The organism is Halomonas sp. 1513, from assembly GCA_001971685.1.
Classification (GTDB): Bacteria; Pseudomonadota; Gammaproteobacteria; order Pseudomonadales; family Halomonadaceae; genus Franzmannia.
Window position 1 is genome coordinate 2,404,119 of record CP019326.1, and the last position, 229,093, is coordinate 2,633,211.

General features: G+C 66.1%; 204 protein-coding genes, 4 tRNA genes and 2 pseudogenes (2 of these 210 only partly in view). 91 read left to right on the top strand and 119 right to left on the bottom strand.

The features are described from left to right. Both BWR19_10845 and BWR19_10850 read right to left on the bottom strand, forming a co-directional pair. On the bottom strand, positions 1 to 235 hold the 5' portion of the coding sequence (locus tag BWR19_10845) for a hypothetical protein (GenBank protein ID APX93385.1). Its footprint begins 56 nt before the window's first position; 235 of the gene's 291 nt are visible here — the first part of the coding sequence; the start codon lies at positions 233 to 235; the stop codon falls past the left edge of the window. Positions 236 to 260: 25 nt separating this feature from the next. Beyond that, entirely contained in the window at positions 261 to 1,481 is a 1,221-nt protein-coding gene (locus BWR19_10850) for an argininosuccinate synthase (protein APX93386.1), read from the bottom strand. Positions 1,482 to 1,645: 164 nt separating this feature from the next. Here BWR19_10850 and BWR19_10855 point away from each other — a divergent pair, with 164 nt between their 5' ends. Continuing rightward, on the top strand, positions 1,646 to 2,311 hold the full coding sequence (locus BWR19_10855) for a ribonuclease T (GenBank protein ID APX93387.1): 666 nt from the start codon (positions 1,646 to 1,648) through the stop codon (positions 2,309 to 2,311). A 153-nt stretch (positions 2,312 to 2,464) separates the two neighbouring features. Here the strand turns inward: BWR19_10855 and BWR19_10860 are convergent, their stop codons facing one another. Next, positions 2,465 to 2,800 carry a monothiol glutaredoxin, Grx4 family gene (locus tag BWR19_10860; protein APX93388.1) on the bottom strand — a complete coding sequence of 112 codons (336 nt, stop codon included), beginning with the start codon at positions 2,798 to 2,800 and terminating at the stop codon, positions 2,465 to 2,467. Positions 2,801 to 2,954: 154 nt separating this feature from the next. On the opposite strand from BWR19_10860, the gene BWR19_10865 reads away from it, so the two are divergent. Then, positions 2,955 to 3,875 (top strand): ornithine carbamoyltransferase, encoded by a 921-nt coding sequence (locus BWR19_10865; protein ID APX93389.1) that lies wholly within the window; start codon positions 2,955 to 2,957, stop codon positions 3,873 to 3,875. Positions 3,876 to 3,996: 121 nt separating this feature from the next. Here BWR19_10865 and BWR19_10870 read toward each other — a convergent pair. Continuing rightward, a tRNA-Ala gene (locus tag BWR19_10870) sits at positions 3,997 to 4,072 on the bottom strand. 246 nt (positions 4,073 to 4,318) lie between these two features. Between BWR19_10870 and BWR19_10875 the strand changes: the two genes are divergently transcribed. The 7 genes from BWR19_10875 (at position 4,319) to BWR19_10905 (ending at position 9,570) form a co-directional block, all read left to right on the top strand. After that, positions 4,319 to 4,972, top strand: a complete 654-nt coding sequence (locus BWR19_10875) for a two-component system response regulator UvrY (protein APX93390.1) — start codon at positions 4,319 to 4,321, stop codon at positions 4,970 to 4,972. A 52-nt stretch (positions 4,973 to 5,024) separates the two neighbouring features. Next, positions 5,025 to 6,839 carry an excinuclease ABC subunit C gene (locus BWR19_10880; GenBank protein APX93391.1) on the top strand — a complete coding sequence of 605 codons (1,815 nt, stop codon included), beginning with the start codon at positions 5,025 to 5,027 and terminating at the stop codon, positions 6,837 to 6,839. A 74-nt stretch (positions 6,840 to 6,913) separates the two neighbouring features. After that, positions 6,914 to 7,462 carry a CDP-diacylglycerol--glycerol-3-phosphate 3-phosphatidyltransferase gene (locus BWR19_10885; GenBank protein APX93392.1) on the top strand — a complete coding sequence of 183 codons (549 nt, stop codon included), beginning with the start codon at positions 6,914 to 6,916 and terminating at the stop codon, positions 7,460 to 7,462. 78 nt (positions 7,463 to 7,540) lie between these two features. Further along, positions 7,541 to 7,615 (top strand) — tRNA-Gly (locus BWR19_10890). A gap of 41 nt (positions 7,616 to 7,656) precedes the next feature. Then, positions 7,657 to 7,730 (top strand) — tRNA-Cys (locus tag BWR19_10895). Positions 7,731 to 7,776: 46 nt separating this feature from the next. After that, positions 7,777 to 7,863 (top strand) — tRNA-Leu (locus tag BWR19_10900). 117 nt (positions 7,864 to 7,980) lie between these two features. Then, complete coding sequence (locus tag BWR19_10905; GenBank protein APX93393.1) at positions 7,981 to 9,570, top strand: L-aspartate oxidase; 1,590 nt, start codon at positions 7,981 to 7,983, stop codon at positions 9,568 to 9,570. Here the strand turns inward: BWR19_10905 and BWR19_10910 are convergent. Both BWR19_10910 and BWR19_10915 read right to left on the bottom strand, forming a co-directional pair. Continuing rightward, positions 9,567 to 9,926, bottom strand: coding sequence for a hypothetical protein (locus BWR19_10910; protein APX93394.1), 360 nt, complete (start codon positions 9,924 to 9,926; stop codon positions 9,567 to 9,569). The two genes, BWR19_10905 and BWR19_10910, sit on opposite strands and share 4 nt — an antisense overlap. Positions 9,927 to 9,933: 7 nt before the next feature. Further along, the gene (locus tag BWR19_10915) at positions 9,934 to 10,227 is read right to left on the bottom strand and encodes a succinate dehydrogenase assembly factor 2 (protein APX93395.1); all 294 of its coding nucleotides are present in this window, start codon (positions 10,225 to 10,227) and stop codon (positions 9,934 to 9,936) included. Between the two features lie 193 nt (positions 10,228 to 10,420). Here BWR19_10915 and BWR19_10920 point away from each other — a divergent pair, with 193 nt between their 5' ends. The 3 genes from BWR19_10920 to BWR19_10930 are packed head-to-tail and all read left to right on the top strand — an operon-like array spanning position 10,421 to position 12,243. Continuing rightward, the gene (locus BWR19_10920) at positions 10,421 to 10,717 is read left to right on the top strand and encodes an integration host factor subunit beta (protein APX93396.1); all 297 of its coding nucleotides are present in this window, start codon (positions 10,421 to 10,423) and stop codon (positions 10,715 to 10,717) included. Between the two features lie 44 nt (positions 10,718 to 10,761). Next, entirely contained in the window at positions 10,762 to 11,067 is a 306-nt protein-coding gene (locus BWR19_10925) for a hypothetical protein (protein APX93397.1), read from the top strand. Continuing rightward, on the top strand, positions 11,068 to 12,243 hold the full coding sequence (locus tag BWR19_10930; protein ID APX93398.1) for a lipopolysaccharide assembly protein LapB: 1,176 nt from the start codon (positions 11,068 to 11,070) through the stop codon (positions 12,241 to 12,243). A gap of 9 nt (positions 12,244 to 12,252) precedes the next feature. On the opposite strand, the gene BWR19_10935 is transcribed toward BWR19_10930, so the two are convergent. Further along, positions 12,253 to 12,954 carry an orotidine 5'-phosphate decarboxylase gene (locus BWR19_10935; GenBank protein APX93399.1) on the bottom strand — a complete coding sequence of 234 codons (702 nt, stop codon included), beginning with the start codon at positions 12,952 to 12,954 and terminating at the stop codon, positions 12,253 to 12,255. A 238-nt stretch (positions 12,955 to 13,192) separates the two neighbouring features. On the opposite strand from BWR19_10935, the gene BWR19_10940 reads away from it, so the two are divergent. Then, complete coding sequence (locus tag BWR19_10940) at positions 13,193 to 13,459, top strand: competence protein ComEA (GenBank protein APX93400.1); 267 nt, start codon at positions 13,193 to 13,195, stop codon at positions 13,457 to 13,459. A gap of 97 nt (positions 13,460 to 13,556) precedes the next feature. On the opposite strand, the gene fabG is transcribed toward BWR19_10940, so the two are convergent. Then, positions 13,557 to 14,318 (bottom strand): 3-oxoacyl-ACP reductase, encoded by a 762-nt coding sequence (fabG, locus tag BWR19_10945; protein ID APX93401.1) that lies wholly within the window; start codon positions 14,316 to 14,318, stop codon positions 13,557 to 13,559. Positions 14,319 to 14,586: 268 nt separating this feature from the next. Here fabG and BWR19_10950 point away from each other — a divergent pair, with 268 nt between their 5' ends. From BWR19_10950 to BWR19_10965, 4 genes are all read left to right on the top strand, one after another. Beyond that, positions 14,587 to 15,105 carry an exlusion protein FxsA gene (locus BWR19_10950; protein ID APX93402.1) on the top strand — a complete coding sequence of 173 codons (519 nt, stop codon included), beginning with the start codon at positions 14,587 to 14,589 and terminating at the stop codon, positions 15,103 to 15,105. Positions 15,106 to 15,317: 212 nt separating this feature from the next. Beyond that, complete coding sequence (groES, locus tag BWR19_10955; GenBank protein ID APX93403.1) at positions 15,318 to 15,611, top strand: co-chaperone GroES; 294 nt, start codon at positions 15,318 to 15,320, stop codon at positions 15,609 to 15,611. A 59-nt stretch (positions 15,612 to 15,670) separates the two neighbouring features. Beyond that, positions 15,671 to 17,311, top strand: coding sequence for a chaperonin GroL (locus tag BWR19_10960; protein ID APX93404.1), 1,641 nt, complete (start codon positions 15,671 to 15,673; stop codon positions 17,309 to 17,311). A 175-nt stretch (positions 17,312 to 17,486) separates the two neighbouring features. Continuing rightward, positions 17,487 to 18,257, top strand: coding sequence for an RNA methyltransferase (locus BWR19_10965; GenBank protein ID APX93405.1), 771 nt, complete (start codon positions 17,487 to 17,489; stop codon positions 18,255 to 18,257). Between the two features lie 193 nt (positions 18,258 to 18,450). Here BWR19_10965 and BWR19_10970 read toward each other — a convergent pair whose 3' ends face one another. From BWR19_10970 to BWR19_11010, 9 genes are all read right to left on the bottom strand, one after another. Beyond that, the gene (locus tag BWR19_10970) at positions 18,451 to 19,413 is read right to left on the bottom strand and encodes a branched chain amino acid aminotransferase (protein APX93406.1); all 963 of its coding nucleotides are present in this window, start codon (positions 19,411 to 19,413) and stop codon (positions 18,451 to 18,453) included. 29 nt (positions 19,414 to 19,442) lie between these two features. Continuing rightward, positions 19,443 to 20,717, bottom strand: coding sequence for an FAD-dependent oxidoreductase (locus tag BWR19_10975; protein APX93407.1), 1,275 nt, complete (start codon positions 20,715 to 20,717; stop codon positions 19,443 to 19,445). A gap of 63 nt (positions 20,718 to 20,780) precedes the next feature. Beyond that, positions 20,781 to 21,884, bottom strand: coding sequence for a class II histone deacetylase (locus BWR19_10980; GenBank protein APX93408.1), 1,104 nt, complete (start codon positions 21,882 to 21,884; stop codon positions 20,781 to 20,783). Next, entirely contained in the window at positions 21,881 to 22,822 is a 942-nt protein-coding gene (locus BWR19_10985; GenBank protein APX93409.1) for an ornithine cyclodeaminase, read from the bottom strand. The genes BWR19_10980 and BWR19_10985 overlap by 4 nt, the downstream gene beginning before the upstream one ends. A gap of 1 nt (position 22,823) precedes the next feature. Continuing rightward, a complete protein-coding gene (locus BWR19_10990; GenBank protein ID APX93410.1) occupies positions 22,824 to 23,180 on the bottom strand; it encodes a hypothetical protein in 357 nt (118 codons plus the stop codon). 25 nt (positions 23,181 to 23,205) lie between these two features. Next, positions 23,206 to 24,240 carry an acetylpolyamine amidohydrolase gene (locus BWR19_10995; GenBank protein ID APX93411.1) on the bottom strand — a complete coding sequence of 345 codons (1,035 nt, stop codon included), beginning with the start codon at positions 24,238 to 24,240 and terminating at the stop codon, positions 23,206 to 23,208. A 12-nt stretch (positions 24,241 to 24,252) separates the two neighbouring features. Next, complete coding sequence (locus BWR19_11000; protein APX93412.1) at positions 24,253 to 25,548, bottom strand: C4-dicarboxylate ABC transporter permease; 1,296 nt, start codon at positions 25,546 to 25,548, stop codon at positions 24,253 to 24,255. Next, positions 25,548 to 26,090: a C4-dicarboxylate ABC transporter permease gene (locus BWR19_11005; GenBank protein APX93413.1), complete on the bottom strand. Its 543-nt coding sequence runs from the start codon at positions 26,088 to 26,090 to the stop codon at positions 25,548 to 25,550. The genes BWR19_11000 and BWR19_11005 overlap by 1 nt, the downstream gene beginning before the upstream one ends. Positions 26,091 to 26,172: 82 nt before the next feature. After that, complete coding sequence (locus BWR19_11010) at positions 26,173 to 27,150, bottom strand: C4-dicarboxylate ABC transporter substrate-binding protein (protein ID APX93414.1); 978 nt, start codon at positions 27,148 to 27,150, stop codon at positions 26,173 to 26,175. 266 nt (positions 27,151 to 27,416) lie between these two features. On the opposite strand from BWR19_11010, the gene BWR19_11015 reads away from it, so the two are divergent. Then, complete coding sequence (locus tag BWR19_11015) at positions 27,417 to 28,205, top strand: NAD(P)-dependent oxidoreductase (GenBank protein APX93415.1); 789 nt, start codon at positions 27,417 to 27,419, stop codon at positions 28,203 to 28,205. Here the strand turns inward: BWR19_11015 and BWR19_11020 are convergent. Further along, positions 28,181 to 29,074, bottom strand: a complete 894-nt coding sequence (locus BWR19_11020; protein APX93416.1) for a LysR family transcriptional regulator — start codon at positions 29,072 to 29,074, stop codon at positions 28,181 to 28,183. The genes BWR19_11015 and BWR19_11020 overlap by 25 nt on opposite strands. A gap of 139 nt (positions 29,075 to 29,213) precedes the next feature. On the opposite strand from BWR19_11020, the gene BWR19_11025 reads away from it, so the two are divergent. Together BWR19_11025 and BWR19_11030 are read left to right on the top strand one after the other, a co-directional pair. Next, a complete protein-coding gene (locus BWR19_11025; protein APX93417.1) occupies positions 29,214 to 30,419 on the top strand; it encodes a formyl-CoA transferase in 1,206 nt (401 codons plus the stop codon). 15 nt (positions 30,420 to 30,434) lie between these two features. Further along, the gene (locus tag BWR19_11030) at positions 30,435 to 31,361 is read left to right on the top strand and encodes a hydroxymethylglutaryl-CoA lyase (protein APX93418.1); all 927 of its coding nucleotides are present in this window, start codon (positions 30,435 to 30,437) and stop codon (positions 31,359 to 31,361) included. A gap of 9 nt (positions 31,362 to 31,370) precedes the next feature. On the opposite strand, the gene BWR19_11035 is transcribed toward BWR19_11030, so the two are convergent. Next, positions 31,371 to 32,633 (bottom strand): acetylornithine deacetylase, encoded by a 1,263-nt coding sequence (locus tag BWR19_11035; protein ID APX93419.1) that lies wholly within the window; start codon positions 32,631 to 32,633, stop codon positions 31,371 to 31,373. Then, entirely contained in the window at positions 32,633 to 33,361 is a 729-nt protein-coding gene (locus BWR19_11040) for a GntR family transcriptional regulator (GenBank protein APX93420.1), read from the bottom strand. The genes BWR19_11035 and BWR19_11040 overlap by 1 nt, the downstream gene beginning before the upstream one ends. A 193-nt stretch (positions 33,362 to 33,554) precedes the next feature. Here BWR19_11040 and BWR19_11045 point away from each other — a divergent pair, with 193 nt between their 5' ends. The 9 genes from BWR19_11045 (at position 33,555) to BWR19_11085 (ending at position 44,703) form a co-directional block, all read left to right on the top strand. Next, entirely contained in the window at positions 33,555 to 35,108 is a 1,554-nt protein-coding gene (locus BWR19_11045) for a peptide ABC transporter substrate-binding protein (GenBank protein APX93421.1), read from the top strand. Positions 35,109 to 35,160: 52 nt separating this feature from the next. Next, a complete protein-coding gene (locus tag BWR19_11050; GenBank protein APX93422.1) occupies positions 35,161 to 36,138 on the top strand; it encodes an ABC transporter permease in 978 nt (325 codons plus the stop codon). Beyond that, a complete protein-coding gene (locus BWR19_11055; protein ID APX93423.1) occupies positions 36,135 to 36,971 on the top strand; it encodes an ABC transporter permease in 837 nt (278 codons plus the stop codon). The genes BWR19_11050 and BWR19_11055 overlap by 4 nt, the downstream gene beginning before the upstream one ends. Before the next feature lie 12 nt (positions 36,972 to 36,983). After that, positions 36,984 to 38,606, top strand: a complete 1,623-nt coding sequence (locus tag BWR19_11060; GenBank protein ID APX93424.1) for a microcin ABC transporter ATP-binding protein — start codon at positions 36,984 to 36,986, stop codon at positions 38,604 to 38,606. Positions 38,607 to 38,625: 19 nt separating this feature from the next. After that, on the top strand, positions 38,626 to 40,020 hold the full coding sequence (locus BWR19_11065) for an FAD-binding oxidoreductase (protein ID APX93425.1): 1,395 nt from the start codon (positions 38,626 to 38,628) through the stop codon (positions 40,018 to 40,020). After that, positions 40,017 to 40,940 (top strand): EamA family transporter, encoded by a 924-nt coding sequence (locus tag BWR19_11070; protein APX93426.1) that lies wholly within the window; start codon positions 40,017 to 40,019, stop codon positions 40,938 to 40,940. Before BWR19_11065 ends, BWR19_11070 begins: the two co-directional genes overlap by 4 nt. Positions 40,941 to 40,989: 49 nt before the next feature. Continuing rightward, positions 40,990 to 42,096, top strand: coding sequence for an aminotransferase (locus BWR19_11075; protein APX93427.1), 1,107 nt, complete (start codon positions 40,990 to 40,992; stop codon positions 42,094 to 42,096). A gap of 73 nt (positions 42,097 to 42,169) precedes the next feature. Next, positions 42,170 to 43,255 (top strand): patatin, encoded by a 1,086-nt coding sequence (locus BWR19_11080; GenBank protein APX93428.1) that lies wholly within the window; start codon positions 42,170 to 42,172, stop codon positions 43,253 to 43,255. Continuing rightward, positions 43,255 to 44,703 (top strand): transporter, encoded by a 1,449-nt coding sequence (locus tag BWR19_11085; GenBank protein ID APX93429.1) that lies wholly within the window; start codon positions 43,255 to 43,257, stop codon positions 44,701 to 44,703. The genes BWR19_11080 and BWR19_11085 overlap by 1 nt, the downstream gene beginning before the upstream one ends. Positions 44,704 to 44,729: 26 nt before the next feature. Here the strand turns inward: BWR19_11085 and BWR19_11090 are convergent, their stop codons facing one another. Next, positions 44,730 to 45,614, bottom strand: a complete 885-nt coding sequence (locus BWR19_11090; protein APX93430.1) for a DNA-binding protein — start codon at positions 45,612 to 45,614, stop codon at positions 44,730 to 44,732. 118 nt (positions 45,615 to 45,732) lie between these two features. On the opposite strand from BWR19_11090, the gene BWR19_11095 reads away from it, so the two are divergent. The 3 genes from BWR19_11095 to BWR19_11105 are packed head-to-tail and all read left to right on the top strand — an operon-like array spanning position 45,733 to position 48,056. Further along, positions 45,733 to 46,437: an ABC transporter permease gene (locus BWR19_11095; GenBank protein APX93431.1), complete on the top strand. Its 705-nt coding sequence runs from the start codon at positions 45,733 to 45,735 to the stop codon at positions 46,435 to 46,437. Further along, positions 46,434 to 47,189, top strand: coding sequence for an ABC transporter ATP-binding protein (locus BWR19_11100; GenBank protein ID APX93432.1), 756 nt, complete (start codon positions 46,434 to 46,436; stop codon positions 47,187 to 47,189). The genes BWR19_11095 and BWR19_11100 overlap by 4 nt, the downstream gene beginning before the upstream one ends. Positions 47,190 to 47,240: 51 nt before the next feature. Beyond that, the gene (locus tag BWR19_11105) at positions 47,241 to 48,056 is read left to right on the top strand and encodes a sulfate transporter (GenBank protein APX93433.1); all 816 of its coding nucleotides are present in this window, start codon (positions 47,241 to 47,243) and stop codon (positions 48,054 to 48,056) included. 383 nt (positions 48,057 to 48,439) lie between these two features. Here the strand turns inward: BWR19_11105 and BWR19_11110 are convergent, their stop codons facing one another. Beyond that, a complete protein-coding gene (locus BWR19_11110; protein APX93434.1) occupies positions 48,440 to 49,390 on the bottom strand; it encodes a LysR family transcriptional regulator in 951 nt (316 codons plus the stop codon). Positions 49,391 to 49,515: 125 nt separating this feature from the next. Between BWR19_11110 and BWR19_11115 the strand changes: the two genes are divergently transcribed. From BWR19_11115 to BWR19_11145, 7 genes are all read left to right on the top strand, one after another. Beyond that, entirely contained in the window at positions 49,516 to 50,454 is a 939-nt protein-coding gene (locus tag BWR19_11115) for a sodium-dependent bicarbonate transport family permease (protein ID APX93435.1), read from the top strand. Between the two features lie 91 nt (positions 50,455 to 50,545). Further along, positions 50,546 to 51,715, top strand: a complete 1,170-nt coding sequence (locus tag BWR19_11120) for an acyl-CoA dehydrogenase (protein ID APX93436.1) — start codon at positions 50,546 to 50,548, stop codon at positions 51,713 to 51,715. A gap of 10 nt (positions 51,716 to 51,725) precedes the next feature. Beyond that, a complete protein-coding gene (locus BWR19_11125; protein APX93437.1) occupies positions 51,726 to 53,333 on the top strand; it encodes a methylcrotonoyl-CoA carboxylase in 1,608 nt (535 codons plus the stop codon). Between the two features lie 28 nt (positions 53,334 to 53,361). Then, positions 53,362 to 54,180 carry an enoyl-CoA hydratase gene (locus BWR19_11130; GenBank protein APX93438.1) on the top strand — a complete coding sequence of 273 codons (819 nt, stop codon included), beginning with the start codon at positions 53,362 to 53,364 and terminating at the stop codon, positions 54,178 to 54,180. Continuing rightward, complete coding sequence (locus tag BWR19_11135) at positions 54,177 to 56,231, top strand: 3-methylcrotonyl-CoA carboxylase (protein ID APX93439.1); 2,055 nt, start codon at positions 54,177 to 54,179, stop codon at positions 56,229 to 56,231. Before BWR19_11130 ends, BWR19_11135 begins: the two co-directional genes overlap by 4 nt. A gap of 5 nt (positions 56,232 to 56,236) precedes the next feature. Then, entirely contained in the window at positions 56,237 to 57,136 is a 900-nt protein-coding gene (locus BWR19_11140; protein ID APX93440.1) for a hydroxymethylglutaryl-CoA lyase, read from the top strand. Between the two features lie 309 nt (positions 57,137 to 57,445). Beyond that, positions 57,446 to 58,015 (top strand): phosphoribosyl-AMP cyclohydrolase, encoded by a 570-nt coding sequence (locus BWR19_11145; protein APX93441.1) that lies wholly within the window; start codon positions 57,446 to 57,448, stop codon positions 58,013 to 58,015. Positions 58,016 to 58,109: 94 nt separating this feature from the next. On the opposite strand, the gene BWR19_11150 is transcribed toward BWR19_11145, so the two are convergent. From BWR19_11150 to BWR19_11170, 5 genes and pseudogenes are all read right to left on the bottom strand, one after another. Next, positions 58,110 to 58,574 carry a hypothetical protein gene (locus tag BWR19_11150; GenBank protein APX93442.1) on the bottom strand — a complete coding sequence of 155 codons (465 nt, stop codon included), beginning with the start codon at positions 58,572 to 58,574 and terminating at the stop codon, positions 58,110 to 58,112. Positions 58,575 to 58,634: 60 nt separating this feature from the next. After that, positions 58,635 to 59,063: an N-acetyltransferase gene (locus BWR19_11155; protein APX93443.1), complete on the bottom strand. Its 429-nt coding sequence runs from the start codon at positions 59,061 to 59,063 to the stop codon at positions 58,635 to 58,637. Positions 59,064 to 60,047: 984 nt separating this feature from the next. Then, positions 60,048 to 61,331, bottom strand: a pseudogene (locus BWR19_11160) (transposase). 180 nt (positions 61,332 to 61,511) lie between these two features. After that, positions 61,512 to 62,759: a hypothetical protein gene (locus tag BWR19_11165; GenBank protein ID APX93444.1), complete on the bottom strand. Its 1,248-nt coding sequence runs from the start codon at positions 62,757 to 62,759 to the stop codon at positions 61,512 to 61,514. 653 nt (positions 62,760 to 63,412) lie between these two features. Beyond that, positions 63,413 to 64,075 carry a TetR family transcriptional regulator gene (locus BWR19_11170; protein APX93445.1) on the bottom strand — a complete coding sequence of 221 codons (663 nt, stop codon included), beginning with the start codon at positions 64,073 to 64,075 and terminating at the stop codon, positions 63,413 to 63,415. A 91-nt stretch (positions 64,076 to 64,166) separates the two neighbouring features. Between BWR19_11170 and BWR19_11175 the strand changes: the two genes are divergently transcribed. The 3 genes from BWR19_11175 to BWR19_11185 all read left to right on the top strand — a co-directional run bounded on the left by BWR19_11175 (position 64,167) and on the right by BWR19_11185 (position 67,579). Further along, positions 64,167 to 65,432, top strand: coding sequence for a beta-ketoacyl-[acyl-carrier-protein] synthase II (locus BWR19_11175; GenBank protein APX93446.1), 1,266 nt, complete (start codon positions 64,167 to 64,169; stop codon positions 65,430 to 65,432). 46 nt (positions 65,433 to 65,478) lie between these two features. After that, complete coding sequence (locus BWR19_11180) at positions 65,479 to 65,979, top strand: hypothetical protein (protein APX93447.1); 501 nt, start codon at positions 65,479 to 65,481, stop codon at positions 65,977 to 65,979. A gap of 76 nt (positions 65,980 to 66,055) precedes the next feature. Beyond that, on the top strand, positions 66,056 to 67,579 hold the full coding sequence (locus tag BWR19_11185; protein ID APX93448.1) for a GGDEF domain-containing protein: 1,524 nt from the start codon (positions 66,056 to 66,058) through the stop codon (positions 67,577 to 67,579). Between the two features lie 14 nt (positions 67,580 to 67,593). Here the strand turns inward: BWR19_11185 and BWR19_11190 are convergent, their stop codons facing one another. From BWR19_11190 to BWR19_11230, 9 genes and pseudogenes are all read right to left on the bottom strand, one after another. Then, complete coding sequence (locus tag BWR19_11190) at positions 67,594 to 68,232, bottom strand: glutathione S-transferase (protein ID APX93449.1); 639 nt, start codon at positions 68,230 to 68,232, stop codon at positions 67,594 to 67,596. Positions 68,233 to 68,382: 150 nt separating this feature from the next. Further along, a complete protein-coding gene (locus BWR19_11195) occupies positions 68,383 to 70,581 on the bottom strand; it encodes a protein involved in RimO-mediated beta-methylthiolation of ribosomal protein S12 YcaO (GenBank protein ID APX93450.1) in 2,199 nt (732 codons plus the stop codon). A 138-nt stretch (positions 70,582 to 70,719) separates the two neighbouring features. Beyond that, entirely contained in the window at positions 70,720 to 71,064 is a 345-nt protein-coding gene (locus tag BWR19_11200) for a 5-carboxymethyl-2-hydroxymuconate isomerase (protein APX93451.1), read from the bottom strand. Between the two features lie 83 nt (positions 71,065 to 71,147). Beyond that, complete coding sequence (locus BWR19_11205; GenBank protein ID APX93452.1) at positions 71,148 to 71,426, bottom strand: hypothetical protein; 279 nt, start codon at positions 71,424 to 71,426, stop codon at positions 71,148 to 71,150. A gap of 71 nt (positions 71,427 to 71,497) precedes the next feature. Then, a pseudogene (locus BWR19_11210) lies at positions 71,498 to 71,596 on the bottom strand (glyoxalase). Between the two features lie 45 nt (positions 71,597 to 71,641). After that, positions 71,642 to 71,902: a hypothetical protein gene (locus BWR19_11215; GenBank protein ID APX93453.1), complete on the bottom strand. Its 261-nt coding sequence runs from the start codon at positions 71,900 to 71,902 to the stop codon at positions 71,642 to 71,644. A 465-nt stretch (positions 71,903 to 72,367) separates the two neighbouring features. Further along, positions 72,368 to 73,186, bottom strand: a complete 819-nt coding sequence (locus BWR19_11220) for an SAM-dependent methyltransferase (GenBank protein ID APX93454.1) — start codon at positions 73,184 to 73,186, stop codon at positions 72,368 to 72,370. Positions 73,187 to 73,276: 90 nt separating this feature from the next. Further along, positions 73,277 to 73,747, bottom strand: coding sequence for an AAC(3)-I family aminoglycoside 3-N-acetyltransferase (locus BWR19_11225; protein APX93455.1), 471 nt, complete (start codon positions 73,745 to 73,747; stop codon positions 73,277 to 73,279). 14 nt (positions 73,748 to 73,761) lie between these two features. Next, entirely contained in the window at positions 73,762 to 75,321 is a 1,560-nt protein-coding gene (locus BWR19_11230; protein APX93456.1) for a glutamate synthase, read from the bottom strand. Positions 75,322 to 75,552: 231 nt separating this feature from the next. Between BWR19_11230 and BWR19_11235 the strand changes: the two genes are divergently transcribed. After that, positions 75,553 to 76,143 carry a lysine transporter LysE gene (locus tag BWR19_11235; protein APX93457.1) on the top strand — a complete coding sequence of 197 codons (591 nt, stop codon included), beginning with the start codon at positions 75,553 to 75,555 and terminating at the stop codon, positions 76,141 to 76,143. Here BWR19_11235 and BWR19_11240 read toward each other — a convergent pair. The 4 genes from BWR19_11240 to BWR19_11255 all read right to left on the bottom strand — a co-directional run bounded on the left by BWR19_11240 (position 76,132) and on the right by BWR19_11255 (position 79,728). Then, a complete protein-coding gene (locus tag BWR19_11240) occupies positions 76,132 to 76,962 on the bottom strand; it encodes an AraC family transcriptional regulator (protein ID APX93458.1) in 831 nt (276 codons plus the stop codon). The two genes, BWR19_11235 and BWR19_11240, sit on opposite strands and share 12 nt — an antisense overlap. Before the next feature lie 122 nt (positions 76,963 to 77,084). Further along, a complete protein-coding gene (locus tag BWR19_11245; protein ID APX93459.1) occupies positions 77,085 to 77,474 on the bottom strand; it encodes a hypothetical protein in 390 nt (129 codons plus the stop codon). Positions 77,475 to 77,579: 105 nt separating this feature from the next. Continuing rightward, on the bottom strand, positions 77,580 to 79,268 hold the full coding sequence (locus tag BWR19_11250) for a methyl-accepting chemotaxis protein (GenBank protein APX93460.1): 1,689 nt from the start codon (positions 79,266 to 79,268) through the stop codon (positions 77,580 to 77,582). A gap of 106 nt (positions 79,269 to 79,374) precedes the next feature. Continuing rightward, the gene (locus tag BWR19_11255; protein ID APX93461.1) at positions 79,375 to 79,728 is read right to left on the bottom strand and encodes an RNA signal recognition particle; all 354 of its coding nucleotides are present in this window, start codon (positions 79,726 to 79,728) and stop codon (positions 79,375 to 79,377) included. A 197-nt stretch (positions 79,729 to 79,925) separates the two neighbouring features. Here BWR19_11255 and BWR19_11260 point away from each other — a divergent pair, with 197 nt between their 5' ends. Next, positions 79,926 to 80,153, top strand: a complete 228-nt coding sequence (locus BWR19_11260; GenBank protein APX93462.1) for a hypothetical protein — start codon at positions 79,926 to 79,928, stop codon at positions 80,151 to 80,153. A 78-nt stretch (positions 80,154 to 80,231) separates the two neighbouring features. Further along, positions 80,232 to 81,914: a hypothetical protein gene (locus tag BWR19_11265; GenBank protein ID APX93463.1), complete on the top strand. Its 1,683-nt coding sequence runs from the start codon at positions 80,232 to 80,234 to the stop codon at positions 81,912 to 81,914. Between the two features lie 170 nt (positions 81,915 to 82,084). Here the strand turns inward: BWR19_11265 and BWR19_11270 are convergent, their stop codons facing one another. From BWR19_11270 to BWR19_11360, 19 genes are all read right to left on the bottom strand, one after another. Continuing rightward, the gene (locus BWR19_11270) at positions 82,085 to 82,723 is read right to left on the bottom strand and encodes an urease accessory protein UreG (GenBank protein ID APX93464.1); all 639 of its coding nucleotides are present in this window, start codon (positions 82,721 to 82,723) and stop codon (positions 82,085 to 82,087) included. Positions 82,724 to 82,733: 10 nt separating this feature from the next. Beyond that, the gene (locus tag BWR19_11275) at positions 82,734 to 83,426 is read right to left on the bottom strand and encodes an urease accessory protein UreF (GenBank protein ID APX93465.1); all 693 of its coding nucleotides are present in this window, start codon (positions 83,424 to 83,426) and stop codon (positions 82,734 to 82,736) included. After that, positions 83,416 to 83,955 (bottom strand): urease accessory protein UreE, encoded by a 540-nt coding sequence (locus BWR19_11280; GenBank protein APX93466.1) that lies wholly within the window; start codon positions 83,953 to 83,955, stop codon positions 83,416 to 83,418. The genes BWR19_11275 and BWR19_11280 overlap by 11 nt, the downstream gene beginning before the upstream one ends. Before the next feature lie 248 nt (positions 83,956 to 84,203). Further along, on the bottom strand, positions 84,204 to 85,907 hold the full coding sequence (locus tag BWR19_11285) for an urease subunit alpha (protein ID APX93467.1): 1,704 nt from the start codon (positions 85,905 to 85,907) through the stop codon (positions 84,204 to 84,206). After that, positions 85,904 to 86,308, bottom strand: coding sequence for an urease subunit beta (locus BWR19_11290; protein APX93468.1), 405 nt, complete (start codon positions 86,306 to 86,308; stop codon positions 85,904 to 85,906). The genes BWR19_11285 and BWR19_11290 overlap by 4 nt, the downstream gene beginning before the upstream one ends. A 12-nt stretch (positions 86,309 to 86,320) precedes the next feature. Continuing rightward, complete coding sequence (locus tag BWR19_11295) at positions 86,321 to 86,623, bottom strand: urease subunit gamma (protein APX93469.1); 303 nt, start codon at positions 86,621 to 86,623, stop codon at positions 86,321 to 86,323. Positions 86,624 to 86,759: 136 nt separating this feature from the next. Next, positions 86,760 to 87,653 (bottom strand): urease accessory protein, encoded by an 894-nt coding sequence (locus BWR19_11300; protein ID APX93470.1) that lies wholly within the window; start codon positions 87,651 to 87,653, stop codon positions 86,760 to 86,762. 292 nt (positions 87,654 to 87,945) lie between these two features. Continuing rightward, on the bottom strand, positions 87,946 to 88,644 hold the full coding sequence (locus BWR19_11305) for an urea ABC transporter ATP-binding subunit UrtE (GenBank protein APX93471.1): 699 nt from the start codon (positions 88,642 to 88,644) through the stop codon (positions 87,946 to 87,948). Beyond that, positions 88,644 to 89,477, bottom strand: a complete 834-nt coding sequence (locus BWR19_11310) for an urea ABC transporter ATP-binding protein UrtD (GenBank protein APX93472.1) — start codon at positions 89,475 to 89,477, stop codon at positions 88,644 to 88,646. The genes BWR19_11305 and BWR19_11310 overlap by 1 nt, the downstream gene beginning before the upstream one ends. Beyond that, positions 89,474 to 90,601: an urea ABC transporter permease subunit UrtC gene (locus BWR19_11315; protein APX93473.1), complete on the bottom strand. Its 1,128-nt coding sequence runs from the start codon at positions 90,599 to 90,601 to the stop codon at positions 89,474 to 89,476. Before BWR19_11315 ends, BWR19_11310 begins: the two co-directional genes overlap by 4 nt. 5 nt (positions 90,602 to 90,606) lie before the next feature. After that, positions 90,607 to 92,202, bottom strand: coding sequence for an urea ABC transporter permease subunit UrtB (locus BWR19_11320; GenBank protein APX93474.1), 1,596 nt, complete (start codon positions 92,200 to 92,202; stop codon positions 90,607 to 90,609). 83 nt (positions 92,203 to 92,285) lie between these two features. Further along, positions 92,286 to 93,656 carry an urea ABC transporter substrate-binding protein gene (locus BWR19_11325; GenBank protein ID APX93475.1) on the bottom strand — a complete coding sequence of 457 codons (1,371 nt, stop codon included), beginning with the start codon at positions 93,654 to 93,656 and terminating at the stop codon, positions 92,286 to 92,288. A 324-nt stretch (positions 93,657 to 93,980) separates the two neighbouring features. Next, positions 93,981 to 95,783 (bottom strand): acyl-CoA dehydrogenase, encoded by a 1,803-nt coding sequence (locus BWR19_11330; GenBank protein ID APX93476.1) that lies wholly within the window; start codon positions 95,781 to 95,783, stop codon positions 93,981 to 93,983. 184 nt (positions 95,784 to 95,967) lie between these two features. Then, positions 95,968 to 97,464, bottom strand: coding sequence for a transporter (locus tag BWR19_11335; protein ID APX93477.1), 1,497 nt, complete (start codon positions 97,462 to 97,464; stop codon positions 95,968 to 95,970). Positions 97,465 to 97,483: 19 nt separating this feature from the next. Next, the gene (locus BWR19_11340; GenBank protein ID APX93478.1) at positions 97,484 to 97,966 is read right to left on the bottom strand and encodes a TctB protein; all 483 of its coding nucleotides are present in this window, start codon (positions 97,964 to 97,966) and stop codon (positions 97,484 to 97,486) included. Between the two features lie 105 nt (positions 97,967 to 98,071). Continuing rightward, positions 98,072 to 99,070, bottom strand: a complete 999-nt coding sequence (locus tag BWR19_11345) for a tricarboxylic transporter (GenBank protein APX93479.1) — start codon at positions 99,068 to 99,070, stop codon at positions 98,072 to 98,074. A gap of 171 nt (positions 99,071 to 99,241) precedes the next feature. Next, positions 99,242 to 99,982 (bottom strand): response regulator, encoded by a 741-nt coding sequence (locus BWR19_11350; protein ID APX93480.1) that lies wholly within the window; start codon positions 99,980 to 99,982, stop codon positions 99,242 to 99,244. Positions 99,983 to 100,028: 46 nt separating this feature from the next. Beyond that, complete coding sequence (locus BWR19_11355; protein APX93481.1) at positions 100,029 to 101,756, bottom strand: histidine kinase; 1,728 nt, start codon at positions 101,754 to 101,756, stop codon at positions 100,029 to 100,031. Positions 101,757 to 101,832: 76 nt separating this feature from the next. Then, a complete protein-coding gene (locus BWR19_11360) occupies positions 101,833 to 102,624 on the bottom strand; it encodes a uroporphyrinogen-III C-methyltransferase (protein APX94996.1) in 792 nt (263 codons plus the stop codon). A gap of 576 nt (positions 102,625 to 103,200) precedes the next feature. Here BWR19_11360 and BWR19_11365 point away from each other — a divergent pair. The 4 genes from BWR19_11365 to BWR19_11380 all read left to right on the top strand — a co-directional run bounded on the left by BWR19_11365 (position 103,201) and on the right by BWR19_11380 (position 106,792). After that, complete coding sequence (locus BWR19_11365; protein APX93482.1) at positions 103,201 to 103,680, top strand: MarR family transcriptional regulator; 480 nt, start codon at positions 103,201 to 103,203, stop codon at positions 103,678 to 103,680. Between the two features lie 68 nt (positions 103,681 to 103,748). Beyond that, positions 103,749 to 105,062 (top strand): homogentisate 1,2-dioxygenase, encoded by a 1,314-nt coding sequence (locus BWR19_11370; protein ID APX93483.1) that lies wholly within the window; start codon positions 103,749 to 103,751, stop codon positions 105,060 to 105,062. 26 nt (positions 105,063 to 105,088) lie between these two features. Then, a complete protein-coding gene (locus tag BWR19_11375; GenBank protein ID APX93484.1) occupies positions 105,089 to 106,132 on the top strand; it encodes a 2-keto-4-pentenoate hydratase in 1,044 nt (347 codons plus the stop codon). 15 nt (positions 106,133 to 106,147) lie between these two features. Continuing rightward, positions 106,148 to 106,792 carry a maleylacetoacetate isomerase gene (locus BWR19_11380; GenBank protein APX93485.1) on the top strand — a complete coding sequence of 215 codons (645 nt, stop codon included), beginning with the start codon at positions 106,148 to 106,150 and terminating at the stop codon, positions 106,790 to 106,792. 94 nt (positions 106,793 to 106,886) lie between these two features. On the opposite strand, the gene BWR19_11385 is transcribed toward BWR19_11380, so the two are convergent. From BWR19_11385 to BWR19_11395, 3 genes are all read right to left on the bottom strand, one after another. Further along, positions 106,887 to 108,863, bottom strand: coding sequence for a tricarboxylate transporter (locus BWR19_11385; GenBank protein ID APX93486.1), 1,977 nt, complete (start codon positions 108,861 to 108,863; stop codon positions 106,887 to 106,889). Between the two features lie 74 nt (positions 108,864 to 108,937). After that, positions 108,938 to 110,050 (bottom strand): tricarboxylate transporter, encoded by a 1,113-nt coding sequence (locus tag BWR19_11390; GenBank protein ID APX93487.1) that lies wholly within the window; start codon positions 110,048 to 110,050, stop codon positions 108,938 to 108,940. A gap of 99 nt (positions 110,051 to 110,149) precedes the next feature. Then, positions 110,150 to 111,250: a 4-oxalomesaconate tautomerase gene (locus BWR19_11395; protein APX94997.1), complete on the bottom strand. Its 1,101-nt coding sequence runs from the start codon at positions 111,248 to 111,250 to the stop codon at positions 110,150 to 110,152. A 149-nt stretch (positions 111,251 to 111,399) separates the two neighbouring features. On the opposite strand from BWR19_11395, the gene BWR19_11400 reads away from it, so the two are divergent. After that, complete coding sequence (locus tag BWR19_11400; GenBank protein APX93488.1) at positions 111,400 to 112,317, top strand: LysR family transcriptional regulator; 918 nt, start codon at positions 111,400 to 111,402, stop codon at positions 112,315 to 112,317. Positions 112,318 to 112,414: 97 nt separating this feature from the next. Here BWR19_11400 and BWR19_11405 read toward each other — a convergent pair whose 3' ends face one another. Both BWR19_11405 and BWR19_11410 read right to left on the bottom strand, forming a co-directional pair. Further along, positions 112,415 to 113,515 (bottom strand): 4-hydroxyphenylpyruvate dioxygenase, encoded by a 1,101-nt coding sequence (locus BWR19_11405; GenBank protein ID APX93489.1) that lies wholly within the window; start codon positions 113,513 to 113,515, stop codon positions 112,415 to 112,417. A 222-nt stretch (positions 113,516 to 113,737) separates the two neighbouring features. Continuing rightward, a complete protein-coding gene (locus tag BWR19_11410; protein ID APX93490.1) occupies positions 113,738 to 114,346 on the bottom strand; it encodes a lysine transporter LysE in 609 nt (202 codons plus the stop codon). A gap of 137 nt (positions 114,347 to 114,483) precedes the next feature. Here BWR19_11410 and BWR19_11415 point away from each other — a divergent pair, with 137 nt between their 5' ends. Beyond that, a complete protein-coding gene (locus BWR19_11415; GenBank protein ID APX93491.1) occupies positions 114,484 to 115,431 on the top strand; it encodes a LysR family transcriptional regulator in 948 nt (315 codons plus the stop codon). A gap of 5 nt (positions 115,432 to 115,436) precedes the next feature. On the opposite strand, the gene BWR19_11420 is transcribed toward BWR19_11415, so the two are convergent. Beyond that, complete coding sequence (locus tag BWR19_11420) at positions 115,437 to 116,630, bottom strand: formaldehyde dehydrogenase, glutathione-independent (GenBank protein ID APX93492.1); 1,194 nt, start codon at positions 116,628 to 116,630, stop codon at positions 115,437 to 115,439. 265 nt (positions 116,631 to 116,895) lie between these two features. On the opposite strand from BWR19_11420, the gene BWR19_11425 reads away from it, so the two are divergent. Together BWR19_11425 and BWR19_11430 are read left to right on the top strand one after the other, a co-directional pair. Then, positions 116,896 to 118,047, top strand: a complete 1,152-nt coding sequence (locus tag BWR19_11425) for a cyclopropane-fatty-acyl-phospholipid synthase (GenBank protein ID APX93493.1) — start codon at positions 116,896 to 116,898, stop codon at positions 118,045 to 118,047. A gap of 170 nt (positions 118,048 to 118,217) precedes the next feature. Beyond that, positions 118,218 to 119,132 (top strand): GGDEF domain-containing protein, encoded by a 915-nt coding sequence (locus tag BWR19_11430; GenBank protein APX93494.1) that lies wholly within the window; start codon positions 118,218 to 118,220, stop codon positions 119,130 to 119,132. Positions 119,133 to 119,138: 6 nt separating this feature from the next. On the opposite strand, the gene BWR19_11435 is transcribed toward BWR19_11430, so the two are convergent. The 4 genes from BWR19_11435 to BWR19_11450 are packed head-to-tail and all read right to left on the bottom strand — an operon-like array spanning position 119,139 to position 126,637. Continuing rightward, complete coding sequence (locus BWR19_11435) at positions 119,139 to 119,543, bottom strand: globin (protein APX93495.1); 405 nt, start codon at positions 119,541 to 119,543, stop codon at positions 119,139 to 119,141. A 1-nt stretch (position 119,544) separates the two neighbouring features. Then, the gene (locus BWR19_11440) at positions 119,545 to 124,428 is read right to left on the bottom strand and encodes a hypothetical protein (GenBank protein ID APX93496.1); all 4,884 of its coding nucleotides are present in this window, start codon (positions 124,426 to 124,428) and stop codon (positions 119,545 to 119,547) included. Further along, positions 124,425 to 125,249, bottom strand: coding sequence for a hypothetical protein (locus BWR19_11445; GenBank protein APX93497.1), 825 nt, complete (start codon positions 125,247 to 125,249; stop codon positions 124,425 to 124,427). Before BWR19_11445 ends, BWR19_11440 begins: the two co-directional genes overlap by 4 nt. Continuing rightward, a complete protein-coding gene (locus BWR19_11450) occupies positions 125,246 to 126,637 on the bottom strand; it encodes a hypothetical protein (GenBank protein APX93498.1) in 1,392 nt (463 codons plus the stop codon). The genes BWR19_11445 and BWR19_11450 overlap by 4 nt, the downstream gene beginning before the upstream one ends. A 344-nt stretch (positions 126,638 to 126,981) precedes the next feature. Here BWR19_11450 and BWR19_11455 point away from each other — a divergent pair, with 344 nt between their 5' ends. Further along, the gene (locus BWR19_11455) at positions 126,982 to 128,961 is read left to right on the top strand and encodes a recombinase RecQ (GenBank protein ID APX93499.1); all 1,980 of its coding nucleotides are present in this window, start codon (positions 126,982 to 126,984) and stop codon (positions 128,959 to 128,961) included. A 6-nt stretch (positions 128,962 to 128,967) separates the two neighbouring features. Here the strand turns inward: BWR19_11455 and BWR19_11460 are convergent, their stop codons facing one another. Beyond that, complete coding sequence (locus BWR19_11460) at positions 128,968 to 129,579, bottom strand: hypothetical protein (protein ID APX93500.1); 612 nt, start codon at positions 129,577 to 129,579, stop codon at positions 128,968 to 128,970. Positions 129,580 to 129,619: 40 nt separating this feature from the next. Continuing rightward, a complete protein-coding gene (locus BWR19_11465; protein APX93501.1) occupies positions 129,620 to 131,182 on the bottom strand; it encodes an AAA family ATPase in 1,563 nt (520 codons plus the stop codon). A 289-nt stretch (positions 131,183 to 131,471) separates the two neighbouring features. Here BWR19_11465 and BWR19_11470 point away from each other — a divergent pair, with 289 nt between their 5' ends. From BWR19_11470 to BWR19_11485, 4 genes are all read left to right on the top strand, one after another. Next, positions 131,472 to 132,275, top strand: a complete 804-nt coding sequence (locus BWR19_11470; protein ID APX93502.1) for a phenylalanine 4-monooxygenase — start codon at positions 131,472 to 131,474, stop codon at positions 132,273 to 132,275. A 78-nt stretch (positions 132,276 to 132,353) separates the two neighbouring features. After that, positions 132,354 to 132,692, top strand: a complete 339-nt coding sequence (locus BWR19_11475; protein APX93503.1) for a 4a-hydroxytetrahydrobiopterin dehydratase — start codon at positions 132,354 to 132,356, stop codon at positions 132,690 to 132,692. Then, the gene (locus tag BWR19_11480; GenBank protein APX93504.1) at positions 132,693 to 133,880 is read left to right on the top strand and encodes an aromatic amino acid aminotransferase; all 1,188 of its coding nucleotides are present in this window, start codon (positions 132,693 to 132,695) and stop codon (positions 133,878 to 133,880) included. It begins immediately after the preceding gene. Between the two features lie 156 nt (positions 133,881 to 134,036). Then, a complete protein-coding gene (locus BWR19_11485) occupies positions 134,037 to 135,539 on the top strand; it encodes a uracil permease (protein ID APX93505.1) in 1,503 nt (500 codons plus the stop codon). Positions 135,540 to 135,597: 58 nt separating this feature from the next. On the opposite strand, the gene BWR19_11490 is transcribed toward BWR19_11485, so the two are convergent. Both BWR19_11490 and BWR19_11495 read right to left on the bottom strand, forming a co-directional pair. Then, a complete protein-coding gene (locus tag BWR19_11490) occupies positions 135,598 to 136,857 on the bottom strand; it encodes an MATE family efflux transporter (protein APX93506.1) in 1,260 nt (419 codons plus the stop codon). A 141-nt stretch (positions 136,858 to 136,998) separates the two neighbouring features. After that, the gene (locus BWR19_11495; GenBank protein APX94998.1) at positions 136,999 to 138,744 is read right to left on the bottom strand and encodes a GGDEF domain-containing protein; all 1,746 of its coding nucleotides are present in this window, start codon (positions 138,742 to 138,744) and stop codon (positions 136,999 to 137,001) included. A gap of 581 nt (positions 138,745 to 139,325) precedes the next feature. On the opposite strand from BWR19_11495, the gene BWR19_11500 reads away from it, so the two are divergent. Beyond that, positions 139,326 to 140,120, top strand: coding sequence for a hypothetical protein (locus tag BWR19_11500; GenBank protein ID APX93507.1), 795 nt, complete (start codon positions 139,326 to 139,328; stop codon positions 140,118 to 140,120). Positions 140,121 to 140,293: 173 nt separating this feature from the next. On the opposite strand, the gene BWR19_11505 is transcribed toward BWR19_11500, so the two are convergent. From BWR19_11505 to BWR19_11530, 6 genes are all read right to left on the bottom strand, one after another. Then, the gene (locus tag BWR19_11505) at positions 140,294 to 140,878 is read right to left on the bottom strand and encodes a hypothetical protein (protein APX93508.1); all 585 of its coding nucleotides are present in this window, start codon (positions 140,876 to 140,878) and stop codon (positions 140,294 to 140,296) included. Between the two features lie 28 nt (positions 140,879 to 140,906). Further along, on the bottom strand, positions 140,907 to 141,473 hold the full coding sequence (locus BWR19_11510) for a cytochrome b (protein APX94999.1): 567 nt from the start codon (positions 141,471 to 141,473) through the stop codon (positions 140,907 to 140,909). Between the two features lie 114 nt (positions 141,474 to 141,587). Then, positions 141,588 to 142,274 (bottom strand): type 1 glutamine amidotransferase domain-containing protein, encoded by a 687-nt coding sequence (locus BWR19_11515; GenBank protein ID APX93509.1) that lies wholly within the window; start codon positions 142,272 to 142,274, stop codon positions 141,588 to 141,590. A gap of 87 nt (positions 142,275 to 142,361) precedes the next feature. Then, a complete protein-coding gene (locus BWR19_11520) occupies positions 142,362 to 143,567 on the bottom strand; it encodes an acetate kinase (GenBank protein ID APX93510.1) in 1,206 nt (401 codons plus the stop codon). Next, positions 143,564 to 144,988: an enoyl-CoA hydratase gene (locus BWR19_11525; protein ID APX93511.1), complete on the bottom strand. Its 1,425-nt coding sequence runs from the start codon at positions 144,986 to 144,988 to the stop codon at positions 143,564 to 143,566. Before BWR19_11525 ends, BWR19_11520 begins: the two co-directional genes overlap by 4 nt. Then, positions 144,985 to 145,758, bottom strand: a complete 774-nt coding sequence (locus BWR19_11530; GenBank protein APX93512.1) for an enoyl-[acyl-carrier-protein] reductase — start codon at positions 145,756 to 145,758, stop codon at positions 144,985 to 144,987. The genes BWR19_11525 and BWR19_11530 overlap by 4 nt, the downstream gene beginning before the upstream one ends. Before the next feature lie 187 nt (positions 145,759 to 145,945). Between BWR19_11530 and BWR19_11535 the strand changes: the two genes are divergently transcribed. Further along, complete coding sequence (locus tag BWR19_11535; protein APX93513.1) at positions 145,946 to 147,151, top strand: alcohol dehydrogenase; 1,206 nt, start codon at positions 145,946 to 145,948, stop codon at positions 147,149 to 147,151. A 12-nt stretch (positions 147,152 to 147,163) separates the two neighbouring features. Here BWR19_11535 and BWR19_11540 read toward each other — a convergent pair whose 3' ends face one another. The 5 genes from BWR19_11540 to BWR19_11560 all read right to left on the bottom strand — a co-directional run bounded on the left by BWR19_11540 (position 147,164) and on the right by BWR19_11560 (position 151,768). Beyond that, positions 147,164 to 148,159: a transcriptional regulator gene (locus BWR19_11540; GenBank protein APX93514.1), complete on the bottom strand. Its 996-nt coding sequence runs from the start codon at positions 148,157 to 148,159 to the stop codon at positions 147,164 to 147,166. A 63-nt stretch (positions 148,160 to 148,222) separates the two neighbouring features. Continuing rightward, positions 148,223 to 148,717: a gluconate kinase gene (locus tag BWR19_11545; protein ID APX95000.1), complete on the bottom strand. Its 495-nt coding sequence runs from the start codon at positions 148,715 to 148,717 to the stop codon at positions 148,223 to 148,225. A 41-nt stretch (positions 148,718 to 148,758) separates the two neighbouring features. Beyond that, positions 148,759 to 150,042, bottom strand: coding sequence for an L-dehydroascorbate transporter large permease subunit (locus BWR19_11550; GenBank protein APX93515.1), 1,284 nt, complete (start codon positions 150,040 to 150,042; stop codon positions 148,759 to 148,761). Positions 150,043 to 150,054: 12 nt separating this feature from the next. Then, complete coding sequence (locus BWR19_11555) at positions 150,055 to 150,621, bottom strand: TRAP transporter small permease protein (GenBank protein APX93516.1); 567 nt, start codon at positions 150,619 to 150,621, stop codon at positions 150,055 to 150,057. 70 nt (positions 150,622 to 150,691) lie between these two features. Then, a complete protein-coding gene (locus BWR19_11560) occupies positions 150,692 to 151,768 on the bottom strand; it encodes an ABC transporter substrate-binding protein (protein APX93517.1) in 1,077 nt (358 codons plus the stop codon). Positions 151,769 to 152,150: 382 nt separating this feature from the next. Here BWR19_11560 and BWR19_11565 point away from each other — a divergent pair, with 382 nt between their 5' ends. The 3 genes from BWR19_11565 to BWR19_11575 are packed head-to-tail and all read left to right on the top strand — an operon-like array spanning position 152,151 to position 155,754. Beyond that, the gene (locus BWR19_11565) at positions 152,151 to 152,708 is read left to right on the top strand and encodes a cytochrome B (GenBank protein ID APX93518.1); all 558 of its coding nucleotides are present in this window, start codon (positions 152,151 to 152,153) and stop codon (positions 152,706 to 152,708) included. Continuing rightward, entirely contained in the window at positions 152,709 to 153,866 is a 1,158-nt protein-coding gene (locus BWR19_11570) for a PDZ/DHR/GLGF protein (GenBank protein ID APX93519.1), read from the top strand. 7 nt (positions 153,867 to 153,873) lie between these two features. After that, complete coding sequence (locus BWR19_11575) at positions 153,874 to 155,754, top strand: hypothetical protein (protein APX93520.1); 1,881 nt, start codon at positions 153,874 to 153,876, stop codon at positions 155,752 to 155,754. Here BWR19_11575 and BWR19_11580 read toward each other — a convergent pair. The 3 genes from BWR19_11580 to BWR19_11590 are packed head-to-tail and all read right to left on the bottom strand — an operon-like array spanning position 155,731 to position 158,998. After that, positions 155,731 to 157,191: a hypothetical protein gene (locus tag BWR19_11580; GenBank protein APX93521.1), complete on the bottom strand. Its 1,461-nt coding sequence runs from the start codon at positions 157,189 to 157,191 to the stop codon at positions 155,731 to 155,733. The genes BWR19_11575 and BWR19_11580 overlap by 24 nt on opposite strands. Beyond that, positions 157,188 to 157,721 carry a hypothetical protein gene (locus BWR19_11585; GenBank protein APX93522.1) on the bottom strand — a complete coding sequence of 178 codons (534 nt, stop codon included), beginning with the start codon at positions 157,719 to 157,721 and terminating at the stop codon, positions 157,188 to 157,190. Before BWR19_11585 ends, BWR19_11580 begins: the two co-directional genes overlap by 4 nt. After that, positions 157,718 to 158,998, bottom strand: a complete 1,281-nt coding sequence (locus BWR19_11590; protein ID APX95001.1) for a methyltransferase — start codon at positions 158,996 to 158,998, stop codon at positions 157,718 to 157,720. The genes BWR19_11585 and BWR19_11590 overlap by 4 nt, the downstream gene beginning before the upstream one ends. Positions 158,999 to 159,392: 394 nt before the next feature. Between BWR19_11590 and BWR19_11595 the strand changes: the two genes are divergently transcribed. The 9 genes from BWR19_11595 (at position 159,393) to BWR19_11635 (ending at position 169,051) form a co-directional block, all read left to right on the top strand. Further along, a complete protein-coding gene (locus tag BWR19_11595) occupies positions 159,393 to 160,496 on the top strand; it encodes a hypothetical protein (protein ID APX93523.1) in 1,104 nt (367 codons plus the stop codon). 74 nt (positions 160,497 to 160,570) lie between these two features. Beyond that, positions 160,571 to 160,924, top strand: a complete 354-nt coding sequence (locus BWR19_11600; protein ID APX93524.1) for an antibiotic biosynthesis monooxygenase — start codon at positions 160,571 to 160,573, stop codon at positions 160,922 to 160,924. Between the two features lie 52 nt (positions 160,925 to 160,976). Further along, on the top strand, positions 160,977 to 162,782 hold the full coding sequence (locus BWR19_11605; GenBank protein APX93525.1) for an ABC transporter: 1,806 nt from the start codon (positions 160,977 to 160,979) through the stop codon (positions 162,780 to 162,782). Positions 162,783 to 163,625: 843 nt separating this feature from the next. Continuing rightward, positions 163,626 to 164,513 carry a 2-hydroxy-3-oxopropionate reductase gene (locus BWR19_11610; protein APX93526.1) on the top strand — a complete coding sequence of 296 codons (888 nt, stop codon included), beginning with the start codon at positions 163,626 to 163,628 and terminating at the stop codon, positions 164,511 to 164,513. A gap of 43 nt (positions 164,514 to 164,556) precedes the next feature. Then, entirely contained in the window at positions 164,557 to 165,402 is an 846-nt protein-coding gene (locus BWR19_11615; protein ID APX93527.1) for an ATP-binding protein, read from the top strand. Between the two features lie 3 nt (positions 165,403 to 165,405). Further along, positions 165,406 to 166,584, top strand: a complete 1,179-nt coding sequence (locus BWR19_11620) for a hypothetical protein (GenBank protein APX93528.1) — start codon at positions 165,406 to 165,408, stop codon at positions 166,582 to 166,584. Between the two features lie 113 nt (positions 166,585 to 166,697). Further along, complete coding sequence (locus BWR19_11625; protein ID APX93529.1) at positions 166,698 to 167,345, top strand: hypothetical protein; 648 nt, start codon at positions 166,698 to 166,700, stop codon at positions 167,343 to 167,345. Further along, positions 167,342 to 168,100: a hypothetical protein gene (locus BWR19_11630; protein APX93530.1), complete on the top strand. Its 759-nt coding sequence runs from the start codon at positions 167,342 to 167,344 to the stop codon at positions 168,098 to 168,100. The genes BWR19_11625 and BWR19_11630 overlap by 4 nt, the downstream gene beginning before the upstream one ends. 3 nt (positions 168,101 to 168,103) lie before the next feature. Next, complete coding sequence (locus BWR19_11635) at positions 168,104 to 169,051, top strand: N-acetylmuramoyl-L-alanine amidase (protein APX93531.1); 948 nt, start codon at positions 168,104 to 168,106, stop codon at positions 169,049 to 169,051. A gap of 64 nt (positions 169,052 to 169,115) precedes the next feature. Here BWR19_11635 and BWR19_11640 read toward each other — a convergent pair whose 3' ends face one another. Then, positions 169,116 to 169,565: a hypothetical protein gene (locus BWR19_11640; protein APX93532.1), complete on the bottom strand. Its 450-nt coding sequence runs from the start codon at positions 169,563 to 169,565 to the stop codon at positions 169,116 to 169,118. A gap of 158 nt (positions 169,566 to 169,723) precedes the next feature. Here BWR19_11640 and BWR19_11645 point away from each other — a divergent pair, with 158 nt between their 5' ends. The 8 genes from BWR19_11645 to BWR19_11680 all read left to right on the top strand — a co-directional run bounded on the left by BWR19_11645 (position 169,724) and on the right by BWR19_11680 (position 179,393). Continuing rightward, positions 169,724 to 170,317 (top strand): GNAT family N-acetyltransferase, encoded by a 594-nt coding sequence (locus tag BWR19_11645; protein ID APX93533.1) that lies wholly within the window; start codon positions 169,724 to 169,726, stop codon positions 170,315 to 170,317. A 280-nt stretch (positions 170,318 to 170,597) separates the two neighbouring features. Next, positions 170,598 to 172,319 (top strand): proline--tRNA ligase, encoded by a 1,722-nt coding sequence (locus BWR19_11650; protein ID APX93534.1) that lies wholly within the window; start codon positions 170,598 to 170,600, stop codon positions 172,317 to 172,319. 88 nt (positions 172,320 to 172,407) lie between these two features. Further along, positions 172,408 to 172,893 carry a lytic murein transglycosylase gene (locus BWR19_11655; protein APX95002.1) on the top strand — a complete coding sequence of 162 codons (486 nt, stop codon included), beginning with the start codon at positions 172,408 to 172,410 and terminating at the stop codon, positions 172,891 to 172,893. Positions 172,894 to 172,969: 76 nt separating this feature from the next. After that, positions 172,970 to 173,629, top strand: coding sequence for a Cupredoxin (locus BWR19_11660; GenBank protein APX93535.1), 660 nt, complete (start codon positions 172,970 to 172,972; stop codon positions 173,627 to 173,629). An 18-nt stretch (positions 173,630 to 173,647) separates the two neighbouring features. Further along, positions 173,648 to 175,945: a GGDEF domain-containing protein gene (locus BWR19_11665; GenBank protein APX93536.1), complete on the top strand. Its 2,298-nt coding sequence runs from the start codon at positions 173,648 to 173,650 to the stop codon at positions 175,943 to 175,945. Positions 175,946 to 175,958: 13 nt separating this feature from the next. After that, a complete protein-coding gene (locus tag BWR19_11670; GenBank protein APX93537.1) occupies positions 175,959 to 176,807 on the top strand; it encodes a hypothetical protein in 849 nt (282 codons plus the stop codon). A gap of 9 nt (positions 176,808 to 176,816) precedes the next feature. Beyond that, positions 176,817 to 177,260 (top strand): group 1 truncated hemoglobin, encoded by a 444-nt coding sequence (locus tag BWR19_11675; protein APX93538.1) that lies wholly within the window; start codon positions 176,817 to 176,819, stop codon positions 177,258 to 177,260. Positions 177,261 to 177,338: 78 nt separating this feature from the next. Continuing rightward, positions 177,339 to 179,393, top strand: a complete 2,055-nt coding sequence (locus BWR19_11680; protein ID APX93539.1) for a hypothetical protein — start codon at positions 177,339 to 177,341, stop codon at positions 179,391 to 179,393. A gap of 380 nt (positions 179,394 to 179,773) precedes the next feature. Here the strand turns inward: BWR19_11680 and BWR19_11685 are convergent, their stop codons facing one another. Together BWR19_11685 and BWR19_11690 are read right to left on the bottom strand one after the other, a co-directional pair. Continuing rightward, positions 179,774 to 180,283: a peptidylprolyl isomerase gene (locus tag BWR19_11685; protein APX93540.1), complete on the bottom strand. Its 510-nt coding sequence runs from the start codon at positions 180,281 to 180,283 to the stop codon at positions 179,774 to 179,776. A 42-nt stretch (positions 180,284 to 180,325) separates the two neighbouring features. Then, entirely contained in the window at positions 180,326 to 180,874 is a 549-nt protein-coding gene (locus tag BWR19_11690; protein APX93541.1) for a transcriptional activator RfaH, read from the bottom strand. Between the two features lie 156 nt (positions 180,875 to 181,030). On the opposite strand from BWR19_11690, the gene BWR19_11695 reads away from it, so the two are divergent. Beyond that, complete coding sequence (locus BWR19_11695; GenBank protein ID APX93542.1) at positions 181,031 to 182,398, top strand: AmpG family muropeptide MFS transporter; 1,368 nt, start codon at positions 181,031 to 181,033, stop codon at positions 182,396 to 182,398. Between the two features lie 7 nt (positions 182,399 to 182,405). Here the strand turns inward: BWR19_11695 and BWR19_11700 are convergent, their stop codons facing one another. Both BWR19_11700 and BWR19_11705 read right to left on the bottom strand, forming a co-directional pair. Continuing rightward, a complete protein-coding gene (locus tag BWR19_11700) occupies positions 182,406 to 184,226 on the bottom strand; it encodes a zinc chelation protein SecC (GenBank protein APX93543.1) in 1,821 nt (606 codons plus the stop codon). A gap of 54 nt (positions 184,227 to 184,280) precedes the next feature. Then, entirely contained in the window at positions 184,281 to 185,540 is a 1,260-nt protein-coding gene (locus tag BWR19_11705; protein APX93544.1) for an ABC-1 protein, read from the bottom strand. A gap of 97 nt (positions 185,541 to 185,637) precedes the next feature. Between BWR19_11705 and BWR19_11710 the strand changes: the two genes are divergently transcribed. Next, the gene (locus BWR19_11710; protein APX93545.1) at positions 185,638 to 187,587 is read left to right on the top strand and encodes a DNA topoisomerase III; all 1,950 of its coding nucleotides are present in this window, start codon (positions 185,638 to 185,640) and stop codon (positions 187,585 to 187,587) included. Next, positions 187,584 to 188,462 carry a 2-dehydropantoate 2-reductase gene (locus BWR19_11715; protein APX93546.1) on the top strand — a complete coding sequence of 293 codons (879 nt, stop codon included), beginning with the start codon at positions 187,584 to 187,586 and terminating at the stop codon, positions 188,460 to 188,462. Before BWR19_11710 ends, BWR19_11715 begins: the two co-directional genes overlap by 4 nt. Positions 188,463 to 188,474: 12 nt before the next feature. Here the strand turns inward: BWR19_11715 and BWR19_11720 are convergent, their stop codons facing one another. From BWR19_11720 to BWR19_11740, 5 genes are read right to left on the bottom strand one after another with little or no spacing between them, the layout of a single operon-like run. After that, entirely contained in the window at positions 188,475 to 191,123 is a 2,649-nt protein-coding gene (locus BWR19_11720) for a phosphoenolpyruvate carboxylase (protein APX93547.1), read from the bottom strand. After that, positions 191,116 to 191,991, bottom strand: coding sequence for a nucleoside triphosphate pyrophosphohydrolase (locus BWR19_11725; GenBank protein ID APX93548.1), 876 nt, complete (start codon positions 191,989 to 191,991; stop codon positions 191,116 to 191,118). Before BWR19_11725 ends, BWR19_11720 begins: the two co-directional genes overlap by 8 nt. After that, the gene (locus BWR19_11730; GenBank protein APX93549.1) at positions 191,988 to 194,267 is read right to left on the bottom strand and encodes a GTP diphosphokinase; all 2,280 of its coding nucleotides are present in this window, start codon (positions 194,265 to 194,267) and stop codon (positions 191,988 to 191,990) included. The genes BWR19_11725 and BWR19_11730 overlap by 4 nt, the downstream gene beginning before the upstream one ends. A 27-nt stretch (positions 194,268 to 194,294) precedes the next feature. After that, positions 194,295 to 195,683: a 23S rRNA (uracil(1939)-C(5))-methyltransferase gene (locus BWR19_11735; protein ID APX93550.1), complete on the bottom strand. Its 1,389-nt coding sequence runs from the start codon at positions 195,681 to 195,683 to the stop codon at positions 194,295 to 194,297. After that, positions 195,683 to 196,579 carry a cysteine synthase B gene (locus tag BWR19_11740; GenBank protein APX93551.1) on the bottom strand — a complete coding sequence of 299 codons (897 nt, stop codon included), beginning with the start codon at positions 196,577 to 196,579 and terminating at the stop codon, positions 195,683 to 195,685. The genes BWR19_11735 and BWR19_11740 overlap by 1 nt, the downstream gene beginning before the upstream one ends. A 118-nt stretch (positions 196,580 to 196,697) precedes the next feature. Between BWR19_11740 and BWR19_11745 the strand changes: the two genes are divergently transcribed. After that, entirely contained in the window at positions 196,698 to 199,382 is a 2,685-nt protein-coding gene (locus BWR19_11745) for a hypothetical protein (protein ID APX93552.1), read from the top strand. Here BWR19_11745 and BWR19_11750 read toward each other — a convergent pair. The 7 genes from BWR19_11750 to BWR19_11780 form a co-directional block, all read right to left on the bottom strand. Then, on the bottom strand, positions 199,322 to 199,699 hold the full coding sequence (locus tag BWR19_11750; protein APX93553.1) for a holo-ACP synthase: 378 nt from the start codon (positions 199,697 to 199,699) through the stop codon (positions 199,322 to 199,324). The genes BWR19_11745 and BWR19_11750 overlap by 61 nt on opposite strands. 6 nt (positions 199,700 to 199,705) lie before the next feature. After that, positions 199,706 to 200,497: a pyridoxine 5'-phosphate synthase gene (locus tag BWR19_11755; protein APX93554.1), complete on the bottom strand. Its 792-nt coding sequence runs from the start codon at positions 200,495 to 200,497 to the stop codon at positions 199,706 to 199,708. 60 nt (positions 200,498 to 200,557) lie between these two features. Beyond that, a complete protein-coding gene (locus BWR19_11760) occupies positions 200,558 to 201,271 on the bottom strand; it encodes a DNA repair protein RecO (protein APX93555.1) in 714 nt (237 codons plus the stop codon). Between the two features lie 36 nt (positions 201,272 to 201,307). Further along, complete coding sequence (locus tag BWR19_11765; GenBank protein ID APX93556.1) at positions 201,308 to 202,207, bottom strand: GTPase Era; 900 nt, start codon at positions 202,205 to 202,207, stop codon at positions 201,308 to 201,310. Beyond that, the gene (locus tag BWR19_11770) at positions 202,204 to 202,893 is read right to left on the bottom strand and encodes a ribonuclease III (protein APX93557.1); all 690 of its coding nucleotides are present in this window, start codon (positions 202,891 to 202,893) and stop codon (positions 202,204 to 202,206) included. Before BWR19_11770 ends, BWR19_11765 begins: the two co-directional genes overlap by 4 nt. A 99-nt stretch (positions 202,894 to 202,992) precedes the next feature. Beyond that, positions 202,993 to 203,796, bottom strand: coding sequence for a signal peptidase I (locus BWR19_11775; GenBank protein APX93558.1), 804 nt, complete (start codon positions 203,794 to 203,796; stop codon positions 202,993 to 202,995). A gap of 14 nt (positions 203,797 to 203,810) precedes the next feature. Next, positions 203,811 to 205,628 carry an elongation factor 4 gene (locus BWR19_11780; GenBank protein APX93559.1) on the bottom strand — a complete coding sequence of 606 codons (1,818 nt, stop codon included), beginning with the start codon at positions 205,626 to 205,628 and terminating at the stop codon, positions 203,811 to 203,813. Positions 205,629 to 206,200: 572 nt separating this feature from the next. On the opposite strand from BWR19_11780, the gene BWR19_11785 reads away from it, so the two are divergent. Both BWR19_11785 and BWR19_11790 read left to right on the top strand, forming a co-directional pair. Then, a complete protein-coding gene (locus tag BWR19_11785) occupies positions 206,201 to 206,956 on the top strand; it encodes a Crp/Fnr family transcriptional regulator (protein ID APX95003.1) in 756 nt (251 codons plus the stop codon). A gap of 168 nt (positions 206,957 to 207,124) precedes the next feature. Further along, entirely contained in the window at positions 207,125 to 207,853 is a 729-nt protein-coding gene (locus BWR19_11790) for a Crp/Fnr family transcriptional regulator (GenBank protein APX93560.1), read from the top strand. Positions 207,854 to 207,977: 124 nt separating this feature from the next. On the opposite strand, the gene BWR19_11795 is transcribed toward BWR19_11790, so the two are convergent. From BWR19_11795 to BWR19_11810, 4 genes are all read right to left on the bottom strand, one after another. After that, positions 207,978 to 209,393: a serine peptidase gene (locus BWR19_11795; GenBank protein ID APX93561.1), complete on the bottom strand. Its 1,416-nt coding sequence runs from the start codon at positions 209,391 to 209,393 to the stop codon at positions 207,978 to 207,980. 112 nt (positions 209,394 to 209,505) lie between these two features. Next, positions 209,506 to 210,528, bottom strand: a complete 1,023-nt coding sequence (locus BWR19_11800; protein ID APX95004.1) for a hypothetical protein — start codon at positions 210,526 to 210,528, stop codon at positions 209,506 to 209,508. An 89-nt stretch (positions 210,529 to 210,617) separates the two neighbouring features. Beyond that, the gene (locus BWR19_11805; protein ID APX93562.1) at positions 210,618 to 211,334 is read right to left on the bottom strand and encodes an anti-sigma factor; all 717 of its coding nucleotides are present in this window, start codon (positions 211,332 to 211,334) and stop codon (positions 210,618 to 210,620) included. Positions 211,335 to 211,543: 209 nt separating this feature from the next. Then, positions 211,544 to 212,149, bottom strand: coding sequence for an RNA polymerase sigma factor RpoE (locus BWR19_11810; protein ID APX93563.1), 606 nt, complete (start codon positions 212,147 to 212,149; stop codon positions 211,544 to 211,546). Between the two features lie 306 nt (positions 212,150 to 212,455). Between BWR19_11810 and BWR19_11815 the strand changes: the two genes are divergently transcribed. Continuing rightward, complete coding sequence (locus BWR19_11815; GenBank protein ID APX93564.1) at positions 212,456 to 213,535, top strand: 3-deoxy-7-phosphoheptulonate synthase; 1,080 nt, start codon at positions 212,456 to 212,458, stop codon at positions 213,533 to 213,535. Between the two features lie 70 nt (positions 213,536 to 213,605). Here BWR19_11815 and BWR19_11820 read toward each other — a convergent pair whose 3' ends face one another. Then, on the bottom strand, positions 213,606 to 215,747 hold the full coding sequence (locus tag BWR19_11820; GenBank protein ID APX93565.1) for an ATP-dependent DNA helicase DinG: 2,142 nt from the start codon (positions 215,745 to 215,747) through the stop codon (positions 213,606 to 213,608). A gap of 8 nt (positions 215,748 to 215,755) precedes the next feature. Next, entirely contained in the window at positions 215,756 to 217,030 is a 1,275-nt protein-coding gene (locus BWR19_11825) for an ATP-dependent RNA helicase RhlB (protein APX93566.1), read from the bottom strand. Between the two features lie 169 nt (positions 217,031 to 217,199). Here BWR19_11825 and BWR19_11830 point away from each other — a divergent pair, with 169 nt between their 5' ends. Next, complete coding sequence (locus BWR19_11830; protein APX93567.1) at positions 217,200 to 217,436, top strand: hypothetical protein; 237 nt, start codon at positions 217,200 to 217,202, stop codon at positions 217,434 to 217,436. Next, positions 217,436 to 218,251, top strand: a complete 816-nt coding sequence (locus BWR19_11835) for an exodeoxyribonuclease III (GenBank protein APX93568.1) — start codon at positions 217,436 to 217,438, stop codon at positions 218,249 to 218,251. The genes BWR19_11830 and BWR19_11835 overlap by 1 nt, the downstream gene beginning before the upstream one ends. A gap of 3 nt (positions 218,252 to 218,254) precedes the next feature. On the opposite strand, the gene BWR19_11840 is transcribed toward BWR19_11835, so the two are convergent. From BWR19_11840 to BWR19_11880, 9 genes are all read right to left on the bottom strand, one after another. Further along, on the bottom strand, positions 218,255 to 219,049 hold the full coding sequence (locus tag BWR19_11840; protein APX93569.1) for an iron transporter: 795 nt from the start codon (positions 219,047 to 219,049) through the stop codon (positions 218,255 to 218,257). After that, on the bottom strand, positions 219,046 to 219,453 hold the full coding sequence (locus BWR19_11845; GenBank protein APX93570.1) for a biopolymer transporter ExbD: 408 nt from the start codon (positions 219,451 to 219,453) through the stop codon (positions 219,046 to 219,048). Before BWR19_11845 ends, BWR19_11840 begins: the two co-directional genes overlap by 4 nt. After that, on the bottom strand, positions 219,446 to 219,991 hold the full coding sequence (locus BWR19_11850; GenBank protein APX95005.1) for a flagellar motor protein MotA: 546 nt from the start codon (positions 219,989 to 219,991) through the stop codon (positions 219,446 to 219,448). Before BWR19_11850 ends, BWR19_11845 begins: the two co-directional genes overlap by 8 nt. Beyond that, positions 219,984 to 221,318: a flagellar motor protein MotA gene (locus BWR19_11855; protein ID APX93571.1), complete on the bottom strand. Its 1,335-nt coding sequence runs from the start codon at positions 221,316 to 221,318 to the stop codon at positions 219,984 to 219,986. The genes BWR19_11850 and BWR19_11855 overlap by 8 nt, the downstream gene beginning before the upstream one ends. Then, positions 221,315 to 222,049: a hypothetical protein gene (locus tag BWR19_11860; protein APX93572.1), complete on the bottom strand. Its 735-nt coding sequence runs from the start codon at positions 222,047 to 222,049 to the stop codon at positions 221,315 to 221,317. The genes BWR19_11855 and BWR19_11860 overlap by 4 nt, the downstream gene beginning before the upstream one ends. Positions 222,050 to 222,163: 114 nt before the next feature. Further along, on the bottom strand, positions 222,164 to 222,973 hold the full coding sequence (locus tag BWR19_11865; protein ID APX93573.1) for an ABC transporter: 810 nt from the start codon (positions 222,971 to 222,973) through the stop codon (positions 222,164 to 222,166). Beyond that, on the bottom strand, positions 222,970 to 224,076 hold the full coding sequence (locus BWR19_11870) for an ABC transporter permease (protein APX93574.1): 1,107 nt from the start codon (positions 224,074 to 224,076) through the stop codon (positions 222,970 to 222,972). The genes BWR19_11865 and BWR19_11870 overlap by 4 nt, the downstream gene beginning before the upstream one ends. Before the next feature lie 27 nt (positions 224,077 to 224,103). Next, positions 224,104 to 225,069 carry an ABC transporter permease gene (locus BWR19_11875; GenBank protein APX95006.1) on the bottom strand — a complete coding sequence of 322 codons (966 nt, stop codon included), beginning with the start codon at positions 225,067 to 225,069 and terminating at the stop codon, positions 224,104 to 224,106. A 47-nt stretch (positions 225,070 to 225,116) separates the two neighbouring features. Then, positions 225,117 to 226,037: an ABC transporter substrate-binding protein gene (locus tag BWR19_11880; protein ID APX93575.1), complete on the bottom strand. Its 921-nt coding sequence runs from the start codon at positions 226,035 to 226,037 to the stop codon at positions 225,117 to 225,119. A 216-nt stretch (positions 226,038 to 226,253) separates the two neighbouring features. On the opposite strand from BWR19_11880, the gene BWR19_11885 reads away from it, so the two are divergent. Further along, complete coding sequence (locus tag BWR19_11885) at positions 226,254 to 227,180, top strand: LysR family transcriptional regulator (protein ID APX93576.1); 927 nt, start codon at positions 226,254 to 226,256, stop codon at positions 227,178 to 227,180. 113 nt (positions 227,181 to 227,293) lie between these two features. Further along, a protein-coding gene (locus BWR19_11890; protein APX93577.1) for a TonB-dependent receptor crosses the window boundary here: on the top strand, positions 227,294 to 229,093 show its 5' portion. The gene runs 387 nt beyond the window's last position; 1,800 of the gene's 2,187 nt are visible here — the first part of the coding sequence; its start codon is at positions 227,294 to 227,296; its stop codon lies off the right edge, out of view.

The following is a 229,093-nucleotide window of genomic DNA, read 5'->3' on the forward strand; positions in this document are numbered from 1 at the left end:
TCATCAGCGACTCGCAGGCCTCGCGCCCGGAGACCACGTCGGAGCGCTCGAAGCGGTGCTCGAGGGTCTCGCCGTCGGCGGCCGGCTTGCGGATCCAGCCGCTGACGCGGTACTGGCCGTCGCGATCCTGGGGGTCGGGAACGATCAGGTAGCCCTTGTACTCCACCGGCTCGGCCTCGGCGGCGGGCTTGTCGCCAGCGCCACCGAGCAGGCCGGATAACAGTTTCTTGAGCATTGGTAGCTCCTCGCTCGGCTGGCGATCAGTCCTGCTTGCGGCCCTTGCCGGCAGCGATGCGCAGGCGCAGGGCGTTGAGCTTGATGAAGCCTTCGGCGTCTTTCTGGTCGTAGGCCCCGGCGTCATCCTCGAAGGTGGCAATGGACTCGTCGAACAGCGACTGCTCGGACTTGCGGCCGACCACGGTGGCGCTGCCCTTGTAGAGCTTCATGCGCACCACGCCGCTGACGCTCTTCTGGGTCTCGTCGATGGCCGCCTGCAGCATGCGCCGCTCAGGGCTCCACCAGTAGCCGTTATAGATCACCTCAGCGTACTTGGGCATCAGCTCGTCCTTGAGGTGAGCTTCCTCGCGGTCGAGGGTCAGCGACTCGATGGCGCGATGGGCGCGCAGCATGATGGTGCCGCCGGGCGTCTCGTAGCAGCCGCGGGACTTCATGCCCACGTAGCGGTTCTCGACGATGTCGAGGCGCCCGATGCCGTTGTCGCCACCCAGCTTGTTGAGCTTCTCGAGCACCTCGTGAGGCTTCATCGCCTGGCCATCGATGGCCACGATGTCGCCCTTTTCATAGGTCAGCTCGACGTAGGTGGGCTGCTCCGGTGCCGCCTCGGGCGAGACGCTCCAGCGCCACATGTCCTCCTCGGCCTCGGCCCAGGGGTCCTCGAGGTTGCCGCCCTCGTAGGAGATATGCAGCAGGTTGGCATCCATGGAGTAGGGCGATTTCTTCTTCTTGGTAGAGAAATCCACCGGAATCTGGTGCTGCTCGCAGTAAGCCATCAGCTTCTCGCGGGAGTTGAGGTCCCACTCGCGCCACGGCGCGATCACCTTGACGCCAGGCTTGAGCGCATAGGCACCCAGCTCGAAGCGCACCTGGTCGTTGCCCTTGCCGGTGGCGCCATGAGAGATGGCGTCGGCGCCGGTCTGGTTGGCGATCTCGATCAGGCGGCGGGCGATCAGCGGCCGCGCGATGGAGGTGCCGAGCAGGTACTCGCCCTCGTAGATGGTGTTGGCACGGAACATCGGGTAGACGTAGTCGCGCACGAACTCCTCGCGCAGATCCTCGATGTAGATCTCCTTGACGCCCAGCGCCTGAGCCTTGGCGCGTGCCGGCTCGACTTCCTCGCCCTGACCGATGTCAGCCGTGAAGGTCACGACTTCGCAGTCGTAGGTTTCCTGCAACCACTTGACGATGACGGACGTGTCCAGGCCGCCGGAATAGGCGAGGACGACCTTCTTGACATCGGACATTCTGGGCTCCTTTAAATGAACGTCGAAACCGCACGATTATAGCGCTGATGGGCGGCCACGAATACCGCCGTGCCGCGGCAAAGGCCGGGCAAAGCTGTTAAACTTTTGCGCAGCCAGTAGCGGGTAACCGCCAGGGAATCAGTCAACCGGGTAGGGAGAGGTGCATGAGCGAGGCAATTGCCCGCGATCTGATGGCTAAGCGTTTTCGCAGTTTCCTGCCAGTAGTGGTGGATCTTGAAACCGGTGGTTTCAATGCTCAGGGCGACGCGATCCTCGAGATCGCCGCAGTGACGCTGGCCATGAACGCGGATGGCATCCTCGTCCCGGAAGCCACCTACGCCTACCACATCACGCCCTTCGCGGGCGCCAACGTCGAACAGTCGGCGCTGGACTTCACCGGCATCAAGCTCGACGACCCGCTGCGCCAGAAGGTCGCCCTGAGCGAAGCGGAAGCCCTGGGCGAGATTTTCCGTCCGGTGCGCAAGGCGATAAAGGCCAACGGCTGCACCCGTGCGGTGCTGGTTGGCCACAATGCCGCCTTCGACCACGGTTTCCTCAACGCCGCCGTGGCGCGCTGCGGCATCAAGCGTAACCCCTTCCATCCCTTCTCGAGCTTCGACACCGCGTCGCTGGCCGGTCTCGTCTATGGCCAGACGGTACTGGCCCGCGCCTGCCGCGCCGCGGGTATCGAGTTCGACAATTCATCGGCCCACTCGGCGCGCTACGACACCGAACGTACCGCCGAGCTGTTCTGCGCCATGGTCAACCGCTACAAGGACCTCGGCGGCTGGCATCTCGCCCAGCGCGAACAGGGGATGGAGGAGGACTAGCGCCGAGCGCCGCTGGATGATGCCATTTGCTGTGCCAGTATCAATCAAAGGCCTCGCTGGACGTCACGCCAGCGAGGCCTTTTTGTATCGAATCCTGGACTGCTGCTCACCAGCGCGGCGCTTGGTGCCGGGCAGTTGCAGCTGGGCGCTTTATCAGGCGTCGTCCTGCTGCTTGGCGGCGGCGTCCTTGATCAGCGTCTCGAGTTCGCCGTTCTGGTACATCTCGACCACGATGTCGCAGCCGCCCACCAGTTCACCGTTGACCCACAGCTGCGGGAAGGTCGGCCAGTTGGCGACCTTGGGCAGCTCGGCGCGGATGTCCGGATTGTCGAGCACGTTGACGAAGGCGAAGCGCTCACCGCAGGCCATCAGCGCCTGTACGGTCTGGGCGGAGAAACCGCACTGCGGCAGCTGCGGGGTGCCCTTCATGTAGATGAGGATCGGGTTTTCACTGATCTGCTGCTGGATGTTCTCTACGGTGGTGCTCATGAGCACTCCTGTCGGGTTTGGTTGGCTTGGCGTTACCCCCATTCTACTGATCCATGGGCACCGAAAACACCCCTACCATGACCGGCACCCGCCGCCACATTGCGCCGCAGCGGAGGGATGGCTAGGATGAGGGTTTTTCTCGCGGAGCGACACCATGGCGACTCGCCATTTCCTGACCCTGCTGGACCTCTCGAGCGACGAACTCAGCTATCTGATTCGGCGTGCGATCACCATCAAGAACGGTCTCAAGACCCACGGCCCGACCTATACGCCGTTCTCGAATCGCACCCTGGCCATGATCTTCGAGAAATCCTCGACCCGCACCCGCGTCTCCTTCGAGACCGCCATGGCCCAGTTCGGCGGCCACGCGCTGTTTCTCTCCTCGCGGGATACCCAACTGGGGCGCGGTGAGCCGATCGAGGACACCGCCCGGGTGCTCTCGGAGATGGTCGATGCGGTGATGATCCGGACCTTTTCCCATCAGGGACTGGAGGCCTTTGCCGCCGCCAGCGAGGTGCCGGTGATCAACGCGCTGACCGACGACTACCACCCCTGTCAGCTGCTCGCCGACGTGATGACCTGGACCGAGCTGCGCGGCCATGTGCGCGGTAAGACCGCGGTATGGATCGGCGACGGCAACAACATGTGCCATTCGTGGATCAATGCGGCACGCCAGTTCGACTTCCAGCTGCGCATCTGCTGCCCCGAGGGCTATGAGCCGCGCCAGGACATTCTGGCTGCCGCCGGCGAGCGAGTCAGCATCCTTCGCGACCCGCAGCAGGCCGCCGAGAACGCCGACCTGATCACCACCGATGTGTGGGCCTCGATGGGCCAGGAAGAGGAGCAAGCCAAGCGCGAAGCCGACTTCGCCGGCTTTCAGGTCACGGAGGCGCTGCTCGATCGCGCCGCCAAGGGCGTGCTATTCCTGCACTGCCTGCCGGCCCACCGCGGCGAAGAGATCAGCACCACGCTGCTCGACGACCCGCGCGCCGCCGTCTGGCAGGAGGCCGGCAACCGCCTGCATGCCCAGAAGGCACTGCTCGAATTTCTGCTGCTGGGCCGGGTAGAACACTGAGCGCTGCGCCCCTGCTTGCGGCAGGGGCGCAGCCGCCGCCGAGCAAACCGTGGGAATTTTACGGCGACACGAAAAAGCCGCCTGTCGGGGTGCGACAAGCGGCTGATTCACGTAATCTTTTTGGTGGAGCCTAGCGGGATCGAACCGCTGACCTCAACACTGCCAGTGTTGCGCTCTCCCAGCTGAGCTAAGGCCCCACACGAGGTACCAAGGATGTACCGGCGGTCGTGCAAGGAACGCTCCCCACAAGACGAAGCGTATGATATACAACGGGTTTGATGACGTCAAGCCATACCCCGCTAGGCCTCGTCATCGTCAGTTACGATAGCAGCATCGCAAGTAACGATAACGCTATGGATCAAAGAATTAATTAAAGCTAAGCTTGGCCGGACCGGGCAATTCGCTCGCATGCCGCCACCATTCGCAAAGATACGGGAGCTGACTTGATAAAGGTCCTCGTCGCAGACGATCACCATCTGGTGCGCACCAGCATCGCCCGGTTACTCGACGGCGAAGACGGCATTGCCGTAGTTGGCGAAGCCATCGACGGCGAGGAGGCCATCAGCATGGCCCGCCAGCTGCGTCCCGATATCGTGCTGATGGATATCCGCATGCCCGGCATTGGCGGCCTGGAGGCGACCCGCAAGATCGCCAAGGGCATGGCCGATATCCGCGTACTGGTGCTGACGGCCTTCCTCGAGGAGACCTTCGCCCAGCGCCTGCTCGATGCTGGCGCCAGCGGCTTCATCAGCAAGGGCGCCGAGCTCGACGACATGGTGCTGGCGATCCGTAACATCTTCTCCGGGCAGCGCTACATCAGCCCCGAGATCGCCCAGCGGCTGGTGCTTACCAAGATGGAAGCCAGCGACAACCCCTTCGACAATCTCTCACATCGTGAGCTACAGGTGGCGATGATGATCGTCAACTGCCAGAAGGTCAGTGAGATCTCCGACAGGCTCTACCTGAGCCCCAAGACGGTCAACACCTACCGCTACCGGATCTTCGAGAAACTCGGCGTGCACTCCGACGTCGAGTTGACACATCTGGGCCTGCGTCACGGCTTGGTCGACGGCTATCGCAGCAGCGAGCAGGCCTGAGCCAATCACCCCGATCTGGTATGCTGGCCGCAGTTCCGGCCAGTGATTCGCCATGAGTTTCGATTCCAAGCACTTCCTCGCCTCGGTCAGCGCCGCGCCCGGCGTCTATCGCATGCTCGACGCCCAGGGTGAGACCCTCTATGTCGGCAAAGCCAAGCGCCTGAAGGCACGCCTCGCCAGCTACTTTCGCGGCACCCTGAATGCCAAGACCCAGGCCCTGGTCGGCCGGATCGCCGACATCCAGGTCACCATTACCCGCACCGAGACCGAGGCGCTGCTGCTCGAGCAGACGCTGATCAAGGAGCTGCGTCCGCCGTATAACATCCTGCTGCGCGACGACAAATCCTACCCCTTCGTGTTCGTCAGCGATCGCCACCCCTACCCGGCTCTGGAGTACAAGCGCGCCCGGGCACGCCGCGACGATGGCCGCTACCTGGGCCCCTACCCCAGCAGCGGCGCGGTGCGCGAGAGCCTGTCGCTGATGCAGAAGATCTTTCGCATACGCAACTGCGAAGACAGCGTCTTCGCCCACCGCACGCGGCCCTGTCTGCAGTACCAGATCCAGCGCTGCAGCGCCCCCTGCGTCGACTACATCAGCGAAGCGGACTACCGCCGTGACCTGGAGCATGCGGTGATGTGCCTGGAGGGCAAGAGCGAGCAGGTCACCGACGAGCTGACGGCGGCCATGGAGCACGCCAGCCAGGCGCTGGCCTTCGAGGAGGCCGCGCGCCTGCGCGACCAGATCCAGCACCTTCGCCAGCTCCAGGCCCGCCAGTTCGTCGACACCGAGGGCGGCGATGCCGATATCATCGCCCTTGCCGAGCGCCCCGGCGCCTTGTGCGTGTCGGTACTCAGCGTGCGCCAGGGGCGCATGCTGGGTGCCCAGCACCACGCCCCCAGCAACGGCCTCGACCTTGGCAGCGAGGCGCTGCTCGGCGACTTCGTCAGCCAGCTCTACCTGGGACAGAGTCGCGAGGTACCCGCCGAGGTGATCACCACCCACTCGCTTCCCGACAGCGCGCTGCTGCAGGACGCGCTATCCGCCCACGCCGGCAAGCGCGTGCGCCTGACCCATCAGGTACGCGGCCACCGCGCCCAGTGGCTTCAGCTGGCACGCACCAACGCCGAGCAGCAGCTGGCCAGCCAGCTCGCCAACCAGCAGCAGCTGGCCAAGCGCTTCGCCGCGCTGCGCGACGCGCTGGACATGCCCCACACTCCGCAGCGCCTGGAGTGCTTCGACATCAGCCATAGCCACGGCGAGGCCACGGTGGCGTCCTGCGTGGTGTTCGACCACCAGGGCCCCGTCAAGTCGGACTACCGACGCTTCAATATCGAGGGCGTGGCCGCCGGCGACGACTATGCCGCCATGCGCCAGGCGCTGACGCGCCGCTTCAAGCGGCTGCAGGACGGCGAAGGCAAGCGTCCCGATGTGCTGGTCGTCGATGGCGGCAAGGGCCAATTGAACATGGCCCGCGAGGTATTTGCCGAACTCGGCATCGCCGACATCCGCCTGCTCGGCGTGGCCAAGGGCACGACCCGCAAGGCGGGCCTCGAGACGCTGTTCATCGAAACCGTGGAGCGCAGCCTGGCACTGGACGGCGCTTCACCGGCGCTGCACCTGATCCAGCACATCCGTGACGAATCGCACCGCTTCGCCATCACCGGCCACCGCACGCGACGCGACAAGGCGCGCCGCACCTCGACGCTGCAGGACATTCCCGGCGTCGGCCCCAAGCGCCGCCGTGAGCTGCTGCGCTATTTCGGCGGCCTGCAGGGCGTGCGCAAGGCCAGCCGCCAGGACCTCGCCAAGGTCCCCGGCATCAGCGCCAGCCTGGCCGAGGCCATTCATCAGGCGCTACATGGCTGAGGTCCATGGATGAATCGTGCCAAGACCGCTAAGATAGTGCCTTCCGTCCACCCGCCAGGACTCGCGACGCACCGATGAATATCCCTAATATCCTGACACTAGCGCGCATTGCCTTCATTCCGCTGCTGGTGGTGGTGTTCTACCTGCCGTTCAGTTGGAGCATGCCGCTCGCCGCGGGCCTGTTTGCGATCGCGTCGATCACCGACTGGCTCGATGGCTATCTGGCACGACGCTGGGACCAGAGCACCCCGTTCGGCGCCTTCCTCGACCCGGTGGCCGACAAGTTGATGGTGGCGGTGGCGCTGGCGCTGCTGATCGAGCGCTACGACGTGGTATGGCTGACCCTGCCCGCGCTGGTCATTATCGGCCGCGAGATCGTGATCTCGGCGCTGCGCGAGTGGATGGCCGAGATGGGCAAGCGTGGCACGGTAGCGGTGTCCTGGATCGGCAAGCTCAAGACCACCCTGCAGATGGTCTCGATCTTCCTGCTGCTGGGCTTCACCCCCGGCTCGCTGATTGCCAACCTGGGCGTACTCACGCTGTTCGTCGCCGCCACCCTGACGCTGTGGTCGATGGTCCAGTATCTGCGCGCTGCCTGGCCGCACCTGAGCCGCGCCATGTGAGGGGTCCCGACCGCCTTGTTAACGGCAATAAACGATTGACAAGCAGCGGGTTATGCGTAGAATACGCACTCGAGTCAGGCGGGAATAGCTCAGTGGTAGAGCACAACCTTGCCAAGGTTGGGGTCGCGAGTTCGAATCTCGTTTCCCGCTCCATGATTCTTCGGGAATACGCATTTACCGTTCCCGATATAAGAGGCTGGATGGCAGAGTGGTTATGCAGCGGACTGCAACTCCGTGTACGCCGGTTCGATTCCGACTCCAGCCTCCATTTTCCTCTGTACCTCGCTGTGCAAGATCCTGCTGCTCGAACCCCCGCCCGGATGGCGAAATTGGTAGACGCAAGAGACTTAAAATCTCTCGGTGGCAACACCGTGCCGGTTCGAGCCCGGCTCCGGGCACCATTGCCTAGCCAACCCCTGCTTTTCCTTACCCGCCCAACGCCTTATCCTGCTTGTTCCCATGCGAGTGCGGCGCCCTGATGCCCGGCGCACGGCCATGCGCCCGACAAGGAAGCTTCCATGCGTGACGTACTGATCATTGGCGGCGGTGTCGCCGGCCTGACGCTGGCCCTTAGCGTGGCCGAGCAGCGCCGTGTCACTCTGCTGCGCCCGCTGCGCGACCACCAGGGCGCCAGCCAGTGGGCCCAGGGCGGCATCGCGGCGGTGCTGTCGCCTCAGGACGACATCGAAGCCCATGTCAGCGACACCCTGACCGCCGGTGATGGCCTATGCGACGCAGCGGCAGTGCGTTTCACCGTCACTCAGGGCCCCGCCGCCATTCAATGGCTGCTCAACCTGGGCGTCCCGTTCACCCCGGACACCAGCGATGGCGCCCCCTACCCCTATCATCTGACCCGCGAGGGCGGCCACGGGGTACGTCGCGTGATCCACGCCGACGATGCCACCGGCCGCGCGCTGATCGATACCCTGCTGGCCCAGGCGGTTAGCCATCCGAATATTCGCCTGCGCGACGACCTGACCGCCGTGCGCCTGGCCAGCGACAGCCGCGGCCACTGCCGCGGCGCCCACTGCCTGAACGCCGATGGCGAGCCGCTGACCCTGCTGGCACACGACACGGTGCTGGCCAGCGGCGGCGCCAGCGGGCTATACCAGCACACCACCAGTCCGCAACCCGCCTGCGGCGAGGGCATGCTGATGGCCGCCGAACTGGGGGCCGAGCTGATGAACCTGGAGTTCCAGCAGTTCCACCCCACCTGCCTGTATGATCCCACCGGCGCGCCGTTCCTGATCAGCGAGGCACTGCGCGGTGAAGGTGGCATATTGAAGAACCTCGCCGGTGAGCGCTTCATGCCATCACTCGATCCGCGCGGCGAGCTGGCCCCGCGGGATATCGTCGCCCGCGCCATCGACGCCGAGATGCAGCGCGAGGGCGGCCAGCACCTGTGGCTCGACATCAGCCACTTGCCAGCCGACGACATTCGCCGCCAGTTTCCCACCATTCATGCGCACTGCCTGTCGCGAGGCATCGACATTACCCAGGTCCCCATCCCGGTGGTCCCGGCGGCCCACTACAGCTGCGGCGGCATCGCCACCGACCTGCATGGCGCCAGCAGTGTGCCCCACCTCTACGCCATCGGCGAAAGTGCCTGCACCGGCCTGCATGGCGCCAACCGCATGGCCAGCAACTCACTGCTCGAATGCCTGGTATTCGCCCGGGCCGCTGCGGCGCAACTGCGCGATGGCTCGGCAGTAGACGCTGACATGCTGAGTGACCGCGACGTGGATAGCCGAGGCTGGCTGGCCCAGGCAACCGCCGCAACAAGCCCCGCGTGGGTCGCCGAACGCTTTACGACGCTACGCCGGATCATGAGCCGTCAGGTGGGTATCGTGCGCAGCGACGCCGGGCTCGCCAGTGCCGCCGAGGCGCTGGGCGAACTCGAGCGCTCAGTGTGCCACGACGCCCATCAGCAGCCTGTCAGCGTGCCCTTGGCACGCCTCCAGCACGCCCTGCAGTTGGCACGACTCAGCGTCATGGCAGCCCGCCAGCGACGCGAATCACGCGGGCTGCACTACAATCGCGACTGTTCCTCCCAGGCCTCCCAGGCCCGCGCCTCGCGGCTGCGACTCAGTGACCTGCCGCCCGCCTAGCCAAACACGCCCTTCGAGGCCTGCTCGCCCCGCAAGCGGCGGCGCAGCTCGCGACGCGCCTCAGGCTCGGCGCTGTCAGGCCACAGCCATACCGGCCGACCATCGAGCCTCACTCCGACCAGCCACGGCCCGAGATAGATCACCTCCAGGCTCACCCCATGCCAGTCATGAGCAGCGCCCGACACCTGCCAGCCGCCCTCGCCGCCGGCATGGCGCAGTGACCAGCGGCGCTGCCTCAGCCACCATTGGCCAATCACCACCCCCAGACACAGCAGCGCCGTGGCGACCAGCCACGGCGCTGCTACCCACGCCAACAGACCACCGACGGCGAGTGCCAGGCCCGCCTGGGCGATCAATGCCAGCCTAGAGGGTACGATACTGATCGTTACCGGTGGTTTCGGCATAGTCGACGATCATCTGCACGATACGCCGCTTCGCCGGCTCGGTGGGCCAGTCGCGACGCATCAACCACACGAAAAGATCCTGATCCTCTTCGGTGATCAGTGCCTGAAAGGCCGCCTGGTCGGCCGCCTCGAGGCCGTCGTAGCGGTGCTCGAGGAACGGGATCAGCAGCAGATCGAGCTCCCACATGCCGCGCCGGGAGTGCCAATATAGGCGCTTGCGGGTGATGTCTTCGGCAGACGCTTGTTCGCTCAAGGGAAACCTCGAAACGTTGGGTGGATGTCGCCGCAGTATACCCGAGCGCTACCGGCGGCACACGATGGCGCCGGCCGCGCGCCGCCAGGTAGCGGATGGTCGCAGTCTAGTGCGTTGTTTTATCACGGTTTGCGCAGTATGCTGAAGACAAACAACAAGCCGGATATGGCGTAGACCGCATTGGAGACGTGCAATGACCAAGTCCGAACTCATCGAGCAGATAGCAATGCGGCAGCCCGAGCTGTCGATCAAGGAAGTCGAAGCGGCCGTGCGGCTGATCCTCGACGATATCACCGATGCACTGGCCGACGGCGGGCGCGTGGAGATTCGCGGCTTCGGCAGCTTTTCCCTGCACTATCGCGAACCGCGGGTGGGGCGTAATCCCAAGACCGGCGATCCGGTCGAACTGGACGGCAAGTTCGTGCCACACTTCAAACCTGGCAAGGAACTTCGCGAGCAGGTCAACGCCAGCCGTGCCCTCGGTTACTGACACCCCGCTCCGGCTTCATTGAACGACTGAAGGAATCCATCACCATGCGTTGGCTCAAAGGCGTGATATTGGCAATAATCCTGCTGGCAGTCCTGCTGGTCGGCATTCTGTTTGCCGTCAACAACCAGCAGGCCATGCCACTCAACCTGATCTGGCTCGAGCTACCGGCAGCGTCGCTTTCGGTGTGGCTGCTCGGCGCGCTGGCTTGCGGGGTACTGCTCGGCATGCTGGCAATGAGCGGTGTCTATCTGCGCCTGCGCACCCTGCTGACGCGCGCCCAGCGCCACAATCAGCAGCAGCGCAAGGAACTCGACCGCCTGCGCGTCCAGGAGCTCAAGGAACTGCCCTAAATGCTCGACCCGATGCTGCTGGCACTCGTGTTGGCAGCGGTCGCCATCGGCTGGTGGCTGGGCCGCCGCCAACGCGCCCCCGACGACGACGCGCCGCAGCCGTCCCTGACGCGTGACTATTTCCTGGGTCTCAACTATCTCCTCAATGAGCAGCCCGATCGGGCCATCGAGACCTTCGTCGCCGCCCTCGAGGTCAATAGCGACACCATCGAGACCCATATCGCCCTGGGCAACCTGTTCCGCTCCCGCGGCGAGGCCGATCGCGCCGTCAAGATCCATCAGAACCTGCTGGCACGCCCTACGCTGACAGCCTATCAGGGCGATAGCGTGCAGCTCGAGCTGGCCCGCGACTTCTTCCACCTGGGCCTGCTCGACCGCGCCGAGAAACTGCTCCAAGGGCTCGTCCACGATGCCCATCTCGATGAGGTACGTCGCCACGCCAAGCGCCTGCTAGCCGACCTGCTGGAACGCGAGAAGGAGTGGCAGGCGGCACTCGACGTGGCGCAGCCGTTGATTCGTGAGGATAACGGCTTACGCCGCGCCGCCGCCCACTGGCAGTGCGAACTCGCTCAGCAGGAACTCGACTCGGCGAGCCCATCGCGCGCCCGCAAGCGACTCAAGCAGGCGCTGAAAACCGATCCGGCCTGCGTACGAGCGACCTGGATGCTGTCGCGCATGGAGCACGACACCGGCCACTACAAGACAGAGATCAAGCTGCTCAAGCGTATTCCCGATCAGGATCCCGACTTCACGCCGCTGGTGCTGGGGCCTCTGCGCGACGCCTACCTGCGCCGAGAAGACCCCGCGGGCCTCGAACAGACGCTGGAAACCCTGGTCGAGAGCACTCGCTCGACCAGTGCCATCATCATGCTCGCCGAATGCCTGCGGCAGCGCCAAGGCAATCAGCTAGCCGCCGAGTTCGTCAGTCAGCAGCTGCAGCAAACGCCCAACCTGCGCGGCATCGACTATCTGGTCGACCTTTACCGCCACCAGCCAGGCCTGGCCGAAAACCAGCCGATGGCGCTGCTCAAGCAACATACCCAGTCGCTGCTCGACGCCAGCCCCCACTACCGCTGCCAGCGCTGCGGCTTCGATGGCCGCCAGCTGCACTGGCAGTGCCCCAGCTGCCGCAGCTGGGGCACCACCCGGCCGATCACCGGCCTGCGCGGCGAGTAGCCAGCGCCCTCAGCTGCCCGCCAGCTCCGCCTCGATGGCCGCCAGCGCCGCCATCGGCTCCTCGGCCTGGGTGACCGGCCGTCCCACCACCAGATGCGTACTGCCCGCCGCCATGGCGGCGGCCGGGGTCATCACCCGACGCTGATCGCCGGCCGCGGCGCTGGCCGGGCGAATGCCCGGCGTGACCTTGAGAAAGTCCTCGCCGCACAGTGTCCGCAGCCGCTCGGCTTCCTGGGCCGAGCACACCACGCCATCCAGGCCGCTGGCGCGGGTCAGCTGCGCCAGCCGCTCGACGTGCTCGGCGGGGCTGGCGGTGATGCCGACCTCGGCAAGATCCGCGGCGGCCATACTGGTCAGCACCGTCACCGCGATCAGCCGCGTCTCGAGACCGCCCGCCTCGAGCCGCTCGCGGGCCGCCTCCATCATCCGCCGTCCGCCGCCGGCATGCACATTGACCATCCATACCCCCTGCTGGGCAGCGGCCTCCACGGCACCGGCCACGGTATTGGGGATGTCATGGAACTTGAGATCCAGGAACACCTCGAAACCGCGGCCGTGCAGGGCATCGAGCACATCGGGGCCGCTGCGGGTGAACAGCTCCTTGCCGACCTTGACCCGGCAGCGACGCGGGTCGAGGCGATCCGCCATGCACAGGGCAGCGTCGAGAGAGGCGTAGTCGAGGGCAATGATCAAGGGAGAGGAAATCGACATGCGCGAGAGAGGCTCCGTCCAGGCTGTGAGGGATATGCCTCAGTATATCAGTCGAGTGACGTCCACTGCCGGTAAGCCATGGCTTTCATGCCTTGTTATATAAGTCTTACAGAAAATGGAGAAATGACTCACACCCCAGCGCCATCGCCCCTGTCTATGGTTAAAGAGCACGCAGGGCCTCCCAGCAGCTTCGCCCGGCGCTGCCGACCCACTCGATAACTCTAGTAAGGAGAACGGTATGCAAGGACTCTTCAAGGCGTTTGTCATCAGCCTGCTGCTGACGTTTGCGCTGCCCGCCCTGGCCCAGGAGATGGCCCCCATCGACGTGAATACCGCCGACGCAGAGCTACTGGCAGAGCTACCCGGCATTGGTGAGACGCGTGCCCAGGCCATTGTCGAAGAGCGTGAGGCCAACGGCCCCTTCGAGAGTGCCGATGACATGACGCGGGTGAGCGGTATCGGCGCCGCCACGGTAGACGGTTTTCGCGACCAGGTAAGCTTCTGATTCAATGTGTGTCCGGCTTTAGAGCTCGATTCCTCCCTCCCTGCTGAGCTCACCGGGCGACCCAACGGGCCGCCCGGCTTCTTGAGCGCACGACAGGTTAGATCCTCAAGCCACCGTCACACTCGATCACCCGTCCGGTGAAGTAGGCGTTATCGAAGATAAACGCCACGCTCTCGGCGATATCTGCCGGCTGACCGAGGCTACCCAACGGAATCCCCTTGGCGATCTTCTCGAGCACTTCGGGACGAATGGCACTGGTCATCTCGGTCTCGATGAAGCCCGGCGCCACCGCGCCCACGCGGATACCGTGGCGGGCCAGTTCCTTGGCCCAGGTCACGGTCAGCGAGGCGACGCCCGCCTTGGCGGCCGAATAGTTGCTTTGGCCCATGTTGCCGGCGCGGGAAATGCTCGAGATATTGACGATCACCCCGCCCTGGCCGGCCTCGACCATCTGGCTGGCCGCTTCACGGCCGCACAGGAACACCCCGGTCAGGTTGACGTCGATCACCTGGCGCCACTGCTCGAGGGACAGGGTGCTCTCGACTTTCCCGTCGCGGGCCTTGACCAGCAGGCCGTCACGGGTAATACCGGCGTTGTTGACCAAGCCGTTGAGCGGACCCAGCTGCGCCGCGATGTCCGCAAACGCCTGGCGCACCGAGGTCTCGTCGGCCACATCCACCACGAAGCCTGTCGCCTGCACGCCCTGATCGAGCAATACGTTGGCTGCATTGTCGAGCGCCTCACGCTCGAGGTCGAGCAGGGCAATTCGTGCGCCCTTGCGCCCCAGTGCCGCGGCCATGGCCAGGCCAAGCCCGCGCGCCCCACCGGTAATCGCCACCACCGAATCGTTCCACTGCATAATGGATATCTCCTCATCGGGCCAGCGTGCCTGGCCTCTCGCTAATTGCGGGTTCGCGCCCAGATTGACTGACTTGGCCAGAAGCCGCCGATGCTATTGTGCATCGCAACATAATTCACCCTAGCACGAGTCGCGGTGTTCGCCCAGCCAACCAATGGCGAAGACCAAGCGTCGATAATGCCTCCCCCTACTATCGGCCGATGCCTGCCGCGACTTGAAAACCCGGTTACCACCTCCATATCAAGGCCAAACTACACCAGGAGTCACCATGCCCTTCCTGTTGCTCTTTACCCTCTTCGCGCTGCTCGACTTCGTCATCCTGTTCTCGGTGGGCAGCCAGATCGGTCTGCTCACTACCCTGCTGCTGGTGCTGGCGACCGGCTTCATCGGTCTGCATCTGGTGCGGCGCCAGGGCGTCGCCACCCTGCAGCGCGCGCAGCAGCGCTTCGCCCAGGGCGAGCTGCCCTCCGGCGAATTGATCACCGGCGCCGCCTTGATCTTCGGCGGCGCTCTGCTGATGGCCCCGGGCTTCGTCTCCGATGCGCTGGGCTTCATGTGCCTGATTCCCGGCACTCGCCAACTGCTCGGCCGCGCCTTCGGCCGGGTAGGCGTCAAGGCGCGTGGTTTCAGCTTCCATCATCAGCCGGGGCCAAGCCCAGACGACTGGCACCAGGCTGGCCGAGACGCCGCCGGCGACGATTGGCAAGCGCAGCGCGGTAGCCAAAGCGGCGACGCTCAGGGCCCCATCGAGGGCGACTTCATCAGCCGCGACGACGCACGCCGCTGAGTGGCTGAAAAGCGTAAATTTTTTTTCTTGGCGGCCTTGAAAGGCTTCCCCCAGCCCCCACTGTTGGGGCTAGAAGACGAGCTTCGGTTGCCGGGGTCTCCTCGGCACCAATGACAAAGAAGGCATCCGCCTTCCCGGAAGCCCGCTTCCGGAGCTGTTATGGACCGTCGTGTACCAACACGACACAGCAAACCATCAGGAGAACGTGAGCAATGAACATCCGTCCCTTGCACGATCGCGTCGTCGTCCGTCGCGTCGAAGAAGAACAGAAAACCGCTGGCGGCATCGTGCTCCCGGGCAACGCCCAGGAAAAGCCGACTCGTGGCGAAGTCCTCGCCGTCGGTAACGGCCGGATTCTCGACAACGGCGAAGTGCGTCCGCTGGACGTCAAGGTCGGTGACACGGTGATTTTCAAGGATGGCTTTGGCGTCGAGAAGCAGAAGATCGACGGCGAAGAAGTCCTGATCATGAGCGAGTCCGACATTCTCGCCGTGGTCGAAGGCTAAGCCTCTACCCGTTACTGCACCGCGTTAGTTTCACGAACTCAGATTAGGAAGCACTAAAAATGTCAGCGAAACAGATCAAATTCTCCGATGATGCCCGCAAGCGTATGGCGCGGGGCGTCGATGTCCTGGCCAACGCCGTCAAGGCCACCCTGGGCCCGAAAGGCCGCAACGTGGTGATCGAGAAGTCCTTTGGCGCCCCGACCGTCACTAAAGACGGCGTGTCCGTGGCCAAGGAGATCGAGCTCAAGGACAAATTCGAGAACATGGGCGCCCAGATGGTCAAGGAAGTCGCTTCCAAGACCTCTGACGTGGCCGGCGACGGCACCACCACCGCCACCGTGCTGGCGCAGTCCATCGTCAACGAGGGCATGAAGGGCGTTACCGCCGGCATGAACCCGATGGACCTCAAGCGTGGCATCGACCAAGCAGTGATCGCCGCGGTCAAGGAAATCGAAGCCCTGGCCGTACCGTGCACCGACGCCAAGGCCATCGCCCAGGTCGGCACCATTTCTGCCAACGGCGACTCACGCATCGGCGAAATCATTGCCGACGCGATGGAGAAGGTCGGCAAGGAAGGCGTGATCACCGTCGACGAAGGTCGTGGCTTCGAAGACGAGCTGGAAGTCGTCGAGGGCATGCAGTTCGACCGCGGCTACCTGTCGCCCTACTTCGTGACCAACCAGGACACCATGGCGGTGGAACTGGAAGACCCGTACCTGCTGCTGGTCGACAAGAAGATCTCCAACATCCGCGAACTGCTGCCGGTGCTGGAAGCCGTTGCCAAGGCCGGCAAGCCGCTGGCGATCATCGCCGAAGACATCGAAGGCGAAGCGCTGGCCACCCTGGTGGTCAACACCATGCGCGGCATCGTCAAGGTCGCGGCTGCCAAGGCCCCGGGCTTCGGTGATCGTCGCAAGGCCATGCTGCAGGACATCGCGATCCTGACCAACGGCACCGTGATCTCCGAGGAAGTGGGTCTGACCCTCGAGCAGGCCACCCTGGATCACCTGGGCAGCGCCAAGCGCATTACCATGTCCAAGGAAAACACCACCATCATCGACGGTTCCGGCAACGAAGCTGACATCGAAGCGCGTGTCGGCCAGATCCGCGCCCAGATCGAAGACACCTCTTCCGATTACGATCGCGAGAAGCTCCAGGAGCGTGTCGCCAAGCTGGCCGGCGGTGTGGCCGTGATCCGTGTCGGTGCTGCGACCGAAATCGAGATGAAGGAGAAGAAGGCCCGCGTCGAAGACGCCCTGCACTCCACCCGTGCAGCCGTCGAAGAAGGCGTGGTGCCTGGTGGCGGTACTGCCCTGGTGCGCGTGCTGACCAAGATCCAGGACCTCAAGGGCGACAACGAAGATCAGACTCACGGCATCGCCATCGCCCTGCGCGCCATGGAAGCGCCGCTGCGTCAGATCGTCACCAACGCCGGCCAGGAAGCCTCCGTGATCCTCAACAAGGTCAAGGACGGTGAAGGCAACTACGGCTACAACGCCCAGACCGGCGAGTACGGTGACCTGTTCGAGATGGGTGTGCTGGACCCGGCCAAGGTAACCCGCTCTGCGCTGCAGTCAGCCGGTTCCGTGGCAGGTCTGATGATCACCACCGAAGCCATGATCGCCGATGACCCGGACGAGAAAGAGGCCGGTGGCGCCCCCGACATGGGCGGCATGGGTGGCATGGGCGGCATGATGTAAATCAGCCCCCTGCCCCAGGCACTGCCTGAGACAGACCCCGCCGGTGAGAGCCGGCGGGGTTTTTGCTTTTAGCGCCCAGCAGCTCGGCGCTCGGCGCTCGGCGCTCGGCGCTCGGCGCTCGGCGCGGTATGATACTCGCCTAGACTCATATCACCACAAGGCCTTCCCGAGCCCCATGCTCTCGAATATCCGCATCGTCCTCGTCCAGACCTTTCATCCCGGCAATATCGGCCAGGCCGCCCGCGCCATGAAGACCATGGGTCTGAGCGACCTGGTGCTGGTACGGCCGCGCTGCTACCCCGATGCCGACGCATCGCGCCTGGCGGCCGGCGCCGAGGACGTGCTCGACGGCGCCCGGGTGGTCGATGAACTGAGCGACGCCGTGGGTGACTGCGTGCAAGTGGTCGGCGCCAGCGCCCGACTGCGCAGCCTGCCGCTGCCCCACTTTGATGAGCCCGACGCCATGGCCGAGACGGTGATCGGCAACGCCCGTCAGGCGCCGGTGGCGCTGGTGTTCGGCCGCGAGCGCTCGGGGCTGACCAACGACGAGATTCGCCAGTGCAGCCATCAGGTGAGCATTCCAGCCAATCCCGACTACGGCATCCTCAATCTTTCCCAGGCGGTGCAGGTGCTGGCCTACGAAGTGCACCGCGCCTGGCGCCGGCAGCCGGCCAGCGACTACCGCTATCAGCGCCCCGCCCGGGCCGAGCCGCCGACCCGTGAGCAGCTAGGCCATTTCCAGGCGCATCTCTCGCGGGTCATGGCCAGTAGCGGCTTTCTGACCCAGCCCCATGCCAATACCCAACAGCAGCTGCAGGCGCTTTTCGCCCGCGCCGAGCCCTCGCGCCGCGAACTCTCGCTGCTGCGCGGCCTGCTCAGTGCGGTGGAGGCGCATTTGCCCGAAAACTCACCGGCGTACAAGGAAACGTCACGCAATCGAGACTAGACTGTCATATCACCGGCCTATAACAGGTTGGGCGGGCGCAACGGATACTGCTCTACCTCGTCAAGGATGCGACGGCGCAGGGAGCGCCAACAGGAGATGGCTGCGGCCATAGCACCCGGACGGTGCTCAGGGAGGAAGGAATACGCCATGAAGCGTCGGGCTTCATGGCGTTTTCTTTTGTGCGCCGGCGGGCCTATCGAACGGCTGTCAGCCAGCCCTCATAGCCGGGCAGTTCGCCCCGCGTGAGGCGTCGATAGAGGCACTGCAGCCGCGCCGTCACGCTGTCCGCCTCGATATCTTCGAGCATCAGCCTGGCGGCGTCGCCGCGGACGCCGATGCGGCGTCCATCCAACTCGCGCAGCGGCAGAATCTCGGCGGCGGTGCCGGTGAGAAAGGCTTCATCGGCGGTATACAGCTCGTCGCGGGTGATACGCCGCTCGCGCACCTCGAGGCCCAGTTCGCGGCGCGCCAGCTCGATCACGCTGTCGCGGGTAATGCCCTGCAGGCAGGAGGTGATCTCCGGGGTATGCAGCACGCCATCGCGCAGCAGGAATACATTGGCCGCCGAGGCTTCGGCGACGTAGCCTTCCGGGTCGAGCATGATGGTCTCGTCGAAGCCCGCCTTGACCGCGGTATTCAGCGCCAGGATCGAGTTGACGTAGTGGCCGTTGGTCTTGGCGCGACACAGGCTGATATTGACGTGATGTCGTGCCCAGGAGGAGGTCAAGGCACGCAGGCCGACCCGCGCGGCACGCGGATCGAGGTAGTCGCCTAGGTCCCAGGCGGCGATCATCACGTGGGTGGTCAGGCCCTTGGCGCGCAGCCCCATGCCCTCGGCGCCGAAAAACACCGTTGGCTTGAGGTAGGCATTGGCCAACTGGTTGCGCTGCACGCACTCACGCTGCGCCTCGATCAGCGCGGCGGCGTCCCAGGCCAGCGGCATGTCCAGCGCATGGGCGCTGTCCAGCAGCCGCCGGGTATGCTCGGCGGCCCGGAACAGGTGCGTGCCGCGCTCGCCGGCGTAGGCGCGGATACCCTCGAAGCAGCCCATGCCGTAGTGCAGGGTATGACTCAGCAGGTGGGTAGTGGCCTCGCGCCAGGGCAGCCACTCGCCGTCCTGCCAGATCCATCCATCGCGGTCGTAAAGGGGCGTCATGGTCGCGTCCTTGCCAAATGAGAGAGCCTTTAGCCGAAGCGTCCCGGGCGAAACGCCTCGAGCGCCAACGCTGGTTTATCACCGTCGATCAACTGGGCGATCAACTGGGCGCTGGCCGCCGAGAGCGTCCAGCCAAAGGTGCCGTGACCGGTGTTGAGGAACAGGTTGTTGCGCTTGCCTTCTCCGATCACCGGCGGCCCGTCCGGCGTCATCGGCCTAAACCCGGTCCATGACTCGGCGCGATCGAAGTCGGCAGCCCCGTCGAAGCGTGAAGCCAAGGCGTGACGCAGCGTCTCCAGGCGCTGGCCCGGGATCTGGCGATCATGCTCTGCCAGCTCGACGAAACCGGTCACCCGCAGGCGCTCGCCGAGACGCGTGACCACCACCTTGTAGCGATCGTCGATGACCGTCGACCGGGGGGCCCGGGCGGCATCGCGCAGCGGCATGGTCAACGAGTAGCCCTTGACCGGGTAGATCGGCAGGCGAGCGCCGAACATTTCACCCAGCCGCTGCGATGCGGTGCCGGCACACAGCACGAAGGCATCGGCCGCGAGGGGCTCGAGCGCCTCACCGTCGCGGCTGGCGAGGGTCAGCGCACGCAGGTGACCGCCGCCGTCGCGCTCGGCGCCGGTCACCTGGGTCTCGAACAGGAAACGCACCCCGCGCGCCTCGCAGCTCGCCGCCAAACCTTGGGTAAAGCGGTGGCAGTCACCGGTGCCGTCGCCGGGCAGCCAGATCCCCCCCACCAGCGGCTGGCTACCCGCCAGGGCCGGCTCGCGCTCGGCAACCTCGGCCGCGGTCATCAGCTGATGCGCAATGCCCATCTCGCCAAGCAAGCCGGCATTGACCTGCAGTGCCTTGAGCGACTCGACGTCGCTGGCCAGCTCGATCAGACCGCCACTGCCGGCGTCGAAGGCCAGCGGCACCTCCGCTTCCAGTGCCTCGAAGCACTGGCGGCTATAGGCTCCAAGGCGCAGCATGGCACGCTTGTTGGCCTCGAACAGGCCGGGCTGCTGGGCGAAGCGCCAGGTGGCTGCCAAAAAGCGCAGGGCGTGGGGTGACGGCGGCAACTTCAGCTTGAGCGGGCCATCGCGCTTGACCAGCCAGGGCAGCGCCTTCTTGAGCATGGCCGGCGAGGCCCAGGGATAGACATAGCCATAGCTGCGCTGACCGGCGTTAGCGCGACTGGTCTCGAGCCCAGCGGCAGCATGGCTCTCCACCACCGTGACCCGGTGGCCGCGCTGCTGCAGGGCATGCGCCGTGGTCACCCCCACCACGCCGGCTCCGATCACCGCAATATCCACGTCAACTCTCCCCAGCCTGGCTATCGTTATCGAGCATTCACAAGTGTCTTGTCGTTGCCCAGCCTACTGCGTCATCGCCTGGCGCCGCCAGTCATCGATCAGCGCCTGCTGATGCGGCTGCAGCGCCTGGTAGCCCCAGGCGGCAATCTCGTCGCTCTGGGGGTCGGGCACGTCGATCTCGCTCCCGGCCAGCGTACGAATCACCGCGTGCCCGCATAGCGGCACATAGCCCTCCGAGTAGCCGCCCTCGTGGATCATCACCAGGCGCCCCTCACAGGCGCGGGCGGCCAGCGCCATGACCTGCTGCGTCATGCTGGCAAAGGCGGCGCTGTTGAGCAGCATCTTGCCCAGCGGATCCTTGGCACATGCATCATAGCCACAGGCCACCACGATCAGCTCGGGGGCAAAGGCGTCGATGGCCGGTATGACCAACTCGCGCATCGCATAGTCATAGGCGCCGATCCCGCAGCCCGGCGGCAGCGGCAGGTTGAGATTGGTGCCATGCCCTGCCCCGACGCCACGCTCATCGATACCGCCACTCTCGAGAGGGTAGTTGGCCGCCTGGTGCAGCGAGACGGTCAGCACCTCGGGATCGTCGTAGAAGGCGACCTGCTGGCCGTTGCCGTGATGCACGTCCCAATCCAGGATCGCCACCCTGCCCAGCCGCCCCTGCGCCCGGGCGCGCTTGACCGCCACCGGGATATTGCCCAGCAGGCAGAAGCCGCGCCCGCGGTCCGGCTCGGCGTGGTGTCCCGGCGGGCGGCACAGCGCATAGGCGTTGGCCAGCTCACCTCTGGCCACCGCGTCGACCGCCGCGATCGCCAGCCCAGCCGACTGGCGGGCGGCAGCCAGGCTGCCCGCCGAGTAGGGTGCCGCTTCCCCAGCATCACCGCCGCGCAGAGCATCGCCGCACTCCAGGGCGTCGAGATAGCGCGCGGTGTGAAAGTGTTCGAGGTCGCCGCGGCTCGCCGGTGGCGGCTTGCGCACCGCCAGCTCGTCGATCAGCCCCGAGACCTCCAGCAGGTTCTTCAGCCGCCGCTTGCTCTCGGGGCTTTCCGAGGCCGGCTGCGGCTGCAGGAACTCGCCCGGCGTGGAAAACACCCCCACCGCACCCGGGTCGTGCCAGAAGCAGCGCTCGTGCCAGAAGAACCCGCTGGGCAGCCTCATCCACGCCCCTCGAGCTGCTCCCAGACCTCGATGGCCGCCGCCAGGTCCTCGATCGATGCGCCCACCGACTTGAACAGGGTGATCGCCTCCTTCGAGGAGCGTCCCGTCTTCTCGTTGCGTAGCAGCTCGGCCAGCTCGGCACGCACTGCATCGAAGGTAAAGGCGCCCTCGTCGATGGCCTGCAGGATGTCCCCCGCTTCTCCCTGGGCGCCGGCGTAGGTATCGACGAACACCTCGCTGCGCGCGAAGCACTCGGCATCGGTCTCGCGCATGCTGGGGCGGAAGGCGCCGATCAGATCGAGATGGGTGCCCGGCGAGAGCCAGGCGCCGCGGATCAGCGGTGCGCTGGACAGCGTCACGCAGCTGACGATATCCGCCTCACGGGTGGCCGCCTCGAGGTCCTCCACCGCCGCGCAGTCGAAGCGTCCGGCGTAGTCGGCGGCCAGCCGCTCGGCCTTGTCGTAATGGCGGCCCCAGATGCGCACGCGCTTGATGGGGCGCACCGCCGCATGCGCCTCGATCACCATCGGCGCCAGCTTGCCGGTCCCCACCACCAGCAGCGTCTCGGCGTCATCGCGGGCCAGCTCACGGGCGGCCAGCGCCGAGGCCGCCGCGGTGCGCCGCCGGGTCAGCTCGCTGCCGTCGAGACACGCCAGCGGGCGGCCGTGGGCGCCCTCGCTGAGCAGGTAGACGCCGGCAATCGCCGGCAGGCCGTGATCGGCATTCTGGGGAAAGACGTTGACCATCTTGACCCCGATATAGCCGGCCGCTTCCCAGGCCGGCATCAGCAGCAGGGTGGCCTCGCCGTCGGGCCGCTGCATGGCATGATGGTGGCGCGGCGGCGACTCCACGCCGTCGCGAAAGGTGCGCGCCAGGCGATCCACCAGCGCGTCCCACGGCAGCGACGCGGCCACCTCCTCGGCCGAGATGACGCGCATATCAGGCCCCCGGGATCGCCGCAGTGACCATGATCTCGACCTTCCACTCGGGCTTGGCCAGCTTGGCCTCGACGGCCGCGCGCACCGGCGGGCGACCGGGCACCACCCAGGCGTCCCAGGCGGCGTTCATTTGATCGAACTCGGCCATGCTGGTGACCCAGATCTGGGCGCTGAGCAGGTGCTCCTTGGAACTGCCGGCGCCGGCCAGCAGGCGCTCGATCTTGGCCAGCACCTGTTCGGTCTGGCCGCGCATGTCGGCGCTGGCGTCGTCGGGTACCTGGCCGGCCAGGTAGACGGTGCCATTATGCAGGGTGGCCTGGCTCATGCGGGTGTTGCTGTCGTGATACTGGATGCTCATATGCTGCTCCGTGTGCAATAGATGGTCAGGTCTGGCAGTAGCCGCGCATGAACGCCGCCAGGTTGGCCCCCAGATAGTCCGTCGGGTAGCCGCCCTCCTGGACGATCACCGTCGGCCACTCGATGGCGGCCAGGCGCTGTCCGAGGAGAGTGAAATCCTCGCTCTCGAGCGCCAGGCCGGCCAGCGGGTCGGCCTTGTGGGCGTCGAGCCCCAGCGCCACCACCAGCGCGGTGGGGCGAAACGCCTGCATGGCCTCGATGAGGCGCTCCAGCGCGGCCATGAAGGTCGTGCCGTCGCTGCCCAGCGGCAGCGGTATATTCAGGTTGGCGCCGGCGCCCTCACCTTCGCCGGTCTCGTCGGCACCACCCCAGAAGAACGGGTAGAAATCCCTGGTATCGGCGTGCAGCGAGCCGGTCCAGACGTCGCCCCGAGCGTAGAAGATATCCTGGGTGCCGTTGCCATGATGCAGGTCGACGTCGAGAATCGCCACCCGCTCATGTTGCTCGCGCAGCACCGTGGCGGCCAGCGCCGAATTGTTGAGGAAGCAGAAGCCCCCCGCTCGCTCCGGACCGGCATGGTGGCCGGGCGGCCGGCACAGCGCATAGGCGTAGCGCTTGCCCGCCATCACCGCCTCGGCGGCGGCCTCGGCGCTGGCGGCGCTGGCCAGGATGCCGGCGAAGCTCTCAGCGGTCATCGGGCAGGCCATGTCGTGCATATGCCAGCCCACCTGGCCCACCGGATGCCGCGGGTAGTGGTGACCGCCGCCGCAGGGGTGCACATTGGGTGCGACGATCTCGGCGGCGTTTGGCAGCGCCTGCCAGCGGGCATAAATGGTCTCGAGAAAGTCGAGATAGCGCGGCGTATGGATGCGCAGCAGCCGCTCGCGCAGGCGCTCGCCGTCGCTGGCGGCCGGCGCGCTCAGTGACAGGCCGCACGCATCCAGGCCAGCGGACAGCAGTTCGGCGCGCAGCGGCCCTTCCGGCGAGGCCACCTGGCGGCCGCGCAGCAGAAAGCTCGGCGGGGCGTGACGCTCCTGGTCGGGATGGTAATAGAGTTGCATGGACGTCCCTCGTCAGTACCCCAGTCGCGCCGGTAGCCAGGTCACCAGGCTGGGAAAGGCAATCAGGATCAGGATGGTAGCGAAAATCGGCACCAGGAAGGGCAACACCGACATCACCACCTGACCGTAGCGCAATCGAGTAATCCCCACCATCAGGAACAGCACCGTGCCGAACGGCGGCGTCACCACCCCCACCGACAGCGTGATGACCATCACGATACCGAAATGCAGCGGATCGAGGCCCGCGGCCAGCGCCGCCGGCACCACGATCGGCGTGAAGATCAGAATGCTCTCGATCACCGACATGAAGCAGCCGATCAGCAGGAAGAACAGGGCAAAGCCGAGCAGCAGCACCAGGGTCGACACCCCCAGCCCTGCGACCTGTCCGGCCAGCGCCTGGGGAATGCCGATGCGCACCAGCAGCCAGCCGTAGAAGCTCGATACCGCGATGATCAGCAGGATCGCCGCGCTGAACATCAGCGTACGGCGGAAGGCACGATAGAGATCGATCAGACCCAGATCGCGGTAGATCAGGCCGCCGAGGATCAAGGCGTAGAGAGAGGCCACCGCGCCGGCTTCAGTCGGCGAGAAGAACCCGCTCCAGATACCGCCGACGATGATCGCCGGCATTACCAGCGGCAGCAGCGCCCGGCGGCCGGTGCGCAGCACCTCGCGACCCGAAAAAGGCGTCGGCGCCGGCATCGTGACCCGATTGGTGGCCGCCAGTACCACGGTCAAGCCCATCAGCATCAGCGCCATCAGGATGCCCGGCACCAGGCCCGCCATGAACAGCGCGCCGATGCTCACGTTGGCCAGCCAGCCATACACCACCAGGGCGATGGAGGGCGGCAGGATCGGCCCGATCACGCTTGAGGTCGCGGTGATGCCCGCCGAATAGCCGAGGTCGTAGCCGCGCTCTTTCATGGCCTTGATCTCAACGCTACCCAGGCCCGCCGCGTCGGCCACCGCGGTACCCGACATGGTGGCAAACAGCGAGCTGGCGACCACGTTGGCATGCCCCAGCCCGCCCTTGGTAAAGCCGACCAAAGCCGTGGCGAAATCGAAGATCCGTGAGGTCGTCGAGCCCGAGTTCATGATATTGGCGGCCAGGATGAACAGCGGTATCGCCAGCAGAGTGTAATTGTTCAGCGTCTGCACCATGCGCAGCGACATCAGCTCCACCGACAGTCCGGTGGCACTGGTCACTCCCAGCGCCACGAACGAGGTAATGCCGATGGCCACCACCACGGGCAGCCCGATGGCCATCAACACCAGCAGGGCACCCACGAAGATCAGCAGCTCGAGCATCAGGCACCCTCCTCGTTCATGTCCGGCGCGGCTCGCCACTCGACCGGGCCGCGTAGCGCCTGCCAGGCCGACAGCACCGCCATGCCGGCGAAACCAATCAGGATGCCCAGATAGAGGTAACTGAAGCTGATACCCAGCGACACGGTGCGATTGTTGGCACTGGCGCCCACCATGACCCAGGCGCCCCAGGCCGCGAGCACGAAAAACCCGCAGGATATCAGCGCAACGAGCCGATACTGGAGGCCCCGCGCCACGCCGGAGAGACGGTGGCTGAACAGATCGACCACCAGATGCTCGCCACGCACCCAGGCTGAAAGCGAGCCGAACCCGATCGCATAGATGGCCAGCATCGAGGCGACCTCCTCCGACCAGGGCATGCCCAGACCGAGCAGATCGCGCGCCACCACGGCGCCGGAGAGCAGCAGCAATACCCCTGCCAGCAGCATGACCCCGAGGATATCGCACCCCAGGGTCAGCCCCCGCAGAAGGTAAAAGGCCACCCGGTCGAGGGTGGCGGCGGGCGGCACGGGAGAACGGGACACGGCAGACTCCTCATAGGTTGTTCACAATGCAACAGCGGCGCCCCTTAGGGTCGCCGCTGCTGCCGCTCATGGCCCCATGGCCTCAGGCATCGTCGCCCAGGGCGTCGTCCATCACCCCGTCGGCCATCTCATCGAGCAGCCGCTCGATGGCCGGCATGGCGGCGTCGCGGAAGGCGTCGATATCGGGCTCGATAATGGTCATGCCACGCTCCTCGAGCTGCTCGAGGTAGTACTCATCGAGTTCGCGCTCACGCTCGGTGCCGTACTCGCGGGCCACATGGATCGCCTCGGTGATCAGCTCCTGGTCGTCTGCCTCGAGGCCGTCCCACCACTGACTGCTGGCCACCCAGTTCCACGGGAACTGCACATGGCTGGTGAGGATGATGTAGTCCTGCACCTCCCACAGCTGGCGCGTATAAGGCGAGGAGAGCGAGTTCTCGTGGCCATCGACCTGGCCGGTCTGCATCGACAGGTAGATCTCCGGCGCCGGCACATTGACGACCTGGGCGCCGATCTCCTCCCAGACCTCCAGCCATACCGGCAGTGACGGTAGGCGCAGGCGGAAGCCCTCGAGGTCCTCCGGCGAGTGGATCGCCTGATTGGCGGTCATGTGGCGCGGCCCGCGATGCTGGGTGCCGAAGTACTTCAGCCCGCCGCGCTCCTCGGCCTGCTCGATCAGCCGCTGGCCGGAGGGGCTCTCCATGAAGGCGTCGACCTCCTCCCAGGTAGCGAAGACGAACGGCACGGTAATCGCGTCGTACTCCTCTGCGTACTGCTGGCGCCAGTTGCCGCCGGTGATCGATATCTGGGTCTGGCCCAGGTTGAGCAGCTCGAGCACCGAGTTTTCACCGCCCAGCGAGCCGGCGAGGAACGGTCGCACATCGAATCGGCCCGGGGCGTGCTCCTCGAGATACTCGGCAAAGCGCTCGACGGCATCGCTCTCGGAGCCGCCCTCGCTCATGGTGTTGTTGACCTGAATCTCGATGGCATTTGCCAAGGCATGGGGTGCCGCCGCCAGCATGCCGGCAGCGATCAGGGTGGCGAGCAGTGATTTTTGCATCGGACTCTCCCTTTGATGTTGTGATTATGGTTGAGGATGGCGTGTCGTGATTCGATCTTGGTACAAGCACGAGCCTCGCTCAAATCGACGTTGATGAAGGGAGCCTTCGTCAATGGCGATACCAAAGCTTATCCCATGGCAGCGGGCTTCCCGCCACCAAACCGCCTCGTCACCACTAAAGATGAATACCAGAACGCCATATGCGGGCATCTCAATGGCAGATCACGGGCCACCCGACGGCCGATTCACTCCGAGGAGATTTCACCATGCACGAAGCCAGCCCCGTGGTCTTTATCACCGGCGCCACCTCCGGCATCGGCCGCGCCTGCGCCCAGCGCTTCGCCGCTGCGGGCTGGGCACTGGTGCTGACCGGTAGGCGGCAGGCACGGCTCGACGAGCTCGCCGCGACGCTGGGCGACCAGGTTCCCGTCCATACCGCCGTGCTCGACGTCAGCGACCCGGAAGCCGTGGCGCGAGTGGTCGACGGCCTGCCCGAGCGTTTTGCCAATCCCCACGCTCTGCTCAACAACGCCGGCCTGGCCCTGGGCAAGGGCCCTGCGCAAGAGGCGGACCTCAACGACTGGCAGCGCATGATCGAGACCAATATCAGCGGTCTGGTCAGCGTCACTCGCCACCTGCTGCCGCGGCTGATCGAGAGCGGTGCCGGTGCCACCATCATCAATATCGGCTCCATTGCCGGCCGCACGCCCTACCCCGGCGGCCATGTCTACGGCGCCACCAAGGCCTTCGTCGAACAGTTCAGCTACAACCTGCGCTGCGATGTCAGCGCGCACGGTGTCAGGGTCACCGACCTGGCACCGGGGATGACCGAGAGCGAGTTCACCCTGGTGCGCATGAAGGGCGATAGCACCGTGACCGATGACTACTACCGCGGCACCCAGCCGCTACAGCCGGAGGACGTTGCCGTGCAGGCCGTGCAGATCGCCGAACTGCCGCCTCACGTCAACATCACCCGGCTGGAGGTGGCGCCGCTCTGCCAGCAGTGGGCGCCCTTCAACGTCATCAGGGATCACGACGCCTCGTCCACCAGATGATCGACCAGGTGGCGGGCAATCACCGGCAGGGTGTCGTAGCGCCGTATGCCGATCACCAGCTCGCGCCGCGCCCAGGGGTCGGCCAGGGGGATGCTGCATAGTTCGAGATCGCGCAGGTCGCGGTAGATGGTGCGCTGGGGCAGCACGCCGACCCCCATGCCGTGGTGAATCATCCGGCAGATGGCATCGAAGCTGCGCACCTGGATGCGCATGCGCAGGCTGCGGCCGGCGCGATTCGCCTGCTCGTGGAGCATTGACTGCAGCGAGGTGTCCTGCTGCAGGCCAATGAAGTCGTAGGCGGTGGCCTCCTGGAAATCGAGCGTCTCGCGTCCGGCCAGGGGATGGTCGCGCGGGGTCATCAGCACCAGTCGATCGCTGCGGTAGGGCATCACCTGCAGCTCCGGCGCCGCCACATGGCCGGCAAAGATGCCGACATCGGTCAGGCCGTCGCGCACGGCCGCGATCACCTCACTGCTGATCCGCTCCTGCAGGTCGATCTTGACTTCCGGGTAGCGTCGCGAGAAGGCGCTCAGGTCCTGGGGCAGGAAGGCGATGATGGCCGAGGTGTTGGAGTGGATGCGCACATGGCCCTTGATGCCCTCGCCATACTCGCTGAGCTCGGCCTGTAGCCGCTCGATGTTCTCGAGAATGCGCCGCGCATGGTGCAGGAAGGCCTGGCCCGCCGGGGTCAGCTCGACCCCGCGCGAGCGGCGATAGAGCAGCGTGGTGCCGACCAGCGACTCCAGGTCGCGGACGCGCTTGCTGACCGCCGCCAGCGCCAGGTGCTCGCGTTCGGCCGCCGCGGTCAGTCGCCCTTCGTCGGCGATGGTAACGAACAGCTTGAGGGTGACGAGATCGAAACGGCGCATGGCAACTCTCGAGGCGAGGAGTAGAGGCCCATCCTAGCGAAGTGTTCGCGATTGACGAAGCCCGAGTTATCCATCGCCTAATTGCTTCGCACCGATGCCAGGCGCCATGCTATGTCACATACTGCCGAGGAGTGCTGCCATGACGACTGCGGAGACTCGCCAACTCCCCCTTGAGAACCTCAAGGTGCTGGAACTGGGCCAGCTCATTGCCGGGCCCTTCGCCACCAAGCTGCTGGGTGAATTCGGTGCCGACGTGATCAAGGTCGAGCCGCCAGGCACCGGCGATCCCCTTCGCAAATGGCGAATCATCGAAGATGGCACCTCGCTGTGGTGGCACGTGCAGAGCCGCACCAAGCGCTCGGTGTCGCTCGACCTGCGCACCCCCCAGGGGCAGGACCTGGTCCGTCGGCTGGTCGGCGAGGCCGATGTGCTGGTCGAGAATTTCCGCCCCGGCACGCTGGAAGGCTGGGGGCTCGGCTATGAGGCACTCGCCGAACTCAACCCGCGACTGATCATGGTACGCATCTCCGGCTACGGCCAGACCGGGCCTTACCGCGACAAGCCCGGCTTCGGCGTGATCGGCGAAGCCATGGGGGGCCTGCGCTACCTCACCGGCCACCCCGGCGAACCCTCGGTGCGGGTCGGAGTCAGCATCGGCGACTCCCTCTCCGCCCTGTATGCGGTCATCGGCACTCTGCTCGCGCTCCAGGAGCGCAGCCGCAGCGGCCTGGGCCAGGAAATCGACGTGGCGCTCTATGAATCGGTGTTCGCCATGATGGAGAGCCTGCTGCCCGAATACGACGCCACCGGCCAGGTGCGCGAGCCTAGCGGCAGCGCCCTGCCCGGCATCACGCCGTCGAACGCCTACCGCACGCGGGATGGCGACTTCGTGCTGATTGCCGGCAACGGTGACAGCATCTTCAAGCGCCTGATGAAGGTGATCGAGCGTGACGACCTGGCCGAAGACCCGGCGCTGGCGCACAACGACGGGCGCAGCCGCCGCGCCGCCGAGATCGATGCCGCCATCCAGGCCTGGAGCAAGACCCTCAGCCGCGACGAGATCCTCACCGCCCTGGATGCCGCGCGGGTGCCGGCGGGCTTTCCCTACACCGCGGCCGACATTGCCAACGACCCGCACTACCTGGCCCGTGAGATGATCCAGACCATCACCCGCCCCAGCGGCGACTCGCTCAAGGTCCCCGGCGTGCTGCCCCGGCTCAGCGCCACCCCGGGCCGGCTCGGCGACGGCGGCCCGGCCCTGGGCCAGCATACCGAGGAGGTCCTCGACGAGCTGGGCATCGATGACGAGACTCGCGCCAAGCTGCGCAGCGCCGGCATCATCTAACCCCAAGGAGCGCCCATGCCTTCACTACAGATCAACGAGGTGGCACCCCGCGACGGCCTGCAGATCGAAGCCGAGTTCGTGCCCACCGTGGACAAGATACGCCTGATCGACGCCCTCTCCGCCACCGGCCTGGCGCGCATCGAGGCGAGCAGCTTCGTCTCGCCCAAGGCCATCCCCCAGCTGCGCGATGCCGCCGAGGTGGTGACCGCCATCCAGCGCCGCCCGGGCGTCGGCATCACCGTGCTGGTACCCAACGTCAAGGGCGCCGAGCGGGCGCTGGCCTGCAGCGTCGACGAGGTCAATCTGGTGATGTCGGCGAGCGAATCCCACGGCCTGGCCAACCTGCGCATGACGCCGGCGCAGTCTCTCGAGCAGTTCGCAGCCATTGTCGAAGCCGTACGCGCTCACCCTCAGGGGCGCGAGGTCTTCATCAACGCCTCGCTCTCCACCAGCTTCGGCTGCCCCTTCGAGGGCGAGGTGCCCGAGGCGCGGGTGCTCGACCTGGTGGAGCGACAGCTGGCCCTCGGCGTGCAGGGCGTGAGCCTGTGCGACACCACCGGCATGGCCAACCCGGCCCAGGTCAGGCGGCTGTGCGAGGCCGTGCTCGCGCGCTTCCCGGAGACGCCCTTCACGCTGCACTTCCACAATACCCGCGGCATGGGCCTGGCCAACGCCATGGCGGCCTGGCAGGCGGGCATCACCCGCTTCGACGCCTCGCTCGGCGGGCTCGGCGGCTGCCCCTACGCCCCCGGCGCCACCGGCAACGTCTGCAGCGAGGACCTGGTGCACATGTTCGAGGAGATGGGCGTCTCCACCGGGGTCGACCTGGACGCCCTGCTCAAGGTCTCTGCCAGCCTGCCTGGGCTGATCGGCCACGATACCCCAGGGCAGGTGGTCAAGGCCGGCAAGGCCGACCGCCGCTATCCGATGCCGGCCCGCTAAGCCGCCAGGTTAGCCTGGAGTGTTCTGCCAGCGGCATAGGAACAGCGCGTAGGCCTTGAGGGTATGGCGGATCGACTCGATGTCGACCCGCTCATCGATGCCGTGGATGCGCTCCGCCACCGGCCCGTAGCAGGTGCCGGGTACGCCGCCCGCCACGTGGAAGGCGCACAGGTCAGTGATGCAGGTGGAAAGGTAGTGTTCGGGCTCGCCGCCGCTCAGGGCTCGGTGGCATTCGCCGAGCAACTCGATCCCCGGCGCATCGAGGTCGACCAGGTGCCCCGGCGAGCGAAAGCCGTGAAACTCGACGTGGGGGACGCTGCCCGGCAGTGCCAGGTCGCGATGCGCGCGGGCCACGCAGGCCTCGAAGCGCTGCATGATCTGCTCAGGCGCCACCCCCGGCGCAAACCCGATGCGCCCCTCGATTTCCGCATGAGCGGGCACGCTGGAGGCCCAGTTACCGCCGTCGAAGCGGCCGATGTTGAGATTGAAGGGGTGCTCGTAGGCGTCGTAGGGCCGCTCGCGCTCGGCGTTGAGTTCCTCCTCGAAGGCCCTGAGCGCCGGGATCAGCCGCTGCATGGTCTCGATGGCATCGCTGCCGGCGGCGGCATCGAGCACGTGGGCCGGCTCGCCATCGACGCGAATCCGGAAGCGCAGCACGCCGGTCTGGCCGTTGTAGAGGCGCGGGCCGAAGGGCTCCGGGATCAGCACGAAATCGCCGCCGTGGCCGGCAGTGACGCAGGCCAGCGCGCCGTTGCCGCTGCACTCCTCCTCGATCACGGTCTGCAGCGTCAGCGGCGTCTCGATCGCCACCCCGGCCCGGCGCACCGCGGCGACCGCCATGATCATGGCGGCCACTCCCGCTTTCATGTCGCCGGCGCCGCGCCCATACAGCCAGCCATCCTGGCGCCACGGCTCCCAGGGCGGCCGCGTCCAGGTATCAATGGGCTCCGCCGGCACCACGTCGAGATGGCCGTTGAACACCAGATGCCGCCCCGCAGCGTCGCGGTTGAGCGCCGACACCAGGCAGTAGCGCCCGGCCCCGGACCACGCCACCGGCGCATAGCGCGGATGCGACAGCAGGCTAGGGTCATCCATCGCCACCCGCTCCACCGGCAGCTCGAGCCGCGTCAGCGCCGCTTCCATTGCCGTCAACACGCCCTGCTCCTGGCCCAGCACGCTATATTCACGCACCAGGGTCTCGGTCAGGGCCAGGGTCTCCTCGAAGCAGGCATCGCACGCTGCCAATACCCGCTGCTCCTGATCGCTCAGCATCACCCCTCCTCGCCTGTTGCATCAGACACGGCCACCGAGCGCCCGGCGTCGGGGCCGGCGCCAAGCCCTTGAATCACATAGTCTCGTGCCACCCCGATATGGTAGTCCACCGCCTCCCGGCAGCGCCTCGCTTCGCCGCTGGCCAGGGCCTCGATCAGCGGCCAGTGGTTGGCGGCGATGCGCTCGGGCTCGGCGTGGGTGCGCTCGATCAGCGCCATGCACAGCCGCAGCTCGTGGGACAGGTCATCGAAGGCCTTGAGCAGGCGGCGATTGCCGGCCATCTCGAACACCAGCCGATGAAAGCGCAGGTCGGCCTCGATCTTGCAGCCATCGTCGCTGCCCTTGGCCAGCGCACACATCGTCTCGACCTGCCGCGACAGAGTGGCGTGGTCGGCCTCGTCGAAGCGTGACGCCAGCAGCTCGAAGGCGTGGCGTTCGTAGCACAGCCGCAGGTCGAAGACATCGGCCAGGTCATCGCCATTGAGTTCGCGTACGAAGAAGCCCTTGCGCGGCCGCGATATCAGCAGGCCACGGCTCTCCAGTAGCCGCGCCGCCTCGCGCACCGGCGCGCGGCTCACGCCGAGGTCACGGGACAGCTGCACCTCCGAGAGCCGCACCCCGGGGGCAAAGTGGCGCGCGATGATCGCCTCGGTGAGGTAGTCGGCCACCTGCTCGACCAGGTTGGTCTGCTGCAGCCGCGGCGCAGCGGGGGGGGGATCGGCATGCATCGAAATCGTCCTACTCCAGGCGCTAGTGGCGCTAATCTTTTTACAGTATGGCCAATCAACACACCATGTCGACCACCGACTGTCGACAGCTTGAGAAGGCGTTGCTATGTTCAAAGGCGACCCGATGATTTGCCATCGACGTAGCAACAGAAACGACGTACCAAGTCCAACACAACAACAAGGGACGCAACCTATGAAGACTCCTCTGGCCCTGGCCATTGCCGCCGCGGCGTTCACCCTCTCCAGTGCGCATGCCGATGAGCCCCGCCACGGCGGCACGCTCAACACCATCATCCAGCCCGAACCGCCCGGCCTGGTGCTGGGCATGATCCAGAACGACCCGACCCGCAAGGTCGCCGGCAACATCTATGAAGGCTTGCTCAGCTACTCCACCGACCTCGAGCCACGCCCGCAGCTGGCGGAATCCTGGGACGTCGATGACGACGGCCTGGTATGGACCTTCCAACTGCGCGAGGGGGTGACCTGGCACGACGGCGAGCCGTTCACCGCCGAGGACGTGGTGTTCTCCGCCGACGTCTTCCACCGCGACCTCAACCCCAGCGCCCGCGCAGTGCTCGATCACATCGAGAGCATCGAGGCCGACGGCGACCACACCGTGGTGTTTACCCTCAAGCAGCCGTTCGGGCCCTTCCTGCTCTCCTTCGAGGCCGGTACCTTCACCATGGTGCCCAAGCACCTCTACGAGGGCACCGACTTCCGCGACAACGAGCACAACGACCATCCCATCGGTACCGGCCCCTTCAAGTTCGAGAACTGGGACCGCGGCACGGTGATCGAGCTGGTCCGCAACGACGACTACTACGTCGACGACCTGCCCTACCTCGACGGCATCAACTGGCACGTGATTCCCGACGGCGCCTCACGCGCCGTGGCCTACGAGAACGGCACCGTCGACGTGCTGCCCAACGGCACCGTCGAGAACTTCGATATTCCGCGTCTCGCCGAGCTCGACAACACCTGCATGACCGAAGAGGGCCACGAGTACTTCAGCCCCTTCGCCATGCTGTGGATGAACAACCGCGAAGGCCCCACCGAAGACAAGCGCTTCCGCCAGGCGGTGATGTACGCCATGGATCGCGAATTCGCCCGCGACGTGCTGTGGAACGAACTCGGCAACGTGCCGCTGTCGTCGTTCGGCTCCAACGCGCGCTTCCAGCACGACGGCCTGGAGCCCTACGACCACAACCCCGATCGTGCCCGCGAGCTGCTCGACGAGATGGGTTACGACGGCGAGGAGGTACGCCTGCTGCCGCTGCCCTACGGCGAAACCTGGACACGCTGGGCCGAAGCGGTGCAGCAGAACCTGCGCGAAGTGGGCATCAACGTGCGCACCCAGTCCACCGACGTCGGCGGCTGGAACCAGCGTCTGGGCGACTGGGATTACGACCTCGCCTTCACCTTCCTCTATCAGTACGGTGATCCGGCGCTGGGCATCTCGCGCACCTACCTCTCCAGCAATATCGAGCGCGGCTCGCCGTGGAACAACGTCGGCGGCTACGAGAACGAGCGCGTCGACGAGCTGTTCAACGAGGCGGCCACGGCCTTCCCGGATGAAGAGCGCGAGTCGCTCTACCGCGAGGTTCAGGAGATTCTCCACGAGGACGTGCCGGTGGGCTGGTTGATGGAGCTCGGCTTCCCGACCCTCTACCGCTGCGACGTCAAGAACCTGGTGACCTCCGGCGTCGGCGTCAACGACGGCTTCAAGGACGCTTGGCTGGACCGCTGACCCCTGATCGAGGCGGCCTGCGGGCCGCCTCCTCGCTTGCAGAGACCCTCCCATGCTCTATGTCCGCTTGATCCTGATGCGGCTGTTGAAGGCCGTGGTCGTGCTGTTCATGATCATCATCTTCAACTTCTTCCTGATCCAGATGGCGCCCGGCGACCCGGCCGCCATCCTGGCCGGCGAGGCCGGCGCCACCGATGAAGCCTTCCTGCGCCAGCTGCGCGAACGCTTCGGCCTCGACCAGCCGCTCTACGTGCAGCTGTGGCGCTATGTGTCGGGCATCGCCATGCTCGATTTCGGCTACTCCTACCGTCAGGGCGTGCCGGTGCTCGACCTGATCATGGCGCGCATGCCCGCCACCCTGCTGCTGACCGGCACCGCCTTCGTGCTGGCCCTGGTCATGGGCATCTTCGCCGGGTCCCTGGCCGCGGCGCGGGCCAAGAAGCCCTCCGGCTCGCTGATCATGGCCCTGGCGCTGCTGTTCTACGCCACCCCGCTGTTCTGGGTGGCGCTGATGTCGGTGGTGCTGTTCTCGGTCTACCTCGACTGGCTGCCCGCCTACGGCATGTACACCGTGGGTGCCGGTCATACCGGCCTGGCGCTGGTGCTCGATGTGGCCAAGCATCTGATCCTGCCGGCCACTACCCTGGCGCTGTTCTTCATGGCCATCTATACCCGCATGACCCGCGCCTCGATGCTCGAGGCGAGCCAGCAGGACTTCGTCAAGACCGCCCGCGCCAAGGGACTCAAGAACAGCGTCATCCAGCGACGGCACATCCTGCGCAACGCGCTGCTGCCGATCATCACCCTGGCCGGCCTGCAGGCCGGGCAGATGGTCGGCGGTGCCATCCTCACCGAGACGGTGTTCGCCTGGCCCGGCATCGGCCGCCTGATGTACGAGGCGCTGCAGCAGCGCGACTACAACCTGCTGCTGGGGATCTTCTTCTTCTCGGCGGCGCTGGTGATCGTGTTCAACATCATCACCGACCTGGTCTACCGCCTGGCCGACCCGCGCATCAAGGAGCGCTCATGAGTTTCTTCGCTCGCTTCGCCCAGAACCGCGGCGCCCTGATCGGGCTGATCATCCTGCTCGGCATCGTCCTGATGGCGATCCTGGCGCCACTGCTGTTTCCCGAGTCGCCCTGGCGCATGGTGCAGCGCCCCTTCCTGCCGCCCATGGAGGTCGACGGCTTTCCACTGGGCACCGATACCATGGGCCGCAACGTGGCCGCGGGACTGATGCACGGCGCCTGGGTATCGCTGCTGATCGGCCTGGTCTCGACCCTGGTGGCGCTGCTGATCGGCGTGCCGCTGGGCGCCGTGGCCGGCTACTACGGTGGGCTGATCGACGATGCCCTGATGCGCTTCACCGAGTTCTTCCAGACCATTCCCAACTTCGCCCTGGCCATCGTGCTGGTGGCGATCATGCAGCCCAGCGTGATGTCGATCGTGCTGGCCATTGCGCTGGTCAGCTGGCCGCCGGTGGCGCGTCTGGTGCGCGCCGAGTTCATGTCGCTGCGCAACCGCGAGTACGTCGAGGCGGCGCGCCTGGTGGGCCAGACCAACCGCACCATCATCCTGCGCCAGATCCTGCCCAACACCCTGTCGCCGATCATCGTGCTGGCCTCGCTGATGGTGGCCACCGCCATCCTGCTGGAGTCCGCGCTCTCCTTCCTGGGGCTGGGGGATCCCAACGTGATGTCGTGGGGCTACATGATCGGCGCGGCGCGCACCGTGATCCGCCAGGCCTGGTGGCTGAGCTTCTTCCCCGGGGTGGCGATCCTGCTCACCGTGCTGGCCCTCAACCTGGTGGGCGAAGGCCTCGATGACGCCTTGAACCCGAAACTCGCCCGCGAGCGCTCCTGAGGGGAAACCGCCATGACCGATAGCCAAACAGCCCTGCTCAGCCTGCGCCACCTCAACATCGCGCTGCCCAAGGGCGCCGACCGCGCCCTGGCCGTCGAAGACGTCAGCTACGACGTGTTTCGCGGCGAGATCCTGTGCGTGGTGGGCGAATCCGGCTCCGGCAAGTCGATGGCCGCCAACGCGGTGATGGGCCTGCTGCCCAAGGGCGTCTACGCCAGCGGCGGCGAGGCGCTGTTCGACGGCCAGGACCTGCTCACGCTCTCCGAAAAGCAGCACCGCACGCTGCGCGGGCTACGCATCGGCATGATCTTCCAGGAGCCGATGACCGCCCTCAATCCGCTGATGCGGGTCGGCGCCCAGATCGCCGAAGTCTTCGAGGCCCACGGCCAGTTCAACGGGCGGGAGCGCCAGAAGAAGGCCCTGGCGCTGCTCACCGAGGTCGGCATCCCGGACCCCGAAAAGGCGATTCGCGCCTACCCCTTCCAGCTCTCCGGCGGCCAGCGCCAGCGGGTGATGATCGCCATGGCGTTGGCCCTGGAGCCGGAACTGCTGATCGCCGACGAACCGACCACCGCGCTCGACGTCACCACCCAGGCCCAGATCCTCGACCTGATCCGCGATCTGCAGCGCCGCCGCGACATGGCGGTGATGTTCATCACCCACGACTTCGGGGTCGTCGCCGAGATCGCCAACCGGGTCTGCGTGATGCGTCACGGCCGCATCGTCGAGCTCGGCGAGGCCGAGGCGGTGCTCAAGCACCCCTCCCACGACTACACCCGGGCGCTGATCGAGGCGATTCCCAGCGACATCATCCCCGAGGCGCGCGGCGCCGAGACCGACACCCCGCTGCTCGAGGTGGTGGGGCTCGACAAGGTCTTCCGCTCCAAGGGCGGGCTGTTCAAGCCGGCCCGCGAGGTGCGTGCCCTGCAGGACGTCTCCTTCCGCATGACCAAGGGCGAAACCATCGGTATCGTCGGCGAATCGGGCTCCGGCAAGTCGACCCTGGGGCGCTGCGTGGTGCGTCTGGAGCGTCCGGATAGCGGCACCCTGAGCCTCTCCGGCACCGACTTCATGCATCTCCAGGGCGAGGCGCTGCGCCGCGAGCGCCACCGCGTGCAGATGATCTTCCAGGACCCCTACGCCTCACTCAATCCGCGCCACCGGGTCGGCTACGCCATCGCCCAGGGGCCCATGGCCAACGGCATGAGCAAGACCCAGGCCTTCGCCAAGGCCAAGGAGCTGCTGGCACTGGTGGGGCTCGAGGGCACCGACGACCGCTACCCCCACGAGTTTTCCGGCGGCCAGCGGCAACGTATCGGCATCGCCCGTGCCCTGGCCATGGAGCCCGAGCTGATCGTCGCCGACGAGGCGGTCTCGGCGCTGGACGTCTCGATCCAGGCCCAGATCCTGGCACTGCTCGAGGAACTCAAGCAGAAACTCTCGCTGTCGCTGCTGTTCATCACCCACGACCTGCGGGTGGCGGCGCAGATCTGCGACCGCATCATCGTCATGCAGCACGGCCGCATCGTCGAGCAGGGATCGGCGCGGGATGTGTTCCTGGCGCCTCAGGAGGCCTATACCCGCGAGCTGCTGAACGCCATCCCCGGCCGCGAGCAGGAGCTCGCCGATGCCTGACCAGGAGAGCCGGCAACGGATGGATGCCCTGCTCAAGGAGATCGCCGCCATCGTCGGAGACGCCCATGTGCTGACCGGCGAGGCGGTCACCGCTCGCGCCGTGGACTGGATGACCGGCGCCCCCTGCCGGGCGGCGGCCATCGTGCGCCCGGCCAGCACCGAAGACGTCGCCGCGGTGATGCGCGCCTGCCACTCCGCCCGCCAGCCGGTGGTCACCCACGGCGGCCTGACCGGGCTGGTACACGGCGCCGAGGCCGGCGACGATGAGCTGGTCGTCTCGCTGGAGCGGATGGCCGCCATCGAGGCCCTCGACCCGGTGGGCGCGACGCTCACCGTAGAGGCCGGCGCGCCGCTGCAGCGGGTGCAGGAGGCCGCCGAACAGGCCGGCCTGCAGTTTGCCCTCGACCTCGGCGCCCGCGGCAGCTGTACCATCGGCGGCAATATCGCCACCAACGCCGGCGGCATCCGCGTGATCCGCTACGGCATGATGCGCCAGCAGGTGCTGGGGCTGGAGGCGGTACTCGCCGACGGCAGCGTGGTCAGCTCGATGAACCACATGCTCAAGAACAACGCCGGCTACGACCTCAAGCAGCTGTTTATCGGCAGCGAGGGCACCCTGGGCATCGTCACGCGTGCCGTGCTGCGCCTGCAGCCGCCGACGCCGGCGGTGCAGACCGCACTGGTCGCCTGCCCGAGCTTTTCCGCGCTGACCGGCCTGCTCGGCCACCTCGGACGCGCGCTGGGCGGCAGCCTCGCCGCCTTCGAGGCAATGTGGCAGAGCCACTACCGGCTGCTGACGGTAGAGAGCCAGCGCCATGCGCCGCCGCTGGCCGCGGATGCGCCCTTCTATGCCCTGGTGGAATCGCTGGGCAGCGACGCCGAGAGCCACGCCGCGCAGTTCGCCCAGGCCCTGGAAACGGCCCTCGAGCAGGAGCTGATCGGCGATGCGGTGCTGGCCCACTCCGACGCACAGCGCCAGGGGCTATGGGCCATCCGCGAGGACATCGAGGGGCTGATCCAGGGTCTCTCGCCGCTGTTCACCTTCGACGTCAGCCTGCCAATCGCCGCGATGGAGGGCTATGTCAGCAACGTCGAGGCGGCGATCCACCGCGACTGGCCGGCCGGCCGCGTGGTCACCTTCGGCCACCTCGGCGACGGCAACCTGCACCTGTCGGTGGGCGTCGGCAGCCAGGACCCGGCTACCCGGCGTGCCGTGGAGCAGCACGTCTACGCGCCCCTGGCCGCGCTCGGCGGCTCGGTCTCCGCTGAGCACGGCATCGGCCTCGAGAAGCGCGACTACCTGCACCTTTCGCGGACCCCTGACGAGATTGCGCTGATGGGCACCCTCAAGCAGGCCCTGGACCCCCACGGGCTGCTCAACCGCCACAAGGTGCTGACGGATACCCGCAGATGAGCCTGGCCCTGGCCCGCGCCCGCTTGAAAGCATCGCCACGTCTCGCCTCCGCCCTGTTGATCGCGGCCATTGGCCTGTTCTGGGGAGGCAACTGGCCGGCGGTGCGCTTTATCCTGATGGATCTCCCACCCTTTACCCTGCGCGCCATCGGGTTTGCCAGCGGCGCCATCGTGCTACTGGCCTGGGCGCGCTGGCGACGCCTGCCGTTGAGAGTAGCGGCGACCGAATGGCCGTGGCTTGCCGCCACGGGGCTGTTCACCATCCTCGGTTTCAACCTGGCCACGGCCTTCGGCCAGCTGCGGATGCCGACCTCCCAGGCGGCCATCATCGCCTTCAGCATGCCCTGCTGGGCGCTGCTGCTGGCCTGGTGGCTGCTTGGCCAGCGCGTCACACGTCGCCAAGGGTGGGGGCTGGCCTGTGGCCAGGCGGGCCTGCTTCTGCTGCTCGGCCCGGCGGCCATGGCCGGGGGCCTGAACGGCCTGACAGGACCGCTGATCATGCTCGGGGCGGCGCTCTCCTGGGCACTCGGCACGGTACTGATCGCGAAGCGCGGCAGCTGGCAGAGTCACGTCGTGGTGATCACCGGCTGGCAGTTCGCCCTCTGCGCGGTGCCGATGATCGTGCTGATGCTGGCGCTGGAGTCGCCGCCCCCACCGGCCAGCTGGCAACTCAGCACCTGGCTGGCCCTGGGCTATCATCTGCTGTTCTCTATCTGCCTGGCGCAGATACTGTGGTTCATAAACGTCAAACGGCTGAGCGTGGCGCAATCCACCATCAGCACCTTGATCATTCCCACGGTGGGCGTCTCCAGTGCCGTGCTGCTGCTGGGCGAGCCGCTGACGCCGAGGATCCTGGTGGCGTTGCTGTTGACGCTCTCCGCCGTCGCCATTGTCATGCTGCACGGCCGTGACGCAGCATGAACCACATTGCCGCCGTCCCGCGGGACACCATTTCTTCAGGGAGGCCCCGATGCCGACATTTCCGAAACATCTGCGGGGCGACGGCCCCCACAACCCCTTTCCCGGCGTACGCGTGCTGGAGCGCCGCCTGGGACGCGAGATCCCCGACCAGTTGGGCTCCAACGAGGGCCTCGACATGCCCCACCGCGCGCTGCGCGAGCACTTCGGCGACGCCATGGCCGAGCACGTCTACAGCTACGGCGACGCCGAGGCGCTGGGCATCCGCCAGCGGCTGGCCGAGCAGAAGGGGATTGCGCTGGACGCCATGCTGGTCGACGCCGGCGCCGACAGCCTGATCGCACTGGCGCTGCGCGCCACCGTGGTGTTCGGCGAGTGTGTGGTGGCCACCGCCGGCACCTACCCCACCTTCGGCTACTTTGCCCGCGGCCAGGGCTGCCAACTGGTGGAGGTCGCCTACGACGAAGGCCCCGGCCGCCTGGCGCCGGACCTCGACGCCCTGGCCCGCGCCGCCCACGACCATCAGGCACGGCTGGTGTATCTCGCCAATCCCGACAACCCCAGCGGCCACCTGCACGATGACGACGCCATCCTGTCGCTGCGTGCGGCCCTTCCCGACGACTGCTGGCTGCTGCTCGACGAGGCCTACCACGACTTCCGCGAGGACGCCGACGGCGAGTTCGGCCGCCGCGTGCTGCCCGGGGTGATTCGCCTGCGCACCCTGTCCAAGGCCCACGGCCTGGCCGGACTGCGGGTCGGCTACGCCATCGCCGAGGCCGAGACCCTGGCGGTGATGATGAAGGTCAGGATTCACTATGCGGTGTCGACGCTGACCCAGGCCGCCGCCGAAGTGGTGCTCGACGCCCCCCATGAGAGCGACGCTCACGTGCGGGCGGTGCGCGAGCGCCGCGAGCGGCTCAGCGAGCACTTCCGCGCGCTGGGCGCCGACGTGCTGCCCAGCGCCACCAACTTCGTCGGCCTGCGCCTGCCCAGCGCCGAGCTCGCCGAACGCGTGCATCGCGAGATGCTCGAGGCCGGCAAACTGATCGCCCGCCCCGCCGACCCGGCGCTGGGCCACGTGCTGCGCGTCACCGCGGTGGAGAACGCCCTCAAACCCGGCCAACTGGCGATACTCGAGCAGGCCCTGACGGCTGGCTGACCCCGTTAAGCGACATCCAGCGTCGAGACGCCTACACTGCACTGCAGCACGCATACCAATAAATGGAGCAGTTATGGCGAAGGACGACAAGAAGCGTATCGATCTGGCCCTGCAGGGCGGCGGCTCCCACGGCGCCTTGACCTGGGGGGTGCTGGATCGCCTGCTGGAAGATGAGCGGCTGGAAATCGACGGCATCAGCGGTACCAGCGCCGGGGCCATGAATGCCGTGGTGCTGGCCGACGGGCTGCATAAGGGGGGCCGCGACGGCGCTCGGGCAGCCTTGCACGACTTCTGGAAAGCGGTCAGCGATGCGGCGCGTTTCTCGCCGATTCAGCGCACGCCCTGGGACCGGCTGATGGGTAATTACAGCCTCGACAATTCACCGAGCTATCTGTTCTTCGAAAGCCTTACCCAACTGATTGCGCCGGCCAAGCTCAACCCCATGGGCGTCAATCCGCTGCGCGACCTTGTGCTCGAGACGGTCGATTTCGAACGGGTCAATGCGTGTCGCAAGGTCAAGGTGTTCGTCACCGCCACCAATGTGCGCACCGGCCAGGCAAAGATATTTCGCCAGCCCGAGCTGAGCGTCGACACCGTGATGGCCTCGGCCTGCCTGCCGTTCATGTTTCCCGCCGTGGAGATCGACGGCGAGGCTTATTGGGATGGCGGCTACAGCGGCAACCCCGCGCTCTACCCGCTGGTCGATGACCAGGGCTGTCGTGACCTGGTGGTGGTGCAGATCAATCCGCTGGTGCGCAAGAAACTACCGGACAGCGCCCGGGATATTCTCAACCGGATCAACGAAGTCACCTTCAACTCCAGCCTGATCAAGGAGCTGCGCAGCATTCAACTCCTGCACCGCCTGATCGAAGCCGAAGGACTGGAGCTGGAGAGTTACCGGGCGATGCGCCTGCATCTGATACATGCCGAACACGACATCGAGACCCTCAGCGCCTCGAGCAAGATGAACGCCGAATGGGACTTTCTGACCCGCCTGCACGGCCAAGGGCGCGCCTGGGCCGAGCGCTGGCTGGATGAGAACTTCTCGGCCCTCGGTGAACGCTCGTCCTTTGACCTGGATGCGCTGTTCCCCGACACCTTTCGCCCTATCTCAGCCACGGATGCCCCCGCCAAGGGGAATGACGACGAGAAAGCGTAATGACCGGTATCCTGGCGATCGCCATAGCGCTGCTGCTGTTGATGTATCTAGCCTACCGCGGACTCAGCCTGTTGATCCTGGCCCCGGTGCTGGCTGCGCTGGTAGCACTGGTATCGGTGGACACCCCGCTGTTGGCCAGCTACACCCAGGTCTTCATGGGCGCCGCCGGCGATTTCATCGTGCGCTTCTTCCCACTGTTCCTGCTCGGCGCAGTCTTCGGCAAGCTGATGGAGGATTCCGGCAGCGCGGAAGTGCTGGCCAGCACGCTGGTTGAGCGCTTAGGCGACAGCCGTGCCATTCTGGCGGTAGTGCTCTCCTGTGCGGTAATGACCTACGGCGGCGTCTCGCTGTTCGTGGTGGCCTTCGCGGTCTACCCCATCGCCGCGGCGCTATTCCGCAAGGCCGACCTGCCCAAGCGGCTGATCCCCGGCACCATTGCCTTGGGGGCTTTCACTTTCACCATGACGGCGCTGCCGGGCACCCCGGCCATTCAGAACGCCATCCCAATGCCCTACTTCGGCACCTCGCCGTTTGCCGCGCCGGGGCTCGGCATTCTTACCGGGCTGGTGATGCTGGGGCTGGGACAGGCCTGGTTAAACCATCGGGCGGGTCAGGCACGGGTCGCTGGCGAAGGTTACGGCAACCACCAGGGCGAGGCACCCCAACTCGAACACCTGCGCGAGCACGCTGCCGGAGAAGGCTTCGATCTCGTCGAGGTCACGCCTACCCCTCAGGGGCGCGACCTGCCGCCCTTGATGCTGGCACTTCTGCCCATCGTGCTGGTCATCGCCCTCAACCTGCTGTTCACGGCAGTGGTGATCCCGGCCATGGATACCGGGTATCTCGCCGAGCCGGTCTACGGCGCCACCAGCATCGAGTCGGTACGCGGCGTGTGGTCGGTGATCGCCGCGCTGGTGATCGCCATCGTGGTCATCATCGTGGCCAACCGTAAACGCCTCAATGCCCTCACTACCACCCTCGACAGCGGCGCCAACGCCTCGCTACTCCCGATCTTCAATACCGCCAGCCTGGTCGGCTTTGGCTCGGTGATCGCCTCGCTGGCGGCCTTCGACGCGATCAGCCTGTGGGTGACCTCGGCTGGCGGCGACAACCCGCTGATTTCGCTAGCCATCGCCGTCAACCTGCTGGCAGGAATGACCGGCTCGGCCTCCGGCGGCATGAGCATCGCCCTGGCCACGCTTGGCGACACCTACCTGGCCATGGGTCAGGCCGCCGGCATCGCCCCTGAGCTAATGCACCGTGTCACGGCGGTGGCTACCGGTGGGCTGGATGCCCTGCCGCATAACGGCGCGGTGATCACGCTGCTGTCGATCTGCGGCCTCACGCACCGCCAGGCCTATCTGGATATTGCAGTGGTCGCGGTATTGATTCCGATCATCTCGCTGGTGCTGCTGATCACGGTGGGCACCCTGGTCGGGTCATTCTGAGGGCACTCGCCCGGAGGCGTTAAGCGCTAGGCGTTATATACCACCTCGCCCTGCTCGCTGAGATCGTAGCCCCCGGCCCGCGCCGCCCAGTCCCGGCAGCGCGGCTCGCGGGCGAAACGCATCAGGCGCTGCAGCGGCGCCTCGAAGTAGCTGCGGCGGCGCATCAGCAGATCGAAGCACTCGTCGTGCAGGCCGATGAAATCGAGCCCATGCCGGCGGGCCGATGCCTCGACGCCGAGCCCCGCATCGGCATCGCCGCGGCGCACCGCCAGCGCCAGGTCATCCTCGCTCAGGGCCACGTCAGGGCTTAGCGACAGCGCTTCCAGGTCCATGCCGGCCCGCGCCAGCAGCAGCGTCAGCAGCCGCTCGGCACCGGCATCCGGCTGGCGGTGGGCCAGCACCAGCCGCGGCCGGGCCAGGTCGGCGAGCCCGGCAATCCCCAGCGGATTACCGGGGGCCAGCATCAGCCCCTGGCGGCGCCGCGCCCAGCGGATCGCCACCAGGTCGCGCATGCCGCCCAGCCCCAGCGACGGGGGATCGTTGTAGCGCCCGCTCTCCGGGTCGAGCAGATGCACACCGGCGACCAGCGCCTCACCCGCCAGCAGCCTGCGCACGCCGTCGCCGCTGCCGTGGCACAGCGTGGCCAGCTGCGAGCCCGACTCGCGCACCGCCCACTCCAGCAGCGGATCCTGACTGCCGGCGAGGATCGCCGCCAGCGGCTCGCGGCTGCGCTGGTCGCCCTCCAGATGGTTCATCAGCCACAGGTCCAGCGCCTGGCGCGGGAACAGCAGCTTGCCGGTCACCCGGGTGCAGGGGATGAGTTCCTGGCGCACCAGGTCGTAGAGCTTGCGCTCCTTGAGGCGCAGGTAGTCGGCGGCCTCGCGGGTGGTGAGGTAGGCATGAGCGGTCATGGCAGGCCTTTCGAGCGTTAAGAGTGGCATTTGGCTGCATAAGACTGCACTGATTACAGCACAGGATGCATGCAGCGGCATAACGGCACATCATGCAGCGACTTGCCTGGAGCCTGTCATGCCAACTGCCGACAACGCCTTTACTACCGCGCTGAGCTTGATTCTCACCCTCGACCCGGCGCTGATGGATATCGTCAGGCTGTCGCTGCAAGTGTCGCTGAGCGCCGTCCTGATCGCCGCGCTGATCGGCCTGCCGCTGGGCGCGGCGCTGGCGCTATGGGCCTTTCCGGGTCGCGGCATGGTAGTGGTGATGCTCAACGCCTTCATGGGGCTGCCGCCGGTGGTCGCCGGCCTGATGGTCTACCTGATGCTGTCGCGAGCCGGGCCACTCGGCCAGTTGGGTCTGCTGTTCACACCCACCGCCATGGTCATCGCCCAGACGGTGCTGGTACTGCCCATCGTTGCCGCCCTGGCCCGCCAGCATATCGAGGCGCTGCTCGGCGAGTACCGCGAGCAGCTGACCTCCTTCGGCCTGGGCCGCGCACGCATGATGCCGACCCTACTGTGGGATGCCCGGGTGGCCCTCACCACGGTGGTACTGGCCGGCTTCGGCCGTGCCAGTGCCGAGGTCGGCGCGGTGCTGATCGTGGGCGGCAATATCGACGGCGTGACCCGGGTGATGACCACCGCGATCGCGCTGGAGACCAACCGCGGCAACCTGGCGCTGGCGCTCGGCCTGGGCCTGGTGCTGCTGCTGCTGGTGGCCTGCGTCAACGGCGCCGCCCACCTGCTCGGCGAGCGCACCAGGAGGCAGATGGGATGAGCGACTTGAGCCAGCCCCACCTGCCCCAGGCAGTGGCCGTGCCGCTGCTGCCGCTGACCCTCGAGGGAGTGGGCTTCAGCCATCGCGGCCAGCGCCTGCTGGGCGACATCACCCTGACCCTGGGCGCCGGCCGCACCCTGATCATGGGGCCCAACGGCGCCGGCAAGAGCCTGCTGATGCGTCTTTGCCACGGCCTGCTGACACCCAGCGCCGGGCAGATCCGCTGGAACGGCCAGCCGCTGAGCCCGGCGCTGGCGTTGCGCCAAGCCATGGTCTTCCAGCGCCCGGTGCTGCTACGCCGCAGTGCACTTGCCAACCTCACCTATGTGCTGGCGATCCGCGGCTGCCCGCGGCGTCAGCGCAAGCCCCGCGCCCAGGCGGCGCTGGAACGCTTTGGCCTGGCCCCGCTCGCCCTGCGCCCGGCGCGGGTGCTGTCCGGCGGCGAACAGCAGCGCCTGGCGCTGGCCCGGGCCTGGCTGCTGGATCCCGATATCCTGTTCCTCGACGAACCCACCGCGGCCCTCGACCCCGCGGCGATTCGCGCCGTCGAGGAAGCGGTAAACCAGTTCCACCATCGCGGCACCAAGATCGTGATGACCACCCACGACCTCAACCAGGCGCGCCGCCTGGCCGACGACGTGGTGTTCCTCAACGCCGGACGGCTGCTCGAGCACAGTCCCGCCGAGCGCTTCTTCGATACGCCCCAGAGCGGCGAAGCCGCCGCCTTCGTGCGCGGCGAGCTGCCCTGGTAGCTGGCAAGCAGCGCCGCGAGAACAGCGCCACCATGACAACAAGGAGCTCCCATGCCACGTCGCCAGCGCCTCACGATACTCGCCCTCGGCATCGCCCTCTCGGCGCCACTCGCCGTCGCTGAAGAGCGCTTTATCACCCTCGCCTCGACCACCTCCACCGAGCAGTCGGGGCTGTTCGCCGCTATCGTGCCGCAGTTTCGCGAGGCGACCGGTATCGACGTGCGCGTGGTCGCGGTGGGCACCGGCCAGGCCTTCGAGATCGCCCGCCGCGGCGACGCCGACAGCCTGCTGGTTCACGATACCGGGGACGAGGAGCGGTTCGTCGCCGACGGCTATGCCAGCGAGCGCCGCGACGTGATGGTCAACGACTTCGTGCTGATCGGGCCGAGTAGCGACCCGGCCGGCATCGCCGAGGCCGACGATGCCCTGGACGCCTTTGCGCGCATCGCCGCCAGCGGCACACCCTTCACCTCCCGCGGCGACGACAGCGGCACCCACCGTGCCGAGCAGCGTTTCTGGGCAGACGCCGGTATCGATACCGCCGGCGGCTGGTACCGCGAGCTGGGTAGCGGCATGGGCGCGACCCTCAATACCGCGGCGGCGATGGACGCCTACGTGTTCGCCGACCGCGCCACCTGGCTGGCCTTCGACAACCGCCAGGATCTCGCCGTCCTGTTCGCGGGCGACGAAGCCCTGTTCAACCAGTACGGCAGCCTGCTGCTGGACCGCGACCGCCACCCGCATCTCAAGCACGACCTCGCCGAGCAGTGGCACCGGTGGCTGGTGTCGGACGACGGCCAGGCGGCGATTGCCGGCTACGCCATCGACGGTGAGCCGCTGTTCTTTCCCAACGCCGCGCACCCTTGAGCCGCCGAGGCTTGTGCCAGGCGCCTGGCTAGCACTCGCCGATCTGCCGCGACGCCGCGCCAACAAATGACAAGGGGCCCATGCCATTAGGCATGGGCCCCTTGTTGCCGGTACTCGCGCAATGCTTGGCCAGCGTGCTAACGCGCCATCAGCCTACCGCGCGATCGCCCTTTGCCAGCTTGGTACGCAGCGGAAGATCCCAGATGGTCGGAAAGCGTTCGGTAACCGTCGGGGCATCGGCGCTGTTGGCGTCAAGGCGATTCGGTACCAGAAGATTACGGAGTGCTGAAAAAAGACGTGTTGCCATAGGTCATTACGGTCTCTGAAGACCGCCTCCTGCAGTTTGTGGAAACAATTTCCAGCATTATGCACGCCTTTAGACTTTAGTTCAACCCGCTAAGCAATCCCTCGAGTTCATTGCTCAAGAAGCGCGGCTCGACGCACTCGTCCAGGTGGCCGGCGGCGAAGCGCAAAAAGCCCAGGGCCGCGTGAGAGAGCCGCCGGTCGCTGCGCACGATGAACTGCCAGTGGCTCTCGATGGGCAGGCCCGTCACCGGCAGGATGACGATATCCGGGTGCTCCGGCGGCAGCACATGCTCGGAGAGCACTGCAAGCCCCATGCCCGCCGCCACGCCGACGCGGATCGCCTCGTTACTGGCCATCTGCAGCGTCGGCCCCAGCGTCAGCCCCTGCTCCTGCAGCCAGCTCTCGAACAGCATGCGCGTCGCCGAGCCCGGCTCGCGCAGCAGCATGCGCTCGCCCAGCAGCTCGCTCATGTCGATACGCTCGCGTGCCGCCAGCGGATGGCCGTGTGGCGCCACCGCCACCAGCGGATTGCGCAGGAAGCGCCCGGCCCGGGCGTGGGCCAGCGACGGCGGGTGACTGAACACGTAGAGGTCGTCTTCCTGGCGCTCGAAGCGCGTCAGCATCTGGCGGCGGTTGCCGATATGCACGGTCACCTCGACCTCGGGAAAGGCACGGCTGTGCGGCCCCAGCAGCCGCGGCAGCACGTACTGGGCGGTGTTGACCAGGGCAATCGAGAAACGCCCACGCTCGCCGCCGCGCAGCGCCGAGAGGTAGTCGTCGAAGTCGTCGAAGCGCCCCAGCACCTCGCGGCTGGCGCGGTACAGCTCGCTGCCCGCCTCGGTGGGAAACAGGCGCCCGTGGCGGCTCTCCAGCAGCGGCTCGCCCACCGCCTCACCGAGCCGCTTGAGCTGCATCGAGACCGTCGGCTGGGTAAGATGAAGGCGCCGCGCCGCCTCGCTCACGGTGCCGCTGGCCACCACCGCGGCATACACCTGCAGCAGGCGAAAGGTCAGATGGCGAATGTTCATTGGGGCTTCCTATAGATAAATATCTATACAAGATCACCTAATTCTTTATTGGTCGCAATGGCCGGACCTGAGCAGAATGCGCGGCACTTCTACACTACCCACTCTAACCAGCGCGAGATGCCCTGATGCCCGATATCGTGGTGATGTTCTTCCTGCTTGGCCTGCTGGCCGGCGTGGTGAAGTCCGACCTGTCCATCCCCAAGGCCGCCTACGACACCCTGAGCCTGCTGCTGATGCTGACCATCGGCCTCAAAGGCGGCATGGCGCTGTACGGCAACCTCGGCTGGTCGCTGGTGCCCGAACTGTTGGCGGTCGCCGCCCTGGGTGCGCTGATTCCGCTGGTACTGATGCCGGTGCTGCGGCGCCTGGTGCGGCTGTCGCCAGCGGATAGCGCCAGCATCGCCGCCCACTACGGCTCGGTGAGTGCCGGCACCTTCGCCGTGGCACTGGCCTTCGCCGAGGGTCGCGGCCTGCCGATCGGCGCCGAAGTCACCCTCTACCTGGTGATGATGGAACTGCCGGCGATCATGGTCGCCATCGCCCTGTACCGCCGGTATTCCGGCAAGAATTCCAGCGAAGCGTTGCAGGGCATCTGGCATGAGACCCTGACCAACCGCGGGGTGATCCTGCTGGCAGGTGGCGCGGTGATCGGCGCCATGTATGGCCCCATGCAGGGCGCCAACGTCACCGAGCTGTTCACCGGCGCTTTTCATGCGGTGCTGGCGCTGTTCCTGCTGCAGATGGGCCTGACCGCCGCCGAGACCCTGCGCCCCATCCCCTGGTTCCACTGGCGGCTGCTCACCTTCGCCCTGGTAGCGCCGTTCGTGTTGGCCATGGCCGGCCTGGGCGTCGGCCTGATGCTGGGCCTGCCCACCGGCTCGCTGATGATCCTCACTGCGCTTGCCGCCAGCGCCTCCTATATCGCTGCACCGGCGGCCATGCGCACCGCCATTCCTGAGGCCAATATCGGCCTGGCGATGCTCGCCGCGCTGGGCTTCACCTTCCCGCTGAACGTGATCGTGGGCATTCCGCTCTACCATCAGCTCAGCGTCTGGCTGGGATGATCGGTGGGCGGGCGCGACGAGCTGCCGGCACTTTACGTTAACGTCAACTAGCGCTAGATTGGTGGGTATATCGACCGCGACGGAGCCCACCATGCACAGCGCCTATACGCCCCTCGACTTCGGCCTCGCCGACGAGCTCAACATGCTGCGCGACCAGGTCAACGCCTTCGCCCGTGACGAGATCGCCCCGCGCGCCGCCGAGATCGACGCCAGCAACGACTTCCCGTCCGACCTGTGGCGCAAGTTCGGCGACATGGGCCTGCTCGGCATCACCGTGCCGGACGAGGATGGCGGCAGCGGCATGGGCTACCTCGCCCACTGCATCGCCATGGAGGAGATCTCCCGGGCCAGCGCCTCGGTGGCGCTGTCGTTTGGCGCCCACTCCAACCTCTGCGTCAACCAGATCGCCCTCAACGGCTCGGCCGAACAGAAGGCCAAGTACCTGCCCAAGCTGATCAGCGGCGAGCACGTCGGCGCCTTGGCGATGTCGGAGACCGGCGCCGGCTCAGACGTGGTCTCCATGCAGCTGCGCGCCGACAAGCGCGGCGGCACGTACGTGCTCAACGGCAGCAAGATGTGGATCACCAACGGCCCCGACGCCGACGTGCTGGTGGTCTACGCCAAGACCGACCCCAACGCCGGCGCCAAGGGCATCACTGCCTTTCTAATCGAGAAGGGGTTTGCCGGCTTCTCGACGGCCCAGAAGCTCGACAAGCTCGGCATGCGCGGCTCCAACACCTGCGAGCTGGTGTTCCAGGAGTGTAAGGTGCCCGCCGAGAACGTGTTGGGCGAAGTGAACAAGGGCGCGCGGGTGCTGATGAGCGGCCTGGACTACGAGCGCACCGTGCTCGCCGCCGGGCCCATCGGCATCATGCAGGCCGCCATGGACGTGGTGGTGCCCTATATCCACGAGCGCAAGCAGTTCGGCCAGGCGATCGGCGAGTTCCAACTGGTGCAGGGCAAGGTCGCCGACATGGCCACCACCCTCAACGCCTGCCGCGCCTACCTCTACGCCGTGGCCGGCGCCTGCGACCGCGGCAAGGTGTCTCGCAAGGACGCCGCCGGGGTGATCCTCTACTGCGCCGAGAAGGCCACCCAGCTGGCGCTGGACGCCATCCAGCTGCTAGGAGGCAACGGCTATATCAACGACTACCCCACCGGGCGCCTGCTGCGCGACGCCAAGCTCTACGAGATCGGCGCCGGGACCAGTGAGATACGCCGCATGTTGATCGGCCGCGAGATCTTCGCAGAGTCACGGTAGGGGGAGGCACATGGCCATTCTGACGACCCAGATCAACCCGCGCAGCGAGCTGTTCCAGGCCAACGAGGCGGCGATGCGCGCCGAGGTGGCCCAGTTGCGCGAGCTGACCACGGCGATCCGCCGGGGCGGCGGCGATAAGGCCCGCACCCGGCATGAGGGCCGCGGCAAGCTGTTCGTGCGCGACCGCATCGACCACCTGCTCGACGAGGGCTCAACGTTTCTCGAGTTCTCGGCGCTGGCTGCCCATGAGGTCTACGGCGATGCGGTACCCGCCGCCAGCATCGTCACCGGCATCGGCCGCATCTCCGGGGTCGAGTGCGTGATCGTCGCCAACGACGCTACGGTCAAGGGCGGCACGTATTACCCACTTACGGTGAAGAAACACATCCGCGCCCAGGAGATCGCCCGCAAGCATCGCCTGCCGTGTATTTATCTGGTCGACTCCGGCGGCGCCTACCTGCCGAGCCAGGACGAGGTATTCCCCGACCGCGACCACTTCGGGCGCATCTTCTATAACCAGGCCACCCTCTCCGCCGAGGGTATCCCGCAGATCGCCGTGGTGATGGGCTCCTGCACCGCCGGCGGCGCCTACGTGCCGGCCATGGCCGACGAGTCGGTCATCGTCCGCGAACAGGGCACCATCTTCCTCGGCGGCCCGCCACTGGTGAAGGCCGCCACCGGCGAGAGCATCAGCGCCGAGGCGCTGGGCGGCGCCGACGTCCACGCCAAGCTCAGCGGCGTGGCCGACCACTACGCCGAAAACGACGCCCACGCCCTGCAGCTGGCCCGCGCCTGTGTGTCGCGGCTCAACTGGCAGAAGCGCGGACGGCTCGCCATGCAGCCTCCCAAGCCGCCGCGGCTCGACCCCGCCGAGCTCTACGGCATCGTCGGCACCGACCTCAAGAAGCCCTTCGACGTGCGCGAGGTGATCGGACGCATCGTCGACGACTCCGATTTCGACGAGTTCAAGCGCTACTACGGCGACACCCTGGTCACCGGCTTTGCGCATATCCACGGCCACCCGGTGGGCATCGTCGCCAATAACGGCGTGCTGTTCTCCGAGTCGGCGGTCAAGGGCGCGCACTTTATCGAGCTCTGCGCCCAGCGCAAGATCCCGCTGCTGTTCCTGCAGAACATCACCGGCTTCATGGTCGGCTCCAAGTACGAACACGAAGGCATCGCCAAGCACGGCGCCAAGCTGGTCACCGCCGTGGCCTGCGCCCGGGTGCCCAAGTTCACCGTGCTGATCGGCGGCAGCTTCGGCGCCGGCAACTACGGCATGTGCGGCCGCGCCTTCGAGCCCAACCTGCTGTTTATGTGGCCCAACGCGCGCATCTCGGTGATGGGTGGGGAACAAGCTGCCGGCGTGCTGGCCCAGGTCAAGCGCGAGCAGCACGAGCGCGACGGCCGCGAGTGGAGCGCCGAAGACGAAGAAGCCTTCAAGGCCCCCACCCGCGAGCAGTACGAGCACCAGGGCCACCCCTACTACGCCAGCGCGCGACTATGGGACGACGGCGTGATCGACCCGGCCCAGACCCGCGACGTGCTGGGCCTCGCGCTCGCCGCCGCCATGAATGCCGAGATAGACGACACCAAATTTGGTGTTTTCAGGATGTAGCGCCGAGGCACAGGAGGGAGATTTCACCATGGCAACGACGACACTCTGCGAGCTACATACCGACGAACGCGGCGTCGCCCGGCTGACGCTGAACCGCCCCGAGGTGCACAACGCCTTCGACGACAGCCTGATCGCCGAGCTCAACGAACACCTCGCCGAACTCCACGCCGCCGCCGAGCGCGGCGACGTCCGCGCAGTGGTGCTGGGCTCCGAAGGCAAGCACTTCTCCGCCGGCGCCGACCTGAACTGGATGAAGCGCATGGTCGAGTATGACCTCGAGGCCAACCTGAGTGACTCGCGCAGGCTCGCCGAGATGATGCAGCGCCTCGACACCCTGCCCTGCCCCAGCGTGTGCCGGGTGCAGGGGGCCGCCTTCGGCGGCGCCGTGGGCCTGGCCGCCTGCTGCGATATCGTCATCGCCTCCGAAAAAGCCCGCTTCTGCCTCTCCGAGGTCAGGATCGGCCTTGCTCCGGCAGTCATCAGCCCCTATGTGCAGCGCGCCATCGGCCCCCGCCAGATGCGCCGCTTCGCGCTCAGCGCCGAGGAGATCGACGCCGCCACCGGCCTTGGGCTCGGTCTGGTTCACCAGGTGGTGGGCCACGATGACCTGGATGACGAGATCGAGACCATGCTCGCGACGCTGCTGGCCGGCTCACCCCAGGCCCAGCGCGCCACCAAGGCGCTGCTCGCCGAGGTCGCCCGGGAGCCCGACAGCGATGCCACCCGCGAGCACAGCTGCCGCGTGATCAGCGAGCTGCGCGTAAGCGACGAAGGCCAGGAGGGCCTGGCCAGCTTCTTCGACAAGCGCGCCCCGCGCTGGCGCCCGCCACAGGACGACACCCCATGACCGCCAACCGCTTCGATACCCTACTGGTGGCCAACCGCGGCGAGATCGCCTGCCGCGTGATGCGCACCGCACGCCGCATGGGCCTGCGCACCGTGGCCGTCTACTCGGATGCCGATGCCAACGCCCGCCACGTGCGCGAAGCCGACGAGGCCATACGCATCGGCCCCGCCGCCGCACGCGACAGCTACCTCAACGTCGAGGCAGTGGTGGAGGCCGCCCAGCGCAGCGGCGCCGGCGCCATTCACCCCGGCTACGGCTTCCTCTCCGAGAACGGCGCCTTCGTCGAAGCGCTGGACGCCGCCGGCATCGTCTTCGTCGGCCCGCCCGCCGCGGCGATTGCCGCCATGGGCGACAAGTCCGCCGCCAAGGCGCGTATGGCCAACGCCGGCGTACCGCTGGTGCCGGGCTACCACGGCCACGACCAGGACGACGCCCTGCTGCGTGGCGAAGCCGACAAGATCGGCTACCCGGTGCTGCTCAAGGCCAGCGCCGGCGGTGGCGGCAAGGGCATGCGCGTGGTCGAGTCGGCCGATGGCTTCCAGGCCGCGCTGGACGGCTGCCGCCGAGAGTCCCAGGCCGCCTTCGGCGATGCCCGCATGCTGATCGAGAAGTACCTGACCCAGCCCCGCCACGTCGAGGTCCAGGTGTTCTGCGATGGCCACGGCAACGGCGTCTACCTGTTCGAGCGCGACTGCTCGGTGCAGCGCCGCCACCAGAAGGTGCTCGAGGAAGCCCCCGCCCCGGGCATGAATGCCGAGCTGCGCCGCGAGATGGGCGAGGCCGCGGTACGTGCCGCCCAGGAGATCGGCTACGTGGGCGCCGGCACCGTCGAGTTCCTGCTGGACTCTTCACAAGGTCAGAACGGCGCGTTTTTCTTCATGGAGATGAACACCCGCCTGCAGGTGGAGCACCCCGTCACCGAGATGATCACCGGCCAGGACCTGGTCGAGTGGCAGCTGCGGGTGGCCATGTGCGAGGCCCTGCCGCTCCAGCAGGACGAGCTGACCATCACCGGCCACAGCTTCGAGGCGCGGCTCTACGCCGAAGACCCGGCGCAGGACTTCCTGCCCGCTACCGGCACCCTGACGAGCTTCGCCATGGACCTCGAAGGCGCCGGCCTTAGCTCTTATGAAAAGGGCCGTGCGCGCGTGCGCCTGGATAGCGGCGTGGAGAGCGGCGACGTCGTCTCCATGCACTACGACCCGATGCTGGCCAAGCTGATCGTTCACGGCGACGACCGCGACCAGGCACTCGCCACCCTCAACCGAGCGCTGGCCGCGCTGGACGTACGGGGCGTGGTGACCAACCGCTCCTTCCTGCAGCGTCTGGCCACCCACCCAGCGTTCAAGGCCGCCGAGCTGGATACCCGCTTTATCGAGCGCCACCACGACACCCTGTTCGCCGCCGAGCACCCCGCCACCGAGGAGTACGCCAGCGCCGCGCTGATCGCCCTGGACCAATTAGGCCGCGAGCGCGAAAGCGACTCCCCCTGGGACCGCCACGACGGCTTCCGCCTCAACGCCCCGCACGGCATCCGCATCGCCCTGTGCGACCGGCAGGATGCAGCCAGCCCCGTCGTGGTAGAAGGCAGCCGCGAGAGCGACGCCGACCCGTGGTGTCTCACCATCGGCAGCAAGACCCTCACCGCCAGCCTGCAGCCGCTGGAAGGTGACGCCGTGGCGATAACCCTCAACGGCCATCGCCGCCGCCTGCAGGCGCGCCTGGTTGGCGAGGGGGAGCGTCATATCATCGTCATGGTCGATCCCGCCGGCGAATCCCGCCTGCTCTGGCAGCGCATCGACGCCATCGACCACGGCCACCACGAAGTCGAATCGACCCTCACCGCCCCCATGCACGGCACCGTGGTGGCGCTGCTGGTGGAAGCCGGTCAGAAGGTAGAGAAAGGCATGCCGCTGATGGTCATGGAAGCCATGAAGATGGAACACACCCTCACCGCCCCCGCCGACGGCCAGGTGGAACGCTTCCACTTCGCCGCCGGCGATACCGTCGGCCAAGGGGATGTGCTGCTCGAGTTTTCGCCAGAGGAGTAGCGCCCATGCCCTTCCCAACACACGTCCGCCTGGTCGAGGTCGGCCCCCGCGACGGCCTGCAGAACGAGCCAAAACCGATCGCCACGGCCACCAAGCTCGAACTGATCGACAGGCTCGCCGCCGCCGGCATCTCCTATATCGAAGCCGCCAGCTTCGTCTCGCCCAAGTGGGTGCCGCAGATGGCCGACCACCGCCAGGTGATGACCGGCCTCAATCGCAAGCCGGGCGTGACCTACGCCGCCCTCACCCCCAACCTCAAGGGGCTGGAAGCGGCACTCGAATGCGGCGTCGAGGAAGTGGCGGTATTCGGCGCCGCAAGCGAGGCCTTCTCGCAGAAAAACATCAACTGCTCGGTGGCCGAATCCCTGGCGCGCTTCGAGCCCGTGCTGGATCGGGCCCAGCAAGCCAAGGTGCGCGTGCGCGGCTACGTCTCCTGCGTGCTCGGCTGCCCCTATGAAGGCGAGATCTCCCCGGCCAAGGTGGCAGAGGTGAGCAAGGCGCTGTATGAGATGGGCTGCTATGAAGTGTCGCTGGGCGACACCATCGGCGTCGGCACGCCCCTCACCGCCAAGCGCATGCTCGAGGCGGTGAGCCGCGACATCCCTATGGATAAGCTCGCCGCCCACTTCCACGACACTTACGGCCAAGCGCTGGCCAACCTCTACGCCGTGCTGGAAGAAGGCATCGGCGTAATCGACAGCTCCGTGGCCGGCCTCGGCGGCTGCCCCTACGCCAAGGGCGCCTCCGGCAACGTCGCCAGTGAAGACGTCGTCTACCTGCTCAACGGCCTCGGCATCGACACCGGCATCGACCTGAACACGCTCGCCGAGACCGGCACCTGGATCACCCAGACCATCGGGCGGCCCAACCGCTCCAAGGTAGGCGTGGCACTGGCAGCGAAATAATCAGATGGCACAAACGAAAAGCCCCTGAGTCAGATGGCTGACTCAGGGGCTCGACGGCGGCGGCACGCGATTGTTGTCTTCAGCCTCGCTGCGGTCGTCGCCCTGTGGCTGCTTGCCGTTGGACGCCTAGCCGCCAAGGCAGCGGCATCCGCGGCCTGCATATCATCGTCGGCGAGACTCGATACTCATGGCTTGGTAGCAACAAGGGTTGCGATCATCAGCCTGATCCTTCTCAATGTGGCCCAGGACACGCAGGACTGGGGACGCCATCGATTCCCCTTGCACGGATTCACCGACAGGAGATGCATCATGAAACTCAAGACACTGGTTACCGCCACGGCACTCGGACTTGGTCTTGGCACTGCAAGTCTGACCAATGCCACCGAGGTGACCCATCTAGGCGGCGATATCACCGAGGAACAAGTGCTTGAAGCTCAGCGGGCCTGGGGCGATGCGCTGGTCGCCATCTCCAACACCTACGAAGCAGAGGGGATCGAAGCCGCCAGCGCACTGGCCGAGGAGATCATCGCCAGCGCCTACGGACACGATATCGGACCTGTACTCTTCAAGCCGACCCTGGCCGCGGCACCGCAAACCTTCCGCACCACGCCTGAGGGCACCCTGGCCTACTTTGTCGGCCACAGCGATGAGTACAGTGAAGACAGCGGCTTTGCCCTGAATGGCTGGGAGGAAGTCACCATCGACAACGCCGCTATCTTCATCAGCGGCGACACGGCGCTGACCATGGGCAACGTCTCGATACTGGATGCCGACGGCAATACCACCACCGTGGACAAGACCTGGGGCTTCCACCTGGACGACGGCGACCTGCGCATCGTGCTGCACCACTCCTCCCTGCCCTTTACCGACGACGAGTAAGTCTGCGGCAGAAACGGAAAGCCCCCGAGCCTGTCTGGGCTCGGGGGCTCTGCAAAGTCACAGCCCGAGAAAACTTTTCAAGCGTGCCTGCTCCTCATGCAACGCGGACTCGAACGCCGCATCGCGGCGGCGCTCGCGCCACTGCGGAGCCGCCGAAGAAGCCACCCATGTGACGAGGCGGCTGAGCGTGACCGTCGGCAGCGGCGCGACTCTGCACGAACTCCAGTACGGCCCGTGCCTGTGCCCAGCGTGAGGGCGGCCATTCGGTGCGCGTCGTCCGAGGGTGCATCATGCATTGCGTGAACCGCGGCAGAATACCGTAGTTAACGAAAAAGTCTTCCTCGACGGCCAGACGAGGGTAACGCGATTCCAGCTCACCGGCTCGGTAGTCGGTGACACGATGGCGCAGCGTCAGGTCCTGAGCCCGTGCGGGTGCACGTATCGGATCAAACTGGACGAAACCCAGTTTAGTGATGGCGCGCTGCAAGGCTCGCGGTTTGAACAGGCTGCGCGAAATGGCGTAACGGCGCAGGTGGTTAAGGGTTATTTTAGTCGGCATTGAGTGGACTTAGGCCATGTCTGTCCTTCGCTCGCCGCCTTTTCATACAAAACCTGCCCCCTAGCATGAGTGAAACTCCATCACCAACTCAGCATGCCCGGTATGTGGGTCCGTTTTTTCGGATACTACCCGAAAACCACAGCACTTATAGAAGTCCACGGTTTTCTGGTTCTCCTTGTAAACGTCTAAGGTAATACGCTCACGGAGCGATTTGGCTTTTGACATCAGAGCCTGGCCAATGCCTTCTCCCTGGCAGCAAGGAGCCACGAAGATAGCCGCCAGCGTATCGCCGTGCAGCGAGAAAAAACCCTTCACCTCACTGCCCGATTTGTACACGTAAGTCTCTGAGGCTGGTATATAGATGTTTCTCATATCATCCAGCTTGGATTCCCAAAACGCACGATCGACAAAGTCGTGCGCCTTGGCCGAGGATTCTAGCCAGATATTCAGCACACTATCCATATCCGAAGCGATAAAATTACGGATCATTTTAATCCTCATAACGTTTGGGTTAGCCGGCGCGACCATTGAGCCCACCCGGCGAAGCCGCCCCAGAGCTTACCCCGCGTCCGGTTCAACCCTTTGTTAGAGTGCCAATAAACTTTATGATTCCTCTAGTAGTAGCTGTACGTGTGGAGCACCAAGGCTCCACTCCCAATTTAGTAGAAAGGCTCCGGTCACTCGCTCAGTTGTGGCTGTGAATCGACGAGTAAAGCCAACTCTCAATGGTAGCGAACTGTAGCGGGGGAAACAAATCGTACCAACACCAGCCGAATAGCCTGCTAGCCCAATTGCTCCCAAACAATGGTAGTCTCCTATTCGCCCGCTCAGCCACCAACTGGGATTAAGTTCGCACATTGGTTCTAATGTAATTCTGGGGGATGGCTCCCTGATCTGATCGCAGCGACAATCGTTATGGAAATACTCGATATCGAAACTCGCCAATTTTCCTTGATTTCGTTCTGCATAATCGAACAGTCGTGCGAGCTCTGAATGCTCATCAGGCGGAACTTGGCCACAATATAGTTCTATGGAGAAATGCGACGTGGTTTTACTTTCTATTGCACCCCCTCTATTTGATATGCTCATGTAGTAGACTGCCATACCAAGCACACAAACACTCCACACTAGCCACATGAATAGCGTGAGATGACGGCGAGTTGCTTTAGGCAAATCTATTCGCTGAAACAACAAAAGGAAAACGCCTAAGGCCAACCCTCCGAGTCCCGCAGTCAACCCAACCGCCTTTAGCAACTCAGTCATGATGTATTCTCACATGCTCTCTAACGAGGCTGTAGAAAAACCCGACTCTGAGCCCTTCCCTACGCCCGCTTTCTGATTTTGTGTAGCGCCCACCAAATGGACAATTTCCTTGGCCAAGGAGAGCCTAAGGGTCATTTCAGCTCCTTGATGATGTCAAAGGCACTCATCAACGGCATTTAGCGGTCTCTTTCAGGCCTTCTAGCCCTTGTTTCACGTGCCTAATCGACCATAATTGGCGAGCTTCTCAATGTTGTGTATCACGCAGTATAGCTGCCATTGACCCTGCACCTTTTTCTTGCCACAAAGAGCAAATTGGTTCATGCTTTTTGTGGTGCCGATGTTGCCGAATACCGGCTCCACCACTGACATTCGATGGCTATATATCTCCTTACCCTGCTGGCTATCCACTCGGTGCTTCATCCAGTCAGTGTAGTTTGGTTGTCCGTCGCTCTTGATCGTAAAGGATACTTGCCGACCAGCGCCGTTGCGGTGATCTGCTGAGGCTGTATTATGCATGCATTGATGTTTCTTCGGGCAGTGCCGGCATTGCAGCAGCCTGCCCTCGAAATGTGCCCGAACCTTGCCATTCTCGGCTTCCCGTTGCCCCCGGTAGGTGAGGGATTCGCCAGCCGGGCAGATACAGGTCATGGTCACCGGATCGAATTGAAATTCACTGGCGGGGATGGTGCTTATCCAACCCGTATTCGGCAGATTCTGGTGGCGCTTTTTGATGAGCGAACTTCGGATCTCTGCTGCGGAACTGATTATCCGGCACATAGCCGTTGATCTATCGCTCGTACAGGTACTTCATGTTGGCCTCATTGGCGAAGCCAGTGTCAGCGGTAACGACGGTGCCCTGCTGGTAAATGTCGTCAGCAATGCCTAGCTTCTTGAAGCGAGCCCTCACCCTTTCCAACACCGGTTGCAGCGTATGGTGTTCCTGGCCTTCGCCAAAGGCTTGGGCGTCGACGATGATCTGGTGCTTCTTGTCCACCGTGGCCACGCCATTATAGCCCTGGATCGTGCCCTTGCTGGTGGTCATCTTGGCACTTTCATTATCGGTGACGTTGCTCTTCACTTCCTCGCTCCGCTTCCCCCGGCCCATCCTTGGGCTGTGCGTCTTTAGGAAGCGGTCTACTTTGTTCATCGCGGCATCTAGCGACAGAATCGTCTTGGCCTGGCGGATATCTCGATCCAAGTCGGCTTCCGTCTCGGCTTCGTCCCGCGCGTAATGCTCGAGCAGGTGATGGCGAACCAAACGTCGCAGTTTCTCTCGCTTCTCGCCCAGCTCCTTGAAGGTGCCAGACCACTCCTTTGAGGCATCCGAGGGCATCTTGAAGACGTCAATTGCAAAGAGTTCGTTGCCCAGCAGGCCTTGCTCATGGCACACCAACAGCACCTGCTCAAAGAGGTCTGCTTGTGTTCGACCAGATAGTGGACCGCGTGCTCGAAGGTTCCGGGCAACAGCTGGTCCTGGTAGTTGATCACCACCATGGCGCTCTGGGTCATGGTTTTAGGGCTTGAAGCGAGGCATGCTGACCACTCCTAGGCTGTTTTCCCGATCCTACCAAAACGGCGTGGGCCGCGGGCTTTTCCTACTCCTACAGCCCCAACGCCGGAGCACACCGACACTCTTAAGCGTGACCGCGTGACGCGTATTGTTAGCTAGGCTCCCTACTTCAATTTGAATTGATCCCCTCCAAGCTGAACTCCTTCATGCTCAGCTTGAAGGCGGACATACCCTTTCATAAGTGGGTTAGTAAACCTACGGAACCTATATCGCGTTTCCGTTGACCCATACTTAGCAGGTGTAATTCTGATAATCTCCCCGTGACTCTCTTTACGCATATTATTTTGGGCATTATTGAGTTTATTGTCACTGGGTACAGACCACGAATATTTCTGTGCCAATTCGCGATATCTGCTCTGCCAGTCATCTACTCTAACGTCAACAACATCAAAGTCAGCAAGAGCCCATATCATATGCTTAAAGTAGTCCTGACCACGTTGTACTGCTGCGTCGTAGGCGCTTCTCAGCTCTTGCAAGCTTTGCGATATCGCCACACTTATCCCTTCGTTATATATCTCTTCAGTAATACTTCTTGCATCGTTTTCAACAGCTTCCACTAGTATAGTTTTTCCAATCAAGTGAGCATAATAAGGAAAGCCATTTCCGATTATCGCAACTCTATATAAAAACTCTTGGCCGACTTCGATATCAAGAGTCTGCGCAGCATCAACAACGATATCAATAAGGTCCTGAGCTATCAATGGCTTTAGAGATATTTCAGTAATATAGCGTGGTACAGATGCGTGAGTCCCAATTAGGTCATCGACATTTTCAGCGATACCAACTAGAACAAATCGGGTGCTGAATTCTTGGTCCCCTATTTGCTTTATTAGAAAAGCTAAAGCATTTCTATCTTCCTCACTTAGCTCTTCTAACTCGTCGATAACAACTACGGTCTGCCTTGCATCTGGCAGGATATCATCAAGATTTTTGAGAACCCTCACAGCCTCATTGGCATCCTTAAAGTCGGGAAGGCTAGGAACACTATTGGTTATCGAAGATTTGAGTGAGGGGTTTAATGAAACTTCAATCTCATGGTGTGTTTCTATGGTTTTCTTTGCTCCAAAACGGATCGCTAGTGAGAGCAGCCCCTCCCCCACCTCACGAAAAATCTCCAGCATTCGACTTCCTGGCGCGCATGCGACATAGACGTGTTCTCTGTCCGAGCTTGTTGCGAGTTGCGCTGCCGTCCTAGCCAGTGAAGTCTTCCCAACACCGCGGTATCCGAATATGAAAGGAATTCCATCAAAGTCCCTGAGCTCTCGAATAGTTGTTTTGAATTCCTTATCTCGCCCCCTGAGAAACTCGATCGTCCGAATGGGTCTCTCAGGCTGGAGCTTGGCCCTTATCATTTGAAATAATTCAGAATGACTCACAGTCTTCTCCTAAGAGCTAACAGTGATTGGATTGGACTGCACGTCCTGATATTGGATGAACGCACCTGCTCGTTCAACAACGTTCGTTAGCATGCTTCTTCTCCCTAACCTATTGATTTCACAATTCCCTAATTATAGTTAGGCTACCTATGCAGGATTCGCGCGCTTGTACGTTTTGCCGGAACCAATAATACTGGATGCATATCCATTAAAAGAGGGAGCTACCAAATGGATACTCACAACAAGCCACCGTAGCTGATGGATCGGGTGGCGTGCGCCACTCCGCCAGCATGGGTGGCCCCGAGGTTAGGGCTTTCATGGAGCACCTTGCGGTGGAACGCCAAGTGGCAGCTGCCACGCAGAGGTAGTTCGCGTAATGGGTAAGGGGTTCGCCGGTGTACGCAGCCCGCTGGGTTGAGTCGTTGATGTCTGAGTCCAGGCACGCTACCGCCCCTACCCGGCAGCATGGATGACGGCAGTGTCATCCCTGATGCGGCAGCCCTTGCGTACGTTTTGGCAAAACGGCCATCTTCAGTGGCCTTTGCCTTACCGTAAACAAACGCCATGCGCTGAGCAACGCCGACAAAGTCGACACTGCACAAAAAGCATTAGGGAAAGAGAGGGATATGCTACGCGGGGCTCTGCTCTTGCCCTGCGGCGCCCAGCATGCCGTCCAACTCGCTTTCGTCGACGCCGAGCAACTGCAGGATATTGCGCTGGGCGGCGTTGAGGAGGTTCTGACGCTCCTGCTCGCCGGGCAGGCTCTTGGCGATGGCCACGGCGCCCACCAGGGAGGCAAGAATGACGCGGGCCTTGTCTGCAACGACCTCGCGGTCGGGCTCGAAGGGGAGTTTCTTGAGGCGGCTCAGGGCGGTGAGGCGGGTTTCCAGCATCTTTTTCATGCGCAGGTAGGAGGCTTCGAACAGCGTGCGCACTTCGGCATTCTCGTTGCCGATCTCGTTGAACAGTACCGTCTCGGGACCCGGCTTGCACTTGCGCTCGAGCTCCTGGAGGTTCCAGCAGTTGGCGACCAGTTCCGTCAGGTGCTTCACCGAGAGCGGCCCCTTGACCAGCCGAGCCGCGCGACTGTTCTCCAGGGTTTCACGTACCGAGGCGTGGTAGAGCGCTTCTTTCGAGGAAAAGTGGGCGTAGAAGGCGCCGTGGGTCATCTTGGCCAGCTTCATGATCTGGCCGATGGAGGCCTTCTCGAACCCCTTGCGGCTAAACAGCTCGATGGCCGACTTCAGGATGCGCTCCCGCGACTTGGCCTTGTGGTTCGTCGAGTAGGGCATGGCGACCTCGCACTCCCGCGCTGAATATTACCTTGATCATATCAAGCTCAGTGTTAGCGTGGCACAACCCCAAGCTGTTCAGGAATTTACCATGCAATCACCGCTCGTCATCACCGGCATGGGCATGATCAGCCCGCTTGGTTACGGCGTCAAGGCAGGCTGGGAGCGGCTGCTCGCCGGCCGCTCCGGCATCTCATCGATCAACCGCTTCGACACCGGCGAGCTGCCGATCAAGGTGGCAGGCTCGGTTCCCGGTATCGAGGAAGACCCGGAAGCCGGCCTCGACCCGGACCAGGTGCTGGATGCCAAGGAGCGTCGTAAGCTGGAGCTGTTCAGCCTCTACGCCATGGGCGCCGCCGAAGAGGCGCTGACCCAGGCCAACTGGTTCCCCGAAAGCGATGCGGACCGGCTGTCGACGGCCACTATCATAGGCTCCGGCATCGGCGGCTTCCCCACCATCACCCAGGCGCAGAACACCCTCTCGTCGCGCGGCCACCGCCGGCTCTCCCCGTTCACCGTGCCGGCCTTCCTGGCCAACCTGGCAGCGGGCAATGTGTCGATTCGCTATGGCTTGCGTGGGCCGCTGGGCTGCCCGGTAACGGCCTGTGCCGCGGGCGTGCAGGCCATCGGCGACGGCATGCGCATGATCCGCAGCGGTGAGGCCGAGGTGGCGCTAGTGGGCGGCGCCGAAGCCTGTATCGACCCGCTCTCGCTGGCCAGCTTCCATGCCATGAAGGCGCTCTCCACCGAGCAGGACGACCCCACCAGGGCGTCCCGCCCCTTCGACCAGGCCCGCAACGGCTTCGTGATGGGAGAAGGCGCGGGGCTGCTGGTGATCGAAACGCTGGCCCACGCCGAAGCACGCGGGGCAACGCCGCTGGCCATTCTCAGCGGCTACGGCACCAGTGCGGACGCCCACCATATCACCGCCGGCCCGGAAGACGGCGCTGGTGCCGCGGCGGCCATTCGCGCCGCCCTGAGAATGGCGGGCCTATCGCCCGAGACGATCGACCACATCAATGCCCACGCCACCTCGACGCCGGTGGGCGACCGGGCCGAGATCGCGTCGCTGCGCAACGCCTTTGGCGGCGCCCTCGCCGGCATCCCGATCTCCGCGACCAAGTCGGCCACCGGCCATCTGCTGGGGGCCGCCGGCGGGGTGGAGAGCATCTTCTCCGCCCTTTCGGTCATGCACGACCGCCTGCCCCCGACCCTGAACCTGGAAAACCCCGACGAGGATCTGCGCGACCTGGATTTCGTCTCGGGCTCGGCACGCCAACACGCGACTCAGCACGTGCTGTGCAACGGCTTTGGCTTCGGCGGGGTGAATGCGGCGCTGATCGTCAGTAAGGTGTAGCGACACGCCTCTATCAGCCAGGCATTGAAGGAGACGCACAAGCCCCATGCCAATACTGATCGATTTCAGCACAGCGCAGGAGGCCGCCCACTGGCGGACCATCAACGACGATGTGATGGGCGGCGTCTCATCGGGTGGCATGCATGCGGCACAAGGCGTCGGGGTCTTCGCCGGCGAGATGTCGCTGACCAACGGCGGTGGCTTCGCATCCATAAGGCGCGAGCGTCAGCCAATGCGGCTATCCGGCTATTCGGGGGTGGCCCTGGAGGCGCGTGGCGATGGGCGCCAGTACCAGCTGCGCCTCTACAATAACCAGCTGAGCGACGGCGCTGCGTACCGTGCCCTGTTCCAGCCCCCCGCGGGGGAGTGGCAGCATATCGCCCTGCCCTGGCACGCCTTCGAGGCGATCCGCCGTGGCCGCCTGCTGAAGGATGCCCCTGCGCTCGAGCCGGACGATATCCAGCAGCTCGGCCTGTTGATTGCCGACCGCCGCGATGGTGTCTTTCGACTGGAGATTGCCAGCATCGTGACCCTCCCCACGCGTTAACCCGCTATGCTGCCCATACACCCGATGAGCTAACGTCGCCTTGCTGGCGTGGGCGCAATCAGGAGAAGCTGGCGGAATGCGCGTTTCCGAACCATCCTCGACCCGGGCGAAACTCACCTTGAAACGCCCCCATCGGCTCGCCCTGGCGACGCTGCCGCCGCGCACCTTCGCCTTCTGCCACACCTTCGGGCTCACGGTGTGGATCGGCTTGGTCGAGGGCAGCGGCTGGAAGCTGATATTGCCTGGCCTGCTGCTGCTGCTATGGCCGGCGGTGGCCTATGCGCATGCCGCCCTGGCCCGCGACTCCAAACGCGCCGAGTTCAGGAATCTCTATTTAGACAGCCTACTGTTCGGCATCTGGTGCGGCGTACTGGACTATTACCTGTGGGCCACGCTGTTCATCGCCCTTGCCTGCTTCATGAACAACATGGTGGTCGGCGGCCCGCGGCGCATGGCCGCCTCGGTGGCGCTGTTCGCCAGCGGGGCCTTGGGCTGGGGCGTATTGACGGGGTTCGAGTTTCGCCCGTATGTCAGCATGGGGCTCGACATCTACCAGGTAACCGGCGCAGTGATCTATATGCTGGCGATTGCCAACGTGATGTACGGCCAGAATCGCAAGATCGGCCGCAGCATTACCGAGATCAAATACCAGAATCGGGTCTTTCACGCCCTCCTCGACCTCGGCGAAGTGGCCAACCGCGCGCCGAACATCAATACCCTGCTCGATGACTCCTTGAAGCATCTGCATGCCGACTTTCCGGAGTATGGATTTGCGGTGTTCCTTCAGGAGCGTAACCGCCCCGAGGTGACGCGCTACGAGGCCAAGGCAGGCCTGCGCCTCGAAGACGAGCGTCGCCTGCGCAGCAGGATCGCAAGGCTGCATGAGCAGGATGGCGGCATCATCAAGCTCAACGAGCAACCCGATGGCGAGCAGCTCTACGCGACCTCCATGGCAGGACGGCTCAGCCTCTACGAGGGCTGGCTGGTGGTGCGCGCCCCGCGGCTGGATGCAGCCCTGGAGCGCGTGCTGACGCTGTTCGTCGACCAGCTGGCCGCGGCGACCGAGAACAAGCTGCTGCACCTCGCGCTCCAGCGTGCAGCGCAGCGCGACGGCCTCACCGGGCTATACAACCGCGGCTTCTTCGAGTCGGCGCTACAGCAGAGCATCCAGGGCAAGATGCAGCAGCCAGGACTGGATTTCGCGGTACTGATGATGGACGTCGACGGGCTCAAGGAGGTCAACGACCAGTACGGCCATCTGGTTGGTGACCAGCTCATCACCACCGTCGCCGAACGCCTGCAGATGCAGTGCCGGGAGGGCGATATCCTGGCCCGCTACGGGGGTGACGAGTTCGTGATCCTGTTTCCATCCGCGGACCTGTCGGCACCGACACGCCTGGCTGATTTGATCCGCTCGCACCTGGAGGGCCAGCACTGCGTCCTCGCCACCGCCGAGGGTCAGAGCGTCGAGGTGACGCTGCGCTTGAGCCTGGGCAGCGCTAGCTCCAGCGAGGTGCCCGCTCAAGCGGTGCTTACCCTCGCAGACAACCGCATGTACGACGACAAGACCCGGCGCCGCAAGCGCAGCGTGCTCGGCTGAGCCGAGCCAGGCCCTCAATCCGCCGCGGCGTAAAATGCCAACTGATCTGCATGGGCCTTGACGAAGGCCGGGCGAGCCGTGGCCCGCGATATGTACGCTCGGCAGGTGGGAGACTGCGCAAGCCCGTCGAACCGATCAACGAGGCGCAGCACGTCTGCCATGGCGATATCGGCGATGGAGAACGTCCCGGCCAGCCATTCACGCTTCGCCAGGACCGACTCGAGATGCTGCAGCCGGGAGGCAAGGAAATTGTCCAGCGTCTGCTTGCCTGGCGTAACGTGGGTATCGCCAGCGAAGTGGAACAGCGACCACGGCAGACTCGCCATCTCGACGGAGTTGAGCGCGGCGAACAGCCACTCGATGACCTCGAGACGACGATGCGGGTCAACAGGCATCAGAACCTCGCTGCGCTCGCCCAGATACAGCAGGATCGCGCCGCTCTCGAAGATAGAGATATCGCCATCGGTCAGCCACGGCACCTGGCCGAAGGGCTGGTGGGAAAAATGCTCGGTATCCCGGGAGTGAAACGGCACGCCCTCTACCCGATAGGGCAACCCGGCCTCCTCCAGCGCCCAGCACAGCCTCAGGTCGCGTACATAGCCGCGCGGCGTCTCGGGAACCCAATCGAAGGTGGTGACAATCAGTTCGCTCATGTTAGCGCCTCCTATTGAAACGGTATAACACACGAGCTGTTGTCGAAGGGTGACTAACGTTTTCGACACCCACAGAGAAACGCCCCCGAGCCAGGCGAACGGCTCGGGGGCGTTTGGGTATTGATGTGGGAGTATGGCGGGTGCCGGGGCTTACAGGCCCGCCTTGGCGGCGCGGTGGGCGTGCAGCTTCTTGTAGCTCTCGATCAGTCGCTGGTGCTTCTCCAGGCCTTCGAGCTGCATGCTGGTGGACGTCAGGCCGTGGAAGCGCACCTCGCCCTGCACCGAGCCGACCACCGCGGCCATGGTTTCCTCGCCAAACATACGCGTGAAGTTGTGGAGGTAGTCGTTCAGCTCCAGCTCGTCGTCGAGGACGATCTCGAGCACCGCCTGCACCGCCTGGTAGAAGAGCCCGCGGGCGACGCTGTTGTCGTTGTACTGCAGGAACATCTGCACCCGCTCCAGCGCCTCCTCGTGCTCGCCCAGCGCCAGGTGAATCAGCAGCTTGAGCTCGAGGATCGTGAGCTGGCCCCACACCGTGTTCTCGTCGAACTCGATACCGATCAGGGTGATGATATCCATGTGCTCGTCGAGCTGGGTCTCCTCGAGGCGCTCGAGCAGCGCGGCCAGCTGGTCGTCATCCAGGCGGTGGAGGTTGAGGATGTCCTCGCGGAACAGCAGCGCCATGTTGGTGTTGTCCCACACCAGGTCCTCCACCGGATAGACCTCGGAGTAGCCCGGCACCAGGATGCGGCACACCGGCGCGCCGAGGTCATCGTGCACGGCCATGTAGGCCTCCAGCCCCATCTCCTCGAGGATGCCGAACAGCGTCGCGGCTTCCTCGGCGTTGCCGTTGGCGCCGCTGCCGGAGAAGTCCCAATCAGCGAACTCGACCTCCGCCTTGCTGCTGAAGAAGCGCCAGGAGATCAGCCCCGAGGAGTCGATGAAGTGCTCGACGAAGTTGTTGGGCTCGGTCACCGCCAGCGAGTTGAAGGTCGGCGGCATGAAGTCGTTGAGGCCCTCGAAGCTGCGTCCCTGCAGCAGCTCGGTGAGGCTGCGCTCTAGCGCCACCTCGAAGCTGGGGTGGGCGCCAAACGAGGCGAACACGCCGCCGGTGCGCGGGTTCATCAGGGTCACGCACATCACCGGGTACTGGCCGCCCAGCGAGGCGTCCTTGACCAGCACCGGGAAGCCCTGGGCCTCCAGTGCCTGGATGCCCTCGACAATTGCCGGATAGCGAGCCAGTACCTCTTCGGGCACGTCGGGCAGCACCATCTCCTGCTCGATGATCTCGCGCTTCACCGCCCGCTCGAAGATCTCCGAGAGGCACTGCACCTGGGCTTCGGCCAGGGTGTTGCCGGCGCTCATGCCGTTGCTGAGGTAGAGGTTCTCGATCAGATTCGACGGGAAGTACACCGTCTCGCCGTCGGACTGGCGCACGAACGGCAGCGACACGATGCCCCGCGCCGTCTTGCCGGAGTTGGTGTCGATCAGGTTGGAGCCGCGCAGCTCGCCGTCCGGGTCATAGATCGCCCGGCAGTGGTCGTCGAGGATGCCCTCGGGCAGCTCGTCGTTGGGCCCGGGCTGGAACCACTCCTCGTTGGGGTAGTGGACGAAGGCGCTGTTGGCGATCTCCTCGCCGAAGAACTGGTCGTTGTAGAAGAAGTTGCAGCTCAGGCGCTCGATGAACTCGCCCAGCGCCGAGCACAGCGCGCTCTCCTTGGTGGCACCCTTGCCGTTGGTAAAGCACATCGGCGAGGCGGCGTCGCGGATGTGCAGCGACCACACGTGGGGCACGATATTGCGCCAGGAGGCGATCTCGATCTTCATCCCCAGGTCGGCGAGAATGCCGCTCATGTGGGCAATGGTCTGCTCCAGCGGCAGGTCCTTGCCCTCGATCCAGGTGCTGCCCTCGCCCTCCGGCGCGCCCATCAGCAGGGCCTGGGCGTCCTCGTCGATGTTCTCGACGGTCTCGATCTGGAACTCGGGGCCGGTCTGCACCACCTTCTTGACGGTGCAGCGGTCGATGGAGCGCAGGATGCCCTGGCGGTCCTTGTCGGAGATATCCTCCGGCAGTTCGACCTGGATCTTGAAGATCTGGTTGTAGCGGTTCTCCGGGTCGACGATGTTGTTCTGCGACAGGCGGATGTTCTCGGTGGGGATCCCCCGGGTGTTGCAGTACACCTTGACGAAGTACGCCGCGCACATCGCCGAGGAGGCCAGGAAGTAGTCGAACGGCCCCGGCGCCGAGCCGTCGCCCTTGTAGCGGATCGGCTGGTCGGAGATGACCGTGAAGTCGTCGAACTTGGCCTCCAGGCGGAGGTTGTCGAGATAGTTGACCTTGATTTCCATGGACGGGCACCGGACGTGGGGAGCTTTGGCGAAGCTAGAGCAGAAAACCTGCCATTATCCAGTTTTTCGCCGCTCCCGGCTAGGTGTTGCCGTCCCCTGGGCCGAGCGAGGAGGCGGGTTGCGCGCCACCACGTTTGCTTAGAGCATATCTCGCTTGAAATAGGTGCCCTTATCAAACTCACTGACATTCATGGCAATTTTAGAAACATTGGGAAACAATGCCGCCAGCCTTTCAACGATGGCCCGGGACAGCTCGGCTTTATGCTCAGCGCTACGTCCCGGCATCATGCTCGAGAACACATGAATGAAAGGCGCGGGCTTACCACCCACCAGGCACTTATGGTAAGGATTAAGCCTGACCTTGATGTCGCCAACTTCAAACAGTCCAGATTCAGCAGCCACTGAATGAACGTGTTCTAGCACATGATCCTCAGGATGAACGTCCAATACATCAGCTGAGCAGTCAATGACAAAATGTGGCATAAGCACTCCAAGTATGAAATTCATGCTATCCACCAAGAGCCCATAGTGGATATAACCAAGCCGTTATTAATTAATCAAATGAGTCACTTGACTCCCCATATTCTTGAAACAGCACGCTTTGAACCCAACCCTCCTAACACGATGGCAACCAGACCCACACAAAAGAAAACCACGGCCGGTATAATCGCGCCTGGCTGACCACTTGAATAGCCGACTACCACCGAGCCAAGCGACAGAGTCAAGAACAGGGTGCCCAATATATTAAGCGCAACTCTATGAGACTTTTTATAATTCTCTGGCTCTTCGCCTGTTTCAAAGAAACTCAGAATAGGCCAGAACACCCTGGTTAGCATCTCTTTCATTACAACATTTTCCCTCTTCGGTGAAGGCCATGGTTGCGCGTACACAGGGCCATGGTAGCTGAAAAACACATGGGAGGCCTCCGCGACAGGCCAAGGCCCTGCTCGTAGAACAGCACCGACGCCGCCAGATCCCTGACGCCGAGGGTGATCATGCTGATTCTGGGTTGCATGGTGAGCTACCTCGTTGGCCACGGCACGACGTGCAGCGGTGTTTACTATCCTGTGTCCATGAATTTCCCTTGGCAGGGAAAGCCAGGAAGGCTCAGAAAGGGATGAACCTCCCACTCCACGCGCTTCATTCGCTCCAGGTCATCCAGTGACGAAAAGCGCGGCATGCGTTCAATCGCCTTGAAGAACTCGGGTGAAAAGAGCAAGCAGTAGCGGCCATGATCAGGCAGCTGGTGTGCTGTGAGTAACGCCTCAATCTCCGCATTCGAGAAGCCGGCCAGCACCAACATGGCATCGTGATCCACCATCCCGACACCTCCCGAAGCACTCGCTCGCTCGGCCGTCTGGAGGCACTGCTGCCGACCAATCTCGTGACCGGCGTAGAGCACTGTGCTGACGGACACTACGTGGTCACACAGTTCTGGCCGGGCGGTACGTCTCGCAACGTTAGCAAAACAGCGAGACCGCAGGTACTCCGCACGCGTACCCGATGAGTTTAGCGGTGCGACCGACACGCTATCAGGGGAGATCAGGTAGCAGGGTTTCTCGGATGCAATCTGCCAGGCGAGGTCCACATACGATGACTCTTGCGGCTCAGGCGCAGGGGGAAACATCACGCGTTGGTCTGGGTCACCCAAGAAGCCGCAGCCATTGAGCAGGGCTGCGCACAACAGGTGTAGCGCGATAGCAGACCGTTTCATCAATAGCGTTTACCCGATGTTATCAGTGCCCCTCAATCGGGGCAGACCCAGGAGCGCGTCGTCAGGCTCTGCCTACGCACGCGTCGCAATCGTCAGCAAGTACCGATTCTCGATCACCGCCGTGCCGTCCGTCGCCCGGTTGTAGCGGCTGAATACCGCATGAAGGTCACGCTGAAAATGTTCGCGCACCTCTTCGGTAGAGGCCGTGACTGCACGTATCGCGGGACCGAAGTAATTCAAGAATACGTCGACGGCATGCTCCACGGATCGATAGTACTGCAGGGCCTTGCGCTCCTCACTGACGATGGCGCTGGTGCCTGCGGCGAGCAGTTCATCGAGCCCCGCGCCGGTTCCCCAGCGCAACGGCGGCTGGATACCGGGAGGCGGCGGCATGTATGTCGCATTGGTGGCAAAGAAGTCTCCGCTCCAGCCGTTTGGGACCGGGGTGGCAAGGCCGATCCTGCCACCAGGGCGGCAAACTCGCAGCATCTCCGCGGCAGCACGCTGCTGGTCCGGAGCGAACTGCACCCCGTAGACCGAGAGGAGGACGTCGAAGCTGGCATCGGCAAACGGCAGCGCCTGGGCGTCGGCTACCTGAAAGTCAGCGCTCAAGCCCTCGGCGACGGCTCGCTGCCTGGCGCGCTTGATCAGCGCCGGGACGTAATCGATGCCCACCACCTCACAATAGCGCCGAGCGGCGACCAGCGCGGCGGTGCCGCTTCCGCAGGCAATGTCCAGCACGCGCTCCCCTGCATGAGGGTCCACCGCCGCGCAGAGGGCCTCCGCCATCACCACGTTCTGCCGGGCAATCTCGTGAAAATCGCCGGTGGCCCACACCTCTTTCTGGCGAGCGGTCACCGCTGGGTAATCAACGCTTTCCTTATGACTCATACATTATCCCCTTATAATGCTGAGGCCATCTGAAGGCAGCGTTGGCGCCAAGCTCTCGTCTCGACGCCAGGCATGTCTAACACTCCCTGGCTACTCGCCTCCTTCGTCCAAGGTAATATCAAAGTGTAGAACGTCTTCCCGACTACCGAGCTTGCTGTACAGGGCAATCGCCGCCTGGTCTTCCTCGCCGGTATCGGCCTGGACGAAGACGGCGTGGGCGCCGCGCTGCACCGCGAGCTGCTTGAGCTTTTCGATCAAGGCGGTGGCGATCCCTTGTCGGCGCTGGGCTTCGGCTACCGCCAGATCGTAGATGTAGATCTCGCTGCGCGGCTGCTCGAACTTCTTCAGCTCGTATGCTGCCAGCCCGCCGACCACCGCACCGTCCTTCAGTGCCACCAGGGCGATAAAGCCATCACTCTCGAGCAGCTGGCGCATATAACCGGCATCAGGGGGGCTGCCGGTATAGGTCTCGGGCTGGTCGAACACGTCGCCGAAGGTCGCCAGGAGTCCGTCCATCAGCGCCAGGTCGTCGGGGGTGAGTTGGTGGATGCGATGGCCCATGTTCACCCCTCGCCCTACGGCTGGCCGACGCCTGCGTAGCGCACGCCGCTGAGCAGCGCCATCTCGCGGTGCCAGGTGGCAAGGTCCTCCGGGTTGAACTGGTGGAGGGCGTCGTGGCCACAGGCGCGGGCCATTACCTGCATCAGCTCCACGGAGGCGCCGAAGAAGGTCTTGAGGCGCTCTGCCGAGGCATCGACGTCGAGGCGTTGGCGCAGGTCTTCGCGCTGGGTGGCGATGCCCGCCGGGCAGTTGTTGGTGTTGCAGATCCGCGCACCCACGCAGCCGATCGCCTGGATGGCGCTGTTGGAGAGCGCGACGCCGTCGGCGCCCAGCGCCATGGCCTTGACGAAATCGATCGGCACGCGCAGCCCGCCGGTAATGATCAGCGTGACCCGGCCGCTGGCCTTCTGCTCGTCGAGGTAGCGACGCGCGCGGGCCAGTGCCGGGATGGTCGGCACCGAGATATGGTCGCGGAACATCGCCGGGGCGGCCCCGGTAGCGCCACCGCGGCCGTCGAGGATGATGTAGTCGGCGCTGGCGTCCAGCGCGAACTGAATGTCGCGCTCGATATGGTTGGCGCTGAGCTTGAAGCCCACCGGCACGCCGCCGGTCACTTCGCGAACGCGGTCGGCGAAGCGCTTGAAGTCGGCCACGCTGGAAAGGTCCTCGAAGGTCGGCGGCGAAACCGACGGTTCGCCTTCGGTGATATGCCGTACCTCGGCGATCTTGGCGGTGTTCTTGTTGCCCGGCAGGTGGCCGCCGGTGCCGGTCTTGGCGCCCTGGCCACCCTTGAAGTGGAAAGCCTGGATCTTCTCCAGCAGCGCTTCGCTGTAGCCGAACTTGGCGCTGGCCAGTTCATAGAAGTAGCGCGAGTTCTCGGCCTGCTCTTCCGGCAGCATGCCGCCCTCCCCGGAACAGATGCCGGTACCGGCCATCTCGGCGCCCTTGGCCAGGGCGACCTTGGCTTCCTGGGAGAGCGCCCCGAAGCTCATGTCGGAGACGAACAGCGGAATCTTGAGGGTCAGCGGCTTCTTGGCCTCGGGGCCGATCACCAGTTGGGTGTCCACTGCGGCGTCTTCCATCAGCGGCTTGGTGGCCATCTGCGCCACCATCAGCTGCAGGTCGTCCCAGTGCGGCAGGGTGTGGCGCGGTACGCCCATGGCGGTCATCGGGCCGTGATGGCCAACGCCCTTGGTACCCTCCTTGGCGAGCTGGTGGATGAACTCCACGGTGGGCTCTTCTTCGCTGGCCTTGGGCTCAGGCTGGCCGCTGCTACTCTTCTGCTCGGCGGCGGCGTCCTTGCTTTCGGGGCTCTCCTGGCCCACCTCATCGTCGCTGAACTTCTTGTGGGTGCCGTCGCAGAACGGGGCGTCCTGGGTGTGCTTGCACTGGCAGAGAAAGGCGTCGCCGTCCTCGTCGGCCTTGAACATCTTGGGCGTGATGCCGGTTCCCGAGTGAGAGCCGTCGCAGAACGGCTGGTCACTGGAGCGCCCGCACATGCAGAACGCGTACTCCTCACCTTTCTTCAAGTTCACCTTGACCGGCTTGTTATCCGCGATGATCGGTTGGCTCATGGAGACTCCGTGTCGTGGTTATTGGCGAGTACCAGGTGTCAGGCCCGGCACGCGGTGCTATTCGTCTACGGTCACTGCCACTTTTTATTGAGCTAGCCTAGCCAGTTTTGTTCAATCCCGCCGAGCCAACGCCTGCAATAGACATTGGCTATTATTGGCACCTCAATTTCGTTCAATACCTGTCGCCGCCGACACGCCAGACTCCTGGCACAGTGTTCCAGGAGACGCACGATGAACCTTGCCATGATCCTGCCGATGTCGGCCTTTGCCCTGGCGGCGTCCATTTCACCGGGGCCGGTAAACTTGGTGTGCTTGAGCAGCGGCACTCGATATCCCATCTCACGCGGGTTGGTCTTCGTTACCGGCGCCACCCTGGGCTTCGTGGTCCTGTTTCTAGCCGTGGGCCTCGGGCTCTACTCACTGCTGACGATGGTGCCGGGGTTGAAGGACGCTCTACGCTGGGCCGGCGTGGCATTTTTGCTCTATCTAAGCGTGCGGCTGTTCCGCGATGATGGTCGTCTGCCGGAGGGCGATACCACGCGAGCACCGGGGTTTATGGCAGGCGCACTGATGCAGTGGCTGAACCCCAAAGCCTGGCTGGCGTCGGCCTCCGGCATCGGTGCCTACACCGGCGGCGATGTCGGCCTGCTGTGGCTGTTCGCCGCGCTCTATCTGCCCATCTGCTGGCTTTCGCTGGGTAGCTGGGTCTATGCCGGTGCCTTTCTGCGCCGTTACGTGCAGCGCCCTGGCGTCCTGGTCGCCGTCAACCGAGGGCTGGCGCTGCTGCTAGCGGTCAGCTGCGTCTATCTCTTATTCGAGTAACGGGCTTCGGTACTGATGGGGTGTGGCGGCCACCAGACGCTTGAAGGTGCGCTGGAAATGCGGCTGGTCGCTGAAGCCGGCATTCAGCGCCGCCTCAGCGATCGGCTTGCCCTGCTTGAGCTGACGCTGTCCTAGCTGAATGCGGCGATTGATCAGGTAGGCATGAGGCGTGAGGCCGAAGTGCTGCTTGAAGGCACGGATCAGGTGGCCGGCGCTGTAGCCGGAGCGCTGGCAGAGGGCATCCAGCGATACTTCCTCAGCAACGTGCTCATCGAGGTAGGCAGCCAATTCGCGCAGGGTGGCCGGCGGGAGCGAGCGCGGCTGGGCCGGCTGCCCCGCCAGGTGATGCATCAGCGCCGAGAGATATTCGACCAGCTCGCTCTGCTTGTTCAGGAGGTCACGCTGCGGATCCAGCAGGCCGTCGGTCATACGCTGATAGCCGGCGTACCAGCTCGGGGCGGCGATTACGGCGGCGGAAATGTCCTGCCAGCACGGTGTATCGATCAGCCCCGCTGCATGGCGCAGCCGAGTCAGCCACTCGGCGTCCACGTAGAGCATGCGGTAGGCCCAGGACTCGCCTTCGACAGGATTGCAGGCGTGCACCCAGTCCGGATTCATCAACACCAGGTGCCCGGCGTGGATGCGATATTCGTCATCGAGGTAATGGAAGGTGCTCTCTCCGGCAGTCACCGCCCCCAACGACCACTGGGTATGGCTGTGACGGGCGTAGCCGACCTGGCGGCCATCCTCGACCACGCGCAGCTCCACGTGGGGCATACGCGGATCGCGCCAGAAATGGGGCTGGTGGGCATGTGCCATGCTCGAATCGTCTCGCTACCAAGGAAAGAAGCGCGCTTAGCCTCGATGCGATAACTCTACGACATTCGCCGCCGCCCTTCGAGGATGCTGGCGACTCGGCAGCAGTGCGCGCGGCTGCCAGGTCACCTTAGCCGTTCCAGGTGCCCCTTGCGGCGCACGATGTTCTTGTAGTCCCACTGGATATCCCGCGCCTTGGCGAGCCAGCGGCGCAGCGCCTCTGCGTCGATCTGCTCCACCGCGGTATAGCGGGCCTCGGCGGCCTTGAAGCTGCCCTCGTCGCGTAGCCCACTCTCATCGAAGGATTGTCCGCTCCAGAACAGCAGCCGCACGCAGTGCTTGAGCTTGCTGTAGCCGACGATGGGGTTGCCCTCCAGGAACCATACCGGGTGGGCATGCCATAGCTTGCCCTCTGCCTCGGGTAGATGGCGCTCGATCGCCTGGGCCAAATACTCGCATATCTCCCGGTCGGCCGGGGCCTGGCGCGCGTGATACGCCTGGATATCGGGATGCATGGCGACTCTCCTGTAGCAGTAGCACTCCCAGGACAATCGATCAGACAGGCAGCAATTCGACAGCCGCCCCAAGGGAGCGGCTGTCGCGAGCTGAATCGGCGGTGCCTAGAACTCGGACCAGTCCTCGACGGCCTCAGCGGGCTTCTTGTAGGACTGCCTGGGCGTTTCAGCAGCGGGCTTGGCCGGCGGTTGGCTTCGCTCACTCTTCTGATGGGTCAGCTGGGTGGCGTGCGGTTCGGCCGGCGCGGTCTGGTCGTCGACGCGGAAGGTGGCGATCAATGCGGCGAGATGCTTGGCCTGGTCTTCCAACGAGCTGGCGGCGGCGCTGGTCTGCTGCACCAGCGAGGCGTTCTGCTGGGTCACCGAGTCCATCTCGGTGATGGCGCTGTTGATCTGCTCGATGCCGCTGTTCTGCTCGCGGGTGGCGCTCGAGATCTCGCCCATCAGGGCGGTGACCTGGCGGATCGACTCGACGGTCTCGCCGATGGTGGCGCCGCTGCGTTCGGCCTGCTCGGCACCGCTGGCGATCTTGGCGGTGGTCTCTTCGATCAGCGCACGGATCTCCTTGGCAGACTCGGCGCTGCGCGAGGCGAGGTTGCGCACTTCGCTTGCCACCACCGCGAAGCCGCGGCCCTGCTCGCCGGCGCGGGCGGCCTCTACCGAGGCGTTGAGCGCCAGGATATTGGTCTGGAAGGCGATCGAGTCGATCACGCCGATGATGTCGTTGACGCGGCTGGCGCTGGTGGAGATCTCGCGCATCAGCTGCACGGTGTGCTCGACCTCCTGGCCGCCGGCCTCGGCGCGCTGCGAGGCAGACGCCGAGAGACCGTCGGCCTCGTGGGCGGTCTCGGTGTTCTTGCTCACCGTGGCGGCCATCTCTTCCATGCTCGAGGCGGTCTGCTGCAGCGCCGAGGCCTGCTGCTCGGTGCGTGAGGAGAGATCCTGGCTGCCCAGGGCGATTTCGCCGGCGCCGGTGAAGACGCTGTCGCTGCTGCTGCGCAGCGAGACCACCAGGGTCTTGAGCTTGTCCTGCATGCGCGCCAGAGCGCTGAACAACTGGCCGATCTCGTTACGACCGCGGTCGCGGATCTGCTCGGTGAGATCGCCATCGGCAATCCGCTCGAAGTGCTCGACGGCTTCACGCAGCGGCGTGACCACCACTCGGATCATCGCCAGCCGAATCGCCACCGCGGCGAGCAGCGCCACGACCAGTAGCGTTATGGCGATCATGCCGACCATGTCGCCGAGTCGGCCGACCTGATCGATCACCGCGGTGCCGCGCCGCTCTGAGTAGGCGACGAAGTCCTCCATGGCGGCGTCCAGCTCGGCGCCCAGCTCGGTCATCTCATCCTGGCTGCGCTGAATCTGGAAAGGAGCGGCGTCCATCAGCGGCTCGAGCCCTTCCACCACGTAGGCGTCGTAGGCCGCGATGATCGCCGCCACGTAGGGCGCCCGGGAGTCGTCGGCGTCGATGGGTACGGCGCGGAAGTCGTCGAAGCGCTCATGGGCTCCGGCCAGGGCCTCCAGGGCCTGCTGCTGGCTCTGCTCGCCGCGCTCAGGGTCACCTTGGGTGCTCAGGCTGGCGAAGCGGTCCAGCATGACCTGTGCGCGCAGCACATTGACCTGGGTACGGTTGGCCAGGTTGGCGAGTTCCACGTTGGTCTCGGCAAGCTCGTGCAGCGCCTCCTCGCTGGTGGCACTGGCATAGAAGCCCAGCCCACTGATCAGCCCGATCATCAACACCAGCGCGGCCAGCGCCGCGGTCAGGCTCCACTTTATCGATAGGTGTTTCATCTGCCTCGTCCCCCCTGCGATGGCGATATTCAACACTTCATCGGCACGCGGGGAGTCAGGTTGAGAGAAAACGGCCCAATATCGACTAAAGTATAATGCCCGAGCGCTACTCGTCGACCACCACCTCGAAGCCCCCGTAGATCAATCGTTTACCATCGAACGGCATGGGATTGACGTGGGGCTGCAGGCGCGGGTCTTCCATCACCTTGGCCATGCCGCGGTCGCGCACCTCGCGGGAGGGCCATAGGATCCACGAGAAGATCACCGTCTCGTCGGCCTGGCACTTCACCGCCATGGGGAAGGAGGTGAGCTTGCCATCGGGTACGTCGTCGCCCCAGCACTCCACCATCTGCAGCGCACCGTGCTCCTTGAACACCACCGCGGCATCGCGGGCATGCTGGATGTACTTCTCGCGGTTGGCGGTGGGCACCGCGGCGACGAATCCATCTACGTAGGTCATGATCGGTTCCTCGTCAGGCGTCGCCGAAACGGCGACGCTATGTCGTATATCGATTGCTGACGGGTAGATTCGACATGCCATTCGTCGCTTCGAGTGGCGTATAATCTTGCCGCCCGCTTGCCAACCCTGTCGGCGAACGGGCGGCGCTCGACCACGTTGCAAACCATGCCCTGCGTCTTGAAAAGGAGAGGGTCGCCGTGCCCAGTATCGATGTGGTGATCCGCCTGACCCGCGACGAGTGCCTGGCCCACTACGAGGGCCGCGCCCAGAGCGTGCATACCCGCAGTGTCGACGGCCGCAAGGTGGTCTTTCCCACCAGCGCCCTGACCCGCATCGTCGGCCGCAACGGCATAGACGGCGTCTTTCGGCTGCACTTCTCGGCAGCGGGCAAGTTCGAGTCCATCGAGCCGCTGCCGCGACGCTGAGCGTTTAAACCACCAACTCGACTTTACCCGTTGTTGGACTAGTCTCTGATCGACGACAGTTTCCCTTCGGATGCGCCCATGCCAACCCTGCTGGGCCACCGCTCGCCGCTGCGGTGGCTGCTGTTCAGTGCGCTACTGATCACCGCTCCCTTGACCGCGGCGAATGAGCATGAGCTCGAGCGTGTCACCCTGCAGCTGGCCTGGTATCACCAGTTCCAGTCCGCCGGCTACTACGCCGCCAAGCACCAGGGTTACTTTCGGGATGCCGGCTTCGAGGTCGAGATACGCCATGGTGGCCACGACGATTACGGCCGCCCCATCGACCCGGTGGAGGATGTGGTATTCGGTCGTGCCGACTTCGGCGTGTCGCGCTCCGACCTGCTGCTCTACCGCAGCCAGGGCCTGCCGGTGGTGGTACTCGCCAACATCATGCAGCGCTCGCCGCTGGTATTTCTGACCCTGGAGGAGTTCGGCTTCACGCGCCTGGAAGAGATCGGCGAACGGCCGATCAGCGTCACCCTACCCGACGTCGACGCGCGACTCAGCGCCGAGACCCTGGCCAGCTTCCATCGCGCCGGGGTCGATCTGGCGCAACTCAACAATCACGCACCGAGCTGGAGGCTCGACGACCTGCTCGACGGCACCACCCAGTTGATGCCCGGCTACCTCACCGATGCCCCCTACTTCCTCGAGGGGTTCGGTGCACAACCGGTCACGATCACGCCGGCTTCCTACGGCATCGACTTCTACGGCGACCTGCTGTTCACCCGCGAGGCGCTGATCGATGACCGGCCCGAACGAGTCGAGGCGTTTCGCGATGCCGCCCTGCGCGGCTGGGCCTATGCGCTGGACAATGTCGAGGAGGTGGCCGAGTTGATCACCCAGTACTACCCGACGCGCAATGCACTCTACGACATTCACTTCCTGCGCCATGAGGCCGAGAAGCTTCGCGGCCTGATGCAACCGGAGTTGATCGAGATCGGCCATATCAACCCGACGCGCTGGCAAGCGATCGCCGAGGTGTATCTGGAACTCGACATGATCGAGCGCTACCAGCTGGAGGGCTTTCTCTACCAGCCACCGGCCAACCACGATGGCGCGAATCTGCAGCGGCTGATGCATCTGGCGCTCGGCGGCGGTGCCCTGCTGCTGCTGGTTATCGCACTGGCCAGCTACCTGCTGATGATCAACCGCCAGCTACGCCACGAGGTGACGCAGCGTCTCAAGGCGGAGGAGGCCCTTCGCGAACTGGCCGAAAAGGACGGCCTGACGGGTATCGACAATCGTCGGCTGTTCGACGAACACCTGCAGCAGTGCGTCGCCCATGCCCGGCGCCACAAAAAGCCGCTGACGCTGATCATGTTCGACGTCGATCATTTCAAGCAGATCAATGACAGCCATGGCCACCTGGCCGGCGACCGGGTGCTGGTAGAGATCACCCGGGTCACCCAGCAGCAACTGCGCATCGAGGACCACTTTGCCCGCTATGGCGGCGAGGAGTTCGTGGTGCTGCTGCCGGACACCGCTCACACCGAGGCAATGAAGGTCGCCGAGCGTATCTGGCAGGCCAACCGCCATCATCGGGTAGCCAGCGACGCCGGTACCATCCGCTATAGCCTGAGCCTCGGGGTCGCCAGCCTCGATGAGCGCGACCGCACCCCTCAGGAGCTGGTCAGACGCGCCGACGAACGCCTCTATCAAGCCAAGCGGCAAGGCCGTGACTGCTATTTCGGCGCGACAGATTACTTAGCTAGCAAATAGTTAGCATAAAAGATGCAACGAATTTGCATTGCATAACTTGGGTTAAGGTAACAGCAAATCTAGGAGTCCACTGTGAGTGTGTGGGGTCAAGGACGACCCGTTGCGGCCAGGATGCCGCTCACACCCCTGCGTTGCCCTGATCGGCCAATGGCCGATCAGGGCACTCTTTTTTAGCCTGCAGCCGCTCCCGCCTGATCACGCCGCTCCGGCAACATGCCACGGTCGAGAATGAAGCGAATGATCTCCTCGAGCCCCACCCCGTCGTAGAGGTTGGTGAACACGAACGGCCGCTCCCCGCGCATCTTCTTCGAGTCCCGCTCCATGACCTCGAGGGAGGCATGCACCTGTTCGGCGATATCGATCTTGTTGATGATCAGCAGATCCGACTTGGTGATGCCGGGCCCGCCCTTGCGCGGAATCTTGTCGCCGGCCGAGACGTCGATCACATAGAGGGTGAGATCGGAGAGCTCGGGGCTGAAGGTCGCCGACAGGTTATCGCCGCCGGACTCCACCAGCACCAGCTCCAGGCCGGGATGGCGCGCCTGCAGGTCGTCGATGGCCGCCAGGTTCATGGAGGCATCCTCGCGGATGGCGGTATGCGGGCAGCCGCCGGTTTCCACCCCGAGAATGCGATCCGCCGGCAGGGCATCGTGCTTGAGCAGGAAGTCGGCATCTTCGCGGGTATAGATGTCGTTGGTGACCACGGCAATATCGTAGTGGTCACGCAGCGCCAGGCACAGCTGCTTGAGCAGCGCGGTCTTGCCGGAGCCCACCGGGCCGCCGACGCCAACGCGTAAACAATGGGTCATGGATCGTCTCCTAGCTTCTGAATAGTCGCGAATACTGCGTTTCATGCAAGGCACTGGCCAGCGCCAGGCCGGGCAGCGCCGGGCCAAGCTCATCATCCTCCAGCCCAAGCGCCAGATCCACGGCCTCGACCAGCGCCGGGCGCAGCCGTTCGACCAGCCGCTGGGCGGCGGTGTGCCCCAACGGCAGGGCCTTGCAGGCCACTGCCAGCTGATTCTCGAGCCACGCCCAGGCGAAGCCCAGCAGCGCCTGGCGCTGGGTCACCCCGCGCGTCCGGGCCGTCCAGGCAAACAGCGTGACGTAGCCGGCACCGGCGGGCAGCAGCCCCTGTTGAGGTAACAGCTCGAGGCTGCCCAGCAGCCGCGCCAGCGAGGCGCCAAGGCGGCTGTCTTCGGCGGCCAGCTCGGCGGTCTCGCGGTTAGCGGCGAGCCAGGCATCCCACTCGGCCACGGAATCGCCGTCGTCCTGCTGCCAGGCCGAGTAGAGGCGCGCCAGGGCCGGCAGCTCGCAGTGCGCCAGGCCGTCGTCGAGCACCCCTTCGAGCCATTCACCGAGGCTCGCCTCGTCGCTCACCCAGCCCAGCTCGAAGGCACTCTCCAGGCCCTGGGACCAGGCGAAGGCGCCGATCGGCAGCGCCGGGCTGACCAGCTGCAGCAAACCCAGCAGCGCCAGGTCGCCGCCCTGTGCCGGCGACTCAGTGGGCATGGGAGTGATCATGGTCGTGGCCATGTTCATGTGAGTGGCCATGTGAATGACCATGTGAATGGCCATGCGAGTGCCCGCCGGTCTGCTGGTAGGCGCCGGGCTCGGGGTCGAAGGGGCCTTGGTGGTGCTCGAGGGTCGCCCCCAGCAGCTCGGCCAGCTCCTCGAGCACGTGATCTGGCGGGAAGCGCACCCAGCCCTGGTCGGGCCGAGCATCGTCGCTGCCCAGCGCCAGCTGCACGTGGCGATTGCCGAGATGGTAGGCAAGCCGCGCCAGCGGCAGACCGGCGGCGACCCGAGCGGTGACCACCGGCTCGTCGGCGGCCTCGATGCGGATCACCTCACCGCTCTCGGCGCGCAGGCCATCGCCTGAGCGCAGCACCGGGCCGCGGTCGAGGAACAGGCCCAGTTCGCGGCCGCTATCGCTCACCGCCTTGAGCCGGCCCTTGGTCCGCGGCTCGAAGGGCAGCGTCAGGGTGTCGCTGGCCTGGCCATGCTCGATGGGGCCCAGGCGTTCGGTCAGTTTCAGCATTGGTTACGTCTCGTTGAATTCAGGTTCGGAGCCCAACTGGCGACAGGTCGGCCCCGTCGAGCCACCTTGCGCGACCGCTGGCAGTACGGTCGAGACCACGCGGTCGATCTTCAGGGAAGAAGATCGAGGAAAGCCGGCACAGGGATGTGCCGTCTTTCCGACCGCAGGGGGCCGACCGGGATGCCAGGGTTTCGGGCGCGTGGTGTGGCGAGCACGGGGTTCCGAGCATGGCGCCATCCTCGAAGGCATCAGAACAAATGATAGCGCTGGGCCAGCGGCAGCTCGGTGGCTGGCTCGCAGGTCAGCAGCTCGCCGTCGCAGCGCACCTCGTAGGTCTGGGGGTCGACCGTCAGCTCGGGGCAGGCGTCGTTGAGCTTCATGTCGCCCTTGCGCACCCCGCGCACGTTCTTGCACGCAGCAAGCGCGCTGTTGAGCCCCAGCCGCGCCTTGATGCCAGCGTCGATGGCCGCCTGGCTGACGAAGCTGAGCCGGGTCTTGCTGGCGGCACGCCCCAGCGAGCCGAACATGTGGCGATAGTGCACCGGCTGCGGCGTGGGAATCGAAGCGTTGGGATCGCCCATGGGCGCCGCGGCGATCATGCCGCCCTTGATCAGCAGCGCCGGCTTGGTACCGAAGAAGGCGGGCTTCCACAGCACCAGGTCGGCGAGCTTGCCGACCTCCACCGAGCCCACTTCATGACTGATGCCGTGGGTGATCGCCGGGTTGATGGTGTACTTGGCGATATAGCGCTTGGCGCGGAAGTTGTCGGCGCCCAGCGTCTCATCCTCGGGCAGCAGGCCGCGCTGCACCTTCATCTTGTGGGCGGTCTGCCAGGTACGACACACCACCTCGCCGACCCGGCCCATGGCCTGGGAGTCGGAGGCGATCATGGAGATCACGCCCAGGTCGTGGAGGATGTCCTCGGCGGCAATGGTCTCGCGGCGGATGCGCGAATCGGCGAAGGCCACGTCCTCGGGAATATTGGGGTCGAGGTGGTGGCACACCATCAGCATGTCGAGATGCTCGTCGATGGTGTTGACCGTGTAGGGCCGGGTCGGGTTGGTCGACGACGGCAGCACGTAGGCCTTGGAGCAGGCGGTGAGGATATCCGGCGCGTGGCCGCCGCCGGCACCCTCGGTGTGGTAGGTGTGGATGCCACGCTCCTTGAAGGCGGCCAGGGTGTCCTCGACGAAGCCCGACTCGTTGAGGGTGTCGGTGTGGATCGCCACCTGCACGTCGTACTTATCCGCCACGCTCAGGCAGTTGTCGATGGAGGCCGGCGTGGTGCCCCAGTCCTCGTGCAGCTTGAGGCCCATGGCGCCGGCCTCGAGCTGTGCCTCCAGTGCCTCCGGCAGGCTGGCATTGCCCTTGCCCAGCCAGCCGATGTTCATCGGCATGTCGTCGACCGACTGCAGCATCTTGCCGATATGCCAGGCACCCGGGGTGCAGGTGGTGGCATTGGAGCCGGTGGCCGGCCCGGTGCCGCCGCCGAGCATGGTGGTGATGCCGCTCATCAGCGCCTCTTCGATCTGCTGGGGGCAGATGAAGTGGATATGCGCATCGATGCCGCCGGCGGTCAGGATCTTGCCCTCACCGGCGATGACTTCGGTGCCCGGGCCGATGACGATCTCCACGTCGGGCTGGGTGTCGGGGTTACCGGCCTTGCCGATGGCCGCAATGCGACCCTCCTTGAGGCCGACATCGGCCTTGACGATGCCCCACCAGTCGAGGATCAGGGCGTTGGTGATCACGGTGTCCATCACCGCATCGTCGGCACGCTGGCTCTGGCCCATGCCGTCGCGGATCACCTTGCCGCCGCCGAACTTGACCTCGTCGCCGTAGTGGGTGGCGTCCTTTTCCACCTCGATCCACAGCTCGGTGTCGCCCAGGCGCACCCTGTCGCCCACGGTGGGGCCGTACATGTCGGCGTAGGCCTGTCTCGAGATCTTCATGACTGGCCTCCTTGGTCTGGTTTCTGCGCCTTCCGCGCGGCTTCGGGCGCGGTAGCTGGTTTCTGCGCCTTTCGCGCGGCTTCGGGCGCGGTAGAGAGCAGCGCGCCCATGACGTCGCCGCGGAAGCCGTAGATATGCCGCGTGCCGGCGTAGGGAATCAGCGTTACCTCGCGGGTCTGCCCAGGCTCGAAGCGGATCGCCGTGCCGGCGGCCACGTCGAGGCGATAGCCGCGCGTCGTGTTGCGATCGAAGACCAGCGCCGGGTTGGCCTCGGCGAAGTGGTAGTGGGAGCCGATCTGAATCGGCCGGTCGCCGGTGTTGGCGACCTCGACGGTGATACGTTCGCGCCCTTCGCAGAGCGCGATCTCACCATCCTGCAATTGATACTCACCGGGAATCATGGGGCGGCCTCCTTACACTATCGGCGAATGAACCGTGACCAGCTTGGTGCCGTCGGGGAAGGTGGCTTCCACCTGCACTTCGTCGACCATCTCGGCCACACCCTCCATGACGTCGTCACGGCCGAGGATTTCACGGCCATAGCTCATCAGGTCGGCCACGCTGCGCCCGTCGCGGGCGCCCTCCATGATCTCGAAGCTGATCAGCGCCACCGCTTCCGGATAGTTGAGCTTGAGGCCGCGGGCGCGGCGGCGCTCGGCAAGCTGTGCGGCAGAGAACAGCAGCAGCTTGTCCTTGTCTCTCGGGGTCAGTTCCATAGCGCGCTCCTCGTATCTGGTCGATGTTTGTCGGCAGCGCTGCGCGCTGCATCGCGGTTGAAACCGCTCCTACATTGGGCCGCGGCTCTGCTCCCTTGTGGGAGCGACTTCAGTCGCGATGATGTTGACTGCACCATCATGTCAGCCAGATGCGTGGCGTATGCGCCTCGCGCCTCAGCAGCACAGGTCTGAGCAGTTCCCAGGCCTGCTGGCAGATCGCCCAGGCCTCATTACGCTCGGTGCCCAGGTAGCGCAGCAGCAGCACACCGTGGCGCAGGGTCACCGCCCACCGGTTGCTGTCGGGCAGCGACACCCGCAGCGTCTCGATGGCCGCCGTGGCGTCGCTATGGCTGAGCCCTACCGCCCACAGCGTGGCCTGCACGCTGGCTCCTCCCTGCCCCCAGCGGCCGCGAAAGCGCCGGTGCTGTGGATCCAGCGGCTGGCGCTCCAGCCACAGCGGTTTGCCGTCCAGGGTCAGTCTAAAGCGCTGGTCGATACGCCCGGAGACATACGGCAAGCGGCTGGCTGGCCGGCCCAGTGCCAATACCTCCCAGCCCAGGCAGCGTGCGTCGCCGTGCAGCGCGATCTCGGTCTGCTGCACACCCCGCGAGCCGTCGAAGGCAATGGTCTCCTGGGGTAGCCACTCGAGGCTGGCGCCGTCGGCGACGCTGAGCCGGGTCTGCTGGCACCAGGCCACCCCTTGGCTGTCGGCCTTGTAGAGCTTGTTGGCCGCCGGTGTGGTGAGCAGCGCATGGCTGCCGGGCGCTAGCGAGGCTGAGATGCTCAACGCATCGCCGCTGACCAAGCCGCCGGGAGGGTGCAGCAGATAAACGTGACAGGCCCCCTCACGACCTTCCGGATAGAAGGGCCGCTGTACGCGTAGCGGCCCTTGATGGCGGGCCTGCACCATGCGGGTGACCCGGTCGCGGCGCTCGAAGCCCAACGCCAGCGAGGCCGCCCAGTGACGCTCGGCATCGAAGCGATGCCCCGAGTCGGGAGCCGTTGGCAGGGCGTGCGGGATGGCCGTCATGAAGCGAATTCCGTCAAAGTGGTGAGCGATACACAGTACGTAGCAAGTCGCGTACCATTTTGGTGAATGACCATTACCAGCACTATAAATCAACCAGTTACAGCGTATACAAAAGCCCATCCTGGGGCTTTCATGCACCATACAGGCGCCGAATCGGTAGATTCATGCACCCGAGTGGCGCATCACACTCGGCCGCGCACCAATAAAGGGCAAAGCCCGCCGCGGCGTGACCACGGCGGGCGTCCTTCGCTGGCGCTTGGCGCTGGGCGCTGGGCGCTGGGCGCTGTAGTGCCTACACCGTCAGGTGCTGCTTGATCAGCTCGTCGGAGAGCTCGGCGATGGGCCCCATGGCTACCTCACGGCCGCGGTCCATGATCACGAAGCGGTCGGCGTACTTGCGGGCGAATGGCAGTTTCTGCTCCACCAGCAGCACGGTCAGGCCATCCTCGTCGATCAGCTTGCGGATCACCTCGCCGATCTGGGTGACGATATTGGGCTGGATGCCCTCCCCCGGCTCGTCCAGGATCAGCATCCTCGGCTCGATGACCAGCGCCCGGCCGATGGCCAGCTGCTGCTGCTGGCCGCCGGAGAGATCGCCGCCGCGGCGGTGGCGCATCTCCTTGAGCACCGGGAATAGTTCGTAGATACGCTCGGGAATGCTGCGCTTGCCGTCGCTGCGCGCGGCGAGGCCGGTGCGCAGGTTCTCCTCGACGGTCAGCAGCGGAAAGATCTGCCGTCCCTGGGGCACGTAGCCGATGCCCAGCCGCGAGCGCTCCTCGATCCGCTTGCGGGTCAGCTCGATGTCATCGGCGAAGCGCAAGCTGCCGTCGGCCACTCGCTCCTCGCCCATCACGCACTTGAGCAGGGTAGTCTTGCCCACCCCGTTGCGGCCCATCACGCAGGTGCACTCACCGGCCGGCACCTCGAGGCTCAGGTCCCACAGGGTGTGGCTCTCGCCGTAGTAGTGATTGAGCTTGTCGACCTTGAGCATCAGGCGGCCTCCTCGCTTTCACCGAGGTAGACCTCGATCACCCGCGGGTCATTCTGCACCTGGTCCATGCTGCCCTCGGCCAGCACGCTGCCCTGGTGCAGCACCGTGACCTTGCGCGCAATCGAGCGCACGAAGCCCATATCGTGCTCAACGACGACCACGGACTGTTTTCCCGCGAGCCCGGTGAGCAGCTCGGCGGTGCGCTCCATCTCCTGCTCGGTCATGCCCGCCACCGGCTCGTCGACCAGCAGCAGCCGCGGCCGCTGCATCAGCAGCATGCCGATCTCCAGCCACTGCTTCTGGCCGTGGGAGAGGATACCCGCCGGGCGCCAGCGCAGCTCGGCGAGGCCGGTCATCTCCAGCACCTCGTCGATGCGATCCCGAGCGGGTCCGTCCAGGCGCGCGATCAGGGTCGGCAGCACCCGCTTGTCGGCGGTCATGGCCAGTTCCAGGTTCTCGAATACCGACAGCGCCTCGAACACCGTGGGCTTCTGGAACTTGCGGCCAATCCCCAGCGCGGCGATCTCTGGTTCGTTCATGGTCAGCAGGTTGTGGCGGGCACCAAACCACACCTTGCCCTGATCGGGCCGGGTCTTGCCGGTGATGATATCCATCATGGTGGTCTTACCGGCGCCGTTGGGGCCGATGATGCAGCGCAGTTCGCCGTCGTCGACGGTCAGGTTGAGATCATTGATGGCCTTGAAGCCGTCGAAGCTCACCGTGACGTCCTCCATGTAGAGGATTGGCCCGTGACGCACGTCCACCGGCGATTCGGCGGGCGCCATGAAGTCGAACACGCGGTCACGCTGGGCTAGGGATTTGATCAGGCTCATGAGGGCACCTCCTGGCCGGGAGCGGCGCTGTCAGCGTCGCGCCGCCGCTTGAGTCGGTAGGCGAGCAAGCCGGCCACGCCCTTGGGCAGGAACACCGTGACCAGCACGAACATCGCGCCCAGCGCGAACAGCCAGGCGTCGGGCATCACGCCGGTGAACACCGTCTTGGCGTAGTTGACCAGGATCGCCCCGATCACCGCGCCGTAAAGAGTCGCACGACCGCCCAGCGCGACCCACAGCACGATCTCGATGGAGAAGATCGGCGAGAACTCGCTGGGGTTGATGATACCCACCTGGGGCACATAGAGCGCGCCGGCAAGCCCGGCGAGCATCGCCGAGACCACGAACACGAACAGCTGGAAACGCTCGACCCGGTAGCCGAGAAAGCGGGTGCGCGCCTCGGCGTCGCGAGTCGCCACGCAGACCCGGCCCAGCTTGCTGTCGACGATGGCGCGACACAGCAGGTAGCCGGCACCCAGCGCTACCCCGGTGGCCAGGAACAGGCCCAGTCGGGTTTCGTTACTGCGCAGGTTGAAGCCCAGGATATCGCGAAAGTCGGTGAGGCCGTCGCTGCCGCCAAAGCCCATCTCGTTGCGATAGAAGGCCAGCATCAGGGCGAAGGTCAGCGCCTGGGTGATGATCGACAGATAGACCCCGGTGACCCGCGAGCGGAACGCCAGGAAGCCGAACACCAGCGCCAGCGCGCCGGGGGCCAGCAGCACCATCAGGAAGGCGAACCAGGCCATGTCGAAGCCCAGCCAGTACCAGGGTAGCGACTCCCAGCTCAGGAATACCATGAAGTCGGGGAGCACCGGGTCACCGTAGGTGCCGCGGTCGCCGATCTGGCGCATCAGATACATGCCCATGGCGTAACCGCCGATGGCGAAGAAGGCGCCGTGGCCGAGGCTGAGAATGCCCAGATAGCCCCACACCAGGTCCACCGCCACGGCCAGCAGTGCATAGCTGAGGTACTTGCCGAACAGGTTGACGGTGTAGGCGTTGACGTAGAGCGGATGCCCTGCCGGCACCACCACATGCAGCAGCGTGACCAGGGTCATGGCGGCCAGCAGCACGCCGATGAACAGCTGGGTCGAACGCTCATTGAACGGTTGCGTTAACCACATCGCGATCAGCCCTCCGCCGCGCGGCCCTTTTGCGGAAAGAGTCCGCGGGGGCGCTTCTGAATGAACAGGATGATGAACACCAGTACGATGATCTTGGCCAGCACGGCGCCCGCCCAGGGCTCCAGTACCTGATTGATCACGCCCAGCGAGAGGCCGGCGACCAGGGTGCCCCAGAGGTTACCCACCCCGCCGAACACCACCACCATGAAGGAGTCGATGATGTAGTTCTGGCCCAGGTTGGGGCCGACATTGGTGAGCTGCGACAGCGCCACCCCAGCGAGACCGGCAACGCCGGACCCCAGGCCGAAGGTGAGGATATCGACGCGGGTGGCGCGGATACCCATGGAACGCGCCATGGCACGGTTCTGGGTCACCGCGCGCACCTCAAGGCCGAGCCGGGTGCGGCGCATCACCAGCATCAGCGCGGCGAATACCACCAGGGCGAAGCCGATCACGTACATGCGATTGAGGGTCAGCGACAGGGCGTCGTTGACCACCAGCGAGCCGCTCAACCACTCCGGGGATACCACGGTGCGGTTCTGGGGAGAAATCGCGGTGCGCACCAGCTGCTGGAGAATCAGGCTGACACCGAAGGTCGCCAGCAGCGTCTCCAGCGGGCGTCCCTTGAGGAACTGGATCACGCCGCGCTCGATGGCGATGCCGGCCAGGGCCGCGACCATGAAGCCCGCGGGTATCGACAGAATCAGTGCCAGCCCCGGCTGCCCGGGAATCAGCTGCTGCATCGCCCAGGTGGTATAGGCGCCGAGCATGATCAGCTCGCCGTGGGCCATGTTGATCACCCCCATTACCCCGAAGGTGATGGCCAGGCCAATCGCCGCCAGTACCAGCACCGAGCCCATCGAGAGGCCGAAGTAGAGCGTCTCGGCGGCGCGATTGAGGCGCAGGTTCTGCTCGATGTTGCCGAGCGCCGTGGCGGCGGCCGCGGCGATCTCTTCGTCGTCGCTGTTGGTGGCCTGGTTGAGCGCCACCCGCACCCGCGGATGCAGGCTGCCGTCGAGATGTTCGATGGCCAGGATGTCGCCCTGATCGAGGCGGTGAATGGCCAGCGCCAGGGTCAGGCGCTGGCGGACTCGCGCATCCTCCTCCTCTTCGATCAGCGCTTCGATGGGCTCGGCGAGCTCCTCATCCACCTCGCCGAGCAACCGCTCCGCCGAGGTGCGGCGCTGTTCGAGATTGGGCGAGTAGAGGTCGACCACCGCGATGACGCTGCGCAGCTGATTGCGTAGCGCATTGTTGATGCCGATGCGGTCGAGGTCGCGGCGCGACATCTCGCCCAGGTCCTCGCCGCTCAGGGCGTCTTCGACCGGCCAGTCGCGCCCGCTGTTGTCGAGCACGATCACGAAGCGGCCGTCATCGGCGCGCTGCAGGCGGCCGTCGAGCAGCGCCTGCAGCCAGCCCCGCGCGCGCTCGTCGTCACTGGCGACGATGGCGTCGATGGCCTCGCCCTTGGCGGGAAAGCTGTCGACGTCGAGCGCCTCCAGCAGTTCGATGGCCGCCTCGTCGTCAGCCGACGTCTGGGCGTGCGCGGTCAACGGCATGACCAGCAGCGCCAGCAGCCAGAATAAAAGGAGACTCCTCATGGGTTCTTCCTTTGCGATAGAGAGTAACGAAATGGGTCAAGCGGGCGTGCGCCCCACCGCTGGGCGGCGGGGCCAGGGTGCTATCACTCTTCGGCGAGGGCTTCTTCGGCTTCTTCGGCCGCGGTGCTGCCGCCGCAGGAGCCGGTGGCCACGTTGTAGTTGCCGCAGCGCATCGGCGCCTGCCAGTCGGCCATCAGGTCACGCGAACCCGGCAGGAAGTCGGACCAGGCGTCGCCGGCCACGGTGGACGGGGTCTGCCAGACGATGTCGAACTGGCCGTTGTCCTGGACCTCGCCGATCAGCACCGGCTTGGTGATATGGTGGTTGGGCATCATCGCCGCATAGCCGCCTGTGAGGTTGGGCACCGCCACGCCGATGATCGCGTCCTTGATGGCATCCGGATCGGTGGTGCCAGCCTTGCGCACCGCCTCGGCCCACATGTTGAAGCCGATGTAGTGGGCTTCCATGGGATCGTTGGTGACGGCCTCTTCGTCGCCGGTGTAGTCGATCCAGGCATCGATGAAGTCGTAGTTCTCATCGGTGTCGACGCTCATGAAGTAGTTCCAGGCGGCCAGGTGGCCGACCAGCGGGCCGGTGTCGATGCCGGACAGCTCCTGCTCACCCACCGAGAAGGCGATGACCGGAATATCGGCGGCGTCGATGCCCTGGTTGCCCAGCTCACGGTAGAACGGCACGTTGGCATCGCCGTTGATGGTCGAAACCACCGCGGTGGGCTTGCCCTCTTCGCCGAAGCGGCGAATCTCGCTGACGATGTTCTGCCAGTCGGAGTGCCCGAAGGGGGTGTACTCGATCATGATGTCCTCGTCGGCCACGCCGTGCTCTTCCTTGAGGAAGGCTTCGAGGATGCGATTGGTGGTGCGCGGATAGACGTAGTCGGTGCCGATCAGCGCGAAGCGTTCGATACCCACTTCGTTGATCAGGTACTCCACCGCCGGAATTGCCTGCTGGTTGGGCGCGGCACCGGTGTAGAAGACGTTCTCGGAGGACTCCTCGCCTTCATACTGCACCGGATAGAACAGCAGGCCGTTGAGCTCCTCGAACACCGGCAGCACCGCCTTGCGCGACACCGACGTCCAGTTGCCGAAGACCACGTCGACTTCGTGCTGCTCGAGCAGTTCGCGAGCGCGCTCGGCGAACAGCGGCCAGTTGGAGGCCGGATCGACCACCACTGCCTCGAGCTCGCGACCCAGCAGGCCGCCCTGCGCGTTCTGCTGCTCGATGAGCATCTCGACGGTGTCCTTGAGCACCGTCTCGCTGATCGCCATGGTGCCCGACAGCGAGTGAAGGATACCGACCTTGATCGGATCGTCGGCCAGCGCCTGGCCGGCACCGGTCAGGGTACCGGCGGCCAGCATGGCGGCGATGAGACGACGGGGAGTAAAGGATGCCTTGGGTGCGTTCACGAGATTCTCCTTGCGGAACCTGGTTGTTATGCGCCTGTGGAGGGGCCTGGCCCACTACCGCGGCGTGGTGTCCAGCGACACATCAGCCAACGTCCGGCGATTCGGCGCGGCTGTCGCAAGGAAGCTATCGCAAGGGTTATGCCAACCGCGCACTGGACGGTTTTTTGCGTTCCTTTTCAATCACCTACATACAAATAACCGATCCCGCAAACCCTTAGTGCGCACCATTGCCGTGCATCTCTTCTTCGCTGCACCCCCTTGATGCGCCATAACAGGGAATCGCTGCGCACCCAAGCGGTGCAAAAAAATGCCGCCCTGAGGGCGGCACGGTCATAGTCGCGAGAAGGCCATCGCTTACAAGGGATAGAAGGCCGACTCGTCGAGGGCCATCAGCGGCTCGGCACCGGCGCGGATCTGCTGTTCCAGCGCCAGGGTGTGAGGCAGCATCCGCGCAATGAAGTGGCGCCCCACCGTCAGCTTGGCTTGGTAGAAAGCAGCGCCGGCCGGGCCATCCTGGTGGAGACCACGCTCGGCGGCGCGGGCCATCTTCCACCACATCCAGGCGTAGGTGACGTGGCCGAACAGCTGCAGGTAGTCGTGGGCGGCGGCGCCGAGCTCCTCGGGGTGGCCGTCGGCCCTTGCCAGCAGCTCGTCGGTGACCGCCTCGAGGCGTGCCAGCTCCTGCTCACAGGCGCGCTGGAACGGCGCCAGGGAATCGCTGGCGTCGCCGGCCAGGTCGGCGCGCATCGCCTCGGCGAAGCGCTCGACGTAGGCGCCGCGATTGCGGAACAGCTTGCGCCCCACCAGATCCATGGCCTGGATACCGTTGGTGCCCTCGTAGATCATCGCGATGCGTGCGTCGCGCACGTACTGCTCGGCGCCCCACTCCACGCAGTAGCCGTTGCCGCCGTAGAGCTGCTGCGCCTCGACGGTGGCGGCGAAGCCGCGGTCGGTGAGAAACGCCTTGGCCACCGGGGTCAGCAGCGCCACCAGGTCGGCGGCCTGCTCACGCGCCGCGGCATCGGGGTGAAACTTGACGCAGTCGAGCTGGCTGCCGACGAAGGCGGCGAAGGCCCGGCCGCCCTCGTTCCAGGCGCGGGTATTGAGCGCCATGCGACGCACATCGGGATGCACCAAAATGGGGTCCGCGGGCTTGTCCGGGGCCGCCGGGCCGCTCGGGGCACGGCTCTGCAGGCGCTCGCGGGCGAAATCCATGGCGCTCTGATAGGCCACTTCGCCGAGACCCAGCCCCTGGATGCCGATCGACAGCCGCTCGTAGTTCATCATGGTGAACATGGTCGCCAGGCCCTGGTGGGGCGCGCCGATCAGGATGCCCTCGGCGCCGTCGAAGTTCATCACGCAGGTGGCGCTGCCCTTGATGCCCATCTTGTGCTCGAGGCCGCCGCAGCTCAGCGCGTTGCGCTCGCCGAGGGTGCCGTCGGCATTGACCTTGACCTTGGGCACCAGGAACACCGAGATGCCGCGGGAGCCGGCGGGTGCGTCGGGCAGCTTGGCCAGCACCAGGTGGACGATATTGTCGACCATGTCGTGCTCGCCGCCGGTGATCCAGATCTTGCTGCCGGTGATCGCGTAGCGGTCATCGCCGAGCGGCTCGGCACGGGTCTTGATCAGCCCCAGGTCGGTGCCGCAGTGCGGCTCGGTGAGGCACATGGTGCCCAGCCACTCGCCGCGGTGCATGGGTGGCAGGTAGGCCTGCTTGATGGCCTCCGGCGCGTACTGGTCGAGCAGCAGGGTGGCGCCGTTGTTGAGTGCCGGGTAGAGCGCGAAGCTGGCGTTGGTGGCGTAGAGCATCTCCTCGAAGGCCACGGTGAGCATCTTGGGCAGGCCCTGGCCGTCGTAGTCGGGATTGCCGCCGAGCCCCAGCCAGCCGCCCTCGGCGAGGGTCTTGCAGGCCGCCTTGAAGCCGGCAGGCGTGGTGACCTCGCCGTCCTTGAGATGGCAGCCCTCGGCGTCGCCGCTCTGGTTGAGCGGGAACAGCTCGGCCTCGGTCACCTTGGCGCCCTCCTCGAGGATGGCGTCGGCGAGCTCGGCACCGAACTCGGCGGTGGCCGGCATGGCAGCCCACAGCGTAGGAGCCTGCATTACCTCGTTGAGGACGAAACGCATATCGGTCAACGGTGCCCGGTAAAAGGCCATGGTCTCTCTCCTGATCGACGGCGGCACCCTCCAACGCAGCACCGGCCAAAATTCAAACGCTTGCTTGAATTCTAGACCAGTCACCCACGCCCTGTCATAGCGACCTTGGGCGTAGACCGCCAATAGCAACGCGGGGGCGCCGGCTGTGCCGACGCCCCCGCGAGGGTAGTGCTAGCCAAGAACCTTAGGCGCGGGCGCGCGCCCCGGCAATGGCCTTCTTGACCAGCGGCAGGATCAGCGACAGCGCGGCGATGATCAGCAGCCACATGGAGATCGGCTTGTCGATGAAGATCGACCAGTCGCCGCCGGAGATCTGCAGCGCGCGGCGCATCGACTCCTCCATGATGTCGCCGAGGATCAGCGCCAGGATCAGCGGTGCCGCGGGGAAGCCGAACAGCCGCATGCCCAGGCCAATCAGGCCGAAGCCGAGCAGCAGCAGCAGGTCGAACACGCTGAAGCTCATGCCGTAGACCCCGACCATGCAGAAGATCAGGATCAGCGACAGCAGCAGCGGGCGCGGCATGTCGAGGACCTTGGCGATCAGCGGGATCAGCGGCAGGTTGAGCACCAGCAGGAAGATGTTGCCGATGTACATGCTGGCGATCACGCCCCAGAACACGTCCGGGCGGCTCTCGATCATCGCCGGCCCCGGGGTCACGCCCATCACCAGCAGCGCACCCAGCAGCACGGCGGTGGTGCCCGATCCCGGCACGCCGAGGGTCAACAGCGGCACGAAGGAGCCGGTGCAGGCGGCGTTGTTGGCCGATTCCGGCGCCGCCACGCCCTTGATGTTGCCTTTGCCGAAGGTATCACCGTCCTTGGCCAGGCGCTTCTCCATGCTGTAGCCGAGAAACGAGCCGATGGTCGCGCCGGCGCCCGGCAGTACGCCGGTGAAGAAACCCAGGATCGAGCTACGCCCGATCGGGGCGGCAATTTCACGACACTCCTTGCCGGTGAGCTTGAGCGAGCCAATGGCATTGCGCGGCGGCTGCTTGCCGCCGCCACCGCGCAGCAGCATGTAGAACACCTCGGCCAGGGCGAAGATCCCCAGCGCCACCACCAGGAAGTCGATGCCGTCGAGCAGGTGGGCGCTGCCGAACGTATAGCGCTCGGTGCCGGTCTGCAGATCGATGCCGATGATCGAGATCATTACCCCGATCACCGCGGCGATCAGGCCCTTGACCAGCGACTTGTCGGACAGCGAGACCACCGCGGTCAGGCCCAGCACCATCAGCGAGAAATACTCGGCGGGACCGAAGCTCACCGCCACGCGGCCGAGCATCGGCGCGACCAGCATCAGGAAGATGATCGACACCGTGCCGCCGATGAAAGAGGAGTAGGCGGCAATCGCCAGCGCCTTGCCGGCCATGCCCTGCTTGGCCATCGGGTAGCCGTCGAACGAGGTGGCGACGGTGCCGGCGACGCCCGGCGCGTTGAGCAGGATCGACGAGGTCGAGCCGCCGAAGATTGCGCCATAGTAGACGCCGGCCATCAGGATCAGGCCCGACGACGGCTCCATGGCAAAGGTGATCGGGATCATCAGCGCCAGGGCACTGATCGGCCCCAGGCCAGGCAGCATGCCGATGATGGTACCGGCGAACACCCCGAAGAAGACGTAGGCGATGTTCATGGGCTCCAGCGCAATGCCGAAGCCGTACATCAGATTCGTGAAAGCTTCCATGGATTACCCTCCGGCCAGATTAGAACGGCAATACGCCGGTGGGCAGATAGACGCCCATGATACGAGTCAGGGTCAGGTACAGCGTCAGCACCACGCCTAGCGATACCGCCAGATTGATGCCGTGACGGGCAAAGCCGTAGTACCAGGCCAGCCCGAAGGCCAGCGTCGACGACGCCAGTACGAAGCCGAGTATCGGCAGCAGCACCGCGTAGGTGGCAACCGCCACCGAGGTGATCACCACTCGTGACCAGGGGCGCAGCAGCAGCGGCAGCGCCTGCTCGTCGGGATCGAGTTCGTCGGGAATGTCCTGGTTCTGGGGTTTCTCCAGGAACAGCAGCAGCGAGAGGCCGAGCAGCGTGAAGCCCAGCACCTTGGGAAACAGGTCGGAATCGACCGGGCGCGGCAGCGGAAAATTGGGAATCTGCCAGGCCATGGCCAGGTAGCCGGCGGCGACCAGCGCCAGGCACAGCGCCAGGATCTGGTTAACGTTGAGTCGTGTCATGAGGAGTCTGCCCCGAACCCTGTGAAAGCGGATTCAAGTGTCGCATTCGAGAATGCGTGGGCCTCGCCAAGCGAGGCCCACGCCGCAGCAGCGTTGCGTTGTGGCTTAGTCGCCGAGCAGGCCGAGCTCGCTCAGCACTTCGCTGAACAGCTCCTTTTGCTCGTCGAGGAAGGCGCCGAACTCTTCGCTGTCCTGATAGGCATCGAGCCAGCCCAACTGGTCGCGGGCGTCGGCCCAGCCGTCGGTCTCGAGCATCTCGGCAAAGAGGTTCTCGTAGTAGGCCACCGCCTCTTCCGGCATGTCCGGTGTGCCCATCACGCCACGCCAGATGTCGAAGGTGTAGTCGATGTCCTGCTCGAGGTAGGTCGGAATATCGGCCAGGGAACCCCCCAGACGCTCAGGCGCAGACACGCCCAGCGCACGCAGGTCGCTGTCTTCACCCAGCTGGCCTGCGGCTTCGCCGGCGCCGGTGATCACCGCCTCGACGTGACCGCCCATCAGGTTGGTCATGGCTTCGCCGCCGCCGGAGAACGGGATGTAGTTGACGTCGGCGGCGTTGAGGCCAGCGGCCGAGGCCAGGCCGGCAATGGAGATGTGATCCATGGAGCCCGGGGCGCTGCCGCCACCGACGCTCAGGCTAGCGTTCTCGGCCATCGCCTCCAACAGGTCGTTGAGGCTCTGGTACTCGGAGTCGGCCGGCACCAGCACGATGGAGTAGTCGGTGATCAGGCGCGCGATCGGCGTGAAGTCGGTGTGGTCGTAGCGCGAGGTGCCGGCCAGCGGTACCAGGATGATCGGCGGGCTGGTGGCGAAGATCTTGTGCGGGTTGCCTGCGTCGCGGGCGATCTGCGCCCAGGCCACGGCACCGCCGCCCCCCGGAGTGTTGATCGCGGCGAAGTTACGCTCGGCCAGGCCCTCTTCCTGAATCACCCGCGAGGTGGTGCGCACCAGGGTATCCCAGCCACCACCCGGGTTGGCCGGGGCGATGAACTCGACAGAGCTGGTCGGCTGCCAGTCATCGGCCTGGGCAGTGGCGGCGCCGAAGGCCATGGTGGCGGCTAGCGGCAGGGCCAGGAAGGATAGACGGGTAAGTTTGGCGGTCATGGCGTTCTCCACATGTTGCTTTGGTTGTTATCGGCACACTGGCGGTGCCTCGATATCACTCGACTTGCACCCTAGTTCAAGGCGAATCGAACCGACAAGCTTGTGGCGATAAACGATAAAAAGCGCATAAGCGGCATTTTGTGCATTCTGCTCACGGCGCCATCCCGGCCATTATCCGCCCTCGCCCAGCCACTCGCCGGCGCTGCCCTCCAGCCGATAGCGGCGTTCCGGCCTACCTACATCACCATAGCCCAGTTCGGCGCGGGCCACGTTTTCGGCGACCAGAAATTCCAGGTAGCGGCGTGCCGTGGAGCGGCTGGCACCGATGTGCGTGGCCAGCTGCATGGCGGTGAGCGGGCCGCCCTCCTCACGCAGTGCGGCGACCACGGCCCCCAGCGTCAGGCGGTCGATGCCCTTGGGCAGCGCCGCGCGCCCGGTAGGTGATGGCTTGTCGGCGCTGGCGCGCATGCGCCCCAGGGTGCGGTCGAGCTCCTCCTGGCTCATCTCGGCCTTGTGGTCGAGCGCGGCACGCTCCTGACGGAAGCGGCGCAGCATCTGCCCCATGCGCTCGCTCTCGGTGGGTTTGATCAGATAGTCGAAGACGCCGCCGCGCAGCGCCTCGGCGATGGTCTCGACCTCCTTGGCGGCGGTGATCATGACGATATCGAGATGCGCGTGACGGCGGCGCATCTCCCACAGCAGTTCGAGCCCCTCGACGTCGGGGATATAGGCATCCAGCAGTACGAGATGGATGCTGGCCGCGTCGCGGGCGAGGATCGCCATCGCTTCGGCGCCGGTCTTGGCCATGCCGACCACCTCGAAGCCATCGCTCTGCTCGATGAAGGCGCGATTGATATCGGCGATACGGAAATCGTCCTCGACGATCAGGATCCCATACACGGGTTCACTCATCTGCGTCCCTATTGTTGTAGGCGTTACTGACGTGTGGTCGCCCTGCTCAGGCGTTGCTGGCGCTGGCCGCACGGCACAGCGTCTTGTCGAGCACCACGGTGAAACCGGCACCGCCCAGCTCGCTGTCCTCCAGGGTGATGGCGCCACCGTTTTCCTGGCACAGGCGGCTGACCAGCGCCAAACCGATGCCGCGATGCTTGCCGGGCTTGGTCGAGAACCCCTCGTTGAAGATCGACTCGATCTGCTCGGGCGGCACACCGGGGCCGTTATCCTCGACCTCGATCAACAGCTGCTCGCCGAGGTCGGTGAAGAACAGCCGCACCCGCGGCTGGCGTGGCCCGGCATCGGCATCCAGGCCGGCGGCACTGGGCGTGCCGATGCCCTGCACTGCGGCGTAGCAAGCATTGTCGAGCAGGTTGCCGATCACCGTCATCAGCACCTCCTGGCCGTGCAGGGTCAGCGGCGCACTCAGCGAGCTCTGCTCGTCGATCTCGAGGACCACTCCCAGCTCCCGGGCACGTGTCAGCTTGCCCATCAGGGTACCACTGAGGACCGGGTCGGCGACGTGGCCCATCAGAAACGCCATCTGCGCCTGGGCCCGCTCGCTCTCCTGATGAATCAGCGCCAGCGCCTCCTTGACCCGGTCGAGCTGCAGCAGGCCGGAGATGGTGTACAGCTTGTTGGAAAACTCGTGGGCCTGGGCACGCAGCATATCGACGTCGCGGGTCACCGCGCTCAGCGCCTGGGACAGGTCGACGATCTCGCGCCGGCTGCGGAAGGTGGCCACCGCGCCCTCCACCATGCCCTCGTGAATCACCGGCACCCGGTTGACCACCACCGGGTGGTCGCCCAGCCACATCTCCTGGTCGAACTGTCGCTCGCCGCTGTCGAGCACCTCCATCAGCCGCGAATTGGGCACCACGTCCTGGACCGGCTGGCCGAGCACTTCGCGATCGCTGGGCAGGTCGAGGAAGCGCCGCCCCTGCTGGTTGAGCAGGGTGATCTCGCCGTCGTGATTGACCGCCAGGATACCTTCGTGGATCGACTGCAGGATGGCCTCCTTTTCCATCGCCAGACGGGCGATCTCGTGGGGCTCGAGCCCCAGGATCACGCGCTTGAGATGGCGCGACAGGCCGTAGGCACCGGCGAACCCGAACACGATCATCATCGCCACCAGCAGCCAGCCGAGGCTGGTATGCTCGCCGACGTCGAGCTCGACACGATCGAGCATGAAGCCCACCGAGACGATGCCGATGATATTGCCGTCGTCGTCGAACACCGGGGTCTTGCCGCGCATCGCCTCACCCAGCGAGCCTTCGGCCTCGGAGACGTAGGACTCGCCGTGGATCAGTGCCCTGTCGTTGTCGCCGCCGACCATCGGCAGGCCGAGCCGCTCCTGCAGCGGATGGGAGTAGCGGATGCCCTCTTCATCGCCGACCACCACGTAACGCGCGCCGGTCTCGCGGCGGATGCGCTCGGCGATGGGCTGGATGGTAGCGCTGGGATCGTCGTCGTCGAAGGCCTCGATCAGGGCCGGGATGCTGGCGACCGACAGCGCCACCGAGAGCGCGCGCTGACCAATCTGGTCGGCAATGATCTCGGCCTTGCGATGATTGAGATAGGCGCCCTGGGCAAGCAGCATGCCGGCCAGCAGCGCCCCCACCAGCAGCATCACCTGCAGCCGGAAGCTGCGCAGCTTCAAGCCGCGGCGGGTGCGACCACGCCGCCGCCAGCGGGCGACTTCGGCGATGAATTCGGGACGGGTGGAGGGCATCGGGAGCCTCGGGGAGCGTGCGACACTGCATTGTCGCACGCCGGGGGCGCCGATCAAGCCATCTGGCCCCAAGGGCTCAGGCGCTGTCGGCGTTGGCCTCGGGGGTGGGGTGCTTACCCTGCTGCCAGCCGCCGCTGCCGGCCCCGCGCGGGTCGAACCACGCCAGGCGCGCATGCAGCGCCACTACCTGGCCTACGATGATCAGCGTGGGCGGCTTGATCGTGCCCGCCGCCACCTCCGCCGGCACATTCAGCAGGGTGCCGACATGCACCCGCTGGCGCGCCGTGGTGCCCTGCTCGATCAGCGCTAGCGGAGTGTCGTCGGCCAAGCCGTGGGCGCGCAGCTCGGCGCTGATGATCGGCAACCCGCCCAACCCCATGTAGAACACCAGCGTCTGGCCGGGGTGAGCCAGGGTTGCCCAGTCGAGATCGCAGCTGCCGTTCTGCAGATGGCCGGTGATGAAGCGCACCGACTGGGCGTGGTCGCGGTGCGTCAGCGGAATGCCGGCATAGGCGCCGCAGCCGGACGCCGCCGTGACCCCGGGGATTACCTCGAAGTCGACGCCGGCTGCCGCCAGGGTCTCGAGCTCTTCGCCGCCGCGACCGAAGATGAACGGGTCGCCGCCCTTGAGGCGCACCACGCGCTTGCCCTGGTGCGCCCAGTCCACCAGCGCCTGGTTGATGCCCTCCTGGGGCACGCTGTGGTGGGAGCGAGCCTTGCCGACATAGAAGCGCTGCGCCTGGTGATTGGCCATGGCCAGGATCTCCTCGCTGACCAGGCGGTCGTGGAGGATCACCTCGGCGAGCTGCAGGCGCTTGAGCGCCTTGAGCGTCAGCAGTTCGGGATCGCCCGGACCGGCCCCCACCAGGGCGACCTGGCCGCGCGGGAAGTCACGGTGATTGGCCAGGTCGACATCGACGGTGGGCGGGGAAGAAGAGGAGTCGGCCATTGAAAGAACCAAAAAGAATAAAAGAGGCGATATATATTACTAAGTTTAGAGCATCGCGACAGACGCCGCCAGCCTGTGGCACATACGACACTGCCCCGCCGGCCGCGGCCGACGGGGCAGTAAATGGCGCTCCAGGCGGGATCAGGCGTCGCGCGCACGCCGCAGGCGCGGGCTGGCCACCTCGCCCGGGTCCATGCCGTTGGCGAAGATGATCGGGAAGATCGCCAGGCCGGCCATTAGCGCCACCACCTTATCGGCAGCCGCCATGCTGCAGGTGGTGCGGACAATTGAGCTGCGGTCGGGCAGATAGGCGTCGTAATATAACGTTACTTTTGAAACGATATGCCTCGTGGAGTGCCCCCGACAAGCGCTGATCAACGGCGGCTTCCCCGACCGCACCAGAAAATCGTCACGAAAACCTGACACCTGCACCCGAGCACCATCCCACGCTCCCCTCGGTTACACTGGGCATGACCTCGACCGACACGACACAGGATCCTCGCCGTGAGCCACGCCCCCTCTTCGCCGCCGCCCGAGCTGCAGCTGGAGCAGTTTCTGCCCTATCGCCTGGCCCATCTCGCCGAGCGCATCAGCCAGTCGCTGGCCCAGATCTACGCCCGCGAGTTCGAACTCAGCATCGCCGAGTGGCGGATCCTGGCCTGGCTGCACCAGCGCCGCAGCCTAACCGCCAGCCAGATCTGCGAGCTCACCGACATGGACAAGGCGCGGGTCTCGCGGGCGGTCAAGTCGCTGGGCGAGCGCGAACTGCTGGCCCGCCAGCGCACCCGCCGCGACCAGCGCAGCATGCGCCTGAGCCTCACCGAGGCGGGTCAGGCGCTGATGGCCGAGGCGATCCCGCTGGCCCTGGCGTGGGAGGGCGAGCTGGTCGGCGCCCTCAGCGGCGCCGAATATCGCGACCTGTTCCGGCTGCTCAACAAGCTCGACGCGCGCCTGGATCAGCTGGTCGAGGCTTGACCCGCCCAGGGCCTCCCGCTAGATTTAGTTTCAAATGAAACAATATAAGTCTAGCCAGGAGATTCGCCATGCCCTCCCAGCATGCCGTGCCGTCGTACCACAGCGGCTTTCGCAATCACGTCTCGAGCGAGGCGCTGCCCGGCGCCCTCCCCGAGGGCCAGAATTCGCCGCAGCGCTGCGCCTACGGGCTCTACGCCGAGCAGTTGACCGGCTCGGCCTTCACCGCGCCGCGCGGCCACAACCTGCGCAGCTGGCTGTACCGCATTCGCCCCTCGGTGGTGCAGAGCGCCTATCGCCCGCTCGACCATCCGCGCTGGGCGACCGCCCCCGACGCCTCGGCGCTGGCCGATCCCAACCAGATGCGCTGGGACCCGCTGCCGCTGCCCAGCGAGCCCACCGACTTCATCGACGGCCTGACCACCCTCGGCATCAACGGCGACGTCGCCGCACAGGCCGGCTGTGGCGTGCACGTCTATGCCTGCAACCGCAGCATGCAGCGCTTCTTCTACGACGCCGACGGTGAACTGCTGATCGTGCCGCAGCTCGGCGACCTGGTGGTGCGCACCGAGATGGGTGTGCTCGAGGTGGCCAGCGGTGAGATCGCGGTGATCCCCCGCGGCGTCAAGTGCCAGGTGCGGCTGGCCGAGGGCGTCGAGACGGCGCGCGGCTATGTGTGCGAGAACTACGGCGCGCCCTTCGAACTGCCCGGGCTTGGCCCGATCGGCGCCAACGGCCTGGCCAACCCCCGCGACTTCCTGGCCCCGGCCGCCACCTATGAGGACGTGTCGGGCGAGTTCGAGCTGCTGGCGCGTTTCGCCGGCCGGCTGTGGGTGACCCGGCTCGACCACTCGCCGCTGGACGTGGTCGCCTGGCACGGCAACTACGCGCCCTACAAGTACGACCTGGCCCACTTCAACACCATCAACACGGTGAGCTTCGACCACCCCGACCCGTCGATCTTCACCGTGCTGACCTCGCCCTCGGACACCGCGGGCATGGCCAATCTCGATTTCGTGATCTTTCCGCCGCGCTGGATGGTGGCCGAGAACACCTTCCGCCCGCCCTACTTCCATCGCAACCTGATGAGCGAGTTCATGGGCCTGATCCACGGCGAGTATGACGCCAAGGCCGAGGGCTTCGTGCCCGGCGGTGCCAGCCTGCACAACTGCATGTCACCCCATGGCCCCGACGCCGAGACCTTCGACAAGGCCTCCAGCGCCGCCCTCGAGCCGCAATACCAAGGTGCCACCCTGGCCTTCATGTTCGAGAGCCGCTACCCGTTCCAGACCGTGCCCGGCGCCCGCGATGCCGACTTCCGCCAGCGCGACTACGTCGATGTCTGGTCGACGCTGCGCTCGCACTTCGACGCCGAGCGGCCCTGACCCCTGACGACAAGGATTCCACCACGATGAAACTCGCCACTCTCAAGCTCGACCCCAAGCAGCAGCGCCGCGACGGCGAACTGGTGATCGTGTCCCGCGATCTGCGCCAGGCCGTCAGCGCCAGCGATATCGCCGACACCCTGCAGCAGGCCCTGGAGAGATGGGACGCCGTCAGCCCCCGCCTCGAGCAGCGCTACGCCGAGCTCAACGCCGGCAGCGCCATGGGCACCTTCGCCCTGGAGGCGAAGTCCCTGCATTCGCCGCTGCCGCGCAGCTACCACTGGGCCGACGGCTCGGCCTATCTCAACCACGTCAAGCTGGTCCGCCAGGCGCGCGGCGCCGAACTGCCGGAGAGCCTGTGGAACGACCCGCTGATGTACCAGGGCGGCGGCGACGCCTTCCTCGCCCCGCATGAAGACATCGAAGCGGTCAGCGAAGAACACGGCATCGACTTCGAGGGCGAGATTGCGGTGATCACCGACGACGTGCCCATGGCGGTGACGCCGCAGCAAGTCGCCGGCCATATCAAGCTGATCATGCTGGTCAACGACGTCAGCCTGCGCGGGCTGATCCCCGGCGAGCTGGCCAAGGGCTTCGGCTTCTTCCAGGCCAAGCCAGCCTCGAGTTTCTCGCCGGTCTGTGTCACCCCCGACGAGTTGGGCGACGCCTGGCAGGACGGCCGCGTGCACCTGCCGCTGACGGTACACCTCAACGGCGAAAAATTCGGCGAACCCGAGGCCGGGCCCGACATGATCTTCGGCTTCCCGGAGCTGGTGGCCCACGCTGCCAAGACCCGCCACCTGGGCGCCGGGGCCATCGTCGGCTCGGGCACCGTGTCCAACCCCGACCCCGACGGCGGGCCGGGCAAGCCGATCAGTGAAGGCGGCGTGGGCTACAGCTGCCTGGCCGAGGTGCGCATGGTCGAGAAGATCCTGTTCGATGAGATCAAGACGCCCTTCATGCGCTTCGGCGACCGGGTGCGCATCGAGATGTTCGACCGCCAGGGCCACAGCATCTTCGGCGCCATCGACCAGCAGGTGGTGAAGTACCAGCCCCACAGCGGCCAATAGGCGCAGGAGCCAGCCATGACCACGCTATACGGTTACTACCGCTCCTCGGCGGCCTACCGGGTGCGCATCGTCCTCAACCTCAAGGGCCTGACCTACGACCAAGTGCCCGTAGACCTGGTGACCGGCGAGCAGCGCGGCGCGGCGCACCTCACCCGCCAGCCCCAGGGGCTGGTGCCCAGCCTGGAGACCGATGACGGGGTCCAACTGACTCAGTCGCTGGCGATCTGCGAGTACCTCAATGAGTGCCACCCCACCCCGCCGCTGCTGCCGGCGGACCCCGCCGGGCGGGCGCGGGTGCGCGCCCTGTCGCAGCTGATCGCCTGCGAGATGCATCCGCTCAACAACCTGCGCGTGCTCAGGTACCTGGTGGATGAGCTGGGCGCCAGCGACGACGCCAAGCTGACCTGGTACCGCCACTGGATCGCCGCGGGCTTCAGCGCGCTGGAAGCCCAGCTCTCCCGCGCGGCGGGGGGCGGTGACTTCTGCCACGGCGACTCGCCGACGCTGGCCGATATCTGTCTGGTGCCCCAGGTGTTCAACGCCGAACGCTTCGACTGCGACCTCGGCGACTACCCGCGCATCAGGCAGATCGTCGCCCACTGCCGTGCCCTGCCAGCCTTTGCCCAGGCCGCGCCGGCGGCGCAGCCCGACGCACGCTAATACTCCCACCCACGTCACGATGCGGCGCCGTGCGAGACGCACGGCGCCGGCTTCTCACCCCACGCTCATGCCATCCCCTCGCACCAGCACGCCATTAGCGGAACCATAGCGCATCGAGGAGCCCCGTCGGGTAAGTGAGACTCATGAAATGAGCCATCGCCATCAGGAAAACCCCCGCGCCCGCTGCCAGTAGCACGGCAGTCCATGGCTTGGCCCTGGCAATGAACAGCAGGAAACCCAGACAAAACAGTATCGCCGAGGACACCAGACCGAGGCTTAGAATCATGCCCACGAGAGCGAAGAACCCTAGTATCCAGAGCATCTCTTCACGCAGCGGCAACCATGTCCAACCGGCACCGGCGAGCGTTAGCCTGACCGCCTCGGCCGCCATGGAGGCCAGGATGATCGTCATGGCCAGCAAGGGGAACACACTGCCCAGCAGGGACATCCCGCGCGTTTCGTACCAGGTCAACAGCGACAGTGCGAGCAGGCCAACGAACAACAGGATATCGATGTTGCTGAGGCGAAGCTTGCCTCCCTCCTGAGTCTCCGAAGCCCCCGCCCCATCACGCTTGAACTGCGAGCTGGACTGATTGGCCTGCGCACGCTTACGGCGGAAGCGCTGCAACAACGGCAGCAACAGCGAGACGGCAATCATGGTAGCAATGATGCCCACACCGGGCCGGGCAAAAGCGCTGCTACCCTGGAACTGTACGGCTTGATAGAAATACGTTTCAGCGCCGGCAGCGAGTACGAAGCCGATAAGAAAGGCAGGACGCGACCAGCCAGCGCGCTTCATTAGCACACCCAGCAGACCGACCAGGCCAAGCGCTATCAGGTCGCCAGTGGAGCGTGTCGCTTGATAGGCCGCAAACAGGATCAGCGTGGTGATCAAGGGCGCCAGAATGACAAAGCGCACCCGGGTCAGGCTGGCAACTGGCCCTGCCAACCCGATACAAAGCGCCGCACCGAGAATATTGGCTAATGCCAGCGACCAGATGATCGTATACGTCAGATCGAGGTGCGTTTCTATCATGCCGACACCCGGCTGCAGGCCCAGCAGCAAGAGCCCGCCTAGAAACACGGCGGCTGTTCCTGACCCGGGAATACCGAATAGCAGGGTAGGCACCATGGCACCACAGGCGGTGGCGTTGTTGGCCGACTCGGGCGCAATCACACCGCGAATGTCGCCTTTACCAAACTGCGACGTGTCCTTGGCACTCTGCACGGCATGACCGTAGGTCAGCCAGTCCACTACCGAACCGGCCAGACCGGGAATGGTGCCGATCAGGCTCCCCGCCCCGGCGCAACGCATCACCAGGCCGCGCTCTCTTGCAACGTCCCCGAAACCCTGTCGCCATCCCTTGCCGAGCGCGTAGGTCTGATTGGCAATGGCACCGCGCCCCTTCAGCAGGTCGATGATCTCAGGCAGCGCAAAGATGCCCAGGCCAACGACGACGAGGGGTAGGCCATCGTAGAGATAGTCGATATCGAGGTTGAGCCTGAATTCACCCGTGGCCGGCGCCATGCCGATACCGCCTACCAGCAGTCCCAGGCCGCAGGCCGCCAAGCCCTTGAACATGTCGCCCCCCGAAAGGACGGCCACCATGGATAGTCCCAACAGCGTCAACATGAATAGCTCTGAGGACGAGAAAGAGAGCACCACCGGCCGTGCCACGACGATGAACAGGGTAAGAATGATGGCGCCTATCAGGCCGCCGATCATCGACGAGAGAAAGGCACTCGACAGGGCACGTGCCGCCTGGCCCTGCTTGGCGAGGCTGAACCCATCCAGCACGGTGGCTTGCGACGCACTCGAGCCGGGAATACCCAACAGCACCGATGCAAAGGTGTCGCCGGTCGGAATGACCGCCACCAGCCCCATCAGCATTCCCAGCGCAATCGTGGGCTCCATACCATAGAGAAAGGGCAGCAGTATCGACATGCCGGCGATGCCGCCTAGCCCGGGAATGATGCCTACGATTAGCCCGATGGAAACGCCAAGCATCATGTAGAGCAGATGAGGCAAGGTAAAGACTTGCCCTAAGCTGGAGAGCAGTACATCAAACATAGGAAAAATCTCGTTGTAAATGGCAGCCTCCCGGGCTGCCCGCCAAGGCGGGCAACCCGATGCTCAGGTGCACCTTAGATCGAGGCACCGAAGCGGCTATCGAGCCAATCGGACAACCATTCACGAGTGCTCTCATCGAGGGTCATCACATCGCTGAGATGACGCTCTGCCACGTCTCCACTTACCAGACTGTAGGGTCCCAGCTGGGCCTCGGACTCCTCCAGAAAGCGCTCGTCCCCGATGAATGCGTTGACAGCATTGCGGTACTCGTCGATGACGCCCTGAGGCGTATCGGCAGGCAGCATGATCAGCTTTTGCAGCGCAAAGCCGGCGGCAAAGAACTGACGAAATGCCTCGTAGGCCGGCCCCTCGGGGTCGACGCCGTGCTGTTCTACATAGATTTCACTGAAGGTAGGCAGATCGGGGAACGCCGGGTCGCGGACCAGCTCCCCCTCATCATTCAACATGCCCAGCGAGAACAGGGGTATCGCATCCCCCGCCTCCACCAGGGGCTCGACGCTGCTGAAATACGCGGAGGTGGTCTGAAAATCGATCTTGGCCTCTCCACGCTCGAAGGCTAGGCGCCCTTCGCCACGGCTGCGCATGCCAAATACCGCCGTCACATCCATCTCCAGCATATCCAGCGCCATCAGTACAGGCATCTCCAGACCAGTGGGCGTTTGCGCGGCAAACTTCACGGGGGTTTCGAGAAGTGCTGCCATGACGGCATCCTTGTCTTCGCCCAGTTCGCTACTGGCATAGACCACTCCACCGGTAGGCGAGGCCAGCACCGGCACCCAGTCGGCGTAATCGTAGCGAACGCGGTCCTCGTTCAACATCGCCGGGAATTGCGTCGAGGCCGAAGTGGCAAGGATATGGCTGCCGTCACTGCTGGCCCGCCTGGCAAACACATTGGCCCCATTGATCGAGCCGCCGCCAGGCACATTATCGATCATGATAGTGGGTTCACTATCCAGGTATTCAGTAAGCCATGGCGCAAGGAACCGGGCCCATACATCGGTACCGCCACCCACGCCAAAGGGCACGGTGAAGGTGACATTGCTCGGCACATTGCCATCGGCGTGGGCGTAGCCGCCAAGTAACAGTGCAGCGCTCAGGACGCCGGCTTTTATGAACTTACCAGCTCCGGGGGTCGAGCCGACTTCGTTGTGGTGAAACAGTTTCATGGCGTTACTCCTTTCTACTTATAGGATATAGGCGTTACTGGACTTACCATCCACGCGCCAAGGCGCCTGCCATTCGAGGCCGACAAGGCCTCTACAAGGTCAAACGCATGCACTCAGCGGTGGATAGAAGATGTCTCCACTCATGATCTTGCGCGCTGTTCTTATCATCGACACACGCGATACATCGTGGCTTCCGCCACTACCGTGGGACACGTCGAGCTCCATGACACCGAGGGGGTGCTCGATACTCACACTTTGCAGAAGATCGCCCGGTTCAAGATGACCGGCCTTGACTGCCATCCGGTTGGCCAGCGTTCCCTCGACGCTTATGGCACTTGCCAGCGCTATCGCGCCGGTCACGGCTATCGATTTATGGCAGCTATGCGGAACGAAGTAGCGGGCGCGCAGCGTATATTCCGAGTGATCAGAGCAGGAGATGATGATTGGCTTGGGCAGAACGCTATGCGTCACATCTCCCATGCCCATGCGCCGCCCCGCCTTGCATCGAATCGCCTCCAGGCGGTCCAGCATGTCACGGTTGGCATCCAGACGATCGGCCGTTTCACTACCCTGGATGCCCAGTGAGCTTGCTGCTATAAGCACTACGGGAGTTGCCGCATCGATACAGCTCACCTCGACGCCATCAATCACATCGACGGGACTGCCAGTAGGTAACAAGTAGCCAGTCTTGGCGCCAACCACATCCAGAAAGCTCATGCGTATACCCGCGGCACTCCCGGGTACGCCACTAATGGATATATCGCCCTCGTAGCAGACCTGCTTCTTCGGTGTGGGAACCTGGCATTCGATGAAACGCTGCGTATTGAGATTGCGCACACGCACGCTGGTGATGCCATCCTTTGCCTCGACCAAGCCGGTTTCAATGGCGTACGGGCCAACTGCAGAGAGCATATTGCCGCAGTTCGGATTGAAATCGACATATCGCTTCATCACGTCGACCTGGGCGAACAGATAGTCTACGTCGGCATCGGGATGCAAAGATCGCTCGACAATGGCCACCTTGCTGGTCAATGGATTCCCGCCACCGATACCGTCGATCTGCAGCAGGTGACCCGAGCCCATAAGTCCCAGAAGCAAATCGGCTCTGGCTGCTTCTGACTCGGGCAAATCTCTCATTCTCAAGAAGGGCCCCCTGGAGGTACCGCCTCTCATGATGAGGCAGGGAATGCTATTGCTCATATGGGTCATTTCTCAGCTCATTTTGACGTTGTATGAGCTTGTCACCCAGTCTTTGATGTCTCAAATGCAAATATAAGTGTCATTTATGGCGATACACACATTAATGTGCTAGCGTTATTAGTTGAAAACAATGATGCAAGAGATATGCGATGCTCCATAGAGTCGAGTTTCTGGATCTTCAGGCGTTCGTGCTGGTCGCCGAGCTGGGGAATTTCCATGAGGCGGCCAAGCGTCTACACCTCTCACAACCTGCGCTATCACGCCGCATACAGAAGCTCGAAGAGGTGCTGGAGGTGTGCCTGCTCGAGCGCACCACCCGGCGTACACGCTTGACGGCGATCGGAGTGGACTTCCTGCCGCGGGCGCGACGGGTCATCGAAGAGTACGAGTCATCGATCTTGGGCATCAGGGAACTTGCGACCCATCAGAAGGGCACGCTGACCATCGCGTGCCTGCCGACGGCCGCCTTTTACTTTCTGCCCAGCGTCATTCGGGTGTTCAGCGAAGCCTGGCCCGGCATACGCATTCGCATTCTCGATGTGAGCGCCAACGAGGGATTGGAAAAGGTGGTGAGGGGGGAGGCGGATTTCGGCATCAACATGATCAGCGCGCAGACCCCCGAGGTGGCCTTTACTCCCTTGCTGAAAGACCCCTTCGTACTGGCCCTGCGCTCCGACCATCCGCTGGCCCACAAGCCCGAGATCCACTGGGACGACCTTCACGACGTGCGCTTGATCACGGTGAGTCGCGACAGCGGCAACCGCATCCTGCTGGACAATGCCCTCTCCGCCGATGGTATCCGCTTGAACAGCTTCTATGAGGTGCAGCACCTATCCACGTCACTGGGCCTTGTCGAATCGGGATTGGGCGTAGCGATCCTGCCGCGCATGACAATGCCCGGGGCAGACCACGACATTCTCTGTTCACGGGAACTTCCGGCCCCTACTATTCAACGCACCATCGGTCTGGTGACCAGCAACTCGCATAGCCTGTCGGGAACCGCGCAGCTGTTTATCGAGCTGCTTCTCGAGAAGTGGGGCCACTACAGCGAGGATGAACCCGCTTAGGCTGCCTGGGAGCGAGCGTCAGCCGTACCAGCCCATCATGTAAAACCCCGCGGCACGGGCCGCGGGGTCGGGTGTCAGGAGCGGTGTCTTGCCAGGCTCAGTCGTCCTTGAGCACGCCGCGGCGGATCTGGTCCTCCTCGATGGATTCGAACAGCGCCTTGAAGTTGCCTTCACCGAAGCCGTCGTTGCCCTTGCGCTGGATGATCTCGAAGAAGATCGGCCCGATCACCGTCTCGGTGAAGATCTGCAGCAGCACCCCTTCGCCTTCGCCGCCGTCGACCAGCAGGCTCAGCTCGCGGAGCTCGGCGACGTCCTCCTCGTGGTTGGGCACCCGTGCATCGACCTTCTCGTAGTAGGTGTCCGGGGTCGAGAGGAAGGTCACGCCGTTGGCCCGCAGCGCTCGCACCGTGGCATAGATGTCGTCGGTGGCCATGGCTAGGTGCTGGATGCCTTCGCCGTTGTATTCGCGCAGGAATTCGGCGATCTGCGAGTTGTCGTCGGCGGACTCGTTGATCGGGATGTGCATCTTGCCGCACGGCGCGGTCATCGCCCGCGACAGCAGCCCGGTCTTCTTGCCCTTGATATCGAAATAGCGGTTCTCGCGGAAGTTGGCGATATCGGTATAGAAATTCGCCCAGACGTCCATCTGGCCGCGGTCGACGTTGTGGGTCAGGTGGTCGAGCACCTGCAGGCCCACGCTGCGATCATTGGCGCTGCGGCCGGGAATCTTCTCGAAGTCGATGTCGTAGATGGTGCGACCCTGGCCGTCGACCTTGCTATCGACGAAGTAGAGCAGCGAGCCACCGATGCCGCGTACCGCCGGGATACCCACCTCGTCGGGGCCGACCGGATTCTCCACCGGCTCGGCGCCGTTGGCCACGGCATGCTCGAAGGCCTGCTGGGCATCGGCCACCTTCCAGGCCATGGCGCAGGCGCTGGGGCCGTGAATCTTGCCGAACTCGGCGGCGTGGCTGTTCGGCTCGGCGTTGAGCACGAAGTTGACGCCCTCCTGCTGGAACAGCGAGACCTGCTTGGAGCGGTGCTTGCGGGTCTCGGTGAAGCCCATCTGGACGAACAGCTGGCGAAGGGCCTCGATGCCTTCGTCGCTGGGCGCGGTATACTCGACGAACTCGAAGCCGTTGGTGCCGATCGGATTGCTGGCGCTCTGCTGCGGCGCGACCTGTGCCGGTGCGTTCATGGTGACCTCCTCAGGGTGTTGTTGTGGGTCGTGACCAATGTCGTGCCCCCAGCCTAGAGCCCTGGCCGCGCCGCGAGCAGGGCTATTTCATGCCCCTGGCGGAGTGTTTTGGCACCGCAGCGTCGGCCGCTGTAACGATTCCTTGCCAGCCACCGGCAGCCGTGATGGTGCGCCGCCGCCGCGGTCGAAAGACCTGACACCCCGTAACGAAACCCTTACAGATCATGGCAGCATCGCCCCGCTGGCAAGCCGCCAGGCCACCCAGGCCAGTATCAGTGCGATCAGCGTATCGATGATGCGCCATACCCGAGGACTGGCCAGGCGCGGCGCCAACCAGCCGGCGGCAGCCACCAGCCCGAAGAACCAGCCGAACGAGGCCAGCGCGGCGCCGATGAAGAACCCCAGCGGGCTTGGCTGCACCGCGCCGATGGCGCCCAGCAGTACCAGGGTTTCCAGATAGACCTGGGGGTTGAGCAGGGTTACCGCCAAGGTCGCCGCCAGCGCAGCACGCCAGGACCCTTGAGAGCCGCTGGCGGCCACCAGTGCATTGCTGAGCATCGCGCGGCGCAGTGCCAGCCACGCCTGCCAGGCCAGAAACGCCGCTCCCGCCCAGCGCGCCACCTCCATCAGCAGTGCCTGCTGGGCAATCAGTGCCCCCAACCCCAGCACCCCCAGGCCAATCAGCAGCCAATCGCACAGGGCGCAGACCCCGGCCACCAGCCAGGCGTGCTCTCGACGCAGCCCCTGCTGCAGCACGAAGGCGTTCTGGGCGCCGATGGCGACGATCAGGCCGGCACAGATCAGTAGTCCATGGGTGAGGGAAATCAGCACGCGCAGCTCCTCTTGGCAGCATCGATTGGAAGATCGTGCCGAGCAGGCTACGCTGGACGCTTAAATTAATGAAATTACTATAGCAACTGAGTGATTAGAAAAAATGATAACCAAGCCGACTGCCCGGGACCGTCAGAATGCTCGACTATAAGCTGCTTGCGGCACTGGCCGCGGTGGTCGACCAGGCTGGCTTCGAGCGCGGCGCGCGCCAGCTCGGCCTGACCCAGTCGGCGGTATCCCAGCGTATCAAGCTGCTCGAGGCCCGCCTCGGCCAGCCGGTACTGATGCGCAGCCCGCGCCTGGCGCCGACGCCACTCGGTCAGCGCCTGCTCAACCATGTGCAACAGGTACGCCTGCTCGAACACGACCTGCTCGATGAAGTCCCTGCGCTGGGCAGCGGCGATGAGCCGCGACTGCGCCTGGCCATCAACGCCGATAGCCTGGCGACCTGGTGGCCGGAGGCCGTGGGCCGCTTCAGCGACCGGCATCGGGTGCTGTTCGAGCTGGTGGTGGAAGATCAGGAGGTGGCGCTGAAACGGATGCGCGACGGCGAGGTCGCCGGGTGTCTCTGCGACTCACCGCGTCCGGTGCAGGGGGCACGCAGCCATGCGCTGGGCAGCATGCGCTACCGGGCGCTGGCAAGCCCGGCCTTCATCGCCCGCTACTTTCCCCACGGGGTGACGCCGAGCGCCCTGAAGCGGGCCCCGGCGCTGGTGTTTGGGCCCGATGACCGCCTCCAGCATCGCTTCCTGGCGATGTACGGCGTCGAGCCGCCGTTTCCCTACCACCTGTGCCCGTCGTCGCAGGGCTTCGTCGGCCTGGCCCTGGCGGGTCTCGGCTGGGGCATGGTGCCAGAGCGCCAGGCGGCGCGCGAACTCGATGCCGGGCGGCTCGAGGAGATCGACCCCAGCGGCCATCTCGCCGATGGCCGCCTGGTCGACCTCTCGCCCCACCAGGCGGTGGACGTGCCGCTCTACTGGCACCACTGGCGACAGGGCGGCCAGGTGCTGGATGCCCTGACCGCCCATCTGCTGGCACTCAGCGATAGCTGGCTGGTGCCGCCGGACGCCTCGCCCGGCGGCTGAGGCACTCAGGCAGCCACGCTGCCGTGGGGGTCGATGACGAATTTCTTCGCCACGCCGCCATCGAAGTCGGCATAGCCGCGCGGGGCGTCGTCCAGCGAGATCACCTGCACATTGACCGCCTGGGCAATATGCACCCGCTCGAACAGGATCGCCTGCATCAGCTGGCGATGGTACTTCATCACCGGGCACTGGCCGGTGTGGAAGGAGTGCGACTTGGCCCAGCCCAGGCCCAGGCGCATCGACAGGTTGCCGTGCTGGGCATCGGCGCTTTCGGCGCCGGGATCCTCGGTGACGTAGAGCCCCGGGATGCCGATCTGGCCGCCGGCACGGGTGATGTCCATGCAGGCGTTGAGTACCGCCGCGGGCTGCTCGTGGGAGTGATCGTGACCGTGACAGCGCGCCTCGAAGCCCACCGCATCCACCGCGCAGTCGACCTCGCGATCGCCGAGGATCGGTTCGAGCATATCCGCCATCGGCGTGTCTTCACGCAGATCGAGGGTCTCGCAGCCGAAGCTTCTGGCCTGGGCCAGGCGCTCGGGGTTCATGTCGCCGACGATCACGCAGGCCGCCCCCAGCAGCTGCGCCGAAACCGCCGCGGCCAGGCCTACCGGGCCGGCACCGGCAATATAGACGGTGCTACCCGGCCCCACCCCGGCGGTAACGCAGCCGTGGAAACCGGTGGGAAAGATATCCGAGAGCAGCGTCAGGTCGCCGATCTTGTCCATGGCGAGTTCACGATCGGGGAACTTGAGCAGATTGAAGTCGGCATAGGGCACCATCACGTACTCGGTCTGGCCGCCGACCCAGCCGCCCATGTCGACGTAGCCGTAGGCCGCCCCGGGGCGCGCCGGATTGACGTTGAGACAGATGCCGGTCTTGCCCTCCTTGCAGTTGCGGCAACGGCCGCAGGCAATATTGAACGGCACCGAGACGATATCGCCGACCGCGACGAACTCCACGTCGCGACCGCACTCGATCACCTCGCCGGTGATCTCGTGGCCCAGCACCAGCCCCTGTGGTGCGGTGGTGCGACCGCGCACCATATGCTGGTCGCTGCCGCAAATGTTGGTGGTGATCACCTTGAGGATCACCCCGTGCTCGCACTTGCGCTTGCCCAGCGCCAGTTCGGGAAAGGGAATGGCCTGGACCTCGACCTTGCCGGGGCCCATGTAGACCACCCCGCGGTTGGCTTGACTCATGGCTGGCGTCCTTCATTTATGCTGTGATTGGCGCCTACAGCCTAGTCAAGCTAGCCCCGCCCAACGTCTCAGGCGAGGCATCGGCATGCCCATTTGAGACATCCCGGCACTTACCCGCCCACGCTCGCCGAGTTACCACGCCAGTAACCGATCGGCTATGCTCATTAGAAAAGTCGTCAACAGCCATGACAAGACGTCGCCGCACGCCCTGCCGTCACTCTAGCCAACGCCCGGAGAGCCCACGCTAACGGAACAGGAGACTGCCATGACAAGCGACCCCAGAATCGGCCCCGTTCCCCTCCCCGATACCCGCGCGCGTCGCGTCGTCGAGCAGCTCCTCGAAGGCTCCGGTGTGACCCTCAACGGCAGCGCCGAGTGGGACATCCAGGTGCACCACCCCGACTTGTTCAGCCGCGTGCTCCATCAGGGCACACTGGGCCTCGGCGAGGCCTACATGGACGGCTGGTGGGAGTGCTCGCGCATTGACGAGATGGCCTGCCGGCTGCTGATGCACGGGCTAGGCGAACGCGCCCATACGCCCTCCGAGCGGCTCATGTACCGCCTGCAAACCGGCTTCTTCAATCTGCAGAGCAAGGCGCGGGCATATATCGTCGGCGAAGCGCACTACGACCTCGGAAACGACCTCTTCGAGCGCATGCTCGACCCCACCATGTGTTACTCCTGCGGCTACTGGAAAGGCGCCGACTCGCTGCACCAGGCTCAGCTCGACAAGCTCGACCTGGTGGCACGCAAGCTCGAGCTAGAGCCCGGCATGCGGGTACTCGATATCGGCTGCGGCTGGGGTAGCTTTGCCGAATACGCCGCCCACCACTACCGCGCCGAGGTCACCGGCATCACTATCTCCCGCGAGCAGGCGAGGTTGGCCCGGGAGCGCTGCGACGGCCTGCCGGTCAATATTCTGCTGCAGGACTACCGCGATCTCGATGGCCACTACGACCGCATCGTGTCGATCGGCATGTTCGAGCACGTCGGCCACCGCAACTACGCCACCTACTTCAGGACAGTAGAACGACTCCTCGAGGACGATGGCCTGTTCCTGCTGCACACCATCGGCTCCAACAACTCCGATATCACCGCCGACCCGTGGGTCAACAAGTACATCTTTCCCAACGGCGTGCTGCCCTCGGCAATGCATATCGCTCGGGCCGCCGAAGGGCACCTGCTGCTCGAGGACTGGCAGAATTTCGGCGCCGACTACGACCCCACCCTGATGGCCTGGCTGGCCAATCTCGACGCTCGCTGGCACGAGATTGCCGAGCACTACAGCGAGCGCGTTAGGCGCATGTTCCGCTACTACCTCTCGGTGTGCGCCGGCGCCTTTCGCGCCCGTGACCTGCAGCTCTGGCAACTGGTGTTCTCGCTCGGGCGTGCCGGGCGCTACGATGCGCCACGCTGACCGTACCATGACAAAGCGTCACACCTTGTAGTCAATCGCTTACATCCTTTGCAGGGTGACGCCTCCTCATGCTTAGGCGTATATTTGCCTGCTTATATTACGAGGTGCCAAGCACCCGACGAACAACAAGAAACACCAACGCAGCGGAACGCCTAGCCAGGAGGCCACCCATGCCTGCCGATGACAGCGTGCTGCCCGAGACCATGGAGAGTCTCGCGCAGCTCAAGGCCATGACCGAACGTATCCCCGGCATGATCTTTCAACTCTTTCGCAGTGCCAGCGGCCAGCTGCGCTTTCCCTATCTGGCCGGCAACGCCACCCTGATCCGCGACGGCGAGCGCCGCCTGCTCGCCGACGATGCCAGCTACGCGTTTGCACGCATTCACGCCGAGGATTTTCCGCGCCTGATGGCCGCCATCGAGCGTTCGGCCAAGTCGCTGACGCCGCTGGCCAAGCAGTTTCGCCTCTATCAGCCGTGCGGCGAGATTCGCTGGATCTCGGTGCGCGCTCAGCCCGAATGGCGCGGTGGCGGCACCCTGTGGCACGGCCTGATGATGGATGTCAGCGAACAGGTCGCCCATGAGGCGCACCTGCGCGAACTCTCCGACACCGACGAGCTCACCGGGCTGGCCAATCGCCGCAAGCTGATGTGTCGACTGGACGAGGAGATCTCCTCCGCGCGTCGTCACGGCTCGCCGCTGTCGCTGATGCTGCTCGACCTCGATCACTTCAAGGGCATCAACGACACCTGGGGGCATCTGCAGGGCGACCAGGTGCTCGAGGACCTGGCGCGACTCTGTGAGCAGCAGCTACGCGAAGAGGACATCCCGGCGCGGCTCGGCGGCGAGGAGTTCGCCGTGGTCCTGCCGCTAACACCGCTCTCGCACTGCCAGCCGCTTGCCGAGCGCCTACGCGAGGCGATTGCCCGCCACGACTTCGGTATCGGCCTCGGCAAGGTCACGGTCAGTATCGGGATTGCCGAGTACCGCCTGGGCGAGCCCCGCGAGGCCTTTATCGAACGCGCCGACCGCCACCTCTACGCAGCCAAGCATCAGGGGCGGGATCGGGTCATCAGCGCACCCTGAAGCCCTTCAGCGGCGCCGACACATCTCCGCCGGATGGCGCAGCTGGGCCAGCAGATAGGCCTTGAGCTCGGCATCCACGCCCTGCTCGTCGAGCGCCGTGGCCATGCACAGAAGCCAAGCATCGCGCTCCTCGGGACCGATATCCAGGTGAAGATGCGCCCCCGGGATGCTGATCGGCCCGAAGCGCTCGCGATAGCGCTTGGGGCCGCCCATCCAGCCGATCAGGAAGGTGGTCAGCTTGTCCTGCGCCTCGGCGAGGTCATCGGCATGCATGGCGCGAATCCGCTGCGCCTCCGGCAACCGCTGCATCGCCGCGTAGAAACGCTCGACGAGCGCGGCCACCGCCGCCTCACCGCCCAGCGCACGCAGGGTGCTGTCGCCGACACCGTAAATGCGCGGCGTATCGCTCATCCTACGTCTCCTCGCCGACCGGCTCGCTGACATGGATGCCGAACAGGCTGGCTTCGCCGGCGCTGCGACCGAGCTGCTCGGGTTCGACGCTGCGCCCGTCGCGGACCATCACATGGCCACCCTGCCCCTGGGCGCCGCCAATCACGCTGCCCACCAGGTAGGTGGGGAAGATCGCCGGGTCGTTCTCGTAGTTGGGATTGTGGATCAGGCCGATCATCTGGAAGCGCCCGCGGGTATTGCGCAGCGACTCCAGCGAGTCCTGGATCAGCCGCCGGTGGGAGAGCTTGGAGAATAGGCCGTCGAGCAGGATCACGCTCTCGCGGCTGTTGCGCGCGCGGCGCTTGTGGTGGCCGGGCAGTTCGCGCAGCTCACGCTCGATGGCGAACTCCGAGAGCTTGACCAGCCACATCAGCGACACCGCCTCGCGCTGGCCCTCGGACATGTCCTCGTTGAGCGAGAACAGCCGGCCGTGGGGGCGGATGGCGTCGTGCTTGAGGCGAATCGCCACGTCGTGGAACAGCCCGCGGTAGATGCGCCGGCGAATCTGGCGCAGCAGGTCGTCGTCGCGGCGCCGCGCATCACCGTCGGGCATGCCGCCGTCGCGCTCGGCGCGGCGCTTCTGCGCCAGCTGGTGCTCGTCGATATCCGCCAGCAGGGTGGTGATCAGCTCGCGCAGCGGCTCGCCGTCGATCAGCGACGCCTTGACCTCGAAATAGGCGCCGCCCTCGCCGTGGCTGCGCGCCACGCGCTTGAGGATATCCAGGTTGCCGGCGGCGTCGGCGATGATCGAGCTCAGCCGCTCGACCAGGGTGCCTTCGATCTGCTCGCGTGAGGCATGCAGCCGCTCGACGCGCTGGCGATGCTCGCCGAGCTGGGCGTCGAGCTGGTCGTGCAGCGCCGCCAAGTCGGCCAAGGCCGCTGCACTGACGCCCTTCAAAGCCGCCAGCCGCGCGCGCTCGGTATCGCTGAAGGCACGGCTCTGGGCGGCTGCCTCCAGCGCCTCGGCCAGGCGCCGCTCGAGGGCACGCACCGCCTTATCCTGGCGCTCGCGGTCGCGCGCCCGTTCCCCCAGGTTGAGATCATCAAGCGCATCGATCAGGGTTTGCTGGCAGGCCTCCAGCGCCGCCGGATCGGGCAGCGCCGCCTCACTGCCTGCCAGCCGCCACCAGTCGTCCAGCGCTGTCTGACGCGTCGTCTGGTCCGGGTCGTCGAGGGGCCAGGCGCTCTGCGGCTCGGCCTCTGCCAGCCGCTGCCTCCAGCCGCTGGGCAGCTCACGGACCACCGCCAGCCACGCCAGGGCCAGCTGGTCGACCCACTCCATGGCCCGGCGCTGAACGCTCAGCCGCTCGCTGACGCTGTCACGCTCGTCGCGCTTGGCCTTGAGCTGTTCACGGCACTCGCCGCGTTCGCGCTTGACCCGGGCGATCTCGCGCTCGAGTTTCTGCCCGCCACCGCCGGCATCGCGCACGTCGAGGTAGGCGCGGATCCGCGTGAACGAGAAGTCGGCGCGGCGGTTGGCCGTGGCCAGCTGCGTCTCGAGCTGCTCCTGCACCTCGGCGGCGGTCTCGATAAAGGCCACGCCGCCCTCGGCCTCGAACTCGGCCAGGGCGCGCAGCCGGTCGCGCTCGCCGTCGGCGAATAGCCCGCGCTGCTCGGCGTCGAGCTCGCTGAGACGGCGCTCGAGGGTCTCGCGCTGGGCCTCGGCGTCATGCAGTCGCTCGCCGACCTCGGCCTGGCGCTCGGCCAGGGCATCGAGGCGCGCCTCCAGCGCTTCGAGCCGCTCCGCGCCACCGGCGTTGGCAAACTGCTCCGCCGCCAGCCAGGTCTCACCGTGGCGCTCCAGCGCCTGCTGCGCATCGACCAGCTGCGGGCGTTGCTCGGCCAGTTCGCTCTCGGCCGCCAGTGCCGCCTCGGCGGTGGCCTCCAGGGCCAGCTCACCGCCGGCTTCCAGGTAGCGCTGGTAGTCGTCGATGCAGCTCAGCGCGGCGTCGCTGAGGCGCGGCGCCAGCGCCGCCTGGCGCTCGGCCAACGCAGACTGCTCGGCACCCAGTGCCTCCAGCGCATCGACCACCCCGGCTTCGTCGGCCTGCCTGGCGCGTACCGCCAGGGCGTAGGCCTCGCCGTGGGGGTCGAGACGCCGGCATTCGACCTCGAGTGCCACCTGGCGCTCGCGGTCGGCGGCCAGGCGCCGCTCGGTGGCCTGACGCAGCTCGTCCAGGTAGCGCGGGTCGAGGGCCGCCTTGACCGCCAGCGTCTCGACGCCCTGTACCGCACCAAGCGGCGAGCGGCCGGCCTCCAGCCGCGCCGCCAGGGCCCCGGCTTCGAGTACCGGCAGCGCCAGGCCGGCGTCGACCAGCAGGCCGGCGACGTCTTCGGCATTGGCCTCGCCCTCGACCACCGGCGCAAACAGCACCCCGGCGGCCTGGGCCAGCCACTCGCGGCGCCGGGCTTCTGGCCAATGCGCGGCGTTGAGCACTTCGTGCAGCGGCTGCCAGGCGATCTCCTCGCGCTGCAGCAGGCGCTCGGCCTCGGCTTCCACCGCACGGCGTTCGAGCGGGTCGCCGCTCAGGCTCTCCAGGTAGCGCTGGCGCTCGGCGATGGCGCTATCCAGCGACTCCGCCTCGCTGAGCAGTCGCGGATAGCGGCGCTGGGCATCGCGCAGCCAGTCCGCCGGGGCCAGTTCGCTGCGCTCGGCGAAGCTCAGCCGCGCCTGATGCAGCTCGCGCAGCTCGGCCTCGCGCTGGGCGAGGCGGTGCTCGGCATCCGCCAGTTCACGCTCGCGCTCGCGCAGGCGGCTACGCAGGTGCACCGGTTCGTCATCGCCATGCAGCTCGGCGTAGCGCCGTGCCGCCTCGGCCAGCGGCGCCAGCCGCGCCTGCTCGCGGCGGGCATCCTGCTGGCGCTGCTCGGCGTCGCGGCAGCGGGTCTCGAGTTCGGCCAGCTGGGTCTTGCGCCGCGACCAGAAACCGCGCGGCTCCTCCTCCGGCCAGCCCTCGACGAAGGCCTGCCACGGCCCTTGCCCCTGGCTCAGCAGGCCCTGCTCGCCGGCCAGGCGCTGCTGCTCGTCGCGCAGGGTGGCCGCCTCGTCGCGCAGCTCGCGGCACTGCTCGAGCAGCGGTTGGCGCTGCTGCTCAGCGGCCTCGCGGGCCTCCTCGATCAGCGCCTCTCGCTCGTGCTTCTCGGCCAGGCGCTCGGCGGGCACTTCGTGGGGGTGACGCTGGCGGAACTCGGCGTGCCAGGCGGCGACCTGCTTGAGCTCGCCGCTGCGGCCCAGATGCGCGTTGAGGGCGCGGCGCGCCTCCTCGGCCTCGCGGCGGCTGGCCTCGGCGGTGTGTTCCGGCGCCTCCAGCTCGGCCTCGCTGAACAGGCCATCGGCAAGCGCCTGGGTATAGAAACTCTGGTTATCGACGAACTCGCGCTGCTGCCCCTCGAGGCGCTCACGGTCGTGCTCGAGGCCCTCGAGCTGCTGCTCGAGGTCGTCGAGGTCATGGCCTAGCTCATCGAGGTAAGTGCGGTCGGCGATCACCTCTTCGCGGAAGCGGTTGCCGTCCAGCGCTTCGAAGGCGTCGGCCGCACTATCCAACGCCTCCAGGGCACGGTGGCGAGCGCTGTCGTCGTTGAAACTCAGCGTCTCTGCCAGCCAGTCGCGGGCGGCGGCAAAGGTCACGTGGCCCAGGTCGCGAGCGCTCAGCCACTCGGCGTCGGGCAGGTGAATCAGCCGGCGGTGGGCATCGACCCTCGCACCGCGCTCGGAGAGCGCCTGGCGGACGCTGCGCTCGCTGGCGCCGCTGAGTCGTGCCAGCAGCCAGGTCGAGACCCGCGGCCGGCCGGTGTCGCCCACCGCCCAGGCCAAGCCCGCCAGGGTCGCCGCATCGACGTCGGCGTCGGAGGGCTGCTGCGGCAGCCCCGGCAGGCCGGCCACGGCCTGGCCGCCGAGCAGGCGCTCGAGGCTGGCCAGCCCCTCGTCGAGGCGCTCGCGGGCCTCGCGGGCCTCGAGCAGCGCCGCGCCGTCGGCACTCAGCGTCGCCAGGTTGGCCACCTTGTCGGCGGTGCGGCGCTGGTCGCTCTCGGCTTCGTCGAGGCGATGGCGCAGCTCGGTGATATGGGTGCCGGAGTTGAGGATCACCTCCTCGATCAGCTCCTCGCTCTCGTCGGTCTCGCCGCGGGTCGCGCCGGAGAGGATCTCCGGCGCCAGCACCTCGAAGAAGAACGCCTGGTCGGCCTTCTCGCCGCCGCGCGGCTTGATGGCGTTGAAGATCTGGCTCTTGTCGGCGCCGCCCTCCTTCTGGAAGGCGGCCAGCTGCGCCAGCTCGCGGCGCGACACATGGGCACCCACCGCGTCCAGCCACTCCTCGCGGTTGTGGGTCAGGCGCACGTTGCGGCTGGCCATGGCGGTCTTGATGTCGCTGTTGGCGTACAGCGCCAGCATGCCGTCGGCGGTCAGGTGGTGGACCGGGATGTCCTCGAGTCGCCCGGGGTAGTGGTAGAACGACAGGCCGCTACCGTCGCTGTAGCCATAGAAGCCGAACACGAAGGTCTCGCCGGCGACCTCTTCGCCGGCGGCGGCGAGCATGTCCTCCTGGCGCTCGCCGCCGCTGCGCGAGCGAAACTCGACGCGCAGATGGCTCCAGCTGCGGCCCTGGCCGGCGACGGTCGACGGCGAGCACTTGCGCCGCGTGCGCGAGATCAGCGTGCGGTCCCGCGACAGCAGGCCGATCAGCGCTTCGGCGAGAGTGGTCTTGCCGAAGCCGTTCTCCATGCTGATGGCGCTGGACTGGCCGCGCAGGTCGAGCAGCAGGTGACGCATCTTGGCGTCCCACGGCGAGGCGATGTCGCCGTGCTTGTTGAGCAGGTTGGCGACCTCGATACGATTGATCACGCTCATGCGTCGGCCTCCTGGTGGGCGGCTTGTGGCATTGCCGCTGATGCCTCGTCGGCCAGGCGTCCCTCGGCCAGCGACTGCAGGTGGCCGAGCTGATGCAGGCCGACCTGCTCGCTCTCCAGGGCGCCGAGCAGCGTCTGCTGCCAGATATCGCCGCCGGCCTCATCGCCCTCCTCGGCCAGCGTCTCCCGCGGCGACTCGAGCAGCCCGGCACGGGCCTGCAGGTCGATGAAGGCACGCACCCGGCGGTTGAGGTCCTCGCCGCGCTCGTCGAGCAGCGCGCGGCTGGCCTCCGGCGCCGCCTCGCCCAGGCTGCGCAGCGCCTCGAGCTGCTCGCGCAGCAGGTCGAGCAGCTCGTTGCTGGCGAAGGTCGCCTCCTGGTAGCGGCTGACATCGGACAGCGCGCGGTTGTAGCGGGTGTAGAGCAGGGTATGCATCAGCAGCCACAGCTGCAGGTACCACTGGGCCAGTTCGGCGCGGCTCTCCTGGCGCAGCTTGAGGGCCTCGAACACCGGCTCGCGGGTGTACAGCGGCGGCTGCTCGAGGTCCGGGTCGGGCAGCAAGGCGTAGTAGCGTGAGCCCGGTGCGATGCCCGGATAGTCGCCGGACTCGAAGGCCTTGAGGCGCAGGCCCTGGCCGGCCAGGAAGTCGCGCAGCGCCTCGCGTTCGAGGTCGCTGGCGTCATCGATCAGCGCGCAGACATCGCGCTCGGAGAGCTGTCCCTCGCGGGCGGCACGCCGCTTGCGACCGCTGCCCGGGGCGCGTTCGGCGCTACGGTAGCGCAGCAGGTAGGCGACCACTTCGCCCATTTCACTCATGTTCATTGCAGATCATCCTGATCGGAGAGGCGCAGTGACGGGGTCACCGCGCCGCGGACACATCGGCCGTCAGCGAGGGTCAGCTCGAACGGCGTGGCGTCGATGCCCACCGCCAGGCGGTCATCGAGCAGTTGGGTATCGACGAAGGTGTTGAGCAGCTGAGCCAGGCAGTCGCCCTCTTCGAAGCGGTGCCAGCCCTCGGCCAGCGCCGCCGGCAGTGACAGCGGCTCACGCTGGATGCGCTGGCGCAGCGCCGGGCCGCGGGCCTCGAGGAAGCGCGCCAGCAGCGGGTCCTCGGGGGCCGCGTCGTGCTGCTCGTCGAACACCAGGGCGGCGTGGCTGGTCTCAGCGCGGCGTGACTCCAGCAGCGGAATCAGCGGCGCCATGCGCGGCACCGCGACCTGCACGTGCAGCGGCATCAGCCGCGCCACCAGCGCCTGCTGTAGCGCCGCCGCCGGGGCGCTATTGAGCAGTCCGCGGGCCAGATCGGCGAAGTCGACCACGCCCATCGACTGGATACGCCCCTCGGCGATATCGGCGAGCAGCTCGGCGAGGCGCCGCGAGAGATTCTCGATGGCGGTCAGTACCCGGCCGATGGCGCTGGACAGCATGCGCAGGTCCCACTCCTCGCCGCTGGCCGCCTGCTCGGCCTCGCGCCACTCGGCGAAGCGCTCCATCAGCCGCGGCGCGGTGAGCTGGGCGCGGGCGTCGAGCAGGGTACGCTGAATGCTCGACAGCGCGTTGTGATAGTGGCGCTGGTTGTCGAGCAGTGCCGCCAGCTTGCCTTCGCGAGTGGGATTCTCGCGCACCCGGCGCAGCTCCTGGGTCAGCCCGCGGATCGCCAGCAGGATCTGGTTGGTGATATCCGGCACCCGAGCGAAATCACCGCGGGCCAGCGCCGCCAGTACCTTGGCGGCGTCGTATTCGGAGTACAGCAGGTCCTCGACCTGACTGGCCAGGGTTACCGCCTGGCGGCCGCTGGCGGTCAGTCGCACCTGCCCGGTCTGGCCCTGCTTTTCGATCAGCGCGGTGCGCTTGGTGCTGAGCGAGGCCCGCGCGGCGCTATCCTCGACGCCGAGCTGGCGAAAGTGCAGCTCGCTGGGAGTGGCCAGCAGGTTGATGACGAAGCTCAGGTCGTCGTGGGGCAGGTCCGGGTAGGTCTCGCGCAGCTGCGCCAGGCAGCGGCTCTGCGAGACGAAGGCGCTGTTGGTGGCGAAGTCGACGTCGAGCAGATAGTCGAGCAGCAGGCAGCCGAGGTCCAGCCAGTAGCCGTCGCGCAGCCCGCGGCGGCTCTCCTGGCTGACCTGCACGAACGGCGAGCCGGGCTCGTGGCCGCTGTCGTGCAGGTCGATTAGCCGCGTGGTGGCGACGAGTAGCTTGCTCCAGGCGGTCATGGGTCTTCCCTGAGGGCAAAGCTGCCATTATGCCAAGGAGTGCCCCTCCGGGTCATGGACGATTATGGCAAGCTGGCGCAATCAAGGTCACCCAGCGCCAGTGCTGCCGCTCTTAGCATAAGCGACCACTCCCTGCGACATGAGGGGCGCCGGGGACAGCTCGAAGAGGAGGTGTCGATGCCAGGGATGGCATCGGTAGCGCCCAGGGACGGTTTACAGCGCCTCCTCGCAGAGCTGTCGCCGGATCAGCCCCGGGCTGGTCACCACACGCAGCCGAGTTGTGCAAAGCCGAGCGGCGCCCAGCGGTGTAGGATAGAGGCTTTGGCCAGACAGGGAGGCTCGCCATGCCCCGCGATTCACTCGACACCACGCTCAAGCAGGTCTTCGGCTACGACGACTTTCGTCCCGGCCAGCGCCAGGTGGTCGAGGCGCTGGTGGCAGGCCGCTCGGCGGCGGCGATCTTCCCCACCGGCTCCGGCAAGTCGCTGTGCTATCAGCTGCCGGCGCTGCACCTGCCGCACCTGACGCTGGTGGTGTCGCCGCTGCTGGCACTGATGCAGGACCAGCTCGACTTCCTGGCCCGCCACGGCATCGCCGCCGCCAGCATCGACTCGCGCCAAAGCCGCGAGGAGGCCAGCGCGGTGATGGAAGGCGTGCGCCGCGGCGAGATTCGCGTGCTGATGATCTCGGTGGAGCGCCTCAAGAACGAGCGCTTCCGCGGCTTCCTGCGCCAGGTGCCGGTGTCGCTGCTGGTGGTCGACGAGGCCCACTGCCTCTCGGAATGGGGCCACAACTTCCGCCCCGACTATCTCAAGCTGCCCGACTACCAGCGCGAGTTCGGCATTCCCCAGGCGCTGCTGCTCACCGCCACCGCCACGCCGCGGGTGATCGAGGACATGCGCGCCAGCTTCGCCATCGACGCTGAGGACGTCACCCTGACCGGCTTCTATCGCCCCAATCTCAACCTGCTGGTCGAGCCGGTGGCCGCCGAGCAGCGCGCACGCGCCTTGCGCGACTGGCTGCGCCCGCGCCTGGAAGGGCCCTCGCCGCAGCCGAGCATCGTCTACGTCACCCTGCAGAAACGCGCCGAGCAGCTCGCCGCCTACCTCGTCAAGGCCGGCATCGACGCCCGCGCCTATCACGCCGGCATGCAGAGCGAGGCCCGCGACGCCCTGCAGCAGGCGTTCATGGCCGGCGAGGTCAACTGCATCGTCGCCACCATCGCCTTCGGCATGGGCATCGACAAGGCCAATATCCGCAACGTGGTGCACGTCGACCTGCCCAAGTCGATCGAGAACTACAGCCAGGAGATCGGTCGCGCCGGGCGCGACGGCCAGCCCTCCGACTGCCTGATGCTGGGCGGTCGCGACGCCCTGGCGGCGCTCGAGAACTTCGTTTACGGCGACACCCCGGAGCGCGACGGCATCCTGCGGGTGCTGGAGGTGATTCGCGAGGCGGCACCACAGGGCCAGTGGGAGCTCACCCTGAATGCCCTCTCGCAGCACAGCAATATCCGCCCGCTGCCGCTCAAGACGCTGCTGGTGCAGCTCGAGCTGCGCGGGGTGATCGCGCCGCGCTACGCCTACTTCGCCGAGTACCGCTTTCAGTACCAACTCGAGCCCGAGGCGCTGATCGAGCGCTTCAACGGCGAGCGGCGCGACTTCGTCGCCGCCATCGTCGAGGCCGCGCCGCGCGCCAAGACCTGGTGCAGCCTGGACCTCGACGCGCTCAATCGGCTGGGCGCCGAGCGCGGCCTGGATGTGGCCCGGGCGCGGGTGATCCGGGCGCTGGAGTACTTCAGCGACCAGGGCTGGATCGCGCTGGAGAGCAAGCAGATGACCGAGGTCTATGCGATCACCCAGCCGGATCTCGACGTGCAGGCCCTGGCCGACGCGCTGTTCGCCTACTTCCGCGACAAGGAGCGCGCCGAGATCGCCCGGCTCGAGGCGATGCTGGCGCTGTTCGAGTCAGAGCAGTGCCTGAGCCGGCGCCTGGCCGAGTACTTCGGCGATGCCCGCGCGCCGCAGCAGTGCGGCCACTGCTCGGCCTGCCGCGGCCAGGTCGCTCGGCTGCCCGGCGGTGAGGCGCCAGCGCCGCTGGACGCCCGGCAGGTCGCCGCACTGTGCCAGCCGGTGCTGGACAGAATCGCCGCCACCACTGAGGCGCCGGCGCCCAGCGTCGATCTGCTGACGCGGTTTCTGACCGGTCTGACCACGCCGCTGCTGACCAAGCTCAAGGCGCGCCAGCTCGACGGCTTCGCCGCCCTGGAGGCGTGGCCCTACGCCGAGGTGCGCGAGGCGCTTGACCGGCAGTTCGAGGGCTGACCCCGGTCAGTGCCGCCAGCGCTGCCAGGCGATCATCAGCAGATGCACCGGCAGGTAGACCGCCAGCGGCCACAGCAGCGTCAGCAGGAACAGGTAGAGCAGCGGATCGAGGGTCTCCTGGGTCTGGCCGAAGGGGCCATGCACCCAGTTGATGTTGCGCTCGGCCTCGGTGAACAGATAGGTCAGCGGCACCACCACCCAGGTCAGCAGGGTCTGCCACAGCAGGGCGCGACGCTTATAGCCGAGCTTGGCCACGCCAATACCCGCCACCAGCGGCAGCACCACGTGGTAGAGCGACATGGCGCGTGCCATGGGCGGGTGCTCGGGGTCGAACATGTACTCGGTGCCGCCGATGGGGTGGACGCCGGTAAGCGCCGCCACGGCGACATCGAGGGTCCACAGCCCACCGACCAGAGACACCGCCAGCCACTGCATCGACATCAGGGTGCGATGCTCGGCCCACAGCGCCACCAGCAGCAAAAAGCTCGCCACGTTGCACAGCCAGAAGAAGTTCTGGGCACCCAGTAGCACCACGTAGCTCGGCGCCCAGATCAGGATCCATAGCGTAAAGGCCAGTTTGAGCCAGCGCGGCACCACTGCCGGTGGAAAATCGACCATGACCGTCTCCTTGTCGATGCACTGCCAACACTCTAGCAGTTCAAGGCGACCCGTCGCCGATAGCGTGGCGCTTGAGCTTGTTGGCGATGGTGGTGTGTGACACCCCGAGCCGCTTGCCGAGCTGACGGCTCGAGGGGTACTGCGGATAGAGTGCAGCAAGCACGCGCTTCTCCACCTCGCCGAGAATCTCGCCTAGCCCGCCGTCGAGGTCGATACCGGCCAGGCCGGGTGCCTGGCCGACGTCGGGCAGGCGCAGGTGCTGCGGCTCGATGGTCGCCTGTTCGCACAGCGACACCGCCTGGAACAGCACGTTCTCGAGCTGACGCACGTTGCCCGGCCAGTGGTAGCTGGAGAGCCTGGCCAGCGCCGCCGGCGAGAGCTGGGGCAGCGGGCAGCCGATCTGGCGCGCGGCGCGGTCGAGGAAGTGCCCCGCCAGCTCGTCGATGCCGTCGAGGCAGTCGCGCAGCGGCGGCACCTGCAGCGACAGCACGTTGAGCCGGTGATAGAGGTCGTGGCGGAACAGGCCCGCGGCGCACAGTCCCGGCAGGTCCTGCTGGGTGGCGCAGATCACCCGCACGTCGAGGTAGGTCTCCTCGTCGCTGCCGACGCGGCGAAAGCCGCCGTCCTGCAGGAAACGCAGTAGCTTGACCTGCAGCCGCGGGCTCATTTCGCCCACCTCGTCGAGGAAGATAGTGCCGCCGGCGGTGAGTTCGAGCAGCCCCAGCTTGCCCTCGGGCCGGGCGCCCTCGAAGGCGCCCGGGGCGTAGCCGAACAGCTCGGTCTCGGCCATCGACTCGGGCAGGCCGGCGCAGTTGAGCGCCATGAACGGCGCCTGCCCGCGCGGGCTGGCCAGGTGGCAGGCCCGCGCCAGCAGCTCCTTGCCGGTACCGGTTTCGCCCTCGATCAGCAGCGGCGCGTCCAGCGGCGCCATACGCCGCGCCTCGCGAATCAGCTCGGCGAGCCGTGGGCTGGCCTGGAAGATCGCCTCGAAGCCGCGCAGCTCCTGGCGCTGCACCTGGTAGATCCGCTCGCCGATGCGATCGGCGCGATGCAGGGTCACCACGGCGCCGGCCAGCGACGCCACGTCATCGTCGTTCTCGCTGTGCAGCGGCGCGATATCGGCCAGATAGGTGGCCCCCTTGAGCTTGAGGCGCAGGCCGTTGACCCGGGCATTGTTGCGGCGAACCAGCTCGGGCAGGTCGAAGTCCGGCAGGTAGCGGTCCAGCGACAGCCCCGGCACTTCGTCGACGCGCACCCCGAGCATCTGCCCCGCGGCGCGGTTGGCGGCGACGATGCGCCCCTCCATGTCGATCGACATCACCGGATCGGAGAGCGACGACAACAGCGCATCGAGCTCCAGGTGGCGCCGCTCGCTGGGCATCAGGTTAACGCGCTTGACGCTGAATACCCCGGGGATGGTTTCCAGGGTCGGCCTGAGCGTCGCCAACTGGGCATTGAGCAGCCGCGGCAGGAACAGATAGATGGTATTGCCGTGATCGCCGCCCACCTCGCCGCGCGCCACGTTGACGCCGTAGTCGGCGAAGTGGGCGACGATATCGCGCAGGATACCGATGCGGTTCTGGCAGTGAATCTTGAGACGCATGCGGGCTCCTCGAAGGCTATCGCGGGATGCCGCTAACGTCAGCGTCAAGCGGCCGTGACTCTACTGTCAACCTAGCGTGACAGCTAGCCTCGTCTCAAGCCGCCAAGGGGGGCAATCCCGATTTGCTCGTCGAGTCACTGTGCTTTTATGTAACGTTTATTTTACACGTAGCGCGACACTCCCTCCTCCCCCATCCGCATTTCCCCCTACCCGCGCCACGCTACGGGATCGACACTGAAGCGGATTCCCATGCTCGACAATAACCACAATCTCCAGGGAGAGCCTGCCCATGACCGAACACAAGACCGCCAAAGCGAGCAAGTACCAGGCCCGCATGCCCGATGAACGCGGCCATATCCGCTACAGCGACCAGGATCACGCCACCTGGCAGACGCTGATCGAGCGCCAGACGGCGATCATCGACGGCCGCGTCTGCGAGGCCTACCTCGACGGCCTCGAGCGCCTGGCGCTGCCGCATGATCGCATCCCTCAGCTGGCCGAAGTGGACCGGGTGCTGGAAGCCGCCACCGGTTGGCGCACCGCCCAGGTGCCGGCGCTGATCCCCTTCGACACCTTCTTCGAGCTGCTCGCCAGCCGCCGCTTTCCGGTGGCGACCTTCATCCGCTCGCCGGAGGAACTCGACTACCTGCAAGAGCCGGATATCTTCCACGAGATCTTCGGCCACTGCCCGATGCTCACCAATCCCGACTTCGCCGAGTTCACCGCCACCTATGGCAAGCTGGGCCTGGACGCCACGCCCAAGCAGCGGGTCTACCTGGCGCGGCTCTACTGGCTGACCGTGGAGTTCGGCCTGGTCGATACGCCCCAGGGGCGGCGCATCTACGGCGGCGGTATCATCTCTTCGCCCAAGGAGACCTTCCACGCCCTCTCCGAGGCCCCCGAGCACCACCCCTTCGATCCAGTGGATGCGCTGCGCACGCCCTACCGCATCGATATCCTGCAGCCGCTCTACTACGTGCTTGACGATCTGCACACCCTGCACGACCTTTCACGGCAGGACATCATGGCCATGGTCGAGCAGGCCATGGCGCTCGGCCTGTTCGAGCCCAAGTTTCCGCCCAAGGCGGCCTGAGGCCCTCGGCGCGCCGCGCGAGACATTTTCCGACCGTTACGGTCCCATCTATTACCGTTCCGTCAATCAGGAGACCCCATGAGCGATCTATCACAACAGCAGTGCGAAGCCTGCAGCTGGGACGCCCCCCACGTCACCGAGGCCGAGATCAGCGAGTATCGCCAGGCCATTCCCGAGTGGCAGATCATGGAGCGCGATGGCATCATGCAGTTGGAGCGGGCATTCACGTTCCGCAACTTCAAGCAGGCCCTGGCGTTCACCAATCGCGTGGGCGAGATCGCCGAGGAAGCCGGCCACCACCCGGCGCTCTTGACCGAGTGGGGCAAGGTCACGGTGACCTGGTGGTCGCATGAGATGAAGGGCCTGCACAAGAACGATTTCATTCTTGCCGCCAGAACCGACGAGGTAGCCGAGTAAATGTTCGAGCCGATTCAGCGGGTCCCCGGGGATGCCATCCTCGGGTTGATCGAGGCCTTCAACCAGGACACCAACCCCAACAAGGTCGACCTCGGGGTGGGAGTCTACCGTGATGCCCAGGGCAACACGCCGGTGATGCGGGCCGTCAAGCAAGCCGAGGCGCTGCTGCTCGACAACCAGACCACCAAGACCTATATCGGCTCCCACGGCGACCCGCGCTACGGCCAGGTGATCCAGCCGCTGATCTTCGGCGCCGACTCCCCGGTACTCGAGGCGCGCCGCGCCAGCGTCACCCAGTCGCCGGGCGGCACCGGCGCACTGCGCCTGGCCGCCGACTTCATCCATACCCAACTGCCCGGCAAGGGCATCTGGGTCAGCGACCCGACCTGGCCCAACCACCTGGGCATCTTCCAGGCCGCCGGCCTCAAGCTCAGCAAGTACCCCTACGTCGATGCTGAAAACCGCCTCGACTTCGACGGCATGCTGGCGGCGATCAAGCAGATCCCGGTGGGCGACGTGGTGGTGCTGCACGCCTGCTGTCACAACCCGTCCGGCTTCGATCTCTCCCAGGCCCAGTGGCGCGAGGTGCTCGAGGTGGTCAAGGAGCGTGAGCTGCTGCCGCTGATCGACTTCGCCTACCAGGGCTTTGGCGACGGCCTCGACGAGGACGCCTTCGGCGTGCGGCTGTTTGCCGAGAGTCTCGACGAGCTGCTGATCACCAGCTCCTGCTCGAAGAACTTCGGCATCTACAGCGAGCGTACCGGGGCGCTGATCGCGGTGGCCAAGAACACCGAGCAGATGGAGAACGTGCGCTCGCAGATGGCCATCGTGGCCCGCGAGAACTACTCCAATCCGCCCTCCCACGGCGGCGCGGTGGTCACCGAGATTCTCGAATCCGCCGAGCTCGCCGCCGTCTGGCGCGAGGAGCTCACCGAGATGCGCAACCGCATCAACGGCCTGCGCCAGGACTTCGTCGCCGCCCTCAAGCCTTACGGCCTCGACGCCAAGTACGCCTGCATCGCCGAGCAGCGCGGCATGTTCTCCTATACCGGCCTGACCCCTACCCAGGTCGACCGCCTGCGCGACGAGTTCGGCATCTACATGGTGCGCTCCGGGCGCGCCAACGTAGCCGGCTTCTCTACCGAGAACCTCGACTACCTGGCCAAGGCGATCGCCGCGGTCAACTGAGCCAGCCTTTCGCAACAGCTCCAGCAGCGCCCGGGATCCTCCCGGGCGCTTTGCCGTGTGGCATCTGCGTTGAGGGCATCGCTTGACCATTCAGTCAAGCAGAGCGACACTGCCGTCAGCCTTGTATACAAATTAAACAACCCGTGAGGCACCACCATGGCCACCACTGCTGTGCACTACCCCTGGTACAAGAAGGAGGATACCGACGCCTTCTTCGCCCTGTTCCAGAACAATATCGCCAACTTCGTGATCATCGCCCTGACCATGCTCGGCATGGGCTTTCCTGCCAGCATCGTGTTCGGCCAGGTGCTGCCCGGCGCTGCCGTGGCGGTGATGGTAGGCAACTTCTACTACGCCTGGAGCGCGGCACGCCTGGCGCGCAAGGAGAACCGCGCCGACGTCACCGCGCTCTCCTACGGCATCTCCACGCCGGTGATGTTCGTGTTCCTGTTCGGCGTGCTGCTGCCCGCCAAGCAGCTCACCGGTGACGCCGACCTGGCCTGGAAGATCGCCGTGGCGGCGTGTTTCATCAGCGGCGCCATCGAGGCGCTGGTCAGCCTGATCGGCCGCTGGGTGCAGCGCCATCTGCCGCGGGCGGCCATGCTCGGCGCGGTGGCCGGCGTAGCGCTGACCTTCATCGCCGGCGAGATGCTGTTCAAGACCCTGGAGATCCCGGTGATCGGCCTGCTGGTGATGGCGATCATCATCGTCGGCCTGATCGGCCGGATCAGCATGCCGTTTCGGATTCCCACTTCACTGTTCGCCATCGTCATCGGCACCGCGCTTGCCTACCTGATCGGCGCTACCGAAGACGGCCAATTCAGCGACGCCTTCACGCATCTCGGCTTCTACCCGCTGCTGCCGACCCTGGCCTGGTTCGAGGGCCTGGGGCTGCTGTTCACCAGCATGCTGGCGGTACTCACCGTGGTGCTGCCGATCACCCTCTACAACGCCATCGAGACCATGAACAACGTCGAGGCCATGGAAGCCGCCGGCGACAAGTACGACGTCCGCGAGTGCCAGGCGGTGGACGGCGCCGGCACCATGATCGGCGCGCTGTTCGGCGGGGTCTTCCCGACCACGGTGTATATCGCCACCGTCGGCGCCAAGTGGATGGGCGCCGGACGCGGCTACAGCATCCTCAACGGCGCGGTCTACGCCGTGGCCACCATGTTCGGCCTGATCGCCATGCTGGCGGCGATTATTCCGGTCTCGGTGGTGGCGCCGATCCTGGTGTTCGTCGGTATGTCGATGATCGCCACCGCCTTCCAGACCAACGACACCCGCTACTACCCGGCGGTGGCGCTGGCGATGCTGCCCTACTTCGCCAACTATGTGATGACCCGCTTCAACAACGCCGCCGGCGAAGTGGTCACCGATATCTCCACCGCCATCGTGGCGCTGGGCCAGGGGGCGATGTTCACCGCCATCCTGCTCGGCGCCATGACCGTGTCGGTGATCGACCAGCAGTTCCGGCGCGCCGCGGTGTTCGCGCTGTTCGCCGCCGGTTTCTCCTATATCGGCCTGATGCACGCCCCGCGCCTGGCCTTCAACGCCGCCCCGGACTTCGCCCTCGGCTATCTGGTGATGGCGCTGTTCTTCGGCTTCTACGCCCTGCAGGGCGCCCGGCGAGAACGCCCGCTGCCGGCCGGCGACTGAGTCGTCAGGCTGCCTTGAAAGCAACGGGCCCCGTCCACTGGACGGGGCCCGTTGGCATTCAGCCTTGGCGGGTGATCCGATAGAGCTGCCAGGCCAGCGCCCCCGCCAGCAGGTTGCCCAGTGCCGCCCCCATCGCCAGGCCCGGCAGGCCACCGGCCAGCATGCCCAGCCACAGGCAGGGCAGATAGCATATGAATAGCCGAGCGGCGGACATCAGCATGGCGCGCAGCGGCCAGCCCAGGGCATTGCCCGCCGACACCACGATCATGCACAGCCCGAGCAGCGCATAGCTGGGCAGCAGGAAGCGGATCAGCAGGGCAAGGTCGCCGCGAATTTCAGGGTTACCCGACAGCCCCTGTGCCACCCACGGCGCCAGTGCGGCCATCACCAGCCCGAGCAGCAGCTGCCAGGCCACCACGACCTTGGCCGCCAGTATCATCAGACGCCGGATCTGCGCCCAGTCGCCGGCACCGTAGCAGCGCCCCAGCCAGGGGGGCAGCGACATGGTCAGCGCCAGTACCAGCATCAGCGACAGGGTCTCGAGGCGACTCGCCAGCCCCCATGCCGCCACCGCGGTTTCGCCCAATTGCGAGACCACCGAGATCGCCAGCATCGCCGCCAGCGGCGGCATCAGCTGACTGACCATGGCCGGGCCAGCGATACCGGCGAACGGCAGCGCCGAACGGCGTGCCTCGAGCAGCAGGCCGCGGCGCCCCAGCCAGTCGGCGCGGAGCAGTCGCGGCCACAGGATCAGCCCGCCGCTGCCAAAGGCGATCACCGTGGCCCAGGCGGCACCGGGGAGCCCCAGGCCCGGCCAGCCGCCGATACCGAAGATCAGCAGAGGATCGAGCACCAGGTTGATCAGGCTGGTCAGCACCATCAGCTTGCCCGGCAGCCGCGTATCGCCATGCGCGCGGCACAGGCTATAGCCAAAATAGAGCAGCGCACCGAGCCACGCCGCCAGCAGCTGTGGCGGCCAGTAGCCGCGAATCAGCGCCAGGCTCTCCGGCGATGCGCCCAACCGCGAAAAGATCGGCGTCTGGGCCAGCCACAGCAGGCCGACCAGCAGCCCGATCACGACCCCACCCAGGCCCAGCACCAGGCTACCCAGGCGCCTGGCGCGCTGCGCCTCACCTGCACCCAGCGCGCGGGAGATCAGCGCGGCGATGGCGATGCCAAGGCCAACTTGAATGCCGATGATCAGAAACGTCAGCGGAAAGGTGTAGGACTGGGCCGCCAGCGGCGCGGTGCCCAGGCGCGCGATAAAGGCGCTATCGACCAGTTGGAAACCCAGCAGGGCGAATACGCCGATGGCCATCGGCCAGGTCTGACGCCAGAGGCGAGCGGCGAGTTGCGAGGACGAAGGGACAGCAGCGGACACGGGCACTCCATTCGATCAGGGGCGCACTAGTCTACTCGATCTCGCCAGCGGCTTGGCAGCCGACGCTGCGTAAATTCGCTAGCTGAGAATGCGCGGCTGGCCACCGACCAGGCCGGTCAATAGTCGGGTGGTATCCGCAGCGCTCATCGGCTTGAAGAAGTAGTAGCCCTGAATCAGGTCACACTTCATCTCACGCACCAGCTCGAGCTGCTCCTCGTTCTCGACGCCCTCGGCGATCACCTCCAGCCCCAGTCGATGACCGATGAACACCGCCGCGGCCATGATGGCCCGATCGCTGGGATCCTTGGGCGCGTCGCGCACGAAGCTGCGGTCGATTTTCAGCGAGGTGACCGGAAACAGCTTCAAGTAGCTGAGCGACGAGTAGCCGGTGCCAAAGTCGTCGATGGCGATCTTCATGCCGCGGTGATAGAGACCGCGCAGAGTATCGAGGATCCGCTCTTCGGCCTCGATCAATACGTTCTCGGTGAGCTCGATGCCGATATCCTGCGGGGTGAGATCATACTCGCTCATGCAGGCTTCGAGGTGCTTGAAGGTATTGGCCATGGCCAGCTGCTTGCCGGACAGGTTGATATCGACGCGCGCGCCGACCAGCCCCTGCCGCTTCCACTCGGCCTGCTGGCGGCAGGCCTCACGGATCACCCACTCGCCGATCCGGTGGATCAACTGCGAACGCTCGGCGACCGGGATGAACTCTGCCGGCGAAATCGCACCGCCCTCCTTGGGGAACCAACGCAGCAGGGCCTCGAGGTTCTCGATGCGCCCGCTCGCCGCGCTGACCTGGGGCTGGTAGTGCAGCGCCAGTTCATTTTCGGCCAAGGCCAGCTGTAGCCGCTCGGCGAGACGATGCTGGTGAAGCAGCTCATCGTGGATCTTCTGGTTGAAGAACCAGCAGCGATTGGGCGCCGAGAGCTTGGCACGGTTCTTGGCGGCATCGGCATTGTGGATCAGCTCGCGGGCAGTGGCGCCGTTATCCGGAAACAGGCTGACCCCCAGGCTTGCCGTGACGTGCACTTCACGCCCTTCGAGCAGGAACGGCCGCGAGAAGCTGTCGAGCACCTTCTCAACCAGCTGCAGCACGTCGTTGCTGGCACGCAGGTGCGGGAAGGCCAACACGAATTCGTCGCTGCCGAACCGCGACAGCAGATCCGAACCGCGCTGGCAGTAGCGCAGGCGCTTGGCGACCATCGACAGCAGCAGGTCCCCCTGCTCGTACCCCTTGGCGTCGTTGATCTCGGCGAAGCGATCGAGATCGACGAACAGCACCGCCAGGTAGTCGCCGTGGCGTTTAGCCGAGACGATGAACTCACCCAGCTCGCGCTCGAAGGTGTGGCGGTTGGGAAGCTGGGTCAGCGCATCGTAGCGGGTCACGTACTCCAGCTCTCGCCGCGCCTCCTTCTGCTCGGAGAGGTCGACATCGACGCAGAACATCAGCGGGTCGTCAGTGTGCTCGGCCAGCATCAGGTGCTGGGAGAAAACCGCCACCGGCATGCCGGCCTTATTCTTGAGCTCGAGCTCGGCGGCGGGGATCTCGATGCCTTTCTCGACCCAGTCATGGTGCGCCGCAATCACCCCGTCACGCATGAAATCGGGGATGATCAGATCCTCCAGCAGCTGCCCTTGCGCCTCTTCGGGCAGATACCCATAGAGCTTGGTGCTGGCATCGTTCCAGTAGATCACCCGGCGCCGGCTGTCGTAGCCCTGCACGGCCACCTTGGGCAGGCTCTCGAGCAGCGCGCGAAAGCGCAGTTCGCTCTCGCTGTGGCGCTGCTGGGCCAGCACCAGCGCATGATGATCGGCCAGCATGATGGCGGCGTCGTTGCTGTCGCCGGCGGCATTCGGCGAGCCTGATGGCTGATCATGGCGCCTCTCGTCGGGCGCTTGCTGCTGAGCTGAACGCCGCCGCTCCCACCACCAGCCCAGCCCCAGCGCGACCGCAGCGCTGGCAGCCAGCAGCGCTGGCAGCCAGGCGACGTTACCCGTGCCGATCAATAGCAGCATCGCGGCAAAGGCGGTGAACGACAGCACTGCCACACCCAGCAGCCGTCCCGCCTGCGATCGTTGTCGCTTGTACAAGATGTACTCCCTTGCAGCGCTTCCCGTATGCCCCACGGGTCGTCGCATCAATTTCATGAGCCAATCCTACATTGCTTCGCCTCCTTGCGCAGCGGCTACCCCTCCGCAGATCCGAATTTCGTCAATGAGTTAGCACATTACACCCTGACTAACTGACCTAATAGTAGCCACCTATGCGCGATATGACGAAATTTCTACACAGACCAGGTTTTATTGACATTATTTTTCATTTGTTTTCATTCTGTTTCGTGTAGTACCCAACCCACGCCGCGCCATCCCGGTTCGGCATACGATTCAGAAAGGAAACGACCATGAAACAGGAAAGCCTCAAGCACGGTTACGACGTCACCAGCATGCCTTTCGACTTTGCGCGCAGCTACTGGCAGCCCGCGGTACACAGTGAGCTGGCCGCGCAGCACTGGAGCGTCACGGACGTTCGCGAACAGATCGACCTGCCGGCCTGGCAGGGCTATCTCGCCGACCTGCCCCGCGACCCCTATGTCAACCAGCGCTGGAAGCGCATGGCCTGGCTGATGCTCAACGATCGTGACGAGGTCGAGGTGATGGGCGAGTGCCCGATGGCACAGGGCGGCATGTTCAATGATGCCGATAGCATGGCCGACGTGCTGCGCTACTACCCCAGCCTGGAGACCTCCTTCGTCGAGCGTAACGACGTCAAGGCTTTCGTCAAGGCGTGGGCCAAGCTGTGGGGCATTGGCGCCCGTGAACCGATCCTGATGCAGATCACCGGCATGCGCGGCAGCGAGCCGCTGGATCCGCTTCAGGGCCAGGGCATCCACTCCGACGGCTGCAAGCACCTGAGCATCATGGTCGTGAGCCGCGACAACGTCAGCGGGGCCAACAGCCTGCTGTTTGCCGACAAGGCCGGTACCCAACCGCTGACCAAGCAGGTACTGACACCGGGCGATGTACTGCATATCCGCGACGACAAGCTGTTCCACGGCGCCGACGGCATGACCCAGGATGATCAAGAGCAGCCCTATGAGCGCTTTATCATCATCATCAACAGCCGCTTCATCGACGCCTTCCAGAACAAGATGCTGCGTCGACACTTCCCGGATGCGGTGCTCAACGAAGGCCACTGACCGCTGACCCGCTAGCCAGGCTGGTTCCCGACGCATAAGCTCCCAAAGCCGGCTCAGCGCCGGCTTATTGCATGCCGGCCTGGCGAGCGGGAATGGCGATCTCGACATCCCTCATTGCAAACGCCCCGGTGCTATGCACCGGGGCGTATTAGATCGGATCTTGGGGATCAGGGTTACTGACGAATGCCCTCGAAGGTCACGTACAGCTCGAGCTCGTGCATCGACTCGGGGAAGTCACTCATGTCGATGCCATAATCCTCGAGGGTCAGCATGGTCGAACCCTCGAAGCCGGCACGATAGGCGCCCCACGGATCTTCCCCCTCACCCATCAGCGTCACCGGCATCTCGATCTCGCGGGTTTCGCCCTTGAGCGTGAGCTCGCCGGTCAACACGCCCTCACCGTCGTCACCCGGTTCGAAGCCGGTGGTAACGAAGCTCGCCTCGGGGTACTGGTCGGCGTCGAGGAAGTCGTCGCTAAGAATGTGACGATCGCGCTCGGCGTGGTTGGTATCGAGGCTGGTGACATCGACGTCGAGTGACACGCTGGAGGCCTCGAGATCGTCCGGGTCATAGCTGAACTCACCGCTGAAGTCGCGGAAGCTGCCGAGGATGTAGGAGTAGCCGAGGTGGTTGATCTTGAACTGCACGAAAGCGTGCTGGCCCTCGATGTCGATCACATAGTCGTCGGCCTGGGCCTGGCTCAGCGGTACCAGCGCAGCGGCGCCAAGAGCGGTCAGCAGTGCGGTCTTCTTCAACATTCCAATGTCTCCGTTGCGTATTGCCCGCTCACTTGGCGGGAAGCTTGGGTTGGCCGACACGCGGGCGCAGCATGCGCACCAGGGTATCGTGCCGGTCGATGAAGTGGTGTTTGCAGGCAGCCAGGGCGTGGCCGCCGGCCAAGATCATCAGCGCCAGGGCGCTATACCAGTGGATATCGCCCGCCACGCTGGCCTGATTGGGCAAGCCGTGAAGGATGGCAGGCGCTTCGAACCAGCCGAACACGCTGATGCCGCGCCCGTTGGCTGTGGAGATCATATAGCCGCTGATCAACACCACCATCAGTAACACGTACAGCAGGATATGCCCGGCGTGAGCCGCCATGCGCTCTAGGCGATGTCCCTGTGCCTGCGGCGTAGGCTGGATGAGGCGCCAGGCGACTCGCAGCAGCGTTGCCAGCAGCAGCAGCACGCCAATCGAACGATGCCACCACGGCCCGAGGTTGTACCAGCTATCGAAATAGCTGAGTCCTGTCATCCACCAGCCCAGGGCGAACAGGCCGATGATCGTGACCGCACTCAGCCAGTGCAGCAGGATCGCTGCCAGGCCCCACCCCTTGGTGCTGTTGCGCCACATCATGCGATCCCTCGTGATGATCCGGAAATACCATGGGATCACCTTAGCGGCTTATCGCCGCCGACACAGCGACACTGCGGTGAATGCATCATTCACCGCAGAGAAACGGTCATCTCAGCGGCTTGCCAACTGCTCCAGCAGCAGGGCGGCGGTGGGCGCGCTGGAGGCGGGATTCTGGCCGGTCACCAGCAGGCCATCCTGGACCTGATAGGGGGCGAAATCATCCACGCTGCGCAGATAGTCGGCACCCAGGCGCTTGAGCTCGTCTTCGAGAAGGTGCGGCACCACCTGGCTGAGCCCCACGGCGTCCTCCTCGCTGTTGGCAAAGCCCGTGACCCGCTTGCCCTTGACCAGCGGCTCGCCGCTGGCGGCCTTGGCCTTGAGCAGCACCGTGGGGGCGTGGCATACCGCGCCCACCGGCTTGTCGGCGGCGATGAAGTCCTCGATCAGGCGCAGCGAATCGGGGTTGTCGGTGAGGTCCCACAGCGGACCGTGGCCGCCGGGATAGAAGACGGCGTCATAATCGGCCGGATTGACCGCATCCAGCCGCAGGGTGCTGGCCAGCTGAGCCTTGGCATCGTGATCGGACTCGAAGCGCCGGGTCTCGGCGGTAAGGGCGTCTTCCTGGGTCGAGTTGGGGTCTACCGGCGGCTGGCCGCCCTTGGGCGAGGCCAGGGTCACCTCGGCGCCAGCGTCCTTGAAAACATAGTAGGGTGCGGCAAATTCCTCGAGCCAGAACCCGGTCTTGTGCCCGCTATCACCCATGGCGTCGTGCGAGGTCAGTACCATCAAAATCTTCATTGTTTCCCTCCTGGAACGAATGCGAACTCGCTGAATAGATGGCGCCACACCCTCAAGGTTCAACCCCGCGTGACGAATTAGCGCGGGTTATGGTTCAGAGGCCAGCAGCGCCTGGGTCTGCCAGGCGATCATGCGCGCCTCGTCGGTGGCCAGCACCCAGAGCCCAAGGTGGCTCTCGGCGCCGGCGATCGAGGTGGCATGGACTCGATTGGCCGCGGCATCGAGGCGCGCGCCGAGCCAGCGGCACCCATCGATAATGGCAGCCCGAACCGGGTCGGCACGCTCGCCGATGCCCGCCGTGAACACCAGGTGATCGAGTCCACCAAGCGCCGCCGCCAGACTGCCGATTTCGCGCACCACGCGATACACGAACAGCTCGACGGCGAGCTGGGCGGCCGGCTCACTGCTGGCCAGCAGCTCGCGCATGTCGGCACTGATAGCCGAGACACCCAGCAGTCCGGCCTCGCGGTAGAGCAGCCGCTCGACCTCGCCGGCGCTCATGCCGCACTGCTGGATCAGGTGCAGCACCAGGCCAGGGTCGAGGCTGCCGCTGCGAGTGCCCATCATCAGTCCATCCAGTGCGGTGAAGCCCATGCTCGAGGCCAGGCTGCGCCCGTCGGCAACGGCACACAGGCTGGCGCCACTGCCCAGGTGGGCGATGACCACACGCCCCGCGGGCCGTCCGTCCAGCTCCTCATTGAGTCGTCGGCTGACATAGTCGTAGCTGAGCCCGTGGAAGCCGTAGCGGCGCATGCCGGCATCGTGAAACCGCTGCGGCAGCGCAAAGCGCTGAGCCAGCGCCGGCTGCCCGGCGTGAAAGGCAGTGTCGAAGCAGGCGACTTGCACTAAGTCGGGACAGCGTTCGGCCAGCGCGCTGACCGGCGCCAGGCAGTGAGGTTGGTGTAACGGCGCCAGCGGGCTGAGCCCATCCAGCGCCGTCAGGACCCCGGCATCGAGGCGCGTCGCCTCACGGTAGTCCACCCCGCCGTGGACCACGCGATGCCCCACCGCGGCAATACGCTGCCAGCCGACCTGCGCCTCCAGCCAGTCGAGCAGATAGCTCAGCGCCGCCGCCTGCTGGTCGTCAGCGTGGCCACCGCCCAGTGACAGCGAGTGTTCCTCGGCGAGGCGGTGCGGCCCCGCCTCGAGCTGCCAGCGCGGGGCGGCGCCCAGCCCACTGATCTGTCCGCTCAGCACCACCGGCAGGGCATCGGGCGAGCCGTTCGCTCGCGCCTCGAACAGCGCGAACTTGAGGCTCGACGATCCGCTGTTGAGCACCAGCACCAGGCTCATGACGCCTCCGGCTCACGCCGATGCTGCGCTACCAGCAGCGCCAGCGCACAGGAAGCGAGCCGGGTGATGGCGTCGTCGGCGCGGCTGGTCAGCACGATGGGTACCTGGGCTCCCATCACCAGGCCGGCACCGCTGGCATCGGCCAGGTGAGTCAGCTGCTTCATCAGCATATTGGCGGCTTCCAGGTCCGGCGCCACCAGGATGTCGGCGCGCCCGGCTACCGCCGAGTCGATGCCCTTGGTCCTGGCCGCGGCTTCGGAGATGGCGTTGTCGAAGGCCAGCGGCCCGTCGAGCAGGCCGCCGCTGATCTGACCGCGCTCGGCCATTTTGCACAGCGCGGCGGCGTCCAGGGTCGAGGCCAGTCGCGGGTTGATGGTCTCGATGGCCGAGAGCAGCGCCACCCGCGGCTGCTCGATGCCGACCGCATGGGCCAGCTCGATGGCGTTCTGGACGATGTCGCGCTTGACCTCGAGTCCCGGGTCGATATTGATCGCCGCATCGGTGATGAACAGCGGTCGCGGATAGGTGGGCACGTCGAAGGCCATCACATGGCTCAAACGGCGTCCGGTACGCAGGCCAGCACTGCGCGACACCACCGCCTGCAGCAGTTCATCGGTGTGCAGTGCGCCCTTCATCAGCGCATTGGCACGCCCCTCGCGAACCAGGGCCACGGCCTGCTCGGCGGCGGCGTGGCTGTGTTGGGTGTTAATCAGTTCGAAGCCATCGATCACGACCCCGGCGGCTTCCGCGGCAGCGCGGATACGCGCCTCCGGCCCCACCAGCAGCGGCGTGATAAAGCCCTTGTCGGCGGCCTCCCAGGCGCCCTTGATCGAGACCTCGTCGACCGGGTGCACCACCGCCATGGTCAGCGCCTCGCTGCGCTCGGCGGCATTCAGCAGCTCATGCAGATGCCCACGCTCGGCAAGGCGCAGCTGCGGCATCACGGTGCGCCGCCGACGCACCTTCTCGCGCGGCGCTACCACCTCGGCTTCGCCCTCGATGACGCTCTCGCCGTTCTGGTTGGCGCAGCGGCAGTCGAAGGTGATGCGCGATCGTCGCGCCTCCTTGTCGCGCACCTTGACGCTGACGGTGAGCACATCACCCAGGCGCACCGGCGCCAGGAAGCGCAGCGACTGCCCGACATACAGGGTGCCAGGCCCCGGCAGTTCGGTGCCCAGCACGGTGGAGATCAGCGCCCCGCCCCACATGCCGTGGGCGATCACCTCCTGGAAACGCGAACTCTTGGCGTAGTCATCATCGACGTGGGCAGGATTGATGTCGCCGGACATGATGGCGAACAGCTTGATGTCTTCGAGGGTCAGGCGTTTGTGGATCGAGGCACTGTCGCCGACCTGGATCTCGTCGAAGGTGCGATTCTCGATATCGTCATCGCGGGGGAGTGGCGCATCGCTCATGGTCATGCCCTGATGTGGTGGCCGGCGTCGACGTAAAGGGTAATACCGGTCTGCGCGGCGCCGGCCGCAGACGCAAGGTAGACCACCGATTGCCCAACCTCCTCGACGCTGGCCAGGCGACGCAGCGGTGAACGCGTCTCGCCGTCGTGGACCAGGGCATCGAAATCCTTGAGACCGGAGGCGGCACGGGTACGGATCGCCCCCGGCGACACCGCGTTCACCCGAATCCCGGCCGGCCCCAGCTCGGCGGCCAGGTAGCGGGTCGTAGACTCCAGCGCGGCCTTCACCGGCCCCATCAGGTTGTAGTTGTCGACCACCTTGTCGGCGCCGTAGTAGGACATGCAGATCAGGCTGCCGCCGTCGTCCATCAGCGGCTCGGCCAGCCGTGCCATGCGGATGAAGGAGTGGCATGAGAGGTCCATGGCCAGCGCAAAGCCGTCGCGGGAGCAGTCGACCACACGGCCATGCAGATCCTCCAGCGGCGCATAGGCGATGGAGTGCACCACGAAGTCGAGCCGCCCCCAGCGCTCGGCGGCGCGCTGGAACAGCGCCTCCAGCTGGGCATCGTCCTGCACGTCGCAGCAGATCAGTTCGGGCTCGCCCAGCTCCGCGGCCAGCGGAGCGACGAAGCGCGCCGCCTTGGGCGAGGCGTAGCTGACGATCTGCTCGGCGCCCGCCGCATGGCAGGCCAGCGCGCAGCCATAGGCGATACTGTCGCGATTGGCGAGGCCGGTGACGATACCGACCTTGCCCTCCAGGGAAAACGCGTGGCCCATCTCGACCCTCTCCTTGTCAGTCGCTGTCCGATGACGGCAGGTGGAATCATTGCGCTGCCGCACTGCAACATAGCCTAGCGGAAGTCGCCGGGTATTGCCCGTTGAGGCCGGCGAGTGCCTCGCCACCAGCCCCTGGCGTATGCTGGCATGATCTTGCCACTCCCCTGCACCGATCGACGAGAACGCCATGCCCACACCGCCGCCCTTCCCTGCCGTCCAAGTGTCCCGCCTGCCCGAGATTCACCTATACGCCGAGGCGATCCAGCGCCTGCCGGCGCTCATCGCAGGCGTCGGCCGGCAGGTACTATTGCTCACCGGTCGACATTCGTTCGTCGCTTCGCCGCACTGGCCTGCGCTGCTGGAGGCGTTGAAAGCACGCAACATCGACTGGCGCCACGCCAGCATCGACGGCGAACCCTCCCCGCAGCGCGTCGATGCGCTGGTCAGCGAGTATCGCGACGCCACTATCGATGTCGTGGTGGCCATCGGCGGAGGCAGCGTGCTGGATGCCGGCAAGGCCGTCGCGGGCCTGCTCAAGTCGGGCAATTCGGTGATGGACCACCTCGAGGGCGTGGGGCTCGGCTTGGCGTACCAGGGGCCGGTGGTGCCGATGATCGCGGTGCCGACCACCGCCGGCACCGGCAGCGAGGCGACCAAGAACGCGGTGCTCAGCGTGCAGGGCCGCGACGGCTTCAAGAAGTCGTTTCGCGATGCCCAGCTGGTGCCGCGCATCGCCCTGGTCGACCCCACGCTACTGGTAGGCTGCCCCAAGCCCCAGCTGGCCGCCAACGCCATGGATGCCCTGACCCAGCTGCTCGAGTCTTATGTCTCGCTGAAGGCCAGCCCGTTCACCGATGCCTTGGCCTGGGCCGGCATGGAGGCCCTTCAGCAGGGCCTGTGGGACGCCTGGCGAGCCGATGACGGACAGTTCAGCGAGGGCTATACGCGGCTCGCCTACGCTTCGCTGAGCTCCGGCATCACCCTGGCCCAGGCCGGCCTCGGCGCGGTACACGGCCTGGCCTCTCCGCTCGGCGCCTTCTTCCCGATGCCTCACGGCGCGGTCTGCGGCAGCCTGCTGGCCGAAGCCACTGCCACTAACCTGGCAGCTCTGGAGACGCATGCGCCAGAGTCGCCGGCAAGGCAGAAATACGCCCAGGTCGGGCGCCTGCTGAGCGGCAATTCTCGACTGGACGACGACGACGCCCGCCAGGCGCTGGTGGCAACGCTGCATGACTGGTGCGAACGCCTGGCCATGCCGCGGCTCGGTGAATTCGGCATGCGCGCCGAGGATATTCCACGGGTGGTGGCCAACGCTCGCGGCGGCAGCATGCAGACCAATCCATGGGTCCTCAGCGACGACGCCCTGTCGGCACTGCTGACCGCGCGCCTTTAGTATCCGCGATGCTTAGAGCGTTCCGCCAGCCTCGATGCGGAAGCCGAGGTCGATCACCCGCTGGGTGATCGCAGTGCCCTGGATGCGGGCCAGCAGTTCGCGGGCCGCGGTCTCGCCGATCGCCTCCCGTGGCGTGACCACGCTGGCCAGCCGCGGCGCCATGACCTGGCCGACGTCGTGGCCATGGAAGCCGGCGATGGCAACCCGCTCGGGCACCGCCACGCCGCGCCGCAGGCACTCGAAGTAGGCCCCCACCGCGACGTCGTCATTGGTGCAGAACAGTGCGTCGGTCTCGGGATGCTCGGCCAGCAGCTCGGCCATCTGGGCGGCCCCGACGCTGTAGGAGGAGCGCATCGAGGTGTATAGCGTCAGCGGCGTCAGGCCGTGCTCGCGCATTGCCTGGCTGTAGCCCTGTTCGCGCTGGCGAGTGCGCTCGTCGAGGCGCACCGCCAAGTAGACGATATGCCGACGGCCGCGACGAATCATCTCGCTGACCATGGCATGCGCCCCCGCCACGTTGTCGTAGCCCACCGCCTGATGGAACGGCGCCAGGTAGGTGTCCATGATCTCGACGCTGGGGATCCCGGCGGTCTCGAGCATGCGGCAGGTGCGACGCGTGTGCAGGCTATCCGACAGGATCACCCCGTCGACGTTGTAGGAGAGCAGCGAGGCCAGGCTGCGCTCTTCCAGCTCCGGGCTATAGCCGTAGTGGGAGAGCATCAGATGGTAGCCGGCCGGTTCGGTGGCTGCCTCGATGCCCTTGATGACGTCGGCGAAGACCTGGTTGGTCAGCGACGGCACCATCACGCCGATGGCCCGGCTGGTCGACTTGGAGAGGATGTCCGGCGCGCGATTGGGAATGTAGCCGAGCTCCTCGGCCACTGCGAATATCTGCTCCCGCAGCCCTTCGGACACCGTCTGAGGATCACGCAGGCAGCGACTGACGGTCATCTTGGTCGCCCCGACGCGGTCGGCGATATCCTGAAGTGTTGGTCGTCTCTTTTTCACGGGACCCTGATTAGCGGCAGTGATGGCAAAGGCCGCCCACCTTAGCCAATATGCAGGTGAAAATCATGCCTGTCGTGACGGGCTATTCAGCCATGCGAGCGCCTGATCCACCATGGCGTCGGGCGGCTGACTGACTGCCACCCAGAACGCCTCATCTCTGGCCGGCGGCTCAAGATCAGCCAACTGGCTGTCCAGCATCGCCTCGCCGCTGAAGAAATGCCCCTCGCGTGCGCAGAGCCGCTCACGTAGCACTGCACGACTAGCGTCTAGATAGATGATCGCCAATGCCGGGTCTCCCCCTCGCAAGATATTGCGATAGCGGGCCTTAAGCGCCGAGCAGCCGATCACCACCGAGCGGCCTGTGCGATGATAATCGGCAAAGAACCCCGCCAGGGTCGTCAACCAACCCTGACGGTCCTGATCATTCAGCGGCGTGCCGCGTGCCATCTTGGCGATGTTGGCCGCCGAGTGATGGTCATCGCCGTCGATGAAGTCCGCACTCAAGCGCTCCGCCAGCAGGCGTCCCACATGGGACTTACCCGACCCTGACACGCCCATGACCAAAATACGATAAGACGTCATGACTGCGCGATCCTGTATCAGTTGCCGCGCACGGCGGTGAGGTCGGGCAGCCAGGTCACCAGGCCGGGGAAGGCGATCAGGATCACCGCCATGATCAGCAGGGTGGCGTAGTAGGGCAGCATCGCCTTGACCAGCTGCTCCATGGTCACCTTGCCCACCCCGCAGCCGACGTACAGGCAGGTGCCCACCGGCGGGGTCAGCAGCCCGATGCCGAGAATGAACGCCATCAAGACGCCGAAGTAGACCGGGTCGATGCCCACCGAGGTGACGATCGGCGTCAGCATCGGCGCCATGATCACCATCGCCGGGGTCAGGTCCATCACGAAGCCCACCAGCAGCAGCAGGCCGGCGACGATCAGCAGCAGCCAGAACGGGTCCTGGGTGATCGACTGCACCTGCATGACCAGCGTCTGCGGCACCATATTGATGGTCAGGAACCAGGCGATCACCGTGGCGAAGGCCAGCAGCAACAGCACCATGCCGGTCAGCCGCGCGGTGCGGATCAGCATGCCCCACAGCTCGCGGACGTGGAACTCGCGGTAGACCACCAGCGAGATGGTCAGCGAGTAGAGCAGCGCCACCACCGCCGCCTCGGTGGCGGTAAAGATGCCGCCGATGATGCCGCCGATCACGATCACCGGCAGCACCAGGGCCAGCCAGGCGGCCTTGAACGCCTGCCACAGCGGGCCGAGGCGGAACTTGCGGGTCTGCCCGGCGCCGCCGAAGCTGGCCATGATGAAGGTGGTCACCATCAGCCCGAAGCCGATCATCACGCCGGGCACGATGCCGGCGATGAACAGCCGGCTGATCGAGGTCTCGGTGACGATGCCGTAGAGGATCAGCGGGATCGACGGCGGGATGATGATGCCGATCACCGAGGAGACGGTGTTGATCGCCGTGGCCTGGGGCGCCGAGTAGCCCTGCTGCTTCATCGACGGGATCATCATCGAGCCGGTGGCGGCGGTGTCGGCCACCGCCGAGCCGCTGATGCCGCCGAAGAACATCGAGCCGGTGATCGCCACCTGGCCAAGCCCGCCACGCACGAAGCCGACCAGGGTGCCGGCCAGCTCCATCAGCCGCCGGGCGATGCCGCCGGCGCTCATTACCTCGCCGACCAGAATGAAGAACGGGATCGCCAGCAGCGGGAAGTTGTTGACCCCGCGCACCGACTGTTCGATCAGGATCGACAGCGGGATATCCGAGATCACCGCCATCACCACCGCGGCGATCCCCAGGCCGAAGGCGATCGGCAGGCCCAGCGCCAGGGAGGCAAACAGGATGCCGAGAAAGATCCAGAGCATGACAGAGGCCTCCTAGCGAGCGCCGAGCATCAGTTGACCGGCACGCCAGGCGCGCCAGATCGCCACGGCGGCGATGAAGGCGGCGCACAGCACCAGCGAGATATTGATCAGGTTCCAGGGCACGCCGAGGATCGCGGTGCGCCCGGTGGAGCGGGACAGCACGAAGTAACCGCCGGTCATGATCACGGACATCAGGGCGGTGATCAGCAGGTGCTGGACCAGGTAGAGGGCGTAGGCGGCGCGCTGCGGGAGCTTGCGCAGCAGCAGGTCGACGGCGATATGCTCGAAGCGTGCGAAGGCCGCCGCGGCGCCGACGAAGATCAGCCAGATGAACAGCATGCGCGCCAGCTCGTCGGCCCACGGCAGCGAGCGGTTGAGCAGCGAACGGCCGATGACGTTGGCCGATACCGAGACGATCAGCGCCACCAGCAGGGTGGCAATCAGGTGCTCCATGCCGACGGTCAGCCAGCGGAAGATCGCCGGGCCGCGGCGCTGCTGGGTATCGATCTCCAGCGGCTTGCGGCGCGGGTCGTCGAGAAATTCCGACGGGTCCGGGGGCGGTGAGTGAGGGGTATCCATAGGCGCTCCAAGGGCAGACAGACGCAACGCGGGCCAACCACTGGCCCGCGTCTCTCTTGGTACTGCGATATCAGTCGTTCATGGTGTCTGCGACGATCTGCTGGATCTCGGCGACTAGGTCCTCACCGATGCGCGGTGCCCACTCCTCGTAGACCGGCTGCACGGCGTCCTGGAAGGCGGCGATCTGGTCGTCGTCGAGGCGCGAGATCTGCATGCCGCGCTCCTCGAGCTGATCGCGGGACCAGTCGTCATACTCGGTGGCCAGCTGGATCTCGTACTCGGCGGCTTGCCGCGCGGCCTCCTGGATCAACTCCTGGTACTCGCCGTCGAGGCGATCCCAGGTACGTTCGGAGATCATCTTGATGAACGGGGTGTAGACGTGGCGGGTCTCGGAGCCGTAGTCCTGCACTTCGTGGAAGTTGGAGGTGAGGATGGTGCTCCAGGGGTTCTCCTGGCCGTCGACCACGCCCTGCTCCATGGCCGAGAACAGCTCGCCGAAGGCCATCGGCGTGGGGTTGGCGCCGAGGGTTTCCCAGATTGCCAGGTGCACCGGGTTCTCCATGGTGCGCACCGACAGGCCGCGCACATCGAGCCCGGCCACATCGTCGGGGGACTCCACGGGCCGCGCGCTGTTGGAGAGCTGGCGGAAGCCGTTCTCGGAGAACGCCAGAGCCTTGATGCCGGTGCCGTCGAAGCCGTCGAGCATCGACTGGGCGACCTCGCTATTGAGTACCGCGATGGCCGCCTCGCGGGTCGGCAGCAGGAACGGCAGGTCGAATACCGCCAGCTCCTCGACGTAGGTGGTGGCCGGCGAGCTCGACGGATAGGTCATGTCCAGCGAGCCGGTCTGCAGCATCTCCATCATCTGCACGTCGTCGCCGAGCTGGCTGTTGGGGAAGATATTGACGCTGATCCGCCCTTCGCTGCGCTGGTCGAGGATGTCGGCAAAGTACTGGCTGGAAAGATACTGCGGCGAGGTTTCGGCCAGACCAATCCCCATGCGCAGCGTGACGCTGCCGTGATCGCCGACCGTATCACCCTCGATGGCGGGAGGGTCGGACAACTCGGGGGATTGGGCGTGGGCGAGGCTTACAGAGAGCGTGGCCGCGCCGGCCAGTGTGAGCGTGGTGCGCCAGATGGGTGTCATAGCGTGAGTCTCCAATGTGCATTGCTTTGTTGTAGTGACCAGCTACCGAGTGTCGCGTTGGCCTCGGCAAGTGGCCAGGAACCGGCCCTGTGTCGGCATCGAGTGGGCGCAACCCGATGAGGGGTGCGACAGGACGAAACGACACGGCAACGGCTCAGGAAACGTTACTCGGCAAATCGTTTTATCGCGTAATGTTACCGGTAACTCTCGCCATTCAAACTAGTGGCACCTCTTATCCCTGTCAATTGCCAAGCCGATAAGTGGCGCTAGACCTTAGTCGCACTCGTGTAAATCAACGACCCGCGACGCCGCGTTGACATGGAGTTCATGCAGATCGGCTACGCTATTAAAGCAATGCCGTAGCCAGCCATAAGGAGCTTGCATGACAGATCGCTACGCCTTCCCCCACCGACTGCTTCACTGGGGCGTTGCCGCCGTGCTGCTGTTCTCGCTGGCCAGCGGCCTGACGCTGGGGTTTCTCGGTTTCGAGGGTGCCATGGAGCGCCTCGGGCGGGCCGGAACGGATATGCTCTATACCCTGCACAAGACCGCCGGCGTGATGATGCTGGGGCTGATGACGGCGAGACTGATCACCCGACTGATCTTCGTGGTACCGCTGCATGATCCACCGCTGCCGCCCTTTCAGCGCATCTTGAGCACCACGGTTCACCACCTGCTCTACCTGGCGCTGCTGAGCATGCCGGTACTGGGCTGGCTGGCCACCGCGGCCGGCGGCTTTCCGGTGCAGTTCTTCCAGTTCAACCTGCCGGGGTTGATCGGCGAGAATGAGGCACTCTCACAGCAACTGTTCATGTGGCACGGCTGGCTCGGCTGGGTCATTCTTGGCCTGGTGGTACTCCACGTCAGCGGGGCGCTCTATCACTGGCTGGTGCGTCGTGACGGCGTGATGACACGCATGAGCCTGTTCGAGGAGCCTTAGATGCCACTCTGCCGCCTGCCTGTGTCCGCGCTGCTGCTCGCCGCGAGTGTCTTGACGTCGCCGTCGGTCCTCGCCGAGACCTGCCCGGTACCGGGTGAGTGGCGACTCGATGATGGTCGCCAGGCCTCGAATAGCAGCATGATGGGCCGGCTCGCCGACCAGCAGGTGGTGCTGCTCGGCGAGCAGCATGATCGGCTGGCGCACCACCGCTGGCAGTTGCACACGCTCTCGGCGCTGCATGGCCATCGTGACGACCTGCTGATCGGCCTGGAGATGCTGCCGCGGGAATCGCAGCCCGCGCTCGATGCCTGGGTCGGCGGCGAGCTAAGTGAAGCGCAGTTTCTGGAGCAGAGCGGCTGGCACCAGCACTGGGGTCACGACCCGGCGCTGTATCTGCCGATCCTGCACTTTGCGCGCATGCAGCAGATCCCGCTGGTGGCCTTGAACATCCTGCCCGAGTTGCGCCAGCGCCTGTCCAGCGACGGCTGGGACAGCGTCCCTGCCGAGGAGCGCCATCACCTCACGCCGCCCGCCGCACCGGCCGAGGCGTATCGCGAGCAGCTCGAAGCGGTATTCGCCCAACATCCCCGGGGCAACGACGCGGGGGATGGCCTCGCGCGCTTCATCGCCGCCCAGCTGGCCTGGGACCGGGCCATGGCCGTGGGGATTGCCGACGCCCTCGCCCGGCGGGCCGACGGCGAAGCCCCACTGATGGTGGGGCTCGTCGGCCAGGGGCACCTGGCCTATGGTCATGGCGTACCCCACCAGCTCCTGGACCTGGGTGTCGAGGCTCAACAGACCCTGCTGCCCTGGCATCCCGATGGCCAGTGCGACCCTCCGGCGGGCCTGGCCGATGCCCTGTATACGCTGGGCGACGAGGAGGACTTCGAGCCCGCGCCGCCGCCGCGCCTTGGCGTGATGATCGAGACCCACGACGATGGCGTGCTGATTCAGGCCGTCGGCGATGACTCCATCGCCGAGCGTGCCGGCCTGGTCAACGGCGACGTGATCGTCGAAGCCGCGGGACGCCGGGTGGCGAGCCCCGGCGAGCTGATCGCGGTGATTCGTGAGCAGCCCCCGGGCACGCTGCTGCCCCTAGGCGTATCGCGGGATGGTAGCCTCGAGGAGGTGCTGGCGCGCTTCCCGGCGCGGCACTGAGCCGAGCATGGCTGGCCCTCGGCTAGGCTCCATCGTCGCGCTACTGGCCGGCCTCGGCCTGCTGGTCAGTGCCGTGGCCAGCGCCGACCCACTCCCCCACAAGACCATGCGGCTATGGCTCGACCCGGCCACTGCCAGCTTGCGCGGTGAACTCGAGGTCAGCCCCGCGCCCGCCGGCGGCGACATCACGCTGCTGCCGGGCCTCGAGGTCACCCTGGATGAGCGTGACGGCGAGCAGCGCCGCATCCACTGGCAGGGCCGCCTCGACGCGGCGCAGCAGCAGCGCGGGCTGCGCCTCAGCGAGGCCGGCAGCTTCCTGCCGGCCAGCGCCGGCTGGTACCCGTCGCTCGTCGACGCGCCCTTCTCGCTGTCGCTGACTCTCACCTTACCCGCCGGCCAGCGCGGCGTCGCCAGCGGTTCGCTGGTGGGCGACGACAGCGATGACGAGGTTACCCGTGAGCGCTACCGGCATCCGCGCAGCGCCAGCATCGAGGTCGCTGCCGGCCCCTGGCAGCTAAGCGAACGCGATGTCGGCGGGGTGCGCCTGCGCACGCTGTTCCCCAGCGCCCTTGACGACGCCTTCAGCGAGACCTATCTGGCGCATGCCGCCCGCTATCTGGGCATGTTCCAACAGCGCCTCGGCCCCTACCCCTTCGACAGCTTCACCATGGCCGCCACCCCGGCGCCGGTAGGCCTGGCCTTTCCCGGCTTTACGCTGCTCGGCGAGCGGGTCATCCCGCTGCCCTTTATCCCCCACACCTCGCTGGCCCATGAGCTGATGCACGCCTGGTGGGGCACCGGCGTACGCCTCGATCACCGCGCCGGCAACTGGTCGGAGGCGCTGACCACTTACTTGGCCGACTATCACCTCGATGAGCTGCGCGACGAGGCCCTCGAGACCCGCACCCGCTGGCTGACCGACCTCGCCGCCCTCCCCGCCGAGCGCGAACGCCCGCTGATCGCCTTTCACGGCGGTCGTGACCCCGCCGCGCGGCTGATCGGCTACCAGCACGGTGCCATGGTGCTGCACATGCTGCGTCAACAGATCGGCGACGAGGCCTTCGAGCGTGCCCTGCGCCGGCTGGTGGACAGCCATATGTTTCACCAGGCCGGCTGGGACGACCTGCAGGCCGCCTTCGAGGCGGCCGCCGACACCTCGCTGGATGACTTCTTCGCGGCCTGGCTGCACCAGCCCGGCCGCCCGCGGATCGTGCTCGACGACGTCCAGCGCTCGCCAGAGGGGGATCAGTGGCGTCTCGAGATCGCACTGCGCCAGCGAGGAGATGCCGCCCCCTGGCCACTGCACCTGCCGCTCGTCATCGAGACCCAGGGCGGTGAGCTACGGCGTAGCATCGAGATGGACGCGGCCCACCAGCGGGTGAGCCTGGCGCTGCCTGCGCGACCGCTGGGGCTACAGATCGACCCCGCCCTGGAGGTGTTGCGCACGCTCGGCGACCCGCCCCAGACCCTGCGCGCGCTGATGCTGGCCGGCGATGTCGAGGTGCTCGCAGTCAGCCCGGGCAGCGAATCACTGGCGCATCAACTGCTTGGCCAGCGGCCCGCGGCAGCACAGGCCGCGGGCCAAGGGGAGCGGTCCCCGCTACAGCTGGTAGTGGGCCTCGGCGACGACGTCGACCGCTGGCTCGAGGAACACGCAATCGCGGCGGCACCAGAGGTGACCCGGCGCGGCGCGGGACGCATGTGGCACCACCCCGACAGGCCCCTGGTCGTCCTCAGCGCCGAGAGCCGGCGCGGCCTCGGCCATCTGGCAGGAGCGCTGCGACACCAGGGCCAATACAGCTATGTGATACAGGATGCCGAGGGCGCCACCCTCGATAGCGGCCGCTGGCCCCTCGGCCGCGACCTAGCCTGGGAGTTCGACGACTGAGCCGCGAACATCGGCGGTCAGCAGCTCGTCGGCCAGCGCCAGCGCCGTGGCGTGCGCGATATACGGCAGCACCACGCGCCCATGGGCAAGGTGAAGATGCAGCGTGGCGAGCCCACGCCGGCGCTGTCGCCAGCTCTGGCGCACGTCCACGGAGATCGCCTTGTTCAGCGCAAAGACATGGGTGCGCATGCCGAACAAGCCGTGGCGCACCCACAGATAGCCGCCGTCGCGCGCCCAGCCCTGACAGCGCCAGCGACGCCGCGCGGCGAGTGCCACCAGCACGGCCAGGACGCCGGCCACCGGCAGCCACTGCCAGGCAGGCAGTCCTTCACCCAGCAGTGCCCCGCCAGCGGCCAGCAGCAGCCCCGCGAGCATGGCGCCTCGCAGTAGCAGCACGCGCAGGTAGTAGCGCGAGACGCCGCGCCACTCGGCGGGCCAGGTCACGCCTGGCCACAGGTCGGCGATCAGCGCCCGCTGCCTGCCCTGGGTGATGCCGGGCACCACGAAGCGGCGATCCTCATCGATGGCGCCGCCAAACTGATGGCAGACCAAGTAGCCGCAGCCGAGGAGTCGTCCCAGCCCGGTTTCGACCCATTCGACCACCTGCAGTCGTTCTAGGGAGAGACTCTGGCGCTGACGCTGCAGCAAGCCACGGGTCTGGATCTGACGCCCGCCGTCCTCGACCAGGCGATACCCAAAGTAGCGCCAGACGCTGGCCATCACCGACAGCAGCATCAGCAGGGTAAACACCGCCAGCGTACCCAGGGTGGCAATCAGCAGCGGAGAACTCGGCAGCCAGTCGCCAACCGCCAGTGACGGCGCGACATCGTGCAGCCAGCGCTCCAGCGGCCTGACCAGCGGCGATAGCATCGCCGCGGCCACCACCACCGAACGGCTCGACAGCCCGTGCAGCAGCAGGCCCCTGGCGGTCACCACATAGCGCGGCGCAGGCACCCCATCCGGCCCTGGCATCACCGGTGACAAGCGTGCGCTGAGCGCCTCGGCCGTGGCCTGGCGAATCCCCGGCAAGGTAATCCGTGAGGCGTCGCCGGCCAGCGGCACCACCTGCCACTCAACGACCCCGAAGGGCCGCATATGCAGCGGCTGACGGGTGGCGATCTGCTGCACATGGCGCGCCGCGAGCTTGAATTCACGGTGCTCGAACAGCCCCTGGTGCACCACCAGCACGTCCTCTTCGAGCCGAAAGCGAAAGCGTCGGTAGTACTGCCACGCCAGCAGCAGTGCCACCAGCAGCCCCACGCTCCCGCCCAGCAGCAGCTCGCGCCAGCCAACGGCGTCGAGCAGGGTCAAGCCGGCACCGGCGCCCAGCAGCAGCGGCAGGTGCTGGCGACCCTGCTCCGCCGCCTGGGTCAGCAAAAGCGAGAGCATTGCCCACGGCGATAGCCGCTGCCACTCGCGGAGCGGTTCGCGGTTCACGTCGGCGTCTCCCCCGCCGCCCCCGGCAGGCGCTCCAGCAGCTGCTGCTTGAGGGCTTCGGCGCGGGCCGTGGGCAATCCCTCGATCACCACATCGGCGCTACGGCCCCCGGCGGTAAAGCACGCCAGTCGCACCAGCCCGAAGCAGCGCTCCAGCGGATTGCTGCGCGTCTCGATATGCTGCAGCCGCGCCAGTGGCAGCGCCTGCAGCCGCTGCACCAGCAGCCCGCGACGCTGAATGAGGTCGTGCTCGCGCAGCGCGTAGGCGCGCCGTCGCGCCTCGCACCAGGCCAGCCCCACCCCCAGCAGCCCGGCTCCAGCCACCCCCACCGTCAGCCAGGTACGCCACGCCACGAGCGGTGAATCGCCCAGCGGCACGAGCGCCACTGCCAGCACCACCACCAGCCAGCTGGCGGCCTTGTGCAGCGCCAGGCAGGGTGCCAGTCGCGGAGACAGGGGATGCAGCGGCGTCTCGGCGAGTCGCGGCCGCGGCCGCGGCTCGTCGACCGCTGGCGTGGTGTCGTGACTCATAGCGCCCCCTGGCGGGATGATGACCGTTGGTCCCCCGGCGGGACCGCCTGGATGAGTATGTTGCGCGGCGTCACCTGCCGGGGGCAGAAGGTGCCCAGCGTAACGCGATAGCCCGCCTCCTCGAGCATCAGCACGCGATCGAGTACCAGCCACAGCTCCAGCGGCCGGCGGAACAGCTGACGCACCACTTCCAGGCGCTCTACCGCGGCATGGCGCTGCCAGCCCTGGGCCTCGAGCTCGCTCCAGTCGACCCCTTCCGGCAGCGTCAGTCCCTTGCACTCAGCGGCCCAGGCGCAGAACTCGGCCAGGGTCGGCGGCATGCGCCCGTAGGCCAGGCTGGGAACCGCCAGGTATTGGTCGCAGCCGCGCAGCCGGCGCTGCAGCAGGTCGAAGGCCAGCCGCCAGGCGCTACTGCGTCGCCGCTGGCGGCGCACCTGTTGCGGAGCGGTCACGGTTTCCTGTACTGCCAGGGACAGCGTCTCACGCTCGAGGCTCAGGGCATCCCGCGCCGCCAGGGTACGTCCCATCATCGACAGCGGCCGGTAGTACTCGGCGGCGGTGCGCTGGTAACAGCACGGCGCCAGCGTTACCCCAGCGCCGCGCTCGACCGCCAGGGCGAGCAGTCTCACGTGCAGATCGCCGCAGGCGTGTAGTGCCGCGACCTGGCTCGAGGCGCTAAGCCTATCGGTCGCAGAGGCCGCCATCACGTCCTGCTCGATCATGCTCACCCGGACGCCCTGGCGGCCAGCCAGCCGCTGCCCCTCCCGGCACAGCGTCGACTGCCACTCCAAGGCCGTGACGGCTTGCCGATGCAGGCCACTCAGCGCGCGTGCCAGATGTCCTTTGCCGGCGCACCACTCCAGCAGCTGCCTATCCGGTGCCACCCGCACGTGGGGCACGAAGGCCTCGATCTGCTGCCATTTGCGCCCCCCCACATGCACGCCCCAGGCCGCCGGCAGCGACACCGGCGACGCCGATAGCGGCGAGAGCTCACACAGCGCCGCGAGCTGCGACAAGGGAAGGTAGTCTGCCAGCGGATGCCGTAGCGCGGCATCAACCGAGGCGTAGGGGTCATCATCACGCAGGCGCGACAGGCTGCTGGCGTCGAGCCGCATGGCGGCCTCGAACAGCGCCGGCTGGCCCGCCGCCCAGTCGGGGGTACGCTGATAGAAAGGCGCGGACTGCCACAGCGACTGCCACTCGCCCAGCAGCATGCTGAGCTTGTCGAAGCGCTCCGCGTGCCGCCTCACGTTGGCGTTTCCCAGCAGCCAAGAGATTGAAGCGACATGACAACTAACCGCTTGTCGACCACGAACATGACTCCTCTGGTATTGCCGCCTCACACCTGCTCTGTAGGCAATATCCTACGCGGCATGTAGGCAAAGTATGACATTGAACGACGCCCCCTGGCGGCCGTCGCAATACCTGCCATGATGGCTGATGGAGGCCGGAAACAGCGATGCACTCGCTCGTCAGGCAGTGCCCAATAACACTAACCGCAACAAGGGAACGGGCGGGCCAGCCGCCGGCGGGCCACCCAAGGATGAAGTAATGCCGTTCACCCTATCCACGCAACCGTCAGGGGCCACATTCACCCCCTGGGCCGAGCTCGATGACCCTCGGCTGGAATCCCGCTATCGCCGAACGACTCTCGCCCAGGACGCTTGCCAGATGCAGCATGCCGCCCTGCTTGCCGCGGCACTCTTGCTGCTGTTCGGGTTCGTCGATCACGCCCATGTGGGCAACGGCGCGCCGTTCATAGGGCTGTTGACGATGCGTGTCATGGTCGCTGCGGCCTGCATCCTACTGGCCATTGCGGTGAGTCGCCAGCCGCGACTGGCGCATCGCCACCTGCCGATCAACCTGTTCTGCCTGCTGCTGATCAGCGGCCTGCTGCTGACCATTCCACTTCGCCCCGCTGGCTTCAGCACCCATCTGATCTCGGTCGTGGTGGTGAGCATGGCGCTGTACCTGCTGGTGCCCATGCGCCTGCCCTGGGCGCTGGCGTGGAACGCCTACCTGATTACCGGCTTCGCTGCCGCCACCCTGCTCTGGTCACCGGCCCCAGTAGGGGTACTGACCACCAACCTGCTGCTGCTCGGCGTGGTCAACCTGGTCGGCGGCATCACCCAGCTACGCCTCAATCGACTGCAGCGCCAGCAGTACCTGTCGCTACAGGAAGAGCGCGACACCAATTGCCGACTGCTGGCGGAAATCGACGAGCGACGGCAGCTCGAGCGACAGCTGCGACACACTGCCAGCACCGACCCCCTCACCGGTCTACACAATCGTCGCTGCTTCTTCGATCTGGCCGAGCGCGAACTGCGACGTGCTCGGCGCAATGCCACGCCGCTGGCGCTGTTCATGATCGACATCGACCACTTCAAGCAGCTCAACGACAACCACGGCCACCGTATCGGCGACCAGGCCCTGATCGCGGTGGCCACCGCTTGCCAGGCGGCACTGCGCGACACCGACATCATCGGCCGCTACGGCGGTGAAGAGTTCGTCGTCGCCCTCCCCGACGCCCCGCTGAGTACCGCCATCGCCATCGCCGAACGACTGCGCCAGCAGGTCAACGACCTGCTGCTGCACGCCGGCACAACGCCCCTCAGACTATCGGTCACGGTCGGTATCAGCCTGCTGTACAGCGACGAAACGAGCCTGGACAATGCCCTGCAGCGTGCCGACCAGGCCCTCTACGCCGGCAAGGCTCGCGGTCGCAATCAGGTAGTGGTCGCTCCGCCGAGCACCCTTAGCGTGGTGGAAGCCTGAGCGGTGCAGCGAATTTCGCAACCTAGCGCCTGAGTGGTATCGTCGCGATTCTCAACGACATGCCCGGAGGCACCATGAGCGCGAAAATCTACTGCACCGCCAGCTTCAAACCCAAGCCCGGCAAGGAAGAAGCCGTGTTCAAGGCGCTGCAGGCACTCGAGCCTAATGCTCACCGCGAAGACGCCTGCCTGCTCTATACGGTGACTCGTCATATCGACAATCCGTTTGCCCAGGGCAGCAGCTACCCGATCGTCTTTCATGAGATCTGGGCCAACCGCGCCGCCTTCGAGGCACACTGCCAACGTCGCGAGATCCGTGAGTTCTTCGCCACGCACCTCGATGGCGAGAGTGGCGATATCGAAGACGCCAATGTCTGCGTATACAGCGATGAACCGCTCGACTACGACGCCCCCCAGCCGTTAGCGTGAACGCGTCGCGTCGACTCGCACGCGGCCCAGCGATCACTGAGCCTGCACCGCCATGACCTCACGCCCTGATCCCCGCATCCTGCTGCGGCTGATTGGCCTGTTGCGCCCTTATCGAGGGCGCCTGGTGCTGGCGGCGCTGACCCTGCTGCTGGCATCGGGCAGTGTGCTGCTGCTGGGCCAGGGACTGCGCCTGGTGATCGACCAGGGCTTCATGGCGTCCGACAGCGCCAGCCTCAACCGCGCCCTGGTGATGATGCTGGCGGTGGTCGCCGTGCTGGCCGCAGCCTCGGCGCTGCGCTATTACCTGGTGACCTGGATCGGTGAACGGCTTGCCGCCGACCTGCGCCAGCAGGTCTTTGACCACCTGCTGACGCTCGAGCCCGGCTTCTTCGAGAGCGCCGAACGTAGCGATCACAGCGCCGGTGAGATCAGCTCGCGCTTGACCGCCGATACCAGCGTACTGCAAAGCCTGTTTGGTTCATCGGTGTCGATGGCGCTGCGCAACGCAGTGATGCTGGTCGGCGCCGTGGCACTGATGCTGATCACACAGCCTTGGCTGTCAGCGCTGGCGCTGCTAGGCATCCCTGCCACCCTGCTGCCGATCCTGTGGTTCGGTCGGCGGGTGCGTCGCCTGTCGCGCACGAGCCAGGACCGCGTCGCCGAACTGGGCCGCTACGCCGGCGAGGCGCTGGGCGGCATTCGCACCCTACAGGCCTTCAACCATCAGGCCATGGATCGACAGGCCTATGCCCGGCGCGTCGAGGATGCCTTCGGCACCGCACTGGTGCGTACCCGACAGCGGGCCTGGCTCACCGCCATGGCGATGCTGGCCGTGTTTGCCGCGGTGGGGCTGATGCTGTGGCAGGGTGGCCAGGCCGTCCTGGCGGGCACCATGAGTCCCGGTGAGCTATCGGCGTTCGTGTTCTATGCCGTACTGGCCGCCGGCGCCGTGGCCACCCTCGCCGAAGTCGCCGGCGACGTCCAGCGCGCGGCCGGCGCCGCCGAGCGGCTGCTAGAACTGCTGGATACGCAGCCCTCCATTCACTCGCCGGCCATCCCCATGCTGCTGCCCTCTCCCCTGCGCGGCGAGATCGGCCTTCACGAGGTGAGCTTTCGCTACCCGGGACGCGCGACGCCTGCCCTGGATAGCGTGAGCCTGAACATTGCCGCCGGGGAGCGGGTCGCGCTGGTCGGCCCCTCGGGGGCAGGCAAGAGCACCCTGCTGGCGATGCTGCTGCGCTTCCACGACCCCGATCATGGCCACCTGACGCTGGACGGTGTCGATCTCGCGCAGTTGGATCTTCATGCCCTGCGCAGCCAGCTGGGCCTGGTCTCGCAGGAGCCGGTGCTGTTCAGCGGCAGCGTGGCCGATAACCTGCGCTACGGCCAAGCGGATGCCCCTGTCTCGGCGCTGCACCAAGCCGCGCGGGACGCCAACGCGCTGGCCTTCATCGAAGCCCTGCCCCAGGGATTCGATACGCTGCTGGGACCGGGTGGCGTTCAGCTTTCCGGCGGCCAACGCCAGCGCCTGGCGATCGCCCGGGCGCTGCTCAAGAATCCGCGCGTGCTGCTGCTGGACGAAGCTACCAGCGCGCTGGATGCGGAGAGTGAACGGCTGGTCCAACAGGCACTCGATACGCTGATGGTGGGCCGCACCAGCCTGGTGATCGCCCATCGTCTGGCCACGGTGGTCTCCGCCGACCGCCTGCTGGTGATGGACAACGGTCGGCTGCTGGCCTCAGGACGTCATCACGAACTGCTCGCCAGCAGCCCGCTCTACCGCCAACTCGCCGAGCTGCAGTTCGGTCAGTCGACGCCGCCTCCGGGCCAGCCAAGCAAGACCCAACAGCAGCGTTGAACCAAGGTCGCATTGTTTCCGCGCGCCGCGCCTACGACACTGCCTACGTCGACACAGGGCGCACAACCACAACAAGGCGTCTGGTCGAATCAGCGACTCAACAAGACAATAAGGTCCCTTCAGGGATCGGGGGTGGACGCCAGCTCACCCCAGGGGAGTACGCCAGCCTCTTCATCTCCCGACCCGCCGTATTTATATTTCGCGTTTATTCTACCTGCGCCACCACGGCACGGGTCACTCTTGTTTGTTCGTGTCACTGTCCCCAGCAAACGACTCGCTCGCGATCAACGCTCTACCGCCATGCGCTCCCAAGCGTCAGACGCCTTGCCGCCTTTGTGCAAGTCGAGCCAACGGTTTTCTACATGCATAAAAAAGGTCCCCCGAAGGGGACCAGGGGAGCACGCCAGCTCACTCGGTGTATCACCTCACTGGAGGTGATGTGGGCGCTTCCCCTATCGCAGCGTAATCCTTGTTGTTGGCTGCGACTCAGATGCTGGTGGGGAAGCGCCGATGTCTATGTGGGTCTGCCCTATACACTGCACAGCCTGCGCCAACTTTTGCGCACACGCTTGTGAATCAATAACTTGAAAATGATTCGCGTACTGCCCGGGCTGCCTCGCCCCGATCCGCCATGCTGCTATGCACCAAACAGGGGCTTTTTTGGGCCCTTATGCATTACTTCGGCGCATCTGCTGCGTTTGATACGTCCTCCAGTGCATCTTGCCACGATTGCAGCAGATAGCATTGCCTGACACGGGTGATCGTCAGCCGGGCCAGCGCGTCTAGATTGCCGCCCTTGGCGCCTTCACGCATGCTATGGGTTTTGTCGCTAGGGAGCATGTCATGTCTGATACTCGTCTCGGCTTTATCGGCATCGGCCTGATGGGCGATCCCATGACGCGGCGCCTGCTGGCCGCAGGCGTAGATGTCACGGTCTGGAACCGCACCCCGGCCAAGGCCCGCCCGCTGGTCAAGACTGGGGCTCGCGCAGCGAGCTCGATCGGCGAGCTGGTCGCCGAGGTCGACACGGTAATGCTGTGCCTGGCCAATACCGCGGTGGTCGAGGACCTGGTCTTCGGCGCCGAGGGCGTGGCGGCACACGGCCGCCCCGGGCAATTGCTGATCGACCTCTCCAGCAGTGATCCCCAGGCGACCCGTGATTTCGCCAAGCGGCTCGAGCAGCAGTGCGGCATGCACTGGGTGGATGCACCGGTCTCGGGCGGAGTGGCCGGCGCCGAGGCCGGCAGCCTGGCCATCATGTGCGGCGGCAGCGAGGCGGATGTCGCCTCGGCACGCCCGCTGCTGGCGCCGCTGGCGGCACGCATCACGCACATGGGCGCGGTGGGCAGCGGCCAGGTGACCAAGGTCTGCAATCAGATGATCGTCGGCTGCCAGGCCGCGGTGATCGCCGAGATGGTGGCCCTGGCCGAGGCCAGCGGCGTCGATGCCGGCCGGCTGCCCGAGGCGCTGGCCGGCGGCTTCGCCGACTCCAAGCCGTTCCAGATCCTCACCCCGCGCATGGCGGCGAGCGACTTTGCCAATCCCGCCTGGCACCTGCGCACCCTGCTCAAGGATCTCGACATGGCCGCGGCCCAGAGCCAGCGCGCCGGCAGCGCCACGCCAATGAGCGGCCTCGCCGCGCAGCTGCTGCGCGCCCACGCCAACCGCGGCCACGCCGAGCACGACCCGGCGACACTGGTCGAGGCCTATCGGCAAGCCGAGCAACATTGATACACTCGTTTGAATACACGATCGATTCCCTAGAGGCGCACCCATGGCGTTTGACTCCACGACTTCCTACATTGCCACCGAGGCGCTCAAGCAGGCGGTGAATGCCGCCGTGACCCTGCAGCGCCCGCTGCTGATCAAGGGCGAGCCGGGCACTGGCAAGACCCTGCTGGCCGAGGAGCTGGCGGCATCGCTGGGCACCCGCCTGATCACCTGGCACATCAAGTCCAGTACCAAGGCGGCCCAGGGCCTGTATGAGTACGACGCAGTGAGCCGCCTGCGCGACTCCCAGCTCGGTGTCGAAGGCGTGGAGAACGTCGCCAACTACATCAAGCCCGGCAAGCTGTGGGAGGCCTTCACCGCCGACGAGCGGGTGGTGCTGCTGATCGACGAGATCGACAAGGCCGACATCGAATTTCCCAACGACCTGCTCCAGGAGCTGGATCGCATGGAATTCCATGTCTACGAGACCGGCGAGACCATCGCCGCTCGCCACCGGCCGATCATCGTCATCACCTCCAACAACGAGAAGGAGTTGCCCGACGCCTTCCTGCGCCGCTGCTTCTTCCACTACATCGAGTTCCCCGACCGCGAGACCATGCAGCAGATCGTCGACGTGCATTTCCCCGACATCGCGCCGAAGCTGGTCGGCGAGGCGCTGGAGGTGTTCTTCGACCTGCGCCAGGCACCGGGGCTGAAGAAGAAGCCCTCCACCTCGGAGCTGGTTGACTGGCTGAAGCTGCTGATGAACGACGACCTGGCCCGGGAGGCGCTCTACCACCGCGACCCGGTGAAGGCGATTCCCCCCATGGCTGGTGCCCTGGTCAAGAACGAGCAGGATACCCAGCTGCTGGAGCGGCTGGCCTTCATGCTGCGTCGCAAGGGCCGCTGAGCGATGTTCATCGGCCTGTTCGAGACCCTCAAGCGTGCCGGTGTGCCGGTGTCGCTACGCGAGCTGCTCGACCTTCACGCCGTGGTCGAACATGGCGTGGTCTTCGCCGACATGCAGGCGTTCTACCAGGTGGCGCGCACCGTGATGGTCAAGGACGAGCGGCACTTCGACCGCTTCGATCGCGCCTTTTCCGCCTGGTTCGAGGGGCTCGAGAGCCTCGACGCCGCCATCGAGGCGCTGATTCCCGACGACTGGCTGCGTCGCGAGTTCGAGAAGCAGCTCTCCGAGGAGGAGAAGGCGCAGATCGAGTCCCTGGGCGGGCTCGAGGAGCTGATCGAGACCTTCAAGAAGCGCCTCGAGGAGCAGAAGGAGCGCCACGCCGGCGGCAACAAGTGGATCGGCACCGGCGGCACCAGCCCCTTCGGCGCCTACGGCTACAACCCCGAGGGCATGCGCATCGGCCAGGAGGGCTCGCGCCATCGCCGGGCGATCAAGGTATGGGACGAGCGCCGCTTCCGCGACTACGACGATTCGCTCGAGCTGGGCACGCGCAATATCAAGATGGCACTGCGCCGGCTGCGCAAGTTCGCCCGCCAGGGTGCGGCGGAGGAGTTCGACGTCGACGCCACCATCCGCGACACTGCACGAGACGCCGGCCTGCTCAACGTGCGCATGCGCCCGGAGCGCCACAATGCGGTGAAGGTGCTGCTGTTCCTCGACGTGGGCGGCTCCATGGACGACCACATCCGTGTCTGCGAGGAGCTGTTCTCCGCCGCCCGCTCCGAGTTCAAGCACCTGGAGCACTACTACTTCCATAACTGCGTGTACGAAGGTGTCTGGCGCAACAACCATCGCCGCACCAGTGAGCGCATTCCCACCATGGACGTGTTGCACACCTACGGCAGTGACTATCAGGTGGTGATCGTCGGCGATGCCGCCATGTCGCCCTATGAAGTGACTCACCCCGGCGGCAGCGTGGAGCACTTCAACGACGAAGCCGGCGGCGTGTGGCTCAAGCGGCTGGCCGCCAAGTTCCCTCGGCTGGCCTGGCTCAACCCCATGCCGCCTCGGGCCTGGGAGTACACCCACTCCACCCAGTTGATCCGCCAGTTGATCGACGACCGCATGTACCCGATGACGCTGGAAGGACTGGAAAACGCCATGCGCGAGCTGGCTCGCTGAGCAATAATAGCCCCACAGGGCGATAACGCACAATTATAGCCCTTAAAGGTTATTTAGTTGCCAAATAGCCTTTTTCGGCTATGATGAAGTCGACCCTTCCTGGAGCGCTTGCCATGACCCAGCGAATCGCCGTGCTGACCGGCGATGTGATCGACTCACGCAAGATCCAAGATCGTCAGCGGCTCTATGCACTGCTGGACCAAACCCTGGCCGGGCTGGCCGCCCGGCATGGCGGACGCAGCGAACGCTTCCGCGGCGATGGCTTCCAGCTGGCCCTGCCCAGGGCCGCAGCCGCCATGGAGGTGGCTATCGCCCTGCGTGCGGCGCTGATCGAGCACTCCGAGGCCGACCAGCGCTGGGACGCCCGCATTGCGGTGGCGGTAGGGCCGGCAAGCTGGCCGGGAAACGGCCGGCTCGCCACGGCGGATAGCGAGCCCTTCGTGCGCTCCGGCCACGACCTGGATGCCCTGGGCGAGGGCAGCTTACACCTGTCGCTGGCACTGCTCGACGAAACGGACGACGGTAGCCTGGCCCTGTTGACGCGCTACCTGGATGACATGGTGGCAAGCTGGTCGCGCTACTCGGCCGAGGTGGTCAGGCTCAGCCTGGAGAGCGAGACCTCCCAGCAGGCCATGGCCGATCACCTGGGCATACGCCAGCCCAGCGTGCACAAGCGACTGCGTGCCGCCCGCTGGCCGCTGCTGGCCGATACCCTGACCTACCTGAACGAGCGGCTGGCGGAAAAGGATAAACGCCGATGAACCCTAACGATCTCTCCCTGCTGATGGGGCTGGTGCTGGCCCACCTCGCCGGCGACTTCCTGCTGCAGCCGCGCCACTGGGTCGACGAGCGGATGCGTCGCCTGCACCGCTCGCACCACCTGCTCTACCACGTGCTGGTTCACGCCGGGCTGACCGCCCTGGTGCTGATGGTCGCATCCTGGCTGCTGCCGGGTTCCCCCGGCCCGCTGGGAGTGCTCGCCGGTGCCGCGGCGGTAGCCGCCAGCCACTGGCTGATCGACCTGGGCAAGGCGACGCTGCCCGCCGGCCGGCTGCACTGGTTCCTGCTCGACCAGCTGCTGCACCTGCTGGTGCTGTGCGCGGTGTGGCTGGCCTGGCTCGGCAGCCTGGCCCCACTCGAAGCGCTCGGCGCCTGGCTGCTCACGCCGACGGTGCTGGGCGTCGCCACCGCCTACCTGATCGTGACGCGACCCTTCTCGTTTGCCATCGCCATGCTGATGAAGCGCTGGAGCAGCCAGCTCGAGGATACCGGCACCCTGGCCCGGGCCGGTGCACGCATCGGCATGCTGGAACGCCTGCTGGTGCTCTCCCTGGTGCTGCTCGACCAGCTTACCGCGGTGGGCTTCCTGCTCGCCGCCAAGTCGGTGCTACGCTACGGCGACCTGCGCGAATCGAAGGATCGCAAGCTGACCGAGTATGTGCTGCTGGGTACGCTGGTAAGCGTGGCCTCGACCCTGGTGCTGGGACTGACGCTCAGACTGCTGCTGGAGAGCTGAACCATGTGGCGCAAGCGTGTTGCCATTGCTTCCCTGCCCCTGCTCCTCGCCGCCTGTGCGGGGCCGGGCATAGGGCCGGAAACAGCGCCGGAAACAGGGCCCCTGGAGCCACGCCCCGGCTATGTGGTGGACCACACCCATGTGGCACCTTCCCACAACAGCCGGGTACGGCACCTGGTGATGCACTACACGGATGTGGATGAAGCGGAGTCGCTCGCCGTGCTCACCGGCCCCCGGGTCAGCAGCCACTACGTGCTGCCGCTACCGGCACGGGAGCATCGCGGCCAGCCGCTGGTCTACCAGCTCGTCGACGAGGAGCGCCGCGCCTGGCACGCCGGGGCCAGCGCCTGGAAGCGCCGCACCAACATCAACGATACGTCCATCGGCATCGAGATCGTCAATACCGGCCCCGATCGCCCCTACGCCGAGGTGGAGCGGCTGCTGGAGCAGCACCCCGAGGCGGCGGTAGAGATCGGTTGGGCACCCTACCCCGAGGCACAGATCCAGGCGCTGATCGCCCTGTCGCGGGATATCATCGAGCGCCACAATATTCATCCCACCGACGTGGTGGCCCACTCGGACATCTCGCCGACGCGCAAGATCGACCCGGGCCCGGCGTTTCCCTGGCATGCACTATACGAAGCGGGTATCGGCGTATGGCCCGAAGAGGCCAGCGTGGCACGCTATCGCGACCGCTTCGACCAGGCGCTGCCCGAGCTCTCCACGCTGCAGGCGGCGCTCCAGGCCTGGGGCTATCCGCTTGAGGTCAACGACGCACTGGATTCACAGACTCGCGCGGTACTGCGCGCCTTCCAGATGCGCTTTCGCCCCACCGACTATCGCGGCCGGCCCGATGCCGAGAGCGCCGCGATCCTCTGGGCACTGCTGGAAAGATATCGCCCGTCGGCGCTGGATAGCCTCGATCAGCCGCTACGCGACGGAGCGCTGTAGGCGTAAAGAGCCCCCCCTACCCGACCAGAACGGTTCGGGGCAGAGGGCTGAAGCTGGCCACAGACTACATGGTCGACAGCCGCTCGGCGTCGTCGACGCCCGACATGCGCACCAGCGCCAGCGCTTCGTCGAGGCTCTCGACCCGCTCGGCCAGCAGCAACTCATGGTCGAGGTCGACCGGCTTGCCGAGGTGTTCGGCCAGCATCAACTCCAGCGTCGCCAGGTCGAGGCCGTCCTCGAACGGCATGCTGTCGACCCGCGCCTGGGTGTGGTCACTGGGCAGGTAGATGGTGCCGTTGGAGAAGTCCACGGCGTAGGCCACCGCACCAGGTATGATGAAGAACAGCAGCCCTACCCCATTGGCCAGCGCAATCCGCGGGTCGATGTCACCGCTGGTTTGGCCCTTGCGCTCCGGGTGCAGCAGCGTACCGCAGCCGGCCAGGGCCAGCACAGCGCTGGCCACCACCAGCCTCGTCAGCCAGCGCCGCGCGCCGGCCTGTGTGGTTGTTGTCATGACGATATTACCCCCTGCATTATCGTCGTAAAGCCTACCACAGTCCTGGTGTCTGCGCCGGGCGACGCCCGTGGCGCCGTTCAGGTCGCGCTCGCGATTGGCGGTGGGCAACCGGGCTGCTAGCGTGACCCAGAAATACGCAAGCCATGAGGAAGCGCATGTCGTCCATCACCCTGAGCACCTGCCAAGGTCATGCCATCGCCCCGCATCTCGACGCCTTGGCAAGGCTGCGAATCCGCGTGTTTCGCGACTTCCCCTACCTCTACGACGGCGACCTCGCCTACGAGGCCGACTACCTGGCCCGCTATGCCGAGTGCCCGCGCAGCCTGTTCGTGCTGGCCTTCGACGCCGACACCCTGGTGGGCGCTGCCACCGGCATGCCGCTGGCCGACGACCTGGACGAGTTCCGCGCCCCGTTCGAACAGGCCGGCTTCGATATCGGCAGTGTTTTCTACTATGGCGAGTCGGTGCTGCTACCCCGCTACCGCGGTCGCGGCATCGGCAAGGCGTTCATGGCCGAGCGGGAAGCGCATGCCCGCGGCGAAGGCTTTGCCAGCGCCGCCTTCTGCGCCGTGGAACGCCCCGACGACCACCCGTTGAAGCCACACGACTACGTGCCACTGCACGGCTTCTGGCGCTCGCGGGGCTATGAACGCCACCCTGAACTGGCCACTACCTTTCACTGGAAGGATATCGGTGACGCCGAGGAGACCCACAAGCCGATGGTGTTCTGGCTCAAGTCGCTGAGGTGACACCCAGATCAATCGCCCTGGCTTTGTCGCTCGGGGCTAATCCGTCGACAGGGCTACGAGGAGGCGCTGTAAACCATCCCTGGGCGCTTCCGATGCCATCCATGGCATCGACACCTCCTCTTCGCCCTGTCCCCGGCGCCCCTCGCTAACGCGGCTTATTCTCTTCGTGTCAGCATGCGCTTTTGCCGCCACACACGCTTGACCGTACAATGCCCCAAACGCCGCCGCCGCGGCACGCCGACTCATGTCACGCCCCATGCTGGAAGGAAACGCCGGACCCATGCGCGCCACCCAACTGCTGCTCTCGACCCTCAAGGAAACCCCCGCCGACGCCGAAGTGATCAGCCATCAGCTGATGCTGCGTGCCGGCATGATCCGCCGCCTCACCTCCGGCCTCTACACCTGGCTGCCGCTGGGCCTGCGCACCCTGCGCAAGGTCGAGCGTATCGTGCGCGAGGAGATGGACCGCGCCGGCGCCCAGGAAGTGCTGATGCCGGCGGTGCAGCCCGCCGAGCTGTGGCAGGAGTCGGGTCGCTGGGAGCAGTACGGCCCCGAGCTGCTGCGCCTCAAGGATCGTCACCAGCGCGACTACTGCGTCGGGCCGACCCACGAAGAGGTGATCACCGACCTGGTGCGCCGCGAGATCAACAGCTACAAGCAGCTGCCCGCCAACTTCTACCAGATCCAGACCAAGTTCCGCGACGAGATTCGGCCGCGTTTCGGCGTGATGCGCTCCCGCGAGTTCATCATGAAGGACGCCTACTCCTTCCACGTCGATGAAGCCTCGCTGCTCGACACCTACCAGGCGATGTATGACGCCTACGTGCGCATCTTCACCCGCCTGGGGCTCGACTTCCGCCCGGTGCTGGCCGACAACGGCTCGATCGGCGGCACCGGCTCCCACGAGTTCCACGTGCTGGCCGACTCCGGCGAGGACGATATCGTGTTCTCCACCGAGTCCGACTACGCCGCCAACATCGAGAAGGCCGAGGCGCTGCCGGCAGCGCTCGGCACCGCCCCCGAGCGCGCCGCGCCCAGTGAGGAGCTGCGCCTGGTCGATACCCCCAACGCGCGTACCATCGCCACCCTGGTGGAGCAGCACGGCCTGCCCATCGAGAAGACCATCAAGACGCTGATGGTCGAGGCCGCCGAGGGTGGCCTGATCGCCCTGCTGGTACGCGGCGACCACGAACTCAACGAGATCAAGGCCGAGAACCTGGCGGAGGTGGCCGCGCCGCTGCGCATGGCCACGGAGGAGGAAATCCGCGCTGCCGTGGGCGCCGGCCCCGGCTCGCTGGGGCCAGTCAACCTCGACATGCCGATCATCATCGACCGCTCGGTGGCGCTGATGAGCGATTTCGGTGCCGGCGCCAATGTCGACGGCAAGCACTATTTCGGCATCAACTGGGAGCGCGACGTGGCGCTGCCCAAGGTCGCCGACCTGCGCAACGTGGTCGAAGGCGACCCCTCGCCGGACGGCAAGGGCACGCTTGCCATCAAGCGTGGCATCGAAGTCGGCCATGTCTTCCAGCTCGGCAGGAAATACTCCGAGGCGATGAACGCCACCGTGCTCGATGACAACGGCAAGGCGGTCCACCCGTGGATGGGCTGCTACGGTATCGGCGTGACGCGGGTAGTGGCTTCGGCCATCGAGCAGAACCACGACGCCGGCGGTATCATCTGGCCCGACGCCATCGCCCCCTTCGAGGTGATGCTGGTGCCGATGAACGCCCACAAGTCGGAGCGCGTGCGCGAGACCAGCGAGCGCCTCTACGCCGAGCTCAGCGCCGCCGGCCTCGACGTGCTGCTCGACGACCGCGACACCCGCCCCGGGGTCAAGTTCGCCGATCAGGAGTTGATCGGTATCCCCCACCGGCTGGTGATCGGCGACCGCAGCCTCGACAACGGCGAGCTCGAGTACAAGGGCCGCCGTGACGACGCCCCGACCATGGTCCCGGCCGACCAGATCCTAGACTTCCTGCGTGAGCAGGTTAGGCGCTAAGCGAACGGCGGCCACGCTGCTGGCGGCCGCGCTGAGCTGTGCGGCAGCCGCGGCGCTGGCCGAGCCACGCCATGCCGTGACCCCAGGGCTGCGGGCCACCCTCGACGGCGTGCTCGACGACGCCCCGAGTGCGGCCCAGATCTGGGCGTCACGCCAGTGGCTGAGCGCCATGGAGCCGCGCCTGGCGCGCTTCGTCTCCGACCCGGAGACGCGCATGCGGCTGCTGGAACGCGTCTACCAGGAGGCGCAGCTGGCCGGCCTGGCCCCCGAGATCGTGCTGGCGGTAATCCAGGTCGAAAGCGCCTTCCAGAAGGAGGCGGTCTCGTCCGCGGGGGCCCTGGGGCTGATGCAGATCATGCCGTTCTGGGTCGCAGAACTGGGGCGTCCCGCCGACGACCTGTTCGACCCGCTGCTCAACCTGCGCTACGGCTGTACCATACTCGCCCACTACCTTGCCGTGGAGCGCGGCGACCTGACCCGCGCCCTGGCACGCTACAACGGCAGCCGCGGTGAGACCTGGTACCCCGAGCGGGTGATGCGCGCCTGGAAGCGCAATTGGTGGATACAGCGTTAATCCAGCCGCATGACACTACCCAACTGATACTTCACCATCACTGCTGCCCATATAATAATCTGATCAGGCACATGCCATGCGCTCTGCTTTGCTACCTCGGCGGTTAGCGGTGATAGCCTCGACGCTCCTGTTATCCAGCCCTGCCGCCGCCTCGCTTCTCACTGTCAGAGACGCCGCAAGTGGTGAGCTGCTATCGAACGCGGTGATCGAGGTCCACGTCAGCGGCGAGCCGGGCAGGCCCAGCGTCGACGACGATATCATCCAGCGCGATGCGACCTTCCATCCGCATGTCTCGGCCGTGCCGGTGGACAGCCGTATTCGCTTCCCCAATCAGGACAATACACGCCATCACGTCTACTCCTTTTCTCCGGCCAAGACCTTCGATCTCAACCTTTTCCTGCGCGATACCCCGCCGCCCATCAGTTTTGATCAGGCTGGCGTCGTGGTGCTCGGCTGCAACATCCATGATCACATGCAGGCCTTCATCGTGGTCAGCGAAGCAACGCACGTCGGTGTCACCGCGGAGGACGGCAGCTGGCAGGTACCCGACCTGGCCACTGGGGAGCACCGCGTGCGGGTCTGGCACCCGCGACTCGACGACAGCCACCAGCAGTGGCACGACGTCTCCCTCAACGGACAGCCTCAGCAGGAGGTCCTGCTGACCCTGACGGCCTCAGCCCCGCCGCCCTCTGAGCCGTCGGCGCTGCAGCAGCGTTTTCGTGATGCCACCCAGTGACGACCCCCGGATGCCGATGTGAGTTTTCGTAGCCGCCTGCTGAGTGTGATGCTGGTCGTGGTGGTGCTTGCACTCACGGTGACCGGTGGCGCCTTCCTACGCGTGGTGTATCAGGATGCTCTGGCCAAGGGGGAACACGACCTGGAGGTGGGCGTCAACGTACTCCAGCAAATCCTCGACGAGCGCGGCCATCAACTGCGTAACAACGTGGCGATACTCGCCGACGACTTCGGTTTCAAGAGCGCGGTCGCCACCCAGGATACCGATACGCTGCGTACGGTACTGGCCAACCACGGCGACCGTGCAGGGGCCGACATGGTACTGCTCAGCGACCTCGAGGGCAGCCTGCTGGCCAGCAGCCATCACCCTGCCGGAAGCACGCTGCCGTTCTTCGATCTGCTGGAGCAGGCCCAGCAACAGGGCGCCGGCGTCGATCTCATCGTCGAAGCGGGCCAGCCCTATGAGTTCGTGCTGCTGCCGGTGCGCGCGCCCAACCTGATCGGCTGGGTGGGCATGGGCTTCTTGATCGATGAGGCGTTGGTTAACGAGATTCACGCCCTGACCCGCCTGGACATCAGCGTCATCGCGCAACCCAGCGGAGATAGCCCCTCTTATTTGGTTAGTTCTCGCCCCGACCTGGCCGACCAGGCCGAGCCGATAGACGCCCAGGCGATCATCGACGACACGGACTACCTGACCCGCGAGCTGGTCCTCAACGTAGCCGGCCCGCAGCAGACCCTCGCCCTGGCTCAGGTATCCCGCGCCAGCCTGCTGGCCGCCTATCGCGACTTGCAGTGGCAACTGCTGGCCATCGTCGGCTTGATCCTGCTGCTGACGACCGCTGCAGCGGCCTGGAGCGCCCGCAGCATGAGCCTGCCGCTGACCCGGCTCAGCGATGCTGCGCGGCGCATTGGCCTCGGCCAGCGACTCGAGACGATCGGCGTCTCACCGCGCGGCGAGATCGGCCTGCTGGCCGATACCTTGCTATCGATGCAGGCCGATATCGACGAACGCGAACGGACGCTGCTGCACCGCTCCCGCCACGACCCTCTGACCGACCTGCCCAATCGCAGCAGCGCCCAGGAGTGCATAACGCAGCTGATCGAGCAGGGTCGGCCTTTCTCTCTGCTGCGTCTGGCCGTCGAAAGATTTCGCGATATCAACGACACCTTCGGCTATGCCCTCGGGGACAGGGTGTTGATCACCCTGGCCCAGCGGCTGGCACAGCTGCCCTCCCCGGGCTTCCAGGCGTTTCGGCTCGGCGACGACGAATTCCTGCTGCTGGTAGACAACCCGGCGCCGCCCGACGGCTGGCAGGAGCGGCTGCTGCAGGAGCTGAGCGAGCCCATCGAGCTGGACGCCTCACCGTTTCGCCCATCGCTGTGTGCGGGGGAGTCGCATAGCCCCACCCACGGCGAAGACCCGCATCTGCTGCTGCGGCGGGCCGATATCGCGCTGGCGTCCGCACGCCGCCAGCGCAGCGCCTGGCGCTGCTACCAGCCTGGGCAGGACGAACAGCACTTTCGCCAGCTGACCCTGATTCGCGACTTGCAAGCGGCGGCCAGGGACTCCCAGCTATGGATGGCCTATCAACCCAAGATCGAGGCCAGTAGCGGAAAGGTGAGCCAGTTCGAGGCCCTGATGCGCTGGCAGCATCCCAGCCTGGGATTCATTCCGCCAGACGAGTTCATTACCCTCGCCGAGCGCTCGGGTAACATTCGCCTGCTCAGCCGCTGGATGATCGACAGCGTGTGTCGCCAGCTCGCCGAGTGGCGGCGCGCCGGACAGATTCAGTCGGTGGCCATCAACCTCTCCGCCGAGGACGTCATCGATCCGCAGCTCGCCGAGCATCTGCTCAGCGTACTGGCTCACTACGCCCTCGACGTCGAGCAGTTGAGCCTGGAAGTGACCGAGAGCGCCGTGATGCAGGATCCCGCGCTGGCCAATCGCTGCCTGAGCGAGCTCAGGCAAGCGGGCCTGACGGTGGCGATCGATGACTTCGGCACCGGCTACTCGTCGCTGGCACAGCTCAAGCAGCTGCCCGTGGCCGCCTTGAAGATCGACAAGTCGTTCGTGATGTCGCTGGATACCCAACCCGACGACGTGGTCATCGTGCGTTCGACCATCGAGCTGGGGCATCGCCTGGGGCTGCGTGTCGTTGCCGAGGGAGTGGAAACCGCTGCCATCGCCGCCCTCCTTTGCGACTTCGGCTGCGACGAACTGCAAGGGTACCTGTTCGCCAAGCCGCTCCCGGGCCACGAGGTCACCGCCTGGCTCGACCACTATCACCCCGACGCGACATTCACCTCATCGTGACCTGGAGGCCTTGATGCGAACGCCCCCCATCCTCCGGCAGCTTCTGTGCTGCGCCCTGCTCGCGTCGCTGTCTTTCAGCGCAGCCGCCGGCAGCCGTCTGCTCGCCACCGGTGGCGTCGGTCAGATCGAAGGCGCCGCAGGCGGCGGCCTGTCGCCCTGGGCAGTACTCACAGGCACCGCCAGCAGCGGCGAGGTCAGCCTGACCGCCGTGGGCAGCCGCGCCTGGCTGAGTGACTACCGGCTTAGCGTTGGAGGCATCGGCGTCAACGTGCATGACCGCCTGGAGCTGTCACTGGCGCGACAGCGGCTGGCGTTGACCACCCTGGGTGGCGAACTGGAACAGACCATCGCCGGCGGCAAGCTGCGCCTGTTTGGCGATGTCCTCTATCACCCCTGGGGTATCTGGAGCCTGGGGATTCAGCACAAGTGGCTGGAGGATGGCGACCTCGCCCGCGCAGTGGGTGCCACGGACATCCGTGGCACCGATCTCTACCTGAGCGGCAGCAAGCTGTGGTTTGACGCCGTCGCCGGCCGCAACCTGTTGACCAACCTCACGCTCAGGCACTCGGCTGCCAATCAGGGCGGGCTGCTTGGCTACGGCGGCGACCAGCACGATGGCGGCTCGCTGCTCGTCGAGGGCTCGCTGGGCCTGTTCATCACCCCTCGCTGGATCATCGGCACCGAGTACCGACAAAAACCCGACAATCTCTCATTCGCTACCGAGGACGACTGGCAGAGCCTGTATAGCGCGTACTTTGTCAACAAACAGCTATCCGTCACGGCCGCCTGGCTGGACCTCGGATCCATCGCGGGTCTCGATGGCCAGCGTGGCAGCTATGTATCGCTCCAACTGTCATTCTAGGGAAACGTCATGACGATCCGTCGATTCTGCCGCGCGATGCTTCTGAGCACGCTATTGATCATCACAGGATGTAGCACTAGCCAACCGTCATCTCCTCAAACGCTCTACGCAGATCTGGGCGCTGAGGCTGGTATCTCGGCGGTCGTCGAGAACCTGATGTATCGCATTGCCGACGATCCGGCGATAGTAGGATTCTTCGCCAATACCAATATCGACCACTTCGTCGCCTCGCTGGAGCAGCAGCTATGTGACATAAGCGACGGTCCATGCACCTATCAGGGCCCCCCGATGGATCGTGCGCACCAGCATATGGGTCTCGACGACAGCCACTTCAACCGGCTGGTGGAACACCTCGATGCCGCCATGATCGATGAAAATATCCCACTGCGAACCCGCAATCGGCTATATGCTCGGCTCGCTCCGCTGCACGGCGACATCATGCGTTTGCAATAGCTGCTTGGCTATCGCCGGCGCCACGCATCGCTATACTCAGGGTTCAATGGCCCATGACGTACTACGCGAGCAACTTGCATGCACCATTCGCCAGACACCCGTACCTATCGACCGCTGACCCAGCACCGCCTGATGGCGCTGCTGTTCGGCGCGCTGGGGGTGGGCGTCGCGTTGATCCTGGCGATCAGTTGGCAAGTCTCGCGCCAGGCGGGCCTGGGCAGCGCCCTGGCCTGGCTGGGCGCCGGTGCCGTGGTGCTGCTGGCGGTGTCACTGCTGTTTCTGCGCGAGCTTAGCCACCAGCGAGAGGCCCAGCAGCACATGGAGCGCGCCCTGCAGGAATCCCGCCAGCGCCTGCTCGCCCAGCAGCAGGCCTGGCACGAATTGCGCAACCTGCAGCACGAGGCCGGTGACTGTGACTTCTACGCCAGCGTGCTGAGTTCGACCGCACGGCTGATGAACGTGCCGCGGGTCAGCATCTGGCTGCTCGGCGACGACACCATGACCTGCCAGGCCAGCCTCGATGATGCCCAGGTCGGCGAACAGCTGCCCATCGAGCGCCTCGACGGCTACCTGGGGGCGCTCCGAGAGTCCCCCGGCCTGGCCAGCGTCGAGGCCCAGCACGACCCCCGCCTGGCCTGCCTCAGCGACTATCTGGTCAAGCATGGCGTGGTCTCGATGCTCGACGCCGGCGTCTTCGTCGGCGGTGAGCTGCGCGGCATTCTATGCTGCGAATCGCTGCTAACGCGGCGCTGGCACGCCGAGGAGGTCAGCTGTCTGATCGCGGTTTCGGGGTTGATCTCGCAGTTCGCCGAGTCGCTGCGCCGGCGTGCGGCGGAGCAGGACCTGCACCGCTACCTGCACTACGACGACGTCACCGGCCTGCCCACTCTGCGCGGTCTGGACGCGCCACTCGAGCGCCACCTCGAGGCCGGTCGCTTTCATCTCGGCGTGCTGCGGATCGGCGGGCTCAGCCAGATCAACGAAACCCTCGGCCAGCGCGGTGGCGACCAAGCGCTGAGCCTGATCGCCCAGCATCTGCAGCGCTATATGGACCAAACGCTATCGGGCATCGACCTGGCGCGACTGCCTTCCAACCGCCTGGTGCTGGTGATGCCGGATACCAGCCGTGATGTGGCGCATCAGCTGTTGGCGGAACTGCTGGAAACCCTCAACGCTCACCCTTGGTGGGTGGATGACCAGGCGTTCCAGTTGCAGTTCGCCCTCGGCATTGCCAGCTATCCGGACCACTCCGACAGCGTCGAACAGCTGCTGCAGCGTGCCGAGCTGGCCCTCAAGGAAGCGCGCCATGATACTCGCCACGGCGTGGCCTTCTACGCCAGCGAGCTGAGCGAGTGGCAGCAGCGACAGAACCTGCTCGAGCGCGAGCTGCGCGAGGCCATCCGCAGCCAGCAATTCTGCCTCTATCTGCAGCCACAGTTCGACCGCCGGGGAGCCCTGCGGGGCGCCGAGGTGCTGCTTCGTTGGCAGCACCCCGAGCGCGGGCTGATCGGCCCCGGAGACTTCATCCATGAGGCCGAGCGCAGTGGCCTGATTCGGCCCATTGGCAACTGGGTACTCGAGCAGGCCGGGCAACTGCTGGCCGGTCCGCTGGCCAACACCCAGCTCGGCCTGTCGGTCAACGTCTCGGTACAGCAGCTGCGCGACGAGGATTTCGTCCCGCGCATCGCCCGCCTGATGAACAAGCACGCCATCGCCCCGGGTCGCCTGACCCTCGAAGTCGTCGAGTCACTGCTGCTGGCGCCGGGTATCAGCCTGCAGCTCAAGGCGCTGCGCGACCTCGGCGTGGAACTGTCACTCGACGACTTCGGCACCGGCTACTCATCGCTGCGCTATCTGCAGGACTTCAGCGTCGATGAAGTCAAGCTCGACAAGGTGTTCATCGACGTCCTGCAGCAGTGCGACGATGCCCCACTGGCGCGTTCGATCATTGCCCTGGCCAAGACGCTGCAGCTCAAGCTGGTCGCCGAAGGCGTGGAGACAGCGTTCCAGCTCGAATACCTGAGCCGCCACGGCGTCGACCTCATTCAGGGCTACCACCTGGCGCGTCCCGAACCGGTCGAGGACTTCGTGACGCGCCTGCAGGCCATCCCCTCACTGGCCGATCACGGCTGAGAGGAAAATAAAAAAAGCCGGCCCAGAAGGCCGGCTACAGGGGGCATGGCCCCCTACCCTGACGACGCGGTTAAGGACGCGTGCGCCGCGACGGCGCGGCTACTTCGCGTTGCCTTGATCCGATTTGCCGGACTTGCCGTGGCGCTTGTGATCGTGAATCACGAAGCCCACCCAGCCGGCCATGAAAGCGACCATCAAGCCAACGGTCACCAGTCCAAAGATTACGGCGTCATCCCAGTACATGGCGTATCTCCCGTGGCGTATGTGATGGTGTCACTCTAGCCATCGGGACAGGGGGCGGCCCTGACCTGGATCAAGTTTGCGCCGCGACCTGAGCCTAGCGAGCGAGGAATTTGATCCAGATCAGCTTCAGAGGCGGGTCAGGGCTGCTTGCGATCCTCGACCTGAGTGTGATCGACATCGTCGTCAAGCGGATGGCCCTTGGCCAGTTCGGCGCGACTCGCCTCGCGCACGCTGAGCACCTCGAGCCGGTAGCTGAGTCGCTCGCCGGCCAGCGGGTGGTTGGTATCGATGGTCACGCGTTCCGGCCCCACCTCGACCACGGTGACGATCTGCGGGCCGGCGTCACCCTGGGTCTGAAAGCGCATGCCCGGCGCCAGGTCGTCGACCGGAAAGGCGCCACGCGCGACCTCCTGAACCAGGTCGTCACGGCGCAGGCCGTACGCCTCGGCAGGCATCAGCGTAACGCTGAGTTCGGCGCCCACCGCCTGGCCGTCCAGGGCGCGCTCGAGGCCGGCGACGATATTGTCATGACCGTGCAGGTATTCCAGTGGCGTACCGCGGGCACGCGAGTCGTCGAGGACCTCGCCGCCGGCGTTGCTGAGTACGTAGTGCAGGCGTACCACGCGCTGGGGAGCGATGGTGCTCATGGCATCTCCTGTGAAACGAAACGGGGGAATGGATGATAGGCCTCAACCATCGCGGCGCAGCTGGGCCACCGGCATCTCCAGGCGCTGCTGCTTGTGCAGCATGGTCAACAGCACGATGGCGCGCTCCTCGCCCTTGTGCGACTCGAACACCGCCTTGAGATCGCGGAAGGGGCCGTCGGTGATCTCGACACTCTCACCGGCACGGAAGTAGACGTTGACCTGCGGTGCCGCATCGCCGCCCCGCTGCGCCTGATCGCGCAGCAGCTGCACCAGGGCATCATCCACCGCCAGCGGCTCGTGCCCGAAGCTGACCAGCTTTAGCACGCCGCGCGTGGAGCGAATTGGCCGCCAGTTGCTGGCCAGCCGGTCGAGGCGGATGAACAGATAGTAGGGAAACAGCGGCTCGGCGACCCACACCAGCTTGTCGCGACGTTTTTTCTGCACCTCGAGGACCGGATGGAAGACCTCGTAGCCCTGATTGTCGAGATGCTCGGCGGCGCGAAACGATTCACCGCCCTTGCACTGGATGATGTACCAGCGCGGGATGGCATCGGCGGATACGCCACTGGGGTCAGCGTTGAACTCGTGCATGGGGCTCCTGACGGTAACGAACCGAATGTGGCTGGCGTCTGCTCTGCGGCTCTGCAACAATCGCCGCAAGTGTTGCGGCTACCACAGCGATAGTTTATCACTCCTCACCGCTGGCTTCCGCCCTGCACCGCGCCCCATGGATCGGAGAAATGACTTATGCCCACGCCACCCGTTCAGCGTAGCTGGCGCGCCGCCCTCGGCATCTACCTGCGCGCCCCGGTCATCACCATGCTGTTTCTGGGCTTCTCGGCCGGGCTGCCGTTCCTGCTGGTGTTCTCGACGCTGTCGGCCTGGCTGCGCAGCGACGGGGTGGAAGTGGCCGCCATCGGCTTCTTTTCGTGGATCGGCATCCTCTATTCCATCAAGTTCTTCTGGGCGCCGGTGGTCGACCGTCTGGCGCTGCCGCTGCTGACGCGGACCTTTGGCCAGCGACGCGGCTGGATGCTGCTGGCCCAGGCGCTGATCGCCGGCGGCCTGATCGGCCTGGCGAGTCTCGACCCGACCCAGAACCTGATGGTGGTGGCGGCGTTTGCCCTGCTGGTGGCGTTCGGCTCGGCCACGCAGGACATCGCCATCGACGCCTTTCGCATCGAGTCGGCGCCCGACGATATCCAGGCCGCCATGGCCTCGACCTACATCATCGGCTACCGCGGCGGGCTGCTGGCCGCCGGCGCCGGCGCCCTGTATGTGGCGTCGGCCTACTCCTGGGAGATCGCTTATCTGACCATGGCCGCGCTGGTGGGGGTCGGGGTGATCACGGTGCTGCTCAGGCCGGAACCGGCGCGACTGTCGCTCAATACCCAGCTGATCCACGAGCCCCGGGTACGCGCCTTCCTGCGTGCCAGCCGCGGCAAGCCCAAGCCGCTGCGGCGCCTGGGTGCCTGGCTGATCGGTGCGGTGGTCTGCCCGTTCACCGACTTCTTTACCCGCCACCGGCTCAAGGCACTGTGGCTACTGGTGTTCATCGCGGTGTTTCGGATCAGCGACCTGGCCATGGCCTCGATGGCCAATCCGTTGTACATCGACCTCGGCTTTTCGCTGGCCACCATCGCCAATGTCACCAACGTGTTCGGCATCGCCATGAGCATCAGCGGCGGGATTCTCGGCGGGCTGCTGGTGGCACGCTACGGCATCGGACCGATCCTGGTACTCGGCGCCGCGGCGGCGACCCTGACCAACCTGCTGTTCGCCGCCCTGGCCCTGGCCGGTGAGAGCCTGCCGTTCCTGGTCATGGCGATCATCGGCGACAACCTGGCCAACGGCCTGGCCAGCGCGGTGTTCATCGCCTTTCTCTCGAGCCTGACCTCGAAGGCCTATACCGCCACCCAGTATGCGCTGTTCTCGTCGCTGATGACCCTGCCGGGCAAGTTCCTGAGCGGCTTCGGCGGCATGGTGGTGGCCGCCGAGGGCTATGCCACCTTCTTCGTGATCGCCACCGCCCTGGGCCTGCCGGCGATCCTGCTGGCGATCTGGATCAGCCGCGATCGCGACCTGGTCCCCCGGCCGGTGCCACGCGCCGCCTGAGCCAAGGCTAGTCGCGCGGCGCCTCGGGGTTACACAGCCAGGCCAGCGCCCCGCGGGTATTGGCCCACTGGTCGCGCATCAGGGTGCGGTACTGCCACGCCTCGGCGCGGCTGCCCGGTGCCGGCAACCCCGAGGAGGGCAGGCTCACCGCCCGGGCCCGCTCGTTGCACAGCATCTCCAGTACGTGGCCGTTGATCGCCTGCGCCTCGCGCAGTGCTTCGCGGGCTTCGTCGAGTCGCTCGAGGCGATACAGCGCCAGCGCGCGCCCCATCATCACCCCCAGCAGCGGTGTCTCCATGGCTTGATAGCTGACCTCCAGGGCGCGCCGGTCGCTGCCTTCGCGCAGCAGTTGGTCGAGCACCAGCTCACGCAGCCCCAGGCTGTCCTGGGCATCCAGGGTCAGCAGCCGCTCGGCCAGTTCGCGGGAGTGCTCGCGGGCACCGCGCTCCATGCCTACCACCAGCGCCAGGCCGGTGCGCAGCAGCACGGCGTTGTCGGCAGCGTCCCATACGAAGGCGCCGTCACCCTCGCCGTCGAGCTGGGTCAGCCAGCGTTCGAGACGCTGCGCCAGCGGCTCGAACAGGCTCGGTGCCATCCACGGCAGGCTGCCGAAGCGGCTGGTAAGCGCCAGGGTCAGCGCCTGCATCACCTGCGGCGAATCGAGCCACTCGGGGTGGGCGCAAAGCTCGGCCAGCCAGTCGCCGGCATGGGGCCAAGGGTCGTCCTCGAAGCCCAGCGCCGCCTCTTCGTCGACCAGCACCTGGAAATGCTTCTGCCAGGCGGCGAACAGGGTGTCCTCGCGGGCACTGCGGTGATACTCGCGGCTGCCATCCGCGGCGGTCACGAAGTCGAGCAGCGGCGCCGTGGGCAGCGCCTCGAGCAGCGCCTGGAGCGCCGCCAGCGGGTCGGCCAGGTCCTCTTCGGAGTTGACCATCTGCTCGGCCAGCGTGGCGCCGGGATTCTCGGCGAGGTCGGCCAGAAACTGCAGCTGCTCGGGGTCGAGGTCGCCCTGCCGCGACAGCCGGCGGAACCAGAAGCGCGCCCGTTCGGCCGCCTCCTCGACGTTGCCCTCGTGGAGCAGCAGCATGGCCTCGATATAGGCCAGGGTCGGCGAGTCGGGGAGCGCCTGCTGAGCGCGCACGAACGCCTCGCGGGCACTGGCCAGGTCATCGTTGTCGAGGTGCATCAGGCACAGCCGCTCCAGCGCCACGCCGCGCAGGAACAGCGGGCCGCGGTCGAGCACCTCGTCGAGCAGCGCGGTGCGCTTGCGGTAGAAGCCGCGCTCCTGGTAGAGATCCACCAGCAGTTCGAAGGCCGGTTCGGCCTGCTCCGGCATCTGTGACCAGTCGGCGCCCTCGAACAGCGCCTCGAGAATCTGCTGGGCGCGGCCGCGCTGGCCGCTCTCGGCGGCGATCAGGCCGGCCTCGAGCAGCGCCTGGGCAGGCGCATGACCGCTGGCCAGAGCCCCCTTGAGCGACGGCCCCTTCCACTCGCGCAGCGACAGCATCCACATCAGGTGGCTGGGAATCGGCCCCGGAATGGTCACCGCGCCGCAGCAGTGCTTGGTCTTGCGCCCCGAGTCGCACCAGCAGGGCTCGTTGCGCCCCGGGCGCGCCAGCGGCTCACAGGCGAAATCGGCGCGCTCGAGGGGGGTCTGCGACCACAGCTCCGGCGCCAGCGCCTGAGCCAGCGACAGGTCGCCGCCGACCAGCTCGCGGCCCTCATCCCGGGCCCAGGCCATGAACGACGGATAGTGCTCATTGTCACGAATTGCGCCGAGGGCTCCCGATGCAAAGCCCAGCAGCTGTTCTACCCATACCGCCAGCATCGCCATCTCCGCCGAAAAAAATCGCGCTAGTTTAGCACGCTAGCGGACCTGGGCTCACCCTCCAACGCGACGTCGCCGCGCCCACTCCAGCAGCGGTTCGCTTCGCGCCTGCATGTCGAGACGCGCGCCCAGCCGCACCAGATTCCAGTAGTGGCCGTTTAGCGCCCGCGACAGCAGCAGGGTATCGGCCGGCGGCTGCAGGCGGTCCATCGCCGCCCACACCCGCGGGCTCAGCTCGCGCAGGCGACGATGCACCCGCACGTCGCCGAAATCCTGCTCGCCGGGAGCGAACAGCGGGGCCACCGCCTCGGCGGATTCACGGTACAGCGCCAGCGGCGCCCCCTCGCCCTGGCGCCCGCCCATCTTGAGCAGCGCGGCATCCATGGCCAGGGGGTCGTGCACCAGGGCGGCATCGAGCAGCTCGAGCATCTGCGCCAGGCGCGTCTCAGGCACCGCGATCACCGCGCCCAGGTCGTAGATCACCAGCCGCCCCTGGTCGTCACAGGCAAAATTGCCGGCGTGGGGGTCGGCGTGCAGTTCGCCGAAGCGAAACAGCTCCTCGGTGAGCCAGTCGGCGAGCGCCTCGGCGATCTGCTGGCGGGTCGCCGTGGCGGCCTGCTCCAGCTCGCGCAGCGGGGTACCCGGCACATAGTGCATGGCCAGCACCCGCGCGCCGCAGTAGTCCATCTCCGGCGCGGGAATCACGATCCGCCGATGGTCGACATAGCGCTGCCGGTAGCGCTCCAAGGCCGCCGCCTCGGCGCGATAGTCGAGCTCGCCGCGCAGGCTATCGGCGAGCTCCTCGAACAGCGCATCGAGACGCGCCTGGGGGACCTTGAACCAGCGCCCCAGGCGCATCATGCGCCGCACCTGGGCCAGGTCGCTCTCCAGCACATCGGCCAGCCCCGGATACTGCACCTTGAGCACCAGGGTTTGCCCCGAGTGGGTCACGGCGCGGTGCACCTGGCCCATCGAGGCACTGGCGAAGGGACGCTCCTCGACCTCGCGAAAGTGGCTGTCGAGATCGCCATACTGCTCGACCAGGGTGGTGCGGATCTGCGCCCAGGGCATCGGCTCGGCCTGGCGCTGCAGGCGCGCCAGCTCGTCGGCCAGGTCGGGCGGCAGCAGGTCGTCCCACTGCGACATGATCTGGGCCAGCTTCATGGCCGGCCCCTTGAGCTCCGAGAGTCCGGCGAACAGCGCCTCACCCAGCGCCCGCCAGTCGCTATTGCCGCCCAGCCGGCTCTTGAGCATGGCGCCGCCGGTGCGTGCCCCCAGTCCCAGCAGGCGTCGTGTGCGTCCGCGCTCGCGCATATCGATACAAACCTTATACATTGAACAAGAAGAGTACACCTGGCAGCGCCGCCGTGATACTGGAAGAATATCCACTACCGAGTTCGTGAGCCATGTCATGCGCCTGATCATTGCCGAAAAACCCAGCCTGGCCAGGGCCATCGCCGACGCCCTGCCCGGCAAGCGCCGCAGCGTCGAAGGTAGCATCGAGGTCGGCGACACCACCGTCACCTGGTGTTTCGGCCATCTGCTCGAACAGGCCCCGCCCGACGCCTACGACCCGCGCTACAAGCAGTGGCGCCTCGACCACCTACCGATCGTGCCGTCGCCCTGGCAGCTGATGCCGCGCCCCAAGGCGCGCGGCCAGCTGGCGGTAATTCGCCGCCTGCTCAAGGCGGCAAGCGAGGTGGTCCACGCCGGCGACCCGGATCGCGAAGGCCAGCTGCTGGTCCAGGAAGTGATCGAGCACCTGCGCTGGCGCGGGCCGGTCAAGCGCCTGCTGATCAGCGACCTCAACCGCCCCGCAGTGGCCAAGGCCCTCGGCCGGCTCGAGGACAACGCCCGCTACCAGCCACTCTACCGTGCCGCTGAGACCCGCGCCCGGGCCGACTGGCTGTACGGTATCAATCTGACCCGCGCCTGGACCCTGACCGGGCGCCAGGCCGGCCACGACGGGGTGCTCTCGGTGGGCCGGGTACAGACCCCGGTGCTCGGCCTGGTGGTACGCCGCGACCGCGAGATCGCCGACTTCACGCCGCGCCCCTTCCACGTGCTATGGGCCGATTTCGCCGTCGCCCACGGCCAGGTCCGCGCCTGGTGGCAGCCCGGCGAACAGCACCCCCTCGACGACCAGGGCCGGTTGCTGGCCCGCGCGCCGGCTGCCGACCTGGCCGCCCGGCTGCCCGGCGCCGAAGGCCGGCTCAGCGAACTCGACAGCCGCGACAAGCGCCAGGCGCCGCCGCTGCCCTACTCGCTGTCGGCGCTGCAGGTGGATGCCGCGCGGCGCTACAAGTACTCGGCCAAGCAGGTGCTGGACACCTGCCAGGCGCTCTACGAGCGGCACACCCTGATCACCTACCCGCGCTCGGACTGCCGCTACCTGCCGCGCGGCCACCATGCAGCGCTGGCCAGCGCGCTACCGACGCTGTGCCGGGCCGATGCCACGCTGGCCGAGTGGTGCCACGGCGCCGACTTCACGCGCCGCGGCCGCGCCTTCGACGATGCCAAGGTGGGCGCCCACCACGCCCTGGCGCCCACCGGCAAGGTCCCCGACATGAGCCGCCTTTCGGCGCCGGAGGCCAATGTCTACCGGCTGGTGGTACGCAACGTGCTGGCGCAGTTTCACGCCCACCTCGAGACCCGCGAGGTCAAGGCCTGCTTCGAGGTGCTCGGCGAGCGCTTTGCGGCCAGCGGCAGCGAGGTGCTGGTGGCCGGCTGGAAGCCGCTGTTCACGACCCGCGACGAGCCCCCGCCGCTGCCCACGCTGGTGCGCGGCGAGCCGGCGCGGGTCACCGCCGCCGCGGTCGAGGACCGCGAGACGCGCCCGCCGGAGCCCTTCAACGACGCCAGCCTGATCAAGGCGATGATGAACATCGGCCGCTATGTCGACGACCCGGACGTCAAGCGCACGCTGCGCGAGTCGGACGGCCTGGGTACCGAAGCGACCCGCGCCGGCATCATCGAGACGCTGCTCGAGCGCGGCTACCTGGTGCGCGTCAAGAGTGCCCTGCGCGCCAGCCGCACCGGCCACGCGCTGATCGCCTCGCTGCCCGACCCGGCCACGCGCCCCGAGCGCACCGCGCTGTGGGAGCAGCGGCTGAGCCGCATCGCCGAGGCCGATGATAGCGAACAGGCGTTCCTCGACGCGCTGCTCGGCGACCTGCGCAGCCTGCTCGACGCCGCCGACGCCGAGCGCATGCGCCAGGCGCTGGGCAGCGCCCAGGGCGTCGAGGCGCCAGCCCCGCGGCGTGGCGGCCGCAAGCCGTCGGCGCGGCGCCGCGGCAGCAACGCCGCCGCTGGCAAGACCAGCCGGCGGCGTCGCGGCAAGACCGGCGGAGGAAGCCAGTGACCTCGCCACAGCTGATCGTCGGCCCCGGCTCACTCGGGCGGCTGCTGGCCGTGCGCCTCGCCGGCGTGGCGCCGGTGACCCTGCTCGGGCGCCGCGCACCGCCCGCCGAGCTGACGCTGACCAGCCCCGAGAGTCACACACTGGTGCGCCAGCTGCCCGGCGCCACGCCAGCCAGCCTGAGTGCGCCGTTTCGCGGCACCCTGCATCTCACCACCAAGGCGTATGACGGCGAGGCGGCACTGGAGAGCGTGGCCCGCAAACTCGACCCCGCCACCCCGCTGGTACTGTGGCAGAACGGCTACGGCGTGCAGCGCACCCTGACCCGGCGCTGGAGCGGCCCGGTACTCTGCGCCACCACCAGCGAGGGGGCCTATGTGACGACTGATGGCGTGGTGCATGCCGGCCACGGTGAGACCTTCCTCGGCCACCTCGACGGTGCGCATGCCGACCTCGCCGAGCAGTTGGCCGCGCTGCTCAGCCACGCCGGCCTGCGCTGCCGAGCGGTGAGCGACATTCGTACCCGGCTGTGGCACAAGCTGGCGGTCAATGCCGCCATCAACCCGCTGGTGGCGCGCTGGCGGATTCGCAACGGCCAACTGCGCGACCGGCCGTTTCGGCCGCTGGTCGAGGCGCTGCTCGACGAACTCGTGGCGATAATGGCAGCGGAGGGCATTGCGCCCCCCGCCGAGGGCTGGCACGACCGGGTGTGGCGAGTCATCGAGGGCACCGCCAACAACCGCGCCTCGATGCTCCAGGACGTGCTCGCCGGCCGGCCCACCGAGCGCGAGGCGATCCTCGGCCCGCTGCTCGCCGCCGCCCGCCGGCACCGGATCGCCGCGCCCAAGCTGGCGGCACTCTACGCCGCCATGCCCTGAGCAGGCCGCCGCCTAGCCGGTATTGCGCAGTCCGGCGGCGATCCCCGCCATGGTCACCATCAGCGCCCGCGACAACTCGGGGCTGATCGCCCCGTCGGCGTCGCGGTTACGCTGCAGCAGTTCGGCCTGCAGGCCGTGCAGCGGGTCGATATAGGGGTTGCGCACCTCGATCGCCTGACGGATCAGCGGGGTGTTCTCGAGCAGCGCCTGCTGGTCGAGGATCTCCAGCAGCACGCCCTGCAGCCGGGTGAAACGCTCGCGCAGGTTCATGCCCAGCGCCAGCAGCGCCGGCTCGTCGACCAGGCGCCGCTCGTAGTAGGCGGTGATCTCGACGTCGCCCTTGGCCAGCAGCATCTCGAGCATGTCGAGGTAGGTACCGAAGAACGGCCATTCGCGACGCATCTCGCGCAGCCGCTCGAGGCCGCCCTCCTCTTCCAGCCGGGTAATGAAGGCATCGCCGCTGCCCAGCCAGGCCGGCAGCATCAGGCGGGTCTGGGTCCAGGCGAAGATCCACGGAATCGCACGCAGCGTCTCGACGCCGCCGTCCTGGCGCCGCTTGGTGGGCCGTGAGCCGAGCGGCAGCCGCCCCAGCGCGCCCTCCGGCGTCACCGCGCGGAAATAGGGCACGAAGTCGGGATCCTCGCGCACCACCCCGACGTAGCCGCGGTGAGCGATCTCGGCCAGGCGGTCCATCTCCTCGCGCCACTGCGGCTTGGGCGCCGGTGGCGGCAGCAGGGTCGCCTCGAGCACCGCGCAGGCGTAGATCTCCATCGAACGCAGCGCGATCTCCGGCTGACCGAACTTGAAGCGAATCATCTCGCCCTGCTCGGTGACCCGCAGGCTGCCGTTCACCGAACCCGGCGGCTGGGAGAGGATCGCCGCATGGGCCGGGCCGCCGCCGCGGCCGACGGTGCCGCCGCGGCCGTGGAACAGCGTCAGGTCCACGGCGTGCTCCTCGCAGACCTCGACCAGGGTCTCCTGGGCGCGATACTGGGCCCAGGCGGCGGCCAGCTGGCCGGCGTCCTTGGCCGAGTCGGAGTAGCCGATCATCACCTCCTGGCTATCCCCCACCAGGCGTCGATAGCCGGGCAGCGCCAGCAGCCGGTCGATCACGTCGCCGGCACGGTTGAGGTCATCGAGGGTCTCGAACAGCGGCGCGATGGGCAGCCGCACGTCGCCGCCGACCTCCTGCATCAGCAGCGCCACGGCCAGCACGTCGGAGGGCTGCGCCGCCATCGAGATGATGTAGGTGCCCAGCGCCTCGCGCTGCTCCCGGGCGATGACCCGGAAGGTGTCGATCACCTCGCGGGTCTCGGTGGAGCACTCCCAGCGGCGCGGGATCAGCGGGCGGCGGGATTCGAGTTCAGCGAGCAGGAAATCCTGGCGCTGCTGCTCGTCCCACTCGCGGTAGTGGCCCAGTTCGAGGAAGTCGGTGAGCTCCTCGAAGACCTGGCTGTGGCGACTCGCCTCCTGACGCACGTCGAGCTTGGTCAGGGTGACGCCGAACACCGCCACCCGGCGCAGGGTATCCAGCAGGGTGCCGTTGGCGATGGTGTCGAGCCCGACGTCGCATAGCGAGCGGTAGCAGGCCAGCAGCGGTGAATAGAGCTGGTCACGGGTCTCGATGATCTGCCCGCCCTCATGGCTGCGCCCGTCGAGGCACGCCTTGGCCCAGTCGCGGGTCGCCTCGACCCGCGTGGATAGGCGCTTGAGCAGTGCCCGATAGGGCTCGGCCTCGTCACCCACCTCGGCCTTGAGCGCACTGTTGGCCTTCCACATCGACAGCTCGGCCTTGAGCTGCTCGAGGTCGCGGAGATACAGATCGGCGGCCATCCAGCGGCCCAGCAGCAGCACCTCGCGGGTGACCTTGGCCGTCACATTGGGATTGCCGTCGCGGTCGCCGCCCATCCACGAGGCGAAGCGCAGCGGCGCGGCGTCTAGCGGCAAGCGTTCGCCGGCGGTTTCCAGCAGCAGGCTATCGAGGTCGCGATGGAAGTCGGGCACCGCCTGCCACAGCGAGTTCTCGATCACCGCAAAGCCCCACTTGGCCTCGTCCACCGGGGTGGGACGCTCGTGGCGAATCTCGTCGGTATGCCAGGCCTGGCTGATCAGCTCCTCGAGGCGGCCGTGGGCGCGGCTCGACTGCTCGGGATAGTCTGCCGCCGTCTCGATCACCGACAGGCAGTCGTCGATGGCGTCGTACTTCTGGATCAGGGTGCGCCGTATGACCTCGGTGGGATGGGCGGTGAGCACCAGCTCGACGCGCATTCCGGCCAGGGTCTCGACCAGCTTGCGCGGCGCGTGCCCTTCGGCCTCGGCGCGGCGCAGCAATTCGCCGAGCACCGGCTGCGAGCCCGGCTTGTAGTCCTCGACCCGGCGGTAGCGGGCGCGGTAGTGCTGCTCGGCGATATTGGCCAGGTTGAGAAACTGGTTGAAGGCGCGGGTCACCGGCAGCAGGTCGCGGTCGGGCAGCTTGCGCAGGAACTCGATCAGCTCGCGGCGGCTGGGCTGGTCGCCCTGGCGGCCGCGCTTGGCGAAGCCGCGGATGGTCTCGATCTTGTCGACGAAGGCGCTGCCCTGGTCGTCGGCAATGGTGCGCCCCAGGCTGTCGCCCAGCACACGCACGTTGTCACGCAGCGATTCGTGGAGATCATCACTCATGGGCGGCGCCCTCCTTGCGGTCATCAGGGGTAGCTTCGTGGCGCTTGGCGTCTTGCCAGTGCGCCTCCATTTCGTCGAGCGTCACCGACGCCGGCTGCTGGCCGCGCGTGGCCAGGGCGGCCTCGACGTGGCGAAAGCGGCGCTCGAACTTGGCATTGGTGGCACGCAGGCACTGCTCGGGATCGGCCTTGAGGGTCCGCGCCAGGTTGGTCACCGCGAACAGCAGGTCGCCGACTTCTTCGGCGGCGTGGTCGCGGTCGCCGGCGTCCAGCGCCTCCTCGACCTCGGCCAGCTCCTCACGGATCTTGTCGATCACCCCGCGGCTGTCGGGCCAGTCGAAGCCGACCCGTGCGGCGCGCTTGGAGAGCTTGGCGGCCCGCGATAGCGCCGGCAGCGTGCGCGGCACGTCGTCGAGCACCGAGACGCTTGCCGCGCCATCGGCGCGGGCGGCGCGCTCCTCGGCCTTGAGCGACTCCCAGCGGCTGTTGACCTGGCGGGTCTGGACCTGCTCGGCGCTCACCCCGGCAGGGCGCCGCGATGCCAGGCTGCCGTCGGGGAAGACGTGGGGATGCCGCTGTAGCATCTTGGCGGTCAGGGTATGCACCACGTCGTGGAAGTCGAAACGCCCCTGCTCGGCGCCGAAGCGGGCGTAGTAGACCACCTGGAACAGCAGGTCGCCGAGCTCGCCGGGCAGCTCGTCGAAGGCGCGCCGCTCGATGGCGTCGGCGACCTCGTAGGCCTCTTCCAGGGTGTGCGGGACGATGCTGTCCCAGTCCTGCTGGAGGTCCCAGGGACAGCCCTGCTGCGGGTCGCGCAGCACCGCCATCAGGCTCAGCAGATCGTCCAGATCGTAGCGTGGCAGGCTCATGGCTGCGGCCTCCGCTGGCGCCCGTGGCGCGGCTTGCCACCGCTGCGCAGGCGCTTGACGTCGATCACATTGGGCAGCTGCTGAATGCGCGAGAATAGCCGGCCGAGGGTCTCCAGGCCGTCGACCTCGACGGTGATCGACATCCGCGCGATGCCGTCGTCCTGATCGGTGAGGGTGTTCACCGACAGCACGTTGACCCGGTCGTTGCTGAGCACCCCGGTGACGTCGCGCAGCAGCCCGGAACGGTCCCAGGCCTCGATCTCGATATCCACCGGATACTGGGTGCGTGCCCGCTCGCCCCACTCCACCTCGATCACCCGCTGCGGCTCGTCGAGGCGCAGTTGCAGGATGTTGGGGCAGTCCTGGCGGTGCACGGTCACGCCGCGCCCCTGGGTGATGAAGCCGACGATCGGCTCGCCGGGCACCGGGTGGCAGCAGTTGGCCATGCTGGTCTTGAGGTTGCCGACCCCGAGCACGGTGATCGCATCGCCGTCACTCTTGCTCGCGGCGCGCCGCGGCTTGGCCAGCAGCCGGTCGAGCTGCTCCTGGTCATCCGACTCGCCGAACAGCTGCTGGGCCTGGTGGAGCACCTGGCCGATGCGCAGGTCGCCCGCACCGAGGGCGGCGTACATGTCCTCGACGCTGGTGTAGTTGACCTTGCGCGCCAGGGTGAGGAGATCCATGTCCTCGACGTCGAGGCGCTTCATCTCCTTGTCGAACAGCGCCTTGCCCTCTTCGAGGTTCTGGCTGCGCGCCTGCTGCTTGAACCAGGCCTGGATCTTGGCCCGCGCCCGGGAGGTGCGCACGAAGCCCAGCGAGGGGTTGATCCAGTCGCGGCTGGGGCCACCCTTGGTGGCGGTGAGGATCTCGACCTGCTGGCCGGTCTTGAGCTTGTAGGTCAGCGGCACGATGCGTCCATTGACCTTGGCGCCGCGGCAGCGATGGCCGATCTCGGTATGCACGCGGTAGGCGAAATCGATGGGCGTGGCGACCTTGGGCAGGTCGATGACGTGGCCGTCGGGGGTGAACACATAGATGCGGTCCGGGGCCACGTCGCTGTTCAGCCCCTCGCGCAGATCACCGAAGTCGCCGACCTCGTCCTGCCACTCGAGCACCTGGCGCAGCCAGGCGATCTTCTCTTCGTAGCTCGAACTCTTGGCCTTGGTGTCGTGGCCCTTGTAGCGCCAGTGGGCGCATACCCCGAGCTCGGCCTCCTCGTGCATGGCGAAGGTGCGAATCTGGATCTCCAGCACCTTGTTCTCGGGCCCCAGCACCGCGGTGTGCAGCGACTGGTAGCCGTTCTTCTTGGGGTTGGCGATATAGTCGTCGAACTCGTTGGGCACGTGGTGCCAGCGCGAGTGGACGATACCCAGCGCGGTGTAGCAGTCGGCCACCTCGGGCACCAGGATACGCACCGCGCGCACGTCGTAGACCTGCGAGAAATCGATGCGCTTGCGCTTCATCTTGCGCCAGATCGAATAGATATGCTTGGCGCGGCCGTCGACCTGGGTGCGCGAGATGCCCTGGGCCTCGAGCAGCCCCTTGAGGGTCTCGACCACTTCGTGGATATAGCGGTCGCGGTCGAGGCGCTTCTCGGCCAGCTGCTTGGCGATCGACTTGTAGTCGTCCTCGTGCAGATAGCGGAAGGAGAGATCCTCGAGCTCCCACTTGAGATGGCCGATGCCCAGCCGGTGGGCCAGCGGCGCGTAGATGTCGAACACTTCACGGGCCACCCGCAGCCGCTTGTCGCGGGTGGCATCCTTGACCTGGCGCAGCGCACAGGTGCGCTCGGCGATCTTGATCAGCGCCACGCGCACGTCGTCGATCATGGTCACCAGCATCTTGCGCAGGTTGTCCTGCTGGTCATGCTGGGTCATGCCGTGGCTCGGCGTCTGGTGGCTGATCGCCGCCATCTGCAATACGCCGTCGATCAGCCCGGCCACCTCGCCACCGAAGCGCTTGGCCACCGCCTCGATGCCGATCAGTCCTTCGCGCACCGCGCGGTAGAGCACCGCCGCCTCGAGCACCTCCTGATCGAGGGTGAGCTCGCCGAGGATATCGGCCATCTCCAGGCCCATGCGAAAACTCGAGCCGTCGGCCAGCCACGCCTTGTGCGGACGCTCGGCGTCCCTGGCCAGGCGGTCGGCGAGCTCACAGGCTTCGCGCATCTCGCCCACGTCACGCAGGGTGACATCCTCCTGCAGGCGGGCCAGCCATTGTGGTATGTCGACCGCCCCGTCGGCGGTCAGCGGCTGGTCTTCACGCACCTTCACCATGGGGTTGCGTTCCTCTCGTTGGGTGGCTCATCCGCCGCGTTCGAATAGCAGCATGGCTTCCAGATGAGCAGTCTGCGCGAACATGTCGGCCACGGCCGCGCGAGTCATTCGATAACCACCTTGCACAAGGCGTGCCGCATCGCGGGCCAGGGTGGCCGGATCGCAGGCGATGTAGAGCAGCTGCGGCACGCCGCTGTCGGCCAGCTCGGCACACAGGGTGTCGGCACCGTCCCGCGGCGGGTCGAGCACCACCAGGCTCGGCCCCCAGGCCAGCACCTCGCGCACCGCGGCGGCCTGGGTCAGGTCGGCTTGGCGAGCAGTGACGTTATCCAGGGCGTTATGCCGGGCGTTGGCGGCGAGTCGCTCGACCATCGCCGGATTGCCCTCGACGCCCAGCACCTCGCCGCCGCGGCAGGCCAGCGCCAGGCTCAGGTTGCCTACCCCGGCGTAGAGGTCGAGTACGCGGGCAGCAGGAGCGGGGGCGAGCCATGCCAGGGCCGTGTCGATGAGACGCTGATTGACCGCCGCGTTGACCTGCACGAAATCTCCCGGGGCGAACCTCAGGGTCACCTCACGTCCATCGGCCACGATGCGATAGCACAGCTCGGGCTCGGCACTCAGCCATTCGAGCCGGGCGTCGTCACGCCCCAGCCACCACGCCAGGCTGACGCCCTGGGCGGCGGCAAAGGCCTGCCAGCGCACGCGGTCGCCGGCGTGCTCGCGAAGCTGACGCACCACCAGGGTGGCCCCGGCGTCGCTGTCGATGAGTTCGATGTGGCCGACATGGCGCGGCGCCTCCAGGGCCGCCAGCTGGTGGTGCAGCGGCGCCAGCAGCGCCGCCAGTCGCGGCACCAGAATAGTGCACTGGTGGATGTCGAGCAGGTGATGGCTGCCCTTGGCACGAAAGCCGAGGTGGATCGCGCCCTGGGCGTCGACCTTGACGCCGAGTCGCGCCCGCCGCCGATAGCCATGGCCATGCGCGGCAAGTACCGCGCTGTTCGCCGGCAGGCTCAGCCCCTCACGCGCCAGGTGCTCACCGAGCACCGCCAGCTTGTGCTCGCGCTGGCCGGCTTGGTCGAGGTGCTGCAGGTCGCAGCCGCCGCACTGGCCGAAGTGGCGACACGCCGGGGCGACGCGCTGCTCGGACGCCTCGAGCAGCTCGCGGACGTGGGCCTCATCGTAGCGTTTGCGCTGGCGATGCACCGCCGCCCGAACGCGCTCCCCCGGCAGGGCGCGCTCGACGAACAGCGCCTTGCCATCGCTGCGATGGGCTACCCCGCGTCCGTCATGGGCCAGGCGTTCGATCACCACGCTGTCGCCGTCGGCGACTTCGCGCACCGGCGCCTTGTCGCGCTGCTGCAGTCCCGAGGTGCCCGAGGCGGGGCGCGCCGTGCGGCGCTTGCCGAGCATCGCCATCAGGCCTCCGGCGCATAGAGGCCGGTGGACAGGTAGCGGTCGCCGCGGTCGCAGACGATGAAGGCGATCACTGCGTTCTCGACCTCCTCGGCGATGCGCAGCGCGCCGGCCAGCGCCCCGCCGGACGAGACGCCGGCCAGGATGCCCTCCTCGCGGGCCAGCCGGCGCATGTGCACCTCGGCTTCGTGCTGGCCGATGTCTAGCACGCGGTCGACCCGGCTGGCATCGAAGATGCGCGGCAGGTAGGCCTCCGGCCAGCGGCGAATGCCGGCGATGCTGGCGCCGTCCTCGGGCTGCAGGCCGACGATCTGCACCGCCGGGTTCTGCTGCTTGAGATACTCGGAGACGCCCATGATGGTGCCGGTGGTGCCCATCGAACTAATGAAATGGGTGATGCTGCCGTCGGTCTGCTGCCACAGCTCCGGCCCGGTGGTGCGGAAGTGTGCCAGCGGGTTGTCGGGGTTGGCGAACTGATCCAGCGCCTTGCCCTCGCCGCGGGCGATCATGGTATCGGCGAGATCGCGGGCGCCTTCCATGCCGGCGTCCTTGGACACCGTGATCAGCTTGGCGCCGAACGCCGCCATGGCCTGCTTGCGTTCGCTGGAGGCGTTATCGGGCATGATCAGGGTCATGCCGTAGCCCTTGATGGCGGCGGCCATGGCCAGCGCGATGCCGGTATTGCCCGAGGTCGCCTCGATCAGAGTGTCGCCGGGGCGAATCTCGCCGCGGGCTTCGGCCTGCTGAATCATCGATAGCGCCGGGCGGTCCTTGACCGAGCCGGCCGGGTTGTTGCCTTCGAGCTTGGCCAGCAGGGTGTTGTTGCGCCCCGCGGCAATGCGCTTCAGGCGGACCAGGGGGGTGTTGCCGACCACATCCTCGAGCGTGGGAAAGTGCATGCGAAGCGTCCTTCTTAAAGCGTATACAGCGATTATATCCGTGCCCGTCGGTGGGTGACAGGGATGGACCCGCGGTGTGGCATAATGCGCGCATCGATTGTCGCGCGGATCCAAGGCCATGCCGATCAGAACCCGACTGCTGCTGCTGGCGGTCGTCGTGCCGCTGGCACTGATGTTGACCCTGACCCTGCTCGCCCTGCTGCACGACAGCCAGGCACGACGTGAAGGGCTCGAACAGCGCACCCTGGGCAGTGCCGAACTGCTGCTACCCGCCCTCGAGCATGCCCTGCTCGACCATCACCGGACCTGGCTGCCCGACCTGCTCCAGCGCCTGCAGGACATTCCCGAGGTACGCGCCGTCAGTCTGCGCGAGGCGTCCGGCGCGGCCCTCCTCGAGCTGGGCCAGCAGCAGACGGCGCTGTCCGACTATGCCTCTGCCCCGCGACTCGCAGAGCGCGACGGCGGCTGGCGGCTGGTGCTTCCCCTCGCCAGCGCCGAGGAGACGCGCTATCTCGACGTCAACGTCGACACCACTGCGCTGACGCTGGCGTTCTACCGCCATCTCACCGCCGCGGCGCTGGTGTGGCTGGTGTCCGGACTGCTGCTGTTCTTGCTCACCTATATCGTCTATCGGCGCATCGACCGCCCCATCGAGGAGCTCCAGGAGCTGCTGAGGCGCCTCAACGCCGGCGACTATCAGCTGCGTCTGGCACGCCACGGCCCGCCCGAGCTCGGCCGCCTGGCCGCCAGCGTCAACACCCTGTCGGATCATCTCGAGAACGCCCACGAGGACATGCAGCGTCACATCGATCAGACCACCCGCGACCTGCAAGAGTCGATGGAGACCATCGAGATACAGAATATCGAGCTCGACATGGCTCACCGCCGGGCCCTCGAGGCCAATCGCATCAAGTCGGAGTTCCTGGCCAACATGAGTCACGAGATCCGCACCCCGCTCAACGGCATCATCGGCTTCTGCCAGCTGCTGTCGCGCTCGCCGCTGGACGCGCGTCAGCGTGAATGGCTCGACCACGTCAGCAAGGCCTCGGACAGCCTGCTGGCACTGATCAACGACATCCTCGACTTCTCCAAGCTCGAGGCCGGCAAGATGGAGCTCGAGAGCGTCGATCTCGACATCCAGGCCCTGGTCGACGACGTGCTCGGCCTGCAGGCACCCCAGGCCCATCACAAGCAGCTGCACCTGCTGGGCCTGGTCTACGACGACGTGCCCGAGCAGCTGCAGGGCGATCCGCTGCGCATCAAGCAGGTGCTCACCAACCTGATCCACAACGCCATCAAGTTCACCCTGCGTGGCGAGGTGATCGTCAGGGTGATGCTCGACGACAGCGATACCCAGCGCGTCACCCTGAGGATCAGCGTCAGCGATACCGGCATCGGCCTCAGCGAGAGTGCCTGCCAGCGGCTGTTTCAGGCCTTCAGCCAGGCCAGCGCCAGCGATAGCCGACACTACGGCGGCACCGGGCTGGGGCTGATGATCTGCCGCCAACTGGTCGAACAGATGGGCGGCGAAATCGGCGTCGAAAGCGAGCTTGGCCGCGGGTCGACCTTTACCTTCACGCTGCCCCTGCAGGCCCAGCGCCTCGACCCCCGCGCTCCCGAGCTGGCGCTGGGCGGCCTGCGCGTGGCCTTCGACGAGGCCCACCCGGCGACCCGCCACGCCATTGCCCACCTGCTCGAGCAGTGGGGGGCCCATCTGGTCGACATGCAGGCCGAGCAGCCGCCCGACCTGTTGATTGCCGGCCTGCTCTACGAGGACCTGGCGCCTGAGCGCCTGGCCAGCTGGCAGGAGTGCCTCAACGCCAGTCGCTGCCCGTGCATCCTGCTGGTGCAGGCCGGCCCATTGGAGCTCCCCAGCCTGCACTTGCCGCTTGGCGGAGAGCTGCTCAGCCGGCCGCTGTCACGCCATACGCTGGCCGCGAGCATCCAGCGCCTGATCGCCCCTCGTGCGCTGCCGGCGCCCGCCCCTGCCTCCCGCGCGGCGCGGCTGCTGGTGGTCGATGACAACAGCGCCAACCGCCGGCTGCTGGAAGCCATGCTCGAAGACCTCGGCGTCTCCACCCAGCTCGCCGCGAGCGGCGAAGAGGCGCTGGCGCTGGCCCAGGGCGAGCACTACGACCTGGTGCTGATGGATATTCGCTTGCCGGGCATGGACGGCATCGCCACGACGCAGGCGCTACGACGCCTCGACGCACGCTGGGGAGAGTGCCCGGTGATCGCGGTCACCGCCCACGCCATGCAGGAGGAGCGTCAGCGGCTGCTGAGCAGCGGCCTGCAGGAAGTGTTGATCAAGCCGGTCGATCACACGGCGCTGAGCGAGCTGCTGACGCGACGCCTGGCGATTAGCGCACCAGCCGAGCCGACGCCGCATGCCGCCCAGGACGAGCTGGCGGTGGTCGACCTCAGCCTCGGCACCCAGCTGGCCGCAGGCCGCGAAGCGCTGGCCTGGGATACGCTGCTGCTGCTGATCGACAGCCTCGATGCCAGCGAGAGCGAACTGCGCCGCGCCTGGCAAGCCGGCAACGAGGAAGCCTTCCTGGACGCCATCCATGCCCTCAACGGCGCCTGCCGCTACTGCGGCGTGCCGCAGTTGGCGCTGCTCGCCGAAACCCTCGAGACGCGCCTGCGCAGCCGCGGCCTCGACGGGGTGGCGCCGCTGCTCGATGACCTCTACGCCGCCATGGCGCGCCTGGCCGACTGGCGTCGACAGCATGCACCGACGGCTCAGCCCTCGAGCACCACGAACGCCAATGCCAGCCCGTCGTCGTCGGACAGCGACAGGTGAACGGTGACCACGCCGGCGGCCTGGGCCTGCGCACGGGCACGCCCGGCCAGGACCAGCGAGGGCCGGCCAAGGGCATCATTGACGACCTCGATCTCGGTCCAGCGCATGCCGTGGCGTAGCCCGGTGCCGAGTGCCTTGAGGAACGCCTCCTTGGCGGCAAAGCGCTTGGCCAGAAAGGCCGCCGGCTGCGGGTGGCGGTGATAGCGATCCAGCTCGGCAGGCCCCAGCAGACGCTGCGCGAAGCGCTCGCCGTGGCGCGCCATACCCGCCGCAAAGCGGTCGATACGCGCCAGGTCGTTGCCGATTCCCAGGATCATGGTGATTCAGCCGTGTGCATGGTCATGGTCATGATCGTGCTCGTCCAGCGCCGCCAGCAGCCCGGCCTCCTGGCCGGCGATCACCAGCCGCTTCATCTCGGCCACGGCCTCCTTGAGCCCCACGAAAAGGGCGCGGGCGATGATCGCATGGCCGATGTTGAGCTCATGGATGCCGCCGATCGCCGCGATGGCTTCGACGTTGTGGTAGTGCAGGCCGTGCCCGGCGTTGACGGTCAGCCCCAGGTCGAGGGCCATCTCGGCCGCCGCGGCGATCCGCGCATGCTCCTCACGCGCCGCCTGGCCGCTGGCCTCGGCGTAAGCACCGGTGTGCAATTCGATGACCGGCGCGCCGGCCCGCGCCGCGGCCTCGATCTGGGCCGGATCAGGATCGATGAACAGCGACACCTCGCAGCCGGCCTCGGCCAGCCGCTGGCAGGCGGCCCGCACCGCCTCGAAACCGCCAACCACGTCCAGACCGCCCTCGGTGGTCAGCTCCTCGCGCTTCTCCGGCACCAGGCAGACGTGGGCCGGGCGCACCTCCTCGGCCAGCCGAATCATCGCCTCGGTGACCGCCATCTCGAGGTTCATGCGGGTATTGAGGGTCTCGGCCAACAACCGCACATCGCGCTCCTGGATATGCCGGCGATCCTCGCGCAGGTGCACGGTGATCCCGTCGGCACCGGCCTCCTCGGCCAGCAGGGCAGCCTGGATGGGGTCCGGATAGCGGGTACCGCGCGCCTGGCGCAGGGTGGCGATATGATCGATATTGACGCCAAGCTGGATACGGGGCGCGTGCATAATGGGTCTCCACGGTTGGACGGGTTGAGCATCCGCTGCCGGGACGGCAGCGTTTGGCGATCAGGATGACGCGCGGTGGCGACGCGCAGCAAGCCGCTGCATCAGCTCGCGCGAACGCAGCGGTCGAGTGCCCAGCAGCGGCGCCAGTGCCGCTCGCGTCACGACCTTGGCAGGGCCGGCCAGCCCCGGTGCCTCCCACTGGCCGCTGGCCAACAGGCGCAGGGTGCGGCCATCGAGCCCCTGCCCGGCACCCGGCGGGAGCGCCTCGAAGGCGCGCGCCTCGGCGCGGTAGACGTAGCGGCGCTGGGGGTCGAGCTGGCCATCGCTCAGGTCACGGAACAGCGGCTCGGCATCCAGCAGCTCGAGCAGCGCCAGCTCCAGTCGGCGCAGCGCGCTGGCCCTAACCTCGGGTCGCGGCAGGGCCTCGAGGGTGGCGCCGTAGAAGGCGAACACCTCACGCCCCGGCAGCTCCAGCGGCAGCACCCTGGCCAGCAGTTCGTTGGCATACAGCCCGCACAGCAAGCCCTCGCCGGCCAGCAGCGCCGCACTGCCGGTGCTCTCCATCAGCCGCAGCCGCTTGAGCTCGCCACTGCCGACCCAGGTCACGTGCAGCGGCGCAAACGGCTGCAGGCGGCCCCGCGAGCGGCTCCCCGGGCGCTGCACGCCCTGGGCCACCGCCCTGACCCGACCGTGACCCAGCGTCAGCAGGTCGACCAGCGCGCTGGTCTCGCGGTACGGCCGCTTGTGGAGCAGGAACGCGGGTTCGGGCTGCATGATCGGTCCTTGGGAAGGCTCAGACGAGCACGCCGCTCAGTCCAGGTGGTAGCCCAGGCTCTTCAGCGCACGCTCGTCGTCCGACCAGCCTCGCTTGACCTTGACCCACAGGTTGAGCATCACCTTGCCGCCCAGCGCGCGCTCCATGTCGAGACGCGCCTCGCGGCCGATGCTCTTGATGCGCTCGCCGTTCTCGCCGATCAGGATCTTCTTCTGGCCCTGCCGCTCGACCAGGATCAGCGCGCTGATATGCGTGACGCGGTCGGTCTCGCGAAACTCCTCGATCTCCACCGTCATCTGGTACGGCAGCTCGTCGCCGAGCTGACGCATGACCTTTTCGCGCACCAGCTCGGCGGCCAGGAAGCGCTGGGTACGGTCGGTGACCTGATCATCGGGATAGTAGTGGATGCTCTCCGGCAGGTGCTTGGCGACCTCGGCCTCGAGCTCCGGCACGTTGCTGCCGTGCTTGGCCGACAGCGGCAGGATCGCCGCGAAGTCGCGCTTGGCGCCGACCTCCTCGAGCCACGGCAGCAGGCTGGCCTTGTCCTCCAGCCAGTCGACCTTGTTGACCGCCAGGATCACCGGCGCCTTGACGTGGGTCAGCTTGTCGAGCACCACCTGGTCTTCGGGCATCCAGCGGGTGCGGTCGACGATGAACACCACGCAGTCGACGTCGCGCAGCGCCTGGCTGGCGGCCTGGTTCATGAAACGGTTGATGGCCTTGTTGCGATCCTTGGACATGATGTGCATGCCCGGGGTATCGACGTAGATGACCTGGTCGTCGCCCTCGGTCTTGATCCCCATCACCTGATGGCGCGTGGTCTGCGGACGCCGCGAGGTGATGGAAATCTTCTGGCCGAGAATACGGTTCATCAGCGTCGACTTGCCGACGTTGGGACGGCCGACGATGGCCACGAAACCACAGCGCTGGGTCATGCGCGTCCTCCTCGCGGTTCGAGCAGCGCCAGCGCCTTCTCGGCGGCCTGCTGCTCGGCATGGCGGCGGCTCGAGCCGACGCCGACGGTGGCGGCCTCGAGCATCTCCACCTGGCATTCGATGGTGAAGGTCTGGGCATGCGCCTCGCCCTCCACCGAGAGTACTTCATAGCGCGGTAACGACGACTGGCGCGACTGCAGAAACTCCTGCAGCCGGGTCTTGGGATCCTTCTGGGTATCCTGCAGGTCGATGGCCTCGAGACGCTGGGCGTACCACGACAGCACCCGCGCCTTGGCCACGTCCATGCCGGCATCCAGATAGATGGCTCCGATCACCGCCTCGACGGCGTCGGCGAGGATCGAGTCGCGCCGATGACCGCCGCTCTTCATCTCGCCGGAACCGAGCCGCAAGCATTCGCCGAGCTCGAACTCGCGGGCCAGCTCGGCCAGGGTCTGGCCCTTGACCAGCTGGGCGCGCAGCCGCGACAGCTGCCCCTCGCGGGCATCGGGGAAGCGCCGGAACAGCGCCTCGGCGATGACGAAGTTGACGATCGAGTCGCCGAGAAACTCGAGGCGCTCATTGTTCTGCCCGCCATAGCTGCGGTGGGTCATGGCCAGCTCCAGCAGGCCAATGTCGGCGAACGCATGGCCGACCCGGCGGCTGAAACCATTCAAGGGGTTACTCACGAAGCTCCTGCTCTTGGTTGTGTCCTGATAACAATAAATAGCCCGATGCACGGCATCTCGCCATGCATCAGGCGTAACGGCGCCAGCAGTCGCCTGGCGTCAGTGTATGCGCCGCACCGAGCCGAAGCTGGGTAGGCCACCGTCCCAGTGCATCCACACCGCAAACGCCTGGCCGACGATGTTCTCCTCGGGCACGAACCCCCAGTAGCGGCTGTCGTTGGAGTGGTCGCGGTTGTCGCCCATGGTGAAATAGTGCCCCTCCGGCACCTCCAGTTCGCGCATCTGCGGCCCGGGGTCGCGGGGATTGTTGTAGATCTGGTGGGCCTGGGCACCGAGCAGCTCTTCGAGCAGCTCCTCGCCGGGCTGCTCGCTGGGGTCGGTCTCGAGCAGACTGTTCGGCACCCGCTCGCCGTTGACGTAGAGCTGCTTGCCTTCGTAGCGAATGCTGTCGCCCGGCAACCCCACCACGCGCTTGATGAAGTTGATCGACGGCTCCTGGGGAAAACGGAACACCATCACGTCACCGCGCTCGGGCTCGTTCATCTCGACCAGACGCGTGTGGATCACCGGCAGCCGCAGGCCGTAGGTGAACTTGTTGACCAGAATGAAATCGCCCACCTCCAGGGTCGGGCGCATCGAGCCCGAGGGAATCTGAAACGGCTCGACCACGAAGCTTCTCAGCACCAGCACTACAAGCAGCACTGGAAAGAACGAGCGCGAATAGTCGACCGGCCACGGCTCGCGGGCCAGCTTGCGCCGCGACGCTTCATCGAGGGGCTCGCCGTTTTCGGCTTCCACCGCCGCCAGCCGCGCACGTCGCGCGCGCCCCCACCAGACCACATCCAGCAACCAGATCACACCGGTGACCGCCACGGCCACCACCAGCAACAGCGAAAAATCCATGCCTATCCTCGTCCCTAGTCATTCACCTTGAGCACGGCGAGGAAGGCATCCTGGGGAATTTCCACCTTGCCGACCTGCTTCATGCGTTTCTTGCCCGCCTTCTGCTTCTCGAGCAGCTTCTTCTTGCGGGATACATCACCGCCGTAACACTTGGCGGTAACGTTCTTGCGCAGTGCCTTGACGGTGGAGCGAGCCACCACCTGGCCACCGATGGCAGCCTGGATGGCCACGTCGAACATCTGCCGCGGGATCAGCTCCTTCATCTTCTCGACCAGCAGGCGCCCGCGGCCATGCGCATGGTCGCGATGAATGATCGCCGCCAGGGCATCGACCTTGTCGCCGTTGATGAGGACGTCGAGACGCACCAGCCTGGCGGCCTCGAAGCGTTCGAAGTTGTAGTCCAGCGAGGCGTAGCCCTTGGAGATCGATTTCAGGCGATCGAAGAAGTCCATCACCACCTCGGACATCGGCAGCTCGTAGACCAGCTGGATCTGGTTACCCAGGAACTGCATGTCGAGCTGGGTGCCGCGGCGCTGCTCGCACTCGGCGATGACGTTGCCGACGAACTCCTGGGGCACCAGGATGCTGGCACGCACGATCGGCTCGCGCATCTCGTCGACGTTGGCCATGTCGGGCAGCTTGGAGGGATTGGAGACGTAGCTCACCTCGCCGTTGTCCATGGCCAGCTCGTAGACCACGGTCGGCGCGGTGGTCAGCAGGTCGAGATCGTACTCGCGCTCGAGACGCTCCTGGATGATCTCCATGTGCAGGGTGCCGAGGAAACCGACCCGGAAGCCGAAGCCCAGGGCGTCGGAGTTTTCCGGCTCGTACTCCAGCGAGGCGTCGTTGAGTGCCAGCTTCTCGAGGGCATCGCGGAAGTCTTCGTAGTCGTCGGCGCTGACCGGGAACATGCCGGCGTAGACCTGCGGCTTGACCTTCTGAAAACCGGGTAACCGCGGCACGTTAGGGGTCTTGGTGTGGGTGATGGTATCGCCCACCGGCGCACCCTGGATCTCCTTGATCCCGGCCACCACGAAGCCCACCTCGCCGGCACGCAATACGCCGGTCTCGCGACGCTGCGGGGTAAAGATCCCCACTTCGTTGACCTGCCAGTCGCGCCCGGTGGAATTGATGCGAATCTTCTCGCCCTTTTTCAGGGTGCCGTCGAACAGCCGCACCAGCGACACCACCCCGAGGTAGTTGTCGAACCAGGAGTCGACGATCAGCGCCTGCAGCGGCCCATCGGGATCCCCCTTGGGCGGCGGAATGTCGCGTACCAGGCGCTCGAGCAGCGCCTCCATGCCCAGCCCGCTCTTGGCCGAGACCTGGCAGGCGTCGGTGGCATCGAGGCCGATGATCTCCTCGATCTCCTGGGCGACCTTGTCGGGGTCGGCCTGGGGCAGATCCATCTTGTTGAGCACCGGCAGTACCTCGAGCCCCTGCTCGACGGCGGTATAGCAGTTGGCCACCGACTGCGCCTCGACGCCCTGGGCGGCATCGACCACCAGCAGCGCGCCCTCACAGGCGTAGAGCGAGCGCGACACCTCGTAGGAGAAATCGACGTGCCCCGGGGTATCGATGAAGTTGAGCTGGTAGGTGTTGCCGTCCTCGGCGTGGTAGTCGAGGGTCACCGACTGGGCCTTGATGGTAATGCCCCGCTCGCGTTCGATATCCATCGAATCGAGCACCTGCTCCTTGAGCTCACGGTCGCTCAGCCCGCCGCAGATCTGGATGATCCGATCAGACAGCGTAGATTTGCCGTGGTCGATGTGAGCGATGATCGAGAAATTCCGTATGTGGCTGATTTTGCTACGGCTTTCACTATTAGACATGCATCAGAATCCGGTTCATGTACGCACCCATGTACAGGGCTGGGTAGGTACCCGAGCGAGCGCGCGAATCAAGGTTGCAGCCATTGTACAGCGAGGAGGCGAGGTTGTCGTCCGCACCGACGCCAGCATGAGCATAGAGTGATTGCCAGGTGCCCTTCACCCAAGGCTCTGACCAAGGTCCCGGAGGCTGCGCTGTCTGCCAACGCGGCACGGACGCTGAGTCAGCGGCGGTTCGACCAGCGCCACGCCCACGGCGCACGCAGGGCGGCTGCTCACGCTAATCGTGGCGCTGAACCCGCAGCATGGTGATATGGAGTAGTAAAATCTACCCATCAAAAACTCATTGCTCTAGCTATTCGCAACTACGATGCATGGTCGAAAATCGCCATGTACGCTATCGTACAGAAATGCGATTGACGATTTTCTATTATAACGTAAAGTTTGCAGGAACATACTAGAGGCTCATTACCATCGACGCAAAACGCCGCACAAAAGACTTATAACAACTGTTAAACATGGACTGGTTTATATACAACAACGCTAAGCTTGAGTTAACTTGGGAGAGGTTTTCAATGCTTAAATCGCGTGATATTCAGCAAAACATGTTGCTGAACTTGCTGCCGACGGAGGAGCTGGGACGCCTGCTGCCGGATCTTGAAAAGGTGGAACTGACAATAGGTCAATCGGTGTGTGAATCCGGAGAAAAGATTACCCATGCCTACTTTCCGCTCGACTCCATCGTCTCGTTGCTATACGTGACGGAGAATGGTTCCTCAACAGAAATTGCCGTGGTCGGCCATGAAGGAATTATCGGCGTACCGCTCTTCATGGGCGGTAATACCTCCCCCAACCGAGCCGTTGTCCAGAGCGCCGGGCACGCTTACCGCCTGAAAGCTCACCTGCTCAAAGACGAGTTCAACCGCGCCGGCCCATTGCAGCGATTGCTACTGCGCTTCACCCAGGCCCTGCTAACGCAGATGGCACAGACAGCGGTATGCAATCGTCATCACTGCCTCGACCAGCAGCTATGTCGCTGGCTGCTTCTCAGCATCGACCGATTGCCGGACGCCAAGCTGAACATGACCCAGGAACTGATCTCCAATATGCTCGGCGTTCGCCGTGAGGGGGTGACCGAGTCGGCGGGAAAGCTCCAGAAATCGGGGTTGATCTCCTACAACCGTGGACTTATCACGGTATTAGACAGGGCGGGGCTGGAGGAGCGTGTCTGCGAGTGCTATGCGGTGGTCAAGGAAGAGTACGATCGCCTGCTCAATCACGATAGCGTGGCCATCATAACCAAAAGACCTATGCCCAGGCGTCAAGCCTAATCATAAAAAATAGCAAACTGTGTGTGCCAGCGAGCCGACGTGCAGATTATGTAGCGTTATTATTAACAACGGACGTGAGAAAACTTCTCGCGCCGTTCATGCAGTCGACATCAAGCTGGACGTTATTCTGTTGGCGGCGTTTGCTAGTTTTCATGACGGGAGAAAAACATGACGTCTTTTTTGCACGCTCCCAGCACCAATCAACTGCTTGCTGCACTACCAGACGCTGAGCGAATGGCATTGATGGCTGACTGCAAAACCGTGGAGCTTGCTTTTGGCCAAGTGCTGTTCCAGCCCGGTGATACGATCACCCACGTATATTTCCCCATCGACAGTTTTATCTCGCTGGTGGCGGTCATCGATAGTGGCGCCCGGCTCGAAGTGGGGATGGCGGGCCGAGAAGGTATGCTGGGCCCTTCCCTGCTGCTCGGTGTCAATGAGATCCCGCTACTGGCGTTGGTTCAAGGATCGGGAACCGCCCTGCGCATCAGCGCTGACCTTTTCCTGCGGTTGCTCGAAACATCTCCTACATTGCATCAGCGGTTAAATCGGTACCTCTATGTGGTGATGAATCAACTAGCAAAATCAGGCGCCTGTCATCGCTTTCATCAGATTGAGGCAAGGCTCGCCCGCTGGCTACTGATGGCCCAGGATCGCGCCAACTGTGATCAATTGCAGCTGACCCATGAATTCCTCGCCATGATGCTCGGGGTGAGGCGTGCCGGCACTACGCTGGCGGCGTCAGCCCTGCAGAGCCGCGGCTTGATTCGTTATCACCGCGGCGCGGTCTTGGTGCTTGACCGGCCGGGCCTGATTGAAGTGGCCTGCGAGTGCTATACAGAGGACTGCGCGATATATTCCAGAATATTGAACATACCGGGTCCAGGAGTAGGTTGAGCGTTGCTTGCGTGGCAGGGCGCCAGCCCTGTGACGCGAGGCGCATGCCGGTGAGCGAGTGGCACTCACTCTCCGGGCATGCGCCTGGCAGGAACAGCGAAGCCGCGCCGGCTTCGCGCTCGATTCACTCGCTGGCGTCGAGGCGCAGTGCCACGAACAGCGAGCGGCCGTCTCGATAGAGCCGCACCGGCACGGCGCGATCACTGTCGATGGCCTCGACGACCTCGAGCAGCCGCTGCGGTGAATCGATGGCCTGCTGGTCCAGCGAAACGATCACGTCGCCGGGACGAATACCTGCGGCGGCGGCGGCCCCTTCGGGGTCGACCTCGCGGACCTGGACGCCGCCCTCGATGTCGAGGCGCTCGCGCTCGGTGGCATCCAGCTCGGTCACGCGCAGGCCCAGGCGCGCCTGACGATCGCTGGTATCCTCTTCGACAGCAGCCTCGCCGTTGGCCTCCGGCCAGCGACCCACGGTAACGTCCTGCGAGCGCTGCTCGCCATCGCGCATCAAGGTCAGCTCGACGTCATTGCCCGGGCTGACCCGACCGATCAGGCGCGGCAGCGTGGTGGATGACTCGACTTCCTCGCCGTCGACTTCGAGAATCACGTCGCCGGCACGCAGACCGCTTTGGGCGGCCGGGCCTTCCGGGTCGAGGTCGGCAATCAAGGCACCGCTCGGGCTATCCATGCCGAACGACTCGGCCAGATCTCGAGATACCGGCTGGATAACCACGCCCAGCCAACCGCGGCTGACACGGCCGTCATCGCGCAGCTGGTCGGCGATGTCCATCGCCACGCTGATCGGAATGGCGAAAGACACGCCCATGAAGCCGCCGCTGCGGGTAAAGATCTGCGAGTTGATACCCACCACTTCACCGTCGAGATTGAACAGCGGGCCACCGGAGTTGCCCGGGTTGATCGCCACGTCGGTCTGGATGAACGGCACGTAGGCATCGCGCGGCAAGGTGCGGTTGATGGCACTGACGATGCCCGCGGTCACCGAATGATCGAAGCCGAACGGCGAACCGATGGCGGCGACCCACTCACCGACACGCAGATGATCGGAGTTGCCCAGCGTCAGAGTTGGCAGGCCCTCGCCGTCCACCTTGAGCAGCGCCACGTCGGTCTCGCTATCCGCCCCGATCAACTCGGCCTCGAGTTCGCGGCGATCATTGAGTCGCACCAGAATCTCGTCGGCGCCATCGACCACGTGGGCGTTGGTCAGAATATAGCCGTCCTCGCTGATGATGAAACCCGATCCCAGCGACTGGCGCTCCTGGCTACGGCCACGCCCCTGCCCCGGCGGACTCGGGAACTGATCGCCGAAGAAGTGGCGGAATATCTCAGGAATGTCCTGGCCACCGAACTGCTCGCTACGCGACGGTACCGCGCGGGTGCTGGCGATATTGACCACGGCGGGCGCGGCCTCTTCCACCAGTTCGGTAAAGTCCGGAAGGCCGCGAGCCTGAGCGGACTGCCAGGCGAAGGCGGCTATCATCAATAGCAACCACAGCGATAGATGTCGTGTCGTGCGTTTCATAAGGTGCTCCTGCGACGGCGTTGAAACACTCAGCGTTGGTATAGTCGGCGAAGCGCCGGGCAAGACGCTTCATCGGGAGACGGCAGCACATTGGCGCTGACGCTGGCTGGCATCACGGTGGCGACTCCTGCGCGCGATGATCGCCCTCCACCGCCAGGCGCTCGGGATGCCACTCGATCTGCTCGACGATTCTGAGCAGCACCTGCGGCGGCAGCTCGCCCATGGCGACGATCTGCATGGTTTGGCCGCCGACGTCATCATGACGCACCGCCGCATAGGAGATGCCCAGGCGGTGCATGCCCGGCGACAGTACCTGCCCATCGTCGTCGAGCGGCTCGACGAACAGGCTCAAACTGGATAGGCCGTCGCTGAACAGACGGTGGCCCACGGCATCGTCATGCACGCTGCTGCGGGTCGAGACCGGCTGTGGCTCATAGCCCGGCGGCAGCCAGCCCGGTACCCAAGGGTCAGGCGGCGCCTGGCGCAGCTCGTCGAGCCGCACGTGGCCGTCGTGTAGATAGGCGCGTTCGAGGTCGGTGATCTGGAAGGTCTCCAGCACACGCCCGTTGTCGTCCAGCAGCAGCTGCTTGAGCGGTAGCGCCGTGGCGCGATCCAGCCACAGGCGATGGCCGTAGCGCATGCTGTCAAGCGGCTCTATGTCGAGGCGCACCGCGTGGCGCCCGGCAATACGCTCCTCGCCATCGAGGCGCAGTCGGTAGTGATCGCTGAGATGCGTCATGATGGCGGTAGGCGATGCCGGCACCTCGCTGCCCTCCTCCGCCCAGCCGCCACGACCGATACGACCGCGGCGCTCGAAGACCAGCGGCGGGCCGTCCAGGAACTGGGCCACTTCGCGCTCGACGCCATCTTCCACTTCATGGGAGAGCGCCAGGGTTCTGACCCCATCGCTGCTGATGCGCACCGCCCGGGCGTGAAACACGTAGCAGTGATTGGCCCACAGGCTGTACTCGAACCACCCCTCTGCAGAATCAGGCGCCGCGACGCCATCGAGCACCGAGCAATCGAAGCCGGCCTCGCTGTCCCAGGCAGCCGCCAGGGCTTCCTGGCCAGAGGGGGCGTCGGCCGAGACAGGGGCGTTGAGCCCCATCAATGCCAACGCCGCTGCGGCCAACAGCTGGCCACAGCGGCGAGGTAAAACGGAGGATAGCGTCTGCTGCGACGCGCGCAGCGGATGACGGAAATTCACGGTCATCCCTGCCCTCATCAACGCTGACCCAGGGTCTCGAGTCCCGATGCGCGCAGCAGCGGCATCCAGGCGTCACCGCTGCGATAGGCCGCGCCCTCGGCATGACGGTCGAGATAAGACTGCAGCAGCTGCGCCTGCTCCTGATCGCCACGCTGGGACTGTCGCGAACTGGGCGCCATGAACATTGGCATCTCGGCGGAGGCCCCCACGGTCATCACGCCGCTGCTGCCACCCTGGGCGGGAGCCTGGAACATAGGCAGGTCGACCAGTGACGGGCGCGAGACCGAGGCGCCGGCGTTACCCGCCCCCGCGGTGGCCGGCACCGCCTGGGCGGCCCCTTCGGCACCGCTGCCACCGGCCAGCGTCGGCTGACTGGCCGTGCCATCTGCGTCGCTGCCGTGATAGACCTGCACCCCGGTAATCACCATCAGCGAGACGGCGGCGGCGATCGCCGCGCTACCGGTAAACGACAAGCCACTGCGCTTGCGCGCCAACGGCTTCTCGATGGCGGGCAGCGGCTCTTCCGCGATCCTGGCCATGATGCCTGCTGAGAGATCGGTGCTGACATCGACATCACGATCGCGCTGCATGAGGCTACGGGCAAGATGGTAGCGACGCCAGGCGTCGGCATCATCGCTATGACCCTCGAGCGACTTGAGCACGCGACGCAGCTCGAGCTCATCACCCTCGTCATCCATCAGAGCAGATAACGACTCTCGTGCCTGTTGATCCATTACTTACACCCTCATCCTCGACAGGGCCTGACGCCCATTGGTCCGTAGAATTCACTGGCCATGCTGGCAGCCATCATGCCGATACCCGTCTCATCTCATTGCCATCGGCGGCGACGCTGCCCCGTTACGACATTGCCCCTGGGCCGCCAGTGGCGACCAACCTTGTGACGTCATCGGCCGCCAACAGTTCAGCGCCGGGGGCGAAAAACTCACTCATGGATCATGTCCTGGGTGCGTGCCGTGGTCACCAGCGGCTGAATATGTTTATCGACCGCCTCCCGGGCGCGGAAGATCCGCGAACGCACCGTGCCGACCGGGCAATTCATGATGTTGGCGATATCTTCATAGGAGAGCCCGTCGAGCTCGCGCAGCGTGATGGCGGTGCGCAGGTCCTCGGGCAGGTTCTCGATGGCCTCGAAGACGGAGGCCTCCAACTGGTCACGGGCAATCGCCGCTTCCGGGGTTTCGGTATCCGACAGTCGCCCGCTGTGGTCGACGATCTCGGCATCGGCGATGTCGAGGTCACTGCCCGGCGGGCGCCGCCCGCGCGACACCAGATGATTCTTGGCGGTATTGATGGCGATGCGATACATCCAGGTGTAAAAGGCGCTTTCGGCACGAAACTTGCCCAGCGCGCGGTAGGCCTTGATGAACGCCTCCTGCGCCACGTCGTGGACTTCAGCATGATCATGCACGTAGCGGCCGATCAGACCAATGATCTTGTGCTGGTACTTCTTTACCAGCAGATCGAAGGCCCGGTTGTCGCCCTGCTGGGCGCGCTCGACGAGTTGCTGATCGGTTTCCCTCGTGCCCATTCAACCCCTCCCCGACCGGGAGAGTATCGCGGGGGGCGTAGCAGGCAGTGCCAGCACAGCGGCAACATAAACGAATCTGGTAGTCATGGCGTCAACCTGGGCCCTGTCAGGCAAGTGTGATGGTTACCCGTAAGTGTTCCTGTTTATTGGCATTCCATCAAGCAGGGTCTGTCGACCTCAACGACCCGCTGTGACCGGATCGAGGCACGGGAGTTCCATGCCAGCGTTGATTTTTCAGGCCTCGACGGGCGATAGTAGGGGCACGACTCACCCCCTTCACGCGCGAATCACGTCACAGGTAGCGGCATGTCACAACAGCAGGTCAACAACCTCAACGTCCTCGCCCAGGACGTCCTGATCACTCCCGATGCCCTGAAGCAGGAAATTCCCCTGACCGAGGGCGCCGAGCGCACCGTCGTCGACGGTCGCGAGACCATTCAGCGTATCCTCGATGGCCGCGACCCGCGTCTGCTGGTGGTCGTCGGCCCATGCTCCATCCATGACGTCGACGCCGCCCTCGACTACGCCCGCCGCCTGCGGCGGTTGGCCGACCAGGTACAGGATAGCCTGTATATCGTGATGCGCGTCTACTTCGAGAAACCGCGCACCACGGTGGGCTGGAAGGGACTGATCAACGACCCCCACCTCAACGGCTCGTTCGAGATCGAAGAGGGGCTGCACATCGCCCGCCGGCTACTGGTGGAGCTGGCCGAGATGGGCCTGCCACTGGCCACCGAAGCGCTCGATCCGATCTCTCCACAGTATCTGCAGGACTGCATCAGCTGGTCGGCAATCGGCGCACGCACCACCGAGTCCCAGACCCATCGCGAGATGGCCTCCGGCCTGTCCTGCCCGGTAGGCTTCAAGAACGGCACCGACGGCAGCCTCGATGTGGCGGTCAACGCCCTGCAGTCGGTGGCGCATCCGCACAACTTTCTGGGCATCGACCAGGCCGGCCAGGTCGCCATCATCCGTACCCGCGGCAATGCCTATGGCCACGTGGTGCTGCGTGGCGGCAACGGCAAGCCCAACTACGACAGCGTCAGCGTGGCGCTGGCCGAGCAGGAACTGACCCGCGCCGGCGTCACGCCCAACATCATGGTCGACTGCTCGCATGCCAACTCCAACAAGGACCCGGCCCTGCAGCCGCTGGTGATGGAGAACGTCACCAATCAGATCCTCGAGGGCAATCGTTCGATCATCGGCCTGATGGTCGAGTCGCACATCGGCTGGGGCAACCAGAAGATTCCCGATGATCGCAGCCAGCTCAAGTACGGCGTCTCGATCACCGACGCCTGTATCGACTGGGATGCCACCGTCGAGGCCTTCACTGCCATGAACGAAAAGCTCAAGCCGGTGCTAGCCGCACGTACCAACGCCGCCTGACCCGCTCGTCGCCACAACCCAGCGCGCCCGCCAAATGGCGGGCGCGCTGGGTTGTGGCCATCGCTACCGCTCAGGGCAGCTGCGCTACGCCGTCGATCTCACGACTGAAAGGCGGTAGCGCATCGAGCAGCGCGCGGCCGTAGCGCCGCGTCAGCACCCGGCGGTCGAGCAGCGTGATGCGTCCGCTGTCCTGCTCCTTGCGGATCAGCCGGCCGCAGGCCTGGACCAGCTTGATCGAGGCATCGGGGACACTGATGCGCATGAAGGGGTTGCCGCCGCGGCTCTCGATCCACTCGGCAAGCGTCGCCCCCACCGGATCGTCGGGCACCGAGAACGGCAGCCGGGTGATCACCACGTGGGTCAGATAGTCGCCGGGCAGGTCGATCCCCTCGGCAAAGCTGGCCAGACCGAAGATGATACTGCCCTTCCCGGCGTCGACCCGCGCCCGGTGCCGCTCGATCAACTCGCGCTTGGGCAGGCGATCCTGGGCCAGCACCCGCTCCGTCTGCGCCTTGGGCAGCGCTTTCTCCACCGCGCGCAGCTGCGCCCGCGACGAAAACAGCATCAGCACCGCCTCACGGCTGTCCAAGCCCTCGATGAAATCGACGATGGCCCGCTCGTGGGCCTCGCGATTGCCGGGGTCCACCGCTTCGCGTGGCACGCTGAGCACCGCCCGCGAGTAGTCGAAGGGGCTCGGCAGGCGCTGGTAGCGGTAGCGGTTGGCCAGCCCGGCGCGCTCCTGCAGGCGCTCGAAGCGGCCCAGCGCGGTCAGCGTGGCAGAGGTCACCACCGCGCCGTAGCAGCTGCCCCACAGCGTCCGCGCCAGGGTGTGGGCGGCGGAGACCGGGCTTGCCGAATAGACCAGCTCGGGCTCGCCGGCCACCGGCTCGAAGGTCAGCCAGCGCGCTCGCGGCGGCTCGGCCGGGTCGTCCTCCTCGCTCATCGCCAGCCACAGGGCATGCGCCTCGAGGGCGCGACCGTGCAGCAGCGCGATCAGCGGCAACCAGGGTTCGGCCTGCTCCTTGGGTAGCCCGGTGTGCTTGTCCGGGTCGAGGCTCTCGCGCAGGATATCGGCCATGCTCTCGAGGTTGCGCGCCAGGGCGGCGAACACCACCACCAGGGCGCTGGCCTGCTCGCGCAGCGGCAGCGGCGCGCGCCCCATCTCGAAACGGTGGTGGCGGCTCTCGTCGCCGCTGCCCTGGGGTAGCTCGGCGAGCTGATGCCCCAGCGCCATGACCTCGCCCAGCCGCGGCTCGATCGCCGCGATGGCCTCGGGAAAGCCGGCCAGCAGCCGCGCCAGGGTAGGCTGCACGGCGAGTGCCGCATTCAGCTCGGTAAGCGATTTCTTCAGCGTCCTCAACCAGCGCAGCGCACCGTTGACGGCGAAGCGGTGGGTAAAGTGCTCCACCGCCTTGTCCGGCAGGTGGTGGCCCTCGTCGAAGACATAGATGCAGTCGGCGGGCTTGGGCAGCACCATGCCGCCGCCCAGCGACAGGTCGGCCAGCACCAGGTCGTGGTTGGCGACAATGATGTCGGCGCTGTCGAGGTGGCGGCGGGCACGAAAGAAGGCGCAGGCGTTGAAGTGCCCGCAGCGGCGGTTGGTGCACTGGCGGTGATCGGTGGTCAGCCGCCGCCACTGCGGATCGGCAATGCTCACCGGCCAGCTGTCGCGGTCGCCGGCCCAGCGGCCGCTACCGTAGGCCTCGGCGAGCTCCTTGACCAGGGCATGGAAGTCGTCGCCGTCGCGCGCCTCCATGGCCTGCTCGAACAGCGATAGCGTGGGGTTGTCCTCGACGCCGTCGAGGGCCTTCTCGAGGTTGGCCACGCACAGGTAGCGACCGCGCCCCTTGGCCAGGGCATAGTCGAAGCTCAGCCCACTGTGGGCCTTGAGCGACGGCAGGTCCTGATGCAGCACCTGCTCCTGCAGTGCCACCGTGGCCGTCGAAATCACCAGTCGCTTGCCGCGCGCCTGGGCCACCGGCAGCGCGGCCAGCAGGTAGGCCAGGGTCTTGCCGGTGCCGGTGCCCGCCTCGAGCACGCAGACGTGCTCATCGCTGACCCGCTTGCCGCTGTCGTCGGCCTCGATGCCCGCCAGGGTGCGGGCGATCTCGGCGATCATCAGCCGCTGGCCGTAGCGCGGCGTCAGCTCAAGCCCCTCGAGGACGCGGCGATAGGCGGTCTGGATATCGCCCTTCAGGGCCTCATCGAGCATGGGAGCGCCTACAGCAACCCTTCGGGCGGATGCTCGCAGGGCAGCTTGTCGTTGATATAGCGCTCGATCTCGGGCAGCGAGAAGGCATCCTCTTCGCCGACGAAGCTGATCGATACACCCTTGGCGCCGGCGCGACCGGTGCGGCCGATGCGGTGCACGTAGTCTTCCGGATCCTCCGGCAGGGTGTAGTTGATCACGTGGCTGACGTCGTCGATATGGATGCCGCGCCCGGCCACGTCGGTGGCCACCAGCACCTGCACGTCGCCCTCACGGAAGCGCTCGAGGGTCTTGATGCGCTGGGCCTGCGGCACATCGCCGGAGAGCATCGCCACATTGATATCGGCTTTCCTGAGCAGCTCATCGAGCTTGCGCACCAGGTCGCGGCGGTTGCCGAACACCATCACCCGCTCGAAGCTCTCCTGCTTGAGCAGATTGATCAGCAGGCGCTGCTTGTCGTCGTCGCCGACCATGTAGACGCGCTGGTCGATGTCGGCGGCGTTCTCCACCGTGACTTCGATCTCGACGTGGGCCGGATTCTCGGTCCACTGGCTGGCCAGGTTGAGGATGTCCTCGGTGAAGGTCGCCGAGAACAGGAAGGTCTGACGCTCCTCCTTCTTGGGCGTATGCCGGATGATGCGCTTGACGTCGGGAATGAAGCCCATCGACAGCATGCGATCGGCCTCGTCGAGCACCAGCACCTCGACCTGGGTCAGGTCGACGTCACGCTTTTCATGGAAGTCGAGCAGCCGTCCCGGCGTGGCGACCAGGATATCCAGGTTCTTGCCCAGGTTATCGCGCTGCTTCTGGTAGTCCATGCCGCCTACCACGCTTGCCACGTTGAGGTCGGTGAAGCGCGCCAGTGCCTTGGCATCCTTCTCGATCTGCAGCGCCAGCTCGCGCGTCGGCGCAACGATCAGGGCGCGCGGCGCACCGGGCTTCTGACCATTGGGCGTCTCCTCCTCGAGGAAATAGGCCAGGATCGACATCAGGAATGCCGCGGTCTTGCCGGTACCGGTCTGGGCCTTGCCGACGATATCGCCGCCGAGCAGGGTCTGGGCCAGCGCCTCGGCCTGGATCGGCGTGCAGTATTCGAAGCCCTGGGCATGGATCGCGCGCATCAGCGGCAGCGGCAGATCGAAGTCGTGGAAGCGCCACTTGCCCGCCACCGGCGGGACCTGGAACTGTCGCAGATCCCAGCTGGATTGCGACTTGCGCGGCTTGCGGCGACGACGCTTGGGCTTGCGGTTCTGGGCCGGTGCGGTGGTCTTTTCCGACTCGCTCATAGGCTGTGATTCTGTCCGTAATGTCTGTGGATGTGATACGCGCCCAAACCTGTCTGGACGTTTTCAAGCGGCCTATTGTAGCAGCCATTGACGATCAGGGCGCCCCCGGCTGTGTGGTACCCGCCGCGCCTGTTAGAATGGCGCCACACAGTATAGGGAGTCATGCGTCATGACACGCAGGAAGAAGACCCGTTCGCTGGCCGACAAGGTGACGCTGCGCACCGGCAAGCGCAAGGATTTCAAGAAATGGCGCCACGAGAACCCCGACCAGGTCACCTCGTCGCGCCGCTTCACCGAAAAGAAGCGCCAGCAGCGCAAGCTGCAGGCGGTTCGCAAGCTGGCGCGTCAGCAGCAGGCGCCGAGCATCCAGGTGCATCCCGAACGCGCCCCGGAGCGCGACGACTGATGCGCCTGGTCTCGTTCAACATCAACGGCATTCGTGCCCGGCTGCATCAGCTCGAGGCGCTGATCGAGGCGCACCGCCCGGCGCTGATCGGCCTGCAGGAAACCAAGGTGCAGGACAGCGAGTTTCCTCGTGAGGCGGTGGAGGCGCTGGGCTATCGGGTCTACTTCCACGGCCAGAAGGGCCACTACGGCGTGGCCATGCTGTGCCGCGACGAGCCCGAGGCGGTGCACTATGGCTTCCCAGACGATGACCACGACGCCCAGCGGCGCATGATCGGCGTGCGCCTGGCGATGCCCGACGGTGAGCCGCTGACGGTGTGGAACGGCTACTTTCCCCAGGGCGAGAACATCGAGCATCCCACCAAGTTCCCCCACAAGCAGCGCTTCTATGCCCAGCTGTCGCGACTGCTGGAGGAGGAGTGCCGCCCCGAGCAGCGCCTGGCGGTGATGGGCGACTTCAATATCTCGCCCCAGGATATCGATATCGGCATCGGCGAGGCCAATCGCAAGCGCTGGCTGCGCGAAGGCAAGACCAGTTTCCAGCCCATCGAGCGGGAATGGCTGGGCCGCGTCAAGGCGTGGGGACTCAGCGACAGCTACCGGCTGCGCTATCCCGAGATCGATGACCGCTTCAGCTGGTTCGACTACCGCTCGCGAGGCTTCGAGCGCGAGCCTCGCCGCGGCCTGCGTATCGACCATATCCTGGTCACTGCGCCGCTCGGCGAACGCGTGGCCGACGCCGGTATCGACTACCAGCTGCGCGCCATGCCCAAACCCTCGGATCACGCCCCGGTGTGGACCGAACTCGACCTGTGACGCCTACCTGAGCTGAAACTCGAGGCGCTGGCGAGCGCGCCGCCGCTGGCCGCTCGCCTCGAACTGCCACTCTGCCACCGCCGATTCCGCGGCCTGCTCGAAGACCTGGCGCGGACGCGCCTCGACCACCTCGATGGATGAGCGGTCGACGCTACCGTCGGGGCGAATCAGGAAGGTCAGTTCGACGTGCCCTTCCATGCCGCGGCGCTGAGCGCGGCGCGGATACTCCGGCGGCACCCGGTGGGTCGGGGTGGCCGCGCCGACGTCGACCGGCGCCTGTTCGGCCTCGCCCTGTTCGCTTCCCGGCTGGCCGGCGAAGGGCTCGGGGGCAAGCTCGGCTGACGGCGACTCGCTAGCCTGGGACGCATCTGGCTCGGGCTGCGGCTCGGGTTCAGGCTGTGGTTCGGGCTCGGGCTGTGGTTCGGGTTCAGGCTGAGGTTCGGGCTGTGGTTCGGGCTCGGGCTGTGGTTCGGGTTCAGGCTGAGGTTCGGGCTCGGGCTTAGACTCGGGCTCGGGCTTAGACTCGGGCTCGGGCTTAGACTCGGGCTCAGGTACCGCCACCTGGCTATCAGCCACAGTTGCCGGCTCCGGCAAGGCGGGTGGCGTCGGCGGCTGCGACGCGCTGTCGACCGGCGCCGCCACCCGCTCGGCAGCCGGCGCGTCGCTGACGCTCAGCGGCAGCGGCATCTCCACCACCTCGACATCGGCCTCCGGCGGTGTCACCAGCAGTGCCAGCAGCCAGAACAGCAGCAGCGCCAGCAGGCTACCGCCGACGACCGAGAGCGGCACCCGGCTCATGGGCCGCCCCGGATCGCGGCCACCGCCACATCGTCTACGCCCGCCTCGCGCAGCCGATCCATGACCTCGACCAGCAGGCCGGTGGTGGCGGCACGATCGGCCTGGATCACGACACCGCCTTGCCCGTTGACCAGCGCGGCCACCTCATCACCGACTCGATGAGCATCCACCGGCCGGCCGTCGACCCACACCGCCCCTTCCGGCGTCAGCGCCACCATCACCTGGGCATCGGGACGCGGCGAGGCGGCGCTCGACTCGGGCCGCTCGATCTCCACTCCGCTTTCACGAATGAAGCTGGTGGTGACGATGAAGAAGATCAGCATGATGAATACCACGTCCAGCATCGGCGTCAGGTTGACCTCGCTGGCGTCCTCACTCACCGCATGGCGTCGACGTCTACGCATGGGCGTCCTCCGCGGCGCGGGCCATGCGGTCGTGCAGCCGCTGGTCTTCGCGCCGGATGATGAATTCCAGCCGGGAGGTGAACAGCAGTCCCACCACCGCCACCGCCATCCCGGCCAGGGTCGGCAGCGTCGCGCGGGCCACGCCGTCGGCCATCGAGCGGGCCTGATTGGCATCCCCCATGGCCAGGCCGTCGAACACGCCGATCATGCCGGTCACGGTGCCCAGCAGGCCGAGCAGCGGGCACAGCATGACCAGCAGCTTGAGCCACGGCAGCGGCCGGCGCAGCCGGGCGATCAGTTCGCGGGTCCACACCTCGCGCAGGGTTCGCGCGCTCCAGCTGACCTGGTCGCGGCGCGCCACCCAGCGCCGTATCAGCGCACGCCGCTCAGCCCGCCAGCGGCCGCGAAAATACCACCAGCGCTCCAGCGACAGGCTGAACAGCAGCATCGCTACCACGCCGATCGCCAACAGCACCGGCCCCCCGGCCTCCAGCAGGCGCGCGAGGGGCTGCCACAGCAAGCTCAACGAGTCAGACATAGGCAGCGGCATGGCGCGACCCATGTCGGGCATCGTCGGCGGGTTGGCGCTCGAGGTGTTCGGCAAGCGCCGCACTGGCCTGCCCTTCGAGCATGTCGGACAGCCGCCGACTGCGACTGACCAGCGCGGTATGTGCAAACAGCAGCGGCACCGCGGTGATCAAGCCGAGCACGGTGGTCACCAGCGCCTGGCTGATGCCACCGGCCATCAGCTGCGGATCACCGGTGCCGAACACCGTGATCGCCTGGAACGTCACGATCATGCCGGTCACCGTGCCGAGTAGCCCCAGCAGCGGCGCGACGGCGGCGAGCAGCTTGACCAGTGACTGGCCGCGTTCGAGCCTCGGCAGCTCGGCCAGCAGCGCCTCATCGAGACGTGCCTCGAGCGCTTCCGGTGCCTGACCTTCGCGCAGCGCGCGATACTTGCCGAGCACCCGGCCCAGCGGATTATCGTCGCGCAGCGCGTCGAGATCTCGGCGCTGACGGCGCAGTCGCCCGCCGACCCACAGCAAGTAGGCGTACTGGAACAGCGCCACCAGCAGCCCCAGGCCGCCCAGCGTGACCACCACGTAGCCCACCGCACCGCCCTGGTGGAAACGCTCGATCAGGGTGGGGCGCTGCGCCAGGGCGTCGAGTAGCCGGCCACCGGTCGGGTCGAGCATGACTCGGCTGCCTTCTCCGCGGGCGAAGGCGGCCAAGCGCTCGGCGGCCTCACGCGGCGTGTGCTCGACCACCGCCGGCGGCATCTCCGGTGACTCACGGCGCAGCCAGTCGGCGTCGCTGAAGGCCGCCATATCGCCCAGGCGGATCACCTCCCGCGAGGTCACGCGACCGTCGGCCCCTGCTACCGGCAGGGTTGCGCGCTCGACCCGCGCGCTGTCGGCGGTGAGCGCCACCAGCGCGGCGGCGACCGCCTCGAGGCGTGCCGGACTTGGCAGGCTGTGGGCGTCGCTGCGCGCCGGCAGCACGCCACCGTTCAGCGTCAGCCAGCTGCTGGCAAGGGAGTCGCGCAGCTCCCCCAGGTGGCGATCGAGGACCTGCGCCACGCCCTCGAGGTCTGCGGCCTGCGCGCTGCGCCCGGCCTCGAGCGCCGCACGCGCTTCGCCCAGGCTGGCCTGCTCGGCCTCGAGGGCATCGCGACGCTCGCCGGCCTCGATGCGTTCACTACGCGCCGCATCGAGCGCCGCCTCCAGCGCCGCCTGATCCTCGAGCAGCGCCTCCAGACGCGCGTCGTCGAGCGTCACGGCGGTGTGTTCGGCGGTCTGCGCCGCCGCCAGCGGCGCCAGCGCCCAGGTCAGCACGACCACTAACCACAGCCGGGCCATCATGCGCCCTCCTCGTCTGCCTGAGCCTCGTGCAACGGCTGGGATAGCGGCAGCGTGAGCAGCGCCGGGGCGCGCTGCTCGCGAACGATGCGCAGCGCATCGCGCAGCTGGCGGCGGTCGGCGTCGTCAAGCCGCTGCCACTCGCCGTCTGCCGCCTGCCACACCGCCGCGTCGCTGGCATCCGGGGTCAGGTAATAGAGGCCGACTCGCCCCCAGCGCAGAAAATCCACTTCGTGGCGCTCATCGAGCATCCCCCGCCAGGCGTCCAGCTCACGGCCGTAGTCGAGCTCGGCACGCCAGGCCGCCAGCACCCGGTCGAGGCGCTCGGCGGCCTCGAGATCGCCGTCGACCAGGCTGCGCTCGAGATTGGCCACCCGCGCGCGGCGCTCATCGCGCAGAAACGGCAGGTCGGCCTCGACCCACGCATCGAGATCCTCGACCAGCCGCCGCAGTAGCGGCGCCAGGGTCTCACGGGTACTTCCGGCGGCGATGCGCTGGGTCTCGGCCGCGGCCAGGTGCAAGCGCTGCTGGTCGTTGAAGCGCGCCAGTTCATCGCTGTAGGCCGTCAGTCGCCGGGTCTCGCTCTCGAGACGAACGAGTTCGCTGACGCGCGCGCGAGTCTGTTCATCCTCGGACGCCAGCCGCTCGGCCAGTGCCTCCGGCAGCGCGTCCTCGCCCAGCGCCGGGAATGCCGATGCGCCGCCGAGCGCGCAGGCCAGTAGCGCACCGCGCATGAAATATCGTGGGGAATTCGCCACTTGCTCCTCCCGTGGTGACTGCCGCCGCCGGCTCACCGGACGGCCGCTGGACAGGATAGCACCCCGCCCCCAAATAGCAATGACTTTCATTTACACCGAAACGGCGCGCCGCCGCAGATCGGAGAGCAGCGGTGTCCCGGTGGCCGGGTCGTGCAACAGGGTGCAGTCGATATCATACAGCTCGCCGACCAGTTCACGGGTCACCACCTCGCGTGGCGCCCCCTCGGCAACGATACGACCGTCGCGCATCGCCACCAGATGGTCGGCATAGCGACAGGCGCTGGCCAGGTCATGCAGCACCATCGCCAGGGTACGGCCCTCCCCGGCCAGGCGCCGTACCAGCTCGAAGACCTCCAGCTGGTGGCCCAGGTCGAGCGCCGAGGTGGGCTCATCGAGCAGCAGCAGCGGCGTTTGCTGGGCGATGGTCATGGCGATCCAGGCGCGCTGCCGCTGGCCGCCGGAAAGCGCCTCCAGCGGTCGCTCGGCCAGAGCCGCCAGGTCCGCTGCGGCAAGCGCCGCCTCGACAGCACCCTGGTCCTCCCACGACCACTGGCGAAGGAAGCCCTGGTGGGGCTGGCGGCCGAAGCGAATCAGGTCGCGTACCGTCAGCCCCTCGGGGGCAATCGCCTCCTGCGGCAGCAGCGCCAGGCGGCGCGCCAGTTCGCGGGCCGGCAGCCGCTGGATATCCTTGCCGTCGAGCAGCACACAGCCGCCGCCCGGGGCGTGAAGCCGCGCCAGCCCCGCCAGCAGGGTCGACTTGCCGCAGCCGTTGGGGCCGACGATGGCGGTCACCCGCCCCGGCGGCAGGCGCAGGTCCAGCGCCTCGATCACCCGCCGCTGGCCGTGGGCCAGGTCGAGCCGGCGCGCTTCCAACGCGCTGCTCTCAGCCACGTCTCTCATGCCAGACTCCTGTGAGGCCTCAACAATATCCACAGCAACCAGGGGCCGCCGACCACCGCGGTGACGATCCCCACCGGCAGCTCGATGGGCGCCAGAAGCACCCGGCCGAGCAGGTCGGCCAGCACCATCACCAGCGCCCCAGCCAGCGCCGAGGCGATGATCGGCACGCCGCGTGGGCAGGAGAGCGAGCGGGCGATCTCCGGGCCGATCAGCCCCACCATGCCCACCGGTCCGGCCACCGCCACCGCCAGCCCGGTGAGCAGCACCGACACCGCCAGCACCTGCCAGCGGCGGCGCCCCACCCGGGAGCCCAGCCCCTGGGCGACGGCGTCGCTGAAGCGCATCAGCGACAGCGCCCGGGACAGCTGCAGCGCCATCGTCAGCCCCACCGCCAATCCCGCGCCGAGCACCAACAGGGCCCCGGGAGGCCGCGCGTTGAGCGTACCCACCGTCCACGGGTAGGCCGCATTGGCGGTATCCATATCGACCCTCGCCAGCAGCAGCTGGGTGACGGCGCCGAACACCGCGCCCACCCCGATGCCGGCAACGATGAAGCGATAGCCGCGGCTGCCACCGCCGGCGGTCAGGCCGAAGGTGATCGCCGCCGCGGTTGCCGCCCCCGCCAGCGCCATTGCCGGCGGCGCCAGCGATACGCCGAGCCCCACCACCGAGGCCACCGCAAACGCCGTGGCGCCATTGTCGATCCCGATGATACCCGGCGTGGCCAGGCGATTGCGGGCCAGGGTCTGCATCAGGCAGCCGGCCACCGCGAACGCCGCGCCGGTCAGCCAGGCGGCCACCAGCCGCGGCAGGCGCAGTTCGATCACCATGAAGCGAGCCACGAGGTCGCCGCCGCCCACCAGCACCGCGGCCAGCGACCGCGGCGCCAGGTGCACACTGCCCAGTGCCAGATAGACGCCGCTGGCCACGAGCAGCGCCAGCAGCAGGCCGGCAATGGCCAGCGCGCTGCGCCGAGTGATCAGCAGGTTAACCTCGCCGCCGCCCGGCCACTGCCAGGCCAGTCGCCAGCAGCCGCTGGGCGCCGGCAGCGCAGGCGCCCGCTTGGCGACAGCGGCGTCACGCGCCAGAGGAAATAACGACATCATGTCTCCGCGAGTAGCGCATCACGATCACAGGGTCGGCATACGCCTGGCGCGCACCACCGCCACCAGCACCGGGGCACCGCATAGCGCGGTGAGCACGCCCAGGGGCATCTCCGACGGCGCCACCAACAGCCGCGACAGGACATCCGCCGAGATCACCATCAGCGGCCCCAGCGGCAGGCATAGCCACAGCACGCGACGGATGTCCGGCCCGGCCAGGGCCCGCGCCGCAAACGGCACCACCAGGCCAACGAAGGCGATCGGACCGGCGATCGCCGTGGCCGCACCCACCAGCAGCGCCACCACCACGATCACCAGCAGCCGCACCCGCCCCGGACGATGGCCAAGCCCCGCGGCCATCCGCTCGCCCAGCGACAGCGCCGCCAGCGGCCGGGCAATGCTCACGACGATGGCCGTGGCCAGGGCCAGGCCGGGCAGCACCGCCAGCAGGTCGTCGGCACGCCGCCCCGAGAGGCTGCCGATCACCCAGAAGCGAATCTCGTCGGCGGCGCGCTGATCGAACAGCAGCAGCAAGGCAGTCAGTGACCCCAGCAGGCCGGAGAATGCCGCCCCGGCCAGCACCAGGCGTACCGGGTCGCTGCCCACGCCGCGCAGCCGCGTTACGCTCAGCACGCACAGGCAGCCGGCCAGGGCGCCGAGCTGCGCGGCCGACACGCGCAGCGTGGTGGCACTGGCCCCCAGCAGCAGCGCCACCGCCACGGCAAAGGCGCTGCCCGCACTGACGCCCAGCAGGCCGGGCTCGGCCAGCGGGTTGCGCGTAACCGCCTGCAGCAGCGCCCCGGCAACGCCCAGCGCCAGCCCCACGGCGACACCGACCAGGGTGCGCGGCAGGCGCAGCGAACCGACCACGAAACGCGCCTCCGGATCGCCGCCACCCGCCAGTACCGCCAGCGCCCTGCTGGGTCCGACCTCCCCCGCCCCGAGCAGCACGCTGAGCAGTGCCACGCCCATCAACAGCAGCGCCAGCGTCATCCAGGTGGCGGCCAGGCGCGGGCCAGGCCTCGCAAGCAGGGCCTGGCTCACGGCAGCAGCACGCGCTCGAGGTCATCGAGGATCGCCTGGGCGGCCAGCGGCCCCTGGGCGCTGCTCCACAGCTGGCCGTCGACGCTGACCACGCGATCGCGCTGCACCACCGCGAGTCGCTCGAAGGCGGGCGACTGGCGGGCACTGGCCAGCGCCTCCTCGCCGTCTGCGTTGAGCGTCGCCAGGAACAGCCAGTCGTCATCGATGCGCGACAGGTTCTCGAGGCTCAGCGGATCGCTATGTCCGGCCTGCTCCGGCACCAGGCCGCCGTCGTGTACCTCGAGACCGGCAGCCGCCAGCACCCCGGTGCTGAACAGCTGCGACGACATCACCAACGGCCCCTGCGGCATCCAGCGAACCAGGGTCGCACCGCTGTCGATCCCGCGCTCCTCGATGGCCTGCGCCATCTCAGCGGCGCGCCCCTCGACGTCGACGATGGCCGCCTCGATCTGCTCCGCGCGGCCGAGTGCCTGAGCGTAGAGCCGTGCATCGTGCTTCCACGCCTCGCGGCTGAACCCTTGGCCCGGCGGCACCACGGTCGGGGCAATCCGCGACAGCAGCGCATACTGCTCATCGCTGAGCTGAGGCGGGGCCAGAATCAGGTCAGGCCGCTGCTGCAGCACCGCCTCGATATTGATCTCGCGCACCACGCCGACGATGGCGATCTCGTCCAGGTAGTCGTCGAGGTAGCGCGCCACGCCGTCGCCGCCACGGGTGGTCACTGCGCCCAGCGGCGTTACGCCAGCCGCCAGCGCGGTGTCCAGGGCACCTTCATGGAGCGTGACCACGCGTTCGGGGGCCGGGCCGACATCGACCGGACCGTGGGCGGTTTCCACGCTCTGTGCCTGGGCACCAGCGAAGAGTAGCGTCAGCGTCAGCGCCAACAGTGGGCGGCGCGGCAGCCATGTACGGAACATCCAGCATCTCCTGCATCAGCAACGAAGGGATTCGAGAGACACGATAGTAATGATTCTCATAAACTGGCGCATCAACATTGCATGCAACAACGCGTTGCCTATACTGCAACGCGACTCAAACACCAATGATAAAAAGAACCATTTATATATAAGCACCCCTTCATGGCATACTGGTGCTGCCCAGCCAGACCGAGGAACCTCCTGGATGCGCGTGATATGCACGATTTCGACGAACTGACCGCCTTCGATGCGGTCATGCAATCCGGCAATCTGACCCGCAGCGCCAGGCTCCTGGGCCTGTCCAAGTCGACGCTGAGCCGACGCATCAGCCAGCTCGAGGCGCGTCTCGGCTACCCGCTGCTGCGCCGTCAATCCAATCGCCTGCTGCCCACCGAGGCCGGTGCGCTGTTTCACGGCTACTGCCAGCGCATGCTGGAGCTGGCGCAGCAGAGCCAGGCGGCTCTCGCAGCGCTGCACCATGAGATCAGCGGTGAGCTAGTGGTCGACGTTCACGCTGCGCTGACCCGGCCCTGGGTGACCCAGGTACTGCACGACTTCATGACGCGCCATCCACGTATCGATGTCACCCTGAGAACCCACGGGCGCTTCCATGCCAGCGCCGAAAGCAGCGCCATCCATGTCACTCTCGGGCCCGTCATGGAGGAGAGCCTGCGCTGCGAACAGCTAACGCTGTTGTCCCGCGGCATCTACGCCCACCCGGATTACCTGGCACGCCACGGGCGTCCGCAGCAGCCTGAACAGCTGCTGGATCACCTTTGGATCGACCTGCTCGGCGATGCCGCGCACGGCCTGCCGCTGCGTCGGCGCGACGGTACACAGTTTCTGCTCCAGCCGCCGCGCTCGCGCCTGCGCCTCGACCAGCCCATGCTGCAGGCCGACGCCATCGCCAGAGGCCAGGGTCTCGGCATCATGCCGCGCTGGCTCGCCGAGCGCCGCGAGCGCGCCCATCCCGGTCAGCTCGAGGCCTGCCTGTCCGACTGGCAGCTCCCCAGTCTGCCGGTCAACCTGCTATACGCCCACGGCCATCAGGCGGGCAAGGTCAGCGCCATGCTCGACTTCCTGCGCCGCCATGTCCCGCCCGAATGGCACCCCCCGTCCACCGACCTCAGCGTTGCATCCTGAGCAACGCAGCGTTCCCGACCGCCCCCTCCCCGGCGCTTGCCTGTGTGGTTAGAATTCACCTGCACTTGATAATCAATATCATTCAATAATCAGCATCATTCTAAGGTGAACTCATGATCCATGCGTCTCGACGCTCCCTGGCGGTCGCCATTGCCGCGGCCGGTGCTTCCTTGGCGGCGGTTGCCGACGATACACCGCGCCTCGACAATATCGTCGTGACCGCCGCCGGCTTCGAACAGGCGCTGGCCGACGCACCGGCCAGTATCTCGGTGGTGACCCGCGAGGCGCTCGAGCGCAAGCGCTTCTCCAACGTTGCCGACGCCATCGCCGACGTGCCCGGCGTCGACGTACGCAGCGGCACCGGCAAGACCGGCGGGCTCAACATCGGCATCCGCGGCATGCCCAGCGCCTATACCCTGATCCTGGTCGACGGGCGCCGCCAGAATGCCTCCGGCGACGTCACCCCCAACGGCTTCGGCGAGACCTCGACCAGCTTCATGCCACCGCTAACGAGCATCGAGCGCATCGAGGTCATCCGCGGGCCGATGTCGACGCTCTACGGCTCCGATGCCATGGGCGGGGTGATCAATATCATTGCCCGCCCGGTCAGCGACACCTGGACCGGCAACCTGTCGGTCGACAGCACCTTCCAGCAGGATCGCAGTGCCGGCAACGCCCAGACCCTCAATCTCTACGCCTCGGGGCCGCTGATCGAAGATACCCTGGGTCTGCAGCTGCGCGGACGGCTGTTCGACCGCGACGGCTCGGAGCGCCTGATCGAGGACGGCAGCGGACGCGACCCGCGCCCCAGCGAAGGGCGCATCGCCTCGCTCGGCGGCCGGCTGACCCTGACCCCAGACGACACCCATGCGCTATGGCTCGACCTGGAGCGCTCGCGGCAGGTCTACGACAACAGCGACGGGCGCCTTGGCAACCTGGACACCCCGGAGCGCATCTTCGGCTACGAGGACGAGCTACGCTTCCACCGCGACCAGTTGGCACTCGGCCATTCGGCACGTCTCGAGGCGGGAACCTGGGATAGCAGCATGACCCACTCCACCACCGAGACCCTCGGCCGTACCCTGCCGGCAGGCAGCGCACCCGCCTACGGCTATCACGCCGCAGGCGGCGAACCGCGGCTACTCGAAAATCGCGATATTACCGTCGACAGCAAGTTCGTCGCGCCCATCGGTGCCCACATGGTGACCCTCGGCGGGCAGTACATCGACTCGCGCCTCGAGGACGGCGCCGCGGGCAGCAGCGCCTTCGAGCAGAGTAGCTGGGCGCTGTTCGCCGAGGATGAGTGGTGGCTGCGCGATGACCTGGCACTGACCCTGGGCGGGCGCTACGAGCACCACGACGCCTTCGGCGGCCATTTCAGCCCGCGCGGCTACCTGGTATGGAACACCAGCGATCACTGGACGCTGAAAGGCGGGGTCAGCCGCGGCTACAAGACCCCCACGCTCAATCAGCTCCACGATGGCATCACCGGCTTTACCGGCCAGGGGGAAACCGTCTCCATCGGCTCTCCCGACCTCGAACCCGAGAAAAGCACCAACTACGAGCTTGGCGCCCTGTATGACAATCTCGACGGTTTCTCGGCCGGCGCCACGCTGTTCTACAATCGCTTCAGCGATCGCATCGCCAGCGCCGACGACATTCCCAACTGCCAGTATGTCGATGATGACGGCAATACGCCCAATGCCGGATTGGGCAACTGCTTGAGCGTGGGCAACTTCACCGCACAGGAAGGCTTCAGTCAGCTGATCAACATCGACTCGGCGGAGACTCGCGGCATCGAGCTGAATGCCCGCTATCGGTTCGCCCCCGCCTGGTCGCTGAGCGGCGGCTACACCTATACCGACACCCAGATCACCTCCGGCGAGGGCGAAGGCCTGGTGCTCAGCAACACC

Excerpts from the sequence above, each read along its gene's own strand:
- BWR19_10850 (APX93386.1), bottom strand. The coding sequence starts at position 1,481 with ATGTCCGATGTCAAGAAGGTCGTCCTCGCCTATTCCGGCGGCCTGGAC.
- BWR19_10855 (APX93387.1), top strand. The coding sequence starts at position 1,646 with ATGAGCGAGGCAATTGCCCGCGATCTGATGGCTAAGCGTTTTCGCAGT.
- BWR19_10860 (APX93388.1), bottom strand. The coding sequence starts at position 2,800 with ATGAGCACCACCGTAGAGAACATCCAGCAGCAGATCAGTGAAAACCCG.
- BWR19_10865 (APX93389.1), top strand. The coding sequence starts at position 2,955 with ATGGCGACTCGCCATTTCCTGACCCTGCTGGACCTCTCGAGCGACGAA.
- BWR19_10880 (APX93391.1), top strand. The coding sequence starts at position 5,025 with ATGAGTTTCGATTCCAAGCACTTCCTCGCCTCGGTCAGCGCCGCGCCC.
- BWR19_10885 (APX93392.1), top strand. The coding sequence starts at position 6,914 with ATGAATATCCCTAATATCCTGACACTAGCGCGCATTGCCTTCATTCCG.
- BWR19_10905 (APX93393.1), top strand. The coding sequence starts at position 7,981 with ATGCGTGACGTACTGATCATTGGCGGCGGTGTCGCCGGCCTGACGCTG.
- BWR19_10920 (APX93396.1), top strand. The coding sequence starts at position 10,421 with ATGACCAAGTCCGAACTCATCGAGCAGATAGCAATGCGGCAGCCCGAG.
- BWR19_10925 (APX93397.1), top strand. The coding sequence starts at position 10,762 with ATGCGTTGGCTCAAAGGCGTGATATTGGCAATAATCCTGCTGGCAGTC.
- BWR19_10930 (APX93398.1), top strand. The coding sequence starts at position 11,068 with ATGCTCGACCCGATGCTGCTGGCACTCGTGTTGGCAGCGGTCGCCATC.
- BWR19_10935 (APX93399.1), bottom strand. The coding sequence starts at position 12,954 with ATGTCGATTTCCTCTCCCTTGATCATTGCCCTCGACTACGCCTCTCTC.
- BWR19_10940 (APX93400.1), top strand. The coding sequence starts at position 13,193 with ATGCAAGGACTCTTCAAGGCGTTTGTCATCAGCCTGCTGCTGACGTTT.
- fabG (APX93401.1), bottom strand. The coding sequence starts at position 14,318 with ATGCAGTGGAACGATTCGGTGGTGGCGATTACCGGTGGGGCGCGCGGG.
- BWR19_10950 (APX93402.1), top strand. The coding sequence starts at position 14,587 with ATGCCCTTCCTGTTGCTCTTTACCCTCTTCGCGCTGCTCGACTTCGTC.
- groES (APX93403.1), top strand. The coding sequence starts at position 15,318 with ATGAACATCCGTCCCTTGCACGATCGCGTCGTCGTCCGTCGCGTCGAA.
- BWR19_10960 (APX93404.1), top strand. The coding sequence starts at position 15,671 with ATGTCAGCGAAACAGATCAAATTCTCCGATGATGCCCGCAAGCGTATG.
- BWR19_10965 (APX93405.1), top strand. The coding sequence starts at position 17,487 with ATGCTCTCGAATATCCGCATCGTCCTCGTCCAGACCTTTCATCCCGGC.
- BWR19_10970 (APX93406.1), bottom strand. The coding sequence starts at position 19,413 with ATGACGCCCCTTTACGACCGCGATGGATGGATCTGGCAGGACGGCGAG.
- BWR19_10980 (APX93408.1), bottom strand. The coding sequence starts at position 21,884 with ATGAGGCTGCCCAGCGGGTTCTTCTGGCACGAGCGCTGCTTCTGGCAC.
- BWR19_10985 (APX93409.1), bottom strand. The coding sequence starts at position 22,822 with ATGCGCGTCATCTCGGCCGAGGAGGTGGCCGCGTCGCTGCCGTGGGAC.
- BWR19_10990 (APX93410.1), bottom strand. The coding sequence starts at position 23,180 with ATGAGCATCCAGTATCACGACAGCAACACCCGCATGAGCCAGGCCACC.
- BWR19_10995 (APX93411.1), bottom strand. The coding sequence starts at position 24,240 with ATGCAACTCTATTACCATCCCGACCAGGAGCGTCACGCCCCGCCGAGC.
- BWR19_11000 (APX93412.1), bottom strand. The coding sequence starts at position 25,548 with ATGCTCGAGCTGCTGATCTTCGTGGGTGCCCTGCTGGTGTTGATGGCC.
- BWR19_11010 (APX93414.1), bottom strand. The coding sequence starts at position 27,150 with ATGCAAAAATCACTGCTCGCCACCCTGATCGCTGCCGGCATGCTGGCG.
- BWR19_11015 (APX93415.1), top strand. The coding sequence starts at position 27,417 with ATGCACGAAGCCAGCCCCGTGGTCTTTATCACCGGCGCCACCTCCGGC.
- BWR19_11020 (APX93416.1), bottom strand. The coding sequence starts at position 29,074 with ATGCGCCGTTTCGATCTCGTCACCCTCAAGCTGTTCGTTACCATCGCC.
- BWR19_11025 (APX93417.1), top strand. The coding sequence starts at position 29,214 with ATGACGACTGCGGAGACTCGCCAACTCCCCCTTGAGAACCTCAAGGTG.
- BWR19_11030 (APX93418.1), top strand. The coding sequence starts at position 30,435 with ATGCCTTCACTACAGATCAACGAGGTGGCACCCCGCGACGGCCTGCAG.
- BWR19_11035 (APX93419.1), bottom strand. The coding sequence starts at position 32,633 with ATGCTGAGCGATCAGGAGCAGCGGGTATTGGCAGCGTGCGATGCCTGC.
- BWR19_11040 (APX93420.1), bottom strand. The coding sequence starts at position 33,361 with ATGCATGCCGATCCCCCCCCCGCTGCGCCGCGGCTGCAGCAGACCAAC.
- BWR19_11045 (APX93421.1), top strand. The coding sequence starts at position 33,555 with ATGAAGACTCCTCTGGCCCTGGCCATTGCCGCCGCGGCGTTCACCCTC.
- BWR19_11050 (APX93422.1), top strand. The coding sequence starts at position 35,161 with ATGCTCTATGTCCGCTTGATCCTGATGCGGCTGTTGAAGGCCGTGGTC.
- BWR19_11055 (APX93423.1), top strand. The coding sequence starts at position 36,135 with ATGAGTTTCTTCGCTCGCTTCGCCCAGAACCGCGGCGCCCTGATCGGG.
- BWR19_11060 (APX93424.1), top strand. The coding sequence starts at position 36,984 with ATGACCGATAGCCAAACAGCCCTGCTCAGCCTGCGCCACCTCAACATC.
- BWR19_11065 (APX93425.1), top strand. The coding sequence starts at position 38,626 with ATGGATGCCCTGCTCAAGGAGATCGCCGCCATCGTCGGAGACGCCCAT.
- BWR19_11070 (APX93426.1), top strand. The coding sequence starts at position 40,017 with ATGAGCCTGGCCCTGGCCCGCGCCCGCTTGAAAGCATCGCCACGTCTC.
- BWR19_11075 (APX93427.1), top strand. The coding sequence starts at position 40,990 with ATGCCGACATTTCCGAAACATCTGCGGGGCGACGGCCCCCACAACCCC.
- BWR19_11080 (APX93428.1), top strand. The coding sequence starts at position 42,170 with ATGGCGAAGGACGACAAGAAGCGTATCGATCTGGCCCTGCAGGGCGGC.
- BWR19_11085 (APX93429.1), top strand. The coding sequence starts at position 43,255 with ATGACCGGTATCCTGGCGATCGCCATAGCGCTGCTGCTGTTGATGTAT.
- BWR19_11090 (APX93430.1), bottom strand. The coding sequence starts at position 45,614 with ATGACCGCTCATGCCTACCTCACCACCCGCGAGGCCGCCGACTACCTG.
- BWR19_11095 (APX93431.1), top strand. The coding sequence starts at position 45,733 with ATGCCAACTGCCGACAACGCCTTTACTACCGCGCTGAGCTTGATTCTC.
- BWR19_11100 (APX93432.1), top strand. The coding sequence starts at position 46,434 with ATGAGCGACTTGAGCCAGCCCCACCTGCCCCAGGCAGTGGCCGTGCCG.
- BWR19_11105 (APX93433.1), top strand. The coding sequence starts at position 47,241 with ATGCCACGTCGCCAGCGCCTCACGATACTCGCCCTCGGCATCGCCCTC.
- BWR19_11110 (APX93434.1), bottom strand. The coding sequence starts at position 49,390 with ATGAACATTCGCCATCTGACCTTTCGCCTGCTGCAGGTGTATGCCGCG.
- BWR19_11115 (APX93435.1), top strand. The coding sequence starts at position 49,516 with ATGCCCGATATCGTGGTGATGTTCTTCCTGCTTGGCCTGCTGGCCGGC.
- BWR19_11120 (APX93436.1), top strand. The coding sequence starts at position 50,546 with ATGCACAGCGCCTATACGCCCCTCGACTTCGGCCTCGCCGACGAGCTC.
- BWR19_11125 (APX93437.1), top strand. The coding sequence starts at position 51,726 with ATGGCCATTCTGACGACCCAGATCAACCCGCGCAGCGAGCTGTTCCAG.
- BWR19_11130 (APX93438.1), top strand. The coding sequence starts at position 53,362 with ATGGCAACGACGACACTCTGCGAGCTACATACCGACGAACGCGGCGTC.
- BWR19_11135 (APX93439.1), top strand. The coding sequence starts at position 54,177 with ATGACCGCCAACCGCTTCGATACCCTACTGGTGGCCAACCGCGGCGAG.
- BWR19_11140 (APX93440.1), top strand. The coding sequence starts at position 56,237 with ATGCCCTTCCCAACACACGTCCGCCTGGTCGAGGTCGGCCCCCGCGAC.
- BWR19_11145 (APX93441.1), top strand. The coding sequence starts at position 57,446 with ATGAAACTCAAGACACTGGTTACCGCCACGGCACTCGGACTTGGTCTT.
- BWR19_11150 (APX93442.1), bottom strand. The coding sequence starts at position 58,574 with ATGCCGACTAAAATAACCCTTAACCACCTGCGCCGTTACGCCATTTCG.
- BWR19_11155 (APX93443.1), bottom strand. The coding sequence starts at position 59,063 with ATGATCCGTAATTTTATCGCTTCGGATATGGATAGTGTGCTGAATATC.
- BWR19_11165 (APX93444.1), bottom strand. The coding sequence starts at position 62,759 with ATGATAAGGGCCAAGCTCCAGCCTGAGAGACCCATTCGGACGATCGAG.
- BWR19_11170 (APX93445.1), bottom strand. The coding sequence starts at position 64,075 with ATGCCCTACTCGACGAACCACAAGGCCAAGTCGCGGGAGCGCATCCTG.
- BWR19_11175 (APX93446.1), top strand. The coding sequence starts at position 64,167 with ATGCAATCACCGCTCGTCATCACCGGCATGGGCATGATCAGCCCGCTT.
- BWR19_11180 (APX93447.1), top strand. The coding sequence starts at position 65,479 with ATGCCAATACTGATCGATTTCAGCACAGCGCAGGAGGCCGCCCACTGG.
- BWR19_11185 (APX93448.1), top strand. The coding sequence starts at position 66,056 with ATGCGCGTTTCCGAACCATCCTCGACCCGGGCGAAACTCACCTTGAAA.
- BWR19_11190 (APX93449.1), bottom strand. The coding sequence starts at position 68,232 with ATGAGCGAACTGATTGTCACCACCTTCGATTGGGTTCCCGAGACGCCG.
- BWR19_11195 (APX93450.1), bottom strand. The coding sequence starts at position 70,581 with ATGGAAATCAAGGTCAACTATCTCGACAACCTCCGCCTGGAGGCCAAG.
- BWR19_11200 (APX93451.1), bottom strand. The coding sequence starts at position 71,064 with ATGCCACATTTTGTCATTGACTGCTCAGCTGATGTATTGGACGTTCAT.
- BWR19_11205 (APX93452.1), bottom strand. The coding sequence starts at position 71,426 with ATGAAAGAGATGCTAACCAGGGTGTTCTGGCCTATTCTGAGTTTCTTT.
- BWR19_11215 (APX93453.1), bottom strand. The coding sequence starts at position 71,902 with ATGGTGGATCACGATGCCATGTTGGTGCTGGCCGGCTTCTCGAATGCG.
- BWR19_11220 (APX93454.1), bottom strand. The coding sequence starts at position 73,186 with ATGAGTCATAAGGAAAGCGTTGATTACCCAGCGGTGACCGCTCGCCAG.
- BWR19_11225 (APX93455.1), bottom strand. The coding sequence starts at position 73,747 with ATGGGCCATCGCATCCACCAACTCACCCCCGACGACCTGGCGCTGATG.
- BWR19_11230 (APX93456.1), bottom strand. The coding sequence starts at position 75,321 with ATGAGCCAACCGATCATCGCGGATAACAAGCCGGTCAAGGTGAACTTG.
- BWR19_11235 (APX93457.1), top strand. The coding sequence starts at position 75,553 with ATGAACCTTGCCATGATCCTGCCGATGTCGGCCTTTGCCCTGGCGGCG.
- BWR19_11240 (APX93458.1), bottom strand. The coding sequence starts at position 76,962 with ATGGCACATGCCCACCAGCCCCATTTCTGGCGCGATCCGCGTATGCCC.
- BWR19_11245 (APX93459.1), bottom strand. The coding sequence starts at position 77,474 with ATGCATCCCGATATCCAGGCGTATCACGCGCGCCAGGCCCCGGCCGAC.
- BWR19_11250 (APX93460.1), bottom strand. The coding sequence starts at position 79,268 with ATGAAACACCTATCGATAAAGTGGAGCCTGACCGCGGCGCTGGCCGCG.
- BWR19_11255 (APX93461.1), bottom strand. The coding sequence starts at position 79,728 with ATGACCTACGTAGATGGATTCGTCGCCGCGGTGCCCACCGCCAACCGC.
- BWR19_11265 (APX93463.1), top strand. The coding sequence starts at position 80,232 with ATGCCAACCCTGCTGGGCCACCGCTCGCCGCTGCGGTGGCTGCTGTTC.
- BWR19_11270 (APX93464.1), bottom strand. The coding sequence starts at position 82,723 with ATGACCCATTGTTTACGCGTTGGCGTCGGCGGCCCGGTGGGCTCCGGC.
- BWR19_11275 (APX93465.1), bottom strand. The coding sequence starts at position 83,426 with ATGCCCACTGAGTCGCCGGCACAGGGCGGCGACCTGGCGCTGCTGGGT.
- BWR19_11280 (APX93466.1), bottom strand. The coding sequence starts at position 83,955 with ATGCTGAAACTGACCGAACGCCTGGGCCCCATCGAGCATGGCCAGGCC.
- BWR19_11285 (APX93467.1), bottom strand. The coding sequence starts at position 85,907 with ATGAAGATCTCGAGACAGGCCTACGCCGACATGTACGGCCCCACCGTG.
- BWR19_11290 (APX93468.1), bottom strand. The coding sequence starts at position 86,308 with ATGATTCCCGGTGAGTATCAATTGCAGGATGGTGAGATCGCGCTCTGC.
- BWR19_11295 (APX93469.1), bottom strand. The coding sequence starts at position 86,623 with ATGGAACTGACCCCGAGAGACAAGGACAAGCTGCTGCTGTTCTCTGCC.
- BWR19_11300 (APX93470.1), bottom strand. The coding sequence starts at position 87,653 with ATGACGGCCATCCCGCACGCCCTGCCAACGGCTCCCGACTCGGGGCAT.
- BWR19_11305 (APX93471.1), bottom strand. The coding sequence starts at position 88,644 with ATGCTCAAGGTCGACAAGCTCAATCACTACTACGGCGAGAGCCACACC.
- BWR19_11310 (APX93472.1), bottom strand. The coding sequence starts at position 89,477 with ATGAGCCTGATCAAATCCCTAGCCCAGCGTGACCGCGTGTTCGACTTC.
- BWR19_11315 (APX93473.1), bottom strand. The coding sequence starts at position 90,601 with ATGTGGTTAACGCAACCGTTCAATGAGCGTTCGACCCAGCTGTTCATC.
- BWR19_11320 (APX93474.1), bottom strand. The coding sequence starts at position 92,202 with ATGAGGAGTCTCCTTTTATTCTGGCTGCTGGCGCTGCTGGTCATGCCG.
- BWR19_11330 (APX93476.1), bottom strand. The coding sequence starts at position 95,783 with ATGGCCTTTTACCGGGCACCGTTGACCGATATGCGTTTCGTCCTCAAC.
- BWR19_11335 (APX93477.1), bottom strand. The coding sequence starts at position 97,464 with ATGGAAGCTTTCACGAATCTGATGTACGGCTTCGGCATTGCGCTGGAG.
- BWR19_11340 (APX93478.1), bottom strand. The coding sequence starts at position 97,966 with ATGACACGACTCAACGTTAACCAGATCCTGGCGCTGTGCCTGGCGCTG.
- BWR19_11345 (APX93479.1), bottom strand. The coding sequence starts at position 99,070 with ATGACCGCCAAACTTACCCGTCTATCCTTCCTGGCCCTGCCGCTAGCC.
- BWR19_11350 (APX93480.1), bottom strand. The coding sequence starts at position 99,982 with ATGAGTGAACCCGTGTATGGGATCCTGATCGTCGAGGACGATTTCCGT.
- BWR19_11355 (APX93481.1), bottom strand. The coding sequence starts at position 101,756 with ATGCCCTCCACCCGTCCCGAATTCATCGCCGAAGTCGCCCGCTGGCGG.
- BWR19_11370 (APX93483.1), top strand. The coding sequence starts at position 103,749 with ATGCCCTCCCAGCATGCCGTGCCGTCGTACCACAGCGGCTTTCGCAAT.
- BWR19_11375 (APX93484.1), top strand. The coding sequence starts at position 105,089 with ATGAAACTCGCCACTCTCAAGCTCGACCCCAAGCAGCAGCGCCGCGAC.
- BWR19_11380 (APX93485.1), top strand. The coding sequence starts at position 106,148 with ATGACCACGCTATACGGTTACTACCGCTCCTCGGCGGCCTACCGGGTG.
- BWR19_11385 (APX93486.1), bottom strand. The coding sequence starts at position 108,863 with ATGTTTGATGTACTGCTCTCCAGCTTAGGGCAAGTCTTTACCTTGCCT.
- BWR19_11390 (APX93487.1), bottom strand. The coding sequence starts at position 110,050 with ATGAAACTGTTTCACCACAACGAAGTCGGCTCGACCCCCGGAGCTGGT.
- BWR19_11395 (APX94997.1), bottom strand. The coding sequence starts at position 111,250 with ATGAGCAATAGCATTCCCTGCCTCATCATGAGAGGCGGTACCTCCAGG.
- BWR19_11400 (APX93488.1), top strand. The coding sequence starts at position 111,400 with ATGCTCCATAGAGTCGAGTTTCTGGATCTTCAGGCGTTCGTGCTGGTC.
- BWR19_11405 (APX93489.1), bottom strand. The coding sequence starts at position 113,515 with ATGAACGCACCGGCACAGGTCGCGCCGCAGCAGAGCGCCAGCAATCCG.
- BWR19_11415 (APX93491.1), top strand. The coding sequence starts at position 114,484 with ATGCTCGACTATAAGCTGCTTGCGGCACTGGCCGCGGTGGTCGACCAG.
- BWR19_11420 (APX93492.1), bottom strand. The coding sequence starts at position 116,630 with ATGAGTCAAGCCAACCGCGGGGTGGTCTACATGGGCCCCGGCAAGGTC.
- BWR19_11425 (APX93493.1), top strand. The coding sequence starts at position 116,896 with ATGACAAGCGACCCCAGAATCGGCCCCGTTCCCCTCCCCGATACCCGC.
- BWR19_11430 (APX93494.1), top strand. The coding sequence starts at position 118,218 with ATGCCTGCCGATGACAGCGTGCTGCCCGAGACCATGGAGAGTCTCGCG.
- BWR19_11435 (APX93495.1), bottom strand. The coding sequence starts at position 119,543 with ATGAGCGATACGCCGCGCATTTACGGTGTCGGCGACAGCACCCTGCGT.
- BWR19_11440 (APX93496.1), bottom strand. The coding sequence starts at position 124,428 with ATGAGCGTGATCAATCGTATCGAGGTCGCCAACCTGCTCAACAAGCAC.
- BWR19_11445 (APX93497.1), bottom strand. The coding sequence starts at position 125,249 with ATGAACATGAGTGAAATGGGCGAAGTGGTCGCCTACCTGCTGCGCTAC.
- BWR19_11450 (APX93498.1), bottom strand. The coding sequence starts at position 126,637 with ATGACCGCCTGGAGCAAGCTACTCGTCGCCACCACGCGGCTAATCGAC.
- BWR19_11455 (APX93499.1), top strand. The coding sequence starts at position 126,982 with ATGCCCCGCGATTCACTCGACACCACGCTCAAGCAGGTCTTCGGCTAC.
- BWR19_11460 (APX93500.1), bottom strand. The coding sequence starts at position 129,579 with ATGGTCGATTTTCCACCGGCAGTGGTGCCGCGCTGGCTCAAACTGGCC.
- BWR19_11465 (APX93501.1), bottom strand. The coding sequence starts at position 131,182 with ATGCGTCTCAAGATTCACTGCCAGAACCGCATCGGTATCCTGCGCGAT.
- BWR19_11470 (APX93502.1), top strand. The coding sequence starts at position 131,472 with ATGACCGAACACAAGACCGCCAAAGCGAGCAAGTACCAGGCCCGCATG.
- BWR19_11475 (APX93503.1), top strand. The coding sequence starts at position 132,354 with ATGAGCGATCTATCACAACAGCAGTGCGAAGCCTGCAGCTGGGACGCC.
- BWR19_11480 (APX93504.1), top strand. The coding sequence starts at position 132,693 with ATGTTCGAGCCGATTCAGCGGGTCCCCGGGGATGCCATCCTCGGGTTG.
- BWR19_11485 (APX93505.1), top strand. The coding sequence starts at position 134,037 with ATGGCCACCACTGCTGTGCACTACCCCTGGTACAAGAAGGAGGATACC.
- BWR19_11490 (APX93506.1), bottom strand. The coding sequence starts at position 136,857 with ATGGCCATCGGCGTATTCGCCCTGCTGGGTTTCCAACTGGTCGATAGC.
- BWR19_11495 (APX94998.1), bottom strand. The coding sequence starts at position 138,744 with ATGCTGGCCGATCATCATGCGCTGGTGCTGGCCCAGCAGCGCCACAGC.
- BWR19_11500 (APX93507.1), top strand. The coding sequence starts at position 139,326 with ATGAAACAGGAAAGCCTCAAGCACGGTTACGACGTCACCAGCATGCCT.
- BWR19_11505 (APX93508.1), bottom strand. The coding sequence starts at position 140,878 with ATGTTGAAGAAGACCGCACTGCTGACCGCTCTTGGCGCCGCTGCGCTG.
- BWR19_11510 (APX94999.1), bottom strand. The coding sequence starts at position 141,473 with ATGTGGCGCAACAGCACCAAGGGGTGGGGCCTGGCAGCGATCCTGCTG.
- BWR19_11515 (APX93509.1), bottom strand. The coding sequence starts at position 142,274 with ATGAAGATTTTGATGGTACTGACCTCGCACGACGCCATGGGTGATAGC.
- BWR19_11520 (APX93510.1), bottom strand. The coding sequence starts at position 143,567 with ATGAGCCTGGTGCTGGTGCTCAACAGCGGATCGTCGAGCCTCAAGTTC.
- BWR19_11525 (APX93511.1), bottom strand. The coding sequence starts at position 144,988 with ATGACCATGAGCGATGCGCCACTCCCCCGCGATGACGATATCGAGAAT.
- BWR19_11530 (APX93512.1), bottom strand. The coding sequence starts at position 145,758 with ATGGGCCACGCGTTTTCCCTGGAGGGCAAGGTCGGTATCGTCACCGGC.
- BWR19_11535 (APX93513.1), top strand. The coding sequence starts at position 145,946 with ATGCCCACACCGCCGCCCTTCCCTGCCGTCCAAGTGTCCCGCCTGCCC.
- BWR19_11545 (APX95000.1), bottom strand. The coding sequence starts at position 148,717 with ATGGGCGTGTCAGGGTCGGGTAAGTCCCATGTGGGACGCCTGCTGGCG.
- BWR19_11550 (APX93515.1), bottom strand. The coding sequence starts at position 150,042 with ATGCTCTGGATCTTTCTCGGCATCCTGTTTGCCTCCCTGGCGCTGGGC.
- BWR19_11555 (APX93516.1), bottom strand. The coding sequence starts at position 150,621 with ATGGATACCCCTCACTCACCGCCCCCGGACCCGTCGGAATTTCTCGAC.
- BWR19_11560 (APX93517.1), bottom strand. The coding sequence starts at position 151,768 with ATGACACCCATCTGGCGCACCACGCTCACACTGGCCGGCGCGGCCACG.
- BWR19_11565 (APX93518.1), top strand. The coding sequence starts at position 152,151 with ATGACAGATCGCTACGCCTTCCCCCACCGACTGCTTCACTGGGGCGTT.
- BWR19_11570 (APX93519.1), top strand. The coding sequence starts at position 152,709 with ATGCCACTCTGCCGCCTGCCTGTGTCCGCGCTGCTGCTCGCCGCGAGT.
- BWR19_11575 (APX93520.1), top strand. The coding sequence starts at position 153,874 with ATGGCTGGCCCTCGGCTAGGCTCCATCGTCGCGCTACTGGCCGGCCTC.
- BWR19_11585 (APX93522.1), bottom strand. The coding sequence starts at position 157,721 with ATGAGTCACGACACCACGCCAGCGGTCGACGAGCCGCGGCCGCGGCCG.
- BWR19_11595 (APX93523.1), top strand. The coding sequence starts at position 159,393 with ATGCAGCATGCCGCCCTGCTTGCCGCGGCACTCTTGCTGCTGTTCGGG.
- BWR19_11600 (APX93524.1), top strand. The coding sequence starts at position 160,571 with ATGAGCGCGAAAATCTACTGCACCGCCAGCTTCAAACCCAAGCCCGGC.
- BWR19_11605 (APX93525.1), top strand. The coding sequence starts at position 160,977 with ATGACCTCACGCCCTGATCCCCGCATCCTGCTGCGGCTGATTGGCCTG.
- BWR19_11610 (APX93526.1), top strand. The coding sequence starts at position 163,626 with ATGTCTGATACTCGTCTCGGCTTTATCGGCATCGGCCTGATGGGCGAT.
- BWR19_11615 (APX93527.1), top strand. The coding sequence starts at position 164,557 with ATGGCGTTTGACTCCACGACTTCCTACATTGCCACCGAGGCGCTCAAG.
- BWR19_11620 (APX93528.1), top strand. The coding sequence starts at position 165,406 with ATGTTCATCGGCCTGTTCGAGACCCTCAAGCGTGCCGGTGTGCCGGTG.
- BWR19_11625 (APX93529.1), top strand. The coding sequence starts at position 166,698 with ATGACCCAGCGAATCGCCGTGCTGACCGGCGATGTGATCGACTCACGC.
- BWR19_11630 (APX93530.1), top strand. The coding sequence starts at position 167,342 with ATGAACCCTAACGATCTCTCCCTGCTGATGGGGCTGGTGCTGGCCCAC.
- BWR19_11635 (APX93531.1), top strand. The coding sequence starts at position 168,104 with ATGTGGCGCAAGCGTGTTGCCATTGCTTCCCTGCCCCTGCTCCTCGCC.
- BWR19_11640 (APX93532.1), bottom strand. The coding sequence starts at position 169,565 with ATGACAACAACCACACAGGCCGGCGCGCGGCGCTGGCTGACGAGGCTG.
- BWR19_11645 (APX93533.1), top strand. The coding sequence starts at position 169,724 with ATGTCGTCCATCACCCTGAGCACCTGCCAAGGTCATGCCATCGCCCCG.
- BWR19_11650 (APX93534.1), top strand. The coding sequence starts at position 170,598 with ATGCGCGCCACCCAACTGCTGCTCTCGACCCTCAAGGAAACCCCCGCC.
- BWR19_11660 (APX93535.1), top strand. The coding sequence starts at position 172,970 with ATGCGCTCTGCTTTGCTACCTCGGCGGTTAGCGGTGATAGCCTCGACG.
- BWR19_11670 (APX93537.1), top strand. The coding sequence starts at position 175,959 with ATGCGAACGCCCCCCATCCTCCGGCAGCTTCTGTGCTGCGCCCTGCTC.
- BWR19_11675 (APX93538.1), top strand. The coding sequence starts at position 176,817 with ATGACGATCCGTCGATTCTGCCGCGCGATGCTTCTGAGCACGCTATTG.
- BWR19_11680 (APX93539.1), top strand. The coding sequence starts at position 177,339 with ATGCACCATTCGCCAGACACCCGTACCTATCGACCGCTGACCCAGCAC.
- BWR19_11685 (APX93540.1), bottom strand. The coding sequence starts at position 180,283 with ATGAGCACCATCGCTCCCCAGCGCGTGGTACGCCTGCACTACGTACTC.
- BWR19_11690 (APX93541.1), bottom strand. The coding sequence starts at position 180,874 with ATGCACGAGTTCAACGCTGACCCCAGTGGCGTATCCGCCGATGCCATC.
- BWR19_11695 (APX93542.1), top strand. The coding sequence starts at position 181,031 with ATGCCCACGCCACCCGTTCAGCGTAGCTGGCGCGCCGCCCTCGGCATC.
- BWR19_11700 (APX93543.1), bottom strand. The coding sequence starts at position 184,226 with ATGCTGGCGGTATGGGTAGAACAGCTGCTGGGCTTTGCATCGGGAGCC.
- BWR19_11705 (APX93544.1), bottom strand. The coding sequence starts at position 185,540 with ATGCGCGAGCGCGGACGCACACGACGCCTGCTGGGACTGGGGGCACGC.
- BWR19_11710 (APX93545.1), top strand. The coding sequence starts at position 185,638 with ATGCGCCTGATCATTGCCGAAAAACCCAGCCTGGCCAGGGCCATCGCC.
- BWR19_11720 (APX93547.1), bottom strand. The coding sequence starts at position 191,123 with ATGAGTGATGATCTCCACGAATCGCTGCGTGACAACGTGCGTGTGCTG.
- BWR19_11725 (APX93548.1), bottom strand. The coding sequence starts at position 191,991 with ATGAGCCTGCCACGCTACGATCTGGACGATCTGCTGAGCCTGATGGCG.
- BWR19_11730 (APX93549.1), bottom strand. The coding sequence starts at position 194,267 with ATGGTGAAGGTGCGTGAAGACCAGCCGCTGACCGCCGACGGGGCGGTC.
- BWR19_11735 (APX93550.1), bottom strand. The coding sequence starts at position 195,683 with ATGGCGATGCTCGGCAAGCGCCGCACGGCGCGCCCCGCCTCGGGCACC.
- BWR19_11740 (APX93551.1), bottom strand. The coding sequence starts at position 196,579 with ATGCACTTTCCCACGCTCGAGGATGTGGTCGGCAACACCCCCCTGGTC.
- BWR19_11745 (APX93552.1), top strand. The coding sequence starts at position 196,698 with ATGCCGATCAGAACCCGACTGCTGCTGCTGGCGGTCGTCGTGCCGCTG.
- BWR19_11750 (APX93553.1), bottom strand. The coding sequence starts at position 199,699 with ATGATCCTGGGAATCGGCAACGACCTGGCGCGTATCGACCGCTTTGCG.
- BWR19_11755 (APX93554.1), bottom strand. The coding sequence starts at position 200,497 with ATGCACGCGCCCCGTATCCAGCTTGGCGTCAATATCGATCATATCGCC.
- BWR19_11760 (APX93555.1), bottom strand. The coding sequence starts at position 201,271 with ATGCAGCCCGAACCCGCGTTCCTGCTCCACAAGCGGCCGTACCGCGAG.
- BWR19_11765 (APX93556.1), bottom strand. The coding sequence starts at position 202,207 with ATGACCCAGCGCTGTGGTTTCGTGGCCATCGTCGGCCGTCCCAACGTC.
- BWR19_11775 (APX93558.1), bottom strand. The coding sequence starts at position 203,796 with ATGGATTTTTCGCTGTTGCTGGTGGTGGCCGTGGCGGTCACCGGTGTG.
- BWR19_11780 (APX93559.1), bottom strand. The coding sequence starts at position 205,628 with ATGTCTAATAGTGAAAGCCGTAGCAAAATCAGCCACATACGGAATTTC.
- BWR19_11785 (APX95003.1), top strand. The coding sequence starts at position 206,201 with ATGCTTAAATCGCGTGATATTCAGCAAAACATGTTGCTGAACTTGCTG.
- BWR19_11790 (APX93560.1), top strand. The coding sequence starts at position 207,125 with ATGACGTCTTTTTTGCACGCTCCCAGCACCAATCAACTGCTTGCTGCA.
- BWR19_11795 (APX93561.1), bottom strand. The coding sequence starts at position 209,393 with ATGAAACGCACGACACGACATCTATCGCTGTGGTTGCTATTGATGATA.
- BWR19_11805 (APX93562.1), bottom strand. The coding sequence starts at position 211,334 with ATGGATCAACAGGCACGAGAGTCGTTATCTGCTCTGATGGATGACGAG.
- BWR19_11810 (APX93563.1), bottom strand. The coding sequence starts at position 212,149 with ATGGGCACGAGGGAAACCGATCAGCAACTCGTCGAGCGCGCCCAGCAG.
- BWR19_11815 (APX93564.1), top strand. The coding sequence starts at position 212,456 with ATGTCACAACAGCAGGTCAACAACCTCAACGTCCTCGCCCAGGACGTC.
- BWR19_11820 (APX93565.1), bottom strand. The coding sequence starts at position 215,747 with ATGCTCGATGAGGCCCTGAAGGGCGATATCCAGACCGCCTATCGCCGC.
- BWR19_11825 (APX93566.1), bottom strand. The coding sequence starts at position 217,030 with ATGAGCGAGTCGGAAAAGACCACCGCACCGGCCCAGAACCGCAAGCCC.
- BWR19_11830 (APX93567.1), top strand. The coding sequence starts at position 217,200 with ATGACACGCAGGAAGAAGACCCGTTCGCTGGCCGACAAGGTGACGCTG.
- BWR19_11835 (APX93568.1), top strand. The coding sequence starts at position 217,436 with ATGCGCCTGGTCTCGTTCAACATCAACGGCATTCGTGCCCGGCTGCAT.
- BWR19_11840 (APX93569.1), bottom strand. The coding sequence starts at position 219,049 with ATGAGCCGGGTGCCGCTCTCGGTCGTCGGCGGTAGCCTGCTGGCGCTG.
- BWR19_11845 (APX93570.1), bottom strand. The coding sequence starts at position 219,453 with ATGCGTAGACGTCGACGCCATGCGGTGAGTGAGGACGCCAGCGAGGTC.
- BWR19_11850 (APX95005.1), bottom strand. The coding sequence starts at position 219,991 with ATGTCTGACTCGTTGAGCTTGCTGTGGCAGCCCCTCGCGCGCCTGCTG.
- BWR19_11855 (APX93571.1), bottom strand. The coding sequence starts at position 221,318 with ATGATGGCCCGGCTGTGGTTAGTGGTCGTGCTGACCTGGGCGCTGGCG.
- BWR19_11860 (APX93572.1), bottom strand. The coding sequence starts at position 222,049 with ATGCGCGGTGCGCTACTGGCCTGCGCGCTCGGCGGCGCATCGGCATTC.
- BWR19_11865 (APX93573.1), bottom strand. The coding sequence starts at position 222,973 with ATGAGAGACGTGGCTGAGAGCAGCGCGTTGGAAGCGCGCCGGCTCGAC.
- BWR19_11870 (APX93574.1), bottom strand. The coding sequence starts at position 224,076 with ATGTCGTTATTTCCTCTGGCGCGTGACGCCGCTGTCGCCAAGCGGGCG.
- BWR19_11875 (APX95006.1), bottom strand. The coding sequence starts at position 225,069 with ATGACGCTGGCGCTGCTGTTGATGGGCGTGGCACTGCTCAGCGTGCTG.
- BWR19_11880 (APX93575.1), bottom strand. The coding sequence starts at position 226,037 with ATGTTCCGTACATGGCTGCCGCGCCGCCCACTGTTGGCGCTGACGCTG.
- BWR19_11885 (APX93576.1), top strand. The coding sequence starts at position 226,254 with ATGCACGATTTCGACGAACTGACCGCCTTCGATGCGGTCATGCAATCC.